This window comes from Blautia hominis (assembly GCA_002270465.1).
GTDB classification, from domain to species: Bacteria; Bacillota; Clostridia; order Lachnospirales; family Lachnospiraceae; genus Blautia; species Blautia hominis.
On the sequence record NQOF01000001.1, the window covers coordinates 59,702 to 290,387 of the forward strand.

200 protein-coding genes, 6 tRNA genes and 1 riboswitch (1 of these 207 only partly in view) are annotated in these 230,686 nt (G+C 47.2%); of the genes, 77 read left to right on the forward strand and 129 right to left on the reverse strand.

The window, feature by feature from the left end:
* Positions 1-29: 29 nt before the first annotated feature.
* From CI595_RS00315 to CI595_RS00370, 12 genes are all read right to left on the reverse strand, one after another.
* Positions 30-281, reverse strand: coding sequence for a hypothetical protein (locus CI595_RS00315; RefSeq protein WP_095170560.1), 252 nt, complete (start codon positions 279-281; stop codon positions 30-32).
* Between the two features lie 66 nt (positions 282-347).
* The gene (locus CI595_RS00320) at positions 348-1,226 is read right to left on the reverse strand and encodes a helix-turn-helix domain-containing protein (protein WP_095170562.1); all 879 of its coding nucleotides are present in this window, start codon (positions 1,224-1,226) and stop codon (positions 348-350) included.
* 186 nt (positions 1,227-1,412) lie between these two features.
* Positions 1,413-1,847, reverse strand: coding sequence for an RrF2 family transcriptional regulator (locus CI595_RS00325; protein ID WP_095170565.1), 435 nt, complete (start codon positions 1,845-1,847; stop codon positions 1,413-1,415).
* 67 nt (positions 1,848-1,914) lie between these two features.
* Positions 1,915-3,222: an O-acetylhomoserine aminocarboxypropyltransferase/cysteine synthase family protein gene (locus CI595_RS00330; RefSeq protein WP_095170567.1), complete on the reverse strand. Its 1,308-nt coding sequence runs from the start codon at positions 3,220-3,222 to the stop codon at positions 1,915-1,917.
* Between the two features lie 81 nt (positions 3,223-3,303).
* On the reverse strand, positions 3,304-4,242 hold the full coding sequence (gene cysK / locus CI595_RS00335) for a cysteine synthase A (RefSeq protein ID WP_095170569.1): 939 nt from the start codon (positions 4,240-4,242) through the stop codon (positions 3,304-3,306).
* Between the two features lie 121 nt (positions 4,243-4,363).
* The gene (locus tag CI595_RS00340) at positions 4,364-6,253 is read right to left on the reverse strand and encodes a carbohydrate-binding domain-containing protein (RefSeq protein WP_095170571.1); all 1,890 of its coding nucleotides are present in this window, start codon (positions 6,251-6,253) and stop codon (positions 4,364-4,366) included.
* Between the two features lie 5 nt (positions 6,254-6,258).
* Positions 6,259-6,948, reverse strand: a complete 690-nt coding sequence (locus CI595_RS00345; protein ID WP_095170573.1) for a DUF4956 domain-containing protein — start codon at positions 6,946-6,948, stop codon at positions 6,259-6,261.
* Positions 6,941-7,678: a polyphosphate polymerase domain-containing protein gene (locus CI595_RS00350; protein ID WP_095170575.1), complete on the reverse strand. Its 738-nt coding sequence runs from the start codon at positions 7,676-7,678 to the stop codon at positions 6,941-6,943. Before CI595_RS00350 ends, CI595_RS00345 begins: the two co-directional genes overlap by 8 nt.
* Before the next feature lie 118 nt (positions 7,679-7,796).
* Complete coding sequence (locus tag CI595_RS00355) at positions 7,797-9,170, reverse strand: sensor histidine kinase (RefSeq protein WP_095170577.1); 1,374 nt, start codon at positions 9,168-9,170, stop codon at positions 7,797-7,799.
* A gap of 17 nt (positions 9,171-9,187) precedes the next feature.
* Complete coding sequence (locus CI595_RS00360; RefSeq protein WP_095170579.1) at positions 9,188-9,862, reverse strand: response regulator transcription factor; 675 nt, start codon at positions 9,860-9,862, stop codon at positions 9,188-9,190.
* Positions 9,863-10,093: 231 nt separating this feature from the next.
* On the reverse strand, positions 10,094-10,750 hold the full coding sequence (locus tag CI595_RS00365; RefSeq protein WP_095170581.1) for a hypothetical protein: 657 nt from the start codon (positions 10,748-10,750) through the stop codon (positions 10,094-10,096).
* Positions 10,751-10,796: 46 nt separating this feature from the next.
* Positions 10,797-11,837, reverse strand: coding sequence for a CapA family protein (locus tag CI595_RS00370; protein WP_095170583.1), 1,041 nt, complete (start codon positions 11,835-11,837; stop codon positions 10,797-10,799).
* A gap of 519 nt (positions 11,838-12,356) precedes the next feature.
* On the opposite strand from CI595_RS00370, the gene CI595_RS00375 reads away from it, so the two are divergent.
* The 4 genes from CI595_RS00375 to CI595_RS00390 are packed head-to-tail and all read left to right on the forward strand — an operon-like array spanning position 12,357 to position 15,409.
* Positions 12,357-13,223, forward strand: a complete 867-nt coding sequence (locus tag CI595_RS00375) for an AraC family transcriptional regulator (protein WP_095170585.1) — start codon at positions 12,357-12,359, stop codon at positions 13,221-13,223.
* Between the two features lie 3 nt (positions 13,224-13,226).
* Positions 13,227-13,682 carry a GyrI-like domain-containing protein gene (locus CI595_RS00380; RefSeq protein WP_095170587.1) on the forward strand — a complete coding sequence of 152 codons (456 nt, stop codon included), beginning with the start codon at positions 13,227-13,229 and terminating at the stop codon, positions 13,680-13,682.
* Positions 13,683-13,688: 6 nt separating this feature from the next.
* Complete coding sequence (locus CI595_RS00385; RefSeq protein ID WP_095170589.1) at positions 13,689-14,657, forward strand: ABC transporter ATP-binding protein; 969 nt, start codon at positions 13,689-13,691, stop codon at positions 14,655-14,657.
* Positions 14,654-15,409, forward strand: a complete 756-nt coding sequence (locus CI595_RS00390) for an ABC transporter permease (RefSeq protein ID WP_095170591.1) — start codon at positions 14,654-14,656, stop codon at positions 15,407-15,409. The genes CI595_RS00385 and CI595_RS00390 overlap by 4 nt, the downstream gene beginning before the upstream one ends.
* On the opposite strand, the gene CI595_RS00395 is transcribed toward CI595_RS00390, so the two are convergent.
* Positions 15,410-15,859: a hypothetical protein gene (locus CI595_RS00395; protein ID WP_095170593.1), complete on the reverse strand. Its 450-nt coding sequence runs from the start codon at positions 15,857-15,859 to the stop codon at positions 15,410-15,412. It abuts the gene before it with no gap.
* 500 nt (positions 15,860-16,359) lie between these two features.
* Between CI595_RS00395 and CI595_RS00405 the strand changes: the two genes are divergently transcribed.
* Positions 16,360-16,686 carry a helix-turn-helix domain-containing protein gene (locus CI595_RS00405; protein WP_065542505.1) on the forward strand — a complete coding sequence of 109 codons (327 nt, stop codon included), beginning with the start codon at positions 16,360-16,362 and terminating at the stop codon, positions 16,684-16,686.
* Positions 16,687-16,839: 153 nt separating this feature from the next.
* Here CI595_RS00405 and uraA read toward each other — a convergent pair whose 3' ends face one another.
* The 3 genes from uraA to CI595_RS00420 all read right to left on the reverse strand — a co-directional run bounded on the left by uraA (position 16,840) and on the right by CI595_RS00420 (position 20,763).
* Positions 16,840-18,102 carry a uracil permease gene (gene uraA / locus CI595_RS00410; protein WP_095170597.1) on the reverse strand — a complete coding sequence of 421 codons (1,263 nt, stop codon included), beginning with the start codon at positions 18,100-18,102 and terminating at the stop codon, positions 16,840-16,842.
* A gap of 155 nt (positions 18,103-18,257) precedes the next feature.
* Positions 18,258-19,673, reverse strand: a complete 1,416-nt coding sequence (gene uxaC / locus CI595_RS00415; protein ID WP_095170599.1) for a glucuronate isomerase — start codon at positions 19,671-19,673, stop codon at positions 18,258-18,260.
* 88 nt (positions 19,674-19,761) lie between these two features.
* Positions 19,762-20,763: a LacI family DNA-binding transcriptional regulator gene (locus tag CI595_RS00420; RefSeq protein ID WP_095170601.1), complete on the reverse strand. Its 1,002-nt coding sequence runs from the start codon at positions 20,761-20,763 to the stop codon at positions 19,762-19,764.
* A 278-nt stretch (positions 20,764-21,041) separates the two neighbouring features.
* On the opposite strand from CI595_RS00420, the gene CI595_RS00425 reads away from it, so the two are divergent.
* Both CI595_RS00425 and CI595_RS00430 read left to right on the forward strand, forming a co-directional pair.
* Positions 21,042-22,523 (forward strand): UxaA family hydrolase, encoded by a 1,482-nt coding sequence (locus CI595_RS00425; RefSeq protein ID WP_095170603.1) that lies wholly within the window; start codon positions 21,042-21,044, stop codon positions 22,521-22,523.
* A gap of 93 nt (positions 22,524-22,616) precedes the next feature.
* Positions 22,617-24,116, forward strand: coding sequence for a tagaturonate reductase (locus tag CI595_RS00430; RefSeq protein ID WP_095170605.1), 1,500 nt, complete (start codon positions 22,617-22,619; stop codon positions 24,114-24,116).
* A gap of 75 nt (positions 24,117-24,191) precedes the next feature.
* On the opposite strand, the gene CI595_RS00435 is transcribed toward CI595_RS00430, so the two are convergent.
* From CI595_RS00435 to CI595_RS00465, 7 genes are all read right to left on the reverse strand, one after another.
* Complete coding sequence (locus CI595_RS00435) at positions 24,192-25,046, reverse strand: class I SAM-dependent methyltransferase (RefSeq protein ID WP_205728106.1); 855 nt, start codon at positions 25,044-25,046, stop codon at positions 24,192-24,194.
* A gap of 38 nt (positions 25,047-25,084) precedes the next feature.
* Positions 25,085-25,564, reverse strand: coding sequence for an LURP-one-related/scramblase family protein (locus CI595_RS00440; RefSeq protein WP_095170608.1), 480 nt, complete (start codon positions 25,562-25,564; stop codon positions 25,085-25,087).
* Positions 25,565-25,578: 14 nt separating this feature from the next.
* Positions 25,579-26,541 (reverse strand): beta-ketoacyl-ACP synthase III, encoded by a 963-nt coding sequence (locus tag CI595_RS00445; protein ID WP_095170610.1) that lies wholly within the window; start codon positions 26,539-26,541, stop codon positions 25,579-25,581.
* Between the two features lie 151 nt (positions 26,542-26,692).
* A complete protein-coding gene (locus tag CI595_RS00450; RefSeq protein WP_147737675.1) occupies positions 26,693-27,694 on the reverse strand; it encodes an ABC-2 transporter permease in 1,002 nt (333 codons plus the stop codon).
* 122 nt (positions 27,695-27,816) lie between these two features.
* Entirely contained in the window at positions 27,817-28,353 is a 537-nt protein-coding gene (locus tag CI595_RS00455; RefSeq protein WP_095170614.1) for a DUF5662 family protein, read from the reverse strand.
* Positions 28,353-30,251 (reverse strand): alpha-amylase family glycosyl hydrolase, encoded by a 1,899-nt coding sequence (locus CI595_RS00460; protein WP_243135070.1) that lies wholly within the window; start codon positions 30,249-30,251, stop codon positions 28,353-28,355. The genes CI595_RS00455 and CI595_RS00460 overlap by 1 nt, the downstream gene beginning before the upstream one ends.
* Positions 30,252-30,264: 13 nt before the next feature.
* Entirely contained in the window at positions 30,265-31,839 is a 1,575-nt protein-coding gene (locus tag CI595_RS00465) for a ClC family H(+)/Cl(-) exchange transporter (RefSeq protein WP_095170616.1), read from the reverse strand.
* A 262-nt stretch (positions 31,840-32,101) separates the two neighbouring features.
* Here CI595_RS00465 and CI595_RS00470 point away from each other — a divergent pair, with 262 nt between their 5' ends.
* Together CI595_RS00470 and CI595_RS00475 are read left to right on the forward strand one after the other, a co-directional pair.
* Complete coding sequence (locus CI595_RS00470; protein WP_095170618.1) at positions 32,102-32,497, forward strand: DUF1292 domain-containing protein; 396 nt, start codon at positions 32,102-32,104, stop codon at positions 32,495-32,497.
* A gap of 82 nt (positions 32,498-32,579) precedes the next feature.
* Positions 32,580-33,473 (forward strand): amidohydrolase family protein, encoded by an 894-nt coding sequence (locus tag CI595_RS00475; protein WP_095170620.1) that lies wholly within the window; start codon positions 32,580-32,582, stop codon positions 33,471-33,473.
* Between the two features lie 96 nt (positions 33,474-33,569).
* Here CI595_RS00475 and CI595_RS00480 read toward each other — a convergent pair whose 3' ends face one another.
* Positions 33,570-34,421 (reverse strand): hypothetical protein, encoded by an 852-nt coding sequence (locus CI595_RS00480; RefSeq protein ID WP_095170622.1) that lies wholly within the window; start codon positions 34,419-34,421, stop codon positions 33,570-33,572.
* A 199-nt stretch (positions 34,422-34,620) separates the two neighbouring features.
* On the opposite strand from CI595_RS00480, the gene CI595_RS25930 reads away from it, so the two are divergent.
* A complete protein-coding gene (locus CI595_RS25930; RefSeq protein ID WP_147737676.1) occupies positions 34,621-34,878 on the forward strand; it encodes a hypothetical protein in 258 nt (85 codons plus the stop codon).
* Positions 34,879-34,933: 55 nt separating this feature from the next.
* Here the strand turns inward: CI595_RS25930 and fabV are convergent, their stop codons facing one another.
* Positions 34,934-36,109 carry an enoyl-ACP reductase FabV gene (gene fabV, locus CI595_RS00490; RefSeq protein ID WP_095170626.1) on the reverse strand — a complete coding sequence of 392 codons (1,176 nt, stop codon included), beginning with the start codon at positions 36,107-36,109 and terminating at the stop codon, positions 34,934-34,936.
* A 443-nt stretch (positions 36,110-36,552) separates the two neighbouring features.
* Here fabV and CI595_RS00495 point away from each other — a divergent pair, with 443 nt between their 5' ends.
* The 3 genes from CI595_RS00495 to CI595_RS00505 all read left to right on the forward strand — a co-directional run bounded on the left by CI595_RS00495 (position 36,553) and on the right by CI595_RS00505 (position 39,470).
* Complete coding sequence (locus tag CI595_RS00495) at positions 36,553-37,146, forward strand: TetR/AcrR family transcriptional regulator (RefSeq protein WP_095170628.1); 594 nt, start codon at positions 36,553-36,555, stop codon at positions 37,144-37,146.
* Between the two features lie 52 nt (positions 37,147-37,198).
* The gene (locus CI595_RS00500; protein WP_095170630.1) at positions 37,199-37,963 is read left to right on the forward strand and encodes a nucleoside phosphorylase; all 765 of its coding nucleotides are present in this window, start codon (positions 37,199-37,201) and stop codon (positions 37,961-37,963) included.
* A gap of 127 nt (positions 37,964-38,090) precedes the next feature.
* Positions 38,091-39,470: a diguanylate cyclase domain-containing protein gene (locus CI595_RS00505; protein WP_147737677.1), complete on the forward strand. Its 1,380-nt coding sequence runs from the start codon at positions 38,091-38,093 to the stop codon at positions 39,468-39,470.
* Between the two features lie 176 nt (positions 39,471-39,646).
* On the opposite strand, the gene CI595_RS00510 is transcribed toward CI595_RS00505, so the two are convergent.
* The 22 genes from CI595_RS00510 to CI595_RS00615 all read right to left on the reverse strand — a co-directional run bounded on the left by CI595_RS00510 (position 39,647) and on the right by CI595_RS00615 (position 64,603).
* On the reverse strand, positions 39,647-40,159 hold the full coding sequence (locus tag CI595_RS00510; RefSeq protein WP_095170634.1) for a dCTP deaminase/dUTPase family protein: 513 nt from the start codon (positions 40,157-40,159) through the stop codon (positions 39,647-39,649).
* A 27-nt stretch (positions 40,160-40,186) separates the two neighbouring features.
* Positions 40,187-40,678, reverse strand: a complete 492-nt coding sequence (gene nrdG, locus CI595_RS00515; protein WP_095170636.1) for an anaerobic ribonucleoside-triphosphate reductase activating protein — start codon at positions 40,676-40,678, stop codon at positions 40,187-40,189.
* Between the two features lie 140 nt (positions 40,679-40,818).
* Entirely contained in the window at positions 40,819-42,915 is a 2,097-nt protein-coding gene (locus CI595_RS00520) for a polyribonucleotide nucleotidyltransferase (RefSeq protein ID WP_095170638.1), read from the reverse strand.
* A gap of 158 nt (positions 42,916-43,073) precedes the next feature.
* Positions 43,074-43,340: a 30S ribosomal protein S15 gene (gene rpsO / locus CI595_RS00525; protein ID WP_095170641.1), complete on the reverse strand. Its 267-nt coding sequence runs from the start codon at positions 43,338-43,340 to the stop codon at positions 43,074-43,076.
* A 174-nt stretch (positions 43,341-43,514) separates the two neighbouring features.
* Positions 43,515-44,267: an SH3 domain-containing C40 family peptidase gene (locus tag CI595_RS00530; protein WP_095172325.1), complete on the reverse strand. Its 753-nt coding sequence runs from the start codon at positions 44,265-44,267 to the stop codon at positions 43,515-43,517.
* A 169-nt stretch (positions 44,268-44,436) separates the two neighbouring features.
* Positions 44,437-46,095: a Na/Pi cotransporter family protein gene (locus CI595_RS00535; protein ID WP_095170643.1), complete on the reverse strand. Its 1,659-nt coding sequence runs from the start codon at positions 46,093-46,095 to the stop codon at positions 44,437-44,439.
* 67 nt (positions 46,096-46,162) lie between these two features.
* Positions 46,163-47,089: a bifunctional riboflavin kinase/FAD synthetase gene (locus CI595_RS00540; protein ID WP_095170646.1), complete on the reverse strand. Its 927-nt coding sequence runs from the start codon at positions 47,087-47,089 to the stop codon at positions 46,163-46,165.
* Positions 47,086-48,006: a tRNA pseudouridine(55) synthase TruB gene (gene truB, locus CI595_RS00545; RefSeq protein ID WP_095170649.1), complete on the reverse strand. Its 921-nt coding sequence runs from the start codon at positions 48,004-48,006 to the stop codon at positions 47,086-47,088. The genes CI595_RS00540 and truB overlap by 4 nt, the downstream gene beginning before the upstream one ends.
* A complete protein-coding gene (locus CI595_RS00550; protein WP_095170651.1) occupies positions 47,999-48,964 on the reverse strand; it encodes a DHH family phosphoesterase in 966 nt (321 codons plus the stop codon). Before CI595_RS00550 ends, truB begins: the two co-directional genes overlap by 8 nt.
* On the reverse strand, positions 48,945-49,340 hold the full coding sequence (rbfA, locus tag CI595_RS00555; protein ID WP_095170653.1) for a 30S ribosome-binding factor RbfA: 396 nt from the start codon (positions 49,338-49,340) through the stop codon (positions 48,945-48,947). The genes CI595_RS00550 and rbfA overlap by 20 nt, the downstream gene beginning before the upstream one ends.
* Positions 49,341-49,350: 10 nt before the next feature.
* A complete protein-coding gene (gene infB / locus CI595_RS00560; protein WP_095170655.1) occupies positions 49,351-52,581 on the reverse strand; it encodes a translation initiation factor IF-2 in 3,231 nt (1,076 codons plus the stop codon).
* Between the two features lie 16 nt (positions 52,582-52,597).
* Positions 52,598-52,912: a L7Ae/L30e/S12e/Gadd45 family ribosomal protein gene (locus tag CI595_RS00565; protein WP_095170658.1), complete on the reverse strand. Its 315-nt coding sequence runs from the start codon at positions 52,910-52,912 to the stop codon at positions 52,598-52,600.
* Positions 52,899-53,177, reverse strand: coding sequence for an RNase P modulator RnpM (gene rnpM, locus CI595_RS00570; protein ID WP_095170660.1), 279 nt, complete (start codon positions 53,175-53,177; stop codon positions 52,899-52,901). Before rnpM ends, CI595_RS00565 begins: the two co-directional genes overlap by 14 nt.
* Positions 53,178-53,185: 8 nt before the next feature.
* Positions 53,186-54,421: a transcription termination factor NusA gene (gene nusA / locus CI595_RS00575; RefSeq protein WP_095170663.1), complete on the reverse strand. Its 1,236-nt coding sequence runs from the start codon at positions 54,419-54,421 to the stop codon at positions 53,186-53,188.
* A 45-nt stretch (positions 54,422-54,466) separates the two neighbouring features.
* Entirely contained in the window at positions 54,467-54,931 is a 465-nt protein-coding gene (locus tag CI595_RS00580) for a ribosome maturation factor RimP (RefSeq protein WP_095170665.1), read from the reverse strand.
* Between the two features lie 481 nt (positions 54,932-55,412).
* Positions 55,413-56,630 (reverse strand): transglutaminase domain-containing protein, encoded by a 1,218-nt coding sequence (locus tag CI595_RS00585; protein ID WP_162291771.1) that lies wholly within the window; start codon positions 56,628-56,630, stop codon positions 55,413-55,415.
* Positions 56,631-56,642: 12 nt separating this feature from the next.
* Positions 56,643-57,563, reverse strand: a complete 921-nt coding sequence (locus CI595_RS00590; RefSeq protein ID WP_095170670.1) for a magnesium transporter CorA family protein — start codon at positions 57,561-57,563, stop codon at positions 56,643-56,645.
* A 49-nt stretch (positions 57,564-57,612) separates the two neighbouring features.
* Positions 57,613-59,859 (reverse strand): DNA gyrase/topoisomerase IV subunit A, encoded by a 2,247-nt coding sequence (locus CI595_RS00595; protein WP_095170672.1) that lies wholly within the window; start codon positions 59,857-59,859, stop codon positions 57,613-57,615.
* Between the two features lie 10 nt (positions 59,860-59,869).
* Entirely contained in the window at positions 59,870-61,792 is a 1,923-nt protein-coding gene (locus CI595_RS00600; RefSeq protein WP_095170674.1) for a DNA gyrase/topoisomerase IV subunit B, read from the reverse strand.
* A gap of 15 nt (positions 61,793-61,807) precedes the next feature.
* Positions 61,808-62,641, reverse strand: coding sequence for a Cof-type HAD-IIB family hydrolase (locus tag CI595_RS00605; protein ID WP_162291772.1), 834 nt, complete (start codon positions 62,639-62,641; stop codon positions 61,808-61,810).
* Positions 62,642-62,689: 48 nt separating this feature from the next.
* Positions 62,690-63,226: a phosphatase PAP2 family protein gene (locus CI595_RS00610; RefSeq protein WP_095170678.1), complete on the reverse strand. Its 537-nt coding sequence runs from the start codon at positions 63,224-63,226 to the stop codon at positions 62,690-62,692.
* 246 nt (positions 63,227-63,472) lie between these two features.
* Positions 63,473-64,603, reverse strand: a complete 1,131-nt coding sequence (locus CI595_RS00615; protein ID WP_095170680.1) for an RCC1 domain-containing protein — start codon at positions 64,601-64,603, stop codon at positions 63,473-63,475.
* A gap of 712 nt (positions 64,604-65,315) precedes the next feature.
* On the opposite strand from CI595_RS00615, the gene CI595_RS00620 reads away from it, so the two are divergent.
* Both CI595_RS00620 and CI595_RS00625 read left to right on the forward strand, forming a co-directional pair.
* The gene (locus tag CI595_RS00620; RefSeq protein ID WP_162291773.1) at positions 65,316-66,272 is read left to right on the forward strand and encodes a sensor histidine kinase; all 957 of its coding nucleotides are present in this window, start codon (positions 65,316-65,318) and stop codon (positions 66,270-66,272) included.
* Between the two features lie 61 nt (positions 66,273-66,333).
* Entirely contained in the window at positions 66,334-67,653 is a 1,320-nt protein-coding gene (locus CI595_RS00625) for a sensor histidine kinase (RefSeq protein ID WP_162291774.1), read from the forward strand.
* A 52-nt stretch (positions 67,654-67,705) separates the two neighbouring features.
* Here the strand turns inward: CI595_RS00625 and CI595_RS00630 are convergent, their stop codons facing one another.
* The gene (locus CI595_RS00630) at positions 67,706-68,377 is read right to left on the reverse strand and encodes a hypothetical protein (RefSeq protein WP_147737678.1); all 672 of its coding nucleotides are present in this window, start codon (positions 68,375-68,377) and stop codon (positions 67,706-67,708) included.
* A gap of 210 nt (positions 68,378-68,587) precedes the next feature.
* Between CI595_RS00630 and CI595_RS00635 the strand changes: the two genes are divergently transcribed.
* Positions 68,588-69,334: a LytR/AlgR family response regulator transcription factor gene (locus tag CI595_RS00635; protein ID WP_162291775.1), complete on the forward strand. Its 747-nt coding sequence runs from the start codon at positions 68,588-68,590 to the stop codon at positions 69,332-69,334.
* A gap of 284 nt (positions 69,335-69,618) precedes the next feature.
* On the opposite strand, the gene CI595_RS00640 is transcribed toward CI595_RS00635, so the two are convergent.
* Together CI595_RS00640 and CI595_RS00645 are read right to left on the reverse strand one after the other, a co-directional pair.
* Positions 69,619-70,944 (reverse strand): serine hydrolase domain-containing protein, encoded by a 1,326-nt coding sequence (locus tag CI595_RS00640; RefSeq protein ID WP_095170690.1) that lies wholly within the window; start codon positions 70,942-70,944, stop codon positions 69,619-69,621.
* A gap of 76 nt (positions 70,945-71,020) precedes the next feature.
* Complete coding sequence (locus tag CI595_RS00645; protein ID WP_162291776.1) at positions 71,021-71,806, reverse strand: arylamine N-acetyltransferase family protein; 786 nt, start codon at positions 71,804-71,806, stop codon at positions 71,021-71,023.
* 281 nt (positions 71,807-72,087) lie between these two features.
* On the opposite strand from CI595_RS00645, the gene CI595_RS00650 reads away from it, so the two are divergent.
* Genes CI595_RS00650 through CI595_RS00660 form a run of 3 tightly spaced genes read left to right on the forward strand, consistent with a single transcriptional unit; the run spans position 72,088 to position 75,577 of the window.
* On the forward strand, positions 72,088-73,506 hold the full coding sequence (locus CI595_RS00650; RefSeq protein WP_095170695.1) for an MFS transporter: 1,419 nt from the start codon (positions 72,088-72,090) through the stop codon (positions 73,504-73,506).
* A 17-nt stretch (positions 73,507-73,523) separates the two neighbouring features.
* Positions 73,524-74,585, forward strand: a complete 1,062-nt coding sequence (locus CI595_RS00655) for a uroporphyrinogen decarboxylase family protein (protein WP_095170697.1) — start codon at positions 73,524-73,526, stop codon at positions 74,583-74,585.
* A complete protein-coding gene (locus CI595_RS00660) occupies positions 74,579-75,577 on the forward strand; it encodes a uroporphyrinogen decarboxylase family protein (RefSeq protein ID WP_095170699.1) in 999 nt (332 codons plus the stop codon). The genes CI595_RS00655 and CI595_RS00660 overlap by 7 nt, the downstream gene beginning before the upstream one ends.
* 112 nt (positions 75,578-75,689) lie before the next feature.
* On the opposite strand, the gene CI595_RS00665 is transcribed toward CI595_RS00660, so the two are convergent.
* Positions 75,690-76,739: a DUF4368 domain-containing protein gene (locus CI595_RS00665; RefSeq protein WP_243135071.1), complete on the reverse strand. Its 1,050-nt coding sequence runs from the start codon at positions 76,737-76,739 to the stop codon at positions 75,690-75,692.
* 484 nt (positions 76,740-77,223) lie between these two features.
* On the reverse strand, positions 77,224-78,078 hold the full coding sequence (locus tag CI595_RS00670) for a LysR family transcriptional regulator (RefSeq protein WP_095170701.1): 855 nt from the start codon (positions 78,076-78,078) through the stop codon (positions 77,224-77,226).
* 174 nt (positions 78,079-78,252) lie between these two features.
* Between CI595_RS00670 and CI595_RS00675 the strand changes: the two genes are divergently transcribed.
* From CI595_RS00675 to CI595_RS00730, 12 genes are all read left to right on the forward strand, one after another.
* Positions 78,253-79,104 (forward strand): aldo/keto reductase, encoded by an 852-nt coding sequence (locus CI595_RS00675; protein ID WP_095170702.1) that lies wholly within the window; start codon positions 78,253-78,255, stop codon positions 79,102-79,104.
* 16 nt (positions 79,105-79,120) lie between these two features.
* Positions 79,121-79,864: a carboxymuconolactone decarboxylase family protein gene (locus CI595_RS00680; RefSeq protein WP_095170703.1), complete on the forward strand. Its 744-nt coding sequence runs from the start codon at positions 79,121-79,123 to the stop codon at positions 79,862-79,864.
* Entirely contained in the window at positions 79,861-80,271 is a 411-nt protein-coding gene (locus CI595_RS00685) for a cupin domain-containing protein (protein ID WP_095170706.1), read from the forward strand. The genes CI595_RS00680 and CI595_RS00685 overlap by 4 nt, the downstream gene beginning before the upstream one ends.
* A 22-nt stretch (positions 80,272-80,293) precedes the next feature.
* Positions 80,294-81,484: an iron-containing alcohol dehydrogenase gene (locus CI595_RS00690; RefSeq protein ID WP_095170708.1), complete on the forward strand. Its 1,191-nt coding sequence runs from the start codon at positions 80,294-80,296 to the stop codon at positions 81,482-81,484.
* Positions 81,485-81,499: 15 nt separating this feature from the next.
* Positions 81,500-82,033, forward strand: coding sequence for a flavodoxin family protein (locus tag CI595_RS00695; RefSeq protein ID WP_095170711.1), 534 nt, complete (start codon positions 81,500-81,502; stop codon positions 82,031-82,033).
* A gap of 32 nt (positions 82,034-82,065) precedes the next feature.
* Positions 82,066-82,836 carry an EFR1 family ferrodoxin gene (locus CI595_RS00700; RefSeq protein WP_095170713.1) on the forward strand — a complete coding sequence of 257 codons (771 nt, stop codon included), beginning with the start codon at positions 82,066-82,068 and terminating at the stop codon, positions 82,834-82,836.
* A gap of 13 nt (positions 82,837-82,849) precedes the next feature.
* On the forward strand, positions 82,850-83,608 hold the full coding sequence (locus CI595_RS00705) for a flavodoxin (RefSeq protein WP_095170715.1): 759 nt from the start codon (positions 82,850-82,852) through the stop codon (positions 83,606-83,608).
* Positions 83,609-83,629: 21 nt separating this feature from the next.
* Entirely contained in the window at positions 83,630-84,166 is a 537-nt protein-coding gene (locus CI595_RS00710) for a flavodoxin family protein (protein ID WP_095170717.1), read from the forward strand.
* 18 nt (positions 84,167-84,184) lie between these two features.
* Entirely contained in the window at positions 84,185-84,937 is a 753-nt protein-coding gene (locus CI595_RS00715) for a flavodoxin (protein ID WP_095170719.1), read from the forward strand.
* 26 nt (positions 84,938-84,963) lie between these two features.
* On the forward strand, positions 84,964-85,467 hold the full coding sequence (locus CI595_RS00720; RefSeq protein WP_095170721.1) for a flavodoxin: 504 nt from the start codon (positions 84,964-84,966) through the stop codon (positions 85,465-85,467).
* Positions 85,468-85,554: 87 nt separating this feature from the next.
* Positions 85,555-86,244: a DUF4405 domain-containing protein gene (locus CI595_RS00725; RefSeq protein WP_095170724.1), complete on the forward strand. Its 690-nt coding sequence runs from the start codon at positions 85,555-85,557 to the stop codon at positions 86,242-86,244.
* Positions 86,223-87,257 (forward strand): FAD:protein FMN transferase, encoded by a 1,035-nt coding sequence (locus tag CI595_RS00730; protein WP_095170726.1) that lies wholly within the window; start codon positions 86,223-86,225, stop codon positions 87,255-87,257. Before CI595_RS00725 ends, CI595_RS00730 begins: the two co-directional genes overlap by 22 nt.
* Positions 87,258-87,469: 212 nt before the next feature.
* Here the strand turns inward: CI595_RS00730 and CI595_RS00735 are convergent, their stop codons facing one another.
* Positions 87,470-87,622, reverse strand: a complete 153-nt coding sequence (locus CI595_RS00735) for a TnpV protein (RefSeq protein ID WP_106408376.1) — start codon at positions 87,620-87,622, stop codon at positions 87,470-87,472.
* Between the two features lie 206 nt (positions 87,623-87,828).
* On the opposite strand from CI595_RS00735, the gene CI595_RS00740 reads away from it, so the two are divergent.
* Entirely contained in the window at positions 87,829-89,406 is a 1,578-nt protein-coding gene (locus CI595_RS00740; RefSeq protein ID WP_095170728.1) for a PucR family transcriptional regulator, read from the forward strand.
* Between the two features lie 77 nt (positions 89,407-89,483).
* On the opposite strand, the gene CI595_RS00745 is transcribed toward CI595_RS00740, so the two are convergent.
* Entirely contained in the window at positions 89,484-90,851 is a 1,368-nt protein-coding gene (locus CI595_RS00745) for an MATE family efflux transporter (protein WP_095170730.1), read from the reverse strand.
* Between the two features lie 284 nt (positions 90,852-91,135).
* Positions 91,136-91,975: a PHP domain-containing protein gene (locus CI595_RS00750; protein ID WP_095170733.1), complete on the reverse strand. Its 840-nt coding sequence runs from the start codon at positions 91,973-91,975 to the stop codon at positions 91,136-91,138.
* A 356-nt stretch (positions 91,976-92,331) separates the two neighbouring features.
* On the opposite strand from CI595_RS00750, the gene CI595_RS00755 reads away from it, so the two are divergent.
* From CI595_RS00755 to CI595_RS00765, 3 genes are all read left to right on the forward strand, one after another.
* Positions 92,332-92,403 (forward strand) — tRNA-Glu (locus tag CI595_RS00755).
* Positions 92,404-92,452: 49 nt separating this feature from the next.
* Positions 92,453-92,524 (forward strand) — tRNA-Glu (locus CI595_RS00760).
* Positions 92,525-92,571: 47 nt separating this feature from the next.
* Positions 92,572-92,643, forward strand: a tRNA-Glu gene (locus tag CI595_RS00765).
* 276 nt (positions 92,644-92,919) lie between these two features.
* Here CI595_RS00765 and CI595_RS00770 read toward each other — a convergent pair.
* The 13 genes from CI595_RS00770 to CI595_RS00830 form a co-directional block, all read right to left on the reverse strand.
* On the reverse strand, positions 92,920-95,055 hold the full coding sequence (locus tag CI595_RS00770) for an RNA degradosome polyphosphate kinase (RefSeq protein ID WP_095170736.1): 2,136 nt from the start codon (positions 95,053-95,055) through the stop codon (positions 92,920-92,922).
* A gap of 11 nt (positions 95,056-95,066) precedes the next feature.
* Positions 95,067-96,611, reverse strand: coding sequence for a Ppx/GppA phosphatase family protein (locus CI595_RS00775; protein WP_095170738.1), 1,545 nt, complete (start codon positions 96,609-96,611; stop codon positions 95,067-95,069).
* Between the two features lie 24 nt (positions 96,612-96,635).
* Positions 96,636-97,370, reverse strand: coding sequence for a response regulator transcription factor (locus CI595_RS00780; protein ID WP_095170740.1), 735 nt, complete (start codon positions 97,368-97,370; stop codon positions 96,636-96,638).
* Positions 97,371-97,595: 225 nt separating this feature from the next.
* Complete coding sequence (locus tag CI595_RS00785; protein ID WP_095170743.1) at positions 97,596-98,453, reverse strand: carbohydrate ABC transporter permease; 858 nt, start codon at positions 98,451-98,453, stop codon at positions 97,596-97,598.
* Positions 98,454-98,468: 15 nt separating this feature from the next.
* Positions 98,469-99,362 carry a carbohydrate ABC transporter permease gene (locus CI595_RS00790; protein ID WP_095170744.1) on the reverse strand — a complete coding sequence of 298 codons (894 nt, stop codon included), beginning with the start codon at positions 99,360-99,362 and terminating at the stop codon, positions 98,469-98,471.
* A 155-nt stretch (positions 99,363-99,517) separates the two neighbouring features.
* Positions 99,518-100,870: an ABC transporter substrate-binding protein gene (locus tag CI595_RS00795; RefSeq protein ID WP_095170746.1), complete on the reverse strand. Its 1,353-nt coding sequence runs from the start codon at positions 100,868-100,870 to the stop codon at positions 99,518-99,520.
* A 109-nt stretch (positions 100,871-100,979) separates the two neighbouring features.
* Positions 100,980-102,728, reverse strand: coding sequence for a sensor histidine kinase (locus CI595_RS00800; protein WP_095170748.1), 1,749 nt, complete (start codon positions 102,726-102,728; stop codon positions 100,980-100,982).
* A 243-nt stretch (positions 102,729-102,971) separates the two neighbouring features.
* Positions 102,972-104,405, reverse strand: a complete 1,434-nt coding sequence (locus CI595_RS00805) for a phosphoglucomutase/phosphomannomutase family protein (RefSeq protein WP_095170750.1) — start codon at positions 104,403-104,405, stop codon at positions 102,972-102,974.
* 77 nt (positions 104,406-104,482) lie between these two features.
* Entirely contained in the window at positions 104,483-106,873 is a 2,391-nt protein-coding gene (locus CI595_RS00810; RefSeq protein WP_095170752.1) for a glycoside hydrolase family 94 protein, read from the reverse strand.
* A gap of 205 nt (positions 106,874-107,078) precedes the next feature.
* Entirely contained in the window at positions 107,079-107,981 is a 903-nt protein-coding gene (locus CI595_RS00815) for a patatin-like phospholipase family protein (RefSeq protein ID WP_243135072.1), read from the reverse strand.
* A complete protein-coding gene (locus CI595_RS00820) occupies positions 107,950-109,224 on the reverse strand; it encodes a ferritin family protein (protein ID WP_095170754.1) in 1,275 nt (424 codons plus the stop codon). Before CI595_RS00820 ends, CI595_RS00815 begins: the two co-directional genes overlap by 32 nt.
* Before the next feature lie 26 nt (positions 109,225-109,250).
* Positions 109,251-110,837, reverse strand: a complete 1,587-nt coding sequence (locus CI595_RS00825) for a PucR family transcriptional regulator (RefSeq protein WP_095170756.1) — start codon at positions 110,835-110,837, stop codon at positions 109,251-109,253.
* The gene (locus CI595_RS00830) at positions 110,834-112,402 is read right to left on the reverse strand and encodes a helix-turn-helix domain-containing protein (protein WP_095170758.1); all 1,569 of its coding nucleotides are present in this window, start codon (positions 112,400-112,402) and stop codon (positions 110,834-110,836) included. Before CI595_RS00830 ends, CI595_RS00825 begins: the two co-directional genes overlap by 4 nt.
* Before the next feature lie 272 nt (positions 112,403-112,674).
* Here CI595_RS00830 and CI595_RS00835 point away from each other — a divergent pair, with 272 nt between their 5' ends.
* The 3 genes from CI595_RS00835 (at position 112,675) to CI595_RS00845 (ending at position 115,508) form a co-directional block, all read left to right on the forward strand.
* The gene (locus CI595_RS00835; protein ID WP_095170760.1) at positions 112,675-113,892 is read left to right on the forward strand and encodes an MFS transporter; all 1,218 of its coding nucleotides are present in this window, start codon (positions 112,675-112,677) and stop codon (positions 113,890-113,892) included.
* 199 nt (positions 113,893-114,091) lie between these two features.
* Positions 114,092-115,090, forward strand: a complete 999-nt coding sequence (locus CI595_RS00840; RefSeq protein ID WP_095170762.1) for a uroporphyrinogen decarboxylase family protein — start codon at positions 114,092-114,094, stop codon at positions 115,088-115,090.
* A 91-nt stretch (positions 115,091-115,181) separates the two neighbouring features.
* Positions 115,182-115,508 carry a hypothetical protein gene (locus CI595_RS00845; RefSeq protein WP_095170763.1) on the forward strand — a complete coding sequence of 109 codons (327 nt, stop codon included), beginning with the start codon at positions 115,182-115,184 and terminating at the stop codon, positions 115,506-115,508.
* Between the two features lie 56 nt (positions 115,509-115,564).
* Here CI595_RS00845 and CI595_RS00850 read toward each other — a convergent pair.
* Positions 115,565-115,646, reverse strand: a tRNA-Leu gene (locus CI595_RS00850).
* Between the two features lie 199 nt (positions 115,647-115,845).
* On the opposite strand from CI595_RS00850, the gene CI595_RS00855 reads away from it, so the two are divergent.
* Both CI595_RS00855 and CI595_RS00860 read left to right on the forward strand, forming a co-directional pair.
* Positions 115,846-116,565, forward strand: a complete 720-nt coding sequence (locus tag CI595_RS00855) for a LytR/AlgR family response regulator transcription factor (RefSeq protein ID WP_095170764.1) — start codon at positions 115,846-115,848, stop codon at positions 116,563-116,565.
* Positions 116,562-117,863 carry a sensor histidine kinase gene (locus CI595_RS00860; protein WP_095170765.1) on the forward strand — a complete coding sequence of 434 codons (1,302 nt, stop codon included), beginning with the start codon at positions 116,562-116,564 and terminating at the stop codon, positions 117,861-117,863. Before CI595_RS00855 ends, CI595_RS00860 begins: the two co-directional genes overlap by 4 nt.
* A 42-nt stretch (positions 117,864-117,905) precedes the next feature.
* Here CI595_RS00860 and CI595_RS00865 read toward each other — a convergent pair whose 3' ends face one another.
* From CI595_RS00865 to garR, 7 genes are all read right to left on the reverse strand, one after another.
* Entirely contained in the window at positions 117,906-118,901 is a 996-nt protein-coding gene (locus tag CI595_RS00865) for a MerR family transcriptional regulator (RefSeq protein WP_095170766.1), read from the reverse strand.
* Between the two features lie 199 nt (positions 118,902-119,100).
* Complete coding sequence (locus CI595_RS00870; RefSeq protein WP_095170767.1) at positions 119,101-119,745, reverse strand: ABC-2 transporter permease; 645 nt, start codon at positions 119,743-119,745, stop codon at positions 119,101-119,103.
* A complete protein-coding gene (locus CI595_RS00875) occupies positions 119,742-120,599 on the reverse strand; it encodes an ABC transporter ATP-binding protein (protein WP_095170768.1) in 858 nt (285 codons plus the stop codon). Before CI595_RS00875 ends, CI595_RS00870 begins: the two co-directional genes overlap by 4 nt.
* 209 nt (positions 120,600-120,808) lie before the next feature.
* Positions 120,809-121,765, reverse strand: a complete 957-nt coding sequence (locus CI595_RS00880; protein ID WP_095172327.1) for a 2-hydroxyacid dehydrogenase — start codon at positions 121,763-121,765, stop codon at positions 120,809-120,811.
* A 291-nt stretch (positions 121,766-122,056) separates the two neighbouring features.
* On the reverse strand, positions 122,057-124,585 hold the full coding sequence (locus tag CI595_RS00885) for a cadherin-like beta sandwich domain-containing protein (protein WP_095170770.1): 2,529 nt from the start codon (positions 124,583-124,585) through the stop codon (positions 122,057-122,059).
* Between the two features lie 149 nt (positions 124,586-124,734).
* Entirely contained in the window at positions 124,735-126,165 is a 1,431-nt protein-coding gene (locus CI595_RS00890; protein ID WP_095170772.1) for a four-carbon acid sugar kinase family protein, read from the reverse strand.
* Positions 126,166-126,174: 9 nt separating this feature from the next.
* On the reverse strand, positions 126,175-127,065 hold the full coding sequence (gene garR, locus CI595_RS00895; protein ID WP_095170774.1) for a 2-hydroxy-3-oxopropionate reductase: 891 nt from the start codon (positions 127,063-127,065) through the stop codon (positions 126,175-126,177).
* Positions 127,066-127,599: 534 nt separating this feature from the next.
* Here garR and CI595_RS00900 point away from each other — a divergent pair.
* Positions 127,600-128,259 carry a GntR family transcriptional regulator gene (locus CI595_RS00900; RefSeq protein ID WP_095170776.1) on the forward strand — a complete coding sequence of 220 codons (660 nt, stop codon included), beginning with the start codon at positions 127,600-127,602 and terminating at the stop codon, positions 128,257-128,259.
* A 91-nt stretch (positions 128,260-128,350) separates the two neighbouring features.
* On the opposite strand, the gene CI595_RS00905 is transcribed toward CI595_RS00900, so the two are convergent.
* Positions 128,351-132,034, reverse strand: coding sequence for a multicopper oxidase domain-containing protein (locus tag CI595_RS00905; RefSeq protein WP_095170778.1), 3,684 nt, complete (start codon positions 132,032-132,034; stop codon positions 128,351-128,353).
* A gap of 348 nt (positions 132,035-132,382) precedes the next feature.
* On the opposite strand from CI595_RS00905, the gene CI595_RS00910 reads away from it, so the two are divergent.
* From CI595_RS00910 to CI595_RS00920, 3 genes are read left to right on the forward strand one after another with little or no spacing between them, the layout of a single operon-like run.
* Entirely contained in the window at positions 132,383-132,589 is a 207-nt protein-coding gene (locus tag CI595_RS00910) for a 4Fe-4S binding protein (protein WP_095170780.1), read from the forward strand.
* Positions 132,586-133,173, forward strand: a complete 588-nt coding sequence (locus CI595_RS00915; RefSeq protein WP_095170781.1) for a 4Fe-4S binding protein — start codon at positions 132,586-132,588, stop codon at positions 133,171-133,173. The genes CI595_RS00910 and CI595_RS00915 overlap by 4 nt, the downstream gene beginning before the upstream one ends.
* A gap of 52 nt (positions 133,174-133,225) precedes the next feature.
* Positions 133,226-134,089: an EamA family transporter gene (locus CI595_RS00920; RefSeq protein ID WP_095170783.1), complete on the forward strand. Its 864-nt coding sequence runs from the start codon at positions 133,226-133,228 to the stop codon at positions 134,087-134,089.
* A 45-nt stretch (positions 134,090-134,134) separates the two neighbouring features.
* Here CI595_RS00920 and CI595_RS00925 read toward each other — a convergent pair whose 3' ends face one another.
* From CI595_RS00925 to CI595_RS00960, 8 genes are all read right to left on the reverse strand, one after another.
* Positions 134,135-135,352: a GGDEF domain-containing protein gene (locus CI595_RS00925; protein ID WP_095170785.1), complete on the reverse strand. Its 1,218-nt coding sequence runs from the start codon at positions 135,350-135,352 to the stop codon at positions 134,135-134,137.
* A 16-nt stretch (positions 135,353-135,368) separates the two neighbouring features.
* Positions 135,369-136,568, reverse strand: a complete 1,200-nt coding sequence (locus tag CI595_RS00930; protein ID WP_162291777.1) for a GGDEF domain-containing protein — start codon at positions 136,566-136,568, stop codon at positions 135,369-135,371.
* Positions 136,569-136,685: 117 nt separating this feature from the next.
* Complete coding sequence (locus CI595_RS00935) at positions 136,686-137,906, reverse strand: chloride channel protein (RefSeq protein ID WP_095170789.1); 1,221 nt, start codon at positions 137,904-137,906, stop codon at positions 136,686-136,688.
* An 81-nt stretch (positions 137,907-137,987) separates the two neighbouring features.
* A riboswitch (Fluoride riboswitch) is annotated at positions 137,988-138,060 on the reverse strand.
* A 60-nt stretch (positions 138,061-138,120) separates the two neighbouring features.
* Complete coding sequence (locus CI595_RS00940) at positions 138,121-139,521, reverse strand: Na+/H+ antiporter NhaC family protein (RefSeq protein ID WP_095170791.1); 1,401 nt, start codon at positions 139,519-139,521, stop codon at positions 138,121-138,123.
* Between the two features lie 209 nt (positions 139,522-139,730).
* Entirely contained in the window at positions 139,731-140,642 is a 912-nt protein-coding gene (locus CI595_RS00945; protein WP_095170793.1) for an AraC family transcriptional regulator, read from the reverse strand.
* 91 nt (positions 140,643-140,733) lie between these two features.
* Entirely contained in the window at positions 140,734-142,257 is a 1,524-nt protein-coding gene (locus CI595_RS00950) for a CoA-acylating methylmalonate-semialdehyde dehydrogenase (protein ID WP_095170795.1), read from the reverse strand.
* Positions 142,258-142,360: 103 nt separating this feature from the next.
* Positions 142,361-144,055 carry an adenine deaminase gene (gene ade, locus CI595_RS00955; RefSeq protein WP_095170798.1) on the reverse strand — a complete coding sequence of 565 codons (1,695 nt, stop codon included), beginning with the start codon at positions 144,053-144,055 and terminating at the stop codon, positions 142,361-142,363.
* Between the two features lie 35 nt (positions 144,056-144,090).
* A complete protein-coding gene (locus CI595_RS00960) occupies positions 144,091-148,734 on the reverse strand; it encodes a hybrid sensor histidine kinase/response regulator (RefSeq protein WP_095170800.1) in 4,644 nt (1,547 codons plus the stop codon).
* A gap of 365 nt (positions 148,735-149,099) precedes the next feature.
* Here CI595_RS00960 and CI595_RS00965 point away from each other — a divergent pair, with 365 nt between their 5' ends.
* The gene (locus tag CI595_RS00965; RefSeq protein ID WP_095170802.1) at positions 149,100-149,438 is read left to right on the forward strand and encodes a transporter; all 339 of its coding nucleotides are present in this window, start codon (positions 149,100-149,102) and stop codon (positions 149,436-149,438) included.
* Positions 149,439-149,655: 217 nt separating this feature from the next.
* On the opposite strand, the gene CI595_RS00970 is transcribed toward CI595_RS00965, so the two are convergent.
* Positions 149,656-151,716, reverse strand: coding sequence for a methyl-accepting chemotaxis protein (locus CI595_RS00970; protein ID WP_330397230.1), 2,061 nt, complete (start codon positions 151,714-151,716; stop codon positions 149,656-149,658).
* 499 nt (positions 151,717-152,215) lie between these two features.
* Here CI595_RS00970 and CI595_RS00975 point away from each other — a divergent pair, with 499 nt between their 5' ends.
* The gene (locus CI595_RS00975) at positions 152,216-152,938 is read left to right on the forward strand and encodes a hypothetical protein (protein ID WP_095170804.1); all 723 of its coding nucleotides are present in this window, start codon (positions 152,216-152,218) and stop codon (positions 152,936-152,938) included.
* Between the two features lie 153 nt (positions 152,939-153,091).
* Here the strand turns inward: CI595_RS00975 and CI595_RS00980 are convergent, their stop codons facing one another.
* The 8 genes from CI595_RS00980 to CI595_RS01015 all read right to left on the reverse strand — a co-directional run bounded on the left by CI595_RS00980 (position 153,092) and on the right by CI595_RS01015 (position 164,174).
* A complete protein-coding gene (locus tag CI595_RS00980; protein WP_095170807.1) occupies positions 153,092-154,303 on the reverse strand; it encodes an aspartate kinase in 1,212 nt (403 codons plus the stop codon).
* Positions 154,304-154,724: 421 nt separating this feature from the next.
* Entirely contained in the window at positions 154,725-155,765 is a 1,041-nt protein-coding gene (locus tag CI595_RS00985) for a uroporphyrinogen decarboxylase family protein (RefSeq protein WP_095170809.1), read from the reverse strand.
* 76 nt (positions 155,766-155,841) lie between these two features.
* Positions 155,842-157,632, reverse strand: coding sequence for an alpha-amylase family glycosyl hydrolase (locus tag CI595_RS00990; RefSeq protein ID WP_095170811.1), 1,791 nt, complete (start codon positions 157,630-157,632; stop codon positions 155,842-155,844).
* 66 nt (positions 157,633-157,698) lie between these two features.
* Positions 157,699-158,532, reverse strand: a complete 834-nt coding sequence (locus CI595_RS00995) for a carbohydrate ABC transporter permease (RefSeq protein WP_095170813.1) — start codon at positions 158,530-158,532, stop codon at positions 157,699-157,701.
* Positions 158,533-158,545: 13 nt separating this feature from the next.
* Positions 158,546-159,415, reverse strand: coding sequence for a carbohydrate ABC transporter permease (locus CI595_RS01000; RefSeq protein ID WP_095170815.1), 870 nt, complete (start codon positions 159,413-159,415; stop codon positions 158,546-158,548).
* Positions 159,416-159,431: 16 nt separating this feature from the next.
* Entirely contained in the window at positions 159,432-160,805 is a 1,374-nt protein-coding gene (locus CI595_RS01005) for an ABC transporter substrate-binding protein (RefSeq protein ID WP_095170817.1), read from the reverse strand.
* A 347-nt stretch (positions 160,806-161,152) separates the two neighbouring features.
* Positions 161,153-162,928 carry a sensor histidine kinase gene (locus CI595_RS01010; protein WP_095170819.1) on the reverse strand — a complete coding sequence of 592 codons (1,776 nt, stop codon included), beginning with the start codon at positions 162,926-162,928 and terminating at the stop codon, positions 161,153-161,155.
* Positions 162,915-164,174: a response regulator transcription factor gene (locus CI595_RS01015; RefSeq protein WP_095170821.1), complete on the reverse strand. Its 1,260-nt coding sequence runs from the start codon at positions 164,172-164,174 to the stop codon at positions 162,915-162,917. Before CI595_RS01015 ends, CI595_RS01010 begins: the two co-directional genes overlap by 14 nt.
* Positions 164,175-164,427: 253 nt before the next feature.
* Between CI595_RS01015 and CI595_RS01020 the strand changes: the two genes are divergently transcribed.
* Both CI595_RS01020 and CI595_RS01025 read left to right on the forward strand, forming a co-directional pair.
* Complete coding sequence (locus tag CI595_RS01020; RefSeq protein WP_243135073.1) at positions 164,428-164,889, forward strand: hypothetical protein; 462 nt, start codon at positions 164,428-164,430, stop codon at positions 164,887-164,889.
* A 165-nt stretch (positions 164,890-165,054) separates the two neighbouring features.
* Positions 165,055-166,392, forward strand: a complete 1,338-nt coding sequence (locus CI595_RS01025; RefSeq protein WP_095170823.1) for an MATE family efflux transporter — start codon at positions 165,055-165,057, stop codon at positions 166,390-166,392.
* 275 nt (positions 166,393-166,667) lie between these two features.
* Here CI595_RS01025 and CI595_RS01030 read toward each other — a convergent pair whose 3' ends face one another.
* The 4 genes from CI595_RS01030 to CI595_RS01045 form a co-directional block, all read right to left on the reverse strand.
* A complete protein-coding gene (locus CI595_RS01030) occupies positions 166,668-167,633 on the reverse strand; it encodes a hypothetical protein (protein WP_095170825.1) in 966 nt (321 codons plus the stop codon).
* 552 nt (positions 167,634-168,185) lie between these two features.
* Positions 168,186-168,485 carry a hypothetical protein gene (locus CI595_RS01035; RefSeq protein ID WP_065542615.1) on the reverse strand — a complete coding sequence of 100 codons (300 nt, stop codon included), beginning with the start codon at positions 168,483-168,485 and terminating at the stop codon, positions 168,186-168,188.
* Between the two features lie 78 nt (positions 168,486-168,563).
* A complete protein-coding gene (locus tag CI595_RS01040; RefSeq protein WP_095170827.1) occupies positions 168,564-169,163 on the reverse strand; it encodes a GNAT family N-acetyltransferase in 600 nt (199 codons plus the stop codon).
* Positions 169,164-169,232: 69 nt separating this feature from the next.
* Positions 169,233-169,610, reverse strand: coding sequence for a YbhB/YbcL family Raf kinase inhibitor-like protein (locus CI595_RS01045; protein WP_243135074.1), 378 nt, complete (start codon positions 169,608-169,610; stop codon positions 169,233-169,235).
* 469 nt (positions 169,611-170,079) lie between these two features.
* Between CI595_RS01045 and CI595_RS01050 the strand changes: the two genes are divergently transcribed.
* Entirely contained in the window at positions 170,080-170,553 is a 474-nt protein-coding gene (locus CI595_RS01050) for a GNAT family N-acetyltransferase (RefSeq protein WP_095170829.1), read from the forward strand.
* Between the two features lie 81 nt (positions 170,554-170,634).
* Here CI595_RS01050 and CI595_RS25940 read toward each other — a convergent pair whose 3' ends face one another.
* Positions 170,635-172,020 carry a zinc-ribbon domain-containing protein gene (locus CI595_RS25940; RefSeq protein WP_095170832.1) on the reverse strand — a complete coding sequence of 462 codons (1,386 nt, stop codon included), beginning with the start codon at positions 172,018-172,020 and terminating at the stop codon, positions 170,635-170,637.
* Positions 172,021-172,478: 458 nt separating this feature from the next.
* Between CI595_RS25940 and CI595_RS01060 the strand changes: the two genes are divergently transcribed.
* Positions 172,479-173,918, forward strand: a complete 1,440-nt coding sequence (locus CI595_RS01060) for a S1C family serine protease (RefSeq protein WP_095170834.1) — start codon at positions 172,479-172,481, stop codon at positions 173,916-173,918.
* Between the two features lie 113 nt (positions 173,919-174,031).
* Here CI595_RS01060 and CI595_RS01065 read toward each other — a convergent pair whose 3' ends face one another.
* The 5 genes from CI595_RS01065 to CI595_RS01085 all read right to left on the reverse strand — a co-directional run bounded on the left by CI595_RS01065 (position 174,032) and on the right by CI595_RS01085 (position 178,586).
* The gene (locus CI595_RS01065) at positions 174,032-174,901 is read right to left on the reverse strand and encodes an ABC transporter ATP-binding protein (protein WP_095170836.1); all 870 of its coding nucleotides are present in this window, start codon (positions 174,899-174,901) and stop codon (positions 174,032-174,034) included.
* A gap of 4 nt (positions 174,902-174,905) precedes the next feature.
* On the reverse strand, positions 174,906-175,571 hold the full coding sequence (locus CI595_RS01070) for a hypothetical protein (protein ID WP_095170838.1): 666 nt from the start codon (positions 175,569-175,571) through the stop codon (positions 174,906-174,908).
* A 2-nt stretch (positions 175,572-175,573) separates the two neighbouring features.
* A complete protein-coding gene (locus CI595_RS01075) occupies positions 175,574-176,644 on the reverse strand; it encodes an ABC transporter permease (protein WP_095170841.1) in 1,071 nt (356 codons plus the stop codon).
* 101 nt (positions 176,645-176,745) lie between these two features.
* Positions 176,746-177,927: a HAMP domain-containing sensor histidine kinase gene (locus CI595_RS01080; protein ID WP_162291778.1), complete on the reverse strand. Its 1,182-nt coding sequence runs from the start codon at positions 177,925-177,927 to the stop codon at positions 176,746-176,748.
* Positions 177,915-178,586, reverse strand: a complete 672-nt coding sequence (locus CI595_RS01085) for a response regulator transcription factor (RefSeq protein WP_095170846.1) — start codon at positions 178,584-178,586, stop codon at positions 177,915-177,917. The genes CI595_RS01080 and CI595_RS01085 overlap by 13 nt, the downstream gene beginning before the upstream one ends.
* A 188-nt stretch (positions 178,587-178,774) precedes the next feature.
* On the opposite strand from CI595_RS01085, the gene CI595_RS01090 reads away from it, so the two are divergent.
* The 12 genes from CI595_RS01090 (at position 178,775) to CI595_RS01145 (ending at position 186,102) form a co-directional block, all read left to right on the forward strand.
* A tRNA-Val gene (locus CI595_RS01090) sits at positions 178,775-178,848 on the forward strand.
* A 9-nt stretch (positions 178,849-178,857) separates the two neighbouring features.
* A tRNA-Ala gene (locus CI595_RS01095) sits at positions 178,858-178,930 on the forward strand.
* Positions 178,931-179,094: 164 nt separating this feature from the next.
* Positions 179,095-179,310, forward strand: a complete 216-nt coding sequence (locus CI595_RS01100) for a hypothetical protein (RefSeq protein WP_095170848.1) — start codon at positions 179,095-179,097, stop codon at positions 179,308-179,310.
* Between the two features lie 271 nt (positions 179,311-179,581).
* Complete coding sequence (locus CI595_RS01105; RefSeq protein WP_095170850.1) at positions 179,582-179,977, forward strand: BlaI/MecI/CopY family transcriptional regulator; 396 nt, start codon at positions 179,582-179,584, stop codon at positions 179,975-179,977.
* Positions 179,978-179,981: 4 nt separating this feature from the next.
* Positions 179,982-180,452: a M56 family metallopeptidase gene (locus CI595_RS27285; protein ID WP_408608175.1), complete on the forward strand. Its 471-nt coding sequence runs from the start codon at positions 179,982-179,984 to the stop codon at positions 180,450-180,452.
* Between the two features lie 203 nt (positions 180,453-180,655).
* On the forward strand, positions 180,656-181,429 hold the full coding sequence (locus tag CI595_RS01115; protein ID WP_095170854.1) for a nitroreductase family protein: 774 nt from the start codon (positions 180,656-180,658) through the stop codon (positions 181,427-181,429).
* A gap of 153 nt (positions 181,430-181,582) precedes the next feature.
* Positions 181,583-181,924: an ArsR/SmtB family transcription factor gene (locus CI595_RS01120; protein ID WP_095170856.1), complete on the forward strand. Its 342-nt coding sequence runs from the start codon at positions 181,583-181,585 to the stop codon at positions 181,922-181,924.
* Positions 181,925-181,948: 24 nt separating this feature from the next.
* Entirely contained in the window at positions 181,949-182,698 is a 750-nt protein-coding gene (locus CI595_RS01125; protein WP_095170858.1) for an EFR1 family ferrodoxin, read from the forward strand.
* Between the two features lie 67 nt (positions 182,699-182,765).
* Positions 182,766-183,347, forward strand: a complete 582-nt coding sequence (locus CI595_RS01130; protein ID WP_095170860.1) for an RNA polymerase sigma factor — start codon at positions 182,766-182,768, stop codon at positions 183,345-183,347.
* Positions 183,340-184,092 carry a hypothetical protein gene (locus CI595_RS01135; protein WP_095170862.1) on the forward strand — a complete coding sequence of 251 codons (753 nt, stop codon included), beginning with the start codon at positions 183,340-183,342 and terminating at the stop codon, positions 184,090-184,092. The genes CI595_RS01130 and CI595_RS01135 overlap by 8 nt, the downstream gene beginning before the upstream one ends.
* Positions 184,080-184,955: an ABC transporter ATP-binding protein gene (locus tag CI595_RS01140; RefSeq protein WP_095170864.1), complete on the forward strand. Its 876-nt coding sequence runs from the start codon at positions 184,080-184,082 to the stop codon at positions 184,953-184,955. The genes CI595_RS01135 and CI595_RS01140 overlap by 13 nt, the downstream gene beginning before the upstream one ends.
* A 1-nt stretch (position 184,956) precedes the next feature.
* Positions 184,957-186,102 carry a hypothetical protein gene (locus tag CI595_RS01145; protein ID WP_095170866.1) on the forward strand — a complete coding sequence of 382 codons (1,146 nt, stop codon included), beginning with the start codon at positions 184,957-184,959 and terminating at the stop codon, positions 186,100-186,102.
* A 158-nt stretch (positions 186,103-186,260) separates the two neighbouring features.
* Here the strand turns inward: CI595_RS01145 and CI595_RS01150 are convergent, their stop codons facing one another.
* From CI595_RS01150 to CI595_RS01180, 8 genes are all read right to left on the reverse strand, one after another.
* On the reverse strand, positions 186,261-188,273 hold the full coding sequence (locus CI595_RS01150; protein WP_095170868.1) for a beta-galactosidase: 2,013 nt from the start codon (positions 188,271-188,273) through the stop codon (positions 186,261-186,263).
* Between the two features lie 24 nt (positions 188,274-188,297).
* Positions 188,298-188,432, reverse strand: coding sequence for a hypothetical protein (locus CI595_RS25945; RefSeq protein ID WP_147737680.1), 135 nt, complete (start codon positions 188,430-188,432; stop codon positions 188,298-188,300).
* A gap of 159 nt (positions 188,433-188,591) precedes the next feature.
* A complete protein-coding gene (locus CI595_RS01155) occupies positions 188,592-189,863 on the reverse strand; it encodes a diaminopimelate decarboxylase (protein ID WP_095170870.1) in 1,272 nt (423 codons plus the stop codon).
* A gap of 32 nt (positions 189,864-189,895) precedes the next feature.
* Positions 189,896-190,558 carry an HAD family hydrolase gene (locus CI595_RS01160; RefSeq protein ID WP_095170872.1) on the reverse strand — a complete coding sequence of 221 codons (663 nt, stop codon included), beginning with the start codon at positions 190,556-190,558 and terminating at the stop codon, positions 189,896-189,898.
* 256 nt (positions 190,559-190,814) lie between these two features.
* The gene (pyk, locus tag CI595_RS01165) at positions 190,815-192,251 is read right to left on the reverse strand and encodes a pyruvate kinase (RefSeq protein WP_095170874.1); all 1,437 of its coding nucleotides are present in this window, start codon (positions 192,249-192,251) and stop codon (positions 190,815-190,817) included.
* 21 nt (positions 192,252-192,272) lie between these two features.
* Positions 192,273-193,118 (reverse strand): DUF1751 domain-containing protein, encoded by an 846-nt coding sequence (locus CI595_RS01170; RefSeq protein WP_095170876.1) that lies wholly within the window; start codon positions 193,116-193,118, stop codon positions 192,273-192,275.
* Between the two features lie 55 nt (positions 193,119-193,173).
* Positions 193,174-194,115 carry a magnesium transporter CorA family protein gene (locus tag CI595_RS01175; RefSeq protein WP_095170878.1) on the reverse strand — a complete coding sequence of 314 codons (942 nt, stop codon included), beginning with the start codon at positions 194,113-194,115 and terminating at the stop codon, positions 193,174-193,176.
* Between the two features lie 138 nt (positions 194,116-194,253).
* A complete protein-coding gene (locus CI595_RS01180) occupies positions 194,254-195,312 on the reverse strand; it encodes a lactonase family protein (RefSeq protein ID WP_095170880.1) in 1,059 nt (352 codons plus the stop codon).
* 248 nt (positions 195,313-195,560) lie between these two features.
* Between CI595_RS01180 and CI595_RS01185 the strand changes: the two genes are divergently transcribed.
* From CI595_RS01185 to CI595_RS01200, 4 genes are read left to right on the forward strand one after another with little or no spacing between them, the layout of a single operon-like run.
* On the forward strand, positions 195,561-196,634 hold the full coding sequence (locus CI595_RS01185) for an ABC transporter ATP-binding protein (protein ID WP_095170882.1): 1,074 nt from the start codon (positions 195,561-195,563) through the stop codon (positions 196,632-196,634).
* A complete protein-coding gene (locus tag CI595_RS01190; protein ID WP_095170884.1) occupies positions 196,627-197,442 on the forward strand; it encodes an ABC transporter permease in 816 nt (271 codons plus the stop codon). Before CI595_RS01185 ends, CI595_RS01190 begins: the two co-directional genes overlap by 8 nt.
* Positions 197,442-199,307 carry an extracellular solute-binding protein gene (locus tag CI595_RS01195; protein ID WP_095170886.1) on the forward strand — a complete coding sequence of 622 codons (1,866 nt, stop codon included), beginning with the start codon at positions 197,442-197,444 and terminating at the stop codon, positions 199,305-199,307. Before CI595_RS01190 ends, CI595_RS01195 begins: the two co-directional genes overlap by 1 nt.
* A gap of 29 nt (positions 199,308-199,336) precedes the next feature.
* On the forward strand, positions 199,337-200,233 hold the full coding sequence (locus CI595_RS01200; protein WP_095170888.1) for an RluA family pseudouridine synthase: 897 nt from the start codon (positions 199,337-199,339) through the stop codon (positions 200,231-200,233).
* Positions 200,234-200,476: 243 nt separating this feature from the next.
* Here the strand turns inward: CI595_RS01200 and CI595_RS01210 are convergent, their stop codons facing one another.
* Complete coding sequence (locus tag CI595_RS01210; protein WP_147737681.1) at positions 200,477-201,367, reverse strand: RpnC/YadD family protein; 891 nt, start codon at positions 201,365-201,367, stop codon at positions 200,477-200,479.
* A gap of 594 nt (positions 201,368-201,961) precedes the next feature.
* Here CI595_RS01210 and CI595_RS01215 point away from each other — a divergent pair.
* Positions 201,962-202,294: a DUF6951 family protein gene (locus CI595_RS01215; RefSeq protein ID WP_095170895.1), complete on the forward strand. Its 333-nt coding sequence runs from the start codon at positions 201,962-201,964 to the stop codon at positions 202,292-202,294.
* 98 nt (positions 202,295-202,392) lie between these two features.
* On the opposite strand, the gene CI595_RS01220 is transcribed toward CI595_RS01215, so the two are convergent.
* The 4 genes from CI595_RS01220 to CI595_RS01235 form a co-directional block, all read right to left on the reverse strand.
* On the reverse strand, positions 202,393-202,887 hold the full coding sequence (locus CI595_RS01220; protein ID WP_095170897.1) for a heme-degrading domain-containing protein: 495 nt from the start codon (positions 202,885-202,887) through the stop codon (positions 202,393-202,395).
* Between the two features lie 92 nt (positions 202,888-202,979).
* The gene (trpS, locus tag CI595_RS01225) at positions 202,980-203,984 is read right to left on the reverse strand and encodes a tryptophan--tRNA ligase (RefSeq protein ID WP_095170899.1); all 1,005 of its coding nucleotides are present in this window, start codon (positions 203,982-203,984) and stop codon (positions 202,980-202,982) included.
* A gap of 70 nt (positions 203,985-204,054) precedes the next feature.
* The gene (locus CI595_RS01230; RefSeq protein ID WP_095170901.1) at positions 204,055-204,717 is read right to left on the reverse strand and encodes a transcriptional regulator; all 663 of its coding nucleotides are present in this window, start codon (positions 204,715-204,717) and stop codon (positions 204,055-204,057) included.
* Complete coding sequence (locus CI595_RS01235) at positions 204,710-206,215, reverse strand: DUF1538 domain-containing protein (RefSeq protein ID WP_095170903.1); 1,506 nt, start codon at positions 206,213-206,215, stop codon at positions 204,710-204,712. The genes CI595_RS01230 and CI595_RS01235 overlap by 8 nt, the downstream gene beginning before the upstream one ends.
* A gap of 323 nt (positions 206,216-206,538) precedes the next feature.
* Here CI595_RS01235 and CI595_RS01240 point away from each other — a divergent pair, with 323 nt between their 5' ends.
* Positions 206,539-206,967, forward strand: a complete 429-nt coding sequence (locus CI595_RS01240) for a GNAT family N-acetyltransferase (RefSeq protein ID WP_095170904.1) — start codon at positions 206,539-206,541, stop codon at positions 206,965-206,967.
* Positions 206,968-207,046: 79 nt separating this feature from the next.
* Here the strand turns inward: CI595_RS01240 and CI595_RS01245 are convergent, their stop codons facing one another.
* Genes CI595_RS01245 through CI595_RS01265 form a run of 5 tightly spaced genes read right to left on the reverse strand, consistent with a single transcriptional unit; the run spans position 207,047 to position 213,956 of the window.
* A complete protein-coding gene (locus CI595_RS01245) occupies positions 207,047-208,258 on the reverse strand; it encodes a hypothetical protein (RefSeq protein ID WP_095170906.1) in 1,212 nt (403 codons plus the stop codon).
* Positions 208,255-209,937, reverse strand: a complete 1,683-nt coding sequence (locus CI595_RS01250) for an HlyD family efflux transporter periplasmic adaptor subunit (RefSeq protein WP_095170908.1) — start codon at positions 209,935-209,937, stop codon at positions 208,255-208,257. Before CI595_RS01250 ends, CI595_RS01245 begins: the two co-directional genes overlap by 4 nt.
* Before the next feature lie 10 nt (positions 209,938-209,947).
* Positions 209,948-210,784, reverse strand: coding sequence for a carbohydrate ABC transporter permease (locus CI595_RS01255; protein ID WP_095170910.1), 837 nt, complete (start codon positions 210,782-210,784; stop codon positions 209,948-209,950).
* Positions 210,785-210,790: 6 nt separating this feature from the next.
* A complete protein-coding gene (locus tag CI595_RS01260) occupies positions 210,791-211,660 on the reverse strand; it encodes a carbohydrate ABC transporter permease (RefSeq protein WP_095170912.1) in 870 nt (289 codons plus the stop codon).
* A 13-nt stretch (positions 211,661-211,673) separates the two neighbouring features.
* Positions 211,674-213,956 (reverse strand): ABC transporter substrate-binding protein, encoded by a 2,283-nt coding sequence (locus tag CI595_RS01265; RefSeq protein ID WP_162291779.1) that lies wholly within the window; start codon positions 213,954-213,956, stop codon positions 211,674-211,676.
* Between the two features lie 154 nt (positions 213,957-214,110).
* Between CI595_RS01265 and CI595_RS01270 the strand changes: the two genes are divergently transcribed.
* The 3 genes from CI595_RS01270 (at position 214,111) to CI595_RS01280 (ending at position 216,721) form a co-directional block, all read left to right on the forward strand.
* On the forward strand, positions 214,111-214,791 hold the full coding sequence (locus CI595_RS01270) for a response regulator transcription factor (protein ID WP_095170917.1): 681 nt from the start codon (positions 214,111-214,113) through the stop codon (positions 214,789-214,791).
* The gene (locus tag CI595_RS01275; RefSeq protein ID WP_095170919.1) at positions 214,784-216,118 is read left to right on the forward strand and encodes a sensor histidine kinase; all 1,335 of its coding nucleotides are present in this window, start codon (positions 214,784-214,786) and stop codon (positions 216,116-216,118) included. The genes CI595_RS01270 and CI595_RS01275 overlap by 8 nt, the downstream gene beginning before the upstream one ends.
* 120 nt (positions 216,119-216,238) lie before the next feature.
* Positions 216,239-216,721, forward strand: coding sequence for an S-ribosylhomocysteine lyase (locus CI595_RS01280; RefSeq protein WP_095170921.1), 483 nt, complete (start codon positions 216,239-216,241; stop codon positions 216,719-216,721).
* Positions 216,722-216,770: 49 nt separating this feature from the next.
* Here CI595_RS01280 and CI595_RS01285 read toward each other — a convergent pair whose 3' ends face one another.
* Positions 216,771-217,655 (reverse strand): GGDEF domain-containing protein, encoded by an 885-nt coding sequence (locus tag CI595_RS01285; RefSeq protein ID WP_095170924.1) that lies wholly within the window; start codon positions 217,653-217,655, stop codon positions 216,771-216,773.
* A gap of 279 nt (positions 217,656-217,934) precedes the next feature.
* Here CI595_RS01285 and CI595_RS01290 point away from each other — a divergent pair, with 279 nt between their 5' ends.
* On the forward strand, positions 217,935-218,246 hold the full coding sequence (locus CI595_RS01290; protein WP_095170927.1) for a helix-turn-helix domain-containing protein: 312 nt from the start codon (positions 217,935-217,937) through the stop codon (positions 218,244-218,246).
* A gap of 44 nt (positions 218,247-218,290) precedes the next feature.
* Here CI595_RS01290 and yqeC read toward each other — a convergent pair whose 3' ends face one another.
* From yqeC to CI595_RS01320, 6 genes are all read right to left on the reverse strand, one after another.
* The gene (gene yqeC / locus CI595_RS01295) at positions 218,291-219,643 is read right to left on the reverse strand and encodes a selenium cofactor biosynthesis protein YqeC (protein ID WP_095170929.1); all 1,353 of its coding nucleotides are present in this window, start codon (positions 219,641-219,643) and stop codon (positions 218,291-218,293) included.
* Positions 219,640-220,455, reverse strand: a complete 816-nt coding sequence (gene yqeB / locus CI595_RS01300; protein ID WP_095170931.1) for a selenium-dependent molybdenum cofactor biosynthesis protein YqeB — start codon at positions 220,453-220,455, stop codon at positions 219,640-219,642. The genes yqeC and yqeB overlap by 4 nt, the downstream gene beginning before the upstream one ends.
* A 33-nt stretch (positions 220,456-220,488) precedes the next feature.
* On the reverse strand, positions 220,489-221,103 hold the full coding sequence (gene yedF, locus CI595_RS01305) for a sulfurtransferase-like selenium metabolism protein YedF (protein WP_095170933.1): 615 nt from the start codon (positions 221,101-221,103) through the stop codon (positions 220,489-220,491).
* Between the two features lie 47 nt (positions 221,104-221,150).
* On the reverse strand, positions 221,151-222,560 hold the full coding sequence (hydA, locus tag CI595_RS01310; protein WP_095170935.1) for a dihydropyrimidinase: 1,410 nt from the start codon (positions 222,558-222,560) through the stop codon (positions 221,151-221,153).
* A gap of 6 nt (positions 222,561-222,566) precedes the next feature.
* Positions 222,567-225,137, reverse strand: coding sequence for a selenium-dependent xanthine dehydrogenase (xdh, locus tag CI595_RS01315; RefSeq protein WP_095172330.1), 2,571 nt, complete (start codon positions 225,135-225,137; stop codon positions 222,567-222,569).
* Positions 225,138-225,236: 99 nt separating this feature from the next.
* Positions 225,237-225,473 carry a putative Se/S carrier protein gene (locus CI595_RS01320; protein WP_095170937.1) on the reverse strand — a complete coding sequence of 79 codons (237 nt, stop codon included), beginning with the start codon at positions 225,471-225,473 and terminating at the stop codon, positions 225,237-225,239.
* A gap of 187 nt (positions 225,474-225,660) precedes the next feature.
* Between CI595_RS01320 and CI595_RS01325 the strand changes: the two genes are divergently transcribed.
* From CI595_RS01325 to arcC, 5 genes are all read left to right on the forward strand, one after another.
* A complete protein-coding gene (locus CI595_RS01325; RefSeq protein WP_065542669.1) occupies positions 225,661-226,317 on the forward strand; it encodes a helix-turn-helix transcriptional regulator in 657 nt (218 codons plus the stop codon).
* Positions 226,314-227,522, forward strand: coding sequence for a diaminopropionate ammonia-lyase (gene dpaL, locus CI595_RS01330; protein WP_095170939.1), 1,209 nt, complete (start codon positions 226,314-226,316; stop codon positions 227,520-227,522). Before CI595_RS01325 ends, dpaL begins: the two co-directional genes overlap by 4 nt.
* Positions 227,523-227,593: 71 nt before the next feature.
* Positions 227,594-228,853, forward strand: a complete 1,260-nt coding sequence (locus CI595_RS01335) for a YgeY family selenium metabolism-linked hydrolase (protein WP_095170941.1) — start codon at positions 227,594-227,596, stop codon at positions 228,851-228,853.
* 179 nt (positions 228,854-229,032) lie between these two features.
* Positions 229,033-230,226, forward strand: a complete 1,194-nt coding sequence (gene ygeW, locus CI595_RS01340; RefSeq protein WP_095170943.1) for a knotted carbamoyltransferase YgeW — start codon at positions 229,033-229,035, stop codon at positions 230,224-230,226.
* Positions 230,227-230,266: 40 nt separating this feature from the next.
* Positions 230,267-230,686: the beginning of a carbamate kinase gene (gene arcC, locus CI595_RS01345; protein WP_095170945.1), read on the forward strand. Its footprint extends 528 nt past the window's final position; the window shows 420 of its 948 coding nt (coding positions 1-420); the start codon lies at positions 230,267-230,269; the stop codon falls past the right edge of the window.

Consider the following 230,686-nt stretch of genomic DNA (forward strand, 5'->3'; position numbering starts at 1 on the left):
TTAAGCATTCATTCCTTTTATATATCACCTCATGTATCCTCTATCCGCACTTTTATACCCATCTGCAGAGCTGTCAACTCTAATGTACCGGCTCTTCCGGCACACCCCCTGCTGCCGCCCAAAGTGATATTTCCCACTCCCGGCTTTACCGCCTGTAGTCCCACATCCGAAAAAACACCAAAGATCGTATTCTGCCTGCGTTTTTTCCACACAAAAATCCAGAGAACCCGTTCTTCCGGAAAACAGAAAGAACGAATTCTCTGGAGTGCTGTATGCTTCACTTCTCACCCGGGTACAGCGAAACGTGAAACATCAGTATGAAATACTTAACAGGATGCACCGGCTCATCAGATTTCTTTCACCGGCAGCAGTTCTATATATCCCCTGTGACCTACCGGTTCAAGCTGTATGCGGGGATTTTCCTTATCCCAGCAGCAGCCGATCACTTCCGGATCGTATTTTTCAATTGCCTGCTGCACCTCCGTGATCGCCTGGCAGTACCCCTCCTCCTCGAAGGGCTCTCCGCGAAACATCAGGTATTTTGCTGCCGGAAGGTCTATGCATTCAAATCCCTCCGGCACCGGCTCCTGGAAATCTGCCGCCACTTCCACACCCTGCACATATTTCGATGTGCCCGGAGTGCGGTATGCATCCGGAAGCCATAGACATACAGGTTCGCCGCTGATGGATTTTATACTGGTGAGGATTCCCCACACATCACACCCTACTTCCCCGCAATACTGAAAATAGTCCTCCGCGTCCTTACCTCTCTTTAAGATCACTTTTCTTGCTGGCCGCTCTGTCATCTGAACAAATACACTTTTTACACTTTCCATATCTTCCGGCTCCTTTCGCAGGTTTCTGTATTTTACGCCGTAGGGGATAAACAGAAGCAGGGGCCCCGGTTTCGCCGTGTACTCTCTGGGATTACAGCCAAATTCCCGGAAAAAAGCACGCTGATACCCATCCACGCTGCCGAATCCCATATCCAGTGCCACATCCAGAATCCTGCATTTCTCATCCCGCAGGCGCAAGGCAGACCGGGAAAGGCGCAGGCGGCGGATGTAATCTGCCGGAGTGAGATTGGTATACTCCTTAAACAGGCGGTATGAATACCAGGGAGAATACAGAGACACTTCCGAAAGCTTCGCCAGCGTGATATTTTCACTTAAATGTTGCTCGATGTAATCCTGCATTCTCTGAACAGCCAGGATCTGCTCTGTCATTTCTGTCACCTCCCTACACTTGTTATCATACCGGAACTTTCAATATCACTCTCGACCTTTTTTGCCAACCACAAAACGCTTGTCCTTCCTTACAAAAGGATTTGGATCATAAAACAGCTGCGGTACCTGCCGAATGGTTCAAATACCGGCAGGCCGCAGCAGCTTTCTTTTGTATCACTGTTTTTCCTATATAATATAATTCAGGGAACACTGCTTCTGCCATTCTACCAAATCTGCCAGTGTGTATTTGTCCACCACACTTTTGATGGCATTGTCCAGCTCCTGCCAGAGAACAAGCGTGGGGCAGGCTTCCGCACGGGGACATTCGTTGGTCTCCCCTTCCAGGCATTCCACCGGTGCCAGGCTGCCCTCTGTCAAACGAAGGATAGAACCAACGGTATACTCCTCCGGCTTCTTTGACAGGCGGTAACCGCCCTGGGGCCCGCGGATGCTTTTCACATAACCGGCGCGGGCAAGGATAGACACGATCTGCTCCAGGTATTTTGTGGAAATTTCCTGTCTTGACGCAATTTCTTTTACTCTCACCGGACCGCCCTCATCGTGTATGGCTATATCCAGCATCATACGCAGTGCATAACGTCCTTTTGTTGATATTTTCATGAGTTACCTCCAGATATCCCTTTCTTTCCGAAGGCAGATGCTGTCATCCCCGCTTCCCCTGTACCTGTCAGGATATGGCACGAAATGCCTCCTCCAAATCCTGGAGGATGTCATCAATGTTCTCCGTACCTATGGACAGGCGGACAGTGTTGGGACGGATTCCCTGCTCTGCAAGTTCTGCTTCGGTGAGCTGGGCATGGGTGGTGGAAGCCGGGTGAATGACCAGGGATTTCACATCAGCCACATTTGCCAGCAAAGAGAAAAGTTCCAGGTTATCGATAAATTCTTTTGTCTTCCCGGCATCTCCTTTTACCTCAAATGTAAAGATAGAACCGCCCCCATTGGGGAAATACTTTTTATACAATCTCTGCTGTTCGGGATCTTCGCTGACAGACGGATGATGAACTTCCTCCACCAGCGGATGTTTCTGTAAATATTCTACCACTTTCAGCGCATTCTGTACATGGCGTTCTACCCGCAGAGACAGAGTTTCCAGCCCCTGAAGGAAGAAAAATGCATGGAAGGGGGAAAGCGTAGCACCTGTGTCGCGCAGCAAAATGGCTCTGATCTTTGTCACAAAGGCAGCCGGACCAGCGGCTTTTGTAAAGCTTACCCCGTGGTAGCTGGGATTGGGTTCCACAAGGGAAGAAAATTTTCCGGATGCCTCCCAGTCGAATTTTCCGCTGTCAACGATCACACCGCCCAGAGCCGTACCGTGACCGCCGATAAACTTTGTGGCGGAATGTACCACAATATCAGCCCCGTATGCAATGGGGCGCACCAGGAAAGGCGTTGCAAACGTGTTGTCAACCACCAAAGGAATTTTATAGGCATGGGCGATCTGCGCAACAGCCTCAATATCCACCACTTCAGAACGGGGATTTCCAAGTGTCTCAATAAAAATAGCTTTCGTGTTCTCCCGAATGGCCCCCTCCACTTCTTCCTTATTAAATATATCCACAAATGTGGTTTCAATCCCATAGTCCGGCAGGGTATGTTCCAGCAGGTTATAAGACCCCCCGTAAATATTTTTTGCGGAGACAATGTGGTCCCCCTGTTTTGCCAGGTTCTGGAAGGTGTAGGAGATAGCCGCTGCCCCTGACGCAACAGCCAGTGCTGCCACGCCGCCCTCCAGGGCCGCTATTCTCTGTTCAAATACATCCTGCGTGGGATTTGTCAGCCTTCCGTAAATATTCCCCGCATTTGACAGATCAAAACGTGCTGCCGCATGTGCGCAGTCATCAAACACATAGGAGGAGGAGGCATAAATAGGTACTGCCCTTGCACCTGTTGCCGGATCCGGAGCCTCCTGACCCACATGGAGCTGTAAAGTCTCGAATTTGAAATTTCTGTCTTTTCTCTCTGTTTTTTTCATAGTTGTCACCCTCACCTTTTCTGATATTTTTATAACGCCGATTAAGCTTTGGCGCAAAAAGCTGTTCTTTGTTCCGGGATCTCAATTCTGGAATAATGGCGTGGAATAATATCTGTCTCCGCTGTCCGGAAGAAGCACAACGATATTTTTCCCTGCATACTCTTCTCTCTTTGCCAGTTCCATAGCTGCATACATGACCGCACCGGAGGAGATCCCTACCAGAATGCCTTCTTTTTTTGCGATTTTCTTTGCGGTTTCAATGGCTGCATCATTTTCCACCTGTATGATCTCATCATATATCTCTGTGTTCAGCACCGTTGGGATAAAGCCTGCCCCGATGCCCTGGATTTTGTGAGGCCCCGGCCTGCCGCCTGAGAGGACCGGTGAATCTGTAGGCTCTACTGCCACCACTTTAACAGCCGGATTTTTTGATTTCAGATACTCTCCGGTACCTGTGATGGTTCCGCCTGTGCCAACCCCTGAAACAAAGACATCCACGGTGCCCTCCGTGTCGTTCCAGATTTCAGGTCCTGTGGTCTTTCTGTGCATTTCCGGATTGGAGGCATTTTCAAACTGGCCCGGAATGAAGCTGCCGGGGATTTGACGGCTAAGTTCCTCCGCTTTTGCTATGGCTCCATTCATGCCCTTACTTCCCTCCGTCAGCACCAGCTCCGCACCATAGGCTTTCAGTATATTCCTGCGCTCCACGCTCATAGTCTCCGGCATTGTAAGGATCAGGCGGTATCCCCTGGCTGCGGCCATGGATGCAAGGCCTATGCCTGTGTTGCCGGATGTTGGTTCTATCAGCACCGTACCCGGACCGATCAGCCCGGCCGCCTCCGCAGTATCCAGCATATTTTTGGCAATCCTGTCTTTCACACTTCCCGCCGGATTCAGATATTCCAGCTTTGCCAGAACTGACGCGTTCAGCCCCTCCTCCTTTTCCATATTCTGCATTTCCATCAAGGGAGTGCCCCCAACCAGCTCTGCTGCGCTTCTATAAATATGATCTCTGCTCATCATTTTCTCCTTTCATATATTTCCTATCGAATTAATAGGAATTATAACCGCATCTGTCCCGTCTGTCAAGAAAAAAATCCCAGATTGCATGATTTTTTTTCAGATACAATCTGGGATCTTGCTAAATTTCATCCGGCGGATCCATTCCTTCCGGCATCTCTCCTTCCGGTAGTTCCATTCCCTCCGGCATCTCTCCTTCCGGTGGCTCCGTTCCCTCCGGCATCTCTCCTTCCGGTGGCTCCGTTCCCTCCGGCATCTCTCCTTCCGGTGGCTCCGTTCCCTCTGGCATCTCTCCATCCGGTGGCTCCATTCCCTCCGGCATCTCTCCATCCGCATTACTCGGATTTTGGCCATTCTTCCTATTTCCTTTCATGCCGCCGTCCATTCGTCCCATACCTCCTGCTGCGCCATTGGACGTGACTACGGCTTCCAGGGTCAGCTCATTACTTTCGTTTCCGGCAGTAAGGATATATGTCTCCCCCTCATTCATTTCCGGACAGCTGATCAGCACAGAAGAATAATTTTTCTCAGGCGCCCAGTTTAACAGCTCATTGCCGTCTGCATCTTTTAAGATAACCGCAGACTGTGCCTCCTGGGACTCTGTGAGATTTTGCAGAATAGAACACTGGGTGGAGGAATCACTGAATCCCTGTGCCATACCGGAACTTCCCACGGCTATGATGGTTCCACCTGTGATATCCGCGCCTCCGTTATAGTCAAGAGCACCATCACCGTCGGACACAGGGCCGTTTACATATACGGTTCCCCCTGACAGAAAGAGACTGCCGTTAGAATCAAGACCGTCCCCCTCAGCGTCCACTTCCAGAGTTCCCCCTGTGATCTTAATGTAGGCTTCCGTATCATTCTCCATGCTTCCATCCCCGCTGCCGCCGGGCACGTCTGCCTCCTCCTCTTCCGTCTTGGCCTTTGCCGCATTTACCCCGTCATCACTGGCTGTCAGACTGGTCTCGCCGCCGTTTACCACCACTCTGCGGCCTTCCAGTCCTTCATAACAGGAGTTTACAGCAATCACTCCATCGTTCACCACAACATCCAGATCCGCATGAAAGGCATCATCCCCTGAGTCCACCGTAAAACTGCCGCCGTCTATCACAATGCTCCCGCCGGTATGCAGGGCATCATCTTCTGTATTAAGAACAAAGGTACCGCCTGCAATATAGATATTGCCTTTTTCCGTCTCCTCCGTATTTTCTGCTTTCATTCCCTTGCCCTGGGATGTGAGGCTGAATGTGCCGTCCCATATTTTTATACAGTCTTTTCCGGTCATGCAGTGTTCCGCAGCATTGACTGTAATTTCTCCGCCTGTAATGACCAGATCATTTTTTGATACCATGCCATGTTTATAAGAGGCAGTCACTTTCAAAGCCCCGTTGCCATTTACGGTAAGGTCATCCTTGGAAAAGACTACCCCGTCTACTGTGTTGTCATCTGTCTGTGTATAGGTATTTCCTCCGCTCAGACTGTTCTGACTTCCCTCTGCCAGCGTGAGAAATACTTTGTCCGCGTTTTTTACATAAACAGCAGCGCTTGTCTCACAGTGGATCTCCGCTCCGTCAAGAACGATCTGCACTTTGTCACTGTCCCCTGCATCTACCACGATCTGTCCGTCACGGAGTTCCCCGGTAATACGGTAGATACCTTCCCCGCTAATGGTGATCGTGCTGCCGGAGACCTCTGCACTGCCGCTCTCTGACTGAATGGTATCTCCATTCAGGGTTATCTCACTCACCGCATCCGCCGCATAAGTTCCATCTCGATCGCGTTCGGTAAATTCCGTATCTACCTCTGATCCTGTCAGCTCCAGATCCCGGTCCACGCCTTCCGTGCTGCCGGTTCCCCCCATCATACCGCCTCTGCCGCCGGCTGCCGTATCGGATACCGTTTTATCGGTCTCCCGGCTGTCTGCCTGTTCATTTCCGCATCCCCAAAGGCTGCCCGCCGACAGCAGAATACCCAGAAGCACTGCTGCCGCTGTTTTTTTATTATACATCTGTCTCACAGCTCCTCTCTGACAATCGCAGCCCTGCTGCTTAATATCTCCAGGTTTCCATTTCGGCAGCGAAGGGCATCTATCAGCCTCTTCTCGTCTTTCTGCTCTTTCAGCACAACCTGGTACTCCAGACGGAACAGGCTGCCCATATTGGTGGTCTTTACCTGGATCAGTTCCCATCTCTTCAAATATTTTTCAAAGATCTCATCAAACACCTCCGTGTAATCCAGAGATTCCGGAATCGTAATACGCAGTGCTCTCTCCTGCGTATGTTTCTCCCCAAACCTGCTGACTGTAAAAATGGTGTTGACTGCGCCGATCACCACCACAAAAAGTGCCGCAATACCGATATATCCCATGCCCGTAGCCAGCCCCACAGCCATAGCCAGGAAAATACTGCTGATCTCTTTGGCCGTTCCGGGCACAGAACGGAACCTGACCAGGGAAAATGCCCCCATCACCGCCACACCGGTGCCCAGATTCCCATTCACCAGCATGATCACCATCTGCACAATGGCAGGCATCAGCGCCAGAGTTACAACAAATCCCTTTGTATATGTATTGCGGTACATGTAAATCCCTGCGATCGCGATCCCCAAAACCAGGGAGGCCGCTGTACATGCCAGAAAAGTCCCCAGGGAAAATGTGGCTGCTGTCTCGTTCACCAAAATTGACTGAAACCAGGTATTAAGCACAATATTTCCCTCCTTCCCGTTTTCCTTCCCTTGTATGCCGGACATTTTGAAGCTGGTATGCCTTTCCGTATTTGGAAAACGATATGGGATAAATGTGAAGCTGGTCCAGAAGTTCCGAAAGCCATACAGGCATGGCCCCTGGAATTTTGATTTCCATAAGCTGCTGCCCCTCCTCCAGTATCTGCCGGCCCCATGCGCCCTTTCTCAAATCCAGTTCCCGGCTCCGAAACCGGATATCCCAGTCAAATGTCACTCTGAGTTCCGGCTCCTGCATATCATAGGCAGCTATCCTGTCGTAAGCGATGTACATGGCCGGCCTGATATCTTTATAATACTGTAAAAACCAGTCAATTTCCCGCAGAACCTGTGTCTCTACCCCCGGCATCTCACGTCGCAGGAGATATCTCTCAGCCTCGGAAAGCACCATACTCTCCCGCCGCTTGTATACAATACCCTTATATTTCTTCTTCAGTTCCAGAAATACAGGCCCGTCCTTTTTCGGTGTTCCATAACTGCGAAGCCGGAGCTTTTCCTTATAGACCGGCTTGTCCAGGGATGCACGGATGAGCCGGGCATCCGGTGTATCAAAATAAATATTGCATATGGTGGTTGTCCCATATTGATCCGGGATAAGCCTCCCGCTTGTCCTTTTTACAAATTCTTTATATTGACTGTCGTCCAGCAGGTATTTCTTCTCGTAGCGCTTAAATGTCATCTGATAACTGCCCATGATGTTCCTCCTTGGTTTACTTATTTTTTACTTCTGCCTCAGTATAGCGCTTCAACCTTAAATCAACTTAAAAAGACAGACAGCAATTTTTTTCTGCTGTCTGCCTTAAAGCAGCCGTCTATTTCAATGGGAGCCTTGCCGTGAAACAGATACCCGAATCCTTTGCCCTGGCAGTGATCTTTCCCCTATGTGCTTTTACAATGGCATGAGCCACCGACAGTCCGATTCCGTATCCCCCTGTCTTTCTGGAGCGGGAACTGTCAGCCCGGTAGAACCTGTCAAAAAGCCTGTTCAGATCTCCGTCCGGAATCTCCTCACAATCGTTGTAGACAGAAAGCTCCAGGGTTCGCTCTTTTTTCTCCAGGGTTATACGGATACATCCTCCATCCGGGGCATATTTGACTGCGTTATCCATAAGGATCGTCACGAACTGCCGGATATTGGATTCACATCCGTTCATATAAAGTCCTTGGGGTATCTGCTTCTGCATCTGCAGCCCTTTTGCCTGCGCCATGGGAGCAAAAGCATCCACACACTCTTTTACCGTCTCGGAGCAGGAAAAATCTGCGGTCTGAAGCCTCTCCTGCATTTCATCCAGCCGGGACAGCGTAAGCAGATTTTTCACCAGCTCTCCCAGACGCTCCACCTGGTTTCGGATGCTCCTGGTCCATTCACTCTCCCCCTCACACATTTCGATCACCTCTGCATTGGCAGAGATGATGGCAATGGGGGTCTTGATCTCATGACCTGCGTCCGTTATGAACTGTCTCTGTTTTTCCATACTCTCGATCACCGGCCTGATTGCCCTTCTGGAGAACACACTTACAAAAAACAGTACCAGCACCAGGCAGAGAAATGCCACGAGCAAAGATATTCCCGCGAAGTTCCGGATAGACTGCAAATCATTGCCGCAGTCTACAAACACCAGAAGCGTCTGTCCGTCCTCCTTCACAGTCTTCTGGTATTTGTATTGGCCGCAGTAGCCCTTTTCCCTGCCCTTTTCCAAAACCTCATTGGCAAATGCAGCCACTTCCTCCTCTGTAACTGCAGCCACATGCGTCAAATCCACCTGCATCTGAGAGACAGACACTGTTTCACCGGAATCTGTCAGTTCTTTTGGAATGGTCACGGAAAAGTACCGGGTCTCAAAAGGCGTCTCCTCTGACATCCGGTAGCTAAACAGCCCGCCCCGTCCGCGTATACCATCGCCCTCCTGCGAAACCGGCGGTTCCCCGGGACTTAGCGGTTCCTCAGACTTGTCTTCCCCATCCTTTGGCCTTGTCTCCTCACCGGGTTCGGGAGGATGGCTGCCCTTATCCCATTGCTTTGGAAAACTCCCGCCGTTTTGAACCAGCATATCCAGAAGGATATTGGACTTGCCGTTGGTCTGGTAAATATTCAGCCCATTGATCCCCCCTACCACAAGCAGAAGCACAGCGAGCAGGGAGATCATGGTTATCATGACAAACTTCCTCTGTAGTTTTTTTATCATATGCACACCTTTCCGGCTCAGGCTTTTTTCTCCAGTTTATACCCGATTCCCCTGGCTGCCTTGATTTCCACAGGTGCACCCAGACTCTGGAGTTTCTTTCGCAAATAGGAGAGATAGACCCATACCACACTCACCTCGGCCTCCGCTTCAAATCCCCATATCTTTTCCATGAACTGCTCTGCTGAGATAAACTGATTGGAATTTCTCATGAGCATTTCCATCATCTGAAACTCCTTATTTCCCAAACGGAGAGACTGGCTTTTATAGCCCAGTTCAAAATTCTCCCGGTTCAGGGTCAACTCATGGAAATCCAGCACATTTGCTGAGAACTCTGACTTTCTCCTGGTCATGGCCCTGATCCTGGCAAGCAGTTCTTTCATGGCAAAAGGTTTTGGAAGATAATCGTCCGCTCCCAGATCAAGTCCTGTGACCCGGTCTTCAATCTCCCCCTTTGCAGTGAGAAGCAGGATAGGCACAGTACAGCCCTGCTTTCTCAGCGCTTCCAGCACTTCAAGGCCGCTCATCCTGGGCATCATGATATCCAGTATCATACCGTCATACGCAGCCGCCTGGGCCCAGTCATAGGCATCTGCCCCGTTATAGACCACATCTATGGAATAATTGTTGTGCTTCAACACTGCTGCCAGCGCGTTTGCCAGCTCTTTTTCGTCTTCTGCAAGAAGTAGCCGCATGTTTTCCCTCCTGTGGATGCAATAAGATAGATGATCACCTTTCCCCCATGTACGGATCCGGGAAAGGAGATCGTAAATTGTTTTATTATCATAATATCATAAAAACCTTAAAAGAAGCTAAAAAAATCCCCGGAACTGCAGATAGTCCTCTGTAGTTCCGGGAACAGAACCGTGTGAAAAGCCGGCTAAAAAGCTGCCGGTCTCTCACACGGTTATGGCTCCATATTGATCTCATCCGATGGGTTCTTTTTCATCGCCGTCACTGTAAACATGGACTGCATAATTGACCCCGTCCTCCACATAATACTCCACATCCACGCTGAGGCCTGCCTTTATAAGTACGGGACAGTCCACAAGAGCCATGCCTAAATCATAGACCGTAGCCCTGTCTTCCCCCTCCCCTTGGTAAGTACGGCCTTCTGTATTCTCCTCGTCAATCCTCATGGTATTGCCATCCACGCTAAGGACATAACCTGCGGTCTCATAAGTTTCTCTTCCGCCTGACGGATCATAATGCCCGTTTTCATCAGTAAATTCATCCATGACACTGCTGGTATCCCCATTGTTTTCCCCATTTTCCTGGTTTTCCAAACTTTCACTGCCTTCTGCGTTCTCCTGGTTTTCCACGCTGCCCTGGCTGCTGCCTTCCCCCTGAGATGTGTCCTTCTTATCAGAATCTGTACTGCTTTCACCGGATTTTTCTTCTTCTGTCTTCTTCTTCGGATTTATTACCTTGGTATCTTCTTTTTTTGTTTCCTTGTCCTTCTTTGCCGTATCTTCTGTCTTTGTTTTTGTATCTTGCTCCTCCCTGCTGTCACCACATCCTGCCAAAAGACTGGCAGATAAAATCGCTGCTGCTGCTAAAACCATGATTTTTCTTGCTCTCATATCCCTTTTTTCTCCTTTGTTCTTTCAGATTTTTCAGGGGCGGGTTTTAAACACCCAATTCCGGCTGAAAATTATTTTCCCCGGAATCGGATGATATCCTGCATGGAATCTGCTCCGGTTCCCAGGCCTTCGCAAGCTTTCCATCCAAAAACCCGAATGTCTGGCGGTATATCACGCTGTCCCAAACCTCAGGGTTCTTATCTGCCCCATTGCAAAATACTCCCAGGCTGTATATGATATAACTCCCCTCATATCTCTCTACCTGCTGTACATGGGAAGGGTGATACCCCAGCACCAGATCTGCCCCCGCTTCAACGGCTCTGTGTGCCCATTCCTCCTGGCTTTTGCCGGGCTTTTGGGCCCCTTCACTGCCCCAGTTCATACACACAATTACCATGTGTGCGCCTGCGCCCTTTGCCAGCTGTATATTCTTAACCAGCAGTGCCTGCATATCCATAGATTTGTCAAGCACATCAATGCCGATGAAGCCAATTTGAATTCCATTTACATTTTTAAAAGAAACCCGGTCATGTCCAAATGCTCCCACTCCCGCTTCGTTCAATGCAATGGCTGTATCGTAAAAGCCGTCCTGTCCGTAGTCCTTTGTTCTGTCATTAGCCAGGTTCACTAAATCAATAGAACCCGCTTTGAAAATATCTGCATATTCTTTCTGTCCCTTAATGGGGTGCTTCCTGCCTGCTGCGGTCTCATCTGACATATCTCCGATAAAATTCGCAACATTTACATCGGCTTTATCCAGCTCTTTTTTCACCTTCTGAAAAAAGTAAGCCGGATCATCTTCCTTTTTGTATGCTTCCAGGAAACTTCCCTTTTCCCCTGTCCCCCGCTCGTCGCCAAAGATACAGGTACCGACAGCTCCAATGGTAACCTTTGTCATCTTAGATTCCAGTTCCTGTTCCCGGGCTGCCTGTGCTTTTAATTCTCTCTTTGCAGATACCTTTGGCACAAAAAACAGGAAAATGAAAAGCAGCGCTGCCAGCAGGAGCACACCTGATGTAAGTCTCTTCTTGATACGCCTGACCTGCCGGGCACGCCTTATCCGGTTCCTTCTGATCTTTTTATCCATAATAGCCCCTCTTTCACAGCAAATGACTGGATTTGCTGTCCATGTTTGGTATTATATAGAAAAGTTGTTACTAATATAAGCTATCTTATTTTAAGTTTGAACGACTTTACTTGTACAAACCAGTGACTATTTTTTTAATGAAATGACAAAGTTTGTGACTATCTTTGCATTTTTGTGTACAATAAAAAATAAATTCTTAACATGTCATATACCACAAATGTAAAATTTCCATCCTCTTTCCGCTGTTTATGCCCGGTTCCGGATGTAATCTATGACAGAATGCGTTACAGGTGTGTAACATTCCTGCAGACCGTATGGCCGGAGCACTTATCCGTATATTATCAGACAATATATCATTTTGCATGATAATAGTGTGAGCGTAACCCATATCCGTATAAGCGTTTGGTGCTGTGACCCTAAACCGGACATGAAAACGGATCTTTCCTTTACAAAACAGGGCACCAAAAGAGAGGATTATACTATTTTTATAAGATATGCTGTAAGCAAGGAGGCAAAACAATGGAATGGTTAACAAAATTAAGTAATGCCATGGCGTATATTGAAGAGAATCTGGACAAGGAGATTTCCTATGACAAGGCGGCAGAGATTGCCTGCTGCTCCACCTATTATTTTCAGCGCATGTTTTCTTATGTGGCAGGGATCCCCCTGTCTGATTACATCCGAAAACGAAAAATGACACAGGCTGCTTTTGAACTGCAGCGCACAAACCGGAAGGTTCTGGACATTGCCCTGAAGTACGGCTATACTTCCCCTACCTCATTCAACCGTGCCTTTCAAAGTGTACACGGGATTCCTCCCACAGCCGCCAGAAATGAAGGATGTGTTTTGAATGCATATCCCGCTGTCAGTTTTTCCGTCACTGTAACGGGAGAAACACCTATGACTTACCGCATCGAACAAAAAGGATCCATGCGCATTGCAGGCATACGCATCCCACTGACAGAAAACATGGAGAAAAACATGGAGGTTATCCCTTCTTTCTGGAAACAAACCATGGAAAGCCCAAAGTTCAGGGAAATCTGTTCCCTCTCTGACCAGAAACTTGGAACTATACTGGGTGTCAGTATTTATCAGGACCCGCTGCATATCTTCTATTATATAGCCGCCCAGACAGAAGGCCCGGTGCCTGACGGGATGTTTGCATACACCATACCGGCTGCCACATGGGTAGTCTTTGAGAGCGACGGAAGCCTGAAACAGCAGGTGCAGGAAATATTCCGCCGGTTTGTGACAGAATGGCTGCCTTTCTCCGGATATGATTATGCATATCTGCCGGATGTAGAAGTCTATCCCATATATGAAAAGCAGCCGGAAAACGGCCACTTTCAGGTATGGATCGCAATAACACAGAATAAGGAGCATTGATTTATGGATCATAAAGCAGAAATCAGAGAAATCGAGCCTATACGGGCTGCATTCATGAAATACCGTGGAGATGCCACCAAAGCCAACAGCATTTTCCCCCATGTGTTTAAGTCCGTCCGGGGAAAAACAAATGGCGCCCCATTTTTTTCTTATATCAGTATGGACCCGGAAACAAAGATGGGACAAATGGAATTGTGCGTTCCCACTTTAGAAACCCCAGCCGGCAACGGGGTAGAGGTAAAAGAATTTCCGCGTATAAAGGCCGTCTGTGTCACGCATATAGGTTCTTATGAGACACTTCCTCAGGCATATGAAGCCATAGACGCCTTTGCTTCCAGTCATCATCTGGTCCTAAAACCACCTTTTCGGGAAGTCTTCCTCAAGGGGCCGGGTATGATCTTAAAAGGAAACCCTGACAAATACATTACGGAAATCCAGTTTCCCATTGAGGAGGATTGAGGCAGTATGCAGCAGACAACGCAATACGCTATTTTGGCTGAAGATGTGGACAAACAATATAAAAACGGCGTGCAGGCTCTATCCGGACTGAGCCTGTCTGTAAAAAGAGGGGAAATTTTCACCCTGCTGGGGGAAAATGGTGCGGGGAAGTCAACCTTGATACGGATATTGACTACCTTTCTCAGACCGGACAGCGGAAGGATATCCGTTCTGGACTGGGACCTTCACAGGGATGCGGAAAAAATACGCGCCCGTATTGCCTGTGTTTCCCAGCAGACTTCCATTGATACTCATTTGTCACTTAAAGAAAATATGATGTTTCAGAGCCGTCTATACAGGATTCCCAAAGCCGCTGCCCAAAAACGTATGGACAAACTCATACACGCTTTTGACTTGATCCCGTATTTGGAATACCCGGTCTCCTCCTACTCCGGCGGCATAAAAAGGCGGCTGGATATTGCCCTGAATCTCATGTCCGAGCCGGAGATCCTTTTTCTGGATGAACCCACAGTTGGCATGGATATCCAGTCCCGTATGGCTATGTGGGAAATGTTAGGTAAAATACGGGAAGAATTTGGCACCACTGTCTTTCTGACAACACACTATCTGGAGGAAGCGGACAGCCTGAGTGATACTGTCTGCATCATGAAAGATGGCAGGGAGGCAGCCCAGGGTACGCCATTTGAGCTGAGACAGTATATCAGACAGGATATGATCCGTATCCGCTTTTCCTCCAAGGCGGCTGCCAAAGACTCTGCAGCGCCGATGGCCGGACTTTTTCCGGGCGGGAAGGTAAGGATCCAGGATAATTTCTGTATGATCTTCACAGAGGATATCCACACAGATCTGACAAAAGCCAATGTATATCTGCTGAAAAACAATATACCTTTTCTGGGTATTGAGATAAAGCAGCCGTCTTTGGATGACATATTTCTGAAATTCACAGAGGATACCGGAAAGGGGAGCTGCATATGACGGTCTTTGCCATCCTATGGAAAAATATAAAATGGCGCTTTCACAACAAATTCACCATTGTCATCACGCTGACCCAGCCTTTTCTCTGGCTGGCCTTATACAGCGCGGTTGCCGGTCAGACCATGAACGGGGCAGCGATAGGCAATTACACGGCATTTATTCTGCCGGGCCTCATGGTGCTGGTCTCCTTCTCTGTGTGCAGCAGCAGCGGTATCATGAATTACATGCTGAAGGCGGAAGGCAGCTTCTACAGAATCCTCATCGCTCCGGTCAAAAGGAGCTCCATCATACTTGGACAGATCCTGGAGGGTGTTCTCTGCACCTTTTTGGAGGTGGGGATCATGGGGATCTTGAGTTTATTCTTTTCCGTAAAATTCAGTGCCGGCCTTATTGGCATCTCCATCATACTGCTGCTGGTCTTTCTGACAGCATTTTTTATGTCTGGTATTTGTTATGGCATCAGCCTGATCCTCCCCAATGAGATGATGTACGAGACAGTAATGAATGCCATTGTGCTTCCTGTTTTCTTTTTAAGCTCTGCTTTGTTTCCCGTTGACGGCACTGCGGGAGTGCTGAAAGCCGCAGTAAATCTCAACCCTTTTACACATGTGATCAATCATATACGCTCTATTTTGCTGTATGGGACCATACATGGCAGGGAGCTTGTCTTTACTGTATGCCTGCTGCTTCTTATGGGAGGGCTGGGATTTTTCTTTGCCGCGTACAGGCTGAAAAAGGAAACCGATCTGTAGTTATCTCAGCGCATTTTTCTCCTGCAGATACCTTTCTATTTCCGCCTGCTCCAACCTCCGTATCCGGGTGTTTGGATACTCCCGGTATTCCTTCTCAGAAAAAACTGGCAGCATGGTTTCACATCTCTTATTTTGGTTCTTTTTCAAATAAACCTGCAATTCTTCTGTACCGGGGAAGATTTTATAAGAAACTCTTCCCTGGGTATTCTTCAGTTCATAGATTCCGCATGACTTTTTCATGGTAATATCAGCAGTTCGCAGATAGAGCTTTGCCTGCTCCAAAGACATAAACGGAAAATTCCACCTCTGCATGCCTCTTTTCGGTTCCCGTTCCATACAGATACAGCGCCCGCATGTTCCGCAGATGTACTGGGTATGATCTCTCAGACAATCTTTTGGATTTAAAAGCGGCGTGATTCGGTCCTCATATGCATAGCACTCCCGGCACATTCTAAACACATCCTTTCTTTTTTCTCATTTTATCCTTGTCAAAAGTATAAACCATTACATGATGTAAGAGTCAAGATACGAATTCTACATCTTGACAAAACCACCATGTTGTACCTGGCAACCGGTGCTCCCACAATAATATTTGTCATATGCGGATTTGCCTGCCTTCCATTCCAGAACTCAGAAGCCAAGACGAAGGACATCTCACGTTTTCAAAAACCCCGCCTGTAAACCGCGGGGCCATTGTCATTGCGGACACCCTGATCTGGCTGCCCATTGCCCTGCCCGGGTGGCGGCAGACTGTACATCATATTCTGCCACTGGATTCCATGGCGCAGATCATTCGCACCGCCTTTACCAGCGATGCATTTTCCGTTGGAGTTGTTCCTTATTTTTTCATATGCATAAACTGACAGTGCAAATAGTTCACTACTGGTTGCTGTCCTTTCTCTCCTTTCTCACCTATACTTATAGCAGAGCAAACACGAAGGAGAAAGCATATGGATTTTTCAGACATCGGATTTCAGATTCGCGCCAAACGCAAGGCAAAATCCTGGAGCCAGGAAAAACTGGCTGAGGAAGTTCATCTAAGTGCAGCATATATTGGAATGATCGAGCGCGGTGAAAAAATCCCCACACTGGAAACCTTCTCCGTGATCGCCAATGCTCTGGAAGCCTCTGCAGATGAACTTCTCTCGGGAGTCATCAGTGCCAGCCATGAGGCCAGAATGTCAAAGTACGCAGAGCAAATGCGCTCCCTGGATTTCAAAAGCCAGAGGGTGCTTCAGGAGATCATTGAAATATTCTTAAAAAACTATCCGAAATAACTCGGAGATCCATCTGCATATACATCCCCACTGCATCGAAATAACATACCCTACGGTTTCTTTGTTCTTCTCGCTGTAAATTGATCCCAATATAAAAACCGGCATTGGTCTTTATATTTAAACCAATGCCGGTCCCCCATCATTTATACAATTCTATTCTTCCTCAAAATCATTGGTCAGTTTAAACCTGTCCAGCACATAGAACAACAGGCTTAAGAGCATTCCAACCACACAAGCCAAGACCATACCCTTTAATTCTATCTGTCCAAATCTGACAGAGATTCCCGACAAACCGGTCACAAATATCACAGATGTCAGCGCCAGATTTCTGGAACGGCCATAATCCACACGTCCATCCACCAGAATCCGGATACCGGAAGTACCGATCATACCATACAAAAGGAAAGAAATCCCTCCGATGACCGGTCCCGGAATGGTGCTGATAAGTGCTGACAGCTTACCCACAAAGGAGCAGACAATGGAAAGCACTGCGGCTCCGCCGATCACATATACACTGTAAACCCTTGTCACTGCCATAACACCGATATTCTCACCGTATGTGGTAGTGGGCACTGAACCGATAAAACCGGAGATCATGGTAGAAAAGTTATCCGCAAAAAGGGAGCGGTGCAGTCCAGGGTCCTTGATCAAATCCCTTCCCACTATCTTACCCGTAACGATCTGATGTCCGATATGCTCCGAAGCAATGACCAGAATGACCGGAAGAATGATCAATACTGCCTGCAGATTGAACTTAGGCGCTGAGAAATTTGGCATTGCAAAGATAGAGGCATTTGCCACCTCCGTAAAATCCACGATCCCGCAGAGCAGTGCCGCAGCATATCCCGCAAGGATCGCTATCAGAATGGGAATCACCGACAAAAATTTCCGGAACACTACTGAGCCGATCACCGCAACGCCCAAAGTCACCAAAAATACGACCGCGTTTTTCGGTTCCACTGCCTCATCCAGCATACCTGCATTGTTGGCCGCCGTGCTTGACAATTCCAGACCGATAAGGGCCACCACCGGACCCATGGCTGCCGGAGGGAGCACAATATCTATCCAGTCAGAGCCGAATTTGTAAATGATAAAAGACAGAATACATCCCAAAAATCCCACTGCCACAAACCCGCCCAGTGCATAAGCGTATCCGAATTTACTGATCACAATACTGGCCGGTGCGATAAAAGCAAAACTGGAACCCAGATAAGCCGGCGCCTTCCCCTTAGTTATCAGTATAAAAAGCAGGGTTCCCACACCGTTCATAAACAGGACCACTGCCGGATTGATACCAAACAAAAACGGAACCAGCACAGACGCGCCGAACATGGCAAACATATGCTGGATACTGAGTGGTATCAGAAGTTTTGGCGGAACTTTCTCTTCCACCTGGATAATTCTTCGATTTTCCACAATATTTCTCCTCTCTTAAATCCTTTTCCGTTTATTTTAACACAATAGCTGGTAATCTGCCATACAAAATTCGACGTTTCCAAAGGTAATACATCCTATCTGCTAAGAAAAAAGCCTGCATGGAATCTCTTCCACACAGGCCTCTGTCTCGAATTTTATTTCACATCCAGTTCAAACCCAAAATAACGCACCGCATTATTATAAGAAATCCCTTTCACAATTTTCTCCAGCATCTTCCTATCCATAGGATACTCTCCGTTTTCCACCCAATTTCCGATCAGCTCACAAAGTATCCTTCTAAAATACTCATGCCGCGGATAAGAAAGAAAACTTCTGGAATCTGTCAGCATACCGATAAAATTACCCAGCAGCCCCAGATTTGCCAAGGATGTCATCTGTTTTGTCATTCCTGTCTTATGGTCATTGAACCACCATGCGGAACCCTGCTGTATTTTTCCCACAGCGTCAGAGTTCTGGAAGCACCCGATAATGGTACCAATAGCCTCATCATCATTGGGATTCAGACTGTAGATAATGGTTTTTGGAAGATTTCCCTCCTGATCCAGTGCGTTTAAGTAGTCCGCGATCTGTCCTGACGGCGCATAATTATTGATGCAGTCATATCCTGTATCCGGCCCCACTTTTGCGTACATATCTTTGTTATTGTCACGTTTACAGCCATAATGGAGCTGCATTGCCCAGCCCATCTTTGCATACTCCGCGGCAGCAAAAAGCATAAATGCAGTCTTAAACTTCAGCTCTTCCTCTCTGGTAACCGTCTCATCATTCAGACGTTTCTGGAAAATAGCCTCTACCTCATCCTCTGCTGCCGGAACATACATAACAAACTCCAGCCCATGGTCTGACGCACGGCATCCCATCTCATTGAAAAATGCCATTCTGGACTTAAGAGCTGTCTTTAAATCCTCAAAAGACTGGATGTCCATATCGGCTGCTGCCGCTAAAGTCTCCAGATACTGGCCGTAATCCGCTTTTTCCAGATTCATGGCCTTGTCCGGTCTCCATGCAGGAAGCACCTGTACCGGAAAGCTGATATCCTCGGCAAGCGCCTTATGCCATTTCAGGTCATCTGCCGGGTCGTCTGTGGTACAGATCAGTGTGACATTTGACTGTATGATCAGGTTTCTCGCACTCATGGAAGGCTCCCGGAGCTTTTCATTGCACAGGTTCCATACCTCCTCCGCAGTGTCCCCGTTTAAAACACCTGTATATCCGAAATACCGCTGCAGTTCCAGATGGCTCCAGTGAAACAGGGGGTTGCCGATAGCTTTCTCCAGCGTCTCCGCCCATTTCTGGAATTTTTCCCTGTCCGGTGCGTCACCGGTAATATAGCGCTCCTCCACACCGTTGGAACGCATTTGGCGCCATTTGTAATGGTCTCCGCCCAGCCATACCTGCGTGATGTTCTCAAACCTTCTGTCCTCTGCGATCTCCTGAGGATTGATATGGCAGTGGTAGTCAAGAACCGGTACCTTAGCCGCAAGATCATGATATAATTCCTGTGCGGTGGGTGTACTTAAAAGAAAATCTTTGTCCATAAATTGTTTCATAAAACATTGCCTCCTTATATTTTTATACATATCCCATCAGGCTTGACAGCCACGGGCTGAGCTTTGGGATATAAGTTACCTCTTTTTGTCAAAAGTCCGTGGTACACCGTTTTTCCAGACGGCACCGCACATATTTTCTGTGCTCCACGTCCTCCCCTTTTAAGACCTCCATCAGGGAGTCAATTGTCATTTTGCATAACAGATCACCCCTGCCGTCTATGGATGTCAGCTCCGGCTCGCATCCAATGGAAAGTTCTGAATTATTGTAACCTATGATACTGATATCCTTGGGCACGGACAGCCTCTTGGCCCTGGCATATTTTACAGCGCCCACTGCCAGGCCGTCATCTGTGGCGATGACCCCGTCAAACTCCAGATCTCTTCTGGCCAGCAAAATATCCCGCACCAGATGGATCTCATTCTTAATATAGACCTTGCGCTCCCCAAGCACCGGAATACCTGCCGCCTTCAAAGCATCCTCATATCCCTGCAGCTTGTGCATCGCACTGTATGAATAAGAGTCGCTGAGGAACAGGATCTGCCTCCTGCCGGACGCAAGCATGGCGGAAGCGGCATCATAGACAGACTGGTAATCGTCTGTGAGCATACAGTAGATATTCTCCCCGCTGATAAAGCCGTTCATAATAAAGACCGGGATCTCTTCGGAAGCCTTCTTAATATAAGTAATGTCTTCCCCATACTCCTTGTCCCCCGCATAACAGGAACCAACTAAAAGCAGCGCGTCAATGCGCTTCTGCAGGATCATCTGCACAGAGATCTCCTTGTCCTCCTGTTCATATCCGCTGCAGTATAAAATACAGTCATATCCGTAGTTCCTCAGGTTCTTTTCCAGGTAGGACACAGCAGACGCCATATAATGGTCTGAGACACTGGGACAGATAATGCCCACTGTCTTCATGGAGTTAAGGCTCATGCCCCTGGCAAATACATTCGGTATGTAGTCATTGGCTGCCATGACTGCCCGTACCTTTTCTTTTGTCTTTTCACTCACCTTGGGACTGTCATTGACCACGCGTGATACTGTCGCAATGGAAACCCCTGCCAGCTTGGCGATATCGTATATATTCATAATCCCACTATCCTTTCGCCGTGGAAGTGTAAGCCCTTACACTTTATTTTTCATTATACAGATAGAAAAAAGAAAAATCAATTCTTTTCGCCGCCATATTTTTCACAAGTTTTCCACTATATTTTTGTCTATTTTTAATAAATATCTTATTTTTTACAGGATTTTGAAAATTCAAGTTGACGAAACCCCTGCCAAGTTGTAGATTTAGTGTAAGCTCTTACATTTCAAACTTTCCCATTATTTGGAATGGCAATTTATGAAGGAGGATGAAAATTCCCATGCAGACTTATCTGAAGATCCATCCGGATGACAGTGTTGCCGTAGCGCTTACACCGCTCACAAAAGGCACTTCTGTCCATTTGGACAACAAGGAACTCCTGTTATCAGAGGATATTCCCCAGGGGCACAAGTTTGCCCTGAAGGATATCCGGACAGGTGAGGCAGTCATCAAGTACGGCTCCCCAATCGGACTGGCTAAGGAGGATATTGCCCCAGGCACCTGGATCCATACACATAATATGAAGACAGGCCTGGGTGAGCTTCTCACCTATTCGTATCATAAGAACACAGCTGAACTTCCCGTTACAGAAGACCGCTTCTTTAACGGCTACAAAAGAGACAGCGGCCGGGTGGGGGTCCGCAACGAAATCTGGATCATCCCTACTGTAGGCTGTGTCAACAACGTGGCATCCGCCATTGAAAGACAGGCACAGATCTATAAGACCGGCACCATCGACGATATCGCAGCATTTCCCCATCCGTACGGATGCTCCCAAATGGGGGATGACCAGGAATACACACGGCAGATACTCGCAGACTTGGTCAACCATCCCAATGCAGGCGGTGTTCTGGTACTTGGGCTTGGATGTGAAAACAGCAATATTGAGGAACTGAAAAAATATATTGGGTCCTATGATCCCCAAAGAGTTCGATTTCTGACAGCCCAGGAATCCGAGGATGAGATCCGTGATGGACTTGCTATGATCCGGGAACTTGCAGATTATGCAGGCAGCTTTACAAGAGAACCCATCAGCTGCAGGGAACTTGTCATCGGTATGAAGTGCGGCGGCAGCGACGGTCTGTCCGGCATCACTGCCAACCCCACTGTGGGAGGTTTCTCTGATCTGCTCATCTCCAAGGGCGGCACCACCATTCTGACGGAAGTACCTGAGATGTTCGGCGCAGAGACCCTGCTTATGAACCGCTGTGCCAATGAGGCACTGTTTGCCAAAACAGTTGATCTGATCAATGGTTTTAAGAATTATTTCAAAAGCCACAACCAGACAATTTACGAAAATCCGTCACCCGGCAATAAAAAAGGCGGGATCTCCACACTGGAGGACAAGTCCATGGGATGTACCCAGAAATCAGGCAGCGCGCCTGTGAAAGGTGTTCTCTCCTACGGCGAACCGGTGAAGGAGAAGGGACTGAACCTGTTGAGCGCTCCGGGCAATGACCTGGTGGCCTCCACAGCTCTGGCCGCTTCAGGGGCTCATATTGTCCTGTTTACCACAGGAAGAGGCACCCCTTTTGCGTCCCCTGTGCCTACCGTGAAAATTTCCAGTAACTCTGCGCTCTATGAGAAGAAGAAAAACTGGATCGACTTCAACTGCGGCCCCTTGGTGGAGGGTGTCACATTGGAGGATTTGAGCGGCCAGCTTTTTGAATATGTGCTGCGTGTAGCTTCCGGGGAGAAGGTTAAGGCAGAGGAAGCCGGTTTTCACGACATGGCGATTTTTAAGCAAGGTGTGACCCTCTAAACCCACACTGCTGCAGTCAGACACAACGCCGGGTTTTAACCGGGTCTTTCTGCAGCTTAAAGGGGTAAATAAACCGACAGGAGAATAGAAATCATGGAAAAACTCAGTTATCAGATATTAAAAGAGAAAAAATATAAAGGCTATCTTCTCCCGGAGGCTCCCGAACGTGTACTCCAGTTCGGAGAAGGCAATTTTATGCGCGCCTTTACAGACTACTTTATTGATGTATTAAATGAAAAGACAGGGTTTCACGGCAAAGCAGTCCTTGTACAGCCCAGGCAAAAACGCCCGGGCCACAGCCTTGCCGATGATCTGAATGCGCAGGAAGGGCTCTATACTTTATACCTGCGGGGCTTTGAAAATGGCAAAAGGGTCAGCGATAAGCGGGTCATTTCCTGTGTCAGCCGCTGCCTCAATGCTTATGCAGACTATGAGGCAGTTATGGCTTGTGCAGAAAATCCGGACCTTCGTTACATAACCTGCAATACAACGGAGGCAGGGATCGTCTACGACCCTTCCTGTGCGTTTGAGGATAAGCCGGCTGCCAGCTTTCCGGGCAAACTGACCCAGTTCCTATACCGCCGCTATGAAATCTTTGGCCGTAACAAAGGAAAAGGATTTGTCATCCTACCCTGCGAACTGATCGCTGAAAACGGAAAAGAACTGAAAAAGTGTGTGCTCTCCTATGCCACACAGTGGAACCTGGAACAAGATTTCCTCACTTGGCTGGACGAAGAAAATATGTTTTGTTCCACACTTGTGGACCGGATCGTGACCGGTTTTCCCAAAGGGGAGGAGGATACGCTGAACCGGGAAAACGGCTGGGAGGATGCTGCCATGGATACCGGAGAAGTATTTGCCTTTTGGGTAATAGAAGGACCTGCCTCCTTAAAAGAAGAACTCCGGTTTGAGGAAGCCGGACTCCCGGTACTCATCACCGATGACCACAAACCATACAAGGAGCGAAAAGTGCGCATCTTAAATGGTGCCCATACCTCCATGGTCATGGGCGCGTATCTGGCCGGATTTGACATTGTGCGTGACTGTATGGAGGATGCCGTCATATGCGGTTTTATGAATCATGCGGTCTATGACGAAATCATCCCTACCCTGTCTCTTCCAAAGGAAGAACTGGAAAGTTTCGCATCTGCTGTTACGGAGCGTTTTAAAAATCCGTTTATAGACCATGCACTGCTGTCCATCTCCCTGAATTCCACTTCCAAGTGGAAAGCAAGGGTACTGCCGTCCTTGAAAGCCTATGCAGAACAGACTGGAAAACTGCCTGTCTGCCTCACCGCGTCTTTTGCTTTTTATCTGGCCTTCTACCAGGGCAGAGAACTGACCGACACCGGACTTGCCGCCAGCCGCCCAAAAGGCGACACTTACACCGTATCGGACGACCGGAGTGTGCTTACCTTCTTTGCCGCCCATAAAGAGGATGGACCGGAAGAATATGTACACGCAGTCTGCACCAATGAGGCACTCTGGGATATGGATCTGACATCCCTGCCCGGATTTGAAGCTGCAGTAACAGAAATGCTGAAAAAGATTCAGAAAGACGGCGCCTATGAGTTGATGAAGTCTGTCTGCTGATTTAGAGTGTGTCTGAAAATTCATTCCGACACACTCTAGTGCAATATAATAGCCCCAAATGGAAACCTGTATTTTTTAGTTTCCATTTGGGGCTAATTTCTGTGCGGCTGCGCAGATTGTAACATCTTTCCCTGTATATGGTTTCCCTGCCACATCATCATAAAATCCTATACAGGTAAGACCCGCACCTTCTATTTCCGCCTTAAAGGTTTCCCTGGTGTACCGCTGATTCCAAAGATTATAGCAGGCACAGTCATCTTCTGTGATTATCACATATTGTTCCAGGGTATTGGCCGTTTCCCAGTATCGGTAATTGCGCTGGATCACCACATGGGGGGCCGCAGACCAAAATCCCTCCTTCTGATACCGGACCGTTTCAAGTTCTTCAAACGGTGCCGCATCCGTAAATCCGTCGAGAATCAAAATCCCGCCCTTTTTCAGGGCTTTTTTGATTTTTTCAAGAAGAATCTTCCTGTCCGTTGGAGGCAGTACCCCAAAATCACAATAGATCAAGGTAATGACATCAAATTCCTCCCGGTAATCCATTTCCAGATAATTCTTATAATAATATCGGATTTCCCTGCCCACCTTCGCAGCGTGTTCTTCCGCGTACCGGACAGAACGCCTAGAAAGATCAAGACCTGTCACCTGGAATCCCCGCGCATCAAACAATTCGGCATAAAGTCCCGGTCCACATCCTAAATCAAGAAGTCTTTTTCCGGTCCCGCCCCCGCAGAAATCTGCAATCCAGTCCGCAGATCTTTTTATAAAATCATGCTTTCTGGTGGCCCCCTCATCATCCGGATCCAGGTGCGCTTCCAGCATATACTTGGAAATATGTACATCATCCCAGAAAGCAGAGGTACTTGACTCATAGACCTTTGGCCTTTGTTTCATATAACTGATCAATTTACTACTGTTATTTTCCAAATGATTTCCTCCCTGTCCCGCTCTCTATTTCTCTGTGTCTACCGTTTTCCATCGCTGCAGTTGGCGGCATCAATGGCGATCACGGTCAGCAGTCCGATCAGTTCATCATCCTGGCAGGCATAATCGATCACATACGTGTCACCCCAATGGAAAGGCTCCTTCCGGATATGCATGATGGGACAGCATTCCTGATAGACGTCATAGTCCCATTCCAGAAAGTCTCCCTCCACTCTCCAGTCATTGTAATCAATCTCGTATTTGGGTTTAAACAGTGCAAAGCGCTTTTGTATACTTCCCAGAACCCTGCCGCCTGTTATCAGCTCGAATCTGGGCATGACCGTCATCAGCTTCTCTCTCACCATACCCACTTCCTCACCGGTGTCGTGACGATAAATATGGATCTTGTGGCCAATAGAAAGAAACTCTCCTTTTACAAAATATTTTGGCGTTCCGTTCTCATCATATACATCATAAGTATCCGTCCAGGAAAACACTCTCTGTTTTATCAGTAATTTCATATATCCTTCCTCCTTTACCATTCAACCAGCACAGCACCCCAGGTAAGCCCTGCTCCGAAACCTGACAGGACAACCTTGTCCCCTTTTTCTAATTTGCCCTCACGGTTCATCTCATCCAGCAGGATTGGAATACTGGCTGCCGAGGTATTCCCGTGCCGCTCCAGGTTCATGGGGAATTTCTCCTCATCCTCCTTCAGCCTTTTTGCCACAGACTGGATAATCCTGCTGTTGGCCTGGTGCAGAACATAATACTTGATCTCCTCTTTTTCTATTCCTGTTTTCTCAAGTACCTGCATGATACACTCCGGTACCTTCTTCACTGCGAATTTGAACACAGGCTGTCCTTCCATGGCTACATAGTCCGTCTCCTGTATGCCCGGCACCAGTACATTTTTCATCTGGCGGGCACCGCAGGTGAGAACCTGGTCACCTCTGCCGTCTGACCACTGGACCATATCCACAAACCCGGTCTCATCAGCTCTTACCACAACAGCACCCGCTCCGTCCCCGAACAGCACGCATGTACTCCTGTCTTCCCAGTTCAGCAGCTTTGACAGGGTTTCCGCTCCGATTATCAGGGCATTTTTATAAACTCCGCTCTTTATATACGCCTGAACTGTACTCAGTGCAAATACAAACCCGGAGCAGGCCGCACTCAGATCGAATCCCACAGCATGAGAGGCGCCTATGGCCTTCTGCACCTGGCAGGCAGTGTTTGGAAAAAAAGAATCCGGCGTACAGGTAGCCACTATGATCAGCTCCACATCCTCAGCATCCATGTTGGCATTCTCCAGTGCTTTTTTCGCGGCACGGCATGCCAGTATTGTTGTATTTTCCTCTTTTGCGATTCTCCTCTCCCGGATTCCGGTCCGGGTGGAGATCCATTCATCGTTTGTATCCACAACCCTGGATAAATCATCGTTCGTCACAATATTTTCAGGAACTGCACTGCCTGTTCCGGCTATCCTTGCTACCATACTCTTCCTACCTCTTATTCTATCATATTTTCACCGGATCCTATCCGGGAATTCCTTTATGCCTTCAAATAGTTTGATAATCAAATCTTTTCTTTCAAAGTATACTAAGAAAGAGGCCGTTTGTCAACTACACAAACGGCCTCTGGCCTTCTCACTCGTCTTCTTTATATATTTTCTGGATTTCCTGGGAGAGTTCCCGGCTCAGATCATCCAAGTCAATTCCCGTTCCCACACCACTGTATGAGGAATGATCCAGTTTCGGTCTGGTATTATAGTCCTGTTCCCGCAGTTTTGCCATATCGGGGATTTCTCTTGTCTTTTCTCCCGGCTCCTCTGTCTGCCTGCGGAGTGTCTGACTCTGGCTGCCGCTTCCCTGGCTGCCGCTCCCGCTTCTTTTGCTCCCGGAAGGGGCCCGCCCGGATGATGTATTGCCGCGGCTCTTCTCTGTAGTCTTATAAACAGTCTTCTTCTTTGTCTTCTTTTTTCTGCCCGGCAGCGAAGGAAGGCTGAATTTCCTCTTTTTCCGGTTAAACAAAGGCTCCCTGCTGCTCCCTCGTCCCTGCTTTTTCTCCCTGTTCCGAAGAAGAGGGGCCGCCTGCACCGCAATCCCCAAAAAAGCCAGGATCAGACCCAGAAGCCAGGTCCCTGCACCGCCGTCTTTGCCTGTCATGGAAAACAGGATCCTGATCGCGCCCAAACCACCGCAGATTCCCGTAATGCCGATGATCACATACTCCTCATAACCGATAGCCATGGTAGCGGCAAAGATTCCTATGGCAATGCAGATGATCCTGCCGGTATTTGTAGGTGCGCTTAGAAAAGAGTTTGCCAGCGCATACACCAGGCCCGCACAAAGCACAAAAATTCCCAATTTATAGAAAACCCAGGCAAGCAGGCCAAGCACCACTGCACCGGCTATTCCTGCAATTACCGCGTACTTTGCCTCATGAAGAAAATAATATCCCGCGATTCCGCCTCCCGCGGCACCGATCAAAAGTCCAAGGATACTGCCCCAAATCTTTCTGAGCTTATATCCCATGAAACAATTCAGCAGTGCAAAAACAAGCCCTGCCAGCATAATTCCCGTCGTATACTTTTCCGTAACATTCCCATACTGGGAAGTTACAATGTTTAAAATATCTGCCGGATTCATATTAATCACCTTACCCCTTATCTGAAATGTATTTATTTGTAACGCTTTACGTCTGTTTCCTTCCTGATACTGCCCAAAGGCCCCGGACAAGTAAAAACCACTCTCTCCCCTGATACCGGATTTTACTTTTGTTTTAAATACACGTTTTTAATATACTTCAGGGTATCTTTCTCCCCTTTTTCCGCCAGCATGCGCAGCAAGAACTCCAGATCCTCATTGGTCTTCTCATGCACAAACCAAAGCCGGTCCCTGCTCATCAGAAAATAAGCCAAAGGTGCCTGGTCCGTATAGGTTCCGGGATTATAGACCCTGGAAGCACTGATCCGGTCCATGACCATCTCTGCGATATATCTCCTGGGCATGGGAACGCCCTGTATAACGGTTCTGCAGTCCACACCATAGTCCACCCAGTGTTCAAAATGGTGCTTATTTCTTCCATAATGATGGATCCAGGAAGTGGACAGCCCTGTGGCCTCCCGCTCCGCATTGTTGGGGCTTCTGTTTCCCTGATAATACCTGCATCCCACGGAAAACTCCGTCCAGGAATATTTTGACAGGTCGTGCAGAAGACCCTGCCGGTACAGACCTATTTTAAAACAGTAGCGCATGACCAGCAGCTTATGGCTGGTAATTGTCTTGAAATGTGCCCATATATGCATTACGCTGTTTCCTGCTTTCCGATTAATATTGCAATGGTTCTGGACGGCACCTCCACAGCTCTTTTTCCTTTTCCTTTCTGCTTTGCCGTCTTCACATCTTCCTCTGTAAATACCTTTCCTTCCTGCTTGCCAGTGCTCACCACGAATTTCCACACAGCCCCTTTCGGCAGATTGGGGAGTGCAAAGTCATGGGGCATCCAGTGCAGATTGTAGGCTACAAACAAAAACTCTTTCTCCTGCCTGCCGTAGTCTCCGCAGTACATCATGCCCAGATGCCGCAGATTTCTCTCACAGGGCGCGTACCAGGCCTGCGCTCCATGATAAGACAGATCAGGATAACCAAGTGCCCTGTAATCCACGCCTTTCAGCTCCTCCTGCATGTGCAGGATATAATATTTCTTTCTGAAAGCAATGGCCTCTTTCACAAATTCGTATAATTCCTGATTGGATTTAAAGGCATTCCAGTCCACCCAGCCGATCTCATTGTCCTGACACCAGGCATTATTGTTGCCCCTCTGGGAATTTCCAAACTCATCGCCCTGGAAGATCAGAGGCGTTCCCTGGCTTAACAGAAGGAGCAGAAATGCGTTCTTAAGCTGCTGCAGCCTCAGCTCCCTGACCGTTCTCTTCCTGGTTGGCCCCTCCGTCCCGCAGTTCCAGCTGCAGTTATACTCCATGCCGTCCCTGTTGTCCTCACCATTGTCCTCGTTGTGTTTTTCATCATAGGACACCATATCCATCATGGTGAAGCCGTCCTGGTCCGCCAGATAATTGATGATTCCCGTCTCTTTTGGGTTTCTGCGGTTCCGGTAAATGAAATCTTCCAGCATGTTCTCATCACTTTTCAGCAGATGGCGCATGCAGTAAAGAAATCCTTCATTGTACTCTGCCACATTCTTATAGGCAGGTTCTTTTCCCTGGTAAAGGTATCCGCCGTCCACATCATGAAAAAAGAGCTTCGTCCTGGAAAGCAATGCATCCCTCACCAAAACCTCCTGGCAGATGCCGCTCCCCATGAGATGAAAACCATCCACATGGTACTGCATCTTCCAGTAATGCAGAATATCCAGCATAGCGGAAGGGCTGACAGAGCCATCAAAGTAGAATTCCATCAGGCATTCCATCCCGGCTTTATGAAGCGCATCCACCAGATGGGAAAATTCCCGCACAGGGCGGTCCGTAGCACAAAAAGATGCCTTAGGCGCCAAATAATTGGCCTCACCTGTATATCCCCAGCAGTTCACCTGCTTTGGCACGCTGCTTGGATAGGTAAAGGAGGGTTCTCCCCGCCTCCCGGTGCTTCGCACTTTTGCTGTTTCCCTGTAGTCATAAGCAGGCATTAAGAGCACTGCCGTGGCCCCCAGGTTTTTCAGATACTCTATCTTCTGCTCCAGTCCCTTAAATGTTCCTTTTAAACGCACTCTGGAATTTTTCTGCATGGTATATTCCCGCACCTGCAGCTTATAGATAATGGTATCGGCCAGGGAAGAGGGCTTAAAATCCTCATCCTGCCATCTGTATTTGTCTTTCCGGAAACCACACCGGATGATATCCGGATTTTCATTCTGTTCCTGGCCGAACGGCCCTGTACCGGACAGATAGACCGCATAGGGGTCCTGTATCACTTCATTTCCGATACGGTAATTATACTCATAGCGGTCCGGAGAAATGCCTTCCACACAGACAGAGATCAAATTTCCTATCTTTTTCTCATCTGTTAGTGCAATCTCCTTCACCGGCTCTTTCTCTCCTGTATGATACAGAAGCAGAAATGCCTCCTCCCCATGGGGGATGGAAACCGTAAACTGATATCCCTTATCTGTCCTGGCTACTCCCGGTTTTCCCGGATATACGGGCAAAGCTTGTATCTCCTTTGATGCCTCGTCACTTCTCTTCATCAAGCTGTCCACCTCATTTCAATTTCTCCTGCTCCGAACACAGGACCTCCATCCTGTCATGTACTGCCGGTGCATCCTGCTCATCTGTCATGGTAATAATGGTATCGCTGGCCATTAGTATGGTACGCCCCTTTGGGATCAATTCCACACCGTTTCTCTGCACTGCCACCAGAAGGCAGTTTTTCGGCCATTCAATCTGCTGCACCATTTTATTTTGCAGTTCACAGTTATGGCGTACCACAAACTCCTGCAAAATCTTCTCCCCTGTTTTCTCCGGAACCGGTTCGCCCCGCTTTCTCAGCAGATTTTCCAGCAGGCTCTCATAAATGGGCTGTGATTTCACAGCCGTTGCCACCAGAAAGGCCACAATAGACACCAAGGACAGGGACAGCATCTGGCTGACACTGCCTGTCATCTCAAAGATCAGGATAATACCTGTAATCGGCGCCCGCACGATAGCTGTAAAATACCCGGCCATTGCAAGCATGATCAGATTGTTCAGATAATCCGGATCAAGGCCCAGGTACTGCACCGCAAATGTTCCGTATGCCCCGCCGATCAAAGCCCCCAGAACCAGCAGCGGAAAGAAAATGCCACCCGGTGCCCCGGAGCCAAAGGAGACGGCGGAAAATATAAGTTTCATCACAAACAGCAGAAGGATGGTTTTCAGCATCACATTGCCCTCTGTGATAATATCAATAATATTATGTCCGCTGCCCAGGATTTCCGGCATGATAAAGCCCAATGCCCCAGCCAGCAGAAACGGAATGAGAAGCCTGGTCGTCTCAGCTCTCTTCCCCTTTATTTTTCCAAACAATGACTGGGAAAAAAGCGTCATCTTGTTATAAAAAGCTCCCATCAGTCCCAAGATGATCCCCAGCACAATAATATGTCCGTAATACTTAGCCGGAATAGAGCCTGTTATCTCAAACTGAAACACAGAACGGAATCCCAGAAATCTGGAAGATATGTAATCTGCCGTGATGGATGCTGTCATGACTGACACCAGCACAGACACGGAAAAATTCTTGTGGATCTCCTCCAGAGAAAACATGACACCAGCCAGCGGTGCATGGAATGCAGCGGAAAGACCGGCACTGGCACCGCAGGTCAGCAGGAACTTTTCCTCTGTCTTGCTCCTGTCCAATATTTTCGATACTGCCTTCCCCGCCATGGCTCCAATCTGTATGGACGGGCCTTCTCTTCCCAGGGACAGCCCTGCGAACAATGACAAAAAGCCGCCCAAAAATTTTGCAGGCAGCACTCTCCACCAAATCTGATTTAATTTTCCTGCCATCTCTCCCTCCACCTGCGGAATACCGCTCCCGGAGATAAATGACTCATATTTTACCAGACGCCCCACAACACAGGCCAAAATAAATAATACCAAAAACCAGCCCCCTGCAACCAGGGGATATTTTCTTCCGTAATCAAGGACCATGTTCATGCCCCTGCCCGCGTACTCCAGCAGTACCCGGTACAAAAGGACCACAAGTCCGGCCACAATTCCCACCAGAAACCCTTCTGCTGTCAAAATAGACTTAAAATGCTCTGCTCTCTTAATCACATAGGAAGTGTCCCGCTTCACAATGATTCCTCCCTCTTTGGTACCTCGTCTTATGCGAAAGACTACCCGTAACTGATCCGTATTTTCACAGTTACAGCTATTCTCATTATACGTGTGCCCCCATAAAATTGCAATCGCCAATTCGTAACTGTTGCAATCTTTTCCTTAATCTGATAGTATGAAAGCAGTCCAAATGCGGTGCAGAGCCGTATTTGGAAAACTGAGAGGTAACTGTAAAACCACGTGACAGTTACACTGAGAGAAAAGAAGAGAGGTATCACATATGAGTGAAGAAACATTCACAGCAAATATCGGCGGCTGCGACCCAAGTGACTGCGCTTCCTGCAGTTCTGACTGCCAGAGCGCCGGCAAAGGTTCTATCCCAAGAGTTCCGAACCCGACCATCAAGCTGACCCTTGAGGACAATACGGTTCTGGAGTGTGCCGTACTCACCACTTTCCCTGTGGAGGACTTCGGTGAGTTCATTGCTCTCGTTCCCCTTGACAAAGACGGCAAGAGCACATCCGGGGAGACCTATCTGTTCCGTTATGCAGAGGATGGGGACGGCAACCCTGTTGTAACTAATATTGAACGGGAAGATGAGTACATGGCTGCTGCTGAGAGCTTCCATGAATTTATCGCCAATCTTCCGAGTGAAGAGGATACAGAAGAAGAGTAACGGCAGTGGCGGGGGAAGTGAAACCGGTATCCCCCATCTGTAAAATTACCGGGTTTGGATTGAACGAAGCGGAGGAATTGCCATGCATGATTTTAAGATCTGGGACAGCCATGTGCACCTGTTTCCCCCTGAGATTTATCAGAACTGGGAGAAATACGCTGCCAGGGATAACTGGTTTGCCCTTCTCACAAAAAAGCCGGAAAACGGCAAAGGAACAGAAGAGGCCTGGGCCAATGCCGAGGAAGCCTTGGAATGCGCGGACAAAGCCGGTATTTACGGCTTTGTTATGCAGGGCTGGTATTGGAATGATGAGGGCCTCATGACCATGCACAATGATTACATGGCTGATATGATGAAACGTCATCCCCACAGGCTGAAAGGTTTTCTTTCCATCAACCCAAAGTTCCGTGAAAAGGCTATCGCTGAGATTGAACGTTGTGTAAAACTGGGTTTTACCGGCATCGGTGAACTGGGACCGGGTGGAAATGGATATGATTTTGAGGATCCTGATCTTATAGATGTGCTGGAGTGCGCGCAGCACTATGGCCTTACTGTATGTATTCACTGCGGGGAACCGGTGGGACATGCCTATCCCGGCAGGGACTTTACCAGCCTAGCTCCTATCCCCGCACTGGTGAAGAAATATCCTGATCTAAAGCTCATTTTGGCCCATATGGGCGGCGGACTTCCTTTCTATGAAATGAATCCCAAATACAGCGGGAAATTCAAAAATGTCTGCTACGACACAGCCGCGAATCCTCTGCTGTATAATATCCGCAGTTTTCGGGCTGTCATCTCCATGATCGGAAGTAAACGTCTGCTTTTCGGAAGTGATTTTCCGCTGCTGCTCTATCCTTCCAAATGCAGGGAAATGGATATTTCCATGTTTGTGGAAGATATCAAAGAACATGCCGGGCTTACACAGGAAGAGTGGAATGATGTGATGGGTGACAATCTGATACGTTTTTTATCATAGGCGGACCTAGAAGTATTACAGCCAGCCGGAGGATAGCTGAAGAATCCTCCGGCTGGCTTTTTTTATGCCTGTTTCTGTGTCATGCTTTGCAGCTCTTTAAGCCGCTCCAGCGGAATGCCTGATCTCTCTGATACCACCTCGGGGGGGCAGAATATCAAGAAAACTCACGGCCGCCTTTTCCATTCCTTTCCGTTTTCCCCGCCTTTCTCCTCTTATTTCTCCTTCCCGTTCTGCATCCTCGGTCAGCATACTATATAGCCACGTCATACTAAGCACCTCCTTGATCTCTTCTAACTCCTCTTTTTCCAGGAATTTTTCTGCCAGTGTGTACAAAACAGATTCTGTCTTCTTTACTTCCCTTGTAACCTTCTGGCCTGCGGTAAGCCGGAAAGCCCGTTCAATCCTGTCTTTCTGAGGGATCTCCCCTCCCATCAGAGGTAGCAGGGAGAGCTTCGCCAAATCTTTTCGCGACAGCTTTCTGCCCTGTCTCTGTTTTCCCTCCAGCTTTCTTAAAAGTCCGTCCCCATCTTTTTCAGACAATATCACAGGGACCACCTTATAAGTATTTTTACCACACTTCATACTTGTGACAGGATGTTTTACCTGACCGCTGTATATAACATAGGTCACAACATCAATCCCAAACTGATAGCTGATAATACTCTCATAAAGCCGGAACCGCCTCATATCCTCGATTCCTCCGTCTCTGCTCTGAAACTCCAGATGGCCGCAGGAACCATCCTCCAGGATCAGGTTAAGATCCTCATAAAATTTTTTCAGTTCCAGATGGACACTCTCTGTGGGCGCTATCCTTATTACCTTCTGTTTTACGCCCACCATAGGAAACAGTTCCTTGGCAAAAAAAGACACGGCAGTCTTCATGGCCTTGTCTTCATGCTCCGAATGGACAGGAAACTTTTGCTGTACACCGGACCTGGATTTTTTCACGGTACCTCCTTACAGGTACTCTGAAAAAGCATCCGCTTACACCAATATCACAATCTCTGTATCTGTAAACATATACAAATACATTGCAGGTCCTCTAATGATACTATAGCAAATTAATACTTTGCAGACAACGGTTTTACCATAATTTTTTTTATTTTTTTGGAAATTTTGTCCTGAACAGGACGTAATAGATTTTTATATGAAAATTGAAGAAAAGTATAACAAAGCGGATAATTTATCAGAGAATACCGCTGTCCGAAAAAGCCGGCCTTGCAAAAGCAGATGCCCGCTGCAAATATGCATGCTGCATCTGCTGTATTTAGAGTATACAAAAAAAACCGAAAAAAAGCAAGCCTTATTTTCCAACAGTACCGACACAAAACCATCCGCGCATTCCGATGGGCTGCGTTCCTGTGCCGGCACTTTCCAAAATCCTCCAGGCCAAACCATCCTGTGATCTGCCCGGAGTCAAAGCGTGTCTGAAAATACATTCCCGTACTCTGCACGCCTCACTACAGACTTGGAATCTCCACCTGTATGTCCACATCCTTGCTGTAATCCACATTGTCAAAATGGAAACCGAACATATGATAGAAATCTTCCCAGTATCCTTCAATATCAGAAAGTGTCTCCACATTCTCTGTATCCACCTCTTTCCAGCAGTCCATCACCGCCCCCTGTACCTGAGGTGCCAGTTCCCAGTCATCCATGCGGATGCGGCCCTGTTCATCCGTGGGAATCTCTCCGGCAAACAGCTTGTCATGAAACAGCCGGGAAATCTGCTCAATACATCCCTCATGTGTTCCCTGCTCTTTCATTACTTTATACAGAATGGCAAAGTAAAGGGGCACAATGGGAATCGCTGCACTGGCCTGTGTTACAAGGGCTTTGTTCACGGAGATATACGCCCGGATTCCCGGATGCTTTTCCCGAATCCTGCCTGCAGTCTCTGTGAGATGCTTTTTTGCCTGTCCGATGGTTCCCTCAGTATAAATAGGATAGGTAAGCTCCGGCCCAATATAGGAATAGGCCACAGTCACCGCATTCTCAGCCAGCACCCCTGCATTTGTCAGAGCGTCCATCCAGTCCATCCAGTCCTCGCCGCCCATAACTTTGATCGTACCTTCCAGCTCCTCATCATTGGCTGACTCTACCGTCTTGGTTACAATGGTATTGTTTCTTAGATCCAGGCTCTTCTCCGTGAAAGCTCCTGTTGTGGTCTTCAGTGTGGAGGACCATGTTTTATTGTCCGCAGTTGTCCTTCTTGGGGCTGCCAAACTGTAGATCACCATGTCAACCTGGCCCAGGTCCTCTTTTATCATCTCAATTGCCTGCTGCTTTACTTCTGCTGAAAAGGCATCTCCATTGATGGATTTTGCGTAGAGACCTTCCTCCTTCGCCAACGCTTCAAAAGCAGCCGTGTTGTACCAGCCGGGTGTGGCTGTTCTCTTGCCATTGGACGGTTTTTCAAACATGATGCCAATGGTAGCTGCCTGACATGCAAAAGCTGCCGTAATCCTGCTTGCCAGCCCGTATCCTGTGGAAGCACCGATTACCAACACCTTTTTCGGTCCGCATACCTGGCCTTTTTCCTTCACATATGCGATCTGTCTTTTTACATTTTCCTTACACCCTTCCGGATGTGCTGTTGTACAGATAAATTCCCTTACCTTAGGTTCAACGATCATTTCTCTATCCTCCGACTTTTTTATTCCCGCGAGCAACGAGCCAAGCAGCCATGCTTGCATGGATATTTGGCGTCTGCCGCGAGGGTCAAAGACCCCGCAGCTGTGCTGCGTTACAAGATTGATGCCCCGTCAGCTTGCTGCGGGGTCTTTGACTATCTGAAAGCAGAGTTTTCGCTCCGCACAAGGACCGCCTGCCCTCTGCCTGACAGGACAGCGGCACTGACCCCTTGCCTCTCCACTTACTTTTATCTTCTAATAGTTTGATTACCAAAGTATATTATCATAAATGCAGGTGAAATGCAACCCGGTAATTTAATTCTGGAATGTGACGCACATTTTGCGGAAAGCAATATTCAAAAAAATACTGGTTCCCATTGACAAAACGACATTCATGTCGCATAATAAAAAGCAACACATGTGTCGCAAGTGAGGTAAAATATCCTATGGGAGCAAAAGGTGAAAAAACAAAACAGCTAATCTGCCAATGCGCATTTTGTCTGTTTGCAGAAAAAGGGTTCAAAGATGTAACTATGAAGGATATCTGTGAAAGAACAAAACTCAGCCGGGGCGGGCTTTACCGCCACTATGAAAGCACTTCACAGATCTTCCTGGAAATTGTCAAAGTGCTGATGGCCAGCCAGCAAAACGAATTTGAAGAGAAAATAAAAGCAAAGGTTCCCGCACGTGAGATCCTTTATGACGTCCTGGAGCGCTATGAAAATGAAATGACTGACAGTGAGCATTCTCTCAGTATTGCCATCTATGAATTTTTCAGCAGTCCTTCCATGGCCAAGAGCAATAACTCTATCCGGCAGCAATATGAAACATCAAAAGACATGTGGACTGCTCTCATCCGCTATGGGATACAGACCGGAGAATTCTCTTCGGTGGACCCGGAAGCGGTATACGACCTGATCGTGTTTTCTTATCAGGGAGTCCGCATGTACAGTAAACTTATGGAGATTGATGATCGTATTCCCAAAGGGATCACCCGTCAGATCAAAACGCTCCTGTTAAAAGACCCGGCTGGCTGCTGACCGGCTGTCAGGTACTGTAACTACAAATATATATAAATAGAAAGGGGAACACATGGAAACCGTATTTTATAGAAATGAACTCCCGGGACAGGCCTTTATCAATCCCACGGATACTGTCCACCGGGTGCCGGGATTTCCCAAACTTTGCGTGTCCACATACTCCGAAAAGATCATCCGACACATGGCTGCCCTTGACGGTGTGGAGATCATTGCACATCTGTATACAGCCAATGGACGTAATCCAATTTATAAAATTGTCTATGGCGGCAGGGAAATTGCTTTTTATATGTCTCTGGTAGGTGCTCCTGCCTGCGTATGCGGTTTGGAGGAGGTGGCTGCCATGGGTGCAGAGAAATTTGTCTTCTTTGGATGCTGCGGTATCCTGGATGAGGAGGCCGCACAGGACCGAATCCTTGTTCCCACCGGGGCTGTCCGTGATGAGGGGACCAGCTACCACTATCTCCTCCCGGATAATGAGATCCAGTCTGACAGCCACTCTGCAGAAATATTAAAGGGCTGTCTTGAAAAATGCGGATACCCCTATGTCTGCGGTAAGATCTGGACAACAGATGCCATATACCGGGAGACACCGCCACAGATAAAAGCCAGGAAAAACCAGGGCTGTATTGCCGTAGATATGGAATATTCCGCTCTGCTGGCCGCTGCACAATTCCGTAATCTGCCGTTTATCCAGTTTTTCTACGGGGCAGACAGCCTGGACAATCCCACCTGGCAGCCCCGCGATCTGACCGACTACGGACTTTCCGGGGCAGATAAATACATGGCCCTTGCTTTTGAGTGCGCTCTGGCTATGTAAACTTTCCCTTTTATATTTGACATCTGCATTCTGAAATATTAGAATAAAAGAAAATGCAGTGTTCAATCCGGTAAAACCCGGCAGGCTGCGCAGGTTATTGTGCAGTCCTGAACAGAAAGGGAATACAATGACGGATAGGGAAAAAATCACCCAGGTTTTCTATGATTATGAGGATGGCGGCCTTGTTTCCGCGGACCTGGATAAAGTTATGAGATGCCTGGACAAAGATCTCATAGGCATTGGAATTGGGGAACAGGGATTTGTCACTTCCTTGGAGGATGTGCGTCAGGTTTTTTTGAGCGGAGTCAAAAACGCTCCCGGCATAAAGCATTCCCTGTCCTTTGAACATATACATATCCTGATCCATGAGGAAGGGTTTGCCAACCTCTGTGCAAAGGTGATCGTCCGGGCCCAAAAGGGGGATGAACTTACCACCAGCCAGTTTCTCCAATTCCTGACCCTCATCCGCAGGGGCGAAGAATGGAAGATCTGCGGACTCCACGCTTCCTCCCCAGTGGTAACCGAGGAGAGCGTGGAAGCATATCCCCTGAAATTTGCGGAAAAGACCCTGCAAAGCCTCAAAGAAAAAATCGGTGAGGAGGCTTATCTGGCAGAGGAGCAGTATCGTCAGGCTGTATTGGCCGACACCATTGCCTTTTACATCATAAATTTTTCTTTGGATCTTTTTGAAAAATGCCAGCTCAATGGGGAACTCTGCGCCTTTGTAGAGCCGGGAACTCCCTATGAGCAGTTTCTATCTGATCATTTACCTCTTTATGTCATGGAGGAAGACAGGAAGATTTTCCTGGAGACCCTGTCTCTTCAAAATGTTATGGATGCCTTTGCATCCGGGAAAAAAGAACTTAACTGCGAATATCGTTTTCTGTGCCCTGACGGTTCCGTACTTTGGATGGTGACCATTGTAAGGCTCATAACGGATGTGGCCACAGGTGACAAAAAGGGGATCATGTATGTCAAGGATATTGATGCCGCCAAGCACAGGGAATTGGATATGATCGCAAAGGCTGACAGGGATGTGATGACCGGTGTTTTCAACAAATCGGCCTTTATCGGCTCTGTCTCCTCCCTTCTTTGCGATAGGGAAGCACATGCCTTCGTCATGCTGGACATAGATAATTTTAAAGCCATCAATGACACCAACGGCCATCCGGCAGGGGACCAGGTCCTCATAGCCATTGCGGGCATTTTGAAAGACACCTTTTCCGCCGACGGCATAGTAGGACGCCTGGGTGGTGACGAATTTGCAGCCTTTACTCAAGGTTTCCGGTCACAAGATGACTTGCGGAATCGTCTGGAACATGTTTTGGAACAGATAACGAAAATAAAACCATCCGGAATGACTCTGTCAGTTGTGACTTGCAGCATCGGTGTAGCTCTTAGCAGTGACACCTTAACCATTGAACAGCTTTACAAGCGTGCAGATGACGCTCTGTACAGAGCAAAACAAAATGGAAAAAATCAGATTGCATTCTACAGCTGCAGATAATAATAATATATGGCATATAAAATAAAAACCTGCTTCTTTTGTGATCAGCCCCATGTCAAGCAGACATGGGGCTGATCACATTTGGGAATGATATGATACCCCTTAAGTAGACAAGGTAAATGACCAAAATCTACTTAGGGGGTATTTTATATGCTTTTCAAAATTGCAGAAAACTATTATTTCGTTGTACTGCCAAAACCTCCGTTACGGACTTCACATACATCATCATCCACGGTGATCCCATACTCCACGAAAATCCCCTGCGCAAAGCCGGTACCTGCCTCCACGTTTACGGTCTTTCCTTCATTGGAATCATTGGTGATCTTCACGAAAATATGGCCTTCATTATCTGAATAAAAGTAGTCGCTGTCAATAACACCAACCGTATTATTGAGCTGCAGGCGGTACTTGAATCCCAGACCGCTTCTGGGATACAGCTTAAGCACCCATCCCTCATCCATCTCAGCGCGCACCCCTGTGGGGATCTTCATGGTCTCACCCGGTTTCAGTTCAAAGGAAAGGGGGCTGTAGAAATCATATCCTGCGCTTCCTGCGGTAGCTCTTTTAGGAAGCTTTATGCTGTCATATACTGCCTCTGTCTCCGCCTCTGACACCTGGCCAAAGGTATCCTTCCATCCTTCTGCAAACTGTTCTCTGCTCACTTTATGAAATTTCGCGATTCTTCTCATTGTCATCTCCTGTATGTTGTTTTTTATTTACTCTGCGTGCAGTATTACATTTCCCTCTTTCAGGGACCTCTGTACGTCAATGACCCTCTGGTTGGAACTTCCCTTCCATTTCAGGGCAATATCTTTCTTCTCTGTGACAAATTTGCCGTCCACCAGCACATCCAGATATTGAAGTATCTCTTTTTCCCGGAGTTCCTCCCACAGATATCCTGTGTACAGCCATATGGTCCTGGCTGGAAACTTTTCCTTTATTTCTTTCGCCAATGCTGTCACTTCCGGCACATTTTGAAAATACAGAGGGTCACCTCCGGAAAATGTGATCCCGGATATGTAATCCTTGCTCAATTGTTCAAAAACCTCTTCTTTTGCTGCCTCGTCAAAAATAAGGCCATTTCCAGAATCCCAGGTGATGGGATTCTGACAGTCCTTGCAGCAGTGAGAGCAGCCGGATACCCATAAGACTACCCGCAGGCCGTCCCCGTTTAACATGTCATCTTTTGTAATATTATGATATCTCATGAACTTTCCCTCCAAAAGCATACAGCGGCGTCTGACAGGCCGCACGCATCCTGACACATGTACTGCGCCTTCCGCGCATAAAAGGGGAGAACCGGCGGCCCGGATACAGGCGGCTTGGCTCTCCCCTCACTATTTTTGAATTACTGTGCGTCCTTCGGCACGTCCTTGATGCTGAAGCTGATCCTTCCCATCTTGTCCTTGCCCATGCAGATTACCTTCACCTTGTCTCCAAGTGTCAGGACATCCTCAACACGGTTGATTCTCTCTTTGGCTATTTTGGAGATATGAACCATACCTTCTTTGCCGGGAGCGAATTCCAGGAATGCACCAAAGTCTTTGATGCTTACAACCTTGCCTGTATAAATCTGGCCTTCCACAAAATCTGTGGTGATGACCTTCACATAGTGAAGCGCCTTATCCATCATCTTCTGGTCTGTACCACAGACAGAGACAGCACCGGTATCATCAATGTCAATCTTAACACCAGTCTCATCAATGATCGCATTGATGGTCTTTCCTCTCTGGCCTACCACATCACCAATCTTCTCCGGATCGATCTGGATCTGGATGATCTTCGGTGCATACTCATTCACGTGGTCTCTCGGAGCCGAAATACATTTTTCCATAACTTCTGTCAGGATGTACTCTCTGGCTTCTTTTGTTCTGGCAATGGCCTCCTCGATGATCGGTCTTGTCAGTCCGTGGATCTTAATATCCATCTGGATCGCTGTGATACCGTCATGTGTACCGGCCACCTTGAAGTCCATATCTCCGAAGAAATCCTCAAGACCCTGGATGTCTGTCAGTACAATATAATCATCATCTGTGTCGCCTGTCACCAGTCCACAGGAGATTCCGGCTACTGTTTTCTTGATCGGAACACCTGCTGCCATCAGAGACATGGTGGAAGCACAGATACTTGCCTGTGATGTGGAACCGTTGGACTCGAAAGTCTCAGATACGGTACGGATCGCGTACGGGAACTCCTCTGTTGTGGGGAGTACCGGCACCAGGGCACGTTCAGCCAGTGCACCATGGCCGATCTCACGGCGTCCCGGTCCTCTGGAAGGTTTTGTCTCACCTACGGAGTAGGATGGGAAATTATAGTGGTGCATGTAGCGTTTGCTGGTCTCAAACTCATCCAGTCCGTCCAGTCTCTGTGCCTCGGAAAGAGGAGCCAGAGTTGTGATAGTACAGATCTGTGTCTGTCCACGGGTAAACATAGCGGAACCGTGTACCCTGGGGATCAGATCTGTCTCTGCTGCCAGAGCACGGATCTGTCTGATGTCACGGCCATCCGGACGCTTGTGGTCCTTCAGGATCATTTTACGGACAGTCTTTTTCTGGTACTGGTAAACAGCATCAGGAAGCAGTGCCAGCCACTCTTCATTATCAGCAAAGGCCTCTTCCAGCTTTTCTGTGATCACACGGATGTTGCCTTCTCTTGTCTGCTTATCATCTGAGAATACAGCTTCTTCCATGGCTTCCGGTGTGACAATTTCCTTGATCGCCGCAAACAGTTCTTCCGGAACCGCACAGCTTTCATAGGTATGCTTTTCTTTTCCGCATTCAGCCACGATCTTATCAATAAATGCGATGATCTCACGGTTCACATCATGAGCCATGAAGATTGCCTCGATCATCTTGTCTTCCGGGATCTCGTTGGCTCCGGCTTCGATCATGATGACTTTTTCTCTTGTGGATGCAACGGTAAGCTGCAGGTCTGAGACATCCTTCTGCGCAAGTGTAGGATTTACGATCAGCTCTCCGTCTATCATTCCGATCATAGTTGCAGCACAGGGGCCGTCAAACGGAATATCGGAAATACAGGTTGCGATAGAAGAACCCAGCATAGCAACCACCTCAGGGTTACAGTCCGGATCAACAGACATTACCATATTGCTCAGAGTAACGTCATTTCTATAATCTTTAGGGAACAGAGGACGCATAGGACGGTCAATGACACGTGAAGTCAGGATCGCATGTTCGCTGGCCTTTCCCTCTCTCTTGTTAAATCCACCCGGGATTTTTCCAACTGCGTATAATTTTTCTTCGTACTCAACACTCATAGGGAAAAAGTCAATTCCCTCTCTTGGTTTGTCGGAAGCTGTTGCTGTAGATAAAACGGTGGTATCACCGTAATGCATGAAGGCTGCGCCGTTCGCCTGCTTTGCCACGCGGTCAATCTCCACCGTCAGGTTTCTGCCTGCAAGTTCCATGGTAAAACTCTTGTACATATTATATCTCCTTTTCGTTCTTCGGCGTTGCGCTGTCCGAAACAACTGAAAAATGCACTTCCAAAATAAGCCGGGAAATACCCTTTTCAGTGGTCTCGGTTCCAGTATCTTCGCCGTGATAAAATGGGGCGGAAAACTCCGCCCCTAGGTTTGACTGATTATTTTCTAAGACCTAACTTCTCGATCAAAGCACGGTATCTCTCAATATCAGTTTTCTTCAGATAAGCAAGTAAACCACGTCTCTGACCTACCATTTTCAGAAGACCTCTTCTGGAATGATGATCTTTGTGATTTGCCTTTAAGTGCTCTGTCAGTTCCTCAATCCTTGCTGTTAAAACTGCAACCTGCACTTCCGGTGAACCTGTGTCACCCGGTGTTCTTGCATATTCTGTCATGATAGCTTGTTTCTTTTCTTTAGAAATCATTGTATGTTCCTCCATATTTTTTTATAATCGCCTCTGATTAAGAAACGGTCGGAGTTTCCAATTCCTGAATCAGGGCTGTGCTCATACTTGTTTAGTATAGCATAACAACCTATAATTGTAAAGTAACTTTTTATCATCAAATACGGCCTGTCAGCAGTAACCAGTAACCGTTCATTAAAATAAACGCACGCCCCAAACGGCCTGTTCCCTGTACAGATTGGACACTTTTATACCGGTAGCCGAGCTGCTGGCATGCACCACCTGACCGTCTCCGATGTACATGACCACATGATAAATATAACCATTTTCCGAATAAAAGATCAAGTCCCCCGGAAGCGCTTCTTCCACAGATATCCTCTGCCCCACATTTGCCTGGTCCTCTGCCACTCTGGGGATGTCCACGCCAAAGTCACTGTAGAGTGTCTGCACAAATCCGGAGCAGTCCGCGCCGTTGGTCAGGCTTGTCCCGCCCCACACATAGGGATTTCCCACGAACTGAAGGGCATAGTTAACAATAGATGTACGCACATCCGAAGGATTGATGACCGGCACCGGCTCCGGGTCGTCCACAGGGTACGCAAGAACAGGCTCCGCAAGCCCCGTCATTTCCAGGTAATCCGTCTCATTGCTTCCAAGCATGTCCAAATACAGGTTGCACACATATCCGCTCATCTCCCCTGATGTGATATAGGACCATTCCCCCTCTGTGCTCTCCACATAGCAGAGCCCGTCCTTGGGGAGCTTGCCGATAATGGCAGCGTCTGTACCGGCGCCCTCCCTGATGTTCAGACAAGTATCCACATCCGCCACAGCACAGCACTCCTGTTCCGGTACCTCCTCGGCAGGCTCCGCAAATACAGGCACTGCTGTCAGAAGCATACCGGTTCCTACTAATGTATAACTGATCTTTTTCATAAAATTCTGCATAAAATACTCCTTTTCAAAGAATCCATAAATTCCTTCCTGGCGGATTTGCTTCCGGCAGGACACAAAAAGCCCGCGGCTCATCTGCCGCAGGCTTTTTCTTTGGTATTCTGAACAATAAAAGCGTATCTTTTATTGTATTATAGAGTATTGCCTGTTTTTTACGATTTTATTACAATTCCATTACAATTCTTTTATCTTCTTCCGGTTCTTCATCCAGAATAGAAAATGCAATGTTTGTCGCATGGTCAGCCACACGCTCCAGACCGGAAATAAGGTCTGAATAGATCATGCTGGCGTCCGGTGTACATTCGTTTTTGGTAAGACGCTGTATATGGGTTGCCTGGAGATGTCTCTCCATCTCATCAATACTGTCCTCCAGCTCCAAAATCTCCTGGAGGTGTTTCTGGCTGTTATTGGAGAACATGTCCATGGAGTAGGTCATGATCCTTATAACCTTGTCCATCATTTCAGCCAGCTCCTTCTGGGCCGCCGGACTGAATTCAATGTTCTTCTCCCTGCGCTCAATGGCTGAATCTGCCACATTTTCCGCATGGTCCCCGATTCTCTCAATATCGTTCACCACGTGGAAAAGACCGCCTATGCTTTTAATATCATCAATGGGCAGGGTACTCTGGTTGATGGCGATCAGATAATCCGTGATGGCATGGTTCATATAATCAATATGTTTTTCCACCCGGTACACTTCTGCGATCTCGTCCTCATCCAGCGTGATCAGCGCATTCATAGCCCTGTTTAAATTGGTGATAGCCATATTGCCCATTCTCTCCAGCTCTTTTGTAGCTTCCACTACAGCCGTGCTGGGGGAAAATACATTGGTCGGCCCTATGTATTCCAGTTGGAAACCGCCGTCCGCTGCCACTTCGTCCTTTCCGGGTACGAACAGATATGTCATCTTCACAATGGCACCTGAGAACGGCAGTAAGATCAGCACCTGGAAAACTTTGAACAGGGTGTGGGCATTCGCCACGCTCCGTCCTATGTTGCCTCCGGAAAGTGTGGTGATCGCATTCTCAATCCAAGTCTCACCTGCCAGCAGCAGCACTGCCATAATTATGGTGCCGATCACATTAAACAGAAAATGGATCAGCGCTGCGCGCTTTGCGTCTTTGTTTCCATTGAGGGCTGCCAGCAGTGCAGAGGTACACGCACCGATATTACAGCCTAAAATAATGTAAAAGCAGATTCCCAATGGAAGCAGTCCCTGCTGCGCCATCAAAAGCAGGATACTGACCGTTACCGATGAACTTTGAACAATGGCTGTGATCAAAAATCCGATGAAGATACCTAATAACGGATTTTTCAGATTGGATAAAAGGCTGATGATAATAGGTGATTCCTTCAGACCTGCCATACTGCCCGACATAAGCGAAAGGCCCATGAACAGGATACCAAAGCCCAGGATAACCTCACCGACCTTTTTCACCTTCTCCTTTTTGCAGAACATAACAATGATCACACCCAGCATCAAAAATACCGGGGCGATCTGGGAAAGGTTAAATGCCACCAGCTGTGACGTGATGGTGGTACCGATATTGGCACCCATGATCACACCTGCTGCCTGGTAGAGATTCATCAGCCCTGCATTTACAAAGCTGACTACCATTACTGTGGTCGCACTGGATGACTGGATAATGGCACAGAAAATCATGCCGAACAGCATTCCCACAAATTTGTTTTTTGTAAAGAAAGCCAGAAAACTACGCATCTTTGCTCCTGCGGCTTTTTCAATGCTGTCACTCATCACCCGCATGCCGTACAGGAACAACCCTAAGCCGCCTATCAGCGTCAAAATGTTTCCTACGTTCATTCTTATCTCCTTGGTAAAAAAAGATTCCGTTATAAACTATAATAGAAATTTTGAGGTTTGTCCATCATTATTTGTCAAACGCTTTGAAAAATTCTCGACCTTTTTGGACATCCACATCCAATTGTCCCTTTAATTCCTGCAGGGAGGCGAATTTTCTCTCAGGCCTCAGATAACGGTAAAAACGCACCTCCGCGTCCTGTCCGTACAAGTCCTCGTCACAGTCAAACAGGTATGTCTCCACACCCAGAAAATGCTCTGCCACTGTGGGCTTATACCCTACATTGGTAATTCCCTGGTATATTTTGTCTCCAATGCGGGAACGGGTGATATAGACACCGTTGGGCGGCAGTTTTTTACAGACCGGAGGGATCAGATTGGCAGTAGGTACTCCTATGGTGCGCCCCAGCTGCCTGCCGTGTACAATCTCACCTCTGGTAAAATACACATATCCCAAAAGCTCGTTGACCTTTTCCATATTCCCTTTTTCCAGCTCTTCCCGCACATAGGTGCTGCTGATCTCCCGATTCCCGTCTTTTAATTTTTCCACTACATCCACAGTAAAACCATAAGTTTTTCCCATGTCATCCAAAAGAGCAGGGGAACCGGCCCTGTCGTGGCCGAATCTGAAATCAGGGCCTACTGCCAGATATTTTACATGCATCCGGTTCACCAGAAATTCTTTTACAAACGCCTCTGCCTCCATGTGCATCAGTTCATCTGTAAAGGGACACTCCACCAGAATATCCATGCCCCGCTCACAGGCCAGCTCTTCCCGCTCTTCATTGGTCAGAAGTCCCTTTGCAGGGGTATGTAGAAGCCTTACTACAGGTGATACGTCAAAAGTAAAGATAACCGCCTTACAGTTATCTTCTTTTTTTTCCCGTATGCAGTTCATGAGCTTCTGATGTCCTCTGTGCAGCCCGTCGAATTTTCCCAGGGTGACTGCACTCGTCTCCCCCTCGCCAAGCCTTGGCACATCTGTTGTATATATCATGGTGTCTCCTTTCTGCTCTCCGCAAAATCCTCCGGGGTGCAGAACATGGTAATCAGTCGAAACTGTTCTCTTTTCTTTTCATATTCATAGAGGCCGATGAACCGCTGTCCGCTGTCATACATACGGACCCTGGTACCGTCCTCCATCTCCTCCTGGGCAGGGACAGCATTCCCGTTGCGCAGCATTTTGTCAAATTGTGCAGGGGCGTGTATCTCCCCGTATTCGGAAAACATCTGCTCAATGGTGACAACATGGGACAAAATACAGCCCTCTCCCACTGCCGCCTCAACCTCAGAAAGCCTCATGGCATCCTTCACATCAAACCGCTCTACCCGGGTGCGCAGCAGGCTTTCCATACAGCCCCCGCATCCCAGCTTCCGGCCAATATCGTGGCACAGAGTCCTGATATAGGTCCCTTTGGAGCAAGTCACTCGAAACCGCACAAGCGGAAGGTCCGTCTCCAGTATCTCTATGTGGTAAAATACCACACGCCGCGGCTTTCTCTCAACTTCTTTTCCCTCCCGGGCAAGTTCGTAAAGCTTTCTGCCGTTAACCTTCAAAGCAGAATACATGGGCGGGATCTGCTGCTGCTCTCCCAGAAAACTCTCTATACAGGAACGCACTGTGGCAGGATCAGCTGTAACTTCTCTTTTCTCCAGCACAGTGCCTGTCATATCCTGGGTATCTGTGCTAATCCCCAGGTGCAGAACTGCCTCGTATGTCTTCCGCTTATCGGTCAGAAGGTCACACAGCTTAGTCGCCTTTCCCAGACATACCGGAAGGACCCCTTCGGCATCCGGGTCCAGTGTGCCCGTGTGGCCTATCTTCTTTTGCCTTAAAATGCCCCGAAGTTTTGCCACAACGTCATGGGATGTATATCCCTTTTCCTTGTATATATTGATAACTCCGTTAATCACTGCATTTTTCCTTTATCTGTTTTTCGATATGTCCTGTCAGGTTGTTGATGACATCATAGACGGAACCCTGCATGGTACAGCCCGCTGCCTTCACATGACCGCCGCCGGAAAAATAGCTGGCTGCCACATTCACATCCACAGGTCCGTTGGAGCGCATGCTCACTTTAAATTCCTGTGTTTTTACCTCGTATAAGAAGACAGCAACCTCCACGCCTTTGGTAATGCGCAGCTGGTCTACAATGCCGTCCAGATCTTTTGGTTCCACACCGTAAAACTCCATATCCCGCTTTCTGATACAGCCGATAATACATTTTCCGTCCAGCAGCATGATACTCTCCATCAGGCATCTGCCCAGAATCTGGTTCTGTACATAGCTTTTCTGGAAAAACGTCTCATCAATGATCTTGGTAAAATCAATTCCTTTTTCCATCAGCTTTGCCGCAATACGCAGCGTTTCCGGGGTTGTGGAAGAAAATTTAAACACGCCTGTGTCATGGGCCATTCCCATATAAATGGCCTCTGCCACAGACTTTGATACCTGTTCCTCATCCAGAAGTCCAAACAGCACCTCAGAAGCAGAACTCACATCCGGCTTCACCACATTGATATCACCAAAGCCTTTGTTGCTCACATGGTGGTCAATGCAGATCTTTCTCTTTGCCTTCTGGTAAGCCTCCCACGCCACACCGATACGGTCTGACGTGCTGGTGTCAATGACAAAAAACACGTCATATGCCTCCTCATCGTTGTAGGCGGTCCTGATCTCATCCAGATGTGAGATCATAGAAAACGCATCTCTTGGCTTTTCCAGATAAATATCCGTCTGGATCTCCGGATAGTTTTCCCGCAGATAGAGGTAAAGTCCCATACAGGACCCCACACAGTCACCGTCCGGACGAACGTGTCCGGCGATGGCTGCCCTCTTAATGCCTTTCAGTTCACTGGCTATCTTCTCCATCCTCATGCACCTCCGATGCTGTGTCCTTTTTGCTGACTTCATCAATCAGCTTAGACATGGTCACGCCATATTCAATAGATTCATCCAGGATGAACCGTATTTCCGGCGTATTTCTAAGGTTCACCGTCTTGGCGAGCTGCCTGCGGATATAGCTTTCCGCACTGCGAAGCCCCGCGAGGGTGTCCTTTTTCGCTTCCGCATCGCCAAGCACACTGATATATGCTTTGCAGGTCTTAAGGTCCGGCGCCACTTCCACTGCAGTTACACTGGTCATGGGTTTTATGCGCGGATCCTTAATACCGTTACGGATGATCTCTGCCAGTTCTTTGTGAACCTCAGCGTTCACCCGTGTATTTTTAATACTGTTTTTTCTCATAAAAGCTCTCCTATCTCGGCACTTCCACCATAATATAAGCTTCTACCCTGTCTTCCTCTTGTACGTCACTGAAGTCCTCGAATACGAGACCGCACTCATAACCTGCTTTCACTTCTTTTACATCATCTTTGAATCGCTTCAGAGATGCCAGAACACCTTCATAAATCTGCTCTTCTCCTCTGGTAATGCGGACTTTGCAGTTTCTCTGGAACATACCGTCCAGAACATATCCGCCGGCAATGGTACCCACATCGGAAGACTTGAACGTCTGGCGCACTTCTGCATGGCCGATAACCTTTTCCTCGTATACCGGATCCAGCATACCCTTCATGGCTGCTTCCACATCCTCGATGGCCTGATAGATAACACGGTACAGACGCAGGTCAACGCCTTCCTGTTCTGCAATTGCTTTTGCCGTCACATCCGGACGTACATTAAAGCCGATGATGATGGCATTAGATGCACTAGCAAGGGTAACGTCTGATTCATTGACAGCACCCACACCGCCATGGATAACTTTTACCACAACCTCTTCGTTTGACAGCTTCACAAGACTCTGTTTCACTGCCTCCACAGAACCCTGTACATCAGCTTTTACGATGAGAGGAAGCTCTTTCAGGTTACCTGCCTGAATCTGTGTGAACAGATCATCCAGAGACATCTTAGCTTTTGTCTCTTCCAGCAGACGGTTTCTATTTTCGGAAACAAAGGTAGCAGCAAAATGTTTTGCCTCTTTGTCATTTTCTGTTGCAACCAGGATCTCTCCTGCATTGGGCACGTCACCCAGACCCAGAATCTCCACCGGAGTGGACGGGGCTGCCTCTTTCACTCTTCTTCCCTTGTCATCCATCATGGCACGGACTTTACCGGAGCAGGCTCCGGCTGCAATGAAGTCACCCACATGCAGGGTACCCTTCTGTACCAGGATCGTGGCAACAGGGCCTTTTCCTTTGTCAAGTTCCGCTTCGATCACAAGGCCTCTTGCCATTCTCTTGGGATTGGCTTTCAGCTCTGCCACCTCGGCTGTCAGAAGGATCATCTCTAAAAGGGTCTCGATGCCCTCCCCTGAATGTGCGGAAACCGGTACAAAGATGGTGCTTCCGCCCCAGTCTTCCGGAATCAGCTCATACTCGGATAATTCCTGTTTTACTCTCTCGATATTAGCGCTGGGCTTATCAATCTTGTTGATGGCAACAATGATCTCAACGCCTGCTGCTTTAGCATGGTTGATGGCTTCCACGGTCTGGGGCATAACACCGTCGTCCGCAGCTACTACCAGGATCGCAATATCGGTTGCATTGGCACCACGCATACGCATAGCGGTAAATGCCTCATGTCCCGGTGTATCCAGGAACGTGATCTTCTGGTCATTGATGGTAACCACATAGGCACCGATGTGCTGTGTGATACCGCCTGCCTCTCTGTCTGTCACATGCGTATTTCTGATGCAGTCCAGAAGAGATGTCTTACCATGGTCAACATGCCCCATAACGCAGACTACCGGAGGTCTGGAAACCAGTAAGGATTCGTCTTCATCATCCTCTTTTAGGAGTTCTGCGATCACATCCACCTTTTCTTCCGGTTCTGCGATAATATCGTAGTCCAGAGCGATCTCCTGGGCTTTCTCAAAATCAATTTCGTGGTTCACGGTAACCATAACGCCGTCCATGAACAGTTTTTTGACAATAACTGAGGGCTGCATCTTCATTTTCTCAGCCAGCTCACGGATCGTCATCTTCTCCGGAAGTGTAATCTCCTTTACAACTTCCTTCTTCTCTTCCACCTTAGGCTGCGTGTTTGGTCTCTGCAGTGCCCTTGGCAGTCTCTGGTTCGGACGTCTTCCGCCGCCCTGGTTGGGGCGTTTGCTGCCTGCCTGGAAGTCATCTTTCTTAACGTCCTTTTTCTTATTCTCACGGTTTAATTTACGGCTGTCTTTCTCCACAAATTCCAGCTTGGGAGCATCTGATTTGCCGCCTTTATCTCTGTTAAATCCACCGCCCTGACGGTTATCCGTACCTCTCTGCCTGTTGTCGCCAAAACGGTTCGGACCGCTGCCTGTTCTTGGACGGTTATCCCCGCCTCTGTTGTCATTGTTGTAACGGGGACGATCCCCTGTGTTTGTTCTCGGACGGTTGTCACCGGTTCGGTTGTCGCTGTTGTAGCGCGGACGGTCCCCTGTGCTTGTTCTCGGACGGTTGTCACCGGTTCGGTTGTCGCTGTTGTAGCGCGGACGGTCCCCTGTGTTTGTTCTCGGACGGTTGTCACCGGTTCGGTTGTCGCTGTTGTAGCGCGGACGGTCCCCTGTGTTTGTTCTCGGACGGTTGTCACCGGTTCGGTTGTCGCTGTTGTAGCGCGGACGGTCCCCTGTGTTTGTTCTCGGACGGTTGTCACCGGTTCGGTTGTCGCTGTTGTAGCGCGGACGGTCCCCTGTGTTTGTTCTCGGACGGTTGTCACCGGTTCTGTTATCACTGTTGTAGCGCGGACGGTCCCCTGTGCCTGTTCTCGGACGATTATCGCCGTTTCGGTTGTCGCTGTTGTAGCGCGGACGGTCTCCTGTGCCTGTTCTCGGACGATTGTCACCGGTTCGGTTGTCGCTGTTGTAGCGCGGACGATCTCCTGTGCCTGTTCTCGGACGGTTGTCGTTATTATAACGGTTCTGGCCATCCCCACTGTTGTTTCTCGGGCGGTTATCGCCGTTCCTGTTATCGTTATTGTAACGATTCGGACGGTCCCCATTATTGTTATCGCTGTTATAGCGGTTCGGACGGTCCCCGTTGTTGTTATCACTGTTATAGCGGTTCGGACGGTCTCCGTTATTGTTATTGCCCGGACGATTATCTGTCCTGTTCTGAGTATTTGCTGTACTTTCCGTTTTCATTCCTCCCTGTGCCGGACGATTATTTGCCGGCTGGCTGCTGCTGTGCGCACTGCCTGCTTCTGCAGGACGATTCTGTGGTTTTTGTTTTCTCTCAGGCATATGGCTTGCATTCTGCGGTCTGAACACCTGAATCAGTTTCTTCTTTGGTTTTTCCTCCGCTGATGCTGCCGGCTTTGCAGAATCCGTGCTGGCTGCTGCCACATTTCCCTTTCTCAAGTTTGAGCGTATCAGGCTCACATGGTCATCCTCAAGGCTGCTCATGTGGCTTTTTACATCTATATTTTTGGATTTCAAAAAATCCATGACCTCCTTGTTGGTTTTATCTAATTCTCTTGCAATCTCATGCACTCTCAGTTTTGACATATATTGCCCTCCTTTTTTATTTACCCATCTGTTCCAGCTTTTTCTTCATCGCCACTGCGAAATTATCGTCCGTCACGCCCAGGGACGCGCGGTAGTCCTTTCCAATGGCACCTCCCAACTCCTCCTTTGTTCCGACAAAATAAACCGGCACCTTATAGTAGGCACACATATCGGAAAACTTTTTTCTAGAATTATCTGATGCATCGCCTGCCACAAGGACAAGGCGTGCTTTTCCTGCCTTCACTGCTTTCTCTGTGGCAAACTCGCCGCTCACCACTCTCCCGGCTTTGGCCGCCAGTCCCAAAAGGGACAGTTCTTTACTGATGTTCAAGCTTATCAAACTCCTTTTCCAGGCTCTCATATACGGATGGCGGAATCGCTGTCTTGAGAGAACGCTCCAATCCCCGGTTCTTAACAGCCTTCTGCAGGCATTCCTTGTCAAAACACAGATATGCTCCTCTTCCGTTCTTTCTGCCGGTGGCATCCAAAACGATCTCCTCCTCCGGTGTCTTCAAAACACGGAGCATTTCCTTCTTATTCCTCATCTCACCGCAGCCGGTACATTTCCGCATGGGGACTTTCCTGACCGTACCCATAATATCACCTACTCTTCTTCACCGGGTATTCCGGACGCATCCGGTTCCTCATAAGAATCCGGCGTCTCACCGGAAGCAATGTCTGCCATATCCTCTTCTTCATAGGATTTTGCTACAATGTCCTCTTCTTCGTACCCCTCGTCTCCGTAACTCTCTTCTTCATAGCTCTCTTCTTCGTAGTCTTCCTCATAGAAATCAAAGTCACCGGACTCTCTGGCCTGTGTCTCGCTCTTGATGTCAATCTTAAATCCTGTCAATCTGGCTGCAAGTCTGGCATTCTGCCCCTCTTTACCGATCGCCAGGGAAAGCTGGTAATCCGGAACGATGACCATAGCGGTCTTCTCATCCGGGTCAGCCATAACAGAGATGACCTTTGCCGGGCTTAAAGCGTTCTCGATCAGAAGCGCCGGGTTGTCACTCCAGTTGATGATATCAATCTTCTCGCCGCGCAGCTCCTCCACAATGGCATTGACTCTGGCACCGTTCATACCGACACAGGCACCAACAGGGTCTACATCCGGATCATTGCTCCACACAGCGATCTTTGTACGGGAACCGGCTTCTCTGGCAATACTCTTGATCTCCACCGTACCGTCCTTCACCTCTGTGACCTCAGCCTCAAAGAGACGCTTCACCAGTTCCGGGTGTGTCCTGGACACAAGGATCTTCGGTCCCTTGGGGGTGTCTTTTACCTCCAGAATATACAGTTTGATCCTCTCTGTAGGACGGAACACCTCTGTCTTCACCTGTTCATTTTCTGTCAGGATGGCATCTGCCTTACCCAGATTAATGCTGTAGTTTCTGCCAAGACTTCTCTGGACGATCCCTGTCACAACATCTTTTTCTTTTCCGTAATACTGGTTGAAGATTACTTTTCTCTCTTCCTCGCGGATCTTCTGCAGAATTACATTCTTGGCATTCTGGGTGGCGATCCGTCCAAATTCCTTTGACTTGATCTCCACATTCACCACATCACCCAGCTCATACTGGGAATTCATCATCTTGGCATTTGCCAGACTGATCTCCATAACCGGATCCGCCACTTCCTCGACCACAGTCTTCTCCGCATACACGCCGAAGTCACAGGTCTCAGGGTTGATATTTACGTGCACATTGTCAGCTTTGCCGAAATGGTTCTTGCACGCCTGGATCAGGGACTGCTCAATGGCTTCCAAAAGCGTATCTTTGCTGATGGATTTCTCTTTTTCCAGAATATCCAGCGCCTCTAATAACTCTGTATTCATTTTTTACATCCTCCTGAATTTCTTCTATATAATATCCACTGCTGTTTAAAAGTCAAACGCCTGCCTGATCAGTGCAATGTCGGCCTTTAAAAAGGTGCGCTCCCCATCCTCATTCTCAATGGTCACGCTGTCCGCATCATAGGCCTTCAGTATACCGTAAAATTCCTTTTCCCGGTCAATGGCACGGTAGGTCCTGATCTCCAGTTCCTTCCCCATATTTCTAAGGTAATCTTTCTCTTTTTTCAGTGGTCTTCCAAGGCCGGGGGAACTCACTTCCATAATATAAGCAGTGTCGATAAAATCTTCTTCATCCAGCTTTTCAGAAAATGCTCTGCTGACAACCTCACAGTCATTCACAGCAATGCCGCCTTCTTTATCAATGTAGGCACGCAGATACCAGTTGCTGCCTTCCTTCACATATTCCATATCCACAAGCTCAAAACCATGGCTCTCCAGTATGGGTGTTATCAGGGCTTCTGCTTTCTGCTCGTATCTTTCTCTCTGACTCATTCTTTCACCTTCTTCCGCATCTTCTGTCTGGTACTCGATAAAGTTAGGAATTAAACATAACTGTTCCGTAGGTCTGCGCATTCACTGTGCTGACCGTAAGAAAGTGTACCACGGCCAAACAAAAATCCCATGGCCAAAGGCCATTCTGCATGGATCTTTGCCTGTAACTGTGAGGGTACTGAACAGTTACAATTAAACTATATTTGTGGTAACTTTATGGGTACTTAGTTTCCCACTACATAATAAGAGTGGACCGCAGGCCCACTCTTATGTTATCGTGATTATCAAGTTCTATACCAGAATACCACTAAAAGTATGAAGTTGCAAGTGTTTTTTACGTTACTGTACACAGGCCACTGTACCGGGAGGCGTTTTCATGCTGAAAAAAAATCCCGAGGCAGCCAGCGCGATATGGGGCAGAATGCTCCATATCTGTGCATCGCGAAGCGTGTTACTGGACACTGAGTGGACAATAACTTTTTTACCAATAGACGGTAAGGAGCATGTCCTCATCACTGTATCCGATGTTCCACTGATAGGTCTCACCCTCCCCGAAATGATAGGCTTCCCGCACGGCCCGCTCGATCAGATCACCGTTCACCATGGCCGCAACGGCCTGCTGATAACTGTCCGGATCGGCAAATTTAAAATCTTCCCGCTCCCGTCCCTCCGATATGGAGGAGGTCAATACATAGTAAATCTCATTTTCATCATAATAGGAGTACCAGGTGCCGTTCATTTTATAGTAGTTATAACTGTCATCCGCACATTCCGGCAGCGGCAGAAGCGCATCCGGTGTATGTGTGGCGAGAAGTGTTGTGGCGTCACAGCATAGATACGTGTAGGATATTTCCTGTACAGCCCCTTCCTGCTGTTCCGAAAATCCGGGATTTGCCCAGGTGGTATCCACGTAATAATAATTATCCCCTATTTTCACCAGGTTCCACGCATGTTCTTCATTGTTGGGCGCCGCCGTTCCGGTAACCAGGGTACAGAAGATCCCCATCTTGCCAAGCAGATACTGGGTTGCTTTTGAAAATCCGGCACATACGGTGACCTGGTTTAAAAAAACGCTCTGGATATTCTGGTTGTTGGGGCTGGACTGTTCATAAGCGATGTTCTGGCTCAGAAACTCATAGATATATTTTATCCTGCCGTAAGTATCCGCCTCCTGCGGCACCTGGGCAAGCCATTGGTCCGCTGCTGCCTCAATGGAGGCTTTTACAGACTCTATTTCCGACTTATCCATATTGTAAACAAGCTGCAGATCCACACTGCTGGCCGTATCCGGGGAACCATCCCCCTGAAAGGTATAAGACTGCTGATCCAGCCAGAAAAATTCCGGGTGGTCCACAAACACCATATTATTGACCAGGTTGATCTCCTCCTCTGTACAAGGATCTACAGAAACCTCATCCTTGTATTCCAGGATGCCGTTCAAAAGCTGCCGGTACACCTTCTGCTGATTCTCTGTCAGGCTTTCATATCCGTAGGGTATGTAATCACCGTTTACATACTGCAGGGCGTCTGCCTCAGCGATCTCCTCTTTCTCCGGCTCAAAAACCTGATATATTTTCTTCTGTACCGTTTCGGATACACTGTCTTTGGACTCTGTGCTTATCTCCCTGCCGCAGCCGGAAACCATGAAGGAAACTACCATCACTCCGCACAAAAACAGACTGTATACTTTTTTTCTCATGGGCATATTCTCCTAGTCAAACCATTTCTTGTGTTTAAAATACCAAATCTCTATAATAACGATCAGGATCACCACGCCGATCAGGATAAAATAGCTGCTCCCGTAATGAAGCTCCGGCATATTGATAAAATTCATGCCATACCAGCCCGTGATCAATGTCAACGGCATAAATATGGTGGTGACCACTGTGAGAAACTGCATGATCTTATTCTGCCTTTCCGCAGTCCTGGCCTGATACATCTCCCGAATCTGAAGGGTATACTCCCGCAGGTTCCTGGTATTATCCGCCAGGCGCTGGATCCTCTTGCCCATGACCCGGAAAAGGCGGCAGTCCTCCTCCTCCAGAAATCCGGTGTAATTCTCTTCCAGCATTTCACAGAAGTCCACAAGCTGGTCGTAGTAAGTATTCATGCGCAGGAGTTCTCTGCGCACAGCCAGCATTCTGGCCGGACAGTCCTTGATCTCCTCACGGAACAGCCCGTCCTCCATGTCCGTCATCTTCAGCTCATATGCCTGGAGAAAACGCACGTCATCTTCCAGAAGACGTTCCATGAACTCAAAGAGGAAATGTGCCACATAACTTGGTTCCTGGAACCGGATCTCCTCCATACACTTCACGATATGGGCCACGAACCCGGACTCATCCACAAACAGAAGTTTCTCTTTATCCATATAATACCCGAAAGAAAGGGGTTTTTCCAGCAGTTTTTCTTTCTGCGGAACGGAAAAAGTTCCCACCACACAATCCTTCTGCATCTCAGCCTTGCAGAAATGCACATGTTCCAGGCTCCGAAGAAGCAGACGGCCAGGGCTGGTGTCCCCGTATTTTCTTTTGTAGGATTCCATGTTCAGTATCTCAATAAGACAGTCCCCCGGAGCCGGAATTTCTTTTTCTCCCAGACCTGACATTTTCTTATTTAAAACATATCTCATAGCCCCTCCTGTATCTGCGCTGTTCTTCGTATCCCCTGGGGGATGCCTGTTACAGCCTTATTTTTGTGCCTTTTGTATCACGTTTTGCCAGCTTCAGCCTGTTCAGCGTCACATTCTTCTCTTTATAGGTGACGGTGTATTCCGTACGGCTTTCCAGCAGATACGCGTGCTCCACCTGGTCATCCTCTGTAAGACGGATGCCGCGCACACCGATGGCGGTCTTCTTTTTATCCGGTACCTCCTCTTTCATAAAACGAAGGAAAATGCCATTTTTCGTCTGAAGCACCACGTATTCCATGGGATCAGCGATCTGTACTAAGATCAACCGGTCCCCCTCCGCCAGCTTTGTGGCTGCTATCGTCCGTTTTGACACATCGAACTCTGTTCCTGCCACCTGTTTCAGCATACCTGTTTTTGTGGCAAAGAACAGCATGGACTCTTTGATCCCTGACAGGCTGGAGACAAATACCATCTGCTCCGCGGAGCTGTCAAAGTTGCTCACATTGTCAATGGGCGTCCCCTTGTCTCTGAACTTTCCGAAAGGCAGGTCCAGCACCTTGATTGTGTGCATTCTGCCGGAATCTGTAAACACACAGACCTTATCTGTATTCAGGCAGGAGAATATATACTTGTTCTCGCTGTCCGCTGTCTCCTTGTTCCGCTCGTAGGCTGCTTTGTCTATAGTTCTGGCATAGCCGAAACGGTCCATCAAGAACACAACTTCCATCTCCTCGATCTTCTTTTCCTCATATACCGCTTCCGCTGCATTCTCAATGGCTGTGAGGCGTTTTTTTCCAAATTCCTTTTTCACGGCTTTCAGTTCATCAATGATCACAGCAGCCATAGAATCATAGTTGTTCAGAATATCTTCATAGCGGGCTATATTTTTCAATGTGGTCTCATGTTCCGCCATCAGTGCCTCAACTTCCAGGCCAATGAGCTTATAGAGGCGCATGTCCAGGATTGCTGCAGCCTGCCGCTCTGTGAACTGCAGCTTTTTAGCCTGCCGTTCACTGGTTTTTGTCTTGAAACGGATTCCTTCCGTCATGCCGCTTACCAGACAGTTTTTCACCTGCTCCCTGTTCTTGCTTCCCCGCAGGATCTCAATGATCAGGTCGATCACATCACAAGCCTTGATCAGACCTTCCTGTATCTCCTGTTTTTCCCGCTCTTTTGCAAGCAGTGTCTGATACTTTCTGGTAGCCACCTCAAACTGGAAGTCTACGTGGTATTCAATGACTTGTTTTAAGCTTAAGATCTCCGGCCTTCCGTCTGCAACGGCAAGGATATTGACACCAAACGTGTCCTCCAGCCTTGTCTTTTTGTACAGCATGTTGGTGAGGTTTTCTACATCCGCGCCTTTTTTCAGTTCCAGCACAATGCGGATGCCCTCTTTGGAGGACTGGTTGGAAATGTCTACAATGTCCGTGGTCTTTTTCGTCTCCACCAGCGTTGCCACATCGTTGAGGAATTTGCCGATATTGGCACCCACCATGGTGTAGGGAATCTCCGTGATCACCAGAAGTGTCCTTCCGGCTTTTCCCTTTTCCACCTCCACCTTGCCGCGGATCTTGATCTTGCCGCTTCCGCTCTCGTAAATAGACGGAAGGTCATCTTTATTGACCACGATTCCTCCTGTGGGGAAATCCGGTCCTTTGATGTACTTCATCAGATCTTTTGTTGTGATGGTGTTGTCCTTCATATAAGCCACAACGCCGTCGATGACCTCATTTAAATTGTGGGGAGGAATGCTGGTGGCCATACCTACAGCGATACCGTCCGCGCCGTTCAGCAACAAGTTAGGGACCTTGACGGGAAGCACCGCCGGCTCTTTTTCCGTCTCGTCAAAGTTTGGCACAAAGTCCACAACATTCTTATCCAGGTCTGCCAGGTAGACTTCCTGGGTTATCTTTTCCAGGCGTGCTTCCGTGTACCTCATGGCAGCCGCCCCGTCCCCCTCTATAGAACCAAAGTTTCCGTGTCCGTCCACCAGCGTCTGGCCTTTTTTAAATTCCTGCGCCATGACCACAAGGGATTCATAGATGGAGCTGTCGCCGTGGGGGTGGTATTTACCCATAGTGTCACCTACAATACGGGCACATTTCCTGTACGGCCTGTCATAGCGGATTCCCAATTCGTACATATCGTAAAGGGTCCTCCGCTGTACCGGCTTTAAGCCATCCCGTACATCCGGAAGGGCGCGGGCAACAATGACGCTCATGGCATAGTCAATATATGACTTCTGCATGATCTCCGAATATTCTGTTCTGATGATATTATCCTGTACGTTCGCCATTTCGCTCCTCCTATATGTCTAATTCCGCATCCTGGGCGTGTTCATAGATGAATGCTTTTCTGGGCGGCACCTCTGTTCCCATAAGTACCTCTGTCACATCGGACGCCATGCGGGCATCCTCGATCTCCACCAGCTTTAAAAGCCTGGTTTCCGGGTTCAGGGTTGTCTCCCAAAGCTGCTGCGCGTCCATCTCACCCAGACCTTTGTACCGCTGCAGGGTGAAGGGACCTTTATGCCTTTTTCTGTAGCGCTCCAGAGCCTTGTCATCATAGAGGTATTCCTCTTTTCCCTTTGCAGGCATAGCTTTATAGAGGGGCGGCATGGCGATATACACGTGTCCCTCATAGATCAGTTCCGGCATGAAGCGGTAGAACAAGGTCAGAAGCAGTGTGGAAATGTGGGCACCGTCCACATCGGCATCTGCCATAATGATGATCTTGTCATAGCGCAGCCTGCTGATATCAAAATCGTTGCCGTATCCTTCTGAAAATCCGCAGCCAAAGGCATTGATCATGGTCTTGATCTCCGCATTTGCCAGCACTTTGTCGATGGTGGCTTTCTCCACATTCAGAATCTTACCGCGGATGGGAAGGATGGCCTGGAAATTCCTGTCCCTGGCTGTCTTGGCACTGCCCCCGGCGGAATCTCCCTCCACAATGAATATCTCACACAGGGAGGGGTCACGCTTCTCGCAGTTTGCCAGCTTGCCGTTGGAGTCAAAAGAGTATTTCTGCTTAGTCAGCAGGTTGGTCTTAGCCTTTTCCTCTGTTTTTCTGATCTTCGCGGACTTCTCCGCACAGGAAAGGATATTTTTCAGGGTGTCCAGATTTCTGTCCATAAAGAGAACAACCTCTTCTCCCGTCACTTTGCCTGTAGCTTTAGCTGCATCCTGGTTGTCCAGCTTGGTCTTGGTCTGTCCCTCGAAACGCGGGGAAGGATGCTTGATGGAAACCACGGCGGTCATGCCGTTTCGGATATCCGCGCCTGTAAAATTGGTGTCCTTTTCCTTCAAAACTCCCAGTTCCCGGGCATAATTGTTCATCACAGATGTAAATGTGGTCTTAAACCCGGTCAGATGGGTGCCGCCCTCCGCATTGTAAATGTTGTTGCAGAAGCCCAGCACGTTCTCCCGGAATTCATTGATATACTGGAAAGCAACCTCCACGGTAATGCCTTCGGATTCCCCTTTAAAGTACACAGGTTCGTGAAGGATCTCACATTTTTTGTTCAGGTCTTTGATAAATCCGACAATCCCCTCCGGCTCGTGAAAGGTGATACACTCCGGCTCATCCCCTCTCTTATCCTCAAAGACAATGGTCAGCTCAGGATTCAGATAAGCAGTCTCATGGAGACGGCTCTTGACCTCTGTGGCGGAGAAACGCGTCTTCTCAAAGATCTCCGGATCCGGAAGGAAGTTCACCAGCGTCCCTGTGGTTTTTGTCCTTCCCAGTTTCGGGAGCAGGCCCTCCTCCAGTTCGATGGTGGGGATTCCCCGCTCATAGTGGTCATGGTGGATATAACCTTCCCGGCTGATCTTTATATCCAAGTATGTGGACAGCGCATTCACCACAGAGGAACCCACACCGTGAAGGCCTCCGCTTGTCTTATAGGCAGAGTCGTCAAATTTTCCGCCTGCGTGCAGAGTGGTGAATACAAGCCTCTCGGCTGACATGCCCTTCTCGTGCATTCCCACAGGGATTCCCCTTCCGTTGTCCTCTACGGTGGCGGAACCGTCCCGCTCCAGTGTCACACGGATATCCGTACAGAAACCGGCCAGATGTTCATCCACCGCATTGTCCACAATCTCATAAATCAAATGGTTCAAACCTTTCCTGGAAACACTGCCGATATACATACCTGGCCGTTTCCTTACAGCCTCCAGTCCTTCCAGAACCGTAATGCTGCTGGCATCATAGGTTGTTTTTTTTGCCATTCCTGTTCGTCCTTTCTATTCCTGATTCAGTATATTTTCAATTGCTTTTGCAACACCGTCATTTTCGTTGGTATCTGTCACCGCACTGCTGATCTCCTTTACCCTGTCACAGGCATTGCCCATTGCCACAGAGTATCCGGCATTCAAAAGCATTTCATAATCATTATTGCTGTCGCCGATCGCCATGATCTCTTCCTGTCTGACTCCAACCATATCGGCCAGCTTTGCAATGGCATTCCATTTGCTCCATCTTCCATGCACCACTTCTATATTATTGGGGATAACGGAGATGGGATGTACACCGGGAAGCAGATCAATTTCCCTTATCAGCTTATCCTTTTCTTCCATTTTGGATACCAGGATATGTACCTTTCCCACACGGATATCATTCCCTGCCAGAAGCTTCCTGTAATCTGCTGTTATTTTATTGGTGGCCAGGAGCTGGTCACAGTATTCTTTCGGAAGTCCGCATCTTTTGATCACGTCCTGTCCTTTGGCATCCATGTAGGCATCCTGACCTGCGTAGATCTCCACATATGTATCGTATTTTGCCGCTAGCTCATAAATTTTCCTGACATTATCCATGTCCATATCATGAAAATACAGGACATCCTCTGTCCTGCCGCTGCTGATCACGGAACCGTTGCCGTTTATAAAATAAGAGATCTCCCTGAACCCATTTAAAACAAACCGGGTATTGCGGTAGGAGCGGCCTGTAGTGGGAACCATAAGGTATCCTCTTCTTCCCGCCTCCTCCACCGCTTCCCTGGTCCGCTGTGAAATGGTGCAGTCATCCCGAAGGAGTGTACCGTCCAGGTCAATCGCTATCATTTTTAAATCTTTTCTCATTTCTGTTCTCCTGTTATTCTTCCTATAAGCCTTAGACATGGTCGTTCTTTATCCTTGTGCCTCAGTCCCCCTGTTACGCTTTACACAGTCAAACACATATGCAGACAGAAGACCGCAGCAGATGCCAATGACAACCCCAGCCAGCACATCTGTAGGGAAATGCACATACAGATACAGACGCGAAAAGGCGATCAGGGCAGCCAGCACATAGGCGCAGATGCCTGCCTTTTTATTTCCTGTAAAAAGTGCTGTGGCCGCAGCAAAAGAAGCCTGCGTGTGACCGGAAGGAAATGAATAATCCTTAGGCACCCGGATCAGCAGCTCCACCGTCTCATTGATCCAGCATGGACGCTGCCTCGCCACAAGCGGCTTTAAAATAATATTTCCAAACAATGCGGAAAATATCAGCGCTCCCAACACCAGGACACCGTACTTTCTGTATCGCTTAACGCAGAGCAGCACCAGGCCAAGTACGATCCAGAACCATCCTGTGTTTCCAAGGGATGTGATAAATACTAAAATTTTGTCCAGCAGAGGAGTATGTATCTGCTGCAGAGCATCCAATATTGTAAATTCCCAACCCATATGATTTTCCTTTCTGTTTCGGATTCGACCTATATCATAACTTATTTCGGGGATTTTTTCAAATCTATTCTGTAAATCGGTGAAGATGAGGGGGGGACGGTAAAAAGCCTTTGGCTCCGGCACGGAGAGGCAAAGGCTTATTTGTCTATGATATTTAGAAATATACTATAATGCCGTTTCTTATCTCGGGGCTTGCCAGGTCTATGGTAAGAATACCTCTATCTACCCCACGGAATATATCTCACTTCATTGTAATGATTGTTTAGAAGGTTTTTCGCTGATAGATATGGATAAAAACTCACTACTGTAGATGCTGCTTTTCTCCTCCTCCATATCTTCGTATATTTCTGCCACTTTTTTCTCTTTACCCAAACCAATCCCACAAGCCATTAAAGCTCCATCCCTTGTCTGGATAAACGTATTGTATTCATAATGATCATTATAATCCATAATGATATCTTCTGTCCATTTTAAGTTGGTTGTTTCAAATCCTATGTCTTCCAACCAGACTATTTTCACATTGTCTGCTGCCTTGACTGCATTGCGTATATAATCATCCGGGCCGCACGCCACACCACATTGTCCCCACGTATTACATCCCCAAGTATATAATTCTCCATTCTTAGTAATTGCTGCGGCTCCGATATCACCGCAGACAGCATATATTGCGTCTTCCAACATCAACTGCGGCTGCTGGTTTTCCATGTGGGACTGCGTTTGTTTCGTCAAAGATGTACTAAGGAACTGCCCCCACCACCATACACTTCCGTCTTCTTTTAATACGGTAATACTCTCTCTTCCGCTTCTTGCATAAACCACATCTTCCATCAGAAGCTTAGGCTGGCTGACCAGATTCATCCAGGGATTTAACATATCGTCTGCGTTTACCGGTTCACAGAGCACTCCATTTAAATTAGCTCCCACTCCGTATAATTCTCCCGTATCGGTTAAGTAAATCATAAAATAGCCATTTACAGAGCAGTCCACATGTATAACATTTTCTGCAATTTTCACATCATAATATATCGGTTCCAGGTTGTTAATATCGTCCTCGTTTATCAATCCCATCTGTAAATAACTGTTTCTTCCTGTTCCCCAAAGCACATTATTTGCATCTATATAATAATGATTTAGTCCTGTTACCTTATTTCTTATATAATAGTTACTAATTTTAAATTCTTCATCTAAATGCAGATCTTCAATGTCATCCACGTAAAATATAGTATCTTCCTCATTTTCATTGTTTATAACTGCAGAATTTTCACCGGGCGTTTCTTTATTAACTTCTTTTTTGCTTTTAATCTTTTCTGAACAACCTGTGATCGTCAATAGTAATGTACAAACTATTAATATCTTAGGTATTGCTTTTTTCTTCATATTACCTCCTTATAAACAGCGGCCACGCAAAGTGACTCATAAAATTCTGCGCGGCGGACATACTCTGCTCATGCATCTGTAAATCCCCTCTTTTCTATCTGCCGTCACCATAAAAAGGCAGAGGTTCCCAGCCCCTCGTTCCCAGAACTCCCATGACACTGCAAATTAGAAATGAATTTAATAAAAAAACAATAAAAAGTCATTGATTATGGATTGAGTTCCAGTTCTGTCCTACAGCTCTGATTGAGTTTTTAACTGGTTTAAGATATAATTTTATGTTAAAATTATATCACAATAAATAATCAGATAAAAAAATACGCATAAACGTTATAGTTTATTGAGTGAACGTAAGGAGTCAATTATGATTTATTTTTTTATTTCAAGTTTCTTCGGGGTTTTGGTAACAGTCTCCACTTGCTTAAACATGCTCTACTCAAGCCTTAAATTTCCTTTAAAATTAATCTTGTGGCTTGGCTGTTTCATAATTTCACCAATATCTTTATGTTTTTTTAGTGAATACTCAACCTATTTACTGATCGCATATATACTATTTATAATCTATCTTAATAAACAGAACGCATTACTAAACTGTCTTTTATTTCTTATAGGTTACTTAATCCAGGTGACTTTAAATTATATTTGTACATTATTTGTATATATAATTTTTAGGATTAATTTCTCGGATTATAATTTTACGCAAAGTATAATATTTATGATTTTCTATGCATTTCTATGTTGGATTATAACTTATCAAATTGGCAATTGTTTAAAAAAGCATATATCTATCAGCCACTTTACTGAGCAAAAGAAAATGCTAACCCTCATCGTTATTTTTGTTGTTTTATGTGTTTCACTATTCATATTTAATTTCTCATCAAGTGAGCAATTGGGATATCCTACATACCTGACTTTTATTAACTGTTTTCTATTTTTGTCCTACTTTTCTCTTACTATCGTACTTATTTATTACATAGTAAATTCTGTTAAAAGAGAGGCTATAGAAAAACAAAAACTGACAGAATTCAAAAACCTACAGGAGTACACAACAAAATTAGAAGACCTTTATCAGCAGATACGTTCTTTCAAACACGATTACATAAACATTCTTGCCACTCTGGATTGTTATATAGAACAGCGGGATTTTGACAGCCTGGACGAGTATTTTCATAATAAAATCCTTCCTACTGGAAAACAATTTTCCAAAGATACCGCATCACTGGGAAGGCTTGCAAATATACAAGGTTTAGAATTAAAAAGTTTATTATACCAGAAATTTATGCGTGCCTCTTCCCTGCACCTGCAGTTAGATATTGACATCCCCTCCCCTGTTTCTTCATCCGGCTCTATGGAGCCTGTGGATTTATCCAGGCTTATGGGTATCTTTCTTGATAATGCCATTGAAGCTGCATCTGAAACGGAAGAAAAATATTTATTCTGCGGACTTCTGCAAAATGACGATGGCATGATCATCAGTCTTACGAATTCCTGTATTAAAAATGATATTCCAATTGAAAAATTATATGAAAACGGCTTTACAACCAAAAATTCCGGATATGGTATCGGGCTTTTTAATGCCAAAAAGATATTAAATAAATATCCTGATGTTATTCATCACACCAAATGTAAAGATAACCATTTCACCCAGGAAATACAGATTCCACGCTGTTAAAATCTTCTCACTAAGTAAAAAGAACATTCAGAAAAATACACAGATAAATTGGAGGTATATCATGAATCTGTCTTTACAGTTTTTTATAGATAATATATTCGGCGTCCTGTTCTTGATCATAGCATTTACAAACCTGTCGCTTTCCCCTATCAAAATGCGTAATAAGCTTTGTATGGCAGCCGGTATATCTATTATAACAATTTTTCTCTACCCTGTTTGTGGTGAGTTTTCAACTTACCTGGTTATATGTTATACCGTATTTGTTTCTGTGATTGGTCAAAAGAAAAAATTTCAAATTTGTATATTGGGAATCATGGGTTACATATATAATGTTTTTTTAAATTATTTATGTGTGACCATCATCTACGTTATAACAGATATTTATGTAATGAAACTTAGCTGGCTTTTTCGCTCCTTATTTAATATATGTTATATTTTATTGTTGTACGTTACGACCGCAGCCATAAAAAGAATTTTCAGGAAACAATTAGATTTTCTTTTCACGCATAAATTTAACATAAAATTTGTTATCAACATATGTCTATTTATAGCTGTTTGTGCCTGTATATTAATTACAAACTTTGCCACAGGCCAATATATGGGATATCCTTTATTTAGTTATCTTTTAAACTGTTTTCTTTTTTTGTTGTATTTTTCTCTATCTGTTATTATACTATATCACTCAATCAAAACCATCAAACAAGATACAGAAAAGAAACAAAAAATACTGGAATATCAAAAACTACAGGAATACACAACCAAACTGGAAGACCTTTACCAGCAAATGCGTTCCTTCAAACACGATTACATAAACATTCTCGCCACTTTAGATTGTTATATAGAACAAGGGGACTTAGACAGTCTGGAGGATTACTTTCATTCTAAAATCCTGCCTACCGGAAAACAGTTTTCCCAAGACAGTATGTCAATCGGGAGACTTGCAAATATACAAATCCTGGAATTAAAAAGTTTATTGTACCAGAAATTTATGCGTGCCTCTTCCCTACACCTGCAGTTAGATATTGACATCCCCTCCCCTCTTACTTCTATCGGTTCTGTGGAACCTGTAGATTTATCACGGCTCATAGGCATATTCCTTGACAATGCTATTGAAGCAGCCTCTGAAACGGAAGAGAAGAAATTGTTTTGCGGTTTTTTACAAAATGAAGATAACATTATTATACGACTTACTAATTCCTGTAATGCAACTGCTATTCCTATTGAAAAACTATACGAAAACGGTTTTACAACCAAAATCCTCGGACACGGTATCGGACTTTATAATGCAAAAGAGATATTAAATAAATATCCGGTTGTTATGCATTTCACAGAATGTAGAGATAGCTGCTTCACACAGGAGCTTCTTATCCCACAAAGCTAAAATAATTTTATATCTGCAATCATGAAAAAGCCGGAGATCATCCGGCTTTTAATTACTGCTCATCCTGTGGATATTCATATTCATAGTCATAAAATCTCGGTTCTTTCTCATCACCGTCGCTGGTAATATCAACAGCGATATTGACCCCATCTTCCGTATAATATGTAAAATACACGACCAATCCGGCAGAAATACGACAAGGGCAATCAATTTCTGCGTCTCCGATATAATATGACACCCCTGTTTCTCTGGCTTCTATTACGCTAGGCGGCGCCTCTTCCCATCCTTCAGCGATCAGCATAGTCGGCCCTTCATTTGTTTCTATAACATAACCACAGGATTCTATCAAATCCTTCTCTGTCTCTTCTTCCGTCACATCTGCATTTATATCCGGATTCGGATTACGGCTTTCCTCAACTGCTTCTGCATTATCCTCCTGCACGTTCTCTTCCGCGGCTGCATTTGTGTCGGCGCCCTGCCCTGTCATATCTGCAGGTTTATTTATATCTGAATTTTCAACTTTCTTATCTTCCACAGTGTTTTTTGAATCTTTCTTAGGCTGAACTACTGTTTCCTTTTTTTTATTTGAATCACTTTCCGTCTCCGCGGTAACCGCAGCGGCATCCTTTTCCGTTTTCTCCTTTGTTCCACATCCCGCAAATAAAAGAGAAACAGAAATAGCCCATGCCCCTATCCATAATTTGTAACGTTTGTTCATTCTCACTTTATCCCTCCATAGTCTACACATATTTTAACGAAACCATGCTGAGTGTTTTTCCAGGATATGCAACTGTACTTTTTTATACTCTCTGCTTTATCTGGTTTTTTCAACATTTTATGTGTATTTTATTCTAGCATATGATATAATGAAATACGTTATTTTATGCGCAAACGTCTTGTTTTTTTACATAAACGTTCAGAAAGAGGAATTTGTATGCTGCCAATTTTTATTTGCGAAGACGAGCCTGCACTCCTAAAAAGTTATACTAATTACATTCAGGATTATCTTTCCTTTCATGAATATGAAATGAAAATTATCTGTTCAACAACCGACCCTGACGAGATATTAACCAGAGTGAGCAGCGGCAAACAAAAAGGAATTTATTTTTTAGATATAGCACTGGGCAACGGCAAAAGAAAAGAAGGTATATATCTGGGAGAAAAAATCAGACAATATGATCCTGACGGATATATTATCTATATCACCTCACATTCCGAATATAGTATGATGATATTGAGACACAGAATAGCTGCCACTGACTTTATACCTAAAGACAATTTTGAGGACTTAAAGAAAAATATAGCAGATTGCCTGCAGCTCATTCACGAAAGAGATACCCGCTCACTTGCCGAAGAAGAGACACTGGTATTAAAAACAAAAACAGAGAACATACATCTAAAGCAGTCAGATATCTATTATATAGAAATCGTGCCGGGGACCCGCAAAAGAGCCATACATACACAGTTCAGCATTTATGAGACAAGTGAGTCATTAAAACTGTTAAAATCCCGCCTGGGCAGTGACTTTATATATTGTCATAAATCCATCATAATCAATATAAAGCATGTACAGGCTCTGCAAAAAAAAGTTCGTAAAGTTGTATTTGATAATAATCTTACCTGTGACGTTGCCGTCCGCTTTCAAAAAGAAGTAGCTTTGGCTTTGGAAGCCGGAAAGTGACCAAGAATGTAAATCGGGAGGGCTTGTCATAGGATACCAAAATATTCCTTAAGCCTTTTTACCGCCTCCAGCACCACCTCCTCCGATGAAGCATAAGACAAACGCAAATACCCTTCCCCACAGGTACCAAATGCACGCCCGGGTGTTGTGATGACCTGTACTTTTTTCACGATATCACAATCAATCTAAAAATGAGCATAGCAAATATCCTATGGGAATTATCTGCTGTGCTCATTTTGGATTTAGTTAAAAACACTGCCAATCACGCCGGCCTATTGGGGCACTCATTGCGCAAAGCCTTTTACAATAAAATTTTCCAGTGTAAAACTAACATTTACGGAAAAACCAAATGATATCTTCTCCTCCTCAAAAGCAAAATTATACTTAACCACATATGGGGTCTCAATAAAAAACAAGGTCAATTCAAGTGATTCATGAAAATCAGCACGACAAATATACTCCTGCATGTGCATCTGCAGATCTTTTATAAATTTCACTTTACCGTTTGTATCATAGTCTAATGAAAATAATATCTTTTCTATACCGTTTCTATTTTTTATAATCACCTGATATACCCCGTCAAGAAACAGAAATTCTACATTTTCTATTCCCCACTTATTGTCATTAAATCTATATTTTCTCAAAGGAAACCAAACCTGCCCAGGAACCTTCACTCTAAAATTGTTATGATCCAGTAAACAAATTTTGCCGCTTTGATCTTCATATATCAAATGTTTGTAGATCAACGATAATAAATCTTCCATCTTTGAACACTGTGAAAATACGATTACCGCCAAATCATTTGCAGGGCACAACAGGCACAATTGACCGAAAGCACCATCCATTCGGCAGAACCCCTCTTTACCGATATGAAACTGAAATCCATATCCGGCGCCTCCGAAAAAACTGCTTTCCTGCTTAACTATCTGCTGTTCAGTGGCCATTTTGATATATTTCCTGGAAATCAGTTGTTTCCCGTTATATGCTCCATAATTTAGAAGCATTTGCGCAATCTTTACAAGCGAATCCGGATAAAGACTCAGTCCCATCCCTCCTGCGGTCAAGCCTTCAGGTGACTGTTCCCATTGGGCTTCAAAAATCCCCAATGGGTGAAAAAGATGTATATTCAGAAAATCTTCCAGTGACATTTTTGAGACTTTTGTAATTATTGCCGAAAGCATATGAGAACCATGGGTACAATATTTGTAATATGTTCCCGGCTCATGAGGAAATTCCTGATTTAGAAATGCTCTTACCCAATCATTTTGAATCACTAATTCTCTGTATGTATCATCATGAATGCCGCATGACATTGTGAGCAGATGACGTATCCTAATCTTTTTGAGATTTTTATGGGGCAGCAACGGTAATTCTTTATCAAAAAATCCCACAATAAAATCATCAAGATCCAGAAGTCCCATGTCACAGGCTATCCCCACTGCAAGCCCGGCAAAAGACTTTGTCATAGAGAAAAACAGCTTCAATGTGTCACGTTTATATGGTTCTATGATATATTCAGCAAGTATATTTTCTTTAGACGTACAAATCACATGTGAAATATTTGTATTTGTATTTTCTTTGCAGGCATTTATAAAATCAACAATCGGCACTTTCCCCACCTCTTTCTGTCCTTTCTATCCGTAAAGAGACAGAGACACCCACACCAGATGCCTCTGTCTTTTCCCCTTATAACATAATCCCAAAATACTTCTCCAAAATCCCAGCCACTTCCTCCTCCCCAATCTCTCTTTCCTGCACCACTGCCCCATTATCCACTTCTGTAAATATATTCCCCACAACTGACACGCTTCCATTTTCCGTCCTCTTATTCACATAAAGCCTCTGACGAAACACTGAATTCTCATTCTTGGAGCAGTACTCATTCATAGGAATATAATCTACTGCCTCCTGGGGCATAGTATAGAACTGCAGCATGGATTCCATCTCCCCGCTGCTCGTCCTTCTCTTCATGGTCCACCAGGGGACCACGTCCTTGTACATATAATACTTCTCTCCACGGATTTCCGCCTCTGCCCCATCCTGCACCGGTACCGCTCCCGGGGGCATAGGACCGCCATAGCCCACATCGCAGAAATACTTCATGCCATCCAATTCCACAAGGATTCCCCTGTGGAGTACCAGGGGCACGTAATTTTTATTCCTGGTTATCCGGCACATGCAGGAATAAGCATGGAATCCCAGGTCTTTTAGCAGGGCGGTAAACAGCGCATTCAGTTCAAAGCAGTAGCCGCCCCTGTTCTTAACCACCACTTTTTCGTAAATGGATGCAATATCCAACGGAATATCTTTTTTAAACATCCAGACATCCAGATTTTCAAAAGGCACATGAATCTGATGTCCATAGATCAAATCGTCCAGATATTCTTTCGTAAGCGCAGTCCTGCGCTTTCTGTAGATCCGTTCCAGATAGGCGTCCGCATCGGGAACAGACGCATACAGTGCTTCATACATAACCTTTCCTCCTTGGGCAGTACACATACCCATATGATACTTTCATTATATACAGTTATTTTTTTGTTTGTAAAGCAGAAAAAAACTTTCGTCATATTGATCACACCCTATACTACAAAAAGTAGGAATCTATTTTCCACAAATGGAACCCTGTGCGGATTTACGCAAATCATAACCTGTTATATACTTGTTTTATGAATTTATTACAGCATACCGGTATCTGAACAAAAAGTAGGAACGGACAAGTGCGCACTATGTCCAAAACGAAGGGAGAGATTCAGATGAGTAGTAAAACCAATCCTGACACAGAAAAACCCGGCAAAAAGGGACTGAGCAAGGCACTGAAGATGTTCTACGGCGTGGGTGACTGCGGCTTTACCCTGATGACCAATGTGGAGAGTTATTACTTTAACTTTTTCCTCACCAATTTGGCACAATTCGGACTTGCCACCGTCTCCTTTATAACTACCACCGCGAGTATCATTGATGCCCTCCTGTCCTGGATATACGGAGCCATCTTAAACAGTATCAAACCGAAAAAATGGGGCCGTTACCGTTCCTGGCTGATCCTTCTGCCATGGATGGTACCTTTTCTCTACGCGTTCCAGTTTTTAAAGATCGGTGACGGGCCTCTTTCCATAGCGATCATTATCATAGCTGCCGTTGTCAGCCATATTGTATGGAATTTCCCCTATGTAGCCAACGTATCCATGATCGCCGTAGCCGGAAAAACGCCGGACGACAGGGCACATCTGGCTTCCACCAGAGCTGCATGGGCTAACTTTTCAAAGGTTATCTTCTCCTATGTGGGACCGCCTCTGGCAGCTCTCTTCGCAGGCATGATCGGAGAGAAAAGCCAGTACGGAGCAACTGCATTTGTTCTGGGATGTATCATGGCAGTGCTCTATTTCACACACTTTAAAATGTTTGACGGCTACGAAGAAACAGAAGCCGCCGCAAGCAGCGCCTCAGCCAAAAAGGACACCACAAAAACAGGAGGCATGGATCTGGTCAAAGCTCTTTTACAGAATCCGCCCCTCCTCTCTTTACTGCTTGCTGACCTGGCCAAATGGATGTTTAACTTTGTCTGCTCCGGTGTAGCCATCTATTATTTTACATATGTGGCACAAGATTCCGGCCTGCTGGCAAGGTACATCCTGATCTCCAATATCCTGTGTGTCATTGGCTCCTACCTGGCAAAAAATATGGCGAAAAAGATTTCCACCAGATCGACTACCATCATCACCTTTTTCGCTATGGCGGTCATCCTGATCGCAGCCAACTTTACCTATGCCAACGTAACCCTGGTCATCATCCTTATGTCTGTGGCACAGTTCGGATACGGCATTGCATACGCATGTACCCCTGCCCTGTATGCGGATACCATCATCTACTCTGAGTGGAAAACAGGGAAAAACGCCACCGGATGGATCAGCGGCCTTCAAAATGTACCTCTGAAGGTGGGCGTCATGACAAGAGGTATTATCATCTCTGCCTGCCTTGCCTTCGCTGCCTTTGACCCGAGTATTGACGCTGCAATGGCATCCGTAGAGCTGAAAAAGGGAATCTGCATGGCCTTTATGATCATACCGGCACTGGCTCTCATCGTGGCAGCTGTACTTCTTCTCTTCGGCTTCCGTCTGACAAAAGAGAAAGTAGAACAGTATTCCGCAGAGATCGTCGCAAGAAATAACAATTGACAGGAGGGAATCAGGAAATGAAATTTAATGAAAAAGAATTAGAGATCACAGGTGAATACAACATGCCCGGAATCTACGGCGCACCGGACAGTATGGTACCTAAATACAACCGTCCCATCACCCCTAAAGAAAATATGCTCCGCATGCTGGACGGAAGGATGCCCCTTTGGGTCCCCAACCAGACCCTTGACAATAATGCCATTCAGCCCCTGGTCATGCCCGATGCAAAGGCCCGCAATTTCGGCGGTACGGACTGGTTTGGTATTGAATGGGAATATGAGCCTAATACAAAGGCTGCCATGGTAAAGCCCGGCACCCGCAGACTGTCTGATATTACAAAATGGCGGGAAGAACTGGAATTTCCCGATTTATCCGCCATAGACTGGAAGAAAGACTTTGAAGAAAACTACAAAGGACGGATTGCGGAGGACCGCTTTTCATACTTTGTCATTGTAAACGGTTTTTTTGAAAGAACGGCTGACCTTATCAGCTTTGAGGATGCCTTCTGCGCCCTCATTGAGGAGCCTGACGAACTTACTGCATTCTATGATAAACTGGCGGACTGGCATATAGAACTGATCAAGATTGCACATGAAGTATATCACGCGGATATGATCCTCTTCCACGATGACATGGGCACCCAGATCAGCACCTTCTTCTCGCCCTCCACCTATGAAGAACTGTTTGTCCCCCAGTACAAAAAAGTCACCAAAACAGCCCACGATATGGGAATGCACATCTGCCTTCACTCCTGCGGATGTATTAAAACACTGATGCCTCTCATTATCGAGGCAGGATTCGATGCCTGGGAGGGACAGGACAGTGCCAATGACAAAGCAGCTATCATGAAAGAATACGGAAAAGACCTGGCACAGTGCACTCTGTATATTATCCCCGCAGACATGAGCGATGAGGACGCTGTTGCGGATATACACAAAAAAGTAGACGAATTGGCTATGACAGGCCGCTTTGCCTGCCGTTTAAAAGATGAGAAGCCTGACCGTGCAGTAAATCTGGCCGATGAGCTGTACCGTTACAGCAGAATAAAATATGCCGAATTGGAGGAATCAAAATGCTGACACCGAAAGAAAACTTTCTGGAAACTATAAAAAAAGACGGAAAACCGGACCGTCTGGTCAACCAGTACCAGCCCTTTGTACCGATCATGAATGATCCTTTACAGAAATTCACCAGAGGAAACCGGGTAAGAGGCAAAACTTCTGTGGATAAGTGGGGGACTGAGATCCTCTTCCCCGAGGACGCCCCCGGTCCCATGCCACACGTTACAGAATCCAACAAAGTATGCCCGGATGTGACCGAATGGCAGAAATCCGTAAAGGTACCTGATCTGGTCGCAAACTGCAGCGACGGATGGGAGGATGCCCTTCAATCGGCGGCCCAAGTAGACCGCAGTGAAAAACTGGTGCTTGGCTTCATGGGAACCGGAATCTTTGAGCAGAGCCATTTTCTCATGGGCTTTGAGGATGCCCTTATGAATCTGCTGCTGGAACCGGAATCTATGAAAGAACTGGTGGATGCCATTGCAGAGTACCGTTTCCAGTATGCCAAACTGCTTGTTGATAATCTGCACCCGGATATCATCCTCTCACATGATGACTGGGGTTCCAAAACCAGCCTGTTCATGCAGCCTGACATCTGGAGAGGATTTTTCAAAGAGCATTACCGCCGTATCTACGGATATATGCACGACCACGGCGTTTTGGTCATGCACCATGCAGACTCTTTCCTGGAACCTATCGTTGAGGACATGGCAGAGATCGGTGTGGATGTATGGCAGGGAGTGCTGCCGGAAAATGACATATTAAAACTGCAGAAACAGCTTGACGGGCGTATGACCCTCATGGGAGGCATTGACGCTACCATAGACCGGGAAGATGCCACGGAAGAAGAGATCCGTGCAGATGTGCGCAGAGCCTGCAGTACCTATGGCCCGGGCGGACACTTCATCCCCTGTATGACTTACGGCCTTGCAGGTACTATTTATCCCAGAACAGACGAGATCATAGCCGATGAGATTGAAGCCTACAACAGAGAGAACAGTCCTGTCTGACCGGCGGACGGCGAAGCGTAAACGGGAAAGCTTTTCGTCTCCGCCTGACAAGGATGTTTTCTAATTTTAAGATTTGCCACAGGATATTTCGGTATCCTGTGGCTTTTCTGTTTTAGACCTGCCCTACAAAATTGAAGTACACGTCAATCTGCTGGGTGTAGTTCTTCTTTTTCCACGGCTCGCTTCGTTCATGCACCACGATTTTCTCAATGAACTCCCGCACGATTTCCGGCGTCAGTTCTTGAATCTCCGTGTACCGCTGTACCACCTTGAGAAAGCGGTCTGCATTCAGCATTCGCTCTTTCTCCGTGTTGATTTCCTGTTCCAGCATTTCACTGCGGATTGTCAGCTCCTGTTTTTCTTCTTCGTAACCGCCCGTCAGCGCCTTAAACTGAGTTTCCGAAAGGTTCGCCAACGCAAGCTGTTCAAAGGCGGCGCGGAACAGCTTTTCTAAATCCGCAAGCCGTTTCTGCGCCCTGTCCAATTCATTGACTTTGGCGGACAATTCCTTTTTGAGCTGGCTGCTGTGCTTGTCCATCGCCCGCCGGAGGAATTCCTCGGTGTGCTCCCGCGCTTCCTGCGTAACCCGCTGAATCTCCGCCAGCACGATCTCGTACAGTGCCATGACCTTGACGGTATGCGGGGTACAGTCCTCTTTATGTCCGTGGTAAGTACCGCAGGTATATGTATACTGGCTTTCGTTCCAACTTCCGCACCGGCAGAAGTAGTGCCGTTTTCCGCAGTCTGCACAGTAGACCATACCGGACAGCAGATCCATCTCGCCCATTTTATTTGGACGGCGTTTGCCCGCCCGTACCTTCTGCACAATCTCCCATGTTTCCATGTCGATCAGCGGCTCGTGGGTATGCTCAAAGCGGAGCTGCTTTTCCAGGGGATTCCGCTTTCTTTTCTTGCTCTTGAAGGATGGACTGTAACTGCGGCAGTTGATGGTGTTGCCGATGTACTCCTCCCGTTCCAAAATGTCTGCCACGGTAGAGCCACACCATTCATAGGGCTTATTCTCATTCAGATTGGTATGGCGGACGCCGTTGGTGCGAAACTCATAAACAGTGGGCGTCAGAATTTGGTCAGCCCTCAGTATCCGTGCAATTTTGTCAGGGCCAAGTCCGCTGGCGCACAGGGCAAAAATTCGCCGCACCACAGGCGCGGTGTCCTCATTGGGAATAATCTGCTTACGGCTTTTCGGGTTTTTTCGATAGCCGTAAGGCGCCTTTGTGCCGATGCGTTCCCCACGCCGTTCAGCGTGTCCACGTTGTCGTTGATGGCGATGTAACGGACATTGTAGCTTGCAAAGGTTTCTTCCAACAGGATACCCACCGTTGCAGGCTTTGCCTGCAAGCGGTTTGCGTGGGGAATGGCATTCCCCTATTCCTGCCTTAACTTCAAACCTTGCGGTTTGGCGTTCAGTCTCCTTCCGCAAGCGGCAGGGCAGACGCTTCATTCCCGTTGTAAAGCATCCAGTCGAATACCTCCCTTACTGTCTCGGCCTGCGGGCCTCCCAGTATTTCCGTCACCAGTTTCACTGGTTCCTCCTTTCCCTTGAACTACTCAATCTAACGGTTTATAAGAGCGTAAAAGTAAGTATAGGATTTCGTGTACTTGGTGTAATAGACAATCAGCTAAAGCTAAAAGTTATCATTTTCAATCCGATGAAAGAACGAAGATAGTTTTTTCTGGTTCGCTGTCAAACAGATACAATAATAGGTGGCATGGGCTTCTTCATCAAGAATAGGAATGATGACCCGGTTTAACGGTTTCCCCTCTCTTTCCATAACAACATCAGAGGTAAAGGATGGCAGCGCAGAAGCCTGCACCACTTCTTGGAATACCGAATAATCATCTTGCAGGAGAAAATGGGTTGCTTTCATTTTTTCCATGTGCATATGATGCCAAAAACCAATTTTGGAATGCAGTAGCATGGTTTCTCCGTCTAAATCTTTTAGATGAAGCCCCTTTTTCCCAGATAGCGCGTGGCCCGGTGGCAGAGAAAAAAAGAGTTGTTCTTCTCCATATTTTGTGCAATAGACATTCGGCTCATTTATCAGAGTGGGTGCTACGATTATGTGAAAGGTTCCATCCAGCAGCCCCTGCATCAATTTATCCGGCTCCTTTATCTCGGAGGAAATCGTCATTTCTGGATAAATGGTGTTCAGCATCGGGACGATGTTCCACAAGGGAGCAGGAGCGCAGGAACCGACTGCTATGGTGCGCTGGTTGCGATCAAGCGCACGAACACCGTTGACCATATCCTGAATTTGAGTTGTTATTTTTTGCGCGTACTGTACAGCCAACTCTCCATTGGAGTTTAATGCAATCTTATTCTTTTGCCGGTCAAATAGTGTTACCCCAAGATCATTCTCCAGTCTTTGCATGGAACGGCTGATGGCCGGTTGCGATAAGTGCAGTCTTTCAGCAGCTTTCGACAACGTGCCTTGTTCTGCTATGGAAATTAACTGTTCTAATTGCTGCGTGTCAATCATATCGTCCCTCCTTGCTTACGAAATAGGTATTTTATTTATTATACTTTATTTTATTTGACTTTTCAATATCCACTATGCGTTTAGAGCATAGCAGATAAAAGAATCGGCATTGTACTTTTTACGATGCCGCTTTTATAATAAATGTAAGAACACAGAGAATTAGGAGGGAATAACGTGCAGTATGTAACATTAAATGACGGTATTCAAATGCCGCTCATGGGCTATGGTGTTTTTCAAATTACAGATGCTTTGCAGTGTGAACAGTGCGTTAAGGACGCGCTTGAGGTGGGATACCGCCTGATTGATACAGCGGCGGCATACCAAAACGAAGAAGCGGTGGGGGCGGCAATTTATTCCTCCGGCATTTCGAGAGAGGATTTGTTTATCACAACAAAGCTCTGGATTCAGGATGCCGGGTATGAAAGTACGTTGAAAGCCTTCGATGCTTCTTTGCAGAAGCTGGGGCTGGATTATTTGGATTTATACCTCATCCACCAACCCTTTGGCGATTACTACGGCGCATGGCGGGCAATGGGAAAATTGCAGAAAGACGGCTTGATTCGCGCCATTGGCGTCTGCAATTTTTCGCCGGATCGTCTGATTGACCTGTGCATGAACAGCGAAACCACACCCGCCGTCAATCAAATCGAAATTCATCCTTTCTATCAGCAGAACGATGCCTTAAAGATTATGGATGAGTTTGGAGTCAAACCGCAGGCGTGGGGGCCACTTTCGGAAGGGCAAAAGAATATTTTTAATAACAAGCTGCTGAAATCCATTGCCGCAAAACATGAAAGGACAGTGGCGCAAGTAATCCTGCGCTGGCACATTCAGAGAGGCGTGATTATTATCCCCAAAACGGTTCACAAAGAACGCATGGTGGAAAACATGAATATTTGGGATTTTGAACTGACCGAGCCGGAAATGCAGTCGATTGCCACAATGGATATTGGTCACAGCGAAATCATTGACCACCACTGCTGGTGTACGGCCACGCAGCTCAACGGATTAAAAATCCACGAATGATAAGGAGGTTTATCAAATGAGAAACAATTATCTTTCAAGATTTCAAACAACTGATCCTGAATTTTATCAGTTGTTTGAAGCCTTTGCCGAACATGAGGCCGTAAAGGAACCGGAGGTTATACTTGACGAAAAAAAGCGCTGTTTGGCAATTTTAGCTACCCTTCTTGGTTGTCAGGGAATTGACCTGTACAAAGATGTACTGCGTGAAGCCTTAAAGCAGGATGTTTCGCCGGTTGAAGTGAAAGAAACCGTATACCAAGCGGTTGCCTACTTGGGAATTGGCCGAGTATACCCTTTCCTGAAAGCGACAAATGATGTTCTTACAGATATGGGAATTGCCCTCCCGACCGCAGGGCAGGCCACTACCACACCTGAAACAAGGCTTGAGCAAGGGAGTCAGGCACAGGCTGATATTTTCGGATCGGATTGGAAAGATTTCTATAAATCCGGTCCGGTGGAAACCCGTCATATGAACCGCTGGCTGGCTGCGAATTGCTTTGGCGATTATTATACGAGGAACGGTTTGGACAAAAAACTGCGGGAAATGATTACCTTTTGTTTTTTGTCCGCACAGGGTACGGAGCCACAGCTAAAGGGGCATATCAACGGAAATTTTTCAGTCGGAAACGACAAGGCGTTTTTGATTGCCGTAGCGTCACAGTGTATGCCCTATATCGGTTATCCGAGGACACTCAATACTTTGCGCTGCATCAATGAGGTTGTAAAGGAAAACGAAGAAAACGCAGGAGGTGCAAAATGAATCGTCTGGAAGATATAAAAAGCGAAAGCCCGTTTCCGGTAGGAGAAGAAAACACGACGTTCGCAAAGTGTTTTATCGGGAAAAGCTACCTAAGTTATTTGTCAGAGCAGCAGATCGGGATTGCCAATGTCACCTTTGAGCCGGGATGCCGGAATCATTGGCATATCCATCATGGCGGCGGACAGATCCTGCTGTGTACTGCGGGACGGGGCTATTATCAGGCATGGGGACAGGAAGCAAGAGAACTTCATCCCGGAGATGTCGTCAATATTCCGCCGGAGGAAAAGCATTGGCATGGGGCAGCCCCCGACAGTTGGTTTTCTCATATTGCAATATCCGTTCCAGCAGAAAATGTAGGCTGTGAATGGCTGGAGCCTGTAACGGACGAATACGTTGTCTTAAAATAATCTAAATCAGGAGGAAAAAACAATGAGTTTTAATTTTGGAATTTCTACAAATGCAATGTTTGGAGCAGGACAGTTGGGCAATCTTCATACGCAGCTTAACGCCCCCATGGGTGCTGTGCAGGGGAAAAAGGCGCTGGTGGTCATCTCCAACGGAAAGTCCACCCGCAGCAATGGGTATCTGGAACGTCTGGAAGACGAGCTGGCGCAGGCCGGTGTGGAATATGTGATTTTTGATAAGATTTCTGCCAATCCCACCAAGCCGATCGTGGAGGAAGGCGGCAGATTTGCAAAAGAGAACGGCTGCGACTTCATCGTTGCGCTCGGCGGCGGTTCTGTAATAGATGCTTCTAAGGCCATTGGCATCATGGCAACGAATCCCAGCAATGATTTGTGGGATTATGTGATGTTTGGAACAGGCAAAGGGCAGTGGCCGCCGGTTCCGTCCCTTCCCATCGTGGCGATTACAACGACTGCCGGAACCGGCTCCGAAACCGATGCGGGCGCTGTTATTACCAATCCGGCAACAGAGGAAAAGACGGGAGTGTTTGGCACCGGCACGATGCCTGTTCTCGCAATCATTGATCCGGAACTGATGCTCAGTGTTCCCGCCAAGTTTAAGGCTTATCAGGGCTTTGACGCGCTGTTCCACAGCACAGAGGGGTTTATCTCCAATAAACGCAATGAAATGAGCAAAATGGTTGCCTGCGAAGCAATCAGAAACGTCAGCGGAAATTTGGCAGCGGCAATCCGCGAGCCGGAAAATGTAGAGGCTATGGGTAAGGTTGCATTCGGGAGCTACCTCTCCGGCATTCAGATGTGTGTCGGCTCCTGCACAAGCGCCCACCCGCTGGAACACGCATTAAGCGCCTACCATGAGAATCTTCCCCACGGCGCTGGTCTGATTATGATTTCCAAGGCTTTTTATCGTTTCTTTATCAACAAACATATCTGCGATGACTGTTTTATCGAGATGGCAAAGCTGATGGGGATGAGTTCGGCTAATCAGCCGGAGGATTTCATTACGGCGCTGGAACAGCTTCAGACAGACTGCGGCGTGGCCGACCTGAAGATGTCCGACTACGGCATTACGCCTGATGAATTTGAAAAAATGGCTCAGAACGCCAAGGATACGTTGGGCGTAAACTTTGAGAATGATCCCTGTATGTTGAGCAATGCGGACTGCGTTACCATCTATCAGGAATCTTACAAATAATAGGAGGAAGCAATTATGAGTAAAACGATTTTAGCAATCATATCAAGCCCTCGTAAGGGTGGAAATTCCGAAACGCTGGTAGAACAGTTTGTAAAGGGAGCAAAAGAAGCAGGGCATTCTGTGGAAACAGTTTTCCTGCGGGACAAAAAAATTGCACCCTGCATCGCCTGTGAAGCCTGCCTGAAGAACGGCGGCACTTGCGTCCAAAAAGATGATATGGCTGAAATCCTGAATAAGATTATCGCTGCTGATGTCATTGTGCTGTCCACGCCGGTGTACTACTATTCCATTTCAGCGCAACTGAAGGTGATGATCGACCGCACGCTGGCCGGTGGCGGGAAAATGAAGAATAAGGAATTTTACCTGATTGCTACGGCTGCTGACGGCAAACACGCGATGGACTGTACCATGAACGATATGGAGGGATTTGTCGCCTGTGTTCCCGGCTCTGTTGTTAAGGGCAAAGTCTATGGTTCGGCATTCCATGTTGGCGATATTCAGGGCAATCCTGCGTTGGAGGAAGCCTATCATTACGGAAAAGACTGCTGATTGTTTTCAGACCAGAGAGGAAGGAGGCTGCAATGATATTTTATTTTACCGCCACGGGCAATAGCCTGTATGTGGCGAAGCAACTGGATAAAAGCCCGATCAGCATCCCACAGATCATCCATCAAAAGGATTTGTCATTTGAGGATGAAACCATAGGAATTGTCTGCCCTATTTTCGGACATGAAGTACCGCCAATGGTGCGGGAGTTTTTGCAAAAAGCATCTTTTAAGACGACATATTTCTATATGGTGCTTACTTACGGGAAACGTCACGGCGGCGCTGCGGAACTTGCTGATGAACTAACGGGGAGTTTAGGAATTGCGGCTGCTTATATCAATACTGTTTTAATGGCAGACAACTTTTTGCCTGCTTTCGATATGGAAGAAGAACGCAGGCTGGACAAAAAAGTGGATGAGCAGATAGCGGCCATCAGACTGGATATCCAAAACCGTAAATATGGGATTCAGCCCGCCACCGATGCAGACCGTGCGGCGCATCAGGAGTTTTTGTCACGAAGCAGTCAGCCGCCCGCAGAAAGATGGAAGAATTTTTACCGTATTACGGAAGCCTGTATCGGATGTGGAATCTGCGAAAAGGTTTGCCCGGCAAATTGCTTTCAGATAAAAAACGGTAAGGCGATACGAAAGGAAGATGGATGTCAGGCTTGCATGGCCTGCATCCACCATTGCCCACAGAAAGCGATTGCGCTGAATATGACGGAAAAGAATCCGAATGCCCGATACCGAAATGAACAGATTGCCCTCTCTGAAATTATTGCGGCAAATGATCAAACGAATTTGTGAAAGTTGGTGAACGATGAAGAAAGTAATTAGCATGGCACTATCGGTTATGATGATATTTACGTTGGCTGCCTGCGGAAATAACGCTGCCATTGACGCGGACAAAGGATCGGGGCAGACTTCAAAAAGTGAAGTGGAATCCTCCAGCACTCCCAAGGAAAGCACCGCGCCAAATGAGCAGCAGCCCTCGGCATCGGAGTCTGCCGGATCTGACAGTCAAGCTGATGCGAAAACACTGGTCGTCTATTTCTCTGTGCCGGAAACCACCGATCCTGACAATATGACCGAGGAACAAGAGAACAGTACAGTGGTTATCAACGGTGAGGTACTGGGTAACACGCAGTACATGGCAATGGTGATTGCAGAGAACACCGGGGCGGATTTGTTTCGTATTGAACCTGAAGCACCTTATACAACTGACCATTCGGCGCTTGTGGATCAGGCAAAGAAAGAGCAGACCGATGAAGCTCGTCCTGCGATTGCGGCTCAAATCGAAAATCTGGATCAATATGACACGATATTCGTGGGCTATCCCAACTGGTGGGGAGATATGCCAATGATCCTGTACACTTTTTTTGACGAGTACGATTTTTCCGGGAAAAACATCATTCCTTTTAATACCCATGGCGGCAGTGGATTTTCAAATACGATCAGCACGATTAAGGACTTGGAGTCAGGTGCAAATGTTGATGAGGATGGATTATCTATCAGCCGAAATAACATTCAAGATGCGGAAGCTGACATTATTAGTTGGCTTGACGGACTTGGATTCTAAAAGTAAGGAGACGAGTTTAGAATGAAGAATATTTTAATTTTATCCGGCAGCCCCCGTAAGGGCGGAAACTCTGATCTTCTGTGCGACGAATTTTTGCGCGGCGCGCAGGAAAGCGGAAACAAGGTGGAAAAGATTTTTCTGCGCAACAAAAAAATTGGCTATTGCAACGCCTGCTACTACTGTAAAAAGAGCGGCGGCAAATGCACCATTCAGGATGATATGAGCGAGATTCTGGACAAGATGCAGGCAGCCGATGTGATTGTGCTGGCAAATCCTGTTTACTTCTATTCCATTGACGCACAGATGAAAGCAGTTATCGACCGCTCCGTGGCAAGGTGGACGAATATATTAGACAAGGAATTTTATTACATTATGACTGCCGCCGAGGATGGCGAAACCGTGATGGATTGCACACTGGAGTGTTTCCGTGGATTTGCCGCCTGTTTGAAGGGCTCTAAGGAAATGGGCGTGATTTATGGAAAGGGTGTTTATGAACCCGGCACGATCAAAGCCACGCCTGTGATGAGCGAAGCCTACGAAATGGGAAAACGCGCATGAGTAAATCAAGGAGGTTACATGAGAAAAATACGGAAAGCAAAACAAAATAAGCTGCTGCTCCTATTATCTGCGTTGACAATGCTGCTGATTATGACTGCTTGTTCCGGCAGGTCAGATATAAGCGGAGAGACGCAAACCGCTCCGACTACTGCTCCGGAAACCAATAATGTACCAGCAGAAAGCAATACGGAAACGGTTGGAGCAAAAGAGGAAGCCAAAAACGGTGAAGGGAAAATCTTAATTGCCTATTTTACCGTTCCTCTCAATGACGGTGTGGATACGGTGGCGAGGGCAAGCCGCACAAAATCAGATGACGGCACATATGGAAATGTTCGGTATCTGGCAAATCTCATTCAAGGCTATGTTGACGGAGAGTTATTCTTCATTGATACCGCTCAAGAATATCCAATGGACGATATGGATGAGATGCTGGATTTCGCCTATAAAGAGAAGGCTGACAATGCCCGACCGGAGTTATCGACTCACATCGAAACTTTAGATGATTACGACATTATTTTTATCGGTTATCCTAACTGGAATGCGGATTTGCCGATGCCAATGTACACCTTTTTTGAAGAATATGACTTTAGCGGCAAGACAATCATTCCTTTTGTTGCCCATGGCGGCAGTCGGGCATCCGATACCGTTCAGACGATTGCTGAACTGGAACCCGATGCAACAGTCTTTGATACCCCTGCCGCTGTTTCATGGAACGAAATGGATAAGGCTGACAGCATTATCAACGAATGGGTAAGCACTTTGCCCTTCTGATTAAGAAGAATGGAGGTAGTGCAGGAATGAAAAAATTCAAGCACTTTTTAGGGATTTTGTTGTCAGGCGCACTGCTGTTCGCTTTTTCCGCCTGTGGTCAAACGGCGCCTCCGCAGTCACAAGCGCCCGCTCAAAATCAGGAGTCAATCTCGGCTGAAAACAGCACTGAAATCAGTCCGTCAGAAGATTCCAATCCTGAAACAGCGGCAGATGCCATAAAAGGCAAAACGTTGGTGGTCTATTACTCCGCTACCGGAAGCACGAAAGAGGTAGGTTATCCCATCTGGTGGGGCATTGCCGCTTGGCCGGTGGACAGTTTCATCGCATCGAATGACTTTAGCGGAAAAACAGTGATACCGTTCTGTACATCGATTTCTTCCGGTTTGGGACAGAGCGGTCAGCTTCTGGCGGAGGCGGCAGAAACTGGCGATTGGATGGAAGGCCACAGGTTCTCCAGCGGAGCATCGGCTTCTGAAGTCCAAGAATGGGTTGCTGATCTCAATCTCATGGCGAATGAATCAGCAAAGTAAACACCGTTTCCCTTTCATGGTAATCTGCAACAGCGCCAATAACCTTGAACGAAGTCTGATAAATTTCAATTTGAATGGAGTCCTGAAATGAGCGTAAAAGCAAAATGGAGAATGTTGGTTGATAGTTTGATGGTGGTACTTATACCGCTGTTAATGGCATATTCCTTAATTGGAGAAACAGCACACGAGTGGTTAGGCGTGATGATGTCTCTGCTTTTTGTTGGACATTATCTGCTAAATTTTTACTGGTTCAAGGGACTGGTAAAAGGCAGATGGACGGCATTACGAATTTACCAGACGATCGTCAATATTCTCCTTTTGCTATGTACGCTCGGCTTAATCATCAGTGGCATTGCGCTTTCACGCACTGTTTTTTCGTTCCTGCCAATAGAGGGCGGCGGGAGTTGGGGCAGGACGCTCCATTTATTAACCTCGTACTGGGGGTTCGTGTTGATGTCCTTTCACTTAGGACAGCACTGGAGCATGATTCTAAACAGGGTGCAGCGTTCAGCGAAACACCCCGTTATATTACGAGTTTTGGCCGTTGCTTTCGCCGGATATGGTATCATAGCCTTTATAAAACGTGAAATAGGCACTTATATGACATTACAAAATACATTTGTCTATTTTGATTTTGGCGAACCCTTATTTTTTTTCTTTATCGACTACATAGCAATTATGGGATTGTTTGTATTTCTTGGATGCTATGTGACATCAGCGTTAAAATGGCTGAATAAAGAAATGAGCAGAGAGCGATGGAAAAAAGAAAAAAAGTAATTGCAACCGTTATTCTTTTATTATCTCTATTGGGATGTTCTTCGCAGCAAAATGAGACAGATACCGAGAAAACGATTTCCTTCTTTGCTATGGACACTTATATTGAACTGACCGCATCCGGCGAAAATGCCGACGCTTCTCTTGCAACGGCACAAAAACGAATTGAAGAATTGGAGCATTTGTGGTCGGTAACAGATAAAAAAAGCGAAATCTATGCGCTTAATCATAGCAAGGGACAGTCTTTATTGTTAAGCGATGATACCGCCGCTCTGCTTTCTTTCGCTTTGGAGGTTGCCCAAAAGACAAACGGTGCATTAGAACCGACCATTTACCCGGTACTGGCCGCATGGGGATTTACAACTGAAGAACGAAACATCCCATCAGAACAAGAGATAGCGCAGAGCATGGAACTGGTTGGGTACAAGAACGTGGAACTGATTGGGAATACGGCAGCCCTGCCGATAGGGATGCAAGTTGATTTAGGTGCAGTCGGCAAAGGATATGCAAGTGACGAGGTCGCAGAAATTTTAAGAGAGAATGAAATTAACTCTGCACTCCTTGATGTTGGGGGCAGTGTTCAAATGATAGGTAAAAAGCCAGACGGCAGTGACTGGAAAATTGGTTTGAAAAACCCGCTTTCAGACGGCAATTTGGGAGTTTTAAGTATTTCTGACTGTGCGGTTGTGACATCTGGTAATTATGAGCGATATTTCATAGGTGAGGACGGAAAGCGATACGGGCATATTATAGATCCAGCTACCGGCCATCCAACGGAAAATGAACTTGCTTCGGTGACTGTTATTGCAAAAAACGCAAAACTCTGTGATGGATTATCTACGGCATTATTTGTTATGGGACTTGAAAATGCACGCGATTATTGGAAAAAACATCAGGACTTCGATATGATTTTAATAATGGAGAATGGGGAAATCCATCTTACCGAAGGTATAAAAAATAATTTTTCTTTGAGTGAGGAAAGCAAGAATACGAAGATAAATGTAATAAATTTGTAAAAGCATTGATTTATTAACTTGCAAAGAAATAAAATACAGTTTGCAGGATGATATAACGGACGTGTATTATACGCAATCTGTCGAAGAAGCTATACATATGCTGCAAAAAGAATCCTATTCACTTGTCATTATGGACGCCTGCCTTTCTCAATATGGTGGGACTGCGCTATTCAGCAAATTCGGCAAATGAACCCTCTCCCTATCCTTGCACTCTACCGGTACATTTCCTGCTTGAATCCGTGAAGATACTCCAAGCGTAGGCGTCCGTACTTTTCAAGATTTTTTAGCAGTTCACTGCCCTCAACCTCAATGTTCGGGTAAAGTAATCCGTCAATTTCGATATATTCCAAATCCATGATAGCCATAAGCGGCCTCCTTGATAGAATGATTTACAATTTACCAGTTTCGTTTCGGCTGTTTGCCTTAACTTACTTGTTTTTCGTAAACATCCTTATCAAAGAGACCGCTTCCCGTCTCCGCTTATTTCTTTCTATGCGTTTCAAAGACTTTACGCCATTCATCCGTAAATGGTATACTGTAAACAGCGAAAAGCCGAAAGGAGAATCTATTCTTGACAGAATTATCTTTTAACCGGGAAGAAAAAAGCCGTCTGTTCCGGCTGAACATGCAGATATTAGCGGACGCCTTTACCTCGCACTACCAAAATATCACTTTCTATGCCCAAAACGACCGCCCCTGTCTGGAAGGCATCCGCCTCTATAAAAGGGGAAAGAGCCTGAATCCCCGGTTTGTCTACCTTCTGCAGAGCAAGGATGTGGATAACACCTTCCCGGAATATAAAAACATCGGCTTTATTTGTGTGGGACATACGGATATCACCCGTTTCCACCCAAGCTGTCCCGTCATTGAGCTGAAGAACAGCCCGGATTTCCTGGATGCCTTTGAGATGGTGCAGGAAACCTTTGCAAAATACAGGCAGTGGGACACACACCTGCAGTATGCCCTGAACAGCGAACATCCTCTGGACGAAATGCTGCTGGCAAGCCTTGATATTTTCGGCAATCCCATGTTTATCCACAACACTGATTTTTACATACTTTCCTGCCCAAGATATGTACAGGGCATGACGGTCTGGGAACGGGATTCCAGAACAGGGCACAACATGGTACCTTTAAGCCTGATCCATGACTTTAAGGCAGACACCGAATATTTGGACACGCTCAGTAAAAAGGCGCCTGACCTGTTCTCTGCCGAACAGCGGGGTTACCGGATCCTCTACGTCAATCTCTGGAACGGCAGCCGCTATGAAGGCCGCATCTGCGTGGATGAAATACAGAGTGAATTGCAGAAGGGCAATTATCTGGCCCTGGAATATCTCGGACAATTTATCGAGCTGGCTATCAAACACAAAGGTCTGTTTTCTTTGAGCATGGGCAATGACATGGACCGTTTTTTCAATGAATATCTGGATGGCACCATCGGGGACAATCAGCGCATTCTCAATTACCTTTATTTCCTGCACTGGAAGCAGAACGACCGGTATCTCTGCCTGCGTCTGGAGACAGAACAGAGAGATATCAATATGCTGTCCGCGGCTGCCACACTGGGACATATAGAAACCCAGATCCCCTCCGGCCACGCTTTCCTTTACAGGCATAGTATTGCCGTGGTGGTCAACCTGTCTTACGGGCACAGTTCCGCTTCCGAAGTGATCAGCAGCCTGGCCATCCTCATGCGGGAAGGCCTTCTGAAAATGGGGGCCAGCTCGGAGATCCACGATTTTATGCTGGTTCCTCAGGGATATATCCAGGCCAGCGCTGCACTGGACCTGGGACGAAAAAGTGACAGCATGACCTGGTGCTACCGATTTGATGACTATTTGCTGGAATATCTTCTGAAAAAAGGCAGGGAAGAGATTCCGCCCCAGCTCCTCTGTTCCGAAAAACTGCTCCTTCTGAAAAAATACGATGACAAAAACAAAACCGACTTATACCATACCGTAAAAGTCTATCTGGAACTGGAACGCAGTATCCTCCAGACCGCTAAAGAGCTGTACATCCACCGCAGCACCCTCTTCTACCGTCTGGACCGCATCCGCAAAATAGCCGGCATAGATTTTGAGGACAGCAGGGAACGCCTTATCCTCAGGCTGTCCTTCTACATCCTGGAACAAAAACTGGAAACTTAACTACAAAAAAGGAACAGGAATCGGCACGCAGCGAACCGTTTCCTGTTCCTTTTTCATATCATGAAATCATCTTTTTCTTATTTTCTGCCAAGCGGAGCAATTTTCTCCCTGTAGATCTTTCTGTAAAAATAAGCACTCAGCACCACGGAGGCGATCTCCGCAATGGGGATAGACCACCACACGGCCGACAATCCGCCTACTTTTGCCAGAATAGCTGCAGCCGGAAGGATGATCAAAAGCTGCCTGGTGGCAGAGATGATCAGGCTGTACACCCCATTTCCCAACGCCTGGAACACAGAACCTACAATAATACAGAATCCCGCAAACAGGAAACTGAGACATATGATCCTAAGCGCCGGAACACCGATCGCCAGCATATCCTTAGATGCATTAAACATTCCCAAAAGCTGTGCCGGGAAGATCATGAACAGCGCAAGCCCCAGAAGCATAATGACAACCGCGGAAATAATACTGATATGGATGGTCTGGGTAATCCTCTTTTTATCTCCTGCCCCATAGTTAAAAGCAACAATCGGCACCATACCGTTATTCAGTCCAAAGACAGGCATAAAGATAAAACTGTTAAGCTTGAAATACACACCAAATACCGCTGTAGCCGTGGAGGTAAACTGGATCAGGATCTTGTTCATTCCAAATGTCATGACAGAACCGATGGCCTGCATGATAATAGAAGGCACACCAACCGAATAGATCACTTTGATGATCCGGCCTGACGGCCTGAAATGCCGCATACCGATATGGATATCCTTATTAAATTTAACATTAAAAAACATTGCCAAAAACATTCCGCAGAACTGTCCCAGAACCGTAGCCGCAGCCGCTCCCGCAACTCCCATCTTGGGAAGCCCGAAAAGTCCAAAGATCAGGATCGGGTCAAAAATAATATTGATCACAGCACCCAGCCCCTGGGAAATCATGGTATAAAAGGTACGTCCCGTGGACTGCAGCAGCCTCTCAAACATTACCTGCATATACACAGCAATACAGAGTGCCGAAATAATAGTCATATACTGGACCCCATATTCCCTAATCTGCGCGTCAGCAGTCTGCATATGGAAAAAAGGTTTTGCCAGCAGTACACCCAGCACCGCAAAGACAACACAGCTTACAAATGCCAGAAAAATACCGTTTTTCGCTGATTCATCAGCCATCTTGGCATCCCTCTCCCCAAGACTCCTGGACAATACTGCATTTACACCCACACCGGTACCCACCGCTATGGAGATCATAAGGCTCTGCACCGGAAAGACCAGGGAGACGGCTGTCAGCGCATTCTCATTGATCTGTGCCACGAAAATACTGTCCACTACATTATACAATGCCTGTACCAGCATGGACAAGATCATGGGCAGCGACATCTGAAACAAAAGCTTCGGAACCGGTACGACCCCCATTTTATTTTCTTGTACGTTAGTTTGTGTCATATAAAACTTCCTTTCCTTCGTGTTTTTATCCCATCATGGAACTTCTTACGCAAAAATAATAGAAACCACACTCCTCGGAATTTCTATTATCATAAACAATAGAAAGCATACACTCCGGCTTTCTATCATCATAACAAAGAGTCTGCCGGAGCAGACTCACATTTCACTTTTACTTTATACAGTGTAAAGGAATTAAAAAATATTGTCAATCCATTATTCTGTCTTTTTCTGCGTCTCTCATTTCAACAGTCTGTAGAACACGATCCTGCCAAGGAACTCATCCCTTACTTTTCCTTCAGCCGTTCCCATACCGAATAAGGGATCTTCAAATTTCCCCAGCCGCATCCTAGATCTATATTCGGCTTATTTGCCCCATGAAAATCACTGCCGCCGGAAAGTCGCAGGGAAAGCCGCTTCGCCAGCCTTATCATAGCCCCCTCCTCAGCCGGACGGTAAGTAGGATAATAGGCCTCCAATCCGTCAAGCCCCGCCTTCTTCATCTCCGCCGTCATCTTCTCCAGGTTCCCATCCGAAAGCCTGCACAAGACCGGGTGGGCAAAGACAGCCTTTCCGCCGCCCTCATGGATAAGCTGTATCCCCTGAAACGGCGTAACCTTTTCCCTGGGCACATAACAAGAGGCATGATCTCCCAGAAACCTGTCAAAAGCCTCCTTGATAGAGCTGACATATCCCCGCTCCAAGAGAAACCGTGCAAAATGCGCCCTGGTCCAAACACTCTCCGGAAACTCCTCCATCATCTTTTCATAAGTAACATCCATCCCATGTTCCCTCAAACGCTCCATCATCATCAAATTCCGCGAATCCCTGGACTGCTGAAAACGCAGCAGTTCTTCCTGAAACCGGGCATTCTTCCAATCAATCCCCAGCCCCACAATATGGACATCCTTTCCCCACCAGGTAGTAGAGATCTCAATCCCCGGAATCACCTCCAAATAAGTTCCCTCTGCCGCCGCCACAGCCTCCTCGATCCCGTCCGTCGTATCATGGTCCGTAAGCGCAACCGCCCGCAGTCCCTTCTCCACCGCATATTCCACAATCTCCCTTGGCGAAAAAGTCCCATCAGATGCATTAGAATGCACATGTAAATCTATCATATCCTTCATAACCCATTTCTCCTCTCCCATCACTCCAAACGCCCCTTCTCCCTCCCAGTATAGCAAACCTCCCCCAAAGATACAATATCCGCCCAACCATCCGCCACTTCACTTATCATCCTTAATGATACTGTTGACTCCGTATCCAGTAACACGCTTCGCGATGCACAGATATGGAGCATTCTGCCCCATATCGCGTTGGCTGCCTCTGGATTTTCATGCCGGAAGCATGAAAATGCCTCCCATCTTTTTCACTCCGCCTTCCCACCTCAAATTTTTTTAACGTTTTTCCTAAAAAAAGCTTGCATTTTGTTAAAATGTGTAGTATCATAATCTAGCGTCATGCGAAACAAGAAACACAATACGGTTCGTTGGTCAAGCGGTTAAGACGCCGCCCTCTCACGGCGGAAACAGGGGTTCGATTCCCCTACGAACTGCTCATTCGCTAAGCTATAACAGAAAAGCATCAAAACAATACACACATACGGTTCGTTGGTCAAGCGGTTAAGACGCCGCCCTCTCACGGCGGAAACAGGGGTTCGATTCCCCTACGAACTGCTCATTCACTAAGCTATAACAGAAAAGCATCAAGACAAAATACATATGGTTCGTTGGTCAAGCGGTTAAGACGCCGCCCTCTCACGGCGGAAACAGGGGTTCGATTCCCCTACGAACTGCTAAAAAGATTTCAGTCCAATCACTGAAATCTTTTTTTATTCCCCAAAACAACAATAGCTTCGCAAATCCCCGTAGCCATCCTATCCAAAAGCACCGCCCAACTTAAATACACCGCCGGTCCGCAAAAGCCCTACGGCACGCATCCCAACAACAAACCGCCATACGGAAATCCCCAAATCCCCGTACAGCGGCCCCTATCCCACAGCGCTAAGCGATCCCAGCTTCCCCCTTATTCTTATCCTTCTCCCATCCAGCCTGCTCCCTGACCCGACCGGCTAATCCTCCGGTGCCTCCGCAGGCACAAACACTCTCTGATCCCCGGCACTCTCCGGCACGCTAACCCGTTCCCATGCCTCTTCACAGAAATAATCCTGAGAATTTAAAAGCACCTTCCCTCTTTTATCAATCTTCTCATACCTGCCATCTGCCTGCAGCACATGGGCCTTCACATTATCCGCAAGCTGCATCTCCAGAATATGCTTCACTTCCTCTTTCAGCCGTTCATCCTCCACAGGAAATACGATCTCCACTCTCTTGTCCAGGTTCCTGGGCATCCAGTCCGCGCTTCCCATAAAGATTTCCTCATGCCCGTCGCTGTAGAAATAAAATATCCTGCTGTGCTCCAGAAAATTTCCCACAATAGAGCGCACCGTAATATTCTCACTGACTCCCGGTATTCCGGTCTTCAAACAGCAGATTCCCCGCACGATCAGGTCAATCTTCACCCCTGCCGCGCTGGCTGCATACAGGGCCGCAATGATATCCCTGTCACAGAGAGAATTCATCTTTGCCACAATCCTGGCCTTCCGCCCTTTCAGCGCATATTCCCGTTCCATCTCGATCTGATGCAGGAAACGGTCACGCATCCAGATTGGCGCCACTACCAGCTTATTCCAGGTCCTTGGCTCCGAATAGCCGGAGAGCATATTAAACACCGCTGTGGCATCCTCCCCGATTCTGGCGGAACAGGTGAGGATACCGCAGTCTGTATACAGCTTCGCGGTGGAATCATTATAATTTCCGGTTCCCAGATGCACATATCTGCGGATACCATTTTCCTCCCTGCGCACCACCAGGGTGATCTTGCTGTGGGTCTTGAGTCCCAACAGTCCATAGATCACATGGCACCCTGCCTTCTCAAGCATTTTTGCCCAGACTATATTATTCTCCTCGTCAAAACGGGCTTTCAGCTCCACCAGAACGGTCACCTGCTTGCCGTTCTCCGCAGCCTGGGCCAGCGCCGCGATAATAGGCGAATTGCCGCTCACCCGGTACAACGTCTGCTTGATAGCCAGCACATCCGGGTCCTTGGCTGCCTGCCGCACAAAATCCACCACAGGCTGAAATGTCATGAACGGATGATGCAGCAGAATATCCCCTCTTCTGATCTGGGTAAAAATATCCTCGTCCGTCATCATAGCCGGTACCGGGGCCGGTGTGTAAGGCTTGTTCCTGTACTCCTCAAACCCGTCCATTCCATACATCTTCATAAGGAACGTCAGATCCAGCGGCCCGTTGATCTGGAAGATATCCTCCTCCTTGATCTCAAACTCCATTTTGAGGATATTTAAAAGCCTCTCATCCATCTTGTCTTCCACTTCCAGCCGGATCACTTCGCCCCACTGGCGCTTTTTCAGCTGTTTCTGGATTTCCTTTAATAAGTCTGCCGCTTCGTCCTCGTCAATGGTCAGGTCCGCATTTCTCATGATCCGGTACGGACAGGTGCAGGCCACCTCGTTGCTCAGAAACAGCTTGCCGATATTCCGCTCGATCACCTGCTCCAGGAGGATCACCACAGGATTCCCTTTCTTATCCTCAGGCAGCATGACGATCCTGGGCAGCACGGATGGTACCTGGACTGTGGCAAACTCCAGTTCCTCCCTGCCTTTTTTATCCTTTTTGGATATCAGGGCGCCAATATTCAGCGTCTTGTTTCTGATGAGCGGAAAAGGCCTGGCAGAATCCATAGCCATAGGTGTGAGGACCGGGTATACACTGTCCTCAAAATAACGGTCCACATATTTCTGCTGTTCCTCCGTCAGGTCCTCATGCCTCTCCACCACGTGAAGCCCTACCTTTTTCAGCGCAGGCAGAAGAGAACGGTTGTAGGTATTGTACTGTGCCTCCACCAGTTCCTTTGTCACAACAGACAGTTCTTTTAACTGGTCCTTGGGTGTCATACCGGCAATATCCGGCTTCGTGTATTTTGCATGTACCATATCTTTCAGGGAAGCCACCCGAATCATGAAAAACTCATCCAGATTGGAGGCCGTGATACTTAAAAATTTCAGTCTCTCAAACAGAGGCAGACTTTTGTCCCTGGCCTCAGAGAGGACTCTCTCGTTAAATTTGATCCAGCTTAATTCCCTGTTCCAGTAGTATTCCGGTTTTATATACTCTTTTAAATCCATCCTGATGCCCCCTATCTTCTCTTCTTTCGCCGCAGTCTCGGGCGGATGCTGAATACCTCTTCAAAGAAATCCGCCTTTTCCGTCAGAAGCCCTTCCTCCAGCGTCAGATCTTCCTGTGTGTCAATGGTCAGTATCAGCTCTTTCTCCCTGACTGCTGCCTTAATCTCCTCCACTTTCTGCTTGTGGCTGCGGTCCAGGGCATTGGCAACCCTTAAGATTGCCGTCAGCTTGCCAATCAGCATATAAGTATCACGGTCAATGGCACTCTTGGAATCCGCCTCCCCGTAATACTTAAAAGGCTCTGAATTAAACCGCACCACACTTGCGATCACCTCCCGCTCCATATGGGACAGGCCGATGATCTCCGTGGACATAATGATCGCATAGGAGCACTCCGCCGCATTACTCATACTGATATATTTTCCGCAGTCATGAAGGATCACCGCAATCTGCAGCAGCAGCTTCTCCCTGCTGCCCATGCCGTGCACCTTCTTCATACTGTCAAAAATAATGGTTGCCACCTGAGCGACCGCCTGGGTGTGGCTCTTGTTGCTCATGTAACGCTTTGCTATATTCCTGGCAGATACCAGTATGTCATTTTCAAAATTATGGGTACTTTTGATAAGCTTCTGCTTCTGGGCATAATCATAGGAAACACCGTCATTTAACTGGGTGCCGGGAAGCCATAAAGTCTCTGCTCCCATCTCATCAATGAACACCCTGCAGATGATCAAGGTGGGCACCAAAATAGTGGCAAATTCCAGGGATATCCCCAGTTCCACAGCCGCCTGTTCCGGAGATTTATGGACGATCCCTTCATATACCTGCATAAATGCGTCACGGCTTACAGTCCTGTTCTCCTCCATACTGTTCTTTTTCTTCAGGAGCGTCTCCATGAAAACATCCCCCAGAAGAATAATATTGTCAATCTTCCGCTCCTTCAGATGCAGCTTTTTAAAACTGAGGATATCGTTGTGGATCAGTTCCTCCACCAGATGCTCATAGTACACGGTCTCCTTCTCCACCGGGATCAGCCGTTCCCGGATACGCAGGCTGCCCATCTTAAAGTTCTGGGTAGTCACCAGCGCATCCTTGTCAAACAGGGAGATCTGTACATTTCCGCCGCCGATCTCAATGATAGCGGTTCCCTTCTGGATGATCTTTGTAAAAGCCGCCTCCTTGGCTGCCAGTGATTTGTAGCCGTAAAACCTCTGCTCTGAATTGCTCAGGATCTCCACATTAATGCCTGTTTTCTGGTATACCTGGTCCAGCACGATCCAGACATTTTTCGCCTCCTGCAGCGTACTGGTGGCACAGGCACGGTAAGCATCCACCTGGTATTCCTGCATGATACCGGCAAAATCCCGGAGCACTGCACACAGCTCCTGGGTGGAATCATATCCTATTTTACCTGTTCCGTAGGTATCCCGCCCGATCTCCAAACGGCTTCTGACCTCATCAATCTGACGGATCCCCGCTTTGGGTGAAATTTCGTAGATATCCATGGATACATGATAAGACCCCACATCAATTGCTGCAAATCTTGTAATTGCCATTTTCTCACCTCTTCCGTAAACGGACTATATCTTATTTCTGTACTCGTTGGCTGAAATCCCCTCTATCTTTTTAAAGACCCTGGAAAAATGCGCCATATCTAAAAAGCCCACTTCCTCCGCCACATCTCCGATACGCAGGGAAGGGTCTTTTAACAGCTCTTTTGCCTTCTCGATCCGGATGGAATTGAGGATTTCCGAAAAGCTCTTTTCCAAATGTTTATTTAAGAGCTTACTCAGATGCCACTGGCTCACAAACGTGTTCTCTGCAACTTCACTCAGGGAAATCTTTTTATTATAGTTTTCCTGAATATAGGCCAGGGCATTCTTCACAATGAAACTGCCTGCAGTATTTTCAGACTCATCCTCCTCGCCGGTTATGTTTCGTTTTTTCAGGTTTTCCGCCATGACCTGCACAGCTTCCTCGATCTCGTCCATATTGGACGGCTTTAACAGGAAACGCGTCACACCCAGGCGGATGGCCTGCTGCGCATAGTCGAAATCCCGGTAACCTGTCAGAATAGATATCTGCATCTCCGGAAATTCCACCCTGAGGGCAGCGATCATTTTCAGCCCGTCCATGCCGGGCATGGAGATATCTGAGATAACGATATTGGGCTGCTCTTTTCTTATAACCTCCAGCCCCTCCTGTCCGTTGCCTGCGGTGGCGGCGATCCTGCAGCCGTATTTATCCCACGGCACCACTTTGGAAAGGCCTTCCGCGATAATTGGCTCATCATCTACTATTACTACTTTATACATATGTACCCCCCTGGTTCCTCTCTTAGTTTATCACAAATATTCTATTCTTCTTTCAAATATACCTTAAATTTGTGTAAAATAAATACTACTTTCTATTATTATAAAACATTAGCGAAAAAAAGGAAAGTATCTGGCGGCTTTTCCACCAAATACTTTCCTTCTATCGTAACAGTTCAGGCAAGCTGAACCGTTACCATCTGTCTTCTTTATTTTTATTTCAGGCACTCAGCCCTTCACAGCTCCCGCTGTCATACCTTTGATAATGTATTTCTGCAGACATACATACACAACCAGAAGCGGTACGATGATCAGTGTCACCACTGCTGCCATCAGGCCGTAGTCTGTACCTTCCCTGGAGGAAATCTCCATGAGCAGTCGTGTGATCGCCCACTGGTCTTTGAAACGAAGGAAGAAGGTCTGGGAGAACAGGTCATTGTAGCTCCACAGGAAACTGAAGATACCAACCGTTGCGAAGGATGGTTTTGTCAGGGGCACCACGATCTTGAAGAAGATCTGCATGGGATTGCAGCCTTCCAGGTACGCCGACTCTTCCAGTTCAATGGGAAGACTTCGGATATACCCCGTGAGCACTACCATGGCAAAGGCCAGGTTTCCGGCTATCTGCGGCAGTATGAGCGACAAAAGCGATAGGGAAACTTTATCGGTGTTGACGATCCCCCATGAAAATTCCATACGGAATACCGGGATAATAGTGGCAAATACCGGGAACATCATGGCTGCAACCACCATGGTGTTTAACAGCTTCTTGGTTTTCAGGTTATAACGGACCAGTGCGTAGGAAGCCATTCCTGCCAGGAGGATAACCACAACTGCCACGCAGCAGGAAACGATGATACTGTTTTTATATGCGGTGAAGATGTTCAGTCTGTCAAACGCTGTCTTATAGTTCTCCATACTGAACAAATCACCTAACGGAAGTGCAAAGGAGTTTGCAATTATTTTCTTTCTGTCTTTGAATGAGTTTAAGATAACCCACAGGATCGGATATATTGTTGTAAGTGCCCAGAATATCAGGATGAGATATACGACGCACATTCCTGGTGAAAATTTACGCTTTTTCATTTTCATATCTCCCTTCTAATAGTCTTTCTCTTTAAAGATGACATTTACAACCTTGGATAGGATAATGCCGAGCACAACAATGACGATCGCGATCGTAGAACTGTAATCCGCGTCACTTGCTACAAATGCGTAGTAATACATGTAAGTTCCGGTGAGCCACGTCTTGCCGTACGGCATACCGTTTGGGAACATCATCCATGGCAGGTCGAAGACCTTCAGTGCTCCTGTCACAGCCAGCACACAGCAGGTGCAGATAACGTTGTGCAGAAGAGGAACGGAGATGAAGCGTACTCTCTGGAACCGGGTGGCTCCGTCAATGGCTGCTGATTCATACAGCTCATCGGAGATATTGTTAAGTCCTGTCAGCAGTATGATAAAGTAGAATCCCACATACTGCCACGTGACGGGTATCATCATAGTCATAATGGCGTGGACCTCGTCCTTCCAGTCTGTCAGGTTCGTCTTTCCGAAGAACTCCAGAAGCTGGTTGATCATACCTTTGTCATACAGGAAGATCAGGTTGAACAGTAGTCCTAATGCAGTTGCGGAGATAACAATGGGGAAGAAGTAAACGATTCGGAAGAACTTTGCTCCTCTTTTGATGTTATCTACCAGAAGTGCGATGACAATTGCGATCCCCACCTGCCCTACGATGGTTACAATGATCATGATCAGGGTGTTTTTCAGGGCTATTCTCATGTTCGGGTCTGTGAACAGACGTGTGTAGTTCTTGTAAACCGGGTCATTGAACCCTTTGGCCGGAGTTGCCAGTCCTTTGATTTTCATGAAACTGTTGAAGATGTTCTGGATAAATGGGTAATACAGATACAGGATCAGAAACAGGAATGCAGGCAGCAGGAAAAAAATGGCCGGCTTCTTATTCTTATAAATATTTGATGTGTTATTCATAGATTTCGCCTCCCAGACTTTCAAGCGAACACCTGCGTCCATTTGAAAGTTACTTCACTTGCTTTTCTTTAAGAAGGACCGGAGGATTTTTTTCCTCTCCGGTCCTTAAAAAATACGGTTTTTACGTTACAAATATAATATCTGCCAAACAAATATTATTCTTCCATTGCATCAATAACCTGCTGGATAGCGTCACTGATCTCCATCTGACCTTCAACGATCTGCGGCATATTTGTGAAGATAGGAGCCCTCTGATCTTCTGAGCACAGATCCTGGCATGCGCCTGATGTAGCGGTTACAGATTTCAGCATGGCAAGAGCATCTTTTTCAAGGGAATTCAGCTTGCTCTCATCAACCTGCGCACCGTCTTTTAATGCAGTAGTTGCTGTTCCTGCGTAATCGGAAACAGTTTCTGTGTTGATGAAGGATTCTACTAAATCTACAGCAGCTTTCTGTTTTTCCGGATCATCCCATGCTTTTTTGGTGATGTACCAGCCTGAGGACAGACCGCTGATGATATCGGTTGTCTTTCTCTCGTTCTGGCCAGGTACAAAGGTAACGGTAAAGTTATCAATATTGTCAGAGTTATCTCTGATACCGCCCATCTTCCAGGAACCGTCTACATAGAATGCTGCTTTGTCCTGTAAGAATCCCTGGAATGCCTCATCAGCTTCGCAGGTGTTGGTGTTCTCTGTAAAGAAACCTTTTTCGTATACATCTTTGATATCAGCAATACCTGCTTCCCAGGCTTTGCCCACTTTATCATCCACTTTTTCCGGAACTGCTACGTGTGTTGCCGGTGTGTCATGGTTGAAGATAGAGTATTCAAACCAGTAGTGCGGCTCTTTGATCAGAGAAGCTGCGATCGGGGTATAGCCTGCGTCTTTGATCTTCTGGCAGGTCTCCATAAACTGTTCCCATGTGGTGTCAGGTCCGGGTATCTCAACGCCTGCGTCTTCACAGACTTTCTTGTTTACATACATGCCTTCCCAGTATCCGTAGAAAGGAACCGCATATTTAACACCATCAGACGGAGAAGCCGGAATCAGGTCATCATTCATATTGGCTGCATAGTCCGGATATTTTTCACGGATCTCATCAATGGAAACCACTTTGCCTGCCTCAACAAAAGAATTGGAATCATTGCCGTTGAAGTAGAACAAAACATCCGGTTCTGCACCTGTCTCAAAGTCTGTGATCACGCGGGCTTTCATGGCCTCGTCTGCAGATGCGGAGGAATCGTTGACTTTGTTTCCGGTCTCTTTCTGCCACTTCTCAATGCTCTCCTGGTATTTATCAACGTTACTTTCAGTTCCTGCAAAGGTTGTAGTAACATTTAATGTAACTTTACCCTCAGCGCCGCTGTCTTCACTGTCATCTGCTTTGTCTGCGGTATCTTCTTTCTTGGTATCTCCGGAATCTGCTGCCTTGCTGTCACCGCCGCATCCTGTCAGCATTGTTCCTGCCATTGTTCCTGCAAGTAAAACTGCTACAACTTTCTTTTTCATTACTGAATTACCTCCCTGTTCGCTTTGTTTTGCTTTGTTTTTCTTGATGACATTATAATACCGCATATATTGTAAAAAGCGAATAACTGAGACTGTGATTTTTTGCTTTTTATTGTGCTCTTAGACCAACAAAAATGGTCAAGCGGGCACAAATCCGGTCATCTTTTTCCTGGAAAATAGACAGTCCGCAGGGTTCCCCGTACAAAATACCCAGTCTCTGGTTCACATTTGCTATGCCCAGATTGCCTGAGGATTCCTTGCTGGTGTCATAATCAGGCGCAAGCAGCCTGTCCACCTTTGCCCTCTCCTGCTCGTTCATAATGCCGTTGTTCTCCGTCTCCAGATAGAGGTAGTCTCCCTTTTTATAACTTCTTAAGACCACTGTGCCGCTGCCGCTCCTTATGACGCCGTGTTCAATGGCGTTCTCGATCACGGGCTGCAGGATCAGTCTTGGCACCTTCTCATTCAGGGTCTCTTCCGAGATATCCATCTCCACAGTAAGCTTGCTTCCCAGCCTCTCTTTCATAATATGAAGATAAGCCTCCACATATTGCAGTTCCTCTTTCAGAGGCACCACATGCCGCCGCTTTCTGTCCATAGCCGCGTTCATGAGTACGGACAGGGATTCTATCATCTTGGAGATCTTCATATTGCCGGAGAGGCGGGCCTCCCAGTTGATGATCTCCAGAGTGTTGTTCATAAAATGGGGATTGATGTGGGACTGCAGAGCCATGATCCTGGCGTCTTTCAGTGCCATCTCCTCCTGGAATATATGGTCAAACTGGTATTTGAGCCGGCTTGACATCTGGTTAAAGGATTCCGTCAGATAGACAAATTCCTGGCTGCCTGCCTCAAAGGTGATCTGATACCCCAGATTGCCCTCCTGGATCTCCCTGGCTCCCTCCATAAGCTGCTCTGTGGGCTGAAGGATATGACGGCGCACCATAAATATGAGGAACACCACAAGAGGCACCAGAAGTACGATCATCACGCCCAGAATACGCATATATGCATACATGGAGTCCATGACCACCGTCTTAGGAATGCGTACCAGCGTATCCAGCCGGTAACTGTTCTCTTTCACAAGATTCCTGATGTACAGATAACCGCCCTCCCATGTACTGCCCTGTGGATATTCTTCCGGACGCATCCCCTCTTTGTTCTCCTGTTCCCCATCCTGGGTGAACTCCAGACACAGATCGTTTAAATATATCCCCATATCAAAATCATTCAGAAAATGACGCATGCCCTCAAAACAATAGGCAGTATTCAATCGCATGACCAGCACACCCACAGGTTCAAAAGAACGGTTCACAAGATTCCTGATCATGTAAATGCGCCCATCCCTGTCCAGGAAACCTATACCGGTATCAAGGGTCTCTGCATATTCCCTGACGGCTTCATGGTCATACTCCCAGTAGGTATTGATCTGATGATACGCCCCGCCCGCACTGGAATTATATACTTCACCGTTCAGCTTCTCCGGGGCCTCCCTGTACCAGAAAATAGTGCTGGAAAAGCTGGGGTCATTGGTATACTTGGTATTCAGATACCCCCGCACCCTGCCGCTGAGCCAGTAATCCTTGTAATCATTACTCTTATATGCCTCATAGACCGAACGCAGTTCCCCCTCGTAGGATGCGTCCCTGGAATCCTCTATGGCCTGGTTCAGCCGCTCCACACTGGTCTGCATATTAAAATTTACCTGATCTGTCATATTGTCCACCCGGTCCCCCATCTGGTTGGACAGGATATAATGCACCATCATACCCACCATGAGCACAAATGGTATCATCCAGCACCCCAAAGCAATGGCAATGACTCTCCACTGGATGGAAAATTTCTTTTTTTCTTTCATTCCCCTTACCTCTCTCCGCACGTACTGCGGCTTTTCTGCTTTTGCCGCTTTTCTAACATCAGATCATGAATTGCAGGCAGTTCATGATCGCTATTCCCCGTTCGCCATAAGTGAGCAGGCTCCCTTCCGGCGCTCTTGCGCTCATTATATCATGTACCGCCCTTTTCCGCAAAAAACAATAGAAAGCACGCTTTGCGCACTTTCTATTATTTTTATACCGTCAGTTAAAACTGTTCTCTTTCATCAGTTTTTCAGTTCCAAAAATTCTTCAAAAAGCTCGCACATGCGGACAGCCTGATATGCCTCAGGCATCTCGCAGAAAATACGAAGAAGAGGCTCTGTGCCGGAGAATCTGGCAATGATCCAGCCGCCGTTCTTGAAGTAGATCTTGCAGCCGTCCATATAGGATACCCGCTCTACCGGCTCATCAATATCGGGAAGAGCCTTATCCACCATAAGGGTCCTCTGGATCTCATCCTTCCTTGCAGGCGTGAACTTATAATCTCTCTCCTCCATATAGATGCTTCCGTACTCCTCCTCAATATCCCTTGCGATCTGGGATATCTTCTTTCCGGTCACGGCGATCATCTCTACCAAAAGCATAGCGGCATATACGCCGTCCTTGCCGTTGATATGTCCCTTAACGGTAAGACCGCCTGAGGACTCACCGCCGATGATGGCGTCTGTCTCCTCCATCTTGGAAGATATATATTTGAATCCTACCGGAACTTCATAGCATTTCTGCCCGAAGCTCTCAGCCACACGGTCCAGCATATGGGTGGTTGCCACGTTGCGCACGACAGGGCCGCTCCAGCCTTTGTATTTTACAAGATAATAATACAGCAGCACTAAAATATCATTGGGATGCAGGAATTTTCCCGTATCGTCAATCACACCGATCCGGTCAGCATCCCCATCCGTAGCCACACCGATATCGCAGCCCCTGTCCAGCACATAATTCTGCAGGGAGCGCAGGGTCTGGGCGTTTGGTGCCGGCAGCTTGCCGCCAAACAGCGTGTCATGACGCTCGTGTATGATCTCCAGCTCACAGCGGGTGATGGAAAGCAGCGTCTTCAGGGATGTCTGGCTCACACCGTACATGGGGTCAAGAGCCACACGAAGCCCTTTGTTCTTAATGGCCTCCACATCCACTGCCGCAATAATATTGTCCAGATATTCATTGAGAGGATTAAATTCCACAACCTTTCCCTCAGCAACTGCCTGCTCGTAAGGGATCGTGCTGATGGTATTGCCGGCAGCGATCTCCTCCTCCACCTTTGCTATATACGCTTCGATCTCCGCAGTCTGCACCTCATTGGCATCTCTTCCGCCTCTGGTGAAAACCTTGATCCCATTGTAAATGGCCGGATTATGGCTGGCTGTCACCATCATGCCGTAGGGCAGATCGTGGGCCATCACATAATACATGATCAGCGGCGTGGGGGAAGACCGGTTGATAAACCAGGCACGGATCCCCTCCGCTGCCAGTACCTCACATGACCACATCACGGCTTCCTTTGCCAGGAAACGCCTGTCATAGCCAATGCAGATATCCTCCTTCTCCACACCCTCTGCCTTCATCTTCATGGCAAGGGCTTTTGTCAGCCTCTGGATGTTATCCTTCGTGAAGCCGTCACCTATAATCGCTCTCCAACCGCCTGTTCCAAATTTGATCATTGCTGTTCTCTCCTTCCTGTACGAACCCATATATTACCATAACAAAATGTTTTATACTTTCACAGTTACCCGGATGGTTACCCCATAACAACTCTTACGGTATGACTGCTGCCCGCTTCACAGACAGGAATCTTATCCACCTTTTCTCCGTCCAGCCAGATTTCCTTCACGCCTTTTTCCACATGGACCGGATTTTCCACTGTGATCTCAAAGGACGCGCCGCGGAATACCCGGTGCGCGGTAAATCCTTCCCAGTCACCGGGGATACAGGGATCTATCTCCAGTCCGTCCATCTGCGGACGGATGCCCAGCATGTATCTGGTGGCTGCAAAGTAGGCCCAGCCGCCGCTTCCTGTCATGAAAGGATGTCTTGCCCTGCCGTATGCGGTGTGGTCTTTTCCCATAATAAACTGACAGTAGGAATAAGGTTCTGCCTGGCGGATCTCGATCATATCATTCTGGTAATAAGGACACAGAGCATTATAGAATTCCATGGCCCGGCTTCCCCTTCCCAGCATACATTCTGCTGCCCATGCCCATGGGTTGGGGTGACTGAACACAGAACCGTTCTCCTTCACACCCGGATATACCCTGGTCACAAAACCAATGTCATCATCCGGAACTGTGTAGGACGGACCGTTGAGCATGATGCCATAAGGTGTAAAGAGGTTCTCATACACAGCATCCATGGCTTTTGTCCCCTTATCCTTCGGCGCCGCACCGGAGAGCACTGCCCAGGCATTGGATTCCAGATGTACCCTTCCCTCTTTGTCCTTCTGTGTTCCGATCTTCCGGCCGTTTTTCGTGATGCCGCGGACATACCATTCACCGTCCCAAAGCTCACGGTCGCAGACCTTTTTCACATTCTCCGCCATTGCCGTGTATTTTTGTACATCCTCTTTTTCACCCAGATAGGCGGCAGCCTCAAGAAAACTCTCGATGGCCCAGTAGTGCAGGAAGGATACCATGGCGCTCTCACCACCGCCCAGATTCAGGCAGTCATTCCAGTCCGCACGGAGGCCTTTGCACACACCGTCCTCTCCCACCTGTCTGGCGGAGAAGTCTAAGATCCGTTTCATATGGTCATAGACAGTGCCCTCACCTTTGTCAGCATACGGCACTACCTGGTTTAAAAGCTCAAATTCACCGGTCTCTTTTACATACTCCACAATGGAGCTTACCAGCCACAGGGCATCATCGGAACAGGTATCCTCCAGGCCATGGATCATCTGGTCTCTGCTTGGAGTGGGCACAACGGTGGGGGATTTAAACGGCTTCACTTCCGTATCCGGGTCAAACCACTCCGGCTGGAACAGATGCAGGCCGTAGCCCTCTGACACCTGGCCTCTTAAAAGCTCTATGATCCTCTGGCGGCATTTCTCCGGGTTGGAGTGGGGAACTGTCATGGCATCCTGTGCCGTATCCCTGTAGCCAAGTCCTGTACGTCCCCCCACCTCGATAAAGGAGGCAAAACGTGAGAACATTACATTGATCTCCGCCTGGTAAAGGGTCCATGTATTGATCAGTGTATTCATACCTTCATTGGGCGTCCGAATCTGCAGCTTATCAAATTTGCTGTCCCAGTAGCTTTTCAGTTCCTCATAGGCTGCGTCCACATTTGCAGGATCACTGTATTTTTCCTTGTAGGGATAAGCAGCTTTTCTGTTTCCCTCTCCCAGCATGAACACCAGGCGCACTTCCTCACCGGGAGCCAGGGTGATCTTTTTCTGCAGGGCTCCGCAGTGGTTGTTGCCCTTCTCAAAACCGCCGTTTAAGACACCATTTTCCACGCCAATGGGGTTTGATTCCGTGCGGTAGGGACCAATGAAGGCATCTCTCAGGCACTCAAATCCATCCGGCTCAAAGCTGGCTGTGAACCACTGGAATCCAAACTCTTCATAAAAAAGGTCATGTTCAATAATACCGTCCTCACAGGAGGAGCCTGCCGCATACATACTCATCTGGAAATTTTTGTTGTCCATCTCAATCTGGTGGAAGGAGAATTCCAGATAGGAATACACGCTGAGGCTTCTTTGGCGTCCGCTGTCATTCTTGATCTTCACATCCCACAGTTCCACCGGGTCCTCTTTGGGGATGCACATTTTCTGGGATGCCTTGATGCCGCTGTAGTCACATTCATAGACAGAATAGGACATGCCGTGCCGGCAGGTATATTTGGCTTCCTCCAGGGACTTGCCCACAGGCTGCCAGGATACGCTCCAGTAATCCCCATCCTCATCGTCGCGGATATACACATAATGTCCCGGCCGGTCCATGGGTACTGCATTGGCGCGGAACCTTGTAATGCGGTGATACTCCGGTGATTTGTAGAAAATATATCCTCCTGCTGTGTGGTTCAAAACCGCACACATGTCTTTCACTCCCAGGTAATTGGTCCAGGATGTAGGTAGATCTACCCTGTCAATCACGTACTCTCTCTTTTCATTGTCAAAATGTCCGTATTTCATGTTACGAAACCCTCCTGAATCTCCTATTAAGAATCTTTGCGGACAGGCAGTCTGTACTGTCCGGCCCTGATAATACGAAGGGGCCTGCATCGGCAGACCCCTTTTCGTCTTCCTGGCTCTATTATAGAAAACTTTCTGTTTCAGTAACATAGTTCAGGATGTTAATATTTGTTTTTTCTTGTGATGACGCGGGGAAAGATATTTTTTAACTCTCCAGATATTTTCTCAGGGCCTCTGCCAGCCTCTTTGCCGTCTCATATCCCTGGCTGTAAAGTGCTTTCAGTTTTTCCCCGTCCTTCTCGATCCGTCCGATCTCCACCGGTTTTGGAGGCTGGATCAGGAATACGCTTCCCTCTTTTTCCTTCCGGTAGAGATGATCCAGGGTCTCGTTATAGACCCGGTGCCTGTTTTCCATACACTCCACCAGTTTTGGGAACTGCCTGCCGTAGCGCAGGCGCAGAAGCGGCACCATCCGGTTTCTCTGCTTCCGGTATTCCCTGCCCCTTGTGAGCACTACCACGTTCTTGTCATTTCCCATGCTTTCGGATTTGCGGATGGGAATAGAATCTGTTATACCGCCGTCCAGGTATGGCTTCTTCCGGATCCACAGGGTCCTGGACATAAGGGGAAGGGAGCTGGATGCCCGGATATAACAAATGTCCCGGTGCAGGTCCCGGATGCGTTTATACTCCGCCTGCCCGGTCTCACAGTTGGTCACAACCGCGTAAAACCTGGCCGGGTTTGCTTCAAACATTTCATGGTCATAGGGGTCCAGTTCATCCGGTATGGTCTTGTAAAGCATCTCTGCCCCAAAATAATCCCCTGTCTTTAAGAAGCTGCCGATCCCGCAGTATCTGGGGTCATCCAGATACCCGGTAACGGTCCGGTATCCCCTTCCGTGCTGCTTTGACAAATAACTGCAGGCCAGACAGGAGCCGGCGGAAACGCCCAGGCAGGTATCAAACGAAATATCCTCCTCCAGGAAATAGTCCAGCACGCCTGCGGTAAATACACCCCGCATCCCGCCGCCCTCCAAAATCAAACCTGTTTTCGCAATATTTTGTGTCATTTTCCCGTCATCCCTCTTTTGTCTCTTCTTTGCTCTCATATACCAAAAACTCTCTTGCAGGCGCCCCGCAGACCGGACAGCGCTCCGGCCGGCTCTCCATCAGGCATCCGCAGACCGGACACACGTAAAACACGGTTTTTTCAAATCCGGTGCAGTCTGCAGCCTCACTCAGAAGCCTTGCATGGGCCTTCTCGGCAGAAGCCGCGTCCCGGTAGGCCTGCCTCGTGAGCAGAAAATCCCGCTCCTGGGCATAGTCCGCAACCATGGGATACAGACGCTCGTATTCAAATTTTTCTCCGGGCACATAGGTCTCCACTGATTCATGAAACGCTTTCGGCTTGTCCAGGATGGCGTAAAAACTCTTGGCGTGCCGGTACTCCGATTCTGCCAGCGCCCGGAACAGATTGGCGACCCTGCCGTATCCTCTCTTTTCTGCACGCTCCGCAAAGGTCTGATAGCGAAGAAATGCATACAGCTCCCCTTTGACGGTCTCCTCAAGCTGGTCCCTGGTGATCTTGTCCTCCCGCTCCCTCTGGTAAGGGGCATCCCCAAGATTTTCAAATCTGTGGCAGAGCCTGCCGTTCTCCCTGGCAAAGCGGACAATATGATGTTCCACATCCGATGCCTTTATATTCTCCGACACATCCTCTATGATGGCACCGCCTCCCCCTGTGCACACAAAGGGAATGCCATCCACTTCATCCTCAAAGCAAGAGTGCACATGGCCGCACACAAAATATTTGATTTTTTCCTTATATGGAAGATATACTGCCCTGAGACGCTCAAATTCCTCCCGGGGCACGGAATTTCCCGTAAAATGGTTTGGCAGAGGAATGTGGAAGGCGATCACCACATTTTCGCACTCTTCCATGGCAAGTACCCGTCCAAGCAGCGCAAGCCCTGTGTCGGAAAATTTCCGGAAGGCATTGTCAACCACTACAATCGTAAATGTCTCCGCAATGACAGCATAGTCATGCAGACCAAAAAATGCCTCGTAGTCTCCTGTGTCGTGGTTTCCCCTAAGCACAAAGACATCTTTATCAGCCACCGATTCTGTGACGGTACAGATATTTTTGTAGTGACGCTCATCGCCAACAGGAACCATATCCCCGGCTATGAGGATCATATCTTCCTCTGCCGCTTTCTCAAGCGCCCCTGCATAGGTCTTCATCATAACGGTTCCCATCCCTTCACATCCGGGGTCCCCGATCACCGCAAAGGACGTACAGCCGGGACGGCGGACAATAGGTTCTATAATTTTCTGAATATTACGTTTCTTCATAACAATACCTCCTCAATGGTATTAGTTTACTTCATTTTTTCTGAACTGGCAACCGGAATCGTTCGCGCGGTCTTTTTGGCCTCCTGTTCCAGATATGCTTCCACCGACGCGGTATCCTGCCTCAGCAGAAGCAGAATACTCTGGAGGTATATTTTGTTATAGCTGTCATTCAGGTCAAGCCCCAGCATTTCGTGGATGCGCTTTACCCTGTATTTCAGGGTGCTGATATGGATCCCCAGGCGGGAGGCAGTCCGGCTCATGACCATAAAGTTATCAAAAAGAGCCTCCAGGGTCTGATAATAACTTGTGTGATGGATGTGATCATGGAGAAGCAGATCTTTCAGCCCGCCAAAGAGAAGGACATTGACCGGCAGGGACTTCCATCCCTCATAAATGATATAATCCAGCGCGAAATCTTTGAAAAGACACGCCTTTTTTGTATGATCCAGCTTATTTCCGATCCTCAGCGCCGCCAATGCCTGGATACCGTAATCCGGATAATCCGGAAAACTGCGGAACGGGGTGCTGACTCCTGCGATCAGCGGCGAATCTTTCAATATCACTTCCAGCCTCTCCCCGATTTCCTCCACACCCCCGGATACTTTCAGAAGATTGCACAGAAAGAAAACCTCAGTCCCTGTCTTGACCATGAGACTGCTGTTCTCAAACAGCTCATCTGCAGGTATCTCTCTCTGGCTGACTTTGCTGAAAAATGCTGATCTGAGCACAATGCAGACATAACTTCCCTTTTGTTCCCAGCCAAGCCTTGCAAGGGACCGCGTCAAACATTCCGGCATCTCAGCAAAGCTTCTGCAGGATTGTGCCTGCTGTGCCAAGGTTCTCTGCATCCGCTCCATTCCCTGGTAGCTGTTGATAAAATTCACACGCCGCATACACTTAAGATACTGTCCTGTCTGGCAGAGCAGTATCCTGTCCCGCTCTGTCAGCGGCACTGTGACGGAGAGGAGAAAGATCCCCAGCACGATCTTATCCTCTTCCCGGACCGGCACCGCCAGAAATGGGATCCCCTCCTCTGTGGCCGATACTCCGCCCTCCTCCTTCCATGCGCGGCAAAAAGCCTTCTCAAAAGAAGACCTTAAAAAATCCGTATCCCCATCCCTGCACTCACAGGGAATCCTGCACGTATCCTCATTCTGGGACAGCGCCAGGATCTCCATGTGTTCCCCCACTACAATAATGGGATTGGAAAATACGGATAAGAGCACCGGGGTCAGGGCCGAAAAAGGTTTTCCATCCCGGCACAGCCGGTTTAACCCCTCCTCAAATATCCTGTATTTCTCAAATATTTTTAAGAGTAAAGACAATATCATCTGGGGTGTCAGGTACGGTCTGACCCATAGAATATCCATGCCCTCCCGCTCCAGACATTCTTTTGAAGGTTTCCCGATGCTTACCACAGTGAGCGCCGCATGTTTTTTCGGTATCCGCTCCAAATCTTCTGCGTACATGATATACACGTAATATTCCCTGAGCGATATCCCTTCCTGCCAGATCAGGGCGCCTGTCAGGGGAAGCTCCATGGGATCTGATTTCAGAGAACTTCCCTCCACACCTTTTAAATCTTCAGCCAATATACACCCGTTCAGCTTCAAAGCCCCACCTCCTGTTCTGACGCCAGTTCAGGATACCGTCTGAGTATGCGGAAGATCAGCATGAGATAGAGCCGCTCCTGAGGGGAATCCAGTTCCATCTCCAAAAGCTCCCTGATCTTCTTTATCCTGGATTTGAAGGTGTTCCTGTGGATATATAAATCATCAATGGCTTTTGCTGTATGGGAATCAAATTCTATGTAATTGAGAAGTGTCTTGTAATAACTGGTATCGTGTGTCCTGTCATACCGGATGAGTTTCAGGATGGATGGGGGGATCAGTGTTCTCATTGGCAGGGTATTGGCACCGCGGTTCAGCACATAGTGAAGTGCATAGTCTTCAAATTTGAACAGCCATTGGGTACTGCTGCACTCTTTTCCTGACTGTAGCGCTGCCTCAGCCTGTCTGAAATAATCGGGGAACTGGAAAAAGTCGGAAAATTCCGTGCTGATCCCTGACTTGAACAGATTGTCCCGGACAATATAGGCCAGCCGCCTGCACTCCTCATCCCTTCCCTCCAGCCCCAGGCCCAGATTGCACAGAAGCAGCAGCCTGTCCTCATACTCCAGGGAAAGGTATCCATAAAGCTGGTGGTCAAAAAGCACACTCTCATAGGCAGCGGAATGTAGTTCCTGCCCCGCCTCCGTCAGTTCCATGCAGACACAGAAAAAGGGGCCGTTCCGCTTCCATCCTGCCAGCCGCATTGCCATTAGGAGCTTATCTGCGTCAAAACCGGATGGGCTGCGCAGGTATTCCAGTGCATAATTCTTAAATGCAGCCAGTGCGTTGAACTTAGAGCCTGAGTGACGTACCGCAAGTGCCCGCACTGCCTCAGTAAACACGGAGAGCAGTGCCAGGTGCCCCTCCGTCAGACTGCCGTTCACCCCGTCTATGACGATCCTTCCCCAATACTCCTGATCCTCATCAAATATATTGCTGTATATAGTGATATATTCTTCTCCTTCATTGCTCCAGAACTGAGGTGTCTCAAATTCCAGGGTCGTCAGATAATCGGAGCGGAAAAACAGCTCGTCCGTAATATTCCGGTCCAGATAATTGGTGCCCTCCTGCAAGAGGCTATAGGGAAAGCTGGCTCCCCCCGCCTCCGCATATGCCATCAGTTCATATTCCCTGTTATGTACCATGACAGGATTGTGAAAAATAGGCAGGCTGATGCGGCAGAGCGCCTCTATGCTCCGCTCCCCCGATAAAACAGAAGAAAGCCCCCTCTCCCATCTGTCATATTTCTCAAAGATATCCTGAAGCCGGGCCAGCAGCGCATCTGCTGACAGACTGCCGTCCATACAGATCCAGGCGCAGCCGTCCGGATACCCCGCGGCTTCCTGTTCCTCTCCTTCTATGATAAGCAGTGCGGTCCCGGATTCCTTCCCCGGTATTTTTGCTGCCAGGCTGACCGAGTCCACCAGATACAGCGTATCTCTGCGCAGTACGCAGTCCGGCTGATAAAGCGTGTAGAAGGACAGGCTTCTTTCCAGGTAATCCCGCTCCCCCCTGTAACCGGAAACGTGCTCCAGCTCATTCCTCAAGATATGGATATTTAGTTCCATGCGGCACCTCCCCTGCTTTCCATTTTCAGACTATAGTTTCATTATAAATCTCCCCCTTCCGATTTACCAGAATATCTTTTCCTCTGATTTGACGTTTTTTGCCCTTCCAATTCACATAAACAGACGAAAAACATCGCCTCACCGGCATTTTTTAGGGTTTTTCAACGGTGGCCTCCCGAAAATACGGGAATTTCAAAGGATAGTAAGACATTTTAAATAGGATATAATGGATTCATAAGATCCGGATCGTAAATATTTTATGGAGGTGTAAGATGGACAAAGAAATGACAAAGGGGCGTGCGCTTCTGTTTTTGATCTCTCTTTTCCTGACGAATGTGGCAGTCATGGCAGATATGGTCATCATCCCAGCCGGAAACGGGCTGTATGAGGCCTTCCAAAATGATGCCGCCGTGAATTTCATCCTGTCCGGGCCGTCGTTTATCATGCTTTTCTCGGCGATGCTCTGCGGAAAACTCATGCAGTATCTGAGTAAAAAGAAGATTTTGATCGGGGCTATGATTCTATTTGCCGTATCCGCCATTTTAGGCGGGGCTGTGGCGAACGTGTATTATGTACTGGCCATGCGTATCCTGGTAGGTATTTCCATGGGCTTTGTAAATGCGGCTGCTATGGCTTTGATCGCGGAAGTCTATGTGGACGAGGACAAACGCGGAACCATCATGGGTATATTCAACGCTACCATGGCGGGCACCGGAGCTGTCATCAGCCTGATCGCAGGGGTATTTGCGGTCCGCTCCTGGAATGAAGTGTTTAAGGTTTACTGGATCGCCGTTCCGGTTATAGTGATGATGTTTATATTCCTTCCCATGACGCCCCCGGAGGGCAGCCAGACGGAGGAAGACCGGGCAAAGACCCAGGGAAAGAATCCCTATCTGTCCAGACAATTCATGCTGATGGTATCCTGCTTTGCCTACAATCTGATTTACGCTGTCATCTATTATCAGGTATCTGTCCTTGTGGCAGAACAGGGATATGGAAATGAAAGCGTTGCGGCACTGCTCTCCACTCTGGGCACTGTGGGAAGCTGTATACTCTGCATCCTGTTTGGCACTCTGTACTCCAAACTGAAAAGGGCAACCATCATTTTCGGATACGTGGGATTGTGCCTCTCCTACCTGCTGCTTTATCTGGCATCCGGACCGGTCATGGCCGGAATCGCCTGTACCCTGTGCGGCGCTTCCTATGGATATGGCTTCTCTTACTTCTTCCTGAGATGTACGGTTGTAGTCCCCAAGGAGCGGGTATCTTCCTCCATCTCCATGACAACAGCCATCGGAGGTCTGGGGATGTTCCTCTCCACCTACGCCTGCACGGTGCTGCAGAAGCTTCTTGGCACCACCGGCATATTGAAATTACTGCCTGTAGCCATCGCCGCTTCAGGAATCGGAGCTGTACTGTCCATTATCTGTACCATTATGGATAAGAAGAATCCCAGTGACCTTTCCATGCAGGAAGAACAGAACAATTAGAAACATTTGTGGTAACTGTTCAGTACCCTCACAGTTATAGGCAAAAATCCATGCAGAATCGCCTTTGGCGATGGGATTTTTGCTTGGCCGTGGTACAATTTCTTACGGTCAGCGCAGTGAATGCGCAGGCCTACTGAATAGTTACCATTTGTGTAACAAATAAAAATCCCATGGCTTACTTATGAAAGGAGATATTTATATGCTCACTACAAAACAAAATTTACTGGAAACTATCCGGGGAGGACATCCCGACCGATTTGTGAATCAATACGAATTTATGCACATTATCTACGGCAGCCCATTCTTTGACCTGCACAACGGCCCCATTTTGGAAGAGGGCGTTCTAAATGCAGTCAACAGCTGGGGGATCACATTCTCATGGCCAAAAGGAATGCCGGGGGACTTCCCTGTACATGACGAGGAACATCTGGTGCTGAAGGATGTCACGGAGTGGAGAAAATATGTCCATGCGCCAAGCCTGGACTACCCGGACTCCGAATGGGAACCTTATATCAAAGAGGCAGAATCGGTTGACAGGGACGAATATTTTGTAACTTCTGTCATGTTCCCGGGTCTTTTTGAACAGTGCCATCACCTGATGGATATTCCCCAGACCATGATGAACTTTATCGAGGAACCGGAAGCCATGCATGAACTCATTGACTACCTCACGGACTGGGAACTGGAATATGCGGATAAGGTATGCAGGTATCTGAAACCTGATGCGCTTTTCCACCACGATGACTGGGGGACACAGACCTCCACCTTTATCTCCCCGGCTATGTTTGAAGAGTTTTTCCTTCCTGCATATAAGAAAATTTACAAGAGATACCGGGACAACGGCGTGGAGCTTATTGTTCATCACTCGGATTCCTATGCAGCCACGCTGGTTCCTTATATGATCCAGATGGGGGTTGATATCTGGCAGGGTGTCATGACAACAAATAATGTACCGGAACTGATCCGAAAATACGGTGGCCAGATCTCCTTCATGGGCGGCATAGACAGCGCCAAAGTGGACTACCCGGGCTGGACCAGGGATGTCATCAAAAAAGAAGTGCGCCGCGCCTGCGACGAGAACGGCAGGCTCTATTTCATTCCGTGTGCTTCTCAGGGACTTGATATCAGCACCTTCCCGGGGGTATATGAAACGCTCAGCGAAGAGATCGCAGCTTACAGCAAAGAAATCTTTGTATAGCCATACAGGTATTCCATATGTAATTTAATTTTAGGGTTTCGGAAAGTATGGATCTGTGGTATAATGCATGAAGAAAAGGAGGGATGATGACATGGCACTGACGAAAGAAGATTTGCAAGCTATTGCAGTGTTATTGCAAAATACTACAGAGCCGTTACAAAATGCAATTACCGGCATGCAGAAGGATATCACAAGCATGCAGAAGGACATCACTGATGTAAAATTACATCTTGAAAATGTCACAGATAGAAATATCTCCTTATTGGCAGAGAACCACGGCCATTTAATTGACAAGTTAAACCAGGCTGTTAAGGTTTCCGACAAGAGCTGTCTCGAGGAAATCAGAGTCAACATTCTGACTGAAAAAGTGGAAAAGCTGGAAAAAGAAATAGAAGAATTGAAAAGAAAAACCGCATGACAAAAGCCCTCAGATTGCTGTCTCTGTAAAGCAGCGATCACGAGGGCTTTTTATAATGCCGCTGGCCGGACTCGAACCGGCACGGAGTTACCCGCTTGATTTTGAGTCAAGTGCGTCTGCCAATTCCGCCACAGCGGCCCGTTCTCACGAACCGAAGATAATATTACCATATATTTTCATATCGCGCAAGTGTTTTTGTCTTTTTTTATCAGAAAATCAAGATTTATTTTCTGGTTGTTTCCCTCGTAAACAGTATGGTATAGTAAAATAACATGGCAGGCTGTATTTTTTAGAAAACCTGCCGTGCAAATTATTGATAAATCTACGGGAGGTACTCATGATCCGTATTGCTGTGTGCGACGATGACACAGACTCCATTCTGAAGAACGATATCATTCTCAAAAATTGTCTCAGCCATCTGAAAGCCGTGGCCGAGATACAAACCTACAGCAGCGGTCAAATGCTGCTGTGTGATATTTTGGATGACCATAGTTTTTTTGACCTGATCCTTTTAGATATTGAAATGCCGGATATCAGCGGGATGGAGATAGTTCAGGCCATAAAACCTCAGCTTCCCAATGTGAAAGTCATCTTCATCACATCCCATGTAAAATATGCCATTGACAGTTTTGAGCTGTCTATCTTCCGGTATGTGCCCAAAAGTGACCTGGAAAAACGGCTGACTTATGCAGTCACCGATGCCTTGAAACTCATCATGCTGGAGGATGATAAAAACTATACGGTCCTGACCGCCAACCGGATGGAAAAAGTGCGCTTCTGTGACATTTTCTATATTCTGCGGGAGGGCAAGAACGCTGCGCTCCACACCAGCCAGGGCATTATCATGGTCCGCAAAAGCCTGCTGACCGTCTATGAAGAATTAGGGGCAGAAGAATTTATCTTCATTGAACGGGGATGTATCATAAACCTGATCCATATTACGCAAATAAAAAACAGTAACCTATACTTAAAAGACGGAACCGTCCTTCCAATCAGCCGTTCTCATCTCCAGAATGTAAAAATGGCTGTAAATTCCTATTGGGGGAAACATATATGATGATTTTTCTATTTGAATTCCTGATTCTCTCCACTGAAATTTTCTTCGGTGTATACCTGACCGGTAAGCGGCATAAGGGCAGCGGAAAAAAATATGCAGTATTGGGCGGCATGGCTGCTTCTGCTGCATTACTCCTCTGTTTTTACAACAGCGTTTCAAAAAGTCCTGCCCTCTCTGCCGTGATCCTTCTGGCAGGAATCCTTCTTATTTCCAAAATCTTGTATCCATGGGACTGGAAACTGCTTTTGTATTCCGGCTGCTCTTATCTGAGTGCACTTTTTCTTGTGGATACGGTCTCTTATCTGTTGTTGTGCAGATATTTTTCCGTGCCGTTGGTTTTCTGGCTTATATTTTCCTTTTGCTTCAGGGTCTTGTTTTATATTGCTCTTTTTACCTCAAATAGTCTTGAAGAATTATTGAAAATCCCAAGACAATATTATAAAACCTTATATGGGACTTCTGTGGCGGCATTCTGCGGAATCTCCATTATGCTGCACCTGTCTTTTGTAAGGCAGGATTTAAAGACCCCGATGATCATCAGTATCCTTGTGCTCTCCGTACTTTTTTTACGGATTGTCCTTGGATACACCCATGTGAAATACCAGCGCGAAAAAGAACTGCTGGCCACTATTGAAATGCAAAAAGAACTGCTGGAACAGAACTACACCGCAGTAAACCGGGCGTACTCCCAAAATGCCAGGCTGTTCCATGATTTTCACCGGCATCTGGAGGTCATAAGGCAGCTCACACAAAAATATAATGCTCCGGAGCTATCTGAATATATTGATTCCGTCATAAGTCCCGTGCGGGATATCTCCTCCATGGTCTGGACCGGCGATCAGACCGTTGATTATATCTTAAACAGCAGATACGCAAAGGCTGCGGAGACCGGTATTCCTATGGAAATGAATATTGAATATCCTTATAACACCAATATTAAAGCCAATGATCTATGTACGATCCTTTCAAACCTTCTGGATAATGCACTGGAAGCCGCAGCAGCCATGAGCCGTCAATGCCCCCCTGACAGGTGCAGGATCACTTTAACCATCCGGCGTATCGGGAATATTCTGGTCATTAAACTGGAGAACAGCAGTCCCCAACCCTCCTACACACCTGAGGGAGAACTTACCTCCGCCAAAAAAGGACTTCTGCTCCACGGCTGGGGCATGAAAAATATAGAATCTGCAGTACAGAAATACGAGGGCATGATCCAGACCGCCTATGCGGATCATATCTTTCAGACAACTATCACCATGTGTTTTGACGGTGTTAAGATGGATGCCGCAGAACCCTAAAATGCTTCGAGGCTGCACATATCGCTGCAGCCTCGAAGCATTTTAGGGGGTCTGTCTCTCTTTTTCTTTTATGGGTATTAAAAGGTCTAACTGTAAATGTTCCATATCCGTTTCCGGCTGTCCTATATGACTATAGTAATTCAAATGTTCCTCCATCAGCCCGCACATATGCTCCTGATCCTCCAAATCACCTGCAAACTCATACTGTTCATTTTTCATTATCCAGGCAAGAAATGCATCCCATTCATTAAAATCCCCAAAAGAGATCATATGGGCCGCATACAGCCCGCCGCAGAATTGCTTCTTTTCAAGAGGCGCAGGTACCTCCATATCATCGGGAATGGTTACCCAGGACTCATAACCATGGTAACCTGTCTCATCAACCGGATTCGGATGATTAAACCCATACCTTCTCAAATCCGGTTTTCTTTTTCCCAAATCATTTTCCTTCACAAAGCTGTCCAAAAGGGAATTCGCATGTAATTCAGGCTCATCCCCCACATAGTGGGAAACAGCTACCGCAGCAGGAGGCAGATACAGGATCCGGACATCATTGATCTTCGAGAGTTGTTCATCTGCTTTCTTTAATTTCTCCCCGGACTGCTCCTCTTTAAAATTAATGCTGATGATGCCAAGAGACTCAATAGCTGCCAGCACGGCATCATCCTTCGGCATGATATCCTCCAACGGCAGTTCCGTGGTCCTGCTGAGTTCTTCAACAAAATGATTCAGGATATCCCTGATCGTAGAAAGAGCCGTGATCTCCTCGTCTAACTCCTCCATATTCTGCCGAAAAATATCAATGGCGGCAACCGCATTGGTGTTATTGAGTATAACCTCAATCTGCCGTACAGGTATCCGCAGTTTACGCAGGATGAGGATCTGTTTGATCCGGGAAACCGCATTCTCATCATATACGCGGTAGGAATATCCTTCCTGCCGGGAACTTTTGATCAATCCCACTTTTTCATAGTAACGAAGCATTCTGGTTGAGATACCCACGCTTCTTGATACTTGGCTTACAGTCATTTCTTCCATATGACACCTCCTGTGCTGTTATTGTTCACTCCGTGTCCAGTAACACGCTTCGCGATGCACAGATATGGGGCATTCTGCCCCATATCGCGCTGGCTGCCTCGGGATTTTCATGCTCTCAGCATGAAAACGCCTCCCGGTACAGTGGCCTGTGTACAGTGGCCCTGTGCTTACCAGTATAAACTGCGACACGGTGTCAAAGTCAAGGCTTTCTTTTCAAAACCCGTATGGATATCCCAATAGAAATGAACACTGCCGCTATAAGGTAAAAAATGAGCAGGCATGGCACAAGATACCGGTTATCCCCAAGCATCCCAAACAGGGAAGCGGTATCCACCTTTGCTTTTTCCGCCAAAAACATAGTCAGCAGAATTCCCACTACGGGCACGTACATAAAGACCCTGCCTTTGATGGGGCCAAACTTATAATATGCCGGAATCTGAAAGCAGACATAAGTGATATACAGCACCATGCCTGCCGCTGCTGCCGCCGCAATTTCACCGAGGGAAACCGCTGTCCCCAGCCGCCTGAGGATCACAGGCTGCAGGACGCAGGACACAAGCACTGCCAGAACCCCCATCAAAAAAGCGTGCACATATTTTCCGCAGACCAGCTCCTTCACTGATATGGGAAGGATACTGTAAAGCCTCTGCATATCATTCTTATCCGCCACAGAAAACGTATAGATTGACGTCATAGCCATCATGAACATGGCAAAGGATATCCCCACAACCAGGGTACGGTAAAGAAGGATAAAAGCAAGCGGTACCAGAAGTGTAAAACAAATAGATTTATAATAATATTTCAAAAGATTAAAATCCAGTTTTACTGCTTTCCATATTTTCATGGCGAAACCTCCCCTTTACTGATAAATACAATGATGTCATCCATAGCCGCGGACCTGGTCTGTAAACCGGAAAGTCCCGGCAGGTATTCTGTCTCCACCAATGCCTCGAAAGAATCCGGATATATCTTGATATTCGGTGTGAGCGCTTTTATATCCGGTGAGAGTTGTTTCACAGATCCGGAAACAATGGAATATCTCCTTGTAAAATTCACTTTTTCCCCAGTATAAAACAGTTTTCCTTTATTTATGAATGTAATCTGATCCGCGATCTTATCCAAGTCCGGTGTAATATGCGTTGAAAAGAGAACGCTGTGCTTTTTATCGTCTGTGTACTCCAAAAGAATATCCAGCATCTCATCCCTGGATACAGGGTCCAGTCCGCTGGTAGGCTCATCCAGGATCAGCAGTTCTGCCTTGTGTGAAAAAGAACAGGCAAGCATCAGCTTCATCTGCATCCCTTTGGAAAGTTCCCTGACACGTTTTCCCCTGCTTATCTGAAACCGCTCTAAATAACGGTAATAAGCACCGGTATCCCAGTTCCGGTAAAACATACCCATAGCTTTTTCAACATCCGGCATTTTCCAGTCATCTACGAAAAAATGCGTATCAAAAACCACCCCGATCCGTTCTTTAAATTCCTGTTCCTTTTTCATATGGTCAAGCCCCAATACGGTAATGGTACCTGCATCTTTTTTCAAAAGATTCAGAATGAGCTTAATTGTAGTTGTTTTACCTGATCCGTTTGGCCCGATCAGGCCCGTCACAGACCCTGTGGGAACAGAAAAACTGATATTCTCTAAAGTAAAGTCCGGAAATGTCTTGGTCAGCCTTTCTACCTGCAGTGCATCAGTCATGTGTATTCCTCCGTTTCTTCTTGATGAGATCATCTTACTGCAGAAACCCATGCTGTGCCAAAATGTCCACGATCTGCTTTTAGATGTCCGTAATCCGTAAGCTGTGCCGAACAGGCAGAAGCGCATAATAAAAAGCAGTGACCGGCAAGAAATATCATTTCTCTCACCTGTCACTGCTTTTTTATACTCGGCAGCGCAGCCTTATGGGTTTACAGCTTACAAACATTCTGCGGCGCACCTTCCAGATAGGAAAATACATTCCGGAATACAATTTCAGCACGTCTCTTCATGGACTCCTCAGAGATAAATGCCTGATGGGGTGTCAACACCGTATTCTTTGCATGAAGAAGAGGGTAATCCTCCGGGATAGGCGGCTCACAGTCGAAGACATCAATACATGCGAACCCAAGGCGGTCTTCATTCAGGGCATCTGCCAGGGCCTTATTGTCCACAATGGGACCTCTTGCACAGTTGATAAACACCGCATCCGGTTTCATTTTAGCGATCTTTTCTCTGCTGATAAATCCTCTTGTCTCATTGTTCAGCGGAAGATTCAGGGAAATAATATCACTCTGTTCCAGTACCTCATCCAAGGAACAATACGTGATTCCCAAATCCTTTTTCTCTTCAGACTGGCTTCTGTTATAAGCGATCACCCTGGCTCCAAATGCCTGGAATAATCTTGCAGCCATGGTCCCAATCTGTCCAAGTCCGATGATACCCACGGTTCTGCCGCAGATTTCCCTGCCTCCGATACCGGCGCTTGTCCCCTGCTGCCGTACCACCGCGTCTGCTTTCACCACATTTCTGAGGGCATCCACTGCAAAACCGATGATCAATTCCGCTACTGTCTGGTTTGAATATCCTGCTGCATTGCAGATCATAATATCTTTTTCTTTGCAGCATGCAGTTCCCACATGGTCGATCCCTGTAAAGGCAACGGAAATCATTTTCAATTTATCCGAAGCCTCAATAACCTCCTGAGGGTATGGATGGTTGGCGATCATAGCAATGTCACAGCCCTCAGATCTTTTTTTCAGTTCCTCTGTATTCTCCCACAGGGTATCATAATAACAGAACTCATGTCCCATTTCTCTTAATCTTTCCCCATAACTTTCCACAATTTCTCTTGTCACTCCGATTGGCTCTAATAATGCAATTTTCAACGTTTTTTCCTCCCTGTTCTGATCGTTTCTGTGATCGTATGAAATCTTTTTGCTATTCCAGTATAACACCCTGCTGCTTTAATGTCTCCTGCAGAATTTTCACATTTAGACTTCTGGGTATATTTGAAAGGATTGGTACAACATTTAAAAATGATAAAAGCTGTGCGGTGTACGTCGATATCTATCGTCGCAAACACTGCACAGCCTTGTATAAACCCTACTGAAAAAGGTTATTATCCTTCAAATGTCAATTATAAAACATCCAAAAGATAATTTTTGTTCAGACATTCTTTAATTACCTTTTGTTCTGCGTTTTCTGCCTGCAAACAGAAGAAGTAATACACTACCTGCTCCAATCAAAGACCAAAGTTCAACAGCAGAATTATCCGCAGTTTTAGGTGATGTTGTACTTTTTGTCTCTTTTTTTGTTGTATTTCCTTTGTTATTTGCATCCGGCTTCTTATTTGTTTCCGGCTTCTTATTTGTTTCCGGTTTATTGTTTGTCCCGTTTTCACTCTTATCAGGCTTTTTTTCCAGCCTATCCAGGGCTTTTACTATAGCTTCAGCCATCTTATCCACCTTTTCCTGCTGTGTTATGTCCAGACCCTCAATTACACCGTCCAAAGCCGTCTGCAAATTTTTTACTGACTGATCCGTATAAATCCCCAAATCCTTTGGAACCTTTTTCTTTGCCTGCTCTACTTTCGTATAATCTGCCCCTTTAAGCTGCAGAGCATCAATTGCCTGATTGAGAGCATCGGCCAGATTAAGCATATCCTGGTATCTTGACATATCCCAGTTTTCATTGATCGGCTGACTGGACGCTTTCAACGCTTCCTGCATAGCCTGAACAGATTCCTGTGTATAATTGCTCACATCCGACGGAACCCGTTTTTGTGCTTCCAGGATTTCCGTATAATCCCCGGTACGGAATTTTAATTGACCCAGAGCAGCTCTTAAATCTATCACATATTTGTCAACCAAACTCTGGGCGTCCTTTCTGGCGTTCAGCATCTGATCAGCCAGAGCCAACTGCCTGCTTACCTCAAACCATGTATCGTCTGTGTAAAGAGTAAGATCCTTTGGTACCTCATTATCCAGCACATCTCTTAGTTCAACAGTGTCTGCCGGTATCCCCTGACGCTCACCAATAATGGTCAGATCACCATCCACGGTGATATCTATAGGTTTTGCATCAGAAGAGGTTGCTGCTATACTCCCATCCGAACGAACAGCCTTGAATGAGGTAAGGATGGAACTTCTATCCACATTCGGGTTAATCTTTGCCTTTACATTCACTATACTTCCCTGCGCATAATACATTGTATTGTAATTAAATTGAAACGCCTTATCGGCATCCGCAGGTGTTATATCTACTGTAAGGTTAGAATCATAGCTGATCGTATTCCATTTTCCGTCTCTGATCTTTACATCTACGATCTCCGGTTCTCCTTCCGGCAGGGCAAATGTGATTTCAAAAGAATTACCGTCATATTTAACAGACTTCATGGTACTGTCAGAAAGCAAATATGTATCTGTCGATGATGTAAATGGAGTACCCGGTATCTTCACCGAAGATCTTAACTGTATTTGCTCTACAAAAGTTTCCTTTGCAAAGTTCATCCTCAAAGTCACCATACTCCCACTGGTAACCTCACCAGGTAATTCAAGTGCATTTTTTATCTCATCCGGTACATTTTTTGCAACCGCTATCTGATACTTAGCAGGATCACAAATAGTAACCCTAAGTGAGTTATTGCCCTTGTGATACTCATCGCTTTCACCATAACGAACATCATAACTTCCGGCGGCTAAACCGGTAATCTCTGTAACACCGGCAGGAACAGAAATCCAGCCAGACTTACCCACTTTTTTATAATCATATCGTTTCTGTGTATCCAGCCCGCCTATACTTCCATCAGCCTTACCAGCCACGCTTGTCGGCTTGGTAGTCAGAAATCGTGGCCAGTCATTCTGATTTTGTTTTGATCTGTTGACGTCTATTTTATAATACACTGTTTTTGTTTTGTCAGAAGATACAACTGTAAGCTCTATCGTGTTATCTCCGAATACCAGCGGCTGTGTATATGTATTCCCACTTCCGTTTATCACTGCCAGATCGTCTACTGTCTGTGCACCAAAAGTATCTTTCCCAATATACCGTATATCCATGTAGTATGGGTCATCACTTGTTCCGCTGCCTGACCAGTTTTGTGTATAGGCTACATTTATCAAAATAGATGTGTTGGTAGTCAAGATTCTTGCTGCCTTTGCAGATGCAGGTGCGGCTGCCGGATCCGGAGACTGTGTGTTTTCCACAACGGCATCTGCTTTAGGCTGGTTTTCTGTCTTTTCAGATGTATTCGCGCTGTTATCTGCCTCTGTGTTGTCTACAGTTGGATTCTTACATGTATTTTCCTCGGATGACGTTTTTTCCGGATTTTCTACAGATGTGGTATCGTCTGCGTTCCCTTTCTCTGTATTTTTGTCCATATTCTCTATGCTTTGGTCTTTGTCCGTTTTTTCTGAGTCTTTGCCGCTTTCTACACGATTCTCTGCAGAATTCGGAGTATCCTTTCCCGCTGCATTTTCCTCCCCCGCATCCTTATCTTCCGTATTCATCTGAACATCTCCGCTTTTTTCCACAGTTCCTTGTGAATCCGACTGCGGGGTATCCTCTGCCCCCTGTTCCATATCCGTTTTGCTTCCGCCCTTTTCCCACTGTTCATCTTCTGCAAAAACCACTGCCGCTGAATTGACGCACAGAAGAAATGCAAGCAAAACAGATACTGCACTTTTTCCTTTTCTTTTTTGCTTCATGTCTGTAGTTCTCCTCTCTTCACTATTTTTATTTTATCGTGTATTGATGGTTGAAGTATACCATGAAGCATAAAAAATGAATACGATCCTAAACCCAAAGTCATTTTTATACTCTCAAAGCCTGTTTTTGCTAAAAATAACACTTCGCCTTACCGATTCATCAGAATTTCCACCGCCTCCCGCAAAGTATTCACATCCCCCACATTTCCCGGAAAGATCACATACGGGGTCGACGGAAATCTGCTCTCCTCTCCTGTCTGCCATACCGGGACTCCAGGACGGATCTGTCCCATAACGACTGCACGTTTTACCTTCAATGCCTTTGTCCCCACATCGCTCGAAGTAATTCCCCCCTTTGCGATGACGAAACTGGGAACCACCCTTAAATTCCCCACAAGAGACTGGACAGCGTCTGAAATCTTTACGGAGCGAAGCAGAGCCTCCTTCTTTGTATCATGTTCCACAACCAGAAACTTTCTTTTCGTATATACCACTGCGGTTTTTCCGGATGTGATGATTCGTTCTATTTCTCCGGTCGTCCTCTCTGTTTCAGCGCGGAAGGCCTCCTCATCCAGCACCAGGTCTGAATTAAATGAAATGCTTACAATTCCCTCCACTTTTTTTAGTTCCTCCAACTGCTGCGTGGTTTTCTGTGTATGAGAGCCGACTATGACCACGCCTCCATGATCTGTATCTTTTATGATCATTTTTTCCCTGGTCAAAAGCGGCTGGGATGAGATTCCCCCCATTTCTTTTACCAGGGCCGCCGCTGTGCGGAATAGGAAGTTCTTTCCCGCTGCCATTGCCCGGTAAACAGCAATACTCATGATTTTCACATCCGAATCGTCAATGGCATTTACTACCACCTTCTGAAAATTTTTCACTGCCAGCAACTGCCCGGTGATCTTGTCAAGTTCCATGTTCCGCAAATCTTCCAGGCTGATGCAGACCACGTCTTCTGCTTTATATACGCCGTTTGTTTTTTCTTCCACATAATCACAGATATCTGAATGGGTGTACCCAAATGTCTTGTCCTTTGCAAACTCTGTCTGTGCTGCCGGGATCAGCTCCTCCCCATATTTTACAAAATGTGTATTATTAAGGGTAAAGCGGCCTCCTTCTTTGAAAAAGGGGCAGATAATCTCTCCATCTATGCAGATATCTCCATAAGCCTCTGTTTCCTCTTTTAAAATCAGAGTTTCCAGAGGATAGTGACCTCTGAGAGTAGAATCACTTCGGCTCATGATGAGATACTCTTTTCCGGTCTCCTCAGACACTTTTTTGACCGCTGCGGCAATTTCTCTATGTACTTTTGCTGTCTGTTCTGCAGTGAGTCCTCTGGAATTTGTCAGTATGTAAAACAAATGGTTCTCTTCCTCAAATCCCTGGCGGATACTATTCTCTGTCCAGTCTGTATACACAGATACATCGTGAACGGTCTGCACTCCTGTTGGGTCATCATCCAATACAACGATTTTTTTACCGCTCCTGCTGATCTCCATCTGAAGGAGCTGTTCCGCCTTTGCCATATCCACCTCCGGATATGATAACAATACATCCGCGCTAAGTATGTTTTCCATATTCATCTCCTATTTTATCTTTTCCACGGTGATACCTGCCAGATTTTCAAAATATTTTACAATACTGCAATGGTCCTCCTCCATGTGGCCTCCTACTTTCAGTGCCTGCATGATCTCAAAAAGCTGTGCTGTGTACGGAATTGGTACGTCCAGGGAGTGGGCAGCTTCCACCACATTTTTTATATCTTTGTGATTGATGGAGATCTTTCCCCCCGGCTTAAAATTCCGCTCCACGATCATGGGTATCTTCGCATCCAGCACAGCACTTCCCGCCAGGCCTCCCCGGATAGCCTCATATACTTTTACGGGGTCTGCCCCGGCCTTTGCAGCCAGGACAAAAGCCTCCGAAACCGCTGCTATGGTATTATTGACTATGATCTGGTTTGCCAGCTTGGTCACACTTCCACTGCCCGGTCCGCCTACAAGCAGAGCCGAGCTGCCCATAACTTCAAAATAAGGCTTCAGGGCTTCAAACACTGGCTTGTCACCGCCTGCCATAAAAGCCAGTGTCCCATTGACCGCCCCCGGCTCTCCCCCGGAAACAGGTGCATCCAGGAACCCGATACCGTACTCTCTGCATTTTTCGTAGCATATCTTTGAATCCTCCGGGGTCACAGAACTCATATCACATAGAATGCCGCCTCTCTTCATGGCTCTTGCCACACCCTTCTCCCCAAACAGCACATTCCGGACAATCGTACCGTTTGGGAGGATCGTGAATACCACTTCACATGAACTTCCGATCTCACCGGGTGTCCCCTCCTGCGCACCTGCATTTACCAATTCTTTGACTGCATCCTGATTTAAATCATTCACCATGACTTTTATGTCTGCTTTTAACAGATTCTCTGCCATTGGTCTTCCCATAATTCCCAGCCCGATAAATCCTGCTCTTTTCATTCACTTTCTCCTTGTCAAAAGTTATTTTATTAATATCAGTATACCGGTATACCGGTGTGTTGGTCAATGCATTTATTTATCTTCTCTGTATTTTACAATTTATATCCATCTTTTTTGTAGAATCTGTCCGTAACAGTTCAGCCTTCCACTGTCCAACGTGGTGTTGCCTTGCATTTGCAAGGCAACTCTGAGGCTGCCACGCACCAGGCTGCAGTTTTTGCAGTCTGTACCCTAAAGAGCAGGATTGTGCATGCTTTTGTTGCTATGAAGCCGAAAGGCTGAATAGTAGTTACTGTACACAGGCCACTGTACCGGGAGGCGTTTTCATGCCGAAAGCATGAAAATCCCGAGGCAGCCAGCGCGATATGGTGCAGAATGCTCCATATCTGTGCTTCGCGAAGCGTGTTACTGGACACGGAGTGTACGGTAACGAATAGTAACATCTGTCCAATTATCTTTTCTGTTTTATATTGACCGGTATCCCGGTATGCTATAGAATAAATAAAATAGTATATCCTCCAGGAGGCATGGAACATGACGCAGAAACCGCTTCAGACAAAAGCATATGATTATATCAAAGATTTGATCTTAAAAGATGCCTTTGCATATGATACCATTTATTCAGAGACAAAAATCTCAAAGGAAATCGGAGTCTCCCGTACTCCCATGAGGGATGCCTTACACCGCCTTGCTCAGGAACGTTATATTGACATCATCCCAAGTAAAGGCTTTTGTATCCATCAGATGACCAAACAGGATATCATCGAGACCTTTCAGATCCGGTCCGCCATCGAAGGATACTGTACCGTACAAATAGCAAAGGATCATAAAGAAGACCGGTCCCAAAAACTTTTTCGGGAACTGGACTATATTATGGAAAAACAAAGAAAGATCCTTGAAACCACTCAGGATATTTCCGTTTTTGTGGAATATGACAACCAGTTTCATATCGAAATTGTTTCAAGTCTGAACAACCGGACTTTTCATGAGCTTTTTGGCAGTTATCTTTTTCAGATAAAGCGCCTGGCAGTTCTCTCCCTGGGGCATCCGGGACGTATGCAGGAAACCATTGAAGAACACAGCGCGATCCTGAATGCTATGAAATGCGGCAACCTTGCGGAAATCTATTCCGTAACCATGAAGCATATGGAAACCCCAAAAGGATTGAACCTGTCAGACTTTTGTTATTCATGAGCAGCATAGAATAATCCGGATGGCGAATGTGGATATCACCAGGCAAAGCCTGCCAAATCCATGGCTCTGCCTGGTAACTGTCTCCTGTCACTTAAGATTTTCTGCTGAAACACTGCAATGCTTTTTTGCATGTGTTTTTACATTTACACCCGATTCCCTGTCTAAGGACTCTAAATATTCCCCACATTCCTGATTCCACATCCCATTTCAGGCTTCCGGACCGATAGAGATAATCGCCCGGACATGATGCGCCCTTTTCAAGTTCCATCTCAAATTTGTTTCCCACACTGATCGCGCCCTGGATGGGGATCACTCTGGAATGGAAGTCATCCGGCTGTTCCTTCCACATATGCCCATGGACCGCAAATCCTACATTACGCGGTTTATCCGCCGGCATCATAGTCCGGAAAATGACCCGGTCTCCGGTATATGCTTTAAAAACAGGTGTGGCGGGATCTCCATGCACTTTACTGCTGAATACTTTTGCGATCCGGCTGTCTCTGCGCAGCCGGTTGGCAAAACGCTCGGAGCGGTAATTATATCCTTTTTCTCCTGTGTCCTCCGCATCCACCGGGTCCGTATCATCCTCCTGCGCCGTCCGGATCACATTGCCCTCTGCGTCCTCCAGGCGGATTCCATTTTGGATAAAGACAACAAACTCCCGGAAAGTCTCTGTCCCGGGCGCTGTGATGACTGCCTGTTCCTGATATACTCCGCTTCTCATCATAAAATTCTGATACCACCTGGAAGCAGGCGGCTCAATGATGATCGCGCCGAATAATCCGTGATATCTGTGATTCCGCAGATCACCGAAAGACTGTATGATACAGGAGCCGTATTCCTGATCTGCATGCCAGAGATATTTCTTGCTCTCCCCCGGACCTACTGTCTGCTCCCGATTGTTGTATCCCACATTGATGCCCGAATCGCAGATTGGATCATACTGAAGAAATTGGGGGTTCAAGGACACCCTGTTGGAAGGGCGATGCTTCTTATCCAGCGGGACGCGGGGATAGTCAAAATACGGAATGTCCGGCCCCATCATGTTATGGAGGGTGACTTCAATCCAGTCCCCCGCATTTGCCCGGAGTATCAATGGCTTAGGCTGGTATTTACCGCAGAGCACCTGCTCCACCTCATCCGCCGGAACGAAAATCAAACCGTCCGGGTCATGATCCCCGTATTTGTTATATAAAATATCAGTCTTTATGGCAGCGATTTCATATTTCCGTACCACAGAATCTCTGCCGGGACACATGGGAAGCGGCAGAATACCCAATTCATTTTTACACAGCGGCTTCAAATGAGCCTGCTTTTTATCGTATACACGGATGATCCCCCACAGCCCCAGCCAGGCGTCGTCAATCCCGCCTGAATAATAGAGATAATCCCCGCAGTTATAATTTTTCCGAATTTGAAGGTTAAATGCCTCAGAAATCCCGATAGACTGAGATGCAGCCAGCGGCGAATGGATATCCGCTATCTCTTTTCTCCAGTACATTCCCGTGACGTTTAAAACATGCTGCTCCTCATGAGCCCCGTCAAGCAGCCTGATCATCAGCTCATCTCCCGGATATGTCTCCAGCAGAGGTGTAGCCGGATCTCCATGAACAATAGAACTGAAAATATAAGCCGGGTCCGCCGTATCGCTGAGTCTTTCCCTCATTGGTTCACACCGGTAATTGATCCCCATAACTCCGGGATCATCGTGGGAGCCGGGAACCTCCGGCGGATTCAGGGGCTTTCCGTTTCCGTCAAATAACAGGGCAAAATCATGCAGAAATAAGGCAAATTCCCGGAAAGAGGTTCCATCACGCCTGCGGATAACAGCTTTTGTCCCGAATTTCAGCGCTTCTCCTGTTTCCACGTCATGAAATGTAGCTCCCGCTTCCTCTATCACCAATGCTCCGAACATCCCATGCTGCTGATGTGTATTTGCAAACAGATGGTCATGGAAAAATACGGTTCTCAATTCCGCATTTGCAAAGAACCGTTCTATAAGAGTCTCGTATCTTCTGGCTCCGGCAATATTATTCCAGCCATTGGCTGCTCCGTCCGATACAATTGTATCGAATTTTACCAGATGGATGTGATATCCCACAATGTCAGTCAGTGTCTCCATTTGAAACGGGCTTGCTTCTATATATTCCGGAAGAAGGTTTGTAAAGCGAACTTCAATGCAGTCACCGTCATTTGCACGGATCACCAGCGGTTCCACCTGTATTTCCTGAGCTTCCACCTTTTTGATATACGCCTCCAGCCCTCCGTGTCTTTCCAGCTCCTCTTTCAGGACAAAGAAACGCCCCTGTGGATCATGCCAACCGTATTTGTTATAAACTACTTTTGCCTGTACAGCGGCTATCTCAAATACTTTTACCTTCCCTTCCTCCGCTTCCCCGCACCCACATCCGCAATCGGTATGGCAGGGGCAGGTGTCTGTATAGAGCGCGCCCGGTTCAAATGCATCCACAAAGTTATCTGCTTCCAAAGGCGTAGGCTCTATCTTATTATTTCCGTCAGCATCCAGGATCCCCAGCGGCGGCGGCAGGGGGCGCATTCCAAACTGTCCGTTGATAAAATTGGGATATCCCGGATGTTCCGGGTCTTTCAGCGGCGGCTGTTTCCTGTCTTTCAGGGGTATCAGTCTAGGTATGGGCATTCCGTCCGGAAGTTTTCCGCTCCCATCCTGCAGACGGTCATAGATCCTCCAGAGTGTCCACATTCCTTCATGGAAATGAGGATATAGATGGCAGTGGAAAATAGCATCCCCCACCATCCCGTTCAGGCTTCCCGCCCCGTGCAGAATATCCAGCGTATAGCATTCCTGGGGACTGATAGAAACAGAATCTAAGATCGTAGAATTAGGATTATCATTTTCCAGCCTCCACTGATGATTATGGAGATGGAATACATGGGTCTCTTTCACGCCTCCGTGAACCAGCCGGATCTTAGCCGGATCTCCCACATACGCTTTCAGAATCGGCGGTGCCGGGTCTCCGTATGCCCAGGAGCTCATGGAGATATCTTCTGCCGTGTCCGCATGATTTTCTGTCAGGGGAAGTCTGTTTCTCATAGGTTCCGAACGGTAACTGATTCCGGTGGTTGCTGACGGAAGCCCCGTGTGCGGGTCTGTTGGGGTATTTCCCTCTTTATTTTTTATTTCCAGCTCATCATGGAAAAACACAGCGTATTCACGGAAGGATGGCTTGGCAGGATGATAAATATCTGCGAAAAGACCGCTCTCCAGCTCTTCTCCCGTCTCCGGGTCCAGCCAGACAGATTCAGGAGCTTCAACGATGATGGCCCCAAAGAGCCCGTGTATATTTGTCCCCTCCTCGCTGCTCCTGGTATCTCCCATATCACTGAACAGATAGACGCCCTCTTTCTCTGCATACCAGGTATAGACGATCTCATTTCTTGTGGTGCTGTCCTGATTCATCCCCACACTGGCTCCGTCGGAGGTCTGAACATCATATCGAAGCCCCTGCACATGGATGGACAGATCCCTTTTCAGAGAATGCCGGAAATAGATATGGATCTCTTCCCCCAGATTTGCCCGGATGACCAGCGGTTTCACTCCCTCATAAGGCTGAGGGTCCGGTCTGTTAAAATTCACCAGCGCGCCTCTCTTTATCCTCTCCGCATCTTTTTGCAGCACATATAACAATCCATTGGGATCGTGATCCCCGTATTTATTATATACTATGGGTATTTCAATGGCCTCGATCCTGTACGTTCTGACATTAGGCTTCTGCATATAATTACATAATTCCATAACTTACCCCTCCATATTTCTATATACCAAAGGTGTGCCGGCTATTAAAGCATTTTCCCGCCAGCTGCGGAACCGCACGGCACTTTTTATATGATCACACCCCTTTTCCGGGATTCTGGTTCCGGGAAAAAAAGAATGAAGTTTTAGGAATAAAATCAAATGATCCATCATATATTGATACTTTCTCTTTTTTTGTATTATATGTAAAATAAGCCTAATCGGTACAATCTATATACCAATCCCCTCCTGTCCGTATTTTAAACCAGTGAAGGAAATTGTAATTTAGTCACAGAAATCAAATCTATTTTATAGTATCATAGTCACATCAAAAATAAGGAGTTCACAAATATGCCCTCAAAAAAATATGCGGTTGTTGACAAAAACCGATGTGTCGCCTGCGGCGCATGTATGAATGTCTGTCCAAAAGATGCTGTACATATATGGAAAGGATGCTATGCTGCCCCTGTCCCGGATAAATGTATCGGGTGCGGCAAATGTGCTAAGATATGTCCGGCGGGATGTATCCAGATCAGGAATCGAGGTGAACAGAAATGAGAACAAAACACTGGTATGATTATCTTTGGATATGGTCCATCGTTTACTTTGCTTTGGGATTTTTTAATATCTTATTTGCCTGGCTTGGAATGATCGACTTTCTGCTTCCCCTCATGATCGCTGCCTTCGGAGGAAATAAATGGTTCTGTAATCACATGTGCGGCAGAGGCCAGCTCTTTCATCTTCTCGGCAGCTCCCTCAAATGTTCACGAAATAAAACCACCCCGGGATGGATGGTTTCCAAATGGTTCCGCTATGGCTTTCTCCTCTTCTTTCTTACCATGTTCGGCAATATGGTATTCCAGACCTGGCTGGTGGCATCTGGAGCCAACAGTTTAAAAGAGGTGATCCAGTTATTCTGGACTATAAAAGTTCCCTGGGGCTGGACTTATACAGCCGGTACGGTTACAGACTGGGTGGCAAAATTCAGTTTTGGTTTCTACAGCCTTATGCTGACCTCAACCCTGATCGGTCTGATCGTGATGCTGCTCTATAAGCCAAGGAGCTGGTGCACGTTCTGCCCTATGGGGACAATGACACAGACCATATGTAAATTGAAAAATAAAGAGGGTTCCACACCTTGACCACCCTATCCCCTGATGCTATCATGAAAGAAAAAACACGGGGGAAGAATTCATGTGGGTCATCTTTGCTTTTGGGTCTGCTCTTTTTGCAGGCCTCACGTCCATACTGGCAAAATGCGGAATCCGGAAGACAGATTCCACTGCTGCCACTGCTCTGCGCACAATTGTGGTATTGCTTTTTTCCTGGCTGATGGTGTTTCTGGTCGGTTCTCAGAGTCAGATAAAAAATATAGATTTAAAAACCATCTTATTTTTGACCTTGTCCGGCCTTGCCACAGGTGCCAGCTGGCTATGCTACTTTAAAGCCCTACAGCTGGGCGATATCAACAAAGTAGTCCCTGTGGATAAATCCAGCACGATCATGACAATCCTGCTGGCAGCAGTCCTGCTTCAGGAAAAGATCACCCTGTTTAAGGGAATTGGGGTGGTCCTGATCGCTGTTGGCACCTATATGATGATCGAAAAGAAAGACAAGGGTTCAAAACCGGCTCCTCAAAGCAACCGCTGGCTGTTTTTCGCCTTAGGTTCCGCAGTGTTTGCCAGCCTGACTGCCATCCTTGGAAAAATAGGCATCTCCCATGTGGAATCCAATCTGGGAACTGCTGTCCGCACCGGTGTGGTATTGGTAATGTCCTGGATCATGGTTGTAGTTACAGGCAAACAAAAAGAACTGCGGCATATACCTAAAAAAGAATTGGGGTTTATCTTCCTGTCAGGGCTGGCCACCGGCGGCTCCTGGCTGTGTTATTATAAAGCCCTGCAGGATGGACCTGCCAGTGTGGTCGTTCCCATAGACAAGCTGAGTATACTGGTAACGGTTTTCTTTTCCTACCTGGTATTTCACGAGAAACTATCCCTGAGATCAGCAGCCGGACTTGCTCAGATCACAGCAGGCACATTACTCATGCTACTGTAAAACAGATTCCGGGACCAACGCTTACGGTCTTGTTTCAGACACGCTTTAGAGGTCCCGGGCCATTTTTTTCTCCTGTTTTTGTATATACATTTTCCTGTCAGCTGCCCGGATCAGTTCCTTCCAGTCTGTATACGCGGTACCTTCCACCACACCGTAACTGAGAGACAGGGGATACGAAAACCCATTCTGTCTGCTTATGGAACAAAGCCTTTCATTGAGCTGTTCTATCCTCTCCTCTGCTTTCCCCCGTGTCACTTTCTCAAACAAAAGCAGGAATTCATCCCCACCATAACGAAACAGCAGGTCCCTGCCGCTTCTGCAGACATTCCGGATCTGCTCGGTCACGGTCAGGATATAACGGTCCCCTTCCTCATGTCCGTACTGGTCATTTACCCTCTTCAGCCCGTCTAAATCGAGAAAACAAAGAATAAAATCAGCTTTATGTTCCATCAGAAAAGCAATCTTCTCTTCCGCATAATGCCGGTTATAAAAACCGGTCATAGGGTCAATAGTGGTCTGCAGCCGCAGAAGTTCTTCCTCCTGCCGCTGTTCTTCCAGCTGTTGTTCCATCTGCCGGTTTTTTTCCCGGTAATCGTCAAGCTCACATATCCTTCTGGTATACCGGATAGCTATATAAATCCCCACAACACTGAAAATACAGGATTTAATACTCCACATTTTTAACAGAAGATCATTGAACGGCGCCGCATAAAGCAAAAGATTCAGGAACAGATAAAAAAGCAGCCCTGTCATGATCTCCAGCAAAAAAGACTGATGGCCGGGATGTACCAAGATCAGGCGGAGCCGTTCCATCACCACCGGATGTCTCATGATCAAAAACACCCATCCGGCCAGCAAAAATCCCAGTAAAACAGGTACTCCCTTTAAATTCCCCACACTGCTTGTATGATTATCAAAATTCTGCAGCGGCTGGTTCAGGCCAATGGCTATGACGCTGCGGCAGAAAATATTCACAGACAGGCCATAGAGGATTCCCAGTAAAGAACTGAAGTATGCGCATCGCTTGTCCCCCTGATCATAGAGCAGCGTTTCAAAGAACAGAAGGAAGGCAAAAAGAAACCAGTTGATAATTAATGGAAATTCCAGAACACTGCATATCACAAAGAACAGATAATTTAGTATAAAACTGAGGAGAACCATTCCAAAACGCTGGCGCGTCATCTTTCGCAGCTCAGCCGCCAGAAAAAAATACTGCCAGTGAAAATAAAAATAGGTAAGCGCGGTCAGCAAAAGTAAGCCCATGTGTTCCCCTCCTTTCCTAGTATTTCCTTGTCTGTTTATCCCGATACATAGCCTGGTCGGCCTTGTGGAAAATTTGTTCCAGGCTGTCAGCCGTATCCTCCGCAACATAGCTGACACCATAACTAAACGAAAATCCCGGTTTAAGATCTACGGTCAATCGGGAACGGATAAGATCCATTCGCTCTATGGCCTTCTCTCCCACGCAGTGCAGAAGTAATACAACGAATTCATCCCCTCCCACTCTGGCAAATATATCCGTATCGCGCAGATGGGAAGCAAATTCCTCAGTAAACTGAATGAGATAGATATCTCCCGCATGATGCCCCTCCCTGTCATTGATACGCTTGAGATGGTCCAGATCAATAAAGACAAAGGAAAACGGCACCTTCCTCTCCAGCAGTTCTCTCGCCTTATCTATCAGATACTGTCTGGAATAAATACCGGTCATGGAATCCTGTTCACTCTTGCTTCGCAGTACCGCCGCATCCTGATTCTGTTGTTCCAGCTCCTTAGTCAGACGGCGGTGTTCCTCCTCCAGGTAGTAAACCTTTAATACCAAATAGAGATGCCGCAAAAACCGTATCAGATAAAATTCCATCAATACGGTACTGCCCACTAAAAACAAAGGCAGCAGATCCCAGCCCACATCTGCCATACACAGGATACTGTCCAGCAGCAGGAATATATTGCAGAACCATAAAAACATCATAAAAGGCCGAACCTCTGCGCTTTCGGCCTGTGTACGGAGCACCCCCATTATGGTCTCCCATCTGGGAAGCAGCAGCGCAACCAAATTATTTATGATCAATACCATACTGATCGTGAAAATCCGCCAAAAAGGATACTGCAGAAGTTCTTTCATTGAAGTCTGTACAGCCAGAGAGAACACACCGATCAAAACCATATGCAAAGCCATTGTCGTCAGATGGGTAATATTAATCAGGAACAGTTCCCTGGAACGGCTCTCTCCCCTGCGGTATAACCGGATCACTTTAGTAAAAAAGGCCAGAATATAGAACACAGGCAGTGGAATATTTATGATGCTCCACAATGTAAACAGGAATAAGGCCGGCAGGGAATTCCCCAGCCGCCCTAAAATTGTATCTTTCTGCGGATACTCCATGATCTGCAGCACATGATGAGAGATTATGCCATACAGCAGGGAGAGACAAACGGGTATGAGCAGCCACCAGCCCATATAGAAAGAGAATGGCAATGAAATTCCCTCCTTATTTTGCTTCATATATCCATAAAGTATATCAAATACGGGGTAAAATAACAACCGTTTCACTTCGCACAATTCCAGTCTTTTGCCCCGCACTTTTCTTCCCTGTCAACGCCCGTCCCTTATCTTTTGGAGGGAATAAATAGATTTATTCAGATTAAACAAATAGGAAAACGTGCATACCACAAAGAAATACGGCAGATAAGCAAATCCAAACACCTCCGTACCAATGAGCACCGGTGCCAGGAACGTATTCGTGGCGCTCCCAAAGACACCAGCATACCCCAGTGCCGCGGCAAATTCAACAGGCAGGCCAAACAACGGGCTTGCTGCTACCCCAAGGCTTGCACCGATGGAAAACAGGGGGGTCACCTCCCCGCCCTGGAAGCCTGCAGCCAATGTGAGTACGGTAAGAAGGAATTTTAATATCCAGTCATACCCGTAAATCTTCTCACCATAAAGGCTTGCATGGATCAGGTTCGTTCCGAGACCTGCATATCTGCCTTTATAGAGTATAAGCAGCAGGGCACTCAAGATCAGCCCCATGAAAAAAATCCTGAGTACCGGCTGCTTCCACAGCACGGCAAGCTTTCCTTTCATATATTTTAACGTCCAGGCAAACGCCCCTCCTACAATCCCAAACAGGATTCCCAGCAGTACCAGTTTTCCCATATTGGGAATATCCGGATCCAGTTGTGTAGTCAGTGCAAACGAAAATTTTTCCAGCCCCAAAAAGCTTGACGCCGCACTGGCCGTGAATGCAGCCGTCACAGCGGGAAACAGAGCCTGGTATTCCAGCGCTCCGGCAACCAGAACCTCCATTGCGAAAAACACCGCCGCTATAGGCGTCTGAAACAGGCCGGCGAACCCGGCTGCCATTCCTGTTACCAGAAAAATATGGGAGCTGTTTTTCAACGGGATCTTCCTGCCCACCCAATGGGAAAATGTGGCTCCGATCTGCACTGCCACGCCTTCCCGCCCGGCACTTCCGCCGAACAAATGGGTGATCCATGTCCCGGAAATGATAAACGGGATCAGCTTTAACGGGATCACTTCCTCCTCACCATGGCCCACTTCAAAAATAAGGTTCATACCCTTACTGCTCTTCCCCCCGAATTTGAGATAGCAGAAGGCGATCAGGGCGCCTGCCAAAGCCAAAAACGGGATAAGCTGCATGGGATGACCGTCCCTGAGATCAGTGATCGCCAGCAGTACTCTTCCGAACACCGCATCAATCCCTCCTATGACCAATCCAATGGGGATTCCCAGCAGTCCCAGAAGGAATAATTCTTTGTAAGTCTGATACATTCTTTTTACTCTGTGATTCATCTTTCTCCTCCTCTGTCTGTTCCCGGTAATAAACGTTCGCCCCTCCATGCTTCTGCCCAACAAAAAAGCTGATAACCCTGTTTTTACACAGAAGTCATCAGCATACACGCACTTTTGGAATCATCCACGGGAGAACCTCATTCCCTTAAAACTATATTGAATAATACCATGTTCATTTTAACTTGTCAATGTACAACCCAGAAGCAGTCCCCGGTCATTTTTTATAACCTGCTTTAAAAATACTGCAGAGTATGCCCATCAGCCCCAGTCCCCAGCTCCACATACTGTAAGGTGCATAGACTGCGGCGGATACGCCCACAACGCCGGACATATAAACAGCCACGTCTGTCCACGGAATGATACTGAGCATGGGGCTTGCGGCCGTGTTGGATACCACCGCACAGTCCAGGGCCGAATATCCGAACTCCCTGTATTTTTCCTCCAGCATCTCTATGGGCATAAGTATGGATATTGCAGAGCTGTTGGTGATCGCCCCCGTAATGGTGCCGATACACCAACTGCTGACTGCAAGGCCAAAAAGGGAACGGATCCTCCCAAACAAAGTCTCCACGATCACCTCAACCACTTTAATCTTTATCATAATGCCGGCAACTCCCACGGCAGCAAACAAGATCACAAACAGAGAGGACATAGAAAGCATACCGCCCCGGTTGCACAGCGTAACGATCTCCGGTAACACAGCATCTGTGGAAATGCCGGTAATAGTAGTCAGGTCAAAACCACTGTAACCGGCGGCAAGCCCTTTCCAGAAAGAAAAACCATTCAGCAGGGCACCAATGGCGATCCCGATCATACCGCCCCCAAACAAAGATACCACCGAAGGCAGCTTCATAAAACTGCCTGCAACCACCACCACTATGGGGATCAGGGCTATGGGACTGATATTAAAAACAGAGGCCAGCCCGTCTGAAAGCAGGGCATTGTCAAAAACCCCCTGTGAAGAACCGGTTGCAAACCCTAATATGGTATAGAATAGGATACACGCAAGAAAAGTGGGTATCCCGATATAAGCAGCACGTTTCATTACCGTAAGGGAATCCGATTTGGTCACTGACGCAACCAGATTAAAGTTATCCGCCATAGGTGAGAGAAACAGTCCCACATGCGACCCAGACACCACCGCTCCGGCCATTGCAGGAAGATTCACATCCATTACAATGGCAAGCCCTATCATAGCTACCCCAATGGTTCCGCAGGTGCCAAAACTGGTGCCAATGAAAAAAGCTGTGACTGCGGTAAACAAAAACCCCAGTAAAATACAAAGACCGGGCGTCACAAATTTCAGCAGATAAGTGATCAGGGCAGGTATGGTACCTGCAAATACAAAAGAAGCCGTCAGAAATCCAATCCCGCACAAAAGAAAAAATAAATCGGTCAGTTCTCCGGCCTTGTGATACATTGCCTCCAAAAGCTCGTGCAGAGTATATCCGCAGTTTAATCCTATGATTCCCACATAAGCCGCTGTGATAAAAAGAGATACCGAGAGATCAAATCCCTTTACTGTACCGATCAGCATTACAAGAATCATCACAATAAGACAGGACAGCGCTTCTGCCCTGTTTGGCCTGCGTGTTTTTTTCTCCTTATTTTTCATGCCGCACCTCGTTTAAACTTTAAACTATAGTATCCGGCTTTCAAAGGAGCTTTATTCATAGTATCCTTCATTCCCTCCCGCAAAGAAAAAAAGAAAAAGAGGAAGGGACCCGGCTGTCAGCCAGCCCGGCCCCGTTATGATGAAGTTTTTGTCCTTCACAAGTATCATTTTAGTACAGTTTTATTTAAAAAACTATCTGATTCCTGCCTTTATGTATCACTATCCTGCCATCTGCGGCGGTACTCCGTGGGAGTGCATCCCGTATAGCTGCGGAAGACTTTTCCGAAGTAGCTGCTGCTTCCCAGGCCGCAGGCATGGCTGACTGCTGTGACCGTTTCTTTTCCTTTTGCCAGCATCCTGCATGCCATCTGGAGACGATAGGTCTGCATGTATTCCACCGGCGTCATCTGCAGGCAGTCATGAAAGGCGCGGAAACATTCTCGTTCGCTGGAAAACGCTGCGGCCGCCAGTTCTGCCACTGTGATTTTTTCGGCATAATGCTCGTGGATGTAGATCATCATCATTTTTATCTTATCATCAAAATTACTGCACTCTCCTTTTTCCTCAAGAACCGGGATAGACAGGGAGAACAGCTTTATCCATATTTCCGAGAGCACTGCCCGCAGTTTTATTTCATATCCCCACTCCTGCTCCGACAAGGCAAAGGAAGCCCGAAGCAGGTTCAAAACCTCTTCTTCCGCAGGGATATGGGGGCGCAGTACAAAGATTTCCAACTGTGAAGCTGTCACAACAGGCAGGACAAATTTCTTCTCTATCCGGCTGGCCTGCTCCCCTGCTATGAAAGAAGGGTCAAAAATGTGGATAAGCTGCACATTTTTTTCTTCCCTGGAACCTGCTCTTGTCATGTGCAGCACATTGGAATTCACCATTCCGCCATAGCCGGCGGGAAAGACCGTTTTTCCCTTAGGGGTGGTATATTCCAACACACCGTTTTCCACGTAAAACAATTCCACAGTCTTATGCCAGTGCCACGGTACAAACCGTCCTATATATTTATCCAGCTCCGCACGGGAGGCAATATAGGGAAAATCAGGGGCAAATCCGGGCAGTCTCTCTTCCTTGCTCCCTGTGTGAAACTCTATGTTCGTAATATCCCTCACTGCGAATCCCCCTCTCTGCAAAACGGTCCGCAGAAATTTTCCTGCGAACCGCGTTCATTACTTATTTATTGTTTGGATTGGTATTGGGGCATTACATACTGCCTCCCACAGAACCTTCCCAGGTATCCACTTCTTTCGCTTTTTTCTCCTCCTCGTCGAACCAGTGGGTAGTGACTGCTTTTATCTCCGTAAAGAACCGAACACCGTCCTTGCCCAGACAGTGCAGGTCGCCAAAGAAACTGTCCTTGTGGCCGCTGAATGAGAAAATACCTGCCGGGACCGGGATGCCCACATTGATTCCCACCATTCCGCCATCTGTGCGGCGGGCAAACTCCCTGCTGTAATAACCGCTCTGGGTATAAATAACGCTTCCGTTGGCAAAAGGATTGCGGTTCATCATTTGAATCCCCTCTTCAAAATCCTTGCAGCGCTTCACAGCCAGGACCGGACCAAAAATTTCCTGCTGTCCGATCGCCATATCCTCTGTCACATGGTCAAAAATGGTTGGGCCAAGGTAAAAACCGTTTTCATATCCGGGTACCGTGATACCGCGCCCGTCAAGGACAAGCCGTGCTCCCTCTTCCACTCCCTTTTCGATCCATTTGACTACCTTTGCTTTGTGGGAAGCATCCACAACCGGACCCAGATCCGTTGTCTTGTCATAGGCCGGTCCCACTTTCAGTTCACCTGCGAATCTCACCAGCAGCTCAACCAGTTTGTCCGCAATGCTCTCCTGGGCAACCACCACGGGCAGAGCCATACAGCGCTCTCCCGCACAGCCGAAGGCGGAATTGATGATCCCTCTTGCGGTACGCTCCAAAGCCGCGTCCTCCAGCACCAGGGCATGGTTCTTGGCTTCCGTCTGTGCCTGTACCCGTTTGCCGTTGGCAGCCGCGATGCCGTATATATGTTTTCCTACACCTGTAGTACCTACAAAACAGATCCCTTTTACATCGGGATGTGTCAGGAACTGTTCGGACTCCTGTCTGGTACAGGTGACAATGTTCAGCACACCGTCCGGAAGGCCTGCCTCCTGCCATAGCTCTGCACAGCGCAGGGCGGTCAGAGGTGTCTTGGAGGCGGCTTTGATGACAATGGTATTGCCTGTTGCAATGCAGATAGGCGTCATCCACCCCATGGGGATCATACCCGGAAAATTAAAGGGGGCAATCCCTGCAAATACACCCAAAGGCTCACGGTAGCTGACGGTGTCATATCCTTTGGAGGTATCCATCATGGATTCTCCCATCATGAGGGTAGGGGTTCCGCATGCCAGCTCCACAGGTTCTTTTACTTTTGCGATATCACCGGCAGATTCCTTCCAGTTCTTTCCGTGTTCTCTTGCACAGCACTCTGTCAGCTCATCCCAGTGCCGGTCCAGCAGATCACGGAATTTGTATAGGACCTGCACTCTCTTCATCACCGGGGTGTCACGCCAGGCCGGGAATGCTTTCTTTGCACATTCAATGGCATATGCAACTTCCTCTGTGGTACAGCTTGGGATCTCCGCCTGCACCTCACCGGTGCTTGGGTTGTACACAGGTGTGTACTTTCCTGATTTCGTATCCAGCCACTGCCCTCCTGCCAGGTATTTCATTCTCTTGATCTCGCTCATTTCTGACCTCCTTTTTCAGGCTTGCTTATCAGTTCCATTTCTCTTTTTTGATAACTCCATTATAAAAGATTGTCTTCGTCAGTTCAACTTATTTCTTGCAGGATCAGGTGTAAAAAGAATTACCCGTGACGGAGTATATTCCTCTCGGGGTGATCCGGATCTCCGGGATAACAGGCAGTGCCATAAAGGACAGCGCAATAAACGGATCCATCCCATTTGGCACACCCATTTCATGTGCCTTTTGAATCATTTTTTCCAGCTTTTGGTTGGCCTTTTCAAACCCCATGTCTGTCATAAGCCCCATGATCGGAAGCTCCAGTGTCTCATAGATCTGATGGCTGTGCACAAGCGTATACCCTCCCTGGGTACGGATCAGTTCCCTGACAGCCAGTTCCATATCTTCATCATTGTCGCCAATGACGATTATATTATGGGAATCATGTGAGACGCTGGAAGCTGCGGCTCCGCACTGCAGGCCATATCCCTTCACGAATCCCACTCCCACCATTCCGGTATGTTTGTGCCTCTCAACCACCGCTATTTTCTGTATCTCCCCATTCCCCTCCAAATGGTCCTGACAGATCTCCTCCTCCATGATATCCTTTGTGGTGATCTGTCCTTCTTCCATCAAAATGACATGGCAGGGGAAGGAACCGATATATTTCAGTTTATCTCTTGTGAACCCCTTTACATGTACGGTATTTTTCAGTTCCAAAGGACAGGTATGGACCGGACAGGCATTTTCCGCTTTCACGATCTGCCCTTTGTAGTAAACCTCCCGGACTGCCGCCTGCTCCAGGTCATCCAGCACCAGAAGGTCCGCCTGGTACCCCGGCGCCACTGCCCCAATGCGGGACAGCCCGTAGCACTTGGCCGCCTGGATGGTCGCCATCCGGATAGCGTGGACCGGATCAATTCCCAGGGCAGCTGCCTTTCTCACATTATGGTCTATATGGCCTTCTCTTTTTATATCCTCAATATGCTTGTCATCTGTGCAGAAACAGAAACCATCTGTATTCATATGCTCCTCTACGATCCCCTGTACAATGTCCTTCAGATTTCTGGCAGCGCTGCCCTCGCGTATGTGAACGGTCATTCCGTTCCTCCGCTCCCTCAAGGCATAGGCAAACTCCGAGCACTCATGGTCCGTGGAAATCCCTGCCATGACATAGGCCTGGAGATCCGGCTCCTGAAGAAACGGCGCGTGTCCGTCCCGCACCCTCCTCTCAAAGAGCTGCAGCTTTTCGTGCATTTGCGGATCACCTTCCACCACAGAGATATAGTCCATAACCTCCCCAAGGCCCAGGATGCGCTCATTTTGCAGATATGGCTCCATCATATCCGCGGTGATCCTGCACGCATTGTCATCAATGCCCGTAGCCGGTACACAGGACGGCATCATGACAAACACATTGGCGGATACTTCCTCCGTTTCCCTCAAAATATAGTCTATCCCGGCCAGCCCGGCTACATTAGCCGACTCATGCGGGTCAACGATAAAAGTAGTGGTCCCACACAAAACAGCCTGGGAAATCAGCTCTTTTGGTGTCACCAGCGTAGATTCCAGATGCAGATGGCTGTCAATAAATCCGGGGCACACATATTTCCCCTTCAGATCCTTTTCCCGGATGCCCTTATATGTGCCGATCCCGGCGATCATGCCGTCCGCTATGGCAATATCCCCCTCTATGATCTCCTCTGTAAAAACATTGACAATCTTCGCATCCTTCAAAACAAAATCTGCTTTTTCCAAACCTCGGGCAATATCTGAACATTTTTTAAATCTCTCTAACTTCACTCTATCATCTCCCATATTCCACGAACCAGATCATTTCACTTATCACTGAAATCCCGTCCTGCCAGCAGTCCCGTCAGGGTATCCCGCAGTATAATCACGTCTATTGGTTTTGCCACATGGGCATTCATCCCCGCATCCATGGCTTCCTGCACATCCTCCGCAAAAGCGTTTGCCGTCATTGCTATGATGGGAATGGCCAGCGCGTCCTCCCGCTCCATTTTTCTGATGGCACGGGCCGCCTCATATCCATTCATACGCGGCATACGGATATCCATCAGCACCGCGTCATAAGTTCCGGGCTGCGCCCTTGAAAATTCTTCGACGGTCTGTATGCCATCTGTCTTTACCACGGTTACTGCCCCCTGCATTTTAAGCAGTTCACACAGGATCTCCGAGTTGATGGCATTGTCCTCCGCAACCAGAAAGCAGCGCCCTGTCAGTGTTTTGGCGGCATTCTCTTCCCCGGTCACGGCATCCAATCCCCGGTCTGCATCTTCTTTCTCCGGTACTGCCTCACATCTAAGCTCAACACAGAATGTACTGCCCTCGTGCACTTTACTCTTAACCCATATCCTGCCTCCCATAAGGTCCACAAGACCCTTGGTAATACTCAGTCCCAGCCCGGTGCCCTCCACCGATGTGATGTTGCTGTTCCGCGCAAACGCCTCAAAGATATGCTCCACAAAATCTTCCGTCATGCCAATGCCTGTATCGCGGACAGTAAACCGATAGCACACCCGGCCGTCCCCACAGTCAAGTTCTGTCTCTTCCGCCAGAAAATCCACACTGCCGCCTTCCGGTGTAAATTTAATGGCATTACTCAGAATATTTATCAAGATCTGATTGATACGAAGCTTATCCCCATAAAAGATCCCGTGTCTGATCCCTTTAGACTCCATATGAAATTTAAGGGCGTTTGCCTCCACCTGTGGCTCCATCATAACAGACAGCTCCTCCAGCAGCTCAGGCATAGATATCCGCATGTGGTTCAGTATGATCTTGGAACGCTCGATTTTGCTCATATCCAGAATATCGTTAATAAGGCTCAGGAGATATTTGGATGAAGAAGATATCTTTTTCAGACAGTCCTCCACCCTCCCTCTGTCGTCCAGATTGGCGGCAGCCAGGGATGTCATGCCTATTACAGCATTCATGGGTGTCCGGATATCATGGCTCATGGAGGAAAGGAATTCGCTCTTTGCCCGGTTCGCCTCCTCCGCCAAAGCCAGCGCATCCTGCAGGGCATCCTTTGCCTTTCTCTCTGCTGCCAGCATGTCCGTCACATCCGCCCGGACCATACAGACCCTTCTGCGGCTTCTGTCTCCCCAGAGCACATTGATCTGCTTATACCGCATTCCCTCCCTGGACTTGTACGGAAGTACAAAATCATAGCCTGACGGCTTTTCTTCCAGGTGCCTCAGCATATTATCCAGGTCAAAATACGCCTCCTCCTCTCTCTCCAGTTGACTGGTGATATAAAAATCCGTAATACTTTTTACCAGATCCCTGTAATTATCTAAAATATAAGGGGACAGGTTCTCCAGCACCGTCTGACGGGTATACATAGTCACATGTCCGCCGCTCACATCCACAAAGGCCATGAGTTCAAACGTATAGGCCACTACATTCAGCATACTCTGCTGTTCCCGCACCGAGTCTGTGATATCTGTTCTGGACAGACATACACGCCCAAGCCTCAGATCAATGGCTGAAACTGTCATATTCTTTGTCAGGACTTCCCCCTTTTCATCCATGATGGAGAAATGGAACGAATAACTGTCTTCCCTTTTCAGGCGTTTTGTCATGTATTCCCTGGTAAGCATCTTTATGACATTTTCTTTATCCCTGGGCACTACCCTGGAATGATACATCTCTGTGACCTTCCGGGAATAACAGCCCCGGGAGTTAGGATAATCGCCGGCAGAGCCGTCACTGGTAAGGACTGTGTAGCTGTCATTCAGAAGATCTACATCAAGCACCAGATCATAGCTGGTCACTGAAAGCTGCCGCAGTATCCGTTCCGATATGGTCTGCTCAGTAATGTCCGTCACTGTGAGGATTCCGGTGACACCGCCCGTATCCGGTGTTTCCACCAGATTTACTTTGAACTGCACATAACGGCCGTGCTGCTCCTTCGGCAGCTTCACATAGCACTCCAGTATCTGCTCTGTATCCCCCTTCTTAAACGCCTCATAGGCCGGCGCATTCAGATAGGTATCCAGAAAAGCCTGCCGCATATCCGGCTCTTCCACCAGCCCGGCAATGCCCGTAAAAAACGTTTCCCTTACATCCCCAAAGGTTTTCAAAAGATCAGAGTCCGTATAATCAATGATCTCCAGAATCTTATTCTGGGTTATGCTGCAATGTCCCACGATCAGCGCATTGGGTCCGGGGGTGCGGTAATGCTGCAGGATCAAGTCATTATACTGCTTTCGTATCTGCGCTTTTTCCTCCCGTTCCCTGGTCATATCATGGTATCCGGCATACACGCGCTGTTCCCCATTGACACTTTTGATCAATGACAAGGTGTTTTTCACCCACACATAACCACCGTCACCTGCCTGCAGCCGGTATACCATTTCGCAATGGCCTTTCCCCACAGCAAGGTACGCTTCCATCTGTTCATCCACAAACGCTCTGTCCTCCGGGTGTACGCCGGCCATGGCATCCTTTCGGTAAATTTCCCATGCCTGTTCCCGGGTCATCTTCGTCATTTCCGCAAAACCCTCGGACAAAAATTCCGGTATCATTGTGCCATCCTGCTCATATCTCATGACAGCCACACCTCCGGGCAGGTACTTCAGCACGGTTTGGAAATACTGCTCCAGCCTTTCTTTTTCGTCCTGTGTCTTGACCTCCTCTGTGATGTCTCTCACGTATTTGATATAGGCCGGAATGCCGTTCCAGTCCGTCTCACGGAAGCGGACATTATAGCAGCGGTTATTTTCCCTGTCCACCATGCGGTGGGCTTCCCCATCCGGCTGATGCTCCTGCTGGGTACAGAATTCACAGGGCGTGTCTTTTCCGTGGAGGGCTGTGTAGCATTTCTGCCCCAGACGTTTATTCCCTCCTTCAAACAGCATCTTTGACTCATTGGCATAGAGAAGGTCGTAATTCTCTTTTGCAATGACATAGATCCCGTCCGCCGTATCGTTTGCAATGCTCTGAAACAGCCTGGCTTCTGCCGACATCCCGGTAAAGACCGCATAGAATCCCATTACTTCCCCATAGGTATCCATTCTCCGGCCCCTCAGATGGATCCAGATCAGACTTCCGTCTTTATGCCGCATCCGATAAGACACATCCAGGACTTTGCCATTTTCAAGGGCCGCCCGCATGGCTGACAGCACCCGTTCTCTGTCCTGTTCGTAAATCATGCGGAATGCGTCATACTGCTGCAGTTCCTCTCTGGTGTGTCCGGAAAGTGCCATAACACCGTCTGATATAAAGATGGGCGTGATCTTATCTCCCTCTATCCGATAGCTGGCAATCCCTCCCGGTATGGAGTTTACCAGATGATCCATCTCAAGCTGAGTCTCTTTCAGATCCGAGATATTATGGAAAACGCAGTGGAGGAGCGGACAGCCGTGGTCCTCCCCGATCCATTTCACATGGGCACGGACCCAGACAATATGTCCGTCCCGATGCAGTTTGCGGAATTCAAACTTTAAAACTTTATGGGTCTGTATGACCTCCATGGCCTTCAAAACCACCATCTCCGTGTCTTCCCGGTAGGTCATCTCCGCTGCATCCCGTTTTATCATCTCCTGATATTCCTCGACCGTATATCCTGTCAGTTCCGGTACGCCGTCAGAAAAATAGATGGTTTCAAAAATGTCGGATACTCTGTAAATAGCAACCCCACCGGGAATGGCATTGACAATATCCTGCATCTTGTCCTTTGCAGCCATAAGCTCTTGTTCCATCTGTATCTTTTCGCTTACGTCCTTGTAAACTCCATAGAGCAGCTTCGTCTTATCCGGCTGTGTTTTTACAGAGGCCTCAAGCTGGATCCAGTGGTACGCCTCTTCCCGGTCATTCCAGACACGATATGTATGCTCCATGGTCTGTCCGCTGTGTATTGCTTTCTGAATCTTATCCTGAAGCAGACCGCAGTCATCCGGATGAACCCCCATATAACTGGTTTTTTTCTCAATGATGCGGATATGTTCCTTGGAATACCCCATAATTTCGTAAAAGGCAGGGTTGTGAAACACTGGTAAGATCTTTTCTCCGTCATAGCGATAAACGCAGAGTCCGCAGGGAATGCTGCAGAAAGTAGTCTGAAGTTCCTTTTTCAGTACAACAGACTGCTCCTCATCCCGTTTTCTGTCCGTAATGTCCTGTATATACTCAATATGCGCAGCTTCTCCATTCCATTCGATCATTTTGCCACTGAGCTGATAGATCCTGCCATTGACCGGATGATAATACTCCCGGGTCAGCAGTACCTCTCTGCTCATTTTGTCTTCCCGGCAAAACCGGCACGGCTCATCAAAGCCTGCCACCTGGTAACAGCACCTTTGTTCCGCCCCTTCCTGCGGCATAAATATATCCCGTGCCAGCCGGTTGGCGTACAGTATTTTATATGTATCCGCTGAACTGACACAGACAGCCATGGGTGCATGATCCATCAGTGCCTTTACCTGGTCTGCGGAAAGAGAAACTTCCCGTATCATGACGCTACCTCCCTTACCTTTTTTGCATACTTCATAACAATATTTTAAATTGGTCTGAAAATTCCATTTTTCTTTACATATTTCCTTTAATTTTATCATAGCAAGCATAAATCTGCAATCTTTTTGAAAAGAACATCACCAAAATACGCACAAAAACCAGGTTTGAACATGACCGCTGCCAGCCTCCATTTGTCCAAACCCCATAAAATGCGGGATAAGCCAGAGACTTTTCATTGCGTATACTGTGAAACAACAGTATAATATGTTTATTGATGAAAAAGGGGAGCGGACTAATGAAACGATATGACTCTGTAAACAACGGTGTAAGGAAAACAGATTTGTTTTTCCGGAAAGACGAGTAAGATATGGGCATTTTTTATGATATTTGCATGGGTTTGACTTCGGGTGTTATGATCGGTTTTTTGCTTGCCGGAATAAAGCAGCTTTTGAAAAAAGAATATACGGAAAAAGAAAGGGCATCCAACCAGCGGTTCATAAACAAGATCGCCCTTGCATTAAAATATCTTACGTTTTTATTGCTCATTATTGGACTTATATGGTGTGTCTATTTTTTGATCCTGGGTGCCCTCATGCCTTCAAAGACGGATTACGCCAATAACATGGCAGAACTGATCGTATCAGTCCTCACAGTCATTTCCATCATTTTTGCCTTTGTGGAATTTCTGAGAAGAAAAGAGGATTAAGATCACAGCCTCCGGCAAACCCCACTGCCGGCTCTAATGCAGAAAAAAATAGCTAACCGCTCCATGCAGGAGTTGTCAGCTATTTTATGTCCCTGTGCCCCGACTGAACAGGGCACGGAAGCAGGTCTCCCGGAACTATCCGCTCTTGTGATCATAGTCGGTCTCGTCTCCGGTTACGATCATCGTCTCCTGCTCCTGCCAATAAAGGGATAAGTGATCAGTTCTCTTTTATATGAAATTTTCCAATCTGGTCTTTCAGCAGGATCGCCTGTGCCGAGAGTTCTTCACTGGCTGCTGCGCTCTCCTCCGCGGTAGCCGAATTATCCTGCACCACATTGGAAATCTGTTCAATCCCCCTGGTCACCTGTTCCACATAATGAGCCTGACCGCTGGATGCCTTTGAGATCTCATTCAGCGCTTCTGCCACTTCACCGGCCCCCCGCATTACATTCTGCAGGGATCTTGCCGTATCATCTGCAATTTTTGTCCCATGTTCCACTGCATTCAGGGAGTTATGGATAAGCTCCGTGGTGTTCTTCGCAGCCTCGGCGCTCTTGGATGCCAGGTTTCTGACTTCACCGGCCACGACAGAAAAACCTCTGCCCGCCTCACCCGCTCTTGCTGCCTCCACAGAGGCATTCAGCGCCAGGATATTTGTCTGGAATGCAATATCCTCGATGGCTTTTAAAATATCACCGATCTTCTGGGAACTCCTCCTGATGTCCTCCATGGCTGTCAGCATCTCCTGCATACGGCTGTTGCTCTCAACTGCCTCTCTCCCCACTGCGGAAGCCCTTTTACTGGCATTCTCTGAATTGGCAGCATTGGATGTTATCTGCTCAGAGATTTCATGGATACCCGAGGCAAGCTCCTCCACAGTGCCGGCCTGTTCCGATGCACCCTGTGCCAGTGACTGGGCACCGTCAGAAACCAGACTGGAGCCGCTTGATACTTGCTCTGCAGCATTGCTGATCTGTCCAAGCGTAGCATTCAAGGCTGTTGTGATCTGCTCCAGGGCCTCCTTAATATGCACAAAATCCCCCATATAACTGCCTTTCATCTCCACATCCAGGTTTCCGTTGGAAATTTCCCCCAGTATGTAAGACACATCGCTGATCATATCCTTCAGGGAACTGATGGTCCTGCGAATGCTACCCGCCAGGCGCCCTATTTCATCGTCTCTCTGAATCTCTATGTCCACATCCAGTCTGCCCTTTGCGAAATGCTCCATTTGACTGCTGATCTCTGCCAGAGGCTGCATCATCCTGCGGAGCACCGCCACGATCACAATGATCAGAAGGAGGAGGATCAGTACAGACAGCACTGCCATCAACAGTATCAGATGGCTGCGTGTGGCATTCATCTCCGAAACCGGCAGTGTGGCGATCGCCAGCCATTTTGTTGTCTGGCTGTTTCTGAATATGGCAGTATAGTCAATCCCCCTGTATGCAAAGCTATAGGTTCCGTTGTAATTTTCACGTACCTTTTTCTTATAGTCCTCTGTTATGTCCAGCTCATCCACATTTCTGTTGACGGATGTCTTGTCATTGCTGTAGATGTATACCGAACAGTTTGAGAGAAGCTCCATGTAGCCGTTTTCACCCACTTTTATCCCGGTAAGAAGTTCAGACAGGCTGTCCATAGTCACATCAAGTCCAAAAAATCCAATGATATCTGACCCCTCATCGGAAAAGACGGGAGCCACAACCGATATCACCGTCTCCCCGGAAAAAGCATCCTGATAAGGGTCCGATACTATAGGTTCCCGGCTTTCCATCACCATCTCGTACCATTCCAGATCTGCCATACCTGCTTTCCCTGTATCCCCTGAGGAGAACAGGTAATTGTCCGTTTTTTCATCTGCCACCCATACCTGCATCACTTTCTCGCCGGACATCCGTTCCAATACCTCCGACAGCTCGCGGGTCAGGGATTCTTTCTCTCCATACTTCTCAATATCATCCACGTTCTCCACAGAATTGAAGTATCTGATCAGCATACCGTCATTCTCATACATACTGGCAGCGGCTATCTTTCCCTTGAAAAAATCGTCCACAATGGAAATGGCATAATCCGTCTGTACATCCAGCAGCTTATTGTTAAGCTGGGAAATAGACTGGGATGCCACCACGCAGGCTGCCGCGATCATGATCACCAGGGCTGGTATCAGGACCACCAGCAGATTAAAACTTAATTTCCAGACAATTGCCCCTTTTCTTTTTCCCCCTCTGTTTTCTGTATGTGCTTTTGATCTCTCTGTATTCTTCTCCATGTCCATAACCCCATTATCCTCCCTCAGCGCTTTTGTTCTTTTATTTTATCCCTGCGGTGAACCGGGCATGGCTTGTGAAACCCTGCAGCTTGGCAGCAGTGCCTCTGTGCCGGCCCCAAACACCTTCTGCCCATGAGGTGGAAATTTCTGCCGGTTTTACTAAAACATGAGGGAAAGAATAACAGAACTTTATAATAGGTATTTCTAATGACTAAACTTCTTGCTTTATGATAATATTTTCAAATTAATCTGAATATTATATTTTTGTTCACTTATTTCCTATAATTTTACCATAGCTAATATAAATACGCAATCTTTTTGAACAGACAAGGGTAACCGCTATGGGCACTGCCTGGGCAAGTGCGCCGATCTGCGATTTCCTGCCCGCAGCAGCGATATTCGTATCTATATTTTTTTCTGCGTATATAGTATAATTAGGTTAGTGCCCTATCCGGCCCGAAACTGTACCGGATGAGCACCCGTCAAAAATTAAGAGGTGGGGAAAATGAGGAAAATAAATGGAATACGAATGCTCTTTGTATGTGTTCTTTGCACAATTTTATTCACTGCATGTGAAGATCAAAAAAACAATTTGAATATTACGAGTAGTGAGAAAGGAGAAAAAGTACATGATGATATTGAGGCCGGAAACATCAGCCATGTCAATATAAGCGGAAATGCCAGATCTGTTATCATAAAGCAGAGTGAAAATAATAACTTTGAATTTTATAATGCCGACTTGAATCCTGATCATAAATATGAAGTCAGTTGTGACCAAAACGGCACTCTGCTTCATATCAGGGTTATGATGGAAAATGCCGAAGCGGACAATAATGTCCTTGGCTCCTTTGTTGTTTATATCCCCCGGAAAGAATTTGAAAAAATTGAAGCTGCCGGCGAATTTCATCAGATTCATTTCGGTACAATACACTCGGATGTGTTTATCCACGCAGACAAATCCCTTGTATTTCTTGAATTAGAGGCTGATCGATTGGATCATAACATTACGCTGGATGGTTCCGGATCAAGTGTATTTCCGGGTGTTTCTGTTTATCTAGATAAATTACCTGATAATATTAAAATGGATTTTAATACCATTCAAAACGGTACCATTAATGATCCGCAGCATCTGCTCAAAAGGAACCGTCTGGAATTAGGTTCGGGAAAACCTGTCATAAGCATCAACCATACGAAAGCGATAGATCTCTATGTTGAAGAGACCTTATAAATCTATCATTATTCTGCATAAAGCACTTTGTCTGCAATCTGATGGGGACAGGCCATAAGCCTGTCCCCATCGCGCCCATATCTGTACAATATTTCCACCGTACCCAATAAGGGGAAAGCAGCGCAGCCTGTATTCTGCCCTTCCGATCTGCACTTATTCCCACTCAGACGCAAATCTGTCATGCACTGCCCGCATAGCCATTTCCGCTTCTGATTCTTTGATCACCGCTGTGATACGGATCTCGGAAGTTGTGACCATATCCGTGTTGATCCCAGCGTTTGACAGAGCCTCGAACATCTTTGCCGCCACGCCCGGATTGGAGCTTACCCCTGCTCCGACCACGGAAACCTTCGCCACATCCTCCTCACAGCCCACGTTGGCATTTCCTATCACATCGCTGTATTTTTTCAGAAGGTCAAGCGTCATCATCATATCCGGCCTTGCCACAGTGAATGTCAGCGTCTTGGTTCCGTCTTTTTCCAGTGACTGGATCATGACATCAATGTTTACCCCGTTCTTTGCCATGAGGTTCAGGAGCCGGAAGGTACTCTCCGGGTTGTCCTTCATACCCGAAACTGCGATTTTTGCAATATTTTTATCAACGGCCACACCGCTTATCAGCATTTTTTCCATCTTTGTTGTCTCCTTCACAATGGTTCCTTCTTCTTCACTCATGCTGGACTTTACCACCAGATTCACATTATACCGCCTTGCCATCTCCACGCAGCGGCTGTGCAGCACCTTTGCCCCCAGGGATGCAAATTCCAGCATTTCCTCGTAAGTTACTTCCGGCATCTTCCTGGCATCCGGTACAATGCGGGGGTCTGCCGTGTATACACCGTCCACATCTGTATAAATCTCGCACAGATCCGCATTCAGGGCAGCCGCAAGCGCCACAGCGGTAGTGTCAGAACCGCCTCTTCCCAGGGTGGTAACATCATCGTATTTATTGATGCCCTGGAATCCGGTCACTACAACAATCTTGTTGGAATCCAGCTCTTTGGTGATTCTCTCAGTATCTATCCTTTTCAACTTGGCGTTCTGATACGCAGAAGTGGTGTGCATGGGTACCTGCCACGCATTCAGGGAAATGGCGGTCACTCCCATCTGGATCATTGTCATAGCCATGAGGGATACAGACACCTGCTCCCCTGTGGCCAGGAGCATGTCCATCTCACGTCTGGACGGCATTTTACTGATCTCTCCCGCCTGGGCCAGCAGTCCGTCCGTGGTTTTTCCCATTGCGGAGAGGACCACAACCACCTGGTTTCCCTCTTTCCGTTTTTTAATGCAGCGCTCTGCCACATTTCTGATTTTCTCCAGATCAGCCACAGAGCTGCCGCCGAATTTCATTACTACAAGCATGCTGTTCTCCTATTCCTTCCGTTCTTTGGATCCTATCATCCCTGCAGATATCCCTTTCCTGCAACGGACGAAAATCAATATTCATTATACCACTAACCAAACATGTTTGCGACATAATAAATACAGATATGTCAAAAAGGAACCGGCATTGGCTGTTCAGCTTTTGGGGCTTAACAGCTAATACCGGCTCCTCTTTTTTCAGATACGCTCACTGGCAAGGCTCCACATGATCTACACGCCGTATGTACGGCTGCAGCTCCCCTGTATCTTACCGGAAATCTGTTCTGTCTTTTCAAAAAAATATAGGGTATACAGTCATCAAAGCTGCCTGTCATAATACCGTAATGCAGCCAATTCAAGAAAGCCACGAACAGTATGACATAAGTCAAACAACAAGGTGATATCCGCTTCTGCTTGATATTTATATGATCTGTACGCTATTTACCAATATATGAACGTTTTCTTTCGGCGTATCTCCTCCAAGTGCACAGCCCGGTCCCAATATAAATCCTGTGGAAGTCTTTCCTCCAACCGTCTCCAGGGTCCGTTCAACTGCTTCTGTTACTTCCTGCTGTGTTCCGTTAGAAAGCAGTACAGGATTTATCTGGCCCAGCAGAGCACATTTTCCCCTGGACTCTCTGACTGCGGCTTCCAGATCCGTCTTCTGGTCAATCTCCAGTATATCTGCCCCCAGATTGCACATTTTATCTATGATTTTCGTAGCGTTTCCGCAGATGTGCAGGGAAATCATGCCGCCTTTTGCATGGACAGCGTCTATCACCCTTTTCTCATACGGCGCCGCAAAGGTTTCGTACATGGCCGGTGATATGACATCCGGTCCTGCAGTGCTGTCCCCCATGGATGTCATGGGTACTCCCAAGGAAAGCAGTTTTTCATGATACTGCACACATGCCTCGGTACAAAGATCCAGCAGTCTGTGCACATCCTCTTTTGCCTCTTCATCCATCAAATCTTCCAGAAGCCGGTCCATGCCGTAAAGCTGGGAGGCCAGACTGAACGGTCCCTGGTCTCCCCGTCCAATTAAAAATACTTCTTTTCCGAAATGTTGTACCAATCTCTGCACAGTCAGGATCTGCGCATTTAGAAGCGGACTGTCCCAGATATTTTGGGGAATTCCCATATCCCGGATATCTTCCAGCTTTTTTATGGCCGTGGTGTGCGCCACCGGAGCACCTTTTTTTCTGTAGACCACTCCGCATCCCAGAGCCTGGGCCAGGGCTGCTGTACCATTTTCAATCAACAGCATGTCATGCCCAAACTCCTCCCACATTTTTATCTGCATTTCTGCCATTTTGCCGTCATCCAGCACAAACTGCCCGAAATCCATACCGGAATCCTCTGCGCACATCAGAAAATCATGCAGATCTGTGGGAATTCTGTCGACCTCCTGTAGTCCAATGGCAGCCAGACACCGTTCATATGAACTCATATATTCTTTCATATGGGCTTATCCTTTCCTTTCTATCATTATACCAATTATCGCTATACCCGGCGGATATCCGAATCCATCCTGCCTATCATTCTTCACTGCCGGCACAGGAGGACTCCCCGGCAGGGACGAATTTCAGCACCAGCAAACCACCCCCGAAAGTCTTGTCTCTCTTTATCCTCCATGCACGATCGGATAAAGATTTCACATCCCCGGATATTTCCATCTGTCCTCCCTGTATTTCACCAAACAGAACCGATACCCGGTATCTGCGCTTGGTATCAAGTATCCGGTCCAGCTCTAAATTAATCTGCACATCCTCATTTTCATCAGGGTTGGCTGCAACCAGAAGAACTTGGCCCTCTCGGCTGTAACAATATGGAACCGGAAGCGTCCTGGCCGCTTTGTAACCCACAGGACAGTAATGATTTTTTTCTTCGCCCATCCGTCCCGGTGTGATCAGGTGCGGGTGTTCTCTCCTGATCTTAATGATGCATTTCATGTCTTCCAGCATTTCAGCTTTCTCCGGTCTTTTCAACTGTTCCCAGTCTAACCAGCTCCCGTAAAGCCAGCGCCCCGTTCCCGGTTCCCCCTCTCCGTATAATCCAGGAGCCAATCGGGGCAGAGGCCGGTAATCCGCATCAAATTCCTCACCTGACATAAAGATCGGAATCCCCGGTGCCAAAAGTGATGTGTATCCGGCCAGATAACGGCTCCCCCTGACTCCATACGGGTTCTCATCCCCGGGAAATCCAACCCAGCCATTGTCATGGCAGCTTAGCTGGATGGATAAAAACTGCCCGTCCTGAATTCTGAGAGGAAATTCCAAAATCAGTCCGTTCCTAATTTCCGTGTATTCCACCTTGTAGTCCACTTCCATGACCTCTTCCAAATTGCTGTTCCAGACCTGACCGTTCTTATCCGTCACCTGTATATTTTTTATCTCTTTTTCCTCATGGATATTCTCCACCCGCAGTCTGCCCAGCTGGATATGGCAGGCAGTGCAGCCGTCAGCACATAAAACTTCCTTTGTAAAATGGCCCTCATAGATCACTTCCGGTACTTTACTTTTTTCAAACCATAAAGTGTCCCTGCTGTCCTGAACGGTTCCGTCTCGGTATATTATTTTTACTTCGTACCGTTCGTTCGCCCGCATCTGCCTGTCTTGGCAGTAACCTGCTGCATCATACAGCATACGGAATGAGAGATTCTGTCCACTATTGTTGCTTATTACCTCCCCGTGCTGAAGAATGTCTGTCACACCCCGGATCGCAGGCCCGGTTTCCGCAATGATGGTAATTCTCTTTCCTCTCTCCGCAGCCTTTCGGCGGATCATGGCCCAGAGGTCATTGCGGTAATGGGCAACGTCCAAACGGTAGCCGTCAACCCCGAATCGTTCTATGTACCACAGCCAGGTATCCACCCACCACCGGTCCAGATCCTCATGGCCGCCGTACCAGTCAAAATCACGCATACCCCAGGATCCTCCCCGGAACCAGTTCGGATGCTCCTTCACAAGAGGGCTGTCCTCCATGACACCATGGGTTATCACATCCAGGAATACCTTGATGCCGTGTCTGTGGGCACTCTCTATAAGATGCCTGAAGTCCTCCTCTGTTCCCAGACTGGGGTCTAAACGATCCGGACGGATGCAGGCATATTCCGTCCAGATATTATAAAAATGGGCGGGATCACAGAGCTGATGTCCGGTAAGCCACACCCCATTGATCCCCAGTTCCTCCAGATACGGAAGTTTCTCTTCCATGGAAGCAAACGTACCAGACTCCGGTCCGTTTGGTGACGTAAAGCCTTTTGTTGCAATTTCATAGATGATCAGCCGTTCCAGATACTCCGGCGCGTCAATAACCTGATAAGCCATATCATTTTCCTTTCCTTACTGTCTCGTATCTTCATAATTTTAATGTTACGATCATAAGCTGCCCTCTCATCCCTTGACAGAACCAGCCACCATACTCTCCGCAATCTGTTCCTGCAGGATCACGTATACCACCACTGTCGGCAGAATACACATCACAAGTGCTGCAAACATAGAAGAATAGTTAAAACTGAATGTGGATGTAAAATATTTGATCGTCAGCGGCAGCGTCCTGTTCTTTTCACTGGAGGTGAGCAGCATGGCGTACATAAACTCATTCCAGGAAAAAATAAAGGTAAGGATAGCAGAACTTGCCATAGCCGGCTTACTGAGCGGAAGCATGATCTTTGTATATGTCTTCAAAAATCCGGCGCCGTCCATATAGGCTGCCTCCTCCAGCTCCCTGGGCACTGCCACGAAAAAGTTCCTCATCAAAAACAGGCTGAGTGCCATTCCGAATCCGGTATAAATGAGGATCAGTCCTGCCTTTGTATCGTACAGTCCCAGCTTGTTGATGACAAAATAAACCGGCTGCACCATGGCATTGGAGGGAATCAGCATGGAGGATATCAACAGGGTAAAGATGATCTTTTTTCCTTTAAACTCCGTCCTCGCCAGCACGTATCCGGCCATGGAATAAAGTATGACTGCCAATACCGTACTGATTCCCGCCACGAACAGAGAGGTGAAAAATCTGGAGATAATATCAACCTTATCCAGGGCTATCCTGTACCCATCCAGATAGAGGGATGTGGGCAGGGAAAAGCTGGAGGAAAGGATCTGGCTGTTTGTCTTAAAGGAAGACAAAAACACCCACAAAAAAGGAAACAGAGAGATAAGAATCACAATTCCCATGATCATATAGTCAAAGACCCGCTGTCCTGTCTGTTTTTTATTCTTCATTTCTCTCCACCTCTCAATCTGCGCTGTCCATGCGGAACAGTTTGTTGCAGAACAGCATGACAATGATACCAAGGACCAGCAAAAGAATTCCAAGGGTATTGGCATAGCCATACTGGTTGCTCTGGATGATCTTATTTACCATCATAACAGAGATTGTCATACTGGAATCCCCAGGCCCCCCGTTCGTGGTCATATAAATAGATTCAAATTCTTTAAACACAGAGGTAACCGCCACTATGGCCCCCGTTCCCACAGCCCTGCGCAGCAAAGGCAGGTATATGCACCAGTCCACCTGTCTGGCTGTCGCCCCGTCTATCCTGGCTGCCTCCTCTATTTCCGAAGAAATGGAACTAAGTTCAGACAGCACGATCAAGGTGATCACCGCCGCATACCAGAGCCAGATATTAGTGACACTTAACAGCGCCGTATTGGAGTCCACCAGCCAGTTTCTGGTAAAACGCTCCAGCCCCACATTTTTCAAAAGCATGTTCAGGATCCCCACATCCGGCTTGTAGATAAACACAAACATCAGCGCCAGCGCAGACCTGGAAATAATATTGGGGAGCATAAAGACCGACCTGGTAAAACGCCACCCTTTTCTCTTTCTCTTCAACACCAATGCAACCAACACTCCAAACGGAACATGCACCGCCACAGCCAGAAACGCCCAGAACAGTGTATGCCAAAGGGATGCATGGAACACAGGGTCTCGGAAGATCTTTACATAATTATCAAGGCCGATAAACCGCATACTCTGCATGCCGTCCCACTTGGTAAAGCTGGACACCAGGGCCAGAACCATTGGCCCCAGATAAACCAGCATGAACATCACCAGTGTGGGGATTAAAAATACAGCAATCCAGATTTTATTTTTCTGTTTCATCCCAATCACCCATAGCCTATTCTATATCCTGCTTATACTGCGCTGCTCCTTCATTCATCATCTGGACAAAATCATCCACGGAGATGCTCCCTGACACCAGATTGGGTATCTCTCTTCCGAACACATCGTTCTGGGAAACAGGATCCCATTTTGTCTGATAGCTGGGCAGCACAGTCTTTACATCAGAGGAAGCGTCCACACAATTTTTCATAGGCGGGATCAGCTTGTCATATTCCTCCTGTGGGAAATCCACAACAGAAGACAGTTCCCCTGCCTCTACAGCCCTCTTGGTGCTGTAGACAGGCCTGGTATAATATTTCATAAACGCGATGGCTCCGTCAATGACATCCTGTCCGTAGTCTGTGGTAATACACCAGCTTGACTGTTCCATGGAACCAATCATTACATCACCGGGATATTTCGCATAGCCGACCTTGTCCGCAAAGCCCTCCGGCGCGTAATCCGCATCCGTAAGACTAGACATCATCCAGGGGCCATTGGCAATCATCGCTGTATTTCCACTGAAAAAGTTATTGGCTGCCAGAGCATAAGTCCCGCCCACTGCATCGGATGTGGTATAGTCAAACTGCTTTTTCAGGATTTCCACAGCCTTTTTGAATTCCGGGTTGTCAAAATTATCCGGGAACTGCTGTGTCATAAATTTCTGCCCCTCTTCTGTCCCTCCCATGTAAGCGGTAGCAAGAAGCATGGGACACCAGGCTGTCTCTGTGGTGTGCAGGGACAATGCCGGGATATTGGCCTCTTTCAGCTTATCGCATGCGTTCCAGAAATCCTCCCAGGTCTCCGGAAAAGTTTCAATCCCCGCCTCTGCGAACAGTTCTTTGTTGTAGTACATGCCTGACAACTGAAGTCCTGCAGTGGGAATCTGATACATTTTACCGTCTTCCCTTGTAAATGTTTCAATGCCCTGAGGCATTAACTGGCCCTTCCATTCCGGGTCTTTCTCCAGATAGGGAGCCACATCCACCAGTCTTTCATTTTCCACCAGCAAATCGTAAAACGCAGGTTCCGGTCCAACCTGTATCAGTGCAGGCAGGGAGTTGGAAGCATTCAGCATTTTCAGTTTTGAGCGGTAGTCATCTGCTGCACCTGCAAGATACTCCTCTTCCATCTGATATTTGCCCTTATACTCTTCGTTAAAATCTTCCACTACCTCTTTCATCTGGATATCCATGGCATCATTAGCACCCGTGGTGATGATAATGGGTATTTTTACTTCTCCTTCCTCCTTTGACGCCTGGCTTTTGGAAACGGCATCCGTTCCATCCCCAGATTTTGCATCACTGCTTTTGCTGTCTCCGCCCCCGCATCCAACCAGCAGAACCGCCGCTGCCACACTCAGAATCCTCATAACATTTTTCCTTTTCATTCATAGGAACCCCCTTTTCTTATAATTGCCGTAACTGTTCAGCGCTGTAAGTTTGCAGGACCGCTGAATCATTACCGATAACTGCATTATAGCAGTCCCCCTGTGTCAACATATACAAAAAAGAATACCTCTCCTGTTGTTTTCTATACATGTTATAAATTTTTATATCTGTATTCCGATATCATCTGCAACATTTGGCATATAATCCGTAAAAAAGCGCAGGACAATCAGCATATTATCCTGCGCCTTTTTACAATATTTGCACAATCCCATACTTTCACGGCTGCCAGACATTTCCATACAGCATCACCTTCAGCATAATATCAGCCATGTGCTCTAAATTTGCCCTACTCCACAGGAAGCATGATCGTACAGACCGTTCCCATCTCTTCCGTGCTCTCATAACGGATCCTAAAACGGTTTCCATATCTCAGGCAGAGTCTGCACACAACATTGGATATGCCATATCCCCCCTTTTTCTGGGGAAATGTCTGTTTTATCTGTTCCATTCCCTGATACTGCATCTGATTGAGTTTTTCCAGGATTTCAGGTTCCATAGCGCTTCCGTTATTACGGACACGCATAACCAGAAAGCTGTCCTCAGCGCTGACCTCCAACTGTATCTTCCCATTCTCCTCCATATCCGCAAACCCATACTTAATGCAGTTTTCCACCACAGGCTGCAGGATAATCTTTGGGATCATGACCTGCAGCACGGATTCCTCCGCTTTTATTTCATATGTAAACAGATCCTCATTTCTGATCTGCTCTATGTTCAGATAACATGTCACATGTTCCAGTTCATTTTTTACAGATACATCATTTTCCCCTTTGCTGATGCTGATCCGAAGCATACTGGACAGGGACTGGATCAGCCTCACCATGGTCTCATCCCCATCCATCCTTGCCAGCATGTGAATATTATCCAGTGTGTTGTATAGAAAATGGGGGTTAATCTGATAGACCAGAGAATTATATTCGTTAATACGGATCTCCTCCTGCTCCTTCTTCACTTCCTCCATTAAGGTGCCAATGTGTTTCAGCATTTTATTATAGGAAACTGCCACCTGATCCAGTTCTGTGTTGGTACTTGTCTGTATTTCCTGGTTCAAGCTTTCTCCGTCAAAGTTGCTCATGATCCGGCTGATCGCGGAGATGGCTTTTCTGAAGGGGTGTGATACGAACGCGGACATAACAATACAGACTGCTGCAGATATCAGCATTGTCAAAACCATACTTTTCAGAAAGTTTCTGGCCGGTGCCCAAATGACGGCTTCCGGTACAACGGAAAGGAACATGAGGTTCCGATTCTTGTCCGTATTGGCAAAGCAGATCCGGTTGTCAGCTGCAAAATGTACCACTTCACCTGCCTCGACGGCATCATCGGACAATTTTTCCTTTGCCTCCAGCAATATTTCCCTGCTGATTTCCGCCTCCTGGTCCTCCCCTCCCGTCCGGCAGCAGATTTCACCTTCCATGGTAGCCATGGCATAGATGGCAGGAGCGTGCTTATTGATATCAAAGAAAATATTGTCATAGAAGTCCTGATTCAGTTTTACGATCAGTATTCCCGGTTCTACGTTCTGTTCCATATGCCGGATATTCCGAACCAAAAAGATGCCTGAATCTTCCTGTCCGTTTCGATCGATCGTACTGTACATGATCTTTGTCAGGGAATAATTATCCGAAAGCGCTTCCCGCAGCTCTTCCGACAGAATGTCCTCTGGTTTCACATTTGATATTACTTTATTGGCAAAGTATTCATTTCCCTTGTTGTCAATAAATATCCCGTATTCTGTATATTGATTATTGGAATACCAGAGGCTTCTGTTTACATATACCTGGTCCTGAGGCAGAAGCTCTCTTCTCTCCAAAGATTTCTGGATATACGTGTTGGTGATATAATTTCTGGTCAGCTCGTCAAATCCCTGTTCCATCATCTGGTAATTCCCAATCATTTTGCTGTTGCTGTGAGAATAGTTTTCCATATTCAAATCCGTCACGTTTTTGTTTATGGAGCCTGCCAGAACCACTCCCATAATGCCAAGAGGCAGAATTGCTGCCAATATTGTAAAGATCACCAGCTTTTTACGAATTCCATAAAACCGTTTATTGTTCTTCATACGTTTCTTTCCTGTACTCTGTGGGCAGACATCCTGTGCGTTTCTTAAACTGCTGCGTGAAATAAGAGGGATTGGGGATCCCCACCTTCTCACAAATTTCGGTTATGGTATCATCACTTGTTTTCAAAAGCTTTTTAGCCCGTTTGATCCTCTCCTCCAGCAAATACTGTTTGAAGGAACGCTGCATCCCCTGCCCGAAAAGCCTGCCAAAATATACAGGGTTCAGATGTACCTCCCTGGCTGCCATACCCACACTTAAAAACTCATCGTCCAGATGTTCCTGTACATATCCGATCGCCTGGCTGATGTAGGATTTGGCATGACTGCGGATCTGGTCCAGTTCCGTCAGATCCCTCTGCTCCCCCTCTCCCTGTTCCAGGTTCTCCACTGCCTGCACATATACTTCTTTCAGTCCTTTCATCCCCCTGCTCATGCCGGATATGCCATACCGGAGATCAACCGCAAATTTCTGTTTCAGTATTTCCAGTTCTCTCTCCAGAATCGGGAGCACTAAATGTTCCTCCCGGGAAGCTGCCAGGATCATAATTCTGTAGCCGCTTTCGTTTTGGAAATAAAAATACTGATAAGATTCCCCCAGTCTGCTTTCTAAAAAAGCGGCGATTTCCTCCTGGGTAACGGCCTGCCCGTTTTTTTCATCCTGTATTCTGACAAGATCCAGGCAGACGGCCCGGTAAAAGAAAGTATCCCAGTCTTTTCTCCCAAAACGTTCCAGCTTTTCCTGCAGTTCCTCCTCGTCTATCTGGTCACCGCTGAATTTGCTGATCATATAATTTTCAAATACCTTCCGGTTATTTTCAATAAAGTGTTCATAGTCCTGAAGGATTTTTCTGCTCTTATTCGTCTGCCGGATCGTCTTCGCGGCTCCGCAAACGGCCTCTTCCAGTCTGCTGTCCTCTATGGGCTTTAAGAGATATGTAAATGCGCCCAGCTCGCAGGCTTTCTGTGCATATTCAAAATCACGGTATGCACTGATGACGATCCACAGGCATTTCTTTTTCGCCTGTCTGTTTACCTCCTGGATAAGTTCCAGTCCTGTCATTTGTTTCATGCGGATATCTGTTATCACAATATCCGGCTGTTTTTCAAGAATTTCTGCCACTGCCTTTCCCGGATTGCGCGATGTGCCCACCACCACGGCCCCCATTTTCTCCCAGGAATAAGTTGTCTCCAGCCCTTTTAGAATGATGGCCTCGTCATCCACCAAAAAAACTTTAATCTTCTCCATATTATTGCCCCATGTTCTTTGATCTTTTGTACTGCATCTTTAAATTTAGCATAGAGAGATGTCCCTGTGCGTTGCGTTTATTATACCGCGTAATCAGGGAGATTGGTAGTGTGAAACGGGAATGGCAGGGGATTGCCTGATGGCTTAAGGAGACTGGCGGGCGGCTGTGTCTGTTGTGTCCGTCCGATTATTTTTAACTTGTAGCAATATTATTTTATAAACCATACACTATAAAGAAAAAGGAAAATATAATATGAACTTTAATGACTTTCATTGTGGCTGCATGAAACCATGCGAAACATATTCCTACGCACAATACGGTGTACAAGCAAATCCGCCGTCTAAATCTGACTTGCCAATGGCTGTCTTATTTCAGGAAGGTGAACAGATTTCTTTAACGGATACAGAAATCTTTCTGGAGCCGGGATATCTGTATCTTATAGATTTTATATTTTTAGCAACGCCAGAGGCGGACAGTTTCATGCAGATCACACCTAAAATCAATGGGACGCTTCAACTGTTGTATTCTTTTTTTGCCCCCACCGGTTCTGCGTCACGTAATGCCTCCGCATCCGGAAGTTTCACAGTCCCGGTTACTGAAAATGGTGCAAGCGTATCCTTCAATCTGACCTACCCGGATAAAGTTAGAAATATTGATATATCCGGCGCCGTGTCCGTTACCCTGCTTCATAAGATCAAGGGTACTAAGTGCTGACTAATAGACCGCGGCCTGTATTCTATGCAGGGAGACTGCGCCTTTACTTTGTTATTGTAATTATATCAGCTATTTGATATACTTTATAAAAACAACGGGTGAGCACCTACCGTATACAAGGCTATGTCTTGTATACGGTATTTGTTTTTGGGGGAAAGTTTGATAATGAACAGAGATAAAAATACAACGGAAAATATAGCGATCACATTGATCAGATTTTGTGTACCTCTTATTTTAAGCAGTATACTGCAGCAGCTCTATAATTGGGTGGATGCCTTTATAGTCGGAAATGCAGCGGGAGAAAAGGCGCTTGCCTCTATCGGTTCGACGGGTACCATCATTGATCTGTTCCTCAACGCTATTACGGGATTTACACTTGGGCTTTGTATTTTATTTGCACAAAAGTACGGTGCAGGAAAAAAGGCCCATATTTCAAGCATACTTTCTGTATTTTCCGTTATCCTAGGCGGTGTGTTTTTGCTAATCTCAATCATCGGTATAATAGGCGCGTATCCGCTGCTTCGTATCATGAATACAACACAGGATACTATTTATATGGCAAAGGATTATCTGCAGATAATATTGATTGGAATCCCTTTCCTTGCCGTATATAATGTTTATGCTTCAGCGCTTCGCGGGATTGGGAACAGCCGTGCACCTTTTGTATCTGTTTTATTTTCATCTGTTGTAAATGTCATACTGGATCTTGTTTTTGTAATTGTCTGGCACTGGGGTGTTGTGGGTGCCGCTATTGCAACTGTGATATCACAGGCTTTTATGACAATATTTATTATTTTATATAGTGTAAAGAAGCATTCCTGCCTTCGTTTCTCTGTAAGGAAATGGACATTAGACTACTCCGTTTTGAAAGAGGGGCTTCATTTAGGAATTCCTCCTATGATCCAATCCAGCATCACTTCACTTGGAGGGCTCATATTACAAAATTTCATGAATGGATTCGGAACACAGACCGTTGCGGCGATCACCACGGCCTACCGCGTGGATACTATGGTACTTTTGCCAATCGTGAATCTTGGCTCGGGAATATCCACAATTGTGGCACAGAATTTTGGTGCAGGAAGGAAAAGGCAGATTCCCAAGATTGTCTGCGTTGGCACTGCAATGATGATTTGCGTTTCCCTTTTGCTGACATTGCTCATAGTGGAGACCGGCGGCTATTTGATCGCTATGTTTGGAGTAAGCCCGGAGGTAACGGAGATTGGGAAAAATTATTTTCAGACAATTGCTGTTTTCTATGCCATTTTTGGCATTGCGGCGTCGGTTCGGGGCTACATAGAAGGTATTGGGGATATACTGTTTTCCAGTATTGCAGGTGTTATTTCCCTGATCTCCCGGATCATATTTTCATATGCTTTTGTTGGATTGTGCGGGAATATGATCATAGCATATGCCGAGGCTGGTTCCTGGGGCGTTTTGTTACTTCTGTACACGTTTCATATTTTATTGAAGAAGATTTCTTTAAGATCTAAAAAACAGGAGTAAAAAGAAGGAGCAAAAAGAATAAAAGATTTGAACCGGTACACCTCAAGATCTGTCTGAATATAAACGGGGGCACGTAATATCTGTGCAGGCATAGGGCGCACCAGTTCTTTGCCCTTAAATAAATGCCTAATTTCGCAAAGTGGCGGGGAATGTTCCCATAGTCAGCTCCGTATAGAAGCTGTAACAGACTTTTCCGTCCATCTCCGCCACTTAGTGCCCTGACACCAGTTTCTGAAACTACGAATACGCTCATCCGTTACAGAATATTAGGCTTTCTAAATCCCAAACTCATCAAAAAGTTTCTTCTGATATTCCCGGTCCATTACTGCCCTCCTGATTTCTTTATAAGCCTCCTCCTGGCATGGTTGCTGTAACAATACTTCGATCAATTGGTTTACTCGTACTTCTCCACGTTCTTCCCTTTCCTCCATCATTTCCTCAATTGCTGTACACATATCCACCTCTCCCTTCTCATTTTCTTTCAGCTCTTTCAAGGCAGGAACATTCAGGAATTTTGATACCAGCCAGCCTTTTTTTGCATCCAGATGCATGAACTCATCCTTTCTGGCCTCCAGAAATTCCTTCATCCCTTCTTTATCTTTCAGCAGCGGGAGCAATTCAAAGACCTCCCGAAGCCCCGTCCTGAAATTACTGCTCTCCACTGTACTGCTGCACACCAAGTTGATCCGGTAATCCTGGATACATTCCATCCACGGTTTCAGTTCCGGCGGGATATCCAGCATATCATGAAGACTCAGCGGTCCATCCCAGCTCTGCTCCTCCCCATAATAAAAAACGATCGTGATTCCCGGCAGCAGCCTGTCTTCCCTCTTCATCCCGGAAAGATACTCTGCCCCTTTCTTTAATTTTCCTTCCCCTTTTCTCTCCTTTACAATATGCTCCACCTGACCCGTATAATCAATGGCATCGTAAAGCATACAGCGGACAGGCATAGCATAATGTACTGCCCTCTGTCCCTCTGCCGCCAGTATAACGGCCAGGCAGCTATCTCCAATCACAGACAGCTTCTGCACATCCCGGATTCTCCGGAGTATCACCCGCCTTCCGCCCTCTCTTCCTGCGCGCACCACCTTTTTCTCATTTTCTTGTTCCAGCATATCCGGCCTGATCACCTGCTTTCCGCCGAACAAGGCGCCGTTAAATAAATCTGCAAAAATCTCGTTATCTGACAGCCCCTCATAGACTTCCTCATCCATTGCTGTCAGCACAATTCCTTTCATAGACCTCCTTTCCGGATAAAAAAGCAATGATTGAGCCATCAGATCACAGCACATTTAGCATTTGATCTGCCAATTGTATTCCATACCATAAATATAATACAAAAAGCAGTTTATATCAACTATCACTTTGCTAATCATCGCAAACTCTGTCATTCCCACCATTTCATCCGTCCATATTCAATTTTATACTTTCTGGAACTTTCGGCAGACCTGCCGCAGATTAAATGAATTGCTTTCCAGATAAATCGATTATACCTTCCTTCTTCTAACCTGTCAATCCTGTAAAAATCCACAAAAACGAATCATATCCTCTAAATTTTTTCTCCCGCCTGTGACTGCCGGCAGCTCAGTCCGAACAGTATTTTGTCCGGTTGCAGTTGTGAATCAAAAAAGACCTGCCGCTTCAAATACCCTCCCTGACAGCAGCGGCATTTGAAGCGGCAACTCCAAAGAAACGTATAGCACACTACGCTTTGTTTCGCAAAATCCTGTGCCAGGGTCCAAGCCCTAAACTGACCGAAACCCAAATGGAACTTATGAACGGATTAAGCTCTAGTATTTTTTAACAAGTTTTGAGATCAAGGCTCTACAAGTATTCATTTGGATACAAGCATAAAAATTCTCCGTAACTTCTTTTCCTTGTCCTACCGTTGTAGCGTTATTTGCGTCTTCTTCTGTTTCCCAAAGAACAAAGTCAGTCCAAACTTTATCTTGTAAGTAATGTTCCCAAGAGATAAATCCTTTCGCTTTAGAAATAACTTCATCGTGTAACTTTTTTGTTCGTTCGATAAACTGTTCCTCGCTCACATTTTTCTTGAGTTTATAGCTGAAGATCCATGCCGTTTTCGCCATATAAAGTGTTCTCCTTTTAAAAATCTGATTTAGTAAATCATATCACACTCATGCATGATAAAACAATTCTTTTGTTCTTCAGTTATGTATTCCAGGGAACAAATTTACATATAAAAGGAACTGCACTTCATCTGCCGCATCCTTATCTCCATAATAGGCATACCTGTTCACTGCGCCTATGTGTGCCCCCTGTTTGAAATAAAAATCCACTGCAGGAACATTATTATTCTGACATTCTATTTTTAACTGTATAAGTCCTAAATTCTCTGCCCTATCCTTTACCAATTGAAATAGTCTTTGCCCCACACCACAATGTTTATAACCGGAATCCACACGGATATCCCACAGAACGCCCAAATCTTCCCGCCCTTCCAGCATATTCAGCTCAGACGAATGACTGCACAGCACAGCTCCACCCACTGGCCTGTTCCCATCAAATGCCACAAAAAAATTCCAGTTTTCTAAATCAAACTGCCTTTTCCATCTTTTATAATTAGCGTTTTCTGTAAAATCTTTTGTATATGGTGATACTTTTTTCTTTTGAAAGGTAATACCATCCATCCCGTTCCCATTAACCTCATAGATTTCTTTCACTCTTACTTTCATCTCTATTTCATCGTAGACGGAAGCATCGCTTTTGTGTATCTCCACATAATGAATCACAGTATCCTTACCCATGTTTCTCTCCTATATGACTTCTACGGTCTGCGGAACGCTGCCGGTACATATTATAACACTTCCCGGAAATCATCGCTTATATCTGCCGGTTATACTGCCCTCCTGGATCACATGGCCCTTTATGGCATCGAGCAGTTCTTTCCTTCCCGCATCCTTGGGAAGTTTCAAAATACAGTCAAGTGTATAGATGCGAAATACATACCTGTGGGTATTTCTAATAAATATAGGCTGTTTTGGTCCTCGGTATCTGTTCTTGCCATAAGCTGTTCCCTGTACTGCATTGCCCAGTTCCTGCACCACAGGCCCATATGGGATATTCTCCGGTATCTCCTTTTGGGGCGGAATATTCCAGATCAGCCAGTGAGTATATTCTTTTACCATAGGAATGTCCAGATCATTCATAATGATCGCAACAGAAACTGCTTTGGGGACAAGTTCAAAAGGCAAAAAGGCGGTGAAACATCTTCGCCGAAACCAGTATACCTCTTGGGCATATAACCTTCATCCGAAAACGCCTCACATGTAATCTGTAGTATTGAATCACTATTTTTCATGCACAAATCTCCAAACTGTTTTGCTTATATCTTACCACAAAAGAGTACGGATAAACAACGAGGATTTCCTGTTACTGTACACAGGCCACTGTACCGGGAGGCGTTTTCATGCTGAAAGCATGAAAATCCCGAGGCAGCCAGCGCGATATGAGGCAGAATGCTCCATATCTGTGCATCGCGAAGCGAGTTACTGGACACGGAGTGAACAGTAACCATTTCCTGTTAGAAACCGATGTTTTACACGCCTCTATATAGACAAGACACATCCCGGCTGTTACAATGATCTTATATTATATAAAGGGGGTATCCGTATGTGTGGAAGGACAGCCGATTTCTAAGATCACAAAAAATCGGAGGACGCTATGAAATATATTATAAGAGAAATGTACCCACAGGAATATCCGCTTCTGGCGGAATTTTTGTATGAATCTATCTTCCAGAGAGAGAACGAAACTCCATTCCCAAAAACAATAATACAAAATCCGGAATTGCAGATTTACATTCAGGATTTCGGAACTCTGAAAGATGACTTCTGCCTATGTGCAGAGGTGGACCACAAGTTAGCGGGTGCTGTCTGGGTAAGAAATATTCATGGATATGGCAATATTGATGACGAGACACCGGAATTTGCCATCTCCCTGTTCAAAGAGTACCGGGGCTGCGGCATAGGAACGGAACTGATGAGGCAGATGCTGGAATTGCTTAAAGAAAAAGGCTATGAAAAAGTTTCCCTGTCTGTGCAGAAGGAAAATTACGCACTGCGAATGTATGAAAGCCTGGGTTTTAAGGCTGTCATTGACAAAGATGAGGAATTTATCATGGAGTATCTGTTCTAAAAAAACAAGTCTAACCAAAGGGACTATCAAAACGAGATAGTCCCTTTTACACATGAGTATATTCTTTTAGATAACAAAAGACTATTGTTCTACATAATAATTAGGATGAAATTTCAAACTTACCCCTTGTACACCAGTATATACCTCTAACTGAGCTTTTTGTCCTGGCGCGAAGTTCTTAATTTCCCCTGTATATCCAGTACTGATTATAGTTTCATTTTCATCCAACACATCAACACTACATCCAAAATATTCAAATGTTACATTTGTAGTGTTTTCCATGTTAACAATATATGTAATATTTCCATAACCATTATCCTTGGCTTCATAGGTATATCCACCAACCATATTGTTTATAGCCTCATTCAGCGTGTTTTGTTCATCAACAATTGATGCATCTGTTATTAATTCATCCAATGTTTTTTGATGTTCTTCATCTACAACCAGCCCATAATCATTTACAAAATCACGAATTAATAATACTCTTGTAGAATATATATCATTCCACATGACGTTATATTTATTAAAATCCATACTATAATAATCAATTGCCGTCAGTCCATTATTCAGCACTTCAATGTATTTTAATACTTTTTCACCCAAAGCTCCATCTAAAAATTCCTTTGATTGGAAATCACCAACATACTCTAATTCAAAATTAATACATTTTTTTATATACTCCATATATTCGGAGCTTCCCAATTTATCTACTTCCTTACCGAATTCTTCTATATATTCTGTTTCCGAGTAATCCCACCTATCAATTAATCCTTTGCTTAATGCTCTCATAAATTGACCATCAACAGTTTGTTCATAATTACATTTTTCATATAATTCTTTAGAATTCTTGTATTCGCCTAATTCCAAATATATTTGTCCTGCTTCACTATATTTTTCTTCATCTATAAGTGATTGGGCAAACAGATAATTTGATTCATTACTTTTTGTTTCAGCATCACCGTAGTCACCTAAACCATCGTACAGTTTAATAGCATCTTCATAATTCCCTTGGGCAAATAAATCATTAGCCATACTTAATTTACATTCTTTATGCTTAGCATCAGAATCTTTGTAGTCATTTAACTCTTGAAATATTTTTGAAGCTTCTGTATAATTTTTTTCTTCTATTAATTCCAATGCTTTATTATATAATCTCATATTTTCAGTCATAAAAAAAACAACAATACCACCAATTAAAATGACACCCGCAATGATTCCTATAAAACCTTTCGTTTTTTTACTTATACCTTTTTTCGCAGGATCATTATTTTTCTCATCAGAATCACTTCCTGTTTCGTCTACAATAATCTGACATTTAACATCTGGTATATCATCCGCAACTTCAGAAATATCACTCTCTTTAATATCTTTTGCACTATGAATAATGATTGGGCAACCACATTGAGGACAACTCACTGCCTTATCACTTATTTCTTTACCGCATTCTGGACATTTAATTAACGCCATATTACTATTCCTCCCTCATAATATTACTAAATTAACACAGCATCTTATTTGCTTTATATATTTTAATGTTTTAATTGTATCATAATACTACTAATATATCGACATAAAATCCTTTTTTCCTTCTTAGAATTTGACGCCCTCTTCAAACCGTTTCCGTTTTATCTTCACTAAGCTAATATTATTTCATGCAATACTTCAGTCAAAAACATCTGATATGTCATCTAACCATGAAAAAAAATTCCCACAGTTTCTAATCCCCTTTTGATATATCAAAGAAGATCATTTCCTCCCCATCTCACATCAGTTCACCAAATTTACACACTTCCTCCTCAATTTCATCACAGAATCAAAACATTTTCACCACAATTATCCGATATCCTATAGACATAAACAAAGAGACAACAAACATACAAACACAAACAAATAATAATAAATGTAAAATTGAGGAGGAATTCATTATGTCAAACTACTATGATTTTAATTCAGATAACAACAATAACAACGAGCTGACCCACTACCCGATTCTTTCAGACGGCCCTACAGGCGCACCGGAACCTGATAAAAAGCCATCCAAACGCAGCAGAAACAAGAAGAAAAACCTTGCAAAACGCATTGGTACCCTGACTCTGAGTGCTGTTCTTTTCGGGTCCGTGGCAGCCGGTTCTTTCCAGGCGGTCAATCATATTTACACCGCAAATGCGCCGGCGGCTTCCTCCGGTGCCTCAGCAGACAGCAGTGACAGTTCAAGATCCAGCCTTTTGAAAACAACGGCAGTTTCCGGCGGTTCCGGTACGAATACGGGAAGCCTGGATGTGTCCGATATCGCAGCATCGGCTATGCCCTCCATTGTTGCCATAACCAACAAATCCGTACAGGAAGTCCAGAATTATTTCAGCCAGTTCGGATACGGCGGATATCCGCAGACACAGGAGACAGAAAGCCAGGGTTCCGGTATTATCATCGGGAAAAATGATACGGAACTATTAGTTGTGACAAACAATCACGTTGTGGAAAACGCAGATACCCTTTCTGTATGTTTTATTGACAACAATGTACTGGAAGCAAAAGTAAAAGGTACGGACCCGGAGAACGATTTAGCTGTTATCGCAGTACCGCTTGACAGTATTTCCGATGAAACCATGTCAGCGATCGCAGTGGCTAACATCGGTGATTCTGATTCCCTGAAGGTAGGGGAGCAGGTTGTAGCCATCGGTAATGCACTGGGCTACGGCCAGTCCGTCACAACAGGTATCGCAAGCGCTGTAAACCGTACACTTTCCGATTCTTCTTCCGAGACGGGTACCGGCACAGATGACTCCGGTTCCGCAACTTATATCCAGACAGATGCAGCCATAAACCCCGGAAACAGCGGCGGCGCCCTTCTTAACATGAACGGGGAGGTCGTTGGCATCAACTCCGCAAAACTGGCATCCACAGAAGTAGAAGGCATGGGATATGCCATCCCCATGTCAAGAGCCTCTGACATTATCGAAACACTTATGAACAAAACCACCCGTGAAAAAGTTTCCGAAGGGGAACAGGGCAGTCTGGGAATCAAAGGTGCTGATGTTACAAGTGAAGCAGAAGAGATCTATGGTCTTCCAAAAGGTGTGTACATCTCAGAAGTCGTTTCCGGCAGTGCAGCCGAAAAAGCAGGCATCTCTTCCGGAAGTGTCCTGACAAAATTTGATGGTACATCTATCACAGATATCAGCCAGCTCCAGAGTCTGCTCCAGTATTATAAGGCCGGCGAAGCCGTGGATGTGACACTGCAGGTTCCGGGCCAAAACAACAGCTATGAGGAGAAAACAGTCTCTGTCACACTGGGAAACAGCACAGATTCCGGAAACTCACAGGAAGAAAACGCTCCTTCTCCGGCAATGAATAATTTCCGGTAACCGTTTTGGACTTATAATCTAAAAGATGTTATCATACATGAAAAATGACTCACAGCATAGAAAATGGCAGGCCGCGGAATTCATGGAACCGCGGCCTGCCTGTATCCAAATATTTAGAAATTCGACACATAAATATATGCGTCCTCCAATGTCACTTTTGCCGGACTGCATGGCACTTCCGGCTTCACCGGGCTGATCACCCGGACGGTCATGCCATCCTCCAGGATCTGTTTGGAGGAGACATGATATTTTTCTTCCAGCAGGCGCACCTGCTGCTCCTCTTCTGTTTTACATATCCAGGCATGCCCATCTGCCAGTTTGAGCAGCTCTCTCACAGAACCGCTGTAAAGCATTTTCCCTTTTTTCAGCACGGACAACTGGCTGCAGGCTGCCGCCAGGTCCTCCACCACATGGGTGGAAAATAATACGGTCCGCCCCACGGCAAATTCCACCAAAAGATTCCGGATACGGATCCTCTCCTCCGGGTCCAGCCCTGTTGTGGGTTCATCCACAATAAGAAACTCCGGTTCATTTAAAAGTGCCTGGATCAAACCCACTCTCCGTTTCATCCCTCCGGATAATTGTTTCATTTTCTTTTTCTGATGTTCCTCCAGGCTTGTTTTTTTCAGGTAATAGTCAATCCGCTTCCTGCATTCCCCCTCTGCGATACCGGACATTGCCCCCAGATATTCCAGGCACTCCCGGACCGTCAGATTGGGATACAGGGAAAGTTCCTGCGGAAGATATCCTATTTTCTTCTGAATGGAAGGATAATTCCTCTCCTTGTATATCAGATCATTCATCCTCACTTCCCCGGAATCCGGCCCAAGCAGTGTGGCAAGCACCCGCATCAGTGTGGTCTTGCCGGCACCATTTTCCCCAAGAAGCCCATAAACTCCGGATGGAATCGTAAAAGAAATATCGTCCAGGGCCTTTACCCCTTTTTGAAACGCAACCGTTACATTTTCTATCTGAATTGACATATACTCACCTACACCCTTTCTTCTTTCTAACTGTGTGTCTGCCAAAATCACCAACTGCCCAAATGCAGACCGCTCCAATAACAAGTGCTGCTGCTTTTCCACTGAGCCAGCTCATATCTCCGGCCTCCATGTTACTGCCTCCGAAGGCAAAGATCTGAAGAAAAGCCGGCAGTTTTACCGCGTTGCTGGATATGAGGAAAAACCAGAGGACAGCCGAAGCCCCCACTGACCCCCAAAGGCTGCCTGTGATCTTTGTAAAAAATACAGGGACAGCCTCAAACATAACAATACTCGCGGCTGTTGCCGCCATAGCGGTTAAAAACTGGCTGAGTTCCCTTCCTGCTATAAATGGTTGCTGTAGAAGATAAAACATACCATACCCCGCCGCTGCCACGCAGAACAAAAATACAAACTGTACAGCGAAACGCCGCATGATCGTTCTCCTTTGCATCTTTCCCGGTTTGATAGCCAGGATTTCCCAGGCTCCTCCGGGGATTTCCTGATAACAGGTATCTGCACACAGGACAAGTGTCAGCAGAGCAATATAGGTATCAATCGTAGGCCCAATCTCATCTACAGCAGAAACTCCCCTGACAAGCGCCAAAATGAAGATAAAGAAAAAGGCACAGATCATTTTGTAGGGCGGCAGACATATTTTAATCTCTTTCATTTCTATACCCTCCTTTTCTTCCAAATCTTTATACACCCCCAAATAACTCCTGCTGCCGCAAAAAGAAGCAGGGTTTGGTTCATAACAGCCAGGGGCGGCGGGGAAGTGTCCAAGAGCAGCCCCGGAAAACGTACGATGATAGCCAGCGGCCTTCCGTAATATCCATACTGTCCATCCGGTCCGATACTCCCCATATTTGAATAAACCATGTAAAGGATCAAAAGCGGTGTGGCCGGAAGCGGGTTTTTAAATATAAATGCCGTCAGGGCATATACGCAGATGACCATCAGTAGATTTGGCAGGATATAAACAATTGCCGCTCCGAATAAATCCCACACAGCTACCGGAAATCCCTGGTTTTTTCCATTCTGCAGACATAAAAAAGTGAAAAAGGATGTGATGAGAGCAAGAGGCAGCAAAAGTGCCAAAAAACCTCCCGTAATTTTCCCTAACACATACTGCCACGCCAAAACAGGTTTCGTATGGAGAAGCTCATAAGTGTTTTTTCTTGTATCCTGCAGAAATAAAAATGCCATTAACACAGCGGAAAAAAATACGAAGAACAGTCCTGCAAAATCCGCGAATTTTCTGGCAAAATATTCGGAATACCGCATCTGCCCGAATTTTTCTTCCATGTACGCGTTAACTTCCTCTGCGCTCCCCTGTCTAAGCTTTGCCTCCTGTAAGTAATAATCCGTCTTGGTGTAGCCGTAATGGTCAATCAGATAATCGCTAATTTCGTCTTGCTTGTATTTCTCTTTCAGAAACATTTCTGTTATCGCATCGGTCTCTTCCTTGCTGACATCCAGTGATTCCCTGAGTTCTCTGCAGATATCCGGCAGGGCCAGCTCAATCTGCTCCTCCTCTGTTGCCGGCAGATATCCGTCCATAATATCTGCATCTGCTATATTTTTCAGCTTGGCAGATGCAACCTGCGCGTCATTTTCCCAGTAATGCAGCTTCAGATAGGGCTGCAGGATCTGAAAAAGTCCAAAAACGATCAGCAGGATTCCCGCATAGTAGATCGGATTTTTCAAAAACCCTTTCAGCTCTTTTTTGATTATAACCTTCATAATGCATTCCTCCTTGTTATGCTTTGATCATAAACTATAAATAACAACAAAAAGACAACAAAAAGGCCGGAATTTCTTCCGGCACTGCATAATTTCTGTCTCTATTCTATTCTCTGCACATGAAACCCCGCCTTTACATAGGCACCGCCTATATCGGCACTGCCTAAAAGCAGCTTTCCTCCATGCTTTTCACAGTATAATTTGCTCAAATACATGCCAAGTCCAAAATGTTTCAGATCATCTGCCAGGTTATCATGATAGAAAGGTTTCGTGATTTCGTCCTCCTCCCCATGGAATCCCTCCCCGTCATCCCCAAGGCAGATAAAGAGCTTATCTTCAGAAACCTCCAGAGAGATAAGGATCATATGCCTGGCATACCGCACCGCATTTCCAAGAAGATTTTCAAAAACCTCACAGATGACAGAATAATCCCCCAGAAAACTCTCCGGTATATCCTCTGTTTTTATCACGGCCCGGCAATCTTCCCTGTCTGCCAGAACCTTTGCCGTATTTTCCATATACCGAAGCAGGACAGCCGTTTCTATTTTCTCATAATGGATCTCTCTATCTTCAATCCCTGACAGCCGCCGCATCTGCTCTACAAAAGCATTCATCCGGTCAATCTGCTGCATGCCGGACTGCAGGATCTCTTTTGTATCCTGCTCACTTAACTCTTCGCCCGGCAGAAATTCCATAAGGGTCTCCTGATATCCCCGGAGCACGGCAAGAGGGGAACGGATATCATGTGCAATGACAGCCTTCAGAGTCCGCTCCTGCTCCACCATGTTCCAGAGTTTCTTGTTATTTTCCTGGAGCTGGGAACGCATCCGGTCAAACTCACGGCAGAGCTGTCCCATCTCGTCTTTTTTCCTGTAATGCACAGGGAAATCCAAACGGTTTTCCTGTATCTTCCTGGAACCCTCTGTGAGAATTTCGAGAGGTTCTTTGATCTTATCCCTGTAAAAACAGAAAACTGCGATAATGCTTCCCGTCATGGGAAGGACCAGCATGGTCCAGGTTTCAACCGCATCGCAAATCTGTGATATGATATAGTCCCGGTAAACCATATCCTTTTTGTCAGGTCTTTTCACCTCGGCAGTATATCCGTACCCCACTTCATGACCCGACAGTATATCACGGTCCGTATATTGGATCCATATGTGTTTCTGCGTCTTTTCTGCTGTCAGGATAATACCTGCGGAGATAAAAAACGTAAGTATCAGTGCAGCAGCCACATAGAGTATGATCGTTTTCCTGAGCGAAAGATTTTTTATTTTTTCCATCGGTACCCACTTCCCCATACGGTTTCAATATACTCTGTCCCGGTATATTCCTCCATTTTTCTGCGGATCCTTCTGATCAGTTCCGTGATCACCCGGCTGTCTCCCTCCGCATCATAGCCGCATACTTTTTCGTATATTCTTTCTTTGTCAAATACCTGTCCGGGATTCCCGGATAAAAATTCTACGATATCATATTCCAGCTTTGTCAGTTCCAGTTCCCTGTCCCCAAACATTGCTTTCCTGGCACTGTAGTCCAGCAGCAGTCCCTCTTTGTATTTTAACCGGGTCTTGTGCCGGTTTCTCTCCTCCCGCTTTATATGCGCCGTGATTCTGGCCTCCAGTTCCTTCAGGCTGAACGGTTTGAGTATATAATCATCTCCCCCCGCCAGAAGGCCGTTTACCCTGTCCTGCTCCTCTACCCTGGCAGTGAGAAACAGGATCGGACAGGAGACCAATTCCCGTATTTTTACACACAGCTCCATGCCGTCCATGCGGGGCATATTGATATCCAGCAGGATCAGATCCGGGACATCCTCAATTTTCTCCAACGCCTCCATACCATCCTCTGCAAGCAGAATGCGGTATCCTCTTAAACGGAAATAATTCTCCAGCATTTTAAGAAGGGCTTTATCATCATCAACAAACAGTAATTTATACATATGTCCTATCTTTCCAGTCAGAGTTCATAAAATTCGATGCTGCTCCTGATTTTTACGAACATGCTGCTGCATCCTTTCCTAATACCAATCTTTAACTGGGATTATACTATAAAAATTTGTGATATACAAATTAATCTTACCTGAAATCCTCTTGCATTTTGAAAACAAAGTGCTATAATATTTCATATGGAAGCATAGCTCAGCCGGGATGAGCGTTCGCCTCACACGCGAAAGGTCAGGAGTTCGAGCCTCCTTGCTTCCATTTCTTTTTGGGGATATAGCTCAGCTGGGAGAGCGATACGTTCGCAACGTATAGGTCACGGGTTCAAATCCCGCTATCTCCATAATTTCTTTTTCACATCCCATAAAATAGCAGGATTTCTTCTGCTTTTCATAAAAACTTTACTCTTTTCACACAAATATCACCAACCCTTCACATTTTTTCCAAGAAATGGTCATAATTACCATATATACTCTTATTATAAAAAGAGTAAAGGAGGCTTAACACATGATAGGAACTTTAATGAATAACGGCCGCACCTGTGTTCTCAAAGAGAATGGCGGCAGCAAAAAGATAACCGTTCATCCGGAACAATATGTGTATGTGCAGGTCTCTAATGCGTGGATACCTGCCATACTGAAATATTCCGGTGAACGGCAGAACTGGTATTTTGAATACCTGCCCAAGCTGCCGGTGAACGGCTGCAGGGTTATGACTAAGTAAAAACAGGATACGCTAAGATAAACTGGGGGCTGTCGGTTAATACCGATTTTTAGTCCTTTACCCCAAAATAGGAAGATCCCGTAGGATCAGGTACTTTTCAGCACTTGATCCCTACGGGATTTTCCTATTGCCCAGGATCTGCCCTCTCACACAGACCTGTCCGCAGTCTGGGACCAAAAAGCCGCAGTAATGACCTCCTGAAATTGACAAGCTTTATGATATTGTCTATAATATTTTTATTACACATGTAAGATTTATGGAGGGATTTATTATGACTGCCTTGCCGCAAATATCCGAAGCCGAATTTGAAGTTATGAAAATCGTATGGAAATATGCGCCGATCAATACCAATGAAATAACCGAAAAATTATTACAAACTACAGCCTGGAGTCCAAAGACAATACAGACTCTGATCAAACGTCTCGTAACCAAAGGCGTCCTATCCTATGAAAAACAGGGCAGGGTATTTGTTTATACGCCGTTAGTAGGGGAAAGCGAATACATCAATCAGGAAAGCGACTCCTTTCTGAATCGTTACTATGATGGAGACATTACCAGTATGCTGTCTTCCTATCTTGAAAACGATAAACTGTCCGAAACAGAAATAAACTCGCTTCGCTCCCTCCTTTCCAAACGTCCCAAGAAAGGGGGCGGTTCGCATGGCTAATTTTATGATATGCTTTTTGTTCTGTAATATTTTTATCAGCGGTATCATCGGGCTTCTCTTAGCCGTCAAGCAGATTTTCAAAAACAACCTGTCCAGCCGCATGCACTATAATCTGTGGTTCCTGTTGCTGGGATTACTGACAGTTCCTTTTCTGCCATTTCGCCTGGCCGGTTTCCCTGAAATATTATCATGGACTGCCTCATGGTACAGTTTCCCTCCGCCCGATGCCGGAACGACTATGAGTGAATTATCCGGTGGAAGCCTAAACGGAACAAGGAATTGGATGAATGATCTTACGCTTTCCGTAAGCAGCAAGGCACCTTCCCTTGCCGTATATATAGTATCAGGGATATGGATAGCAGGGATCTTTGCCATGGCTCTGTTGGCGTTCCGAGCATCCGTGCGGTTACATCAAGTTTTGCCACCAATATCAGCGCGGATGAAAACGCTGCCGGAAGTGATGCGGCAGAAATAACAATGTCCATATTATCCGATTTAAATATCTGGAAATAAAAATAAGATCGGGCAGAATCTGCTCTCCCACAGGCACATGGGAAACACCCAGACAGCAGCGCCAGGATCAGTTAATTTTATTGGTAACGTATTTCTTTACCAATATTGTATTCTTTTCCTCTTTTGTTATAATGGTTAATGATCTTTAACGAAAGGAGTTACCCCATGTCAAATCATTCCGTAACCATTGATACAGCTTCATGCATTGGCTGTGGTTTATGTGCCGGGACATGTGCCGCACATAATATAGAGGTAAAAAACGGAAAGGCGAAAACCATACTGGAGGACTGCGTCCTGTGCGGACAATGCACTGCAGTGTGTCCCAGAGAAGCCGTCACGATCAGCGGCTATGACGCAAAACCAATCGCTAAAAAAGGAACTGTGCGCCTGGATCCCGATGAAGTCCTGGACGTTATCCGTTTCAGACGCACGGTCCGGCAGTTTCAAAAAAAGGAGATCCCCCAGTCTGTGCTGGAACAGATTCTGGAGGCAGGCAGCCTCACACATACTGCTAAAAATATGCAGGATGTTTCCTTTGTTGTCCTAGATAAAGAAAAAGACACGGTGGAACAGATGGCTGTCCGTATTTTTAAAAGGCTCAAACCCATTGCGGACTTATTCAGCCCCATGGCAAGGCTAAATAAAATACACAAACATTTTTTCTTCTTCCAGGCCCCTGTTGTCATTGTCATTCTGGCAAAAGAGAAAACAAATGGGATTCTTGCAGCACAAAATATGGAGTTTGTAGCAGAGGCTCACGGACTGGGGGTACTGTTCAGCGGATTTTTTACTTCTTCTGCCAATCTCTCACGGAAGATCCAAAAAACACTGCAGGTTCCCAAAGGAAAAAAAGTGGCTGCTACCTTGGTGTTAGGTTATCCCGGGGTAAAATTTCTCCGCTCCGCTCAGCGTGAAAAACCGGATGTCAAATATATGTAGAGGGTAACTGTTCAGTACCCTGACAGTTACAGGCAAAAATCCATGCAGAATCGCCTTTGGCGATGGGATTTTTGCTTGGCTGCGGAATGCTTTCTTACGGTCAGCGCAGTGAATGCGCAGACCTACTGAATAGTTACTGTAGAGGATCAGAAAATGGAAAAAGAATGTGAAGCGCGTTTACAGGATATTGTCTATGGCTTTCGGAATTGCAGAAATGCATTTACCGCTATCGGTGATGAGACAAGACAGCTGATACTGCTTGTACTTTTGGAAAGTGACTTATCCGGCATCCGGGTTGGGGAGATTGCAGAGAAAACACATCTGACAAGACCATCTGTATCCCACCATCTGCGGATTCTAAAAGACGCAGGAATCGTCAATATGAGAAAAGAAGGAACAAAAAATTATTATTATGTCAGTTTGGATGAAACCCAATGGAAGAATATGACCGATTTGATCAATCTTATATATGAGAGTATCCGTCATATCCGCTGAATATATCTCAGAGAGGAAACGATTATGATATTATATTTTTCAGGAACAGGCAACAGTGCCCATATCGCGCAGAAAATTGGTGAGAATATATCCGATGAAACACAAGATCTGTTTAATAAAATCCGTGACCACGATTTTTCCCAACTGCATTCAGACACTCCCTGGGTGATCGTCTCTCCTACCTACGCATGGCGTATTCCCCGTGTTCTGCAGGAATGGCTGACTAAAACAACGCTTACGGGAAACAGGGATATTTATTTTGTCATGACATGTGGAAAAAATATAGGAAATGCCGGTGCACACATAAAAAAATTATGTACATCCAAAGGTTTACATTATAAAGGATGTGCAGCGGTGGTCATGCCCGAGAATTACATTGCCCTGTTCAGCGCCCCTGCAGAGGGCGAGGCACGTGAAATTATCCGCCGTGCTGAAGAGAAGATAAACAAGGTATCTCTTTTGATCAAAAATAAAGAAAATCTCTTACAACCTGCCGTCACTTTTAAGGACAGAATAGACAGCGGGGTTATAAACGATATATTTTACCCTGCCTTTGTACATGCTAAAAAGTTTTACGCTACGGATGCCTGTATTTCCTGCGGCAAATGTGAAAAAGTCTGTCCCATGAAAAATATCACGCTGGAAAAAGGAAAGCCTGTGTGGAGTGATCACTGTACACACTGTATGGCCTGTATCTGCCGCTGTCCCACTGAAGCGATCGAATACGGAAAGCACACCAAAGGATTGTCCAGATATGTTTTTTCGGAAAAATGATAAAAAAATAAAACCTTTTTCTTCCTTCCCGGGTTATATATAATGGAAGACAGGAAGGGGGGAGCCTATGGATGACAGAAAAATGATCAAAGAAATACAAAACGGCAGAAAAGAATACCTGAATCTGCTGGCGGAAAAATATTACAACGACATTTACCGCTTCTGCTGTTACCAGACCGGCAACCCCGATTTTTCCTATGATCTGGCGCAGGAAACTTTTCTTCGTTTCATACGCTATGTGGACAACTACCGTTATAAAAATCTGAAAGGCTATCTTCTTACCATAGCCAGAAATGTCTGTTTTGACTATTTCACCGGGGAAGCTGCCTCTCACCGTCATCTTACCTTTTCGCCTCTGGAAGAATCCGCCCCGGAAGATCCGGCCGTCCGATATGCTGACAGCTCCGGGATACAGGACGATCTGCTGGGGGCTGTTATCCGGGAAGAACGTTCCAGACAGTTGGTGCAGGCGCTTATGAAACTGCCGGATATCCAGAGGGAAGTTATTGTCCTTCACAGTCTCTACGGCCTGAAGCACAGAGAGATCGCGCAGATTACCGGCACCAGTCCATCCACGGTGAAATCCCGGATGAAGCAGGGCATGGAAAAATTGAAGCGCACATTAAGGAAGGAGGATTTCTATGGCTGACACGAAAATACCCGTACCACCCATCCCCGTAAACCGGGAAAAAAAAGAAGCTTCCCTGAAAACCGTCCGTGCTGAGATAGACGCATTAGATCTGAAAAGACATATATCCATGCCAAGGCTGCTGCTGGACCAAATACATTATATATCTTTGGAATACTGGATCATACAGTCTTTCTTTTTGATCGCTGCGGTTGTCCTGCTGACCTGTTTTGGTTCTCTGATAAAAGGCAGCGAAAATATTCTGCCGCCTGTCTGCGCCCTTTCTTCGGGTCTGGGTCTGGCGGCTGTGCTGGAACTGGCCAAAAGCCGATCCTGCCGTATGGCAGAATTGGAACAGAGCTGCTGCTTTAACCTGGGACAGATTTGGGCGGTGAAACTGGTTTTTTCAGCGGGCGTCAACTTATGTATTCTGACTCTGCTGCTTTTCGGTATTCGGGATCAGGCAGGGTACAGCATTTTTGCCCTCTGTCTGTATCTGCTTGTCCCATTTATTTTTTCCCATGTTTGCTATTTTTTCCTGTTGTCAGCAAGAAGGCTCTCCTCCCAGAAAATGATCCTGAGCGGAACCCTTTTGCTTGTCTTCCTGTTTTCCCTGTTTCCCGCAGCCTTTCCGAAAGCATACCAAAGCCTCTATCTGCCCCTATGGGCCATGGCACTGGCAGTCGGAATTGTGATTCTGGCCATAGAGCTGCACAGGCTGTTTTACAGTTTAACCACAGGAGGTAAAGAATTTTGCTGGAATTAAAAGCACAAAATGTCACAAAGCATTATAAAGAAAAGACAGCCGCAGACCATATCTCTTTCATACTGAAAAACGGTGTGTACGGACTTCTCGGGGAAAACGGCGCAGGCAAGACTACACTTCTGCGCATCCTCTGCGGTATTCTCATGCCCGAAAAAGGGGCGGTAACACTGGACGGCATTTCCATCCATAAAATGGGGGCATCCTACCGCACCCTGCTGGGATATCTGCCCCAGGATTTTGGCTATTACCCGGACTTCACAGTGAAACGCTATTTACTCTATCTGGCATCCCTAAAAGCACTTCCCAGAGAACGGGCACTGACCCGATATAGGGAAATGCTGGAGCTTACAGGACTCCAAGAGGAGGAAAAGCGGAAGATCAAACATCTCTCAGGAGGCATGATACGAAGGCTGGGGATTGCCCAGGCCCTGCTCAATGACCCGAAGATCCTGCTGCTGGATGAACCCACGGCAGGCCTTGACCCAAAGGAACGCATCCGTTTCCGAAATATCATCAGTTCTCTTGGACATGACCGGCTGGTGCTCCTCTCCACTCATATTGTGTCGGATGTGGCAAATGCTGCTGACAGGATACTGATCATGCGCAGGGGGAAGATCATAGAAGATCAGACACCGGATGCCCTGATCCAGACGGCCTCCGGACATGTATGGGAAGTTACAGCCTCCCCCCGGGAGGCGGAATCCATTCAGAAGCAATTTCCTGTGTGCAATGTGAGGACAGAAGGAGAAAACCTGCGGATACGCATTCTCTCCCGTAATTGTCCATCTCCACATGCCAGCCAAGTACAGCCTGACCTGGAAGACGCTTATCTCTATGTCACAGAAAACAGGGAGGTGTGCTGATATGCTGTTCCGAAATGAATTGTACAAGATCTGTTCCAGGAAAATACTTATGATCGGAGCACTGCTGGGCTTTTTATTCATGGCAGCCTATGTTCAGATGTCTGCCCTTGGCACAGAATTTGTTTTTGATAACGGTACCTGTCTGAGAAGAACACAAGCCATTCAATATGACCGGGAAATCGCCCGCCGCTACGCAGGCCCCCTGACCCGGGAAAAGGCGGAGGCTGTCATACAAGAATTTGGCTGGCATATAAATGATAATGATCTGGATACAGAGGATACAGGCGATACTGCACCTGGCTATTATGCCAATTCCACCAGCCGCTTTGTGACCACCCGCCTTTCCAACTCCAGATCCCAGGGGGGTGTTCCCACTGCCCTTGCCGGTACGGACGACAAGTATGCCGCGGAAATGATGAGCGGAGAATATGTATACGGCTATATCGGCGGCTGGGACAACACCTTCAGTGAAACGCATATGATGGTCCTCTGGATCGTCTCTGCACTGGTGATCATTTCCTGTGCTCCTGTCTTCTCTGAAGAGTACGCGGGACAGGCGGCCGATATTCTGCTGACCACACAAAACGGAAGGACAAAGACAGCGGCTGCCAAGATCCTTGCAGCATTTGCGTGGGCAGGCGGCATATACCTTCTGTTTACCCTGCTTCTTACAGGGGCCTTTCTGTCTATTTATGGCAGCGACGGCCTTGCGGTCAGCGCAGGCCTTTCTTTTCCCGACTTGATCACAGGCAATCTATTTTGGAATGGCGACCCCAAAAGGACCACCGGTGCCGTACTGCTGGTTTATCTGCTGGCAGGGCTTTTTTCTGTTCTCGTGACTGCTGCCATAACGCTGTATATTTCCTCTGTAAAAAAGAGCTCTTTTTCCACTCTGCTTTGGTCCGCTGCTGCTTATCTGCTCCCTGCAGCCCTTTACACCGTTTTCCTTGTGGAAATGAGACCCGGCAGGATCGTAATGCTGCTCCGGATGCTGTTCCATTGTCTTCCGTTCTTCCTGCCGCTCCATGAACTTACCTCCGCGCCCTTTGCTTACCGTTTGGGCAGCTATCTGATCTCAGGCATTATTCTGGTCTTTGCCTGCCTGTTCGGATGCAGGAAATACTGCCGCTATCAAGCGGGAAAATAGACTCATCAGAGTTCCCACATACAGGCATGGCCGCTGTCTCCAAAAAGTCTTTGGTACGTTCCCATGCAACAGACAACGAGTCCGGCAAGCCGGACTCGTACGCAAAATGGCAACAGTTCAGAAAGGCTGAACTGTTACGCGAAATGATCCTATAATGGTTATTGTTCTTCCAGGATCAAAAGGTTCCATTTCTGTAAGAACAACTTTTCCCCTGCCCTCTTGGTCTCCCCTGAAAACAGCTCTGTCCATGTTCCCTCCGGGCACACAGCCTCCTGTTTCTCTCCGGAATAGTTGAGGAAATAATACACCTGTTTTCCCATTTGGTTTCTGCCGCCCCGCACAATGACCGGGAATCCGCAGGAACCTGGATTCGGATGGATCTGGCAGTCATTTAAAAGTTCTCCCAACAGCTTTTTCAGCAGTTTTGGGCTGAACATACATCCCAGGTACACAGCTTTTCCTTTGCCGAACGTATTCTCTGTGACTGCGGCATACTGGCCCCAGTTGTCATGCACATACCGGAGGACCGTCTCTGCCCCCTTTGCCTGAATACATTCCATGAATACCTCTGCTTCCTCTTTCTCCTGTCTGCTGCAAAGTCTGCCTTCCAGGTATGTATCCTCCGGGTATGTAAACTGATTATACAGGATCCCGAAGCATTCAGACAGGATATGAGGCTGGGAATCATGGTAAACTTTCACATTCTCATTGGCATAAGCAGTCTTGAACGTACCCAGAAGACATCCGCCGTTCTGCGTAAATTTTCTGATCCTGAGAAGCGTCTCCTCCGACACACAGTAGAGCGCGGGAAGGATCAACATCTTATAATCTTCCAGATTTTCCGCCTCCGGCGACACAAGATCACATTCCACATTCATCTCATAGAGGGCATCATAAATCCAGCGCACCACATCGTTGTAGGAACTCTTCTGCTCCGGACTGCCGTGGATCGGGAACCATTTCAGACCTGACAGCGCTTCATTGCTCACCATAATGGCAGCCTTATTCTCTTTTTTCAAATGGAGCAAATGGCTTCCCAGACGCTTCATTTCATTTCCGATGACCACTGCTTCCCGATATGTCTTGTTCTCAGCAAAATCATGGCTTAACAGCCCCCTCCAGTAAGTCTCAAAGGAATTATGGATGGAGTGCCAGTGCCAGTATTCCACGCAGTCCGCTCCGCCTGCCAGATGGGAAAATGCCTGCAGCCTGAGCTGCCCGTCATAAGGCACCCACTGGGTAAAGCCCTGAGCCTCGGTCTCCAGCACATAGTAGTTGTCCTGCTTTAAGGAACGTGTCAAATCCCCGCCAAAGGCGATCTCCTTCCCCGTCAGCTTTGACTGGGTCGGATGATAGATATCACACCCTGCAACATCCAGGCATTTGGATACATGGAAATGATTTACCTCCGGCTGTACACCAAAGGAATGGTTCCTCCACTCAAAATCAAAGTTATGTGTGATAAACTGGTCTTCCCTCTTATATTCCCCTACAAGGGCTGCCTGCCAGGACAGAAATTCCGTCACCAGGCCCCGCTGGAATTTTTCAAATTCACAGCCCAGACTGCCGTTGATCGTCCCTCTCACATCGGGAAAATCCTCCCAGGAATGCAGGGCATTGCTCCAGTAATTCATGCCGAATTCCCGGTTCATGGCTTTCACATCACCTTGGAATTTGTCTTTCAAGTAAGCAATAAATGCCTCCTGTACGCGTTCCCCTGCGGTCCCGTAATATTTTGTCTCATTGTCAATCTGATAGCCTATGACACACGCTCTGTCCTTCACATGATCCATCAGTTTTCTTATGACACGTTCACTGTAAAACAGATAATGGCGGTTGGTGATATCCATGATCTGTCTTGCCCCGTAAATACCCCGGCCCTGTTTTGTCACTGCCATCACATCCGGATGCTTTTTCTCCATCCAGGCCGGAATGGCATAGGTTGGCGTGCCCACGATCACGTGGATACCGGCCTCCTCCATGGCATCCAGAACCCGGTCAATATGGTAAAAATCAAACACCCCATCCTGGGGTTCCAATGTGCTCCAGGTGGATTCCGCGATCCTCACCAGATTGATCCCTGCCTTTTTCATCATTGCAACATCTTTTTCCAGTCTGTCATAAGGCATATATTCATCATAATATGCCACACCGTAGAGTAATTCATCCATATATTTTCTGCTGTCCTTTCTGGTTTATACAAGGCAGCTTTCTGATGAAGGTGCAATGACCGGAACCTCTTCTCCGGCCTTTTTCATCTCCTCCTGAAGTTCCTTTGCAAGCTGCGCTCTGATATCTCTATACTTATCATCTTTTGCCAGATTCGTCAACTCATATGGATCATTTTTTAAATCGTAGAGGAAATCTTCCTCATAATAGCCGCTTTAAGGGTACAAGTTACCGTCAAGCCCGGGAGCATGTATGCTGTAAGACTCTTATACATAAAACGCCCCAGGCCGGCTTGTCTCCGGTCTGGGGCAGTATCTCTCTTATTGATCCAGTTTACTGTAAATATCAAAACAATCCAGGGTTGCAAAGTAATCTTTCGGCGTTTCCGCGCGGCGGATGAGCTGTGTGCTGCCGTCTTCCTTCAGAAGGATTTCCGCGGATTTTAGTTTTCCATTATAATTATATCCCATGGCATAGCCGTGTGCACCTGTGTCATGGATGACCAGCAAGTCTCCTTTTTCGATTTCAGGCAGCATGCGGTCAACTGCAAATTTGTCATTGTTCTCGCACAGGGAGCCTGCAATATCGTATTTGTGGTCACAGGGTTTGTCTTCTTTTCCCATGACCGTGATATGGTGATAGGCACCGTACATGGCAGGGCGCATCAGATCCACCGCACAGGCATCCACGCCGATATACTCCTTGTGGGTGTGTTTTTCATGGATGGCTTTGGTTACCAGACAGCCGTATGGTCCCATCATAAAACGTCCCATTTCCGAATAGATCGCCACATCCCCCATACCGGCAGGAACCAATACTTCCTCGTACACCTTTTTCACACCTGCTCCGATGACTCGGATATCATTTGCCTCCATATCAGGGGTATAAGGAATGCCCACGCCACCTGACAAGTTGATGAACTTAATATCTGCCCCGGTCTCCTGTTCCAGCTTTACGGCAAGCTGGAAAAGTTCTTTTGCCAGCACCGGGTAATACTCATTTGTCACCGTATTGCTGGCCAGAAATGCATGGATCCCAAATTCCTCCGCACCTTTTTCCTTGAGGACGCGGAAGGCTTCAAACATCTGCTCTGTGGTCATTCCGTATTTTGCATCCCCAGGATTGTCCATGATGCCGTTCCCCATCTCAAACACACCGCCCGGATTATAGCGGCAGCTAATGCGTTTTGGGATAGCACCCAAGGTCTTTTCCAGGAAATCAATATGTGTGAAATCATCTAGATTAATGGTGGCTCCCAATCTGCCGGCATACACATAATCCTCTGCCGGTGTGTCATTGGAGGAGAACATAATGTCATCCCCTGTGCAGCCCATGGCTTCGGACAGCATCAACTCTGTGTAGGAGGAGCAGTCACAGCCGCAGCCGTATTCTCTTAAAATATCCACCAGAAAGGGATTTGGATTTGCCTTCACAGCAAAATATTCCTTAAACCCTTCATTCCAGGAAAATGCCTCTTTCACTGCTTTCACGTTCTCCCGGATCCCTTTCTCGTCATACAGGTGAAAGGGCGTTGGGTATTTTTTTACAATTTCATCCAACTGTTCTTTTGTGACAAATGTTTTTTTCTCCATTGAAACTTTCTCCTTTGGTAATTTCTTTTATATCAACAATTTTCAATCCACCTGGCAACGGCAAGCAGGGATTCCATTTTGCCGTCCAGCAGTTGGTCCACCGGTGAGGAATCCGTGAGCAGGTCGGGTATCATTATGGTTATCATACCTGCTTTGTGGGCAGAGCGTATGCCGTTGTAAGAGTCCTCAAGGGCAAGGGCATGGGCCGGGCTGACCTTCAGCGCTTCGCAGGCTTTCAGGTAAATCTCAGGGGATGGTTTTGCCTCGGAAACCATACTCCCTGTGATGACAGCCGTAAAATATGCGGTTATCCCTTCCCGTTTCAGATTGTTCTTTGCATACTCGTGGCTTGATGAGGTTGCCACCGCCATGGGGATCCCCCGCTGTGCCAGCACATCCAGAAGTTCATGAAGCCCTTTCTTTGCCGGAAGGCCATTCTTCTCCTCATACTCCCAAAATGCTTTTCTGTATTCATCCCGGAACTGTCCGAAGGGAAAATCTTCCCCGTACTTGTCTTTAAAGTGGCGCTTTCTCTTGTCTACATTAAAACCAAGGGTATGAAAAATATTATCCCCCAGCTTTCCGTATCCCATCCGCTCTCCCGCCACATCCCAGGAGTATTTTACGATCCTCTCACTGTCAAACATCAGGCCGTCCATGTCAAAAACAACGCCGTGGATTTCTTTTTTCTCCATAGTTCTGCTCCTTTTTGTACGGATACTATCATAACGGTTTTTTCCGCATTTTGCAACACAAAAACTCCCCAGATATACTGGGGAGCCTCAGAAAAGTTACTGTACACTCCGTGTTCAGTAACACGCTTCGCGATGCACAGATATGGAGCATTCTGCCCCATATCGCGCTGGCTGCCTCGGGATTTTCATGCTTCCGGCATGAAAACACCTCCCGGTACAGTGGCCTGTGTACAGTAACTCAGAAAATCATAATTTTTTATTTTACTTCGATCACATGGAGCATATTGGTAACATTCTGCTCATCCTTGCGGCTGTTGGTAGCCGGGTCACCGGCGGTGAAGACTGCAAGCTGGCCTTTTTTCACAAGGCGTTTGCGTTTTACGGTCTCCATGGCACTTGTCAGGATGTTCTCTGTAGTGTCTTTTGTATTGCCTTTCAGCGGTCTGACACCCCAGTAGAGCTGCATTTTGTGCTGTACAAACTCGTTGGGTGTGATAGCGTAAATGGGCATAGTCGGACGGAAGCTGGATACCAGCCTTGCGGTCTTGCCTGACATAGTCGGTGTGATGATACAGTCCGCATCAATATTTCTGGCTGTGCGGACAGATGAAATACCGATGGCACTGGATACCAATGTCTGTTTGTACATGGTCCTGTGCTGGATGTATTTGTCATAATCCACATGTTTTTCTGTATCCTCAGCAATCTCCCCCATCATAGTCAGGGCTTCTACCGGGTATTTACCTGCTGCGGTCTCTCCGGAAAGCATGACTGCATCGGTTCCGTCATAGATGGCATTTGCCACATCCGCCACCTCCGCACGCGTTGGACGGGGATTACGGATCATAGAATCCAGCATCTGCGTGGCGGTGATGACCGGAATATAGTTTTCATTGCATTTTTTGATGATCAGCTTCTGGATGTAAGGTACTTCCTGGGCCGGTATCTCCACACCCAGGTCGCCTCTGGCCACCATGATGCCGTCTGCGGCTGCAATGATCTCGTCAATATTCTCAACACCCTCTGCGTTCTCGATCTTTGCAATGATGCTGATCTGCTCTGCATGATGCTCCTGCAGAATCTTGCGGATCTCCTTGACACCTGCTGCATTCCTGATAAAAGAAGCGGCGATGAAATCAATATCCTGCTGGATACCAAAAATGATATCCGCCTTGTCTTTCTCTGTGATAGCCGGAAGTTTCACTCTGACGTTAGGTACATTTACGCCCTTTTTCTCCCCCAGCTCTCCGCCGTTGGCAACTGTACAGACAATATGGTCCTTTTTCACAACCTTTACGTCCAGCTCAATAAGACCGTCATCGATCAGGATCTTATTGCCCGGTTTGACCTCTTTTGCCAGTCCGGGATATGTGATGGAACATCCTTTTTCATTACCTGTCATTTCTTCCATATAGAGAGTGAAATCTGCGCCCTCTGTCAGAGTTACTTTCTTTCCATCCTCCAGGACTCCGGTACGGATTTCCGGGCCTTTGGTGTCAAGGAGTATAGCTACCGGCTTATCCAGCTCTTCTCTGACATTTTTCAGCAGGTTCATACGGTTACGCTGTTCCTCGTAATCCCCGTGTGAAAAGTTGAAGCGGGCCACATCCATGCCGTGTCTGACCAGCGCTTTCATTGTGGCTTTTTTGTCCGTATTCGGACCCATGGTACATACAATCTTCGTCTTGCGCATAAATTCCTCCTAATGATATCGTCACTTTATATGTTCATGAGTAAAAAGATGATCCTGGCAGTATTCATAGTTGCCGTTGCATTTGGAGCAGAAACGGAATTCCAGGTTATCCCCGTCCTTTTCCGTCCTGCCGCACACCGCGCATTTATGCTTTGTCACACCCGGTGCCATTTTGGGATGGACTGCTTTTTGAAACTGCTGCCGCCTGTGCACCTCTTTTGGATTGATATGGTTGTAATTCCTGGTGGCAAAAAAGAAAACAATGAAGTTCAGCAGGGATGCAATGATCATCATTCTGATTGACCAGATCGGTGTCTTTATAAAGTTATAAACCAGGTATGCCACATCCAGATATGCCAGCCACTTGATCTTCACCGGAATGATAAAGTACAGAAGAAGCTGCATATCCGGATAACTGGCTGCAAAAGCCAGGAAGATTGACAGGTTGATATAATATGTGGAGATAGCTGCCATCCCGTACAGGGAATTTACTGGCCCTTGTATGAAATACAGCAGAAAAGCACCGATGATCGTGCTTAAAATACCTCCCAGGATATAGACATTATATCTGAAATCTCCCCACGTCTTCTCAAGGGAAGTACCCAGGGAATAATACAGTGCAAGCATGATGATGGTAAATATATTAAGCCCGGATGGAGGAATCAAAAGCCAGCTCACAAGTCTCCATATCTGTCCTTGCAGAATGTGGGCGGGACTCAGCATCAGATAAGCGCTGATCGGAATTCCTGTAACGTCACCCAGAAAATAAAGTACATATCCGATCACATATAGCAGGATGATGTACTTTGTCAGATTTCTAATGGTGAAACGCCCAAACTTCCTTTCCATTTTGTTCAAAAAATTCATAAATTCTCCTCGTTTCTGATATCAATATTCCCCCCTCAGGGAAACTTTCCTGTCTTTAGAAAAGATTTTTCTTGGAGAAGATCAATGCAACCAGTAAGCTCAGGACCAAAGACAGCACGATCACGATCACAAACCCATAAGGACTCCCCGCAAAAGGCATCCCCGAGGTATTCACGTTCATGCCGTAGGCACTGAATATCATGGTCGGAATGGACATGACAATGGTCACGGTTGCCAGAAACTTCATGACGATATTCAGATTGTTGGAAATAACAGATGCAAAGGCATCCATCATCCCGCTCAGAATACCGCTGTAAATATTGGCCATCTCAATGGCCTGCTTGTTCTCCACGATAACATCCTCCAAAAGGTCTGTGTCATCGGGATACTGTTTGATCCGTTCCACTTTCAGGAGCTTCTCCAGCACCACCTCATTGGAACGCAGGGACGTGGTAAAGTACACCAGGGATTTTTCCAGTTCCAGAAGCTCGATCAGTTCCTGGTTTCTGGTTGAAGCGTGAAGCTTCTCCTCCACTTCCTCACTCTTTTTATCTATGATACGCAGATAATGCAGGAACATACTGGCATTATTATAAAGGATCTGCAGAATAAATCTGGTCTTCATATAAGTATAGAAGTTCCGCACACGGCCATCCATGAACTTTCCAAGTACAGAAGTATCCTCCAGACACACAGTGAAGATCATTTCATTGGTCACAATGATGGACAGAGGAATGGTCCCAAACCAATCCTTGTCACCGCGTTCCTCAATTATGGGTGTGTCAACCAGGATAAGGGTGTAAGTATCCTCCACCTCAATACGGGAGCGCTCTTCCTCATCCAGAGGCGCCCGCAGATCATCCACCTCTATCCCATACTTGTTGGAAATTTCAAAAATCTCTGTTGCTGTGGGATCCGTGAGGGCAACCCAGCATCCCTCAACGGCTTCCTCCACCTGATGCATTTTTCCGTCTATTGTTTTGAAAATTCTGATCATGTTATCTCCCTTCACGCCCCATAAACGGGCGCAAAGATGTCAGACGCGCCTGCCTATGGGGTTTCTACTCTTTATTTTATTGTCTTGATTCGATTTCCCGGGACAAGGCCCACCTTCCATGATAACACTTCCTTTCTTTTATTCTTCCTCACATTTGTGGAATATAATACTGTTTGGTGTCTCCACCTTCAGCGGTTTCCCTTTCATAACCAGCAGTTTGTTCTCATAATCAATGGTAAATGTGGTGATGGAACTGGATTCGTGGTTCACCACTGCCAGATGCTTTCCATCCGGGAATATCTCCAGATCCTTTGGATACTCACCGCTGATGGGCAGTATAAACTGCTTTTCCAGACTGCCTGTCTCCTCATCCACTTTGAACATGGACACTGTATCTTCCCCTGCTGTGGAGCAGAACAGATACTCTCCGTCCGGTGACAGACACATGCCGGATGTGGCATCATGGGTCTCATCATCGTGGGACACCAATGTGCTTTCTGTCTGGATCAGCTCGAAAACAGGATTCTTGCCGCTTCCGTCGTAACGGTATACCTGGACTTCATTGCTCAGCTCAAAATTCAGGAATGCAAATTTGCCGTTTGGACTAAATTTGATCAGTCTCGGTCCGGACTCCCTCACACAGCGCAGGACATCCACAAGCTCCAGCTTACTGGTCCTGGCATTTACCCGGTATATCTTCATCTGGTCAATGCCGTTGTCCACTGCACAGAGATATTTTCCATCCGGTGTGGGACGCACACAGCTTACATGGGGACGGAAGTTCCGCTCCGCAACACTTCCCAGTCCTCTGTGGAATACCCCGTCCATGACGCTTCCCAGGCGTCCGTCCCTGTGGGTATGTACCACGGTAACCTTACCGTCATGATAACCTGCCACATAGAGATACTTTCCTTCCTTGTCGGTGGACAGGTGGCAGCCTCTCATTCCGTCAATGTCTACTTTATTAATAAAGGTAAGATCTCCGTCCGAATCAATTGAAAATACAGCAACTCCTTCGTCGGCAATGGAATAGAGATATTTCCCATTTAATGATATGGCCAGGTGGGAGGAATTATTTACAGGAATGACTTTTTTCTCTGTAAGTGTCCCCTCTTCTACATTTACATCATATAAATGGATTCCGATACTGCTTCCATGGGTATACGTTCCAACATATGCAACATACTTCTCTTTCATTTATGCAATACCCTCCTGTTTTATTCTGATTCTCCCCGGTTGGCAGGGATTTCCTGCCGCTATCCGTGGTCTAACGACATTCTACCACAAACTTTTTCTTTATACAATGCAATTCCCGCCAAATTCGCAACATTTATGTTGACAAGGTTTGTGGGTTTAGTATAATGAAATTCAGAGTCTTTCCCCGGCAGAGCCGGTTTTATGGGACAGGTTCTGGATTATTTCATATCACGTAAAGGAGAACGCGAATGAACCATACACTGGTGGATTTAATTGACATTTCCAAAGGATTTGGCGATCAGATTGTTCTGGACAAGCTGAATCTGTCCATCCGGGAAAATGAATTTCTTACCCTTTTAGGACCCAGCGGTTGTGGTAAGACAACCACTCTCCGTATCCTGGGCGGTTTTGAATCGCCGGATTTCGGACAGGTTATTTTTGACGGAGAGGATATTACCAATCTACCGCCCAACAAGCGAAATCTGAACACCGTATTCCAGAAATACGCCCTGTTCTCCCACATGAATATAGAAGAAAATATTGCTTTTGGTTTAAAAATTGCCGGAAAGAGCAACGCTTATATCAAAGACAAGATCAAATACGCACTGAAACTGGTAAATCTGGAGGGTTTTGAAAACCGTCTTCCCGATTCCCTGAGCGGCGGCCAGCAGCAGCGTGTTGCCATTGCCCGGGCCATTGTAAATGAGCCGCGCCTTCTGCTTCTGGATGAGCCTCTGGGAGCCCTGGATCTGAAGCTGCGCCAGGACATGCAGTACGAGCTGATCCGCTTAAAAAATGAACTGGGCATTACTTTTATCTACGTGACCCATGACCAGGAGGAAGCCCTCACCATGTCAGATACCATTGTGGTCATGAACCAGGGCTATATCCAGCAGATGGGTTCCCCTGAGGATATTTATAACGAACCGCAGAATGCGTTTGTAGCCGATTTTATCGGTGAGAGTAATATCATAGAAGGTACCATGCTGGAGGACAGGCTGGTGAAGATCCTGGGTGCCAAATTCCCCTGTGTGGACGAAGGCTTCGGCCGCAACAGACCCGTGGACGTTGTCATCCGCCCCGAGGATGTGGACCTGGTGAAGCCTGAGGAAGGCACGATCCAGGGCGTAGTCTCCCATCTGATCTTCAAAGGCGTCCACTATGAGATGGAAGTCCAGGCAAACGGTTTTGAGTGGCTGGTACACAGTACAGACATGTTCCCCGTAGGTCAGAAAGTGGGCATCCATGTGGACCCCTTCGACATCCAGATCATGCACAAGCCGGTATCGGAGGACGAGGAGGCCATAGGAGTGAATGAATAGAAAAAAATTACTGACCGGACCTTATCTTTTCTGGGCTGTGGCATTTATCCTAATCCCTCTTGCCATGGTCTTATATTATGGTCTGACAGATGTGGACGGCCATCTGACTTATGAAAACCTTTTGGCCATCGGAACCGTGGAGAATTTCAAGGCACTCTGCCTCTCTTTACTGCTCTCCATTGTGAGCACCGTCATCTGTCTGTTGTTAGCCTACCCTCTTGCCATGATTTTATCCGGTATGAAGGTAAATCAGACCAGTTTTATTGTGCTGATCTTCATCCTTCCCATGTGGATGAATTTTCTGCTGCGCACCATGGCATGGCAGACTTTGCTGGAGAAGAACGGTGTGATCAATCAGCTGCTGGATTTCCTGCATCTGCCGTCCATCCAGCTCATCAATACGCCCTATGCCATCATACTGGGTATGGTGTACAACTTCCTGCCCTTTATGGTGCTGCCGCTTTACAATGTGCTATCCAAGATTGACAAAGACATCATCAGCGCCGCCAGGGACTTGGGCGCCACGGAGCTGTACACTTTCAGAAAGATCATCTTTCCCCTGAGCCTGCCGGGGGTTGTGAGCGGTGTCATCATGGTATTTGTACCTGCGCTCACCACCTTTGTGATCTCTGATCTGCTGGGCGGCAGCAAGATCCTGCTGATCGGAAATGTCATTGAACAGAAATTCAAGCAGGGCAGCAACTGGCATACAGGAAGCGGACTTTCCCTGGTACTGATGGTCTTTATCCTGATCAGCATGGTAGTTACCACCAAGTATGACAAAGACGGGCAAGGAGGAATGTTCTGATGAAGAAGACAGCTAGAAATATTTACCTGGCGCTTATTCTGATTCTCATGTATGCGCCTATTGTGACACTTATGATCCTCTCCTTCAATGCCTCCAAATCACGTTCCAAATGGGGCGGTTTCACCTTGAAATGGTATGGTTCCCTGTTTAAGGATGATGCCATCATGGGGGCCCTTTACAACACTCTGGTCATTGCATTTTTATCGGCAATACTGGCAACCCTGATCGGAACCTGCGCCTCTATTGGCATCAATGCCATGAAGAGCAAATGGCGAACGGTTTTTATGGGAGTCACCAATATTCCCATATTGAATTCTGATATTGTGACAGGTATTTCCCTCATGCTTTTGTTCATTGCATGTCGGTTTACCCTCGGTTTTTCCACCATTTTAATGGCGCATATAACCTTCAATATCCCCTATGTCATTCTGAGCGTTATGCCTAAGCTGAAGCAGACAAACAAGAGTACCTATGAGGCCGCCAGGGACCTGGGTGCAGGACCTTTCCAGGCATTCATGAAAGTGGTGTTTCCGGATATTCTGCCCGGTGTGCTGTCAGGATTTCTCATGGCATTCACCATGTCCCTGGATGATTTTATTATCACCCATTTCACCAAGGGGCCGGGGGTGGATACCCTGTCAACCAAGATATATTCCGAGGTGCGCAAAGGCATAAGGCCGGAGATGTATGCACTCTCCACCCTGCTCTTTTTGTCCGTTATGGTCATCATGATCCTGGTGAACTCAGCGCCAAAAGAGCCGGATAAGAAGCTCTCCTCAGAGCTTGAAAAGAAGAAGCTTCCTCTCCGTCAAGTCATCCCTGCAGCACTTGTCATCCTTGTGGCCGGCGCCGGCTTTTTCTTCCACCTGGGCAACAAAGGAAGTGTGTCCGATGAAAAACTGATCGTCTACAACTGGGGCGAATATATGGACCCGGAGGTCATTGACATCTTTGAGGAGGAGACAGGTATAACAGTCACCTATGAGGAATATGAAACCAATGAGATCATGTATCCCAAGATCATGTCAAAAGCCATTGCCTATGACGTGGTCTGTCCCTCAGATTATATGATCCAGCGTATGCGGGAGAATGATTTGCTGGCCAAGATCAACTGGGACAATGTACCGAATCTCAAGAATATAGATCCCACCTATATGGAGCAGTCCAAGAGCTTTGACCCGAAGAATGAATACTCGGTTCCCTACTGCGTAGGCACGGTTGGTATCCTCTACAACAAAACCATGGTCAAGGAAAATGTGGACAGCTGGAATATCCTGTGGGATGAAAAGTATAAAGACAGTATCCTCATGCAGGATTCTGTCCGGGATGCTTTTGCTGTTGCCCTAAAGCGCAAGGGCTATTCCCTGAACTCTGTTATAGTGGATGAACTGATCCAGGCCACAGACAATCTGATCGCACAAAAACCGCTGGTCCAGGCCTATGTGGTGGATCAGGTAAGAGACAAAATGATTGGGGGCGAGGCTGCGCTGGGTGTGATCTATTCCGGTGAAGCGCTCTATACCCAGAGAGAAAACCCGGATTTGGAATACGTGATCCCAAAAGAAGGTACCAATGTATGGATTGATTCCTGGGTGATCCCATCCAATTCGCAGAATAAGGAAAATGCAGAAAAATTCATTAACTTCCTCTGCCGTCCCGACATTGCGCTGATGAACTTTGAATATATCACTTATGCAACGCCCAACAAAGCTGCCAGGGAGCTGATCGAGGATGACAGTATCCGGAACAGCAAAGTGCTCTTTCCTGAAGCGGAGGATCTGAAGGGAAGCGAAACCTTCCAGTTCCTGGGCGATGAAGCAGATTCTTATTACAACGAACTCTGGAATAAGGTAAAATCCAAGTAAGAGGATCGGAAACAAAAACAGGAGTTTTTATGAACCGAACTTTCATTTACAGAATAAGTGAAAAGGATTCCCCCTGCACGGTGGAATCCTTTTTAAAAGCCAGGGGATATTCCCGGCAGATCATCATTCAGTTAAAAAAGAACAGCGACAGTATAAAGGTAAACGGTGGATGGGCCTATGTAAAGACCATGCTCCGCACCGGGGACACACTCATAATTTTCATGGAGGAACTTCAGTCCTCAGAGCATATCCTTCCGGTTCCCCTCCCCCTCTCCATGATCTACGAGGATGAGGATATTCTAGTCCTTGACAAGGCTGCTGACATGCCTGTGCATCCCTCCGTCAACAATTACCACAATACCCTTGCCAATGCTGTTGCACACTATTACCGGTCTGCGGGGGAAGAATTTATCTTCCGCTGTATCAACCGTCTGGACCGGGATACCACAGGCCTACTCATCGTGGCCAAAAATGCCCTCAGTGCCTCCATCCTGTCCGCCCAGATGAAGGAACGGCAGATCCACAGGACTTATCTGGCGCTCTGCGACGGTCCCCTCCCCGCTCCCCAGGGAACCATAGACGCTCCCATTGCCAGAAAAGAGACTTCTGCCATTGAGCGGTGTGTGGACTTTGAAAAGGGGGAGCAGGCAGTCACTCATTATAAAGTGCTGGAGACCTGTCAGAATATCACACTGGCCGAGCTTCACTTGGAGACAGGGCGTACCCACCAGATCCGTGTACATATGCAGTACCTGGGCGCTCCCCTTTTGGGGGATTATCTCTATCACCCGGATTTCACCCGGATATCCAGGGTTGCCCTGCATTCCTCCGCGCTGGAGTTTATACACCCTATCACCGGAATACCTATGTGTTTTCACGTGCCCCTGCCGGATGATATGGAAAAAGCCTTTCACTTATCCGAATAAGTCTTTTATAGTTACTATTCACGGCCACTATCCCGCGAGGTATTTTTATGCGCCTGCGCATGAAAATCCCGAGGCAGCCAGCGCGATATGGGGCAGAATGCTCCATATCTGTGCATCGCGAAGCGTGTTACTGTTTACAGAACTGCGCTTTTTGCAGGGCTGTAAATAGTAACTTTTATTCCCTGATATCTTCCGGAAACAGACAGCCCCGGGCGGCCATTATTCCATCCGGAGCTGTCTGACTTAGTTGTCCAGCATCCTGTCCGCATCCATATCATTTAAATTGAATTTCTCTTTCAGCTTTTCTTTGATAATGGCATCGGGGATATCCAGTTCTCTGCAGACCTCCACCATTGCCCGTATCCCTTCTTCTCTCCCTTCCCGCTTCAATGTCTGATTATGCTGTTTCACGTTATAGGATGTCAACACCACGTTCATCACCTCCGCTCTGTTTTTTCTTAATATATCTGCCAGTATATCTTTTTCTATACATTCCTCAACAGCCAGACTGACTGCTTTTTCCAAGGACTGTTCCTTTACTGCGTAATCCCGTACAGCCTGGATAAAATATGCATAATCGGACAGCCGTTTGCATTTGTCCATGATCTTTTTATTATGTCCCTTATTGATATTCAGAAGAACCGCTCTGCATTCCAGAGCCGCCTCCCCTGCATACTCCATAAATGAATCCGAGAGCCGCATCTCCGATTTATCAGGAGCCTCCCTGGTTCCATTATAGAAAATGATATACCTTGGAACAGGAAGCTTTATTTTCCCTGAAGAATAGATATCAAGCCCATTTTTTTCTATATAACCGCGGAGCATATCCGCAAAATACAACAGCCCTCGCAGCGGCATATTGGGATTCCAGGAACTCTGATGTTCATACAGGTTCATATCACATCCGATCAAAAAAGCAATATCATTCTTCATTCCAAGATATATCACATCGTCAATCGTGATCACTGTCAAATCATCCACATTCGTATATTCAGTACCATTTACTGCATTATACAAGTCCAGTAATTCTCTTTTCCTCCGGAAAACCATACGGAAAAGACGGTCTTTGTACTGTCTGTTTATATGGATTCTGCGGAATACTGCCTGTAATCCGTATCTGATCCTAAATTTCATTTTTCCTCCTTTATTGTAGCATACATATGTAAAATGGTACAACAAAGAAATCAGCCCATAAGCATCACCCGCCTTTAAAAAATTATGTTGCAAAAATATATCATATGGAAATGCTGCAGAATCTGCAAAGAAATTTACACCGACAGGAATTGCCGATGGAGCATATTCAGTATAACATAATATACTGCTTTTGCATACAGCAAATGCAATACTTTTACTTACCGTCAAATAAACTGTAACTTTCCTATACTTACCGTCAAATAAACTGTAACTTTCCTATTTCAATCCTCCAAAGAAGTGCTATAATAAAAATTATAAGTAATGGTTCAGCAGCCGGACAATATCCCCTCACGAAAAGCGATCCTGCATAGACGTCCGCCTTTCCTGTAAAGGTACTGAACCGCTTCGATCATAAACTATATATGTATTTATCGAAACTATTCAGTAGGTCTGCGCATTCACTGCGCTGACCGTAAGAAAGTGTACCACGGCCAAGCAAAAATCCCATCGCCAAAGGCGATTTTGCATGGATTTTGCATGTAACTGTGAGGGTACTGAACAATTACTATTTATCTTAAAAAGGGAGGAATTCAAATGACTAAAGTAAAAATCGAACCGGGAATCTGTAAATTTTCTACTCTCGTCACTGCCACTGCATCGGAGGATGAGGAAACCGAAGTCACCATAAAAGTGGCAAGCGGCTGCCCCAGTGTAAAAAAGATGATGGAGGAACTGGGCAGCACCTTTGATGCTTATGAGGTCTGTCTCGTCAAACCCGGTGCCGGCCCATTCTTTACATATGCCCTCAAGAATTTTCCCGTACACGCAGGATGTCCTGTTATTGCGGGGATCACCAAATGTATTGAAGCCGAAGCCAATCTTGCACTGAAGGCAGATGCCTCCATAACATTCCTGGATGTTGAATAAACGACCATTCCCTGCGCCGGATATAGACGCATAAGAGCCGGGTGGAATTATACTTCCACCCGGCTCTCACAGTCACAGGACCGGTTAGATCCTGACCTTTACAGCATTCTGATCCTGGGCACTTCATCAATATGAAGGTATCTTCCCAGTGTCTTCACAATAATATCATGGTTGATATAATGATTCTGGTTCGTCACCATAATGGCCCCCACTACGCCCACTTCATCCACACGCACAGGGAAACCGCCTCCCATGCAGGAAAACTCTTTCGGGTCCAGGGCAATATCCACCATGGTCTCCTCATTCTTCTGCAGCTCACTGTACACCAAAAGGCTGCTCTTCTCCAGTGTACGGACCGTATTGAATGTCCTGTCCATCCATCTGTCATTGTTCAGATTGGTTGTATTCCCCGCGTATTTGAATACCGCATATCCATTATTCCTGCGGATGGATACAGCACAGTCCAGACCTCTGCGTCTGCTCTCCGCCACAAGCATCATTCCCAATTCCCATGCATCCTCGTTGGTAAAATGTGAAAACTGGAGTATTTCCTCCTGCATACTGAGTACGGTGATCACTTCATCCATTGTCATATACATTCCCTCCTGTACAAGATTTGTAACTGTTCCCTATCTTCCCAGTTACGAAAACTCAAATATATGCCGCAGTCCGCCCGCGGCGCAGCTTAACGGATCCTATCCGGAAATCCCACTTTCCGCTGTACCTTGCGCAGCGTTTTGTTGGCAAAATAGCTGGCTTTCTCTGCATTCTCCTTGATGATGGAATCAATATACGTCTTGTCCTTCTCCAGCCTGGCAACCTCATCCTGCAGAGGTTTCAGAACGCTGACTACGGCCTCGCCCACAGCCATCTTCAAGTCCCCGTAGCCTCTGCCCTCAAACTCACGCAGAGCTTCCTCCGTGGTCCTGCCGGTACATGCACAGTAAATATCCAGCAGGTTTTTAAGTCCCGGCTGTTCCTCTCTGTATGCGATACAAGCCTCCGAGTCAGTCACCGCACGTTTGCATTTGCGCATGATCGTATCCGGGTCATCCATGAGATAGATACTTCCATTGGGATTTTCATCTGACTTGGACATCTTTTTGGAAGGCTCCTGCAGACTCATGATCTTTGCGCCCACTTTGCCGATATAAGCTTCCGGGATTGTAAACACATCCCCATAAATATTGTTAAAACGGGTGGCAATATCACGTGTCAGCTCCAGATGCTGCATCTGGTCAATCCCCACCGGGACCACATCTGCCTGGTAGAGCAGAATGTCAGCTGCCATTAAAACCGGGTAAGTGAAAAGGCCTGCGTTGATATTGTCCGCATGTTTTGCAGATTTGTCCTTAAACTGTGTCATACGGCTCAGCTCACCCATATAAGTAAAGCAGTTTAAGATCCATGAAAGCTCCGCATGTCCTGATACATGGGACTGGTAGTAAATGCAGTTTTTCTTCGGATCCAGTCCTGCTGCAATATATAATGTCAGAAGTGCGCGGGCTCTTTTGCGCAGAGTTGCCGGGTCCTGGCGCACCGTTATGGAATGCATGTCCACAACGCTGTAAAAGCACTCATATTCATCACTTAATGTCACCCAGTTTTTCAGCGCTCCCAGGTAGTTTCCAAGTGTCAGGTTTCCGGTTGCCTGCATCCCGCTGAATAATACTTTTTTATCGTTAATCATCTTAATGTCCTCCAGAAATTTACTACGATAAATTGTATCATTCTGCCCGTACAAAGTCAAATCTTTATAGTCAAATCCCTATAAAATGGTCCACCGGCAGAGAAAATATCAGTCCTTTTGCCTCTGTCTTCAGACCGCAGGCTGCATTGACAGCCTGCATGATCCCGGTATATGCCCCGGTCTCTGATAAGATCATCACCACATCCTTCTCCCCCTGCAGCCGGATTCCCAGAAAAGAGGAAGCATCCTCATCGTGCAGAGAACGGGCATGAAATACCGTCCCCCCTGTGGCATCCGCTGCTCTTGCGGCATCCATGACCTGGTCCTGGAAACCATGGTCCACCACTGCAACCACCAGCTCATATTTTCTTTCCGCCTGCTCCATATACTCCTCCTTATCTGCGCTTTCGCACATAACTTTCTGCCGGAATAGTGTACTGATACCGCTCAAAGGAACCGTAAACATAATGCCGTGACCCGGCTTTTTAATATTGATCCTGCCTGCTATCTCATGCATGACATCACGTTCCAGACAGGCAGGCAGAAAACTGAACAGCATTTCCTTGTCTGTCTCACCGATCCCAAGATAATAAAGAAGTTCACTTCCCGCAGTGCCAAGGGCCAGTGTCCCGCACGTAAAATAGATCTGATAACTCCTGCAGATATCAGCAACCAGACTGCCCTTTCCCCTGTTTACAATGGCGACCAAACATTTTACTTTCTGCTTACTCATCCAAAACCTCCTCAAAAGCAAGAATCTCATCCTCCTCCTGGGTTAAGGATACTGCTTTCTTCTTTCTCCTCATCATCAAACCCAGAATCTGAATGGTTACAAGGGGCGTCATGGCCACCATTGCCACAATACCAAAAGCGTCCATCATCACATCCCCTCCCAGGCTTTCACAGGCCCCCATGGCCAGGGGCAGAAGGAAGGTTGCTGTCATTGGACCGCTGGCCACCCCGCCGGAATCAAATGCGATCCCTGTAAATACTTTTGGCACAAAAAAGCTCAACAGCAGCGCGATAAGATAACCCGGAATAAGAAAATACATGATACTGATCCCCGTCAGCACACGGAGCATGGCAATGCCGAGAGAGATCCCCACCCCAACTGAGAGTGAGTACAGCATTCCCCTGGAAGAAATAGCCCCTGAGGACACTTCCTCCACCTGGCGGTTCAGCACATGCACCGCAGGCTCTGCCTTTACAATATAAAATCCGATCACCATGCCAATAGGCACAAGGACCCAGTTATAGGATAAAGCTGCTATCTCAGAACCGATAAAATATCCCGCCGGCATAAACCCCACATTGACGCCGCATAAAAACAATATAAGCCCCACATAAGTATACAGCGTTCCCACCAATATCTTAATGACAGACTTCTTTTTGAAATACCTGGTTATGGCCTGAAACAGGATAAAGAAGCCAAGAATGGGGAGCAGTGCCTTGCTCACTTCCCAGACATACCGGGGCATCTCCGCCAAAAATGTCTTTACCACATCTTTTGTTGTCTCCACATGTACCATCTCAAAAGGTGTGTAAGCAGCTCCCTTGGGATGATACACGATCCCCAGGATCAGGACCGCCAGAATAGGCCCGATACTGCCAAGAGCAACCAGCCCAAAGCTATCCTCCTCCGCATGCGCGTTCCTCACATTGGCCATACCCACTCCCAGCGCCATGATAAACGGAACGGTAATAGGCCCAGTGGTTACGCCCCCGCTGTCAAAAGCCACTGCCATAAAGCTGTCCATAGAAAAAAACGCAAGGACAAATACCACAATGTAAAAGAAGATCAAAAGATATTTTAGATCCACCCGAAAGACAATGCGAATCCAGGAGAGCATCAAAAATAATCCCACACCGCAGGCGACCGTCCATATAAGCACCCTGTCCGGTATACCCGGCACCTGGTGCGCCAGAACCGTCAGGTCAGGCTCCGCAATGGTGACGATAAATCCAATGGCAAAGGTAATCATAAACATGATGACCTTTTTCCCGGAGGAGACAAGCGCATTTCCAATGCCGTCTCCCATAGGCATCATGGACATATCCGCACCCAATGAAAAAAATCCCATCCCCACTACCAGCAGAACAGCTCCCAGTACAAACAGCAGAACCGTCCCAATGGGCATGGGCGTAATGGTAATACTCAGCAAAAACACAATGCAGGTAATCGGTAATACGGAAGATAATGCCTCGCTGATCTTTTCCTTTAATTTTGTCATCCATTCACCTCTTTTCTACTAATACTATGCACGTGTATCTGTGTGTGACTGTTCCGTGACTGCATTCATTTCGTACTTATTTCAGGGTTTCCTTGATCGAGACAGGCAGAACATCCAAAGGGATGTCAAGAATATGAGAAAAACAGAATCTATATGTAAAGTTTAACACAGATATTTTTTTATTTCAACATTTTATCTCACTACAGTGTTAAATAATAAAAAAGACAATTTTGCTTGACAAAGCAGATGCCAGGACAAATAATATGGGCTATAGACTTATTTCTATGGTATTTCATCATTCAGTGGAAGATAAGAGGTGAAAAATGTTTAAAATCCGATATGCATTAGAATCTGACAAATCTTTTTGGCTTACTTATGATAAACATATAAGTGAGAATGAACTGCTGTTAAAATTCCGGGACAGACGGGGATATATCATCAGTGATGAGGATAAACCCATAGGCGTTCTGCGGTATAATCTGTTTTTGGATCTCATACCTTTTCTGACCTTGCTTTATCTGGATGAATCGTATCGGGGCAAAGGTTTTGGCAGGCAGTCCATGCTTTTCTGGGAACGGGAGATGTGGGGGCTTGGCTATAAAACCATAATGACATCAACACAAGTCGATGAAGACGCCCAGCATTTTTACAGGAAACTCGGATACAAAGACAGAGGAAGTCTTTTTCTGGACAATACTTCCTTTGAACAACCCCAGGAAATGATAATGCTAAAGGATGCAGCCTGGCGGTAACACAGCGCTGCTCCAGGTTTCCCTGGCGCTATCATCGCCTGCCGGCATACATCCTTCTATCAAATATGTTAGTATCAAATTATCTTATTTTTATAGAACACCCGTTTTTATAGGACACCTGCATTCTTTGCGCCGCGTATTCTCCGACCAGCCAAAAGCAGGTCCCAAACCAGACACTCTTCTGTCCCACAAGCCAAAGAGCACTGTCACCTGCGAAACAGATGGTTCCCAGAAGCAAGATCCAGGAAAATAGTATCCCTGCCGCCGTTTCCCCTGCCCCTGCCTTTTTCTGTAACCTGCATCTGACGGCATATAACCCCCAGGTCAAAATACAGTATTTCAGACAGGAAAAGAAGGGGCCGAGCACAAGAAAATCCAGGCTCGTCTTTTGGGTTTGAAGAAGCAGCTTGAAATTATCCCGGATCTGCTGCGTCATCTGTTTCCAGAACATAAAGTCTGACCATTTTGTGGGCACCACATCCCTTGTCAAGCCAAGAGGCTTCCAAAAAAGCATGAAAAACAGCACCGTCATCCATATCATCACCGCCCACAAGGCTGCTGTCCGTATCCGTCTGCCCCTCTGTGCTCTCATATTTCCTGCTAGCTGTCTTACCATTCTGACAAAGATCACCAGCGGAAGAAAGAACACCAGCAGCTTTGCACAGGCTGCAAAATACTTCCGCTCCTGTACCTTTCCCTGTATTCCGTGGCGCAGAAGAAATGTCTGCACCGGATCTTCCAGGGATTGGTCTTCCGTGTTCGCCCCATATGCTATGGTATCAAGGACACTGTCCCCCTCCTTGGCTGCCTGTACGGCTGCAGTCCGCTCCATCCCCCTTAAAAGCCCTCGAACGATCAAAATTCTTCCTCTGTAAAGTATCTCCTCCCCCATCACATTCTTGCTTCCGAACAATTTATAAGCCATGTCCTCAGACAGAAGGCAGCTCTCCCTGTCCTCCTCATACAGAGGCGCCGATGCCGGCAATAATCCCTGTGTCTCCCCCAGCACCTCAATGACAGAGGCCGTCTCCATTCTCCCCAGCTCTCTGTTTTCCAGATACTCTTCCTCCCTCTCCCCCAAAAAGGTGCAGGAGTCAGGAAACTCCTGTTTTTGTTCCTCCTGCCGGATAAACTCCGCCTCGTCATACGTCCAGGTACCCTTCGTCTTTTTTACGGAAACCCCTTCGCTGTATTTCTCTGTACCGATCGCAGCGGCCTCTGCCAGGAACCAGCAGACAAGCAGCAGACCTAACACCACAAACCTGCAGACAGCACTTTTCCCGCCGCTCATGTTTCCCGCAGGCGCACTCTGCTGCCTGCATCAATGGTCCTGTCGGACTCTGTGATGATCCGGTCATCCGGCAAAAGACTGCTGCTGTCCAGCGCGGCGTAGGTACTGTTTTTATCCTTCACGACCACGTCTTTTCTGGTGGCTGTCAGTTCTGTGCCCAGAACTGTCTTCTTTTCCTCTGCGACCAGTACATAATATTTAGAATTCTCCATATGCAGGGCTTCCACAGGAATGCAGGTATCCTGTACCTTTTCCTTACGCATACTGGTCATTTTGGCTGCTGTCCCAATCTCCAGGGTATCAGCAGGAAGCAGGACCGTCACATTAAGTTTTGTCTTATCCTCCGCATCCGGTGTAATGCTCTCCACTTCCAGATTTTCAATATCCTTTTGGCCGTCCGCAGGGGACAGTCTGACCGGATCTTTTCTGGCTATATATTTTTCCTGACTCTTGTCTATCTGCATTACAAATCTGCACCCTGAACTTAAATCTGCCAGTGTCATAAGCGCTGTATCAGGCGTATGATCACCCGCTGAAACCTTCAGTTCCGTCACCACACCCTTCACCGGCGATAAAATCTGACCCTGATCCTCCTTCAGTTTTTCCAGCTTTTCCAGGCTTTTCTTCTTCGCATCCAGATCCAGGTTATTTATCTTCTCCGTGCTGTCACTGCCCTCAGCAGCCCCTGCATCCTCCAACGCTCTGCCGGCCTGTATCTCCCCGTCTTCTTTCGCCTTCCCGGCTTCCTCACAGGCCTGCCTTTTTGCTTCTATATCAGCCAAAAGCTGTGCTTCCTGCTCTTTGGCACTCTGTTCCCCTGCTGCCTGTTTACTGCTTTCGGCCTCCGCAAGAGCGCTCTGGGCCTCTGAAAGGGCCTGGGATGCCTCCTGTAATACCTGTTGTGCATCTGTAAGGTCTTGGGCATTCTCCTGCTCCACTCGTGCCCTGATCTCTTCCTTCTGTGCTTCCGTCAAAGGACCGTTTTCTTCCTCCGCCAGACGGATCTCTTTTAAGACCTCCTCCTCCGTCTTCTCTAACAGGGTATCTATCCGTGCCTGTATTTTAGAGAGTTCTTCCTCCCGCTCTTTGCACAACTGCTGCAGTGTTTGGACAGTCAGATCCTCGCCGCCGCTTTCTCCCTGCTGCGCCTGATAGAATTCTTCCAGCTTTTCCTCCGCCTCTGCAAGTGCTGCCTGCGCCTGGGCCAGCCGGTTCCCCCCTTCGGTCTCTGCCCGCTCATAATCCTCCCGGGCCCTTTGGGCCTGTACCGATTTTTTCTGTTGTTCTGCTTTCTTCTTGCTGTCCAAATCCTGATTGTTAAGTTCCAGCTTTTTTATCTCTGCTTTCAGGTTTTCCATCTGTTCCTCAATGTCTTCCATCCTGAGCTGCATGAGAAGCTCCCCTTCTTCCACCTGCCTCCCCGGAACAGCAAACAGTGTCTCCACCATAATACCCGGTTCCGTGCTTATTGCCCTCTCCAGATTCTCCTTCACAGTCCCGTCACCCTCCACGGTATGTTCAATCACTTTTGAGGAGATTTTTTCCACATCCACCTGCGCTACCGTCACACTGTCGGCGGCTCTTGATATAACAGTAAATGCCGTCATCATTACCAGGAATATGGTCAGCATAAAAAATGCTTTCTGTCTCAGGCTATTCATCCCTTTTGATCGTATCATCTCTCCACCTCTATTCCTTCACCGCTGCTGCCACGATCCCCTGCTCCAGATAATCCTGTCCGCCCAGGAAAATAAAAAGAGCCGGCAGAAGCACCACCACAGAAGCCGCAAACGCCCCGGGTGCTTCCAAAAGCCCGATATCCGGCAGATACAGGGAAAGAGGCCACAGCTCTTTGTTCTTCAAAAATGTAAGGGGCTGTTCAATGAGATTCCAGCATTCCAGAAATCCCAGCACCAGAGCAGAACAAATACCTCCGGACCCCAGGGGAATCCCCATATACAGAAATATCTTCCCTTCGCCTGCCCCGTCTATCCTGGCGGATTCTACCACAGCCTCCGGTATGCCGGTAAAAAACCGGTACATAATGAATACCGGAAATGTGGAAAATGCCCCCGGAAGGATCACTGCCCAAAGCGTATCCATAAGCCCCAGCCGGTCCAGCACCAGGTAATTAGAAAGCATGGTCACCTGAAACGGCATCATCATCAGTGTTATATATACCGTGAACACCGGCTTCTTAAGCGGAAAATCATATCTGGCAAATGCCCACGCCGCAGGCACTCCCACCAGTATCTGTCCCAGAAGGATTCCCGCTGTGACGCGTATGGAATTCCAAAACATAACAAAATATCCCGGAGAATCCAGCAGCAGCTCAACATAGGCCCGCAGTGTGGGGTACATGGGAAACAGACGAAAGGTTGCATATCCCTCCCCTTTTGCCAGGACTGGCGACAGATACCCGGCCAGCTCCTGCTTTCCCATCAGGGAACCAGCCAGAAGAAACAGCACCGGATACGCTGCCAGCAGTGCAAATATCCCTAAAATCACAAATATAACTTTTTTCATTCCCAGTCATTCCTCTCTGCCCCAGGCCCTCTGCAGAAGCAGGATCAGTACCATAACTGCCAGAAATGTCATAACTGCCCCTGCTGCCATCTTGTCAAGTGAAAGCTCCCGAAACCAGTTATTAAATACATGCTGCAGCAGATACATGCTGTCATGGGGATAATCCCCTGCCACCAGGTACGCTTCACGGAACACTTTAAAAGAGTTCAGAAAAGAGAGCACTGTGATGGTATACAAAACAGGAAGCAGATTCGGCAGTGTGATCCTGAAGAAGCAGTCCAGACTGCCGGCACCGTCCACTTTCGCGGCTTCATACAGGTTTTCCGGTATCGCGGCAAGCCCTGCACTCCACAAAATGATATCATAGCCCATATTTTTCCACAGATAGCTGACGACCAATACCCAGAACGCGGCACTGCTGTTCATCCAGTCCTGCGGCGATAGGTGTACCATACTGCAAAAAGCACTCAAAAACCCATTGTTATGAAATAAAAACTTCCACAAAAGCACAATGGATGCCACCGGAATCGCCATGGGGATCAGATAAAAATTTTTCAGTATCCTCCCCTTTTTTCCAACTCCTGAAAGCAGCACCGCAACCCCCAGTGAAAGCAGTAATAAAAGAGGAATACAGATAAAAGCAAACCGCATAGTGTTCTTCACTGCCAGTAAAAAGGCGGAATTGCGAAACAATTCCAGATAATTTCCGATTCCTTTGAACTCTATCCCCATGGCATCCAGAAAGGAGCGTCTGATCACATCCGCAAAAGGTATCAGGACAAACAGCGCAACACCTCCAAGGCTTGGCAGCAAAAATGCTGCCGCCGCCCTGTTTTGTTTCTTTCTTCCTGTTGTCATTCTGTTATGACGCCTCATCGCCTGCTCCCCTTTACTCAGCCAGATAGAGATTAATCTTCTGTATGATATTACTGCAGGCCTCATCCAGGCTCAGGCTCTCATTCAGGTATTTGTCTCCCTGCTCTTTTACCGCATTCCAGATAGTGTCATCTGTGGAGGCCGGAATTTCAGCTTTTTCCAAAAGTGATCTCAGCTTATCCAGTTCTTCCTCCTCAGGCCAGCTCATATTCAAAGACGGCATATTTCCCGAATCGCCTGACATGGTAATGGAAGTACCGCCCCCGTCTCCTCCGTATGTTTGTTCTCCAAGCTCCAGTACCTTCTCATAACCCTTCCGGTTAATGGGGAAAGCCGTACTTAATGTACTCTGTACTTCCTCTCCCAGCAGTACCTTCAAAAAGTCCGCTGCCAGCTCTTTCTCGTTACTTTTGCTGCTGATCCCCACATTTCGATAGGGAAGATATACACTTTTTCCTTCGGATTTCATTTCTGTATAATCCAGATCAAAGGCATCGTTCACACCCAGGATCTCTACAAGCTGCCCCACTGAGCCAATCCAGCCTGCACCTGCTTTCGATGTCTGGTTCAGCAGTCCCATGGCCTGCAGACGCAGTCCGTCAAGACCGGACACCATACCATCTGCTGCACTGAAATACCCGATAGGATTTTCCTGCTCCTCCTGGGTAACCGGTTCCCCGTAAATGGTTTTCATGTTTTCCAGGAATGCTCTCAAAGCCTCTTCATCCAGGGTACCGTCCTCTTTTTTCATAGTTGTGCTCTCCAGATGATAGAAGATCTGCAGAAGCATTTCCGAATCTGTGGGTATCATAACACGCCCGATATCCGGATTTTCCTCTCTTATGCTGCTGATCTTCTCTGCCAATGCCTTCAGACTTTCCGCTGCATTTACAAAAGACTCCTCTCCCTGGACTGCCGGGATCAAAAAGCCCAGGGGAACCGCATAAATCTTATCATCCTTCTCATAGGTCTTCATGATGTTCTCAAACAATCCGTCTTCCTGTTCGGCTGACTCCACCGTATCCGTTATATCCTCCAGAAGTCCCTTTTGGATATAATTCTCTACAGGCATTCCGTCCAGGATCAAAATATCCGGTCCCTTGCCCGCCATAATATCTGTATTCAACGTGCGGAGCGCATCGGAAACCGTAACGGAGTCCTCACCACTCGTACCTATTTCCAGATCCACATAAACATCGGGGTTCTGACTCTGGTATACGGAAATCGCCTGTCTCAGCACAGGGCAGTCCTCCAGGGAATATACCTTGATCTCCTTCTCCGGCACGGAAGATGTATCTGCGGAGTAAGTATAGCGGTAAATCTTGTACTCAGTATCTATGGAACACGCCACAAGGAAACTGTCATCCTCCATAACTGCCAGAGATATGAGCATAGCTTTGGGATTTCCTATGGAAGCAAGACTTCCATTGACCGCCTGTTCCACCACGGTACCGCCAAAAACATGTCTGTAAATACCGCTCTCGGCGCAGTAAAACAGCGTATCCTCCTCTTTCCCACACCCAAAGACCACACTGTTCCTTAATTTCTTCTGCTCACTCTCCAAATCTTTCAAAAGCTGGTCAGAGAGCGTTTTATCCGCTTCCACGGATTCCCCGGTATTCATATCGTAGGCTTTCAGTTCCTTGTCCGTGAGAAGCAGAAGTGTATTCCCCATATCCGTTACCTGCTGAATATTATCACTTAATTCCATTGTCTGTTCCACATGTCCGCTGTCCGGATCGATCACACACACCGTTCCATAGGAATATGTGGCGATCAGTTTCTTACCTTCAGAAAATCTCAGCCCGGTGATGCTTTTCATATTGTCTGTTTCTTCCACGTCAAGTGTCAGATCCTGCAGTTCTCCCCCCTTTTTTGCATATAAGATAGAAAAGCTCTGGGATGTGATCACTTCTGCCGCTTCCTGCATGGCAGAAACAGCAATGTCACCGTTCCCGCTGATACAGGCCCAGTCTATATAAGCACAATTAGAAAGCTTGAGTCCTTCGGGCAGGATATCTTCCTCCCAGCTTTTTCCTGAATCCTTTGACTTCCACAGATAGCGCTCCCCTGTCTCCTTATCCTCTGTAAAAAGCGACAGGCTGTTGTCATCCAGCCTCTCCATTGCCAGGATCTTACCTGTGTTCTCGGGGAGGGCTATCTCCTCCTCCAGATAACGTCCCATAGCGCCCTCTGCGCTCTTATCCTCACTTTGTTTCCCGCATCCTGCAAGGCCTGCCACAGTAATGGCAATAGCCGCTGTCAGGCATACTGCTTTTTTTATGTATCGGTTCATGTTTCTCCTCCTGTCTTTCATTTGCGTTTATCTTATCATTGCATTCTCTAAACATTCTCTAAGATCATCTCTAATTTTTCTTGCATTTTTAGAGATAACTTAAAGATTCCTGTGTTATACTTCTAATAAACAAAAAGCCGGAGGATATTTTCTCATGAGAATTTTAATAATAGAAGATGACCGTAAACTTTGTGACTCCCTGAAATTCCAACTGGAAAAGGAAGGGCTTCTCACTGATTTGTGTTATGACGGGGAGGACGGGCTGGATTATATCCGGCAGCGCACCCACGACCTGGTCCTCCTGGACCGGATGCTTCCCTCCATGGACGGGCTTACCATCCTGGAGAAAATGCGCTCGGAAGGCATTTCCACACCTGTCATATTAGTGACAGCACTGGGAGAGCTTTCAGATAAGATCACGGGGCTTAACCAGGGAGCTGACGATTATCTGGTCAAACCTTATGACTTTCAGGAACTTCTGGCACGTATCCGCTGTATCACCCGCCGCCCGGGTAATCTGGAGATGTCCGGGGATATCACACTTGGAGATGTCACTTACCACCCCGCCCAGAAACAGCTTCTCTGCGGTTCCAAGACTCTGGTCTTATCCAAACGCGAGGGCGCGCTTCTGGAGTTCCTTCTCAGAAATCCGGGCCAGACCCTTCCCCGCCTCACAATCCTCTCCCGCGTGTGGGGCCCCAATGCGGAGGTGGAGGAAGGCAATCTTGACAACTATATCCATTTTATCCGCCGCCGTCTCCGGACTGTGGGAAGCACCCTTACCCTGCGCACGGTCCGGGGGATCGGCTACTGTCTGGAGGTGAGCCATGATTAAAACAGAAGGCGGACCGTCTCACCCACCCTTGTTCCGTAAAATGCGCCTCCGTCTCACTTTGCTCTGTCTGACTGTCACAGGCCTCATTCTGGCTGGCGCCACCTGCCTGTGTCTCTATTTTTCCGAGTCCGGGATCGCAAAGAATGGAAGCACTTCCTTTACCAACAGTTTAAATTCCATTCTCACACATCTGGAAAGCCAAAATACCATCACACTCCAGTGGATCGCCGGCATAGAACAAAACCATACTACGGTCCTCTCGCTGTATGACAACGGCAATCCTCTTTTCTATCAGGAGCTGCGCAGAACCCAGGAGGAAAAGAACGCCATATCCCTGGCAAAAGAGACGGCTTCCGTCAAATATGGGCTGGATCTGGATGCAGCAGATGCCTCCTCCCTTCTGTCAAAACATGTGGAATTTCGCTTTAAAACCAATGACAAGAAAGAATATTATGCCTCTGTGGTACTTCTGCCTAAGGCCAACGGCCATTTAAGCGCTGTTATCCTTCAATCTCTGGATGCCCAGAAGCACCAGATTTACGGACAGCGTTTTGTCTTTTTAGGTGCGGATACCGCGGCACTGCTCCTGCTTGCCGTCTTTTTCTGGTTTTTCACAGGCAAAACCCTGGCACCGCTGGAGGAAAACCGCAGACAGCAGGCCCAGTTTATTGCTTCCGCCTCCCATGAACTCCGCTCCCCTTTGTCTGTGATGCTCTCCTGTCTGACTGCCTCCCAAAAAGCAGCCCCCAAGGAAGCCGCACGCTTTACAGAGACCATCCAGCTTGAAGGGAAACGCATGTCCCGCCTGATCGACGATATGCTGCAGCTCGCCGGCGCAGATGCCTGTTCCTGGACTCTCATGCCCGCCCCGCTCCCGCCTGATACCCTGCTTCTGGATACTTATGAAAAATACGAATATCTGGCCAGGGAAAAGGGACTGACACTCCAGATCCGTCTGCCTGAGGAGGAATGCCCTTTGGTCCTCTGTGACGAGGAACGGATTGCTCAGGTGCTCTCCATCCTTATGGACAATGCTCTGAGCTATACACCTTCCACTGGTCACATTACGCTGTCGCTGTCCTTTACCGCCAGCCATGTCTCCCTGTCTGTTGCCGATGACGGCCCCGGCATTCCCGACCCCGCCAAAAAGCAGGTATTCCAGCGCTTTTTCCGGCAGGATAAAGCCCATACCAGCAAGGAACATTTTGGCCTGGGGCTCAGTATAGCCAGGGAGATCGTAAAAATACACAAAGGAAGGCTGGTTCTGTCCGACACACCGGGCGGAGGGGCAACCTTTACTATTATTTTAAAGACAGCACCGGTTTGATTCTGCTTGCATCCTGTTATCATACGGATTATAATTGTTTTACCGGCAGACAAGCCGCAGCAGAATAACCCCCAGCGCACCGCTGCGGGAAATGAAAAAACAGGAAAAAGGAGAAACGTAATGGAGAAAATAGCAAGCTTTACCATTGACCATATAAAACTGCAGCCGGGCATCTATGTATCCCGAAAAGATCATGTTGGACAGGAAGTGATCACCACATTTGACATCCGCATGACTTCCCCCAACGAGGAACCGGTCATGAACACTGCGGAGGTACACACCATTGAACATCTGGCAGCCACTTTCCTGAGAAATCACAGAGAATTCGGCAGCAAGATCATTTACTTTGGCCCCATGGGCTGCCGTACAGGTTTTTATCTACTGCTTTCGGGTGATTATGAATCCTCTGATATTGTAGGACTTTTAAAAGAAATGTTTGTATTTATCCGTGATTTCAGCGATGAGGTTCCAGGTGCTTCCCCAAAAGACTGCGGCAATTACCTGGATATGAATCTGGGTATGGCAAACTATCTGGCAAAAAAATATCTGGACCAGGTGCTAAACCATATAGGCCCGGACCGTCTTGTATATCCCGAATCATGAGGGCAGTCCCTTTCGGCGCAGCAGCATTGCCCGAAAGGGATCTCTTTCTTCAAAATTCCCCCATCTCTTCACTGTAAAAACAATAGCTGTCCTTTCCTGACTCCTTTGCCTTATAAAGGGCCACATCCGCATATTTTCCTATAGAGTTCTTTTCTTCTGTATAATGCTTTGGATAAAAAGACACCCCCACAGACACGGAAAGCTGCATTCCATCAAACTCTTCCTTCCTTACATTCTCCAGGATTTTTATCAGGACAGGCTCTAATTGTTCCGCCCGGTCAATCCCCGGGAAGAACATACAAAATTCATCTCCCCCATACCTGGCAATAATGGTCCTTTTCGGAGTGTTTTCCGTGAGTATCTTTGCGATCTTCATCAGCACGATATCCCCGTAGGCGTGCCCTCTTGTATCATTGACCAGTTTAAAATTATCCACATCCATCAGGCAGTACGCGCCTGTTTTTTCGCCCTGCATGAAATAGGAAAACACAGCCCGTTCAAATGCTTGGCGGTTCAATAGGTTTGTCATGGCATCATGGGATGCCTGGTGCTGCATCTCCAGCTCATGGATCTTCTTTTCATGGATATCCAGAATGGCGCCCACGGCTCCGCCTGCTCCGTGGGGAAGCATCAGACTCATGGTAAACCAGCGGTATTCCCGGTTTCCCTCCGGCCGGAGCCGAAAATCACAGGTAATGTTTTCTCTCTTATTTACGGATACGCTCCTGAGCGCCTCTATATTAAAATTCTGATAAAGGTATATCTTTTCTTCCTCATAAACATTGTCTATAATAAACTGTTCCAAAAAATCCTCATAATCGTACAGGACCCCGGCCTTCAGCTTTACCGACAGGGAACCTGTATGAAAAAATAGTATCTGGTTATTTTTTATGTCCACCTCAAAGATCACCGTATAAACCAAATCTTCCACCACCCTTCGTAATCACCGAATCGTAACGGTTCAGCCCTCACCGTCACAACGTTTTTTCGGTCAAAACCGGAAATGCGCAGGCCTGAGGAACAGATACCGAATATCTATTATATTACAACAATATAACACTATTGTAAACAATTATTGTTGGCTTATAATTTTATCCCTATTAAGGCATAATATAGTGCATATACTCGTAGAATGTAAATCTGCACAGCATAAGAAATAGCATATGTCATGTCTTTTATGTTTTATGCAATGCTGCATATAGGGAGGATTTTTATGAATATCGGTGAAACTCTTGCACAGCTCCGCAAAGATAAACAGATAAGTGTCTATAAACTCTCTCAATTAAGTGATGTTTCCATTAACTATATCAGAAGAGTGGAAAAGGGCGAGAGTATTCCCAGCATAGAGATCCTTACTGCACTGCTGTCCCCTCTTGGGATTCATCTCTCGGAGTTTTTCAGGGAGGATGCCGATATTCTCTACCCATCATCTTATGAGGCGGAATTGGTCCGTCTGACCCGCCAGTTAAATGAGGAGCAGGCTATGGCTATACTTAATCTGGCAAAGCTTCTGGCACAAAAATGAGCAGAAAGTATGCTCTGCTGCACACTTTCTGCCCATTTTTTATCTTATCGTTCTGTTATCTCCAAAGACTGTCTGCTGTCGTAATCATGAAGCTGAATTTCTTCCCCCACATCACAGAGGAATACATCTTCCGGATGCTTTTTCAAAACTTTTTTGCCCCCTGTATCCCCCTCAAGACGCAGCAGCTCCGGAATATATGTCTCATGAAAGATCACCGGATTGCCTGTAGTGTCTCCCTTTGCCAGACACCCTATCTTCTTTCCGCTTTTCAAAAAGCCATCCAGAAAACGGTTCACCGTATCTGCCCGCAGATGGGGCTGGTCCGCCACAAAAAAGCAGTAAAAATCTTCTTCTTTTTCATCCGTGCCGCACACCCTCCTGCTCTCCCGGATCCCAAGTTTGAGTGAAGAGGAAATGCCAAGTACGCTCTCTTTATTTTCCACCGCGCAAAAACCTTTTTCCGCAGCATCCTCCAGTATGGTTCCATACCGGCTCACCACACAGACAGAGGCAATGTCCTTTCTGAGTCCTCTCAGGGTTTCCAGGACCTCCAATGGATACCGGTACATTGGCCTGCCGTCCAGTTCGTACAGAAGCTTGTTCTCCCCAAAACGCCTGGAAAAGCCTGCGGCAAGTAAGATCAAGTGGATTTGTCCGCGGCCTGCTGCCGGTAAGGAAGGTCTTCCAAATACAGGTACACTGGTATGCTCCCCCATTTCTGCCACTGCATTCCCGTCCTCCGTCTGGTTCAGCAGAATCATCTGCTCCGCACCCGGGAACCGTGTCTTAAGGGGCTGCACATACCCGGCCTCCAGCAGATATCCCGCAAGCCGGGGCGTCAGACACATACCGGATAAGCTTCCTTTACCTTCCATCTTTGCTTGGCAGACCAGCTTTTCTGCCTCCTCCATCCGGAAGCAGACTTCACCCAGAGGTTTCCCCATAGCCGGCATGCCTGCCAGGATCATAATATGGGTGGTCCCCTCAACGATCACCGGCTCATGGGAAGCCGGCACTTTAAAGGGATGGCGTCTGGACCCGTCGGCCTCTATGACAACCGCGTCAAAAAAAGGCAGCACTTCCTTAAAAACCGCCTGGGGCAAAGCCCGCATCTTCATCCCGCCCGGACCGGAGGTTCCGGCTGTCACCACCGGGGACTTCTCTGCGGCAGCTTTTATTTCTTCCGGGGATTTGTCGATGACCCCATTTCTTCCCAAAAAAGCCGGATGCTCCATATGTGTGGTGGTAGTGACCAGCACTTTTTTCCCTTCCCTGGCCAGTTCCTCAGCCAACAGATAAGCGCAGGTGGTCTTACCCCCTGCGCCCACAAGGGAGATCACCGGCTTCTTGGGCCATTTCCCTAAACTTTTCAGCATATCCAATAAACTTTTATTCACTTCAGTACACCCTTTTCAAAGGCACTCACCAGTTCCAGGACGCTGCCGGCAATACACCTGGCTTTATCTGAGATCATACGGCAGTGCGCCCGGGATTCCTCTCTGGGGTCCACATCCGCTGACTTAAAATGTTCTGTCACCCGGTATCCATCCGGCAAAATGCCCCGGAGCACGCCGGAGATCACTGTGATCTGCGGACAGCGCTGTCCCTCCGGGGTTTCCACATAGCCCACCGGTGTCCCCGCTTCCACCCAGTCACCGATTGAGGCATTTGCCCGGAAAATACCGGCACGGTCCGAGTGGACCACCCGCTCTTTTCCATAGCCCCCAATCATACCCGGTACCCCTGTGTTTGGTATGGCACAGCCTTCATTCAGTATTCTGCCCAGATAGTGTCCCCGCTTTGTCTCAACCACATAATTCACATCACGTCCGGCCTCAAACCCCGGCCCAAGGGCAATGGTCAGCTCCGCCATATCCTTTCTGGTACCCAGATTCCGTTTTGCCAGAATGGCGTCTACCAGGATTTCCGGCTGCAGCGTATCAAGGGAGCTGCATACAGGGTCCACAAGCAGGATCGGGGACATGGGAGCAGCCAGCTCCAACGCTTCTTTGGCACTCCCCGCCTTTTGGCACACCATCCCCTCCACTTCTGTCTCCCCATCGTAAACAGCCTGTGAAAAAGCCACAAGCCTGCGGATTGCAGAAGGCCTGTCAGTCTCCAGTATGATGACAGGATACCCGCTTCTGCCAAGACGATGGATCGTTCCTGTTGCTAGGTCGCCGCCGCCTCTTACTACAATTGGTCTCATAATCCGTTCTCCTAACCTGCTTATACTACCACTCTATGGGCGTATGATCTTAGAGGCATCTGCCTGTTTTTCCACGATTTCATACATATTGGTCACTCTGCCCACAGCCAGTTGTTCCGTAATTCCGTAATGATTCAAACAAGTTCCGCAGGTGAGGATTTCCACGCCCTCCCTGTCAAGCTTTTTCAGATCCTCCAATGCCTCAGAGCCTTCACAGGACAGGTGCGCGCCTCCATTATATAACAGCACTGTCTCAGGAAGCTTTGGAAGCTGCGTCAGGGCATAGATAAATCCTTTCATCAGGATTTTCCCCAGCACCTCGTCCCCGTTCCCCATCTCTTTTGAGGAGATGACCACAACAGTGTTATCCGCGGTAGGAACAAAACAGTTTACCGGAAATTCTGCCTCTGTCTGGTTTTCCTTATCCTGGGTCACTGTAATTCTTACGCGGTATTCTTTTTCCCCCAGTTTTGTGGACGCGTACTCCGCCTTCTGTGATGCTGCCAGTTTGCGCAGATTTTCCACTGCCATCTCATTATCCGCTGTGATGAGGACTACATCTCCCCGGCTGCACGCATCCATGGCTTTTTTTGCTAATATGACCGGTTTTGGGCAGGCAAGCCCTTTTGCATCAATATTATGTTCCATGATCTCACCTTTTTAGTATTTTTTTACTGAGGTGCTGTATAGGTTTGTTACTGTTCACCAAACTGCACTTTTGCAGGGCTGTGGATAGCAACATATTTTTTTCTGGGCACATATCTGCCCGCTTTTTCTATCTGTACTGCACCCTTGTCTACTACAAGAGTACCATGCAAATAAACTTTGTCAATACATCCTTTTATTTTTGTTCCCTCAAAGGGGGCATAATCCATGGCATAATGCTGGGTGGAGGCTGTGATCACAGCCTCCTTTTCCGGATCCATCACAACTAAATCTGCTGTGCTCCCCGGCGCAATGCACCCCTTCTCCGGGTACATTCCGTACAGCTTCGCCGGATTTTCAGACAGGAAACGGCACATCTGTTCCAGAGAGATCCTGCCCTCCCTGACTCCATAGGTATAGAGAAGGGTTCCCCTTGTCTCCACACCCGGCATACCGTTTGGTATTTTTGTAAAGTCTTCTTTTCCCATGGCTTTTTGCTTCGTGGTAAAACTGCAGTGGTCTGTGGAAACGGTCTGTATCCGCTCCTCTTTCAAAGCTTTCCAAAGGCATTCCTGATCTTCTTTTTTCCTGAGGGGAGGTGATATCACATACTTTGCCGCCTCAGCGCCCCCCTGTTCATAGAGGCTGTCATCCATGAGCAGGTATTGAGGGCAGGTCTCTGCGTACACTTCCTGTCCTCTGGCTCTGGCCTCCTCAATTTCCCGGCAGGCCTCCTTACAGGTCAGATGTACCACAATGATGGGTGTGCCTGCCGTCTGTGCAGTCACAAGCAGACGGTGTACAGCCTCAGCCTCAAGCTGGGCCGGGCGTACCTTGGGATGTGTATCAGCATCCAGTCTGCCCTGTGCTTTTGCCTCCCGTATCAGGGCGTCGATCACATCCGCGTTCTCACAGTGCACGCCTGCGATTCCGCCCATGTCCTTCAGCCGTTTCAGCACTTCGTATATTTCACCGTCATTCAGCTTCATGGCGGGATATGTCATATACAGTTTAAACGTAGTCACACCTGCTGCGATCATATCTTCAATCTGGGCAAAGGTCTCCTCATTCCAGTCTGAGATGGCCATATGAAACCCGTAATCACAGGAGGCTTTCCCATCCGCTTTTCGGTGCCAGTTGGCAAGCGCCTCCCCCAGAGTCTCCCCTTTATTCTGTGTGGCAAAGTCAACAATGGTGGTGGTCCCCCCGGCTATGGCCGCAAGGGTTCCGCTGGCAAAGTCATCTGCTGTCACAGTCCCGGACACCTCCAGGTCAAAGTGTGTATGTGCGTCGATGAATCCGGGAAACACCAGTTTTCCTTCCAGATCCAGGATTTCATCTGCTTCCTCCGGGGATATGTTCTCTTCCACTCTGCATATGGTCTCCCCGTCCACGAGAATATCCTTTTTCCCGCTCTCCTGTCCGTTCACAACCGTTCCATTCTGTAAAAGCAGTTTCATATGACCTCACCCTTTCTTCTTTTCTTTCCTGTAAAATGTATTTTCCAGGGGCAGTTTTCTCCGTTCCACTCCATCCAGCCTGTAATAAGCATGGGCACAGGCAGGTGCTGTGGGTACTGTGGAGATCTCCCCTACACCCTTTGCGCCGTAAGCTTCTGTCAGCACATTGGGAGAAGTCACCAGTATAGACTTGATGTCCGGTGTGGCTGTTGCCCTGAATAGACCCAGTTTTCCGTAACTCAGCACAGGTCTTCCGTCTACCATTGGGAAGTCCTCCGTAAACGCATACCCCAGACCCATGACTACGCCGCCTTCCACCTGTCCTTCACAGGACTGGACATTGATCACAGTTCCCACATCATGAGCTGCCACCACCTCAGTCACTTTTCCGCTCTCATCCAGGATCACCACCTGGGTTGCATATCCATAAGCAATATGGCTTACCGGATGCTTTTTCGGGGAACCCATGGCATCTGTCTCCCCTGTGTACTCCGCATAAAATTCCCGTCCTTCCAGCTCCTTTAGAGACTTCTTTTCCAGCAGGGCTTCTTTTAGTTTAAGCGCAGCCCTCCGTGTGGCTTCCCCTGTAAAAAGAGTCTGCCTGGATGCCGTACTGGTACCGGAATCTGGTGTGTCTATGGTATTTGCCATCTTATGTATCACCCGGTCAGGTCTCAGCCCTGTGGTTTCACAGACGATCTGTATTGCCACTGTTCCCACGCCCTGCCCCATACAGGCGGCTGAGGTGAGTACCTCCGCTTTCCCATCCCGAATCCTCAGGTTACACCGGCCTACATCCGGGTTTCCCACACCAATTCCGCTGTTTTTCATGCAGGAAGCGATCCCCGCGTAGGGATGGGCATCATAAATATCCTTTACCGCTTCCAGCGTCTGCGCCAGTGCACAGTCCACAGTGGCGATCTGGCCGTTTGGCAGAGTCTGCCCCGGACGGATCGCATTTCTGTAACGGATCTCCCACGGAGTAATACCCACCTGCTCCGCCAGCAGGTCCAGATTGAATTCCGTAGCAAAGCAGCTCTGGGTCACACCAAATCCCCTGTATGCGCCTGCAGGAATATTGTTCGTGTAGACGCCATACCCGATGATCTCCACATCCTGGTAATTATAAGGCCCTGCCGCATGGGTACAGGCCCGCTCCAGCACCGGGCTTCCCAGAGAAGCATAGGCCCCTGTATCCGCGTAGATCACGGCTTTCATTCCTGTCAAATATCCGTTTTCATCACAGGCCGTAGTGAAATCCATCTCCATGGCATGGCGCTTCACATGGCACATAAGGCTCTCCGCCCTGGAAAAACGGACTTTAACCGGGCGTTTCAGCAGCCAGGCACACAGGGCCGCATGGTGCTGTACACTCATGTCCTCCTTGCCCCCAAAACCGCCGCCTACCAGCATGGATTCCACCTTGACTTTCTCCGGGGGAATCTGCAGGATACCGGATATCTCCCTCTGCTCGTCATAGACCGACTGGCCTGAAGTGTACAGATGTACTCCGTCCTCACCCTCCGGAAAGGCAACGGCACACTCCGGTTCCATGAACGCATGGTCTGTAAAGGGCAGGCTGTAATGGCGTGTCACTACATATTTGGAGTTTCTGATGGCGGCGTCTGCATCACCCCGGATACATTGCTTTTTAGCCAGCAGATTTCCCTCCTCATGCACCTTAGGCGCATCTTCCTCCAGTGCCTTCCTGGGGTCTGTCACCGGCTGCAGTTCTTCCGCATCCACTTCGATCAGACTTAATACTTCATCCAGGTTCTCCCTATGGTTCACCACTGCAAGGGCCAGCGCATCCCCCACATATCTGGTGATACTGCCTTCCGGTATCATCACGTCCCAGTCCTTTTTAATATGGCCGCAGATATTCTCCGGCACATCTTTTGCCGTATAGACTGCCACACAGTCAGGGTGTGCCAGCGCTTTTTCTATATGGATATGGTTGATCCGGCATCTGGGATAAGGGGAACGCAGTGCTTTTGCATAAGCCATATCCGGCAGCACAATATCATCCACATATCTGCCTGTGCCCCGAACCTTTTCCTCAGCATCCACACGTTTGAACCTGCGTGTGATTCCGCCCTCCGCTTCCTCTCCGGGAATCTCACGTTTTTCCCTGAAAAAGTCTGCTGCCATGAGAATGGCTTCCTCTATCTTTTTATATCCGGTACAGCGGCAGATGTTGCCGTGGATCGCTTTCTTCACATCCTGTCTGGTTGGATTTAGGTTTCCATCCAGCAGAGCCTTGGCAGAGATGATCATGCCCGGAATACAAAAGCCGCACTGTACAGCTCCGGCCTCCGCGAAGCAGTGCACATACACTTTCATCTCCTCCTCCGGGATTCCCTCCACGGTTGTCACATGCCTGCCGTCCACTTTAGACAACTTAACGACACAGGCCTTCATCTTTTTCCCATCCACCAGAACCGTGCAGGTTCCGCAGGCCCCCTCGCTGCACCCTTCCTTGACGGCTGTAAGTCCCAGTTCATCCCTGAGATAGTCCAGAAGCCTGCCCTCCTTCTCACTCCTGCACTCTTTTCCATTAACATAGAACGTATACATAAAAACCTCCCATCCGGAACCACCCATATGGTTCCCCTTTCCTACACCAATACATAACGATCCATTCAGCCGGACCGTTGCCGGGTATTCGTCCATACCTTACACCAATACTTCATAAATACCCTCATACAGGACGCCGTGTTCCCGCATCATTTTCTCCGTTCTCTCTTTCTCCTGAACCTCCGTACACCAGGACAGGCCGCATCCGGCTGACACTGCTCTCGGCAGCGGGATCAAACGCCCGGGAAGTCCCTGTTCCCTGCACATCTTTTCCATCCCCATGGCCCTGGTGGTAGTTCCGAACGTAACTACCAGTTTTAATGTTCTCTCTCTCATATTCATGCCTTCCTTAATATCCTAACTATAACACCTGCAGACCCTTATTTCAAGGGATTGGAAACACTTTTTCAAAAAAATTTTAGATAACCTAAAAATTTTTGTAAAAACCTCTTGCAATCTCAAAAAAGTATGCTATGATGGAATTAACAAGAAAAAGGAAAACCTGTCAGAAAGGAGCTTTCTTATGGGCAGATTAAAATTACTGAAACAGGTGGCCGCCGGCCTTGCCAGACAGTTCGGACCGGACTGTGAGATCGTGATCCACGACTTAAAGACCCAGGACCTGGAACATTCCATTGTCTATCTGGAAAACGGTCATGTCTCCGGCAGACAGTTAGGTGACGGCCCCTCAAATGTGGTACTGAAAGCATTAAAAGAAACTCACCCGGAAAATCTGACGGACAGGGCAGGCTACCTGACCCGGACAGCAGACGGAAGAGTTCTGAAGTCTTCCACCTTCTACATAAAAGATGAAACAGAGGAGCTTCACTACATTCTCGGTATTAATTATGATATTACCAAGCTCCTGACCTTAGAAGCTGCGATCCACAATCTGACTGATACCGACGAGGAGAAGGAAAAAGAAGCAGCTCCGGAAATCACACATAACGTAAATGACCTTCTGGACCATCTCATTGAAGAGTCCGTCAGTCTGGTAGGCAAACCGGTGGCGCTGATGACCAAGGAAGATAAAGTAAAGGCCATCCAGTTCTTAAACGACTCCGGCGCCTTCCTCATCACCAAATCCGGTGATAAGGTGGCAAATTATTTCGGCATTTCCAAATATACTTTATATAGCTATACCGATGTGAACAAAGAAAAGGGGGAAGAAAAAAAATGAAAGAAATCCAATGGGCAGAGAATAAAATGCCAAAGACGGCAGACACGTCTCTTCCGGTTATGTCACTGGAAAATGTAGCAAAAGCCAGAGCATTCCACGAAAGCTTTCCGCAGTACAGCAAAACACCGCTGGCAAAGCTTGACCACATGGCAGAACACCTGGGTCTTGGAGGGATCTTTGTAAAAGATGAATCCTACCGTTTCGGTCTGAATGCATTCAAAGTGCTGGGCGGTTCCTTTGCCATGGCTAACTACATTGCCAAACAGACCCACAGAGATGTAAGCGAACTGCCCTACGCAGTGCTCACCTCCGAGGAGCTGAGAAAAGAATTCGGGCAGGCCACTTTCTTCACAGCAACAGACGGCAATCACGGACGCGGCGTTGCCTGGGCTGCCAACAGACTGGGACAGAAATCCGTGGTCCTCATGCCAAAAGGCTCCACCAGGACCCGTCTTGAAAATATTCAAAAAGAAGGCGCAGACGCCACCATCACGGAAGTCAATTATGATGAATGTGTCCGCCGGGCCAATGCCATGGCGGAAAAAACACCAAACGGCGTCATGGTACAGGATACTGCATGGGATGGCTACGAGGAAATCCCTTCCTGGATCATGCAGGGATACGGAACCATGGCTTCTGAGGCTGATGAACAGCTCAGGGAATACGGCTGTGACCGCCCTACCCACATTTTCATCCAGGCAGGTGTAGGTTCCCTGGCAGGAGCGGTACAGGGGTATTTCGCTAACCGCTATCCGGATAACCCGCCTGTGGTTGTAGTGATGGAAGCAGATTCAGCTGCCTGCCTCTACAAAGGCGCCAAAGCGGCTGACGGTAATATCCGCATTGTGGACGGCGATATGCCCACCATCATGGCCGGGCTTGCCTGCGGAGAGCCAAACACCATCTCCTGGGATATCCTGAAAAACCACGTATCTGTCTTTACCTCTTGCCCGGACTGGGTATCTGCCAGAGGCATGCGCATGCTGGCAGCTCCCGTAAAAGGAGACCCACAGGTGACAAGCGGAGAATCCGGCGCTGTGGGCATGGGGCTTTTAAGTGCCATCATGGAACAGGATAAATACAGGGAACTGCGCAGTTTCCTGAAGCTGGATGAAACAGCAAAGGTACTCCTCTTCTCCACAGAAGGCGACACGGACCCGGAACGCTACAAAGAAATTGTGTGGGACGGGAAACAATATGATTGACGCCCTGCCATCAGGGCCGGAAACAGGAAACTATTTTAAATGAATAATAAATGTATTGGGAGGATTTCATTATGGATTACGGTAAGATCAAAGAAGCAGCACAGGGTTACGAGCAGGCAATGACAAAGTTCTTAAGGGACCTGGTAAGGATTCCCGGTGAAAGCGTAGGCGAAGAAGGCCATGTAAAACGGATTGAACAGGAAATGAACGCCCTGGGATTCGATAAAGTTGTCATTGACCCCATGGGAAATATTTTGGGCTACATGGGAAGCGGGAAGACTCTCATCGGTTTTGACGCACATATCGATACGGTCGGGATCGGAAACCGCGACAACTGGGAGTTTGACCCTTATGAAGGCTTTGAGTCTGACACGGAAATCGGCGGACGTGGAACTTCCGACCAGCTGGGTGGTATTGTCTCTGCCGTGTACGGCGCCAAGATCATGAAAGACCAGGGACTTCTGGATGACCGCTACACCGTACTGGTAACCGGAACTGTCCAGGAGGAAGACTGTGACGGTCTGTGCTGGCAGTATATTGTAAACGAAGACAAAGTAAGACCTGAATTTGTTGTATCCACAGAACCTACAGACGGCGGCATCTACAGAGGACAGAGAGGCCGTATGGAAATCCGTGTGGATGTAACAGGCGTCTCCTGCCATGGCTCCGCACCGGAACGCGGTGACAATGCTATCTATAAAATGGCTGACATTCTCCAGGAAGTCCGTGACCTCAATGAAAATGACGCTGAGGATTCCACCGAGATCAAAGGTCTTGTGAAAATGCTGGATGAAAAATACAACAAAGAATGGAAAGAAGCCCGTTTCCTCGGCCGCGGTACCGTGACCACATCCGAGATCTTCTTCACATCCCCCAGCCGCTGCGCGGTTGCAGACTCATGTGCTATCTCTCTTGACCGCCGCATGACTGCAGGGGAAACCTGGGAAAGCTGTCTGGATGAGATCCGTGCCCTGCCGTCCGTGAAAAAACACGGTGCAAAAGTATCCATGTACAATTACGAACGCCCCTCCTGGACCGGACTTTCTTATCCTACAGAATGCTACTTCCCCACATGGGTCATTCCGGAGGATCACAAAGTGACAGAAGCTATGGCTGCCGCTTACACAGAACTGTACGGAGAGCCACGCATTGACAAATGGACCTTCTCCACCAACGGTGTTTCCATTATGGGCCGCTTCGGCATTCCGTGCATCGGCTTTGGCCCCGGCAAGGAGGCTCAGGCTCATGCCCCCAATGAGAAGACCTGGAAAGAAGATCTTGTGAGATGCGCCGCTGTGTATGCTGCTCTTCCGACTGAATACTGCAAATAATAAGAATTTATGTAACTGTTCAGTACCCACAGTTACAGGCAAAAATCCATGCAGAATCACCTTTGGCGATGGGATCTTTGCTTGTCTGCGGAATGTTTTCAGTAGGTCAGCGCAGTGAATGCGCAGATCTACTGAATAGTTACGAATTAATGATCATAAATAGAAAGGAATATCAAACCATGAAAACATTACAGGATTATATTGATAAATTAAACAAACTGAACTTTAAAGAAATGTACGAAAACGACTTCTTCCTGACCTGGGAGAAGACCGATGACGAGCTGGAAGCTGTATTTACCCTGGCAGATGCTCTGCGCTTTATGCGCCAGAACAATATCTCCACAAAAGTTTTTGAGAGCGGCCTTGGCATCTCCCTGTTCCGTGACAACTCCACACGTACCCGTTTCTCCTTCGCTTCCGCCTGCAATCTGCTGGGCCTGGAAGTACAGGATTTAGACGAGGGCAAATCCCAGATCGCACACGGGGAGACTGTACGTGAGACAGCCAACATGATCTCCTTCATGGCTGATGTGATCGGTATCCGTGATGATATGTACATCGGAAAAGGAAATGCTTACATGCATCAGGTTTCCGATTCTGTGAAAGAAGGCTACGAGGACGGCATCCTGGAGCAGCGTCCCACACTTGTAAACCTCCAGTGTGACATTGACCATCCCACTCAGTGTATGGCTGATATGCTCCACATCATCCACGAGTTCGGCGGAGTGGAGAACTTAAAAGGCAAAAAACTTGCCATGACATGGGCTTACTCTCCTTCATACGGCAAACCCCTGTCTGTTCCTCAGGGCGTTATCGGTCTGATGACACGTTTCGGCATGGAAGTGGTGCTGGCTCATCCGGAAGGATATGAAGTTATGCCTGAGGTTGAGGAAGTGGCTAATAAAAATGCAGAAAAGACAGGCGGCAGCTTCAAACGCACCAATAGTATGGAAGAGGCATTTAAGGACGCTGATATTGTATATCCAAAGAGCTGGGCACCCTTTGCTGCTATGGAAGAGAGAACCGATCTATACGGAAAAGGCGACTTTGATGGTATTGATAAATTAGAGAAAGAGCTTCTGGCACAGAATGCGCAGCACAAAGACTGGGCCTGCACAGAAGAACTGATGAAGACCACAAAGGACGGCAAAGCACTCTATCTGCACTGCCTGCCTGCTGACATCACAGGGCTTAGCTGTGAATCCGGTGAGGTGGATGCCTCTGTATTTGACCGTTACCGCACACCGCTTTACAAGGAAGCCAGCTTCAAACCGTACATTATTGCTGCCATGATCATGCTCAGCAAATTTGATGACCCGGCAGAAGTTTTAAAGAAACTGGAAGAACGGGACCAGCCGCGTAAGTTCAAATAATATAAGGTACGCATTCATGTAAGAACAGGGGGTTTTTACTTTGCAGAAACAAAAAATCGTCATCGCCCTGGGCGGCAATGCCCTGGGCAATACACTTCCGGAACAGATGGCTGCCGTTAAAGTAACGGCAAAGGCCATCGTGGACCTGATTGAAGAAGGCCACCAGGTCATCGTTACACACGGTAACGGACCACAGGTTGGCATGATCAACAACGCTATGGCTGCCCTTTCCAGGGAAGATGCCGCACAGCCCAACACTCCGCTTTCCGTCTGTGTGGCAATGAGCCAGGCTTATATCGGATATGATCTGCAGAATGCTCTGCGGGAAGAACTGCTGAACCGCGGCATTGACAACATCCCGGTATCCACCATGGTGACACAGGTGCGTGTCAATGAAGATGATCCGGCATTTGACACCCCTTCCAAACCCATCGGAAAATTTTTAAGTGAGGAAGAGGCC

Excerpts from the sequence above, each read along its gene's own strand:
- CI595_RS00795 (WP_095170746.1), bottom strand. The coding sequence starts at position 100,870 with ATGAAAAAGAAAGTTGTAGCAGTTTTACTTGCAGGAACAATGGCAGGA.
- cysK (WP_095170569.1), bottom strand. The coding sequence starts at position 4,242 with ATGAGCAGAGATCATATTTATAGAAGCGCAGCAGAGCTGGTTGGGGGC.
- CI595_RS00450 (WP_147737675.1), bottom strand. The coding sequence starts at position 27,694 with ATGAATCCGGCAGATATTTTAAACATTGTAACTTCCCAGTATGGGAAT.
- CI595_RS01250 (WP_095170908.1), bottom strand. The coding sequence starts at position 209,937 with ATGATACGATCAAAAGGGATGAATAGCCTGAGACAGAAAGCATTTTTT.
- fabV (WP_095170626.1), bottom strand. The coding sequence starts at position 36,109 with ATGATCGTTGAACCTAAGGTAAGGGAATTTATCTGTACAACAGCACAT.
- CI595_RS00805 (WP_095170750.1), bottom strand. The coding sequence starts at position 104,405 with ATGATCAAATTTGGAACAGGCGGTTGGAGAGCGATTATAGGTGACGGC.
- CI595_RS00680 (WP_095170703.1), top strand. The coding sequence starts at position 79,121 with ATGAGAAACAATTATCTTTCAAGATTTCAAACAACTGATCCTGAATTT.
- CI595_RS01230 (WP_095170901.1), bottom strand. The coding sequence starts at position 204,717 with ATGAGTAAGCAGAAAGTAAAATGTTTGGTCGCCATTGTAAACAGGGGA.
- CI595_RS00380 (WP_095170587.1), top strand. The coding sequence starts at position 13,227 with ATGGATCATAAAGCAGAAATCAGAGAAATCGAGCCTATACGGGCTGCA.
- CI595_RS00405 (WP_065542505.1), top strand. The coding sequence starts at position 16,360 with ATGGATTTTTCAGACATCGGATTTCAGATTCGCGCCAAACGCAAGGCA.
- trpS (WP_095170899.1), bottom strand. The coding sequence starts at position 203,984 with ATGATTAACGATAAAAAAGTATTATTCAGCGGGATGCAGGCAACCGGA.
- CI595_RS00735 (WP_106408376.1), bottom strand. The coding sequence starts at position 87,622 with ATGGCTATCATGGATTTGGAATATATCGAAATTGACGGATTACTTTAC.
- CI595_RS00980 (WP_095170807.1), bottom strand. The coding sequence starts at position 154,303 with ATGCTTGTAGTAATGAAATTCGGCGGCAGCTCTGTGGCTGATCTGGAG.
- CI595_RS01130 (WP_095170860.1), top strand. The coding sequence starts at position 182,766 with ATGGATGACAGAAAAATGATCAAAGAAATACAAAACGGCAGAAAAGAA.
- CI595_RS00510 (WP_095170634.1), bottom strand. The coding sequence starts at position 40,159 with ATGAGAAGAATCGCGAAATTTCATAAAGTGAGCAGAGAACAGTTTGCA.
- CI595_RS01085 (WP_095170846.1), bottom strand. The coding sequence starts at position 178,586 with ATGTATAAATTACTGTTTGTTGATGATGATAAAGCCCTTCTTAAAATG.
- CI595_RS01275 (WP_095170919.1), top strand. The coding sequence starts at position 214,784 with ATGATTAAAACAGAAGGCGGACCGTCTCACCCACCCTTGTTCCGTAAA.
- CI595_RS01270 (WP_095170917.1), top strand. The coding sequence starts at position 214,111 with ATGAGAATTTTAATAATAGAAGATGACCGTAAACTTTGTGACTCCCTG.
- CI595_RS01135 (WP_095170862.1), top strand. The coding sequence starts at position 183,340 with ATGGCTGACACGAAAATACCCGTACCACCCATCCCCGTAAACCGGGAA.
- CI595_RS01100 (WP_095170848.1), top strand. The coding sequence starts at position 179,095 with ATGATAGGAACTTTAATGAATAACGGCCGCACCTGTGTTCTCAAAGAG.
- CI595_RS00650 (WP_095170695.1), top strand. The coding sequence starts at position 72,088 with ATGAGTAGTAAAACCAATCCTGACACAGAAAAACCCGGCAAAAAGGGA.
- CI595_RS01220 (WP_095170897.1), bottom strand. The coding sequence starts at position 202,887 with ATGACAATGGATGAAGTGATCACCGTACTCAGTATGCAGGAGGAAATA.
- CI595_RS00800 (WP_095170748.1), bottom strand. The coding sequence starts at position 102,728 with ATGAAAGAAAAAAAGAAATTTTCCATCCAGTGGAGAGTCATTGCCATT.
- CI595_RS01245 (WP_095170906.1), bottom strand. The coding sequence starts at position 208,258 with ATGAGCGGCGGGAAAAGTGCTGTCTGCAGGTTTGTGGTGTTAGGTCTG.
- CI595_RS01005 (WP_095170817.1), bottom strand. The coding sequence starts at position 160,805 with ATGAAAAGGAAAAATGTTATGAGGATTCTGAGTGTGGCAGCGGCGGTT.
- CI595_RS00620 (WP_162291773.1), top strand. The coding sequence starts at position 65,316 with ATGATTTTCTATGCATTTCTATGTTGGATTATAACTTATCAAATTGGC.
- CI595_RS00995 (WP_095170813.1), bottom strand. The coding sequence starts at position 158,532 with ATGAAGAATAAAAAACAGACAGGACAGCGGGTCTTTGACTATATGATC.
- CI595_RS00750 (WP_095170733.1), bottom strand. The coding sequence starts at position 91,975 with ATGAAGGATATGATAGATTTACATGTGCATTCTAATGCATCTGATGGG.
- CI595_RS00390 (WP_095170591.1), top strand. The coding sequence starts at position 14,654 with ATGACGGTCTTTGCCATCCTATGGAAAAATATAAAATGGCGCTTTCAC.
- CI595_RS00960 (WP_095170800.1), bottom strand. The coding sequence starts at position 148,734 with ATGATACGGGAAGTTTCTCTTTCCGCAGACCAGGTAAAGGCACTGATG.
- CI595_RS00320 (WP_095170562.1), bottom strand. The coding sequence starts at position 1,226 with ATGACAGAGCAGATCCTGGCTGTTCAGAGAATGCAGGATTACATCGAG.
- CI595_RS00350 (WP_095170575.1), bottom strand. The coding sequence starts at position 7,678 with ATGGGCAGTTATCAGATGACATTTAAGCGCTACGAGAAGAAATACCTG.
- CI595_RS00625 (WP_162291774.1), top strand. The coding sequence starts at position 66,334 with ATGAATCTGTCTTTACAGTTTTTTATAGATAATATATTCGGCGTCCTG.
- CI595_RS00710 (WP_095170717.1), top strand. The coding sequence starts at position 83,630 with ATGAAGAATATTTTAATTTTATCCGGCAGCCCCCGTAAGGGCGGAAAC.
- garR (WP_095170774.1), bottom strand. The coding sequence starts at position 127,065 with ATGAAAAGAGCAGGATTTATCGGGCTGGGAATTATGGGAAGACCAATG.
- CI595_RS00860 (WP_095170765.1), top strand. The coding sequence starts at position 116,562 with ATGATGATTTTTCTATTTGAATTCCTGATTCTCTCCACTGAAATTTTC.
- yedF (WP_095170933.1), bottom strand. The coding sequence starts at position 221,103 with ATGGAACATAATATTGATGCAAAAGGGCTTGCCTGCCCAAAACCGGTC.
- CI595_RS00460 (WP_243135070.1), bottom strand. The coding sequence starts at position 30,251 with ATGAAGAGAAGTGACGAGGCATCAAAGGAGATACAAGCTTTGCCCGTA.
- uxaC (WP_095170599.1), bottom strand. The coding sequence starts at position 19,673 with ATGAAACAATTTATGGACAAAGATTTTCTTTTAAGTACACCCACCGCA.
- CI595_RS01120 (WP_095170856.1), top strand. The coding sequence starts at position 181,583 with ATGGAAAAAGAATGTGAAGCGCGTTTACAGGATATTGTCTATGGCTTT.
- CI595_RS00505 (WP_147737677.1), top strand. The coding sequence starts at position 38,091 with ATGACGGATAGGGAAAAAATCACCCAGGTTTTCTATGATTATGAGGAT.
- CI595_RS01010 (WP_095170819.1), bottom strand. The coding sequence starts at position 162,928 with ATGAAGAACAATAAACGGTTTTATGGAATTCGTAAAAAGCTGGTGATC.
- yqeB (WP_095170931.1), bottom strand. The coding sequence starts at position 220,455 with ATGAGACCAATTGTAGTAAGAGGCGGCGGCGACCTAGCAACAGGAACG.
- CI595_RS00790 (WP_095170744.1), bottom strand. The coding sequence starts at position 99,362 with ATGAATAACACATCAAATATTTATAAGAATAAGAAGCCGGCCATTTTT.
- CI595_RS00540 (WP_095170646.1), bottom strand. The coding sequence starts at position 47,089 with ATGATATATACAACAGATGTGCCAAGGCTTGGCGAGGGGGAGACGAGT.
- CI595_RS00940 (WP_095170791.1), bottom strand. The coding sequence starts at position 139,521 with ATGAAAAATAAGGAGAAAAAAACACGCAGGCCAAACAGGGCAGAAGCG.
- CI595_RS01290 (WP_095170927.1), top strand. The coding sequence starts at position 217,935 with ATGAATATCGGTGAAACTCTTGCACAGCTCCGCAAAGATAAACAGATA.
- CI595_RS00890 (WP_095170772.1), bottom strand. The coding sequence starts at position 126,165 with ATGGAAAACATACTTAGCGCGGATGTATTGTTATCATATCCGGAGGTG.
- CI595_RS00420 (WP_095170601.1), bottom strand. The coding sequence starts at position 20,763 with ATGAATATATACGATATCGCCAAGCTGGCAGGGGTTTCCATTGCGACA.
- CI595_RS00590 (WP_095170670.1), bottom strand. The coding sequence starts at position 57,563 with ATGAGATATGTTTTAAATAAGAAAATGTCAGGTCTGGGAGAAAAAGAA.
- CI595_RS00775 (WP_095170738.1), bottom strand. The coding sequence starts at position 96,611 with ATGGCAATTACAAGATTTGCAGCAATTGATGTGGGGTCTTATCATGTA.
- CI595_RS00925 (WP_095170785.1), bottom strand. The coding sequence starts at position 135,352 with ATGGGCTTACTTTTGCTGACCGCGCTTACCTATTTTTATTTTCACTGG.
- CI595_RS00725 (WP_095170724.1), top strand. The coding sequence starts at position 85,555 with ATGAGCGTAAAAGCAAAATGGAGAATGTTGGTTGATAGTTTGATGGTG.
- CI595_RS00770 (WP_095170736.1), bottom strand. The coding sequence starts at position 95,055 with ATGGATTTAAAAGAGTATATAAAACCGGAATACTACTGGAACAGGGAA.
- CI595_RS00715 (WP_095170719.1), top strand. The coding sequence starts at position 84,185 with ATGAGAAAAATACGGAAAGCAAAACAAAATAAGCTGCTGCTCCTATTA.
- CI595_RS00455 (WP_095170614.1), bottom strand. The coding sequence starts at position 28,353 with ATGCATATATGGGCACATTTCAAGACAATTACCAGCCATAAGCTGCTG.
- CI595_RS00905 (WP_095170778.1), bottom strand. The coding sequence starts at position 132,034 with ATGGAATTATGTAATTATATGCAGAAGCCTAATGTCAGAACGTACAGG.
- CI595_RS01080 (WP_162291778.1), bottom strand. The coding sequence starts at position 177,927 with ATGGAAAAAATAAAAAATCTTTCGCTCAGGAAAACGATCATACTCTAT.
- CI595_RS00580 (WP_095170665.1), bottom strand. The coding sequence starts at position 54,931 with ATGAGTCAGAGAGAAAGATACGAGCAGAAAGCAGAAGCCCTGATAACA.
- CI595_RS00615 (WP_095170680.1), bottom strand. The coding sequence starts at position 64,603 with ATGAAGAAAAAAGCAATACCTAAGATATTAATAGTTTGTACATTACTA.
- CI595_RS00685 (WP_095170706.1), top strand. The coding sequence starts at position 79,861 with ATGAATCGTCTGGAAGATATAAAAAGCGAAAGCCCGTTTCCGGTAGGA.
- CI595_RS01170 (WP_095170876.1), bottom strand. The coding sequence starts at position 193,118 with ATGAATTTTTTGAACAAAATGGAAAGGAAGTTTGGGCGTTTCACCATT.
- CI595_RS00655 (WP_095170697.1), top strand. The coding sequence starts at position 73,524 with ATGAAATTTAATGAAAAAGAATTAGAGATCACAGGTGAATACAACATG.
- CI595_RS01260 (WP_095170912.1), bottom strand. The coding sequence starts at position 211,660 with ATGAGGCGTCATAACAGAATGACAACAGGAAGAAAGAAACAAAACAGG.
- rbfA (WP_095170653.1), bottom strand. The coding sequence starts at position 49,340 with ATGAGAAAAAACAGTATTAAAAATACACGGGTGAACGCTGAGGTTCAC.
- CI595_RS01195 (WP_095170886.1), top strand. The coding sequence starts at position 197,442 with ATGAAGAAGACAGCTAGAAATATTTACCTGGCGCTTATTCTGATTCTC.
- CI595_RS01125 (WP_095170858.1), top strand. The coding sequence starts at position 181,949 with ATGATATTATATTTTTCAGGAACAGGCAACAGTGCCCATATCGCGCAG.
- CI595_RS01280 (WP_095170921.1), top strand. The coding sequence starts at position 216,239 with ATGGAGAAAATAGCAAGCTTTACCATTGACCATATAAAACTGCAGCCG.
- CI595_RS00950 (WP_095170795.1), bottom strand. The coding sequence starts at position 142,257 with ATGAGCGAGATCAAGAGAATGAAATACCTGGCAGGAGGGCAGTGGCTG.
- CI595_RS00810 (WP_095170752.1), bottom strand. The coding sequence starts at position 106,873 with ATGAAATACGGACATTTTGACAATGAAAAGAGAGAGTACGTGATTGAC.
- CI595_RS00975 (WP_095170804.1), top strand. The coding sequence starts at position 152,216 with ATGAGGAAAATAAATGGAATACGAATGCTCTTTGTATGTGTTCTTTGC.
- CI595_RS27285 (WP_408608175.1), top strand. The coding sequence starts at position 179,982 with ATGATATGCTTTTTGTTCTGTAATATTTTTATCAGCGGTATCATCGGG.
- CI595_RS01215 (WP_095170895.1), top strand. The coding sequence starts at position 201,962 with ATGACTAAAGTAAAAATCGAACCGGGAATCTGTAAATTTTCTACTCTC.
- dpaL (WP_095170939.1), top strand. The coding sequence starts at position 226,314 with ATGAAAGAAATCCAATGGGCAGAGAATAAAATGCCAAAGACGGCAGAC.
- CI595_RS00900 (WP_095170776.1), top strand. The coding sequence starts at position 127,600 with ATGACGCAGAAACCGCTTCAGACAAAAGCATATGATTATATCAAAGAT.
- CI595_RS00780 (WP_095170740.1), bottom strand. The coding sequence starts at position 97,370 with ATGTATAAAGTAGTAATAGTAGATGATGAGCCAATTATCGCGGAAGGC.
- CI595_RS00970 (WP_330397230.1), bottom strand. The coding sequence starts at position 151,716 with ATGGACATGGAGAAGAATACAGAGAGATCAAAAGCACATACAGAAAAC.
- CI595_RS01335 (WP_095170941.1), top strand. The coding sequence starts at position 227,594 with ATGGATTACGGTAAGATCAAAGAAGCAGCACAGGGTTACGAGCAGGCA.
- CI595_RS01185 (WP_095170882.1), top strand. The coding sequence starts at position 195,561 with ATGAACCATACACTGGTGGATTTAATTGACATTTCCAAAGGATTTGGC.
- CI595_RS00535 (WP_095170643.1), bottom strand. The coding sequence starts at position 46,095 with ATGAACGTAGGAAACATTTTGACGCTGATAGGCGGCTTAGGGTTGTTC.
- CI595_RS01030 (WP_095170825.1), bottom strand. The coding sequence starts at position 167,633 with ATGAAAGGAATTGTGCTGACAGCAATGGATGAGGAAGTCTATGAGGGG.
- nusA (WP_095170663.1), bottom strand. The coding sequence starts at position 54,421 with ATGAATACAGAGTTATTAGAGGCGCTGGATATTCTGGAAAAAGAGAAA.
- CI595_RS00910 (WP_095170780.1), top strand. The coding sequence starts at position 132,383 with ATGCCCTCAAAAAAATATGCGGTTGTTGACAAAAACCGATGTGTCGCC.
- CI595_RS00985 (WP_095170809.1), bottom strand. The coding sequence starts at position 155,765 with ATGAAAGAATATATGAGTTCATATGAACGGTGTCTGGCTGCCATTGGA.
- CI595_RS00600 (WP_095170674.1), bottom strand. The coding sequence starts at position 61,792 with ATGGCAAAAAAAACAACCTATGATGCCAGCAGCATTACGGTTCTGGAA.
- CI595_RS01050 (WP_095170829.1), top strand. The coding sequence starts at position 170,080 with ATGAAATATATTATAAGAGAAATGTACCCACAGGAATATCCGCTTCTG.
- CI595_RS00720 (WP_095170721.1), top strand. The coding sequence starts at position 84,964 with ATGAAAAAATTCAAGCACTTTTTAGGGATTTTGTTGTCAGGCGCACTG.
- CI595_RS01155 (WP_095170870.1), bottom strand. The coding sequence starts at position 189,863 with ATGGAGAAAAAAACATTTGTCACAAAAGAACAGTTGGATGAAATTGTA.
- CI595_RS00595 (WP_095170672.1), bottom strand. The coding sequence starts at position 59,859 with ATGGCGAACGTACAGGATAATATCATCAGAACAGAATATTCGGAGATC.
- CI595_RS00815 (WP_243135072.1), bottom strand. The coding sequence starts at position 107,981 with ATGAGAGCAAAGAAGAGACAAAAGAGGGATGACGGGAAAATGACACAA.
- hydA (WP_095170935.1), bottom strand. The coding sequence starts at position 222,560 with ATGAAACTGCTTTTACAGAATGGAACGGTTGTGAACGGACAGGAGAGC.
- xdh (WP_095172330.1), bottom strand. The coding sequence starts at position 225,137 with ATGTATACGTTCTATGTTAATGGAAAAGAGTGCAGGAGTGAGAAGGAG.
- CI595_RS00920 (WP_095170783.1), top strand. The coding sequence starts at position 133,226 with ATGTGGGTCATCTTTGCTTTTGGGTCTGCTCTTTTTGCAGGCCTCACG.
- infB (WP_095170655.1), bottom strand. The coding sequence starts at position 52,581 with ATGTCAAAACTGAGAGTGCATGAGATTGCAAGAGAATTAGATAAAACC.
- CI595_RS00495 (WP_095170628.1), top strand. The coding sequence starts at position 36,553 with ATGGGAGCAAAAGGTGAAAAAACAAAACAGCTAATCTGCCAATGCGCA.
- CI595_RS00865 (WP_095170766.1), bottom strand. The coding sequence starts at position 118,901 with ATGGAAGAAATGACTGTAAGCCAAGTATCAAGAAGCGTGGGTATCTCA.
- CI595_RS00885 (WP_095170770.1), bottom strand. The coding sequence starts at position 124,585 with ATGAAGCAAAAAAGAAAAGGAAAAAGTGCAGTATCTGTTTTGCTTGCA.
- CI595_RS01255 (WP_095170910.1), bottom strand. The coding sequence starts at position 210,784 with ATGAAAAAAGTTATATTTGTGATTTTAGGGATATTTGCACTGCTGGCA.
- CI595_RS00875 (WP_095170768.1), bottom strand. The coding sequence starts at position 120,599 with ATGACTGATGCACTGCAGGTAGAAAGGCTGACCAAGACATTTCCGGAC.
- CI595_RS01040 (WP_095170827.1), bottom strand. The coding sequence starts at position 169,163 with ATGGGTAAGGATACTGTGATTCATTATGTGGAGATACACAAAAGCGAT.
- CI595_RS00695 (WP_095170711.1), top strand. The coding sequence starts at position 81,500 with ATGAGTAAAACGATTTTAGCAATCATATCAAGCCCTCGTAAGGGTGGA.
- CI595_RS00965 (WP_095170802.1), top strand. The coding sequence starts at position 149,100 with ATGGGCATTTTTTATGATATTTGCATGGGTTTGACTTCGGGTGTTATG.
- rnpM (WP_095170660.1), bottom strand. The coding sequence starts at position 53,177 with ATGGGTACGGTCAGGAAAGTCCCCATGCGGAAATGTACCGGCTGCGGT.
- CI595_RS00870 (WP_095170767.1), bottom strand. The coding sequence starts at position 119,745 with ATGAAAATATGGAAAGCAGTAAAACTGGATTTTAATCTTTTGAAATAT.
- CI595_RS01105 (WP_095170850.1), top strand. The coding sequence starts at position 179,582 with ATGACTGCCTTGCCGCAAATATCCGAAGCCGAATTTGAAGTTATGAAA.
- CI595_RS00340 (WP_095170571.1), bottom strand. The coding sequence starts at position 6,253 with ATGTATAATAAAAAAACAGCGGCAGCAGTGCTTCTGGGTATTCTGCTG.
- CI595_RS00670 (WP_095170701.1), bottom strand. The coding sequence starts at position 78,078 with ATGATTGACACGCAGCAATTAGAACAGTTAATTTCCATAGCAGAACAA.
- CI595_RS00530 (WP_095172325.1), bottom strand. The coding sequence starts at position 44,267 with ATGCAGAATTTTATGAAAAAGATCAGTTATACATTAGTAGGAACCGGT.
- CI595_RS00855 (WP_095170764.1), top strand. The coding sequence starts at position 115,846 with ATGATCCGTATTGCTGTGTGCGACGATGACACAGACTCCATTCTGAAG.
- rpsO (WP_095170641.1), bottom strand. The coding sequence starts at position 43,340 with ATGATTTCTAAAGAAAAGAAACAAGCTATCATGACAGAATATGCAAGA.
- CI595_RS25940 (WP_095170832.1), bottom strand. The coding sequence starts at position 172,020 with ATGGCGTTAATTAAATGTCCAGAATGCGGTAAAGAAATAAGTGATAAG.
- CI595_RS00700 (WP_095170713.1), top strand. The coding sequence starts at position 82,066 with ATGATATTTTATTTTACCGCCACGGGCAATAGCCTGTATGTGGCGAAG.
- CI595_RS00500 (WP_095170630.1), top strand. The coding sequence starts at position 37,199 with ATGGAAACCGTATTTTATAGAAATGAACTCCCGGGACAGGCCTTTATC.
- CI595_RS01115 (WP_095170854.1), top strand. The coding sequence starts at position 180,656 with ATGTCAAATCATTCCGTAACCATTGATACAGCTTCATGCATTGGCTGT.
- CI595_RS01065 (WP_095170836.1), bottom strand. The coding sequence starts at position 174,901 with ATGTCAATTCAGATAGAAAATGTAACGGTTGCGTTTCAAAAAGGGGTA.
- CI595_RS01210 (WP_147737681.1), bottom strand. The coding sequence starts at position 201,367 with ATGAAATTTAGGATCAGATACGGATTACAGGCAGTATTCCGCAGAATC.
- CI595_RS00430 (WP_095170605.1), top strand. The coding sequence starts at position 22,617 with ATGGAAAAACTCAGTTATCAGATATTAAAAGAGAAAAAATATAAAGGC.
- CI595_RS01060 (WP_095170834.1), top strand. The coding sequence starts at position 172,479 with ATGTCAAACTACTATGATTTTAATTCAGATAACAACAATAACAACGAG.
- CI595_RS00550 (WP_095170651.1), bottom strand. The coding sequence starts at position 48,964 with ATGGAGAAGATAGCCAGTGAACTGAAAGGCATTAAGAGGGCAGCCATC.
- CI595_RS00845 (WP_095170763.1), top strand. The coding sequence starts at position 115,182 with ATGGCACTGACGAAAGAAGATTTGCAAGCTATTGCAGTGTTATTGCAA.
- CI595_RS01145 (WP_095170866.1), top strand. The coding sequence starts at position 184,957 with ATGCTGTTCCGAAATGAATTGTACAAGATCTGTTCCAGGAAAATACTT.
- CI595_RS00745 (WP_095170730.1), bottom strand. The coding sequence starts at position 90,851 with ATGACACAAACTAACGTACAAGAAAATAAAATGGGGGTCGTACCGGTT.
- CI595_RS00520 (WP_095170638.1), bottom strand. The coding sequence starts at position 42,915 with ATGTACAAGAGTTTTACCATGGAACTTGCAGGCAGAAACCTGACGGTG.
- CI595_RS00360 (WP_095170579.1), bottom strand. The coding sequence starts at position 9,862 with ATGCGGCTACTTCTTGCAGAAGACGAAAAAGAGCTGGCAAACGCGCTG.
- ygeW (WP_095170943.1), top strand. The coding sequence starts at position 229,033 with ATGAAAACATTACAGGATTATATTGATAAATTAAACAAACTGAACTTT.
- CI595_RS00355 (WP_095170577.1), bottom strand. The coding sequence starts at position 9,170 with ATGATAAAAAAACTACAGAGGAAGTTTGTCATGATAACCATGATCTCC.
- CI595_RS01075 (WP_095170841.1), bottom strand. The coding sequence starts at position 176,644 with ATGAAGGTTATAATCAAAAAAGAGCTGAAAGGGTTTTTGAAAAATCCG.
- CI595_RS00605 (WP_162291772.1), bottom strand. The coding sequence starts at position 62,641 with ATGAGAAAAGATTTAAAAATGATAGCGATTGACCTGGACGGTACACTC.
- CI595_RS01035 (WP_065542615.1), bottom strand. The coding sequence starts at position 168,485 with ATGGCGAAAACGGCATGGATCTTCAGCTATAAACTCAAGAAAAATGTG.
- CI595_RS01265 (WP_162291779.1), bottom strand. The coding sequence starts at position 213,956 with ATGAACCGATACATAAAAAAAGCAGTATGCCTGACAGCGGCTATTGCC.
- nrdG (WP_095170636.1), bottom strand. The coding sequence starts at position 40,678 with ATGAGATATCATAATATTACAAAAGATGACATGTTAAACGGGGACGGC.
- CI595_RS00585 (WP_162291771.1), bottom strand. The coding sequence starts at position 56,630 with ATGAGAAAAAAAGTATACAGTCTGTTTTTGTGCGGAGTGATGGTAGTT.
- pyk (WP_095170874.1), bottom strand. The coding sequence starts at position 192,251 with ATGCGCAAGACGAAGATTGTATGTACCATGGGTCCGAATACGGACAAA.
- CI595_RS00840 (WP_095170762.1), top strand. The coding sequence starts at position 114,092 with ATGCTCACTACAAAACAAAATTTACTGGAAACTATCCGGGGAGGACAT.
- CI595_RS01200 (WP_095170888.1), top strand. The coding sequence starts at position 199,337 with ATGAACCGAACTTTCATTTACAGAATAAGTGAAAAGGATTCCCCCTGC.
- CI595_RS00835 (WP_095170760.1), top strand. The coding sequence starts at position 112,675 with ATGGACAAAGAAATGACAAAGGGGCGTGCGCTTCTGTTTTTGATCTCT.
- CI595_RS00610 (WP_095170678.1), bottom strand. The coding sequence starts at position 63,226 with ATGGGTTGGGAATTTACAATATTGGATGCTCTGCAGCAGATACATACT.
- CI595_RS00785 (WP_095170743.1), bottom strand. The coding sequence starts at position 98,453 with ATGAAAAAGCGTAAATTTTCACCAGGAATGTGCGTCGTATATCTCATC.
- CI595_RS01190 (WP_095170884.1), top strand. The coding sequence starts at position 196,627 with ATGAATAGAAAAAAATTACTGACCGGACCTTATCTTTTCTGGGCTGTG.
- CI595_RS00690 (WP_095170708.1), top strand. The coding sequence starts at position 80,294 with ATGAGTTTTAATTTTGGAATTTCTACAAATGCAATGTTTGGAGCAGGA.
- CI595_RS00385 (WP_095170589.1), top strand. The coding sequence starts at position 13,689 with ATGCAGCAGACAACGCAATACGCTATTTTGGCTGAAGATGTGGACAAA.
- CI595_RS00730 (WP_095170726.1), top strand. The coding sequence starts at position 86,223 with ATGGAAAAAAGAAAAAAAGTAATTGCAACCGTTATTCTTTTATTATCT.
- CI595_RS01180 (WP_095170880.1), bottom strand. The coding sequence starts at position 195,312 with ATGAAAGAGAAGTATGTTGCATATGTTGGAACGTATACCCATGGAAGC.
- CI595_RS00635 (WP_162291775.1), top strand. The coding sequence starts at position 68,588 with ATGCTGCCAATTTTTATTTGCGAAGACGAGCCTGCACTCCTAAAAAGT.
- CI595_RS01235 (WP_095170903.1), bottom strand. The coding sequence starts at position 206,215 with ATGACAAAATTAAAGGAAAAGATCAGCGAGGCATTATCTTCCGTATTA.
- CI595_RS00375 (WP_095170585.1), top strand. The coding sequence starts at position 12,357 with ATGGAATGGTTAACAAAATTAAGTAATGCCATGGCGTATATTGAAGAG.
- CI595_RS00915 (WP_095170781.1), top strand. The coding sequence starts at position 132,586 with ATGAGAACAAAACACTGGTATGATTATCTTTGGATATGGTCCATCGTT.
- CI595_RS00365 (WP_095170581.1), bottom strand. The coding sequence starts at position 10,750 with ATGAGAGCAAGAAAAATCATGGTTTTAGCAGCAGCAGCGATTTTATCT.
- CI595_RS01325 (WP_065542669.1), top strand. The coding sequence starts at position 225,661 with ATGGGCAGATTAAAATTACTGAAACAGGTGGCCGCCGGCCTTGCCAGA.
- CI595_RS25930 (WP_147737676.1), top strand. The coding sequence starts at position 34,621 with ATGAAAATTGAAGAAAAGTATAACAAAGCGGATAATTTATCAGAGAAT.
- CI595_RS00425 (WP_095170603.1), top strand. The coding sequence starts at position 21,042 with ATGCAGACTTATCTGAAGATCCATCCGGATGACAGTGTTGCCGTAGCG.
- CI595_RS00645 (WP_162291776.1), bottom strand. The coding sequence starts at position 71,806 with ATGTATGAAGCACTGTATGCGTCTGTTCCCGATGCGGACGCCTATCTG.
- CI595_RS00395 (WP_095170593.1), bottom strand. The coding sequence starts at position 15,859 with ATGTGCCGGGAGTGCTATGCATATGAGGACCGAATCACGCCGCTTTTA.
- CI595_RS00370 (WP_095170583.1), bottom strand. The coding sequence starts at position 11,837 with ATGGATAAAAAGATCAGAAGGAACCGGATAAGGCGTGCCCGGCAGGTC.
- CI595_RS00705 (WP_095170715.1), top strand. The coding sequence starts at position 82,850 with ATGAAGAAAGTAATTAGCATGGCACTATCGGTTATGATGATATTTACG.
- CI595_RS00935 (WP_095170789.1), bottom strand. The coding sequence starts at position 137,906 with ATGAATCACAGAGTAAAAAGAATGTATCAGACTTACAAAGAATTATTC.
- CI595_RS01020 (WP_243135073.1), top strand. The coding sequence starts at position 164,428 with ATGAACTTTAATGACTTTCATTGTGGCTGCATGAAACCATGCGAAACA.
- CI595_RS01070 (WP_095170838.1), bottom strand. The coding sequence starts at position 175,571 with ATGAAAGAGATTAAAATATGTCTGCCGCCCTACAAAATGATCTGTGCC.
- CI595_RS00325 (WP_095170565.1), bottom strand. The coding sequence starts at position 1,847 with ATGAAAATATCAACAAAAGGACGTTATGCACTGCGTATGATGCTGGAT.
- CI595_RS01025 (WP_095170823.1), top strand. The coding sequence starts at position 165,055 with ATGAACAGAGATAAAAATACAACGGAAAATATAGCGATCACATTGATC.
- CI595_RS01320 (WP_095170937.1), bottom strand. The coding sequence starts at position 225,473 with ATGAGAGAGAGAACATTAAAACTGGTAGTTACGTTCGGAACTACCACC.
- CI595_RS00660 (WP_095170699.1), top strand. The coding sequence starts at position 74,579 with ATGCTGACACCGAAAGAAAACTTTCTGGAAACTATAAAAAAAGACGGA.
- CI595_RS01015 (WP_095170821.1), bottom strand. The coding sequence starts at position 164,174 with ATGGAGAAGATTAAAGTTTTTTTGGTGGATGACGAGGCCATCATTCTA.
- CI595_RS01160 (WP_095170872.1), bottom strand. The coding sequence starts at position 190,558 with ATGGAGAAAAAAGAAATCCACGGCGTTGTTTTTGACATGGACGGCCTG.
- CI595_RS00830 (WP_095170758.1), bottom strand. The coding sequence starts at position 112,402 with ATGGAACTAAATATCCATATCTTGAGGAATGAGCTGGAGCACGTTTCC.
- CI595_RS00440 (WP_095170608.1), bottom strand. The coding sequence starts at position 25,564 with ATGAAATTACTGATAAAACAGAGAGTGTTTTCCTGGACGGATACTTAT.
- CI595_RS00820 (WP_095170754.1), bottom strand. The coding sequence starts at position 109,224 with ATGAAGAAACGTAATATTCAGAAAATTATAGAACCTATTGTCCGCCGT.
- CI595_RS01000 (WP_095170815.1), bottom strand. The coding sequence starts at position 159,415 with ATGAAACAGAAAAATAAAATCTGGATTGCTGTATTTTTAATCCCCACA.
- CI595_RS01175 (WP_095170878.1), bottom strand. The coding sequence starts at position 194,115 with ATGATCAGAATTTTCAAAACAATAGACGGAAAAATGCATCAGGTGGAG.
- CI595_RS00330 (WP_095170567.1), bottom strand. The coding sequence starts at position 3,222 with ATGAAAAAAACAGAGAGAAAAGACAGAAATTTCAAATTCGAGACTTTA.
- CI595_RS00445 (WP_095170610.1), bottom strand. The coding sequence starts at position 26,541 with ATGGTAGCAAGGATAGCCGGAACAGGCAGTGCAGTTCCTGAAAATATT.
- CI595_RS01240 (WP_095170904.1), top strand. The coding sequence starts at position 206,539 with ATGTTTAAAATCCGATATGCATTAGAATCTGACAAATCTTTTTGGCTT.
- CI595_RS01150 (WP_095170868.1), bottom strand. The coding sequence starts at position 188,273 with ATGGATGAATTACTCTACGGTGTGGCATATTATGATGAATATATGCCT.
- CI595_RS00990 (WP_095170811.1), bottom strand. The coding sequence starts at position 157,632 with ATGGCTTATCAGGTTATTGACGCGCCGGAGTATCTGGAACGGCTGATC.
- CI595_RS00470 (WP_095170618.1), top strand. The coding sequence starts at position 32,102 with ATGAGTGAAGAAACATTCACAGCAAATATCGGCGGCTGCGACCCAAGT.
- CI595_RS00475 (WP_095170620.1), top strand. The coding sequence starts at position 32,580 with ATGCATGATTTTAAGATCTGGGACAGCCATGTGCACCTGTTTCCCCCT.